This is a genomic window from Bacillus sp. 03113 (assembly GCF_006546985.1).
Taxonomy (GTDB): domain Bacteria; phylum Bacillota; class Bacilli; order Bacillales; family Cytobacillaceae; genus VATK01.
Genome location: NZ_VATK01000011.1, coordinates 1 through 187,103, shown reverse-complemented (window position 1 = coordinate 187,103; position 187,103 = coordinate 1). Strand labels below are relative to the sequence as shown.

Annotated in this window: 189 protein-coding genes, 1 tRNA gene, 5 pseudogenes and 2 riboswitches; of the genes and pseudogenes, 40 read left to right on the top strand and 155 right to left on the bottom strand. The window is 36.1% G+C overall.

What is annotated here, in order from left to right; all coding sequences use genetic code 11:
• Positions 1-68 precede the first annotated feature (68 nt).
• The 12 genes from FDO66_RS12675 to FDO66_RS12630 form a co-directional block, all read right to left on the bottom strand.
• Positions 69-485 carry a class I SAM-dependent methyltransferase gene (locus FDO66_RS12675; protein WP_141433030.1) on the bottom strand — a complete coding sequence of 139 codons (417 nt, stop codon included), beginning with the start codon at positions 483-485 and terminating at the stop codon, positions 69-71.
• Positions 486-561: 76 nt separating this feature from the next.
• Positions 562-855, bottom strand: a complete 294-nt coding sequence (locus tag FDO66_RS12670; RefSeq protein WP_141433016.1) for a MazG nucleotide pyrophosphohydrolase domain-containing protein — start codon at positions 853-855, stop codon at positions 562-564.
• Positions 856-983: 128 nt separating this feature from the next.
• On the bottom strand, positions 984-1,148 hold the full coding sequence (locus tag FDO66_RS20900) for a hypothetical protein (protein WP_181444562.1): 165 nt from the start codon (positions 1,146-1,148) through the stop codon (positions 984-986).
• Positions 1,149-1,392: 244 nt separating this feature from the next.
• Positions 1,393-1,650 carry an IDEAL domain-containing protein gene (locus tag FDO66_RS12665; RefSeq protein ID WP_141433015.1) on the bottom strand — a complete coding sequence of 86 codons (258 nt, stop codon included), beginning with the start codon at positions 1,648-1,650 and terminating at the stop codon, positions 1,393-1,395.
• Between the two features lie 4 nt (positions 1,651-1,654).
• Positions 1,655-1,903: a helix-turn-helix domain containing protein gene (locus tag FDO66_RS12660; protein ID WP_141433014.1), complete on the bottom strand. Its 249-nt coding sequence runs from the start codon at positions 1,901-1,903 to the stop codon at positions 1,655-1,657.
• Positions 1,893-2,081 carry a Fur-regulated basic protein FbpA gene (locus FDO66_RS12655; RefSeq protein WP_141433013.1) on the bottom strand — a complete coding sequence of 63 codons (189 nt, stop codon included), beginning with the start codon at positions 2,079-2,081 and terminating at the stop codon, positions 1,893-1,895. Before FDO66_RS12655 ends, FDO66_RS12660 begins: the two co-directional genes overlap by 11 nt.
• A 13-nt stretch (positions 2,082-2,094) precedes the next feature.
• Positions 2,095-2,637 carry a site-specific integrase gene (locus FDO66_RS12650; protein WP_141433012.1) on the bottom strand — a complete coding sequence of 181 codons (543 nt, stop codon included), beginning with the start codon at positions 2,635-2,637 and terminating at the stop codon, positions 2,095-2,097.
• Positions 2,637-2,840 (bottom strand): XtrA/YqaO family protein, encoded by a 204-nt coding sequence (locus tag FDO66_RS12645; protein ID WP_141433011.1) that lies wholly within the window; start codon positions 2,838-2,840, stop codon positions 2,637-2,639. Before FDO66_RS12645 ends, FDO66_RS12650 begins: the two co-directional genes overlap by 1 nt.
• Before the next feature lie 77 nt (positions 2,841-2,917).
• A complete protein-coding gene (locus FDO66_RS12640; RefSeq protein ID WP_181444561.1) occupies positions 2,918-3,988 on the bottom strand; it encodes a DnaD domain-containing protein in 1,071 nt (356 codons plus the stop codon).
• Positions 3,942-4,178: a hypothetical protein gene (locus FDO66_RS20895; RefSeq protein WP_181444560.1), complete on the bottom strand. Its 237-nt coding sequence runs from the start codon at positions 4,176-4,178 to the stop codon at positions 3,942-3,944. Before FDO66_RS20895 ends, FDO66_RS12640 begins: the two co-directional genes overlap by 47 nt.
• Entirely contained in the window at positions 4,165-4,353 is a 189-nt protein-coding gene (locus FDO66_RS12635) for a hypothetical protein (RefSeq protein ID WP_141433009.1), read from the bottom strand. Before FDO66_RS12635 ends, FDO66_RS20895 begins: the two co-directional genes overlap by 14 nt.
• 11 nt (positions 4,354-4,364) lie before the next feature.
• Entirely contained in the window at positions 4,365-4,727 is a 363-nt protein-coding gene (locus tag FDO66_RS12630) for a zinc-finger domain-containing protein (RefSeq protein ID WP_141433008.1), read from the bottom strand.
• A gap of 91 nt (positions 4,728-4,818) precedes the next feature.
• Here FDO66_RS12630 and FDO66_RS12625 point away from each other — a divergent pair, with 91 nt between their 5' ends.
• On the top strand, positions 4,819-5,118 hold the full coding sequence (locus FDO66_RS12625) for a hypothetical protein (RefSeq protein ID WP_141433007.1): 300 nt from the start codon (positions 4,819-4,821) through the stop codon (positions 5,116-5,118).
• Here FDO66_RS12625 and FDO66_RS12620 read toward each other — a convergent pair.
• The 7 genes from FDO66_RS12620 to FDO66_RS12590 form a co-directional block, all read right to left on the bottom strand.
• On the bottom strand, positions 5,115-5,378 hold the full coding sequence (locus FDO66_RS12620) for a hypothetical protein (protein WP_141433006.1): 264 nt from the start codon (positions 5,376-5,378) through the stop codon (positions 5,115-5,117). The genes FDO66_RS12625 and FDO66_RS12620 overlap by 4 nt on opposite strands.
• A complete protein-coding gene (locus FDO66_RS12615) occupies positions 5,371-5,778 on the bottom strand; it encodes a hypothetical protein (RefSeq protein ID WP_141433005.1) in 408 nt (135 codons plus the stop codon). The genes FDO66_RS12620 and FDO66_RS12615 overlap by 8 nt, the downstream gene beginning before the upstream one ends.
• A 158-nt stretch (positions 5,779-5,936) precedes the next feature.
• Positions 5,937-6,299: a hypothetical protein gene (locus FDO66_RS12610; protein WP_141433004.1), complete on the bottom strand. Its 363-nt coding sequence runs from the start codon at positions 6,297-6,299 to the stop codon at positions 5,937-5,939.
• The gene (locus FDO66_RS12605) at positions 6,296-6,634 is read right to left on the bottom strand and encodes a hypothetical protein (protein WP_181444559.1); all 339 of its coding nucleotides are present in this window, start codon (positions 6,632-6,634) and stop codon (positions 6,296-6,298) included. The genes FDO66_RS12610 and FDO66_RS12605 overlap by 4 nt, the downstream gene beginning before the upstream one ends.
• 14 nt (positions 6,635-6,648) lie before the next feature.
• Positions 6,649-7,161 carry a helix-turn-helix domain-containing protein gene (locus FDO66_RS12600; protein WP_141433002.1) on the bottom strand — a complete coding sequence of 171 codons (513 nt, stop codon included), beginning with the start codon at positions 7,159-7,161 and terminating at the stop codon, positions 6,649-6,651.
• Positions 7,162-7,265: 104 nt separating this feature from the next.
• On the bottom strand, positions 7,266-7,535 hold the full coding sequence (locus FDO66_RS12595; protein ID WP_141433001.1) for a group-specific protein: 270 nt from the start codon (positions 7,533-7,535) through the stop codon (positions 7,266-7,268).
• A gap of 12 nt (positions 7,536-7,547) precedes the next feature.
• Positions 7,548-7,787, bottom strand: coding sequence for a helix-turn-helix domain-containing protein (locus tag FDO66_RS12590; RefSeq protein ID WP_141433000.1), 240 nt, complete (start codon positions 7,785-7,787; stop codon positions 7,548-7,550).
• A gap of 154 nt (positions 7,788-7,941) precedes the next feature.
• On the opposite strand from FDO66_RS12590, the gene FDO66_RS12585 reads away from it, so the two are divergent.
• The gene (locus tag FDO66_RS12585; RefSeq protein ID WP_141432999.1) at positions 7,942-8,280 is read left to right on the top strand and encodes a helix-turn-helix domain-containing protein; all 339 of its coding nucleotides are present in this window, start codon (positions 7,942-7,944) and stop codon (positions 8,278-8,280) included.
• A 21-nt stretch (positions 8,281-8,301) separates the two neighbouring features.
• On the opposite strand, the gene FDO66_RS20890 is transcribed toward FDO66_RS12585, so the two are convergent.
• On the bottom strand, positions 8,302-8,445 hold the full coding sequence (locus FDO66_RS20890) for a hypothetical protein (RefSeq protein WP_181444558.1): 144 nt from the start codon (positions 8,443-8,445) through the stop codon (positions 8,302-8,304).
• Between the two features lie 115 nt (positions 8,446-8,560).
• Between FDO66_RS20890 and FDO66_RS21505 the strand changes: the two genes are divergently transcribed.
• From FDO66_RS21505 to FDO66_RS12570, 3 genes are all read left to right on the top strand, one after another.
• Positions 8,561-8,776, top strand: coding sequence for a helix-turn-helix transcriptional regulator (locus FDO66_RS21505; protein WP_141432998.1), 216 nt, complete (start codon positions 8,561-8,563; stop codon positions 8,774-8,776).
• Positions 8,777-9,332: 556 nt separating this feature from the next.
• On the top strand, positions 9,333-9,686 hold the full coding sequence (locus tag FDO66_RS12575; RefSeq protein WP_141432997.1) for a DUF898 family protein: 354 nt from the start codon (positions 9,333-9,335) through the stop codon (positions 9,684-9,686).
• Between the two features lie 63 nt (positions 9,687-9,749).
• Positions 9,750-10,910 (top strand): site-specific integrase, encoded by a 1,161-nt coding sequence (locus FDO66_RS12570; RefSeq protein WP_141432996.1) that lies wholly within the window; start codon positions 9,750-9,752, stop codon positions 10,908-10,910.
• Positions 10,911-10,990: 80 nt separating this feature from the next.
• On the opposite strand, the gene FDO66_RS12565 is transcribed toward FDO66_RS12570, so the two are convergent.
• Positions 10,991-11,062 (bottom strand) — tRNA-Arg (locus FDO66_RS12565).
• A 546-nt stretch (positions 11,063-11,608) separates the two neighbouring features.
• On the opposite strand from FDO66_RS12565, the gene clpP reads away from it, so the two are divergent.
• Positions 11,609-12,211 carry an ATP-dependent Clp endopeptidase proteolytic subunit ClpP gene (clpP, locus tag FDO66_RS12560; protein WP_141432995.1) on the top strand — a complete coding sequence of 201 codons (603 nt, stop codon included), beginning with the start codon at positions 11,609-11,611 and terminating at the stop codon, positions 12,209-12,211.
• Positions 12,212-12,638: 427 nt separating this feature from the next.
• Here clpP and FDO66_RS12555 read toward each other — a convergent pair whose 3' ends face one another.
• The 26 genes from FDO66_RS12555 to adhE form a co-directional block, all read right to left on the bottom strand.
• Complete coding sequence (locus FDO66_RS12555) at positions 12,639-12,893, bottom strand: HPr family phosphocarrier protein (protein WP_141432994.1); 255 nt, start codon at positions 12,891-12,893, stop codon at positions 12,639-12,641.
• Between the two features lie 83 nt (positions 12,894-12,976).
• A complete protein-coding gene (gene whiA / locus FDO66_RS12550) occupies positions 12,977-13,921 on the bottom strand; it encodes a DNA-binding protein WhiA (protein WP_141432993.1) in 945 nt (314 codons plus the stop codon).
• Between the two features lie 34 nt (positions 13,922-13,955).
• Positions 13,956-14,939 carry a gluconeogenesis factor YvcK family protein gene (locus FDO66_RS12545; RefSeq protein ID WP_141432992.1) on the bottom strand — a complete coding sequence of 328 codons (984 nt, stop codon included), beginning with the start codon at positions 14,937-14,939 and terminating at the stop codon, positions 13,956-13,958.
• On the bottom strand, positions 14,936-15,829 hold the full coding sequence (rapZ, locus tag FDO66_RS12540; RefSeq protein ID WP_141432991.1) for an RNase adapter RapZ: 894 nt from the start codon (positions 15,827-15,829) through the stop codon (positions 14,936-14,938). Before rapZ ends, FDO66_RS12545 begins: the two co-directional genes overlap by 4 nt.
• 23 nt (positions 15,830-15,852) lie before the next feature.
• Positions 15,853-16,311, bottom strand: coding sequence for an NUDIX hydrolase (locus FDO66_RS12535; protein WP_141432990.1), 459 nt, complete (start codon positions 16,309-16,311; stop codon positions 15,853-15,855).
• Positions 16,312-16,906: 595 nt separating this feature from the next.
• Positions 16,907-17,857, bottom strand: a complete 951-nt coding sequence (gene trxB, locus FDO66_RS12530) for a thioredoxin-disulfide reductase (protein WP_141432989.1) — start codon at positions 17,855-17,857, stop codon at positions 16,907-16,909.
• 199 nt (positions 17,858-18,056) lie between these two features.
• Complete coding sequence (locus FDO66_RS12525; RefSeq protein ID WP_141432988.1) at positions 18,057-19,559, bottom strand: tetratricopeptide repeat protein; 1,503 nt, start codon at positions 19,557-19,559, stop codon at positions 18,057-18,059.
• 121 nt (positions 19,560-19,680) lie between these two features.
• Positions 19,681-20,331 (bottom strand): bifunctional phosphoribosyl-AMP cyclohydrolase/phosphoribosyl-ATP diphosphatase HisIE, encoded by a 651-nt coding sequence (gene hisIE / locus FDO66_RS12520; RefSeq protein ID WP_141432987.1) that lies wholly within the window; start codon positions 20,329-20,331, stop codon positions 19,681-19,683.
• Complete coding sequence (hisF, locus tag FDO66_RS12515; protein ID WP_141432986.1) at positions 20,328-21,086, bottom strand: imidazole glycerol phosphate synthase subunit HisF; 759 nt, start codon at positions 21,084-21,086, stop codon at positions 20,328-20,330. Before hisF ends, hisIE begins: the two co-directional genes overlap by 4 nt.
• Positions 21,086-21,817, bottom strand: coding sequence for a 1-(5-phosphoribosyl)-5-[(5-phosphoribosylamino)methylideneamino]imidazole-4-carboxamide isomerase (gene hisA, locus FDO66_RS12510; RefSeq protein WP_141432985.1), 732 nt, complete (start codon positions 21,815-21,817; stop codon positions 21,086-21,088). Before hisA ends, hisF begins: the two co-directional genes overlap by 1 nt.
• 7 nt (positions 21,818-21,824) lie before the next feature.
• Positions 21,825-22,451: an imidazole glycerol phosphate synthase subunit HisH gene (gene hisH, locus FDO66_RS12505; RefSeq protein ID WP_141432984.1), complete on the bottom strand. Its 627-nt coding sequence runs from the start codon at positions 22,449-22,451 to the stop codon at positions 21,825-21,827.
• On the bottom strand, positions 22,452-23,039 hold the full coding sequence (hisB, locus tag FDO66_RS12500) for an imidazoleglycerol-phosphate dehydratase HisB (protein ID WP_141432983.1): 588 nt from the start codon (positions 23,037-23,039) through the stop codon (positions 22,452-22,454).
• 25 nt (positions 23,040-23,064) lie between these two features.
• Positions 23,065-24,333 (bottom strand): histidinol dehydrogenase, encoded by a 1,269-nt coding sequence (gene hisD, locus FDO66_RS12495; protein WP_141432982.1) that lies wholly within the window; start codon positions 24,331-24,333, stop codon positions 23,065-23,067.
• Between the two features lie 27 nt (positions 24,334-24,360).
• Positions 24,361-25,005: an ATP phosphoribosyltransferase gene (hisG, locus tag FDO66_RS12490; protein WP_141432981.1), complete on the bottom strand. Its 645-nt coding sequence runs from the start codon at positions 25,003-25,005 to the stop codon at positions 24,361-24,363.
• A complete protein-coding gene (locus tag FDO66_RS12485; protein ID WP_141432980.1) occupies positions 25,002-26,186 on the bottom strand; it encodes an ATP phosphoribosyltransferase regulatory subunit in 1,185 nt (394 codons plus the stop codon). Before FDO66_RS12485 ends, hisG begins: the two co-directional genes overlap by 4 nt.
• A 189-nt stretch (positions 26,187-26,375) precedes the next feature.
• Positions 26,376-26,909, bottom strand: a complete 534-nt coding sequence (locus FDO66_RS12480; RefSeq protein ID WP_141432979.1) for an acyltransferase — start codon at positions 26,907-26,909, stop codon at positions 26,376-26,378.
• On the bottom strand, positions 26,906-27,559 hold the full coding sequence (gene ppaX / locus FDO66_RS12475; protein WP_141432978.1) for a pyrophosphatase PpaX: 654 nt from the start codon (positions 27,557-27,559) through the stop codon (positions 26,906-26,908). Before ppaX ends, FDO66_RS12480 begins: the two co-directional genes overlap by 4 nt.
• Positions 27,549-28,499, bottom strand: a complete 951-nt coding sequence (locus FDO66_RS12470; RefSeq protein WP_141432977.1) for a nucleoside recognition domain-containing protein — start codon at positions 28,497-28,499, stop codon at positions 27,549-27,551. The genes ppaX and FDO66_RS12470 overlap by 11 nt, the downstream gene beginning before the upstream one ends.
• A 287-nt stretch (positions 28,500-28,786) precedes the next feature.
• A complete protein-coding gene (lgt, locus tag FDO66_RS12465; RefSeq protein ID WP_141432976.1) occupies positions 28,787-29,602 on the bottom strand; it encodes a prolipoprotein diacylglyceryl transferase in 816 nt (271 codons plus the stop codon).
• A 110-nt stretch (positions 29,603-29,712) separates the two neighbouring features.
• Positions 29,713-30,651 carry an HPr(Ser) kinase/phosphatase gene (gene hprK, locus FDO66_RS12460; RefSeq protein ID WP_141432975.1) on the bottom strand — a complete coding sequence of 313 codons (939 nt, stop codon included), beginning with the start codon at positions 30,649-30,651 and terminating at the stop codon, positions 29,713-29,715.
• 171 nt (positions 30,652-30,822) lie between these two features.
• Positions 30,823-31,185 (bottom strand): phage holin family protein, encoded by a 363-nt coding sequence (locus FDO66_RS12455; RefSeq protein ID WP_141432974.1) that lies wholly within the window; start codon positions 31,183-31,185, stop codon positions 30,823-30,825.
• 28 nt (positions 31,186-31,213) lie between these two features.
• The gene (locus FDO66_RS12450; protein ID WP_141432973.1) at positions 31,214-32,326 is read right to left on the bottom strand and encodes a DUF4097 family beta strand repeat-containing protein; all 1,113 of its coding nucleotides are present in this window, start codon (positions 32,324-32,326) and stop codon (positions 31,214-31,216) included.
• Positions 32,327-32,524: 198 nt separating this feature from the next.
• Complete coding sequence (uvrA, locus tag FDO66_RS12445) at positions 32,525-35,404, bottom strand: excinuclease ABC subunit UvrA (RefSeq protein ID WP_141432972.1); 2,880 nt, start codon at positions 35,402-35,404, stop codon at positions 32,525-32,527.
• A gap of 4 nt (positions 35,405-35,408) precedes the next feature.
• Positions 35,409-37,388 (bottom strand): excinuclease ABC subunit UvrB, encoded by a 1,980-nt coding sequence (gene uvrB / locus FDO66_RS12440; RefSeq protein ID WP_141432971.1) that lies wholly within the window; start codon positions 37,386-37,388, stop codon positions 35,409-35,411.
• A gap of 259 nt (positions 37,389-37,647) precedes the next feature.
• Positions 37,648-37,881, bottom strand: coding sequence for a CsbA family protein (locus FDO66_RS12435; RefSeq protein WP_141432970.1), 234 nt, complete (start codon positions 37,879-37,881; stop codon positions 37,648-37,650).
• 175 nt (positions 37,882-38,056) lie between these two features.
• Positions 38,057-40,660 carry a bifunctional acetaldehyde-CoA/alcohol dehydrogenase gene (gene adhE / locus FDO66_RS12430; protein ID WP_141432969.1) on the bottom strand — a complete coding sequence of 868 codons (2,604 nt, stop codon included), beginning with the start codon at positions 40,658-40,660 and terminating at the stop codon, positions 38,057-38,059.
• Positions 40,661-41,234: 574 nt separating this feature from the next.
• Here adhE and FDO66_RS12425 point away from each other — a divergent pair.
• Positions 41,235-42,539, top strand: coding sequence for a nucleobase:cation symporter-2 family protein (locus tag FDO66_RS12425; protein WP_141432968.1), 1,305 nt, complete (start codon positions 41,235-41,237; stop codon positions 42,537-42,539).
• A gap of 391 nt (positions 42,540-42,930) precedes the next feature.
• On the opposite strand, the gene FDO66_RS12420 is transcribed toward FDO66_RS12425, so the two are convergent.
• The 3 genes from FDO66_RS12420 to FDO66_RS12410 all read right to left on the bottom strand — a co-directional run bounded on the left by FDO66_RS12420 (position 42,931) and on the right by FDO66_RS12410 (position 46,959).
• Complete coding sequence (locus tag FDO66_RS12420; RefSeq protein ID WP_141432967.1) at positions 42,931-44,031, bottom strand: CotS family spore coat protein; 1,101 nt, start codon at positions 44,029-44,031, stop codon at positions 42,931-42,933.
• A gap of 265 nt (positions 44,032-44,296) precedes the next feature.
• Complete coding sequence (locus FDO66_RS12415; RefSeq protein ID WP_181444556.1) at positions 44,297-46,627, bottom strand: heavy metal translocating P-type ATPase; 2,331 nt, start codon at positions 46,625-46,627, stop codon at positions 44,297-44,299.
• A gap of 11 nt (positions 46,628-46,638) precedes the next feature.
• Positions 46,639-46,959, bottom strand: a complete 321-nt coding sequence (locus FDO66_RS12410) for an ArsR/SmtB family transcription factor (RefSeq protein ID WP_141432965.1) — start codon at positions 46,957-46,959, stop codon at positions 46,639-46,641.
• Positions 46,960-47,401: 442 nt separating this feature from the next.
• On the opposite strand from FDO66_RS12410, the gene FDO66_RS12405 reads away from it, so the two are divergent.
• The 5 genes from FDO66_RS12405 to FDO66_RS12390 all read left to right on the top strand — a co-directional run bounded on the left by FDO66_RS12405 (position 47,402) and on the right by FDO66_RS12390 (position 49,655).
• A complete protein-coding gene (locus FDO66_RS12405; protein ID WP_141432964.1) occupies positions 47,402-47,605 on the top strand; it encodes a hypothetical protein in 204 nt (67 codons plus the stop codon).
• 22 nt (positions 47,606-47,627) lie between these two features.
• Positions 47,628-48,074 carry a MarR family winged helix-turn-helix transcriptional regulator gene (locus FDO66_RS12400; RefSeq protein WP_141432963.1) on the top strand — a complete coding sequence of 149 codons (447 nt, stop codon included), beginning with the start codon at positions 47,628-47,630 and terminating at the stop codon, positions 48,072-48,074.
• Positions 48,075-48,145: 71 nt separating this feature from the next.
• Positions 48,146-49,012 carry a permease gene (locus tag FDO66_RS12395; RefSeq protein ID WP_141432962.1) on the top strand — a complete coding sequence of 289 codons (867 nt, stop codon included), beginning with the start codon at positions 48,146-48,148 and terminating at the stop codon, positions 49,010-49,012.
• 12 nt (positions 49,013-49,024) lie between these two features.
• Positions 49,025-49,177, top strand: a complete 153-nt coding sequence (locus FDO66_RS20885; RefSeq protein ID WP_181444555.1) for a hypothetical protein — start codon at positions 49,025-49,027, stop codon at positions 49,175-49,177.
• Positions 49,161-49,655, top strand: a complete 495-nt coding sequence (locus tag FDO66_RS12390) for a GNAT family N-acetyltransferase (RefSeq protein ID WP_141432961.1) — start codon at positions 49,161-49,163, stop codon at positions 49,653-49,655. Before FDO66_RS20885 ends, FDO66_RS12390 begins: the two co-directional genes overlap by 17 nt.
• 253 nt (positions 49,656-49,908) lie before the next feature.
• Here the strand turns inward: FDO66_RS12390 and rpsN are convergent.
• The 3 genes and pseudogenes from rpsN to sufU form a co-directional block, all read right to left on the bottom strand.
• Positions 49,909-50,171: pseudogene (gene rpsN, locus FDO66_RS12385) on the bottom strand (30S ribosomal protein S14).
• A gap of 130 nt (positions 50,172-50,301) precedes the next feature.
• Positions 50,302-51,318 (bottom strand): CobW family GTP-binding protein, encoded by a 1,017-nt coding sequence (locus FDO66_RS12380; RefSeq protein ID WP_141432960.1) that lies wholly within the window; start codon positions 51,316-51,318, stop codon positions 50,302-50,304.
• The gene (gene sufU / locus FDO66_RS12375) at positions 51,319-51,750 is read right to left on the bottom strand and encodes a Fe-S cluster assembly sulfur transfer protein SufU (protein WP_141433029.1); all 432 of its coding nucleotides are present in this window, start codon (positions 51,748-51,750) and stop codon (positions 51,319-51,321) included.
• 446 nt (positions 51,751-52,196) lie between these two features.
• On the opposite strand from sufU, the gene FDO66_RS12370 reads away from it, so the two are divergent.
• The 3 genes from FDO66_RS12370 to FDO66_RS12360 all read left to right on the top strand — a co-directional run bounded on the left by FDO66_RS12370 (position 52,197) and on the right by FDO66_RS12360 (position 54,704).
• Positions 52,197-53,150 carry a metal ABC transporter substrate-binding protein gene (locus FDO66_RS12370; RefSeq protein WP_141432959.1) on the top strand — a complete coding sequence of 318 codons (954 nt, stop codon included), beginning with the start codon at positions 52,197-52,199 and terminating at the stop codon, positions 53,148-53,150.
• A gap of 76 nt (positions 53,151-53,226) precedes the next feature.
• Positions 53,227-53,934 carry a metal ABC transporter ATP-binding protein gene (locus tag FDO66_RS12365; RefSeq protein ID WP_141432958.1) on the top strand — a complete coding sequence of 236 codons (708 nt, stop codon included), beginning with the start codon at positions 53,227-53,229 and terminating at the stop codon, positions 53,932-53,934.
• On the top strand, positions 53,880-54,704 hold the full coding sequence (locus FDO66_RS12360) for a metal ABC transporter permease (protein ID WP_141432957.1): 825 nt from the start codon (positions 53,880-53,882) through the stop codon (positions 54,702-54,704). Before FDO66_RS12365 ends, FDO66_RS12360 begins: the two co-directional genes overlap by 55 nt.
• 171 nt (positions 54,705-54,875) lie before the next feature.
• Here FDO66_RS12360 and FDO66_RS12355 read toward each other — a convergent pair.
• The 6 genes and pseudogenes from FDO66_RS12355 to FDO66_RS12330 all read right to left on the bottom strand — a co-directional run.
• A pseudogene (locus FDO66_RS12355) lies at positions 54,876-55,380 on the bottom strand (GTP cyclohydrolase, FolE2/MptA family); the annotation flags it as partial.
• The gene (locus tag FDO66_RS12350) at positions 55,377-55,805 is read right to left on the bottom strand and encodes a protein-tyrosine phosphatase family protein (protein ID WP_141432956.1); all 429 of its coding nucleotides are present in this window, start codon (positions 55,803-55,805) and stop codon (positions 55,377-55,379) included. The pseudogene FDO66_RS12355 and the gene FDO66_RS12350, both read right to left, overlap by 4 nt.
• Positions 55,806-55,915: 110 nt before the next feature.
• Positions 55,916-56,335, bottom strand: a complete 420-nt coding sequence (gene arsC, locus FDO66_RS12345) for an arsenate reductase (thioredoxin) (RefSeq protein WP_141432955.1) — start codon at positions 56,333-56,335, stop codon at positions 55,916-55,918.
• Between the two features lie 21 nt (positions 56,336-56,356).
• Entirely contained in the window at positions 56,357-57,655 is a 1,299-nt protein-coding gene (locus FDO66_RS12340; RefSeq protein ID WP_141432954.1) for an arsenic transporter, read from the bottom strand.
• A gap of 14 nt (positions 57,656-57,669) precedes the next feature.
• Positions 57,670-58,014, bottom strand: a complete 345-nt coding sequence (locus FDO66_RS12335; protein ID WP_141432953.1) for an ArsR/SmtB family transcription factor — start codon at positions 58,012-58,014, stop codon at positions 57,670-57,672.
• Positions 58,015-58,223: 209 nt separating this feature from the next.
• Complete coding sequence (locus FDO66_RS12330; RefSeq protein WP_141432952.1) at positions 58,224-59,414, bottom strand: PDZ domain-containing protein; 1,191 nt, start codon at positions 59,412-59,414, stop codon at positions 58,224-58,226.
• A gap of 407 nt (positions 59,415-59,821) precedes the next feature.
• On the opposite strand from FDO66_RS12330, the gene FDO66_RS12325 reads away from it, so the two are divergent.
• Positions 59,822-61,645 carry an APC family permease gene (locus tag FDO66_RS12325; RefSeq protein WP_141432951.1) on the top strand — a complete coding sequence of 608 codons (1,824 nt, stop codon included), beginning with the start codon at positions 59,822-59,824 and terminating at the stop codon, positions 61,643-61,645.
• Between the two features lie 246 nt (positions 61,646-61,891).
• Here FDO66_RS12325 and FDO66_RS12320 read toward each other — a convergent pair whose 3' ends face one another.
• The 9 genes from FDO66_RS12320 to FDO66_RS12280 all read right to left on the bottom strand — a co-directional run bounded on the left by FDO66_RS12320 (position 61,892) and on the right by FDO66_RS12280 (position 73,160).
• Positions 61,892-63,334, bottom strand: a complete 1,443-nt coding sequence (locus tag FDO66_RS12320; protein WP_141432950.1) for a S41 family peptidase — start codon at positions 63,332-63,334, stop codon at positions 61,892-61,894.
• A gap of 293 nt (positions 63,335-63,627) precedes the next feature.
• Positions 63,628-65,331, bottom strand: a complete 1,704-nt coding sequence (locus FDO66_RS12315) for a sigma-54 interaction domain-containing protein (RefSeq protein WP_141432949.1) — start codon at positions 65,329-65,331, stop codon at positions 63,628-63,630.
• A gap of 278 nt (positions 65,332-65,609) precedes the next feature.
• Complete coding sequence (gene pruA / locus FDO66_RS12310) at positions 65,610-67,178, bottom strand: L-glutamate gamma-semialdehyde dehydrogenase (protein ID WP_141432948.1); 1,569 nt, start codon at positions 67,176-67,178, stop codon at positions 65,610-65,612.
• Positions 67,179-67,204: 26 nt separating this feature from the next.
• Positions 67,205-68,119 carry a proline dehydrogenase family protein gene (locus FDO66_RS12305; protein WP_141433028.1) on the bottom strand — a complete coding sequence of 305 codons (915 nt, stop codon included), beginning with the start codon at positions 68,117-68,119 and terminating at the stop codon, positions 67,205-67,207.
• Positions 68,120-68,439: 320 nt separating this feature from the next.
• Entirely contained in the window at positions 68,440-69,789 is a 1,350-nt protein-coding gene (locus tag FDO66_RS12300; RefSeq protein WP_141432947.1) for a murein hydrolase activator EnvC family protein, read from the bottom strand.
• 148 nt (positions 69,790-69,937) lie between these two features.
• The gene (gene ftsX, locus FDO66_RS12295) at positions 69,938-70,831 is read right to left on the bottom strand and encodes a permease-like cell division protein FtsX (RefSeq protein WP_141432946.1); all 894 of its coding nucleotides are present in this window, start codon (positions 70,829-70,831) and stop codon (positions 69,938-69,940) included.
• Positions 70,821-71,507 carry a cell division ATP-binding protein FtsE gene (ftsE, locus tag FDO66_RS12290; RefSeq protein ID WP_141432945.1) on the bottom strand — a complete coding sequence of 229 codons (687 nt, stop codon included), beginning with the start codon at positions 71,505-71,507 and terminating at the stop codon, positions 70,821-70,823. The genes ftsX and ftsE overlap by 11 nt, the downstream gene beginning before the upstream one ends.
• A gap of 453 nt (positions 71,508-71,960) precedes the next feature.
• On the bottom strand, positions 71,961-72,272 hold the full coding sequence (gene cccB / locus FDO66_RS12285) for a cytochrome c551 (RefSeq protein WP_220095174.1): 312 nt from the start codon (positions 72,270-72,272) through the stop codon (positions 71,961-71,963).
• Positions 72,273-72,326: 54 nt separating this feature from the next.
• Entirely contained in the window at positions 72,327-73,160 is an 834-nt protein-coding gene (locus FDO66_RS12280; protein ID WP_258535716.1) for a YitT family protein, read from the bottom strand.
• Positions 73,161-73,373: 213 nt separating this feature from the next.
• Between FDO66_RS12280 and FDO66_RS12275 the strand changes: the two genes are divergently transcribed.
• Positions 73,374-73,679 carry a hypothetical protein gene (locus tag FDO66_RS12275; RefSeq protein ID WP_141432943.1) on the top strand — a complete coding sequence of 102 codons (306 nt, stop codon included), beginning with the start codon at positions 73,374-73,376 and terminating at the stop codon, positions 73,677-73,679.
• A 213-nt stretch (positions 73,680-73,892) separates the two neighbouring features.
• Here the strand turns inward: FDO66_RS12275 and prfB are convergent.
• The 4 genes from prfB to FDO66_RS12255 form a co-directional block, all read right to left on the bottom strand.
• Positions 73,893-74,994 (bottom strand): peptide chain release factor 2 gene (gene prfB, locus FDO66_RS12270; RefSeq protein WP_141432942.1). Its coding sequence is split into 2 segments (ribosomal slippage): positions 73,893-74,921 and positions 74,923-74,994, totalling 1,101 coding nucleotides; the frame shifts between segments, so codons are not numbered across the junction.
• 131 nt (positions 74,995-75,125) lie between these two features.
• Complete coding sequence (gene secA / locus FDO66_RS12265; protein WP_141432941.1) at positions 75,126-77,639, bottom strand: preprotein translocase subunit SecA; 2,514 nt, start codon at positions 77,637-77,639, stop codon at positions 75,126-75,128.
• Between the two features lie 441 nt (positions 77,640-78,080).
• Positions 78,081-80,018 (bottom strand): SEC-C metal-binding domain-containing protein, encoded by a 1,938-nt coding sequence (locus FDO66_RS12260; RefSeq protein WP_141432940.1) that lies wholly within the window; start codon positions 80,016-80,018, stop codon positions 78,081-78,083.
• A gap of 375 nt (positions 80,019-80,393) precedes the next feature.
• Complete coding sequence (locus tag FDO66_RS12255) at positions 80,394-82,307, bottom strand: N-acetylmuramoyl-L-alanine amidase (RefSeq protein ID WP_141433026.1); 1,914 nt, start codon at positions 82,305-82,307, stop codon at positions 80,394-80,396.
• Positions 82,308-82,629: 322 nt separating this feature from the next.
• Positions 82,630-82,824, top strand: a riboswitch (cobalamin riboswitch).
• A gap of 152 nt (positions 82,825-82,976) precedes the next feature.
• On the opposite strand from FDO66_RS12255, the gene metE reads away from it, so the two are divergent.
• Positions 82,977-85,256 carry a 5-methyltetrahydropteroyltriglutamate--homocysteine S-methyltransferase gene (gene metE, locus FDO66_RS12250; RefSeq protein ID WP_141432939.1) on the top strand — a complete coding sequence of 760 codons (2,280 nt, stop codon included), beginning with the start codon at positions 82,977-82,979 and terminating at the stop codon, positions 85,254-85,256.
• 416 nt (positions 85,257-85,672) lie between these two features.
• Here metE and hpf read toward each other — a convergent pair whose 3' ends face one another.
• From hpf to FDO66_RS12200, 10 genes are all read right to left on the bottom strand, one after another.
• Complete coding sequence (gene hpf, locus FDO66_RS12245; protein WP_141432938.1) at positions 85,673-86,227, bottom strand: ribosome hibernation-promoting factor, HPF/YfiA family; 555 nt, start codon at positions 86,225-86,227, stop codon at positions 85,673-85,675.
• A gap of 321 nt (positions 86,228-86,548) precedes the next feature.
• Positions 86,549-86,893: a flagellar protein FliT gene (gene fliT, locus FDO66_RS12240; RefSeq protein ID WP_141432937.1), complete on the bottom strand. Its 345-nt coding sequence runs from the start codon at positions 86,891-86,893 to the stop codon at positions 86,549-86,551.
• A complete protein-coding gene (gene fliS, locus FDO66_RS12235; protein ID WP_141432936.1) occupies positions 86,893-87,294 on the bottom strand; it encodes a flagellar export chaperone FliS in 402 nt (133 codons plus the stop codon). Before fliS ends, fliT begins: the two co-directional genes overlap by 1 nt.
• Before the next feature lie 15 nt (positions 87,295-87,309).
• Positions 87,310-88,833 carry a flagellar hook-associated protein 2 gene (locus tag FDO66_RS12230; RefSeq protein WP_141432935.1) on the bottom strand — a complete coding sequence of 508 codons (1,524 nt, stop codon included), beginning with the start codon at positions 88,831-88,833 and terminating at the stop codon, positions 87,310-87,312.
• Positions 88,834-88,848: 15 nt separating this feature from the next.
• The gene (gene flaG, locus FDO66_RS12225) at positions 88,849-89,193 is read right to left on the bottom strand and encodes a flagellar protein FlaG (RefSeq protein ID WP_141432934.1); all 345 of its coding nucleotides are present in this window, start codon (positions 89,191-89,193) and stop codon (positions 88,849-88,851) included.
• A gap of 166 nt (positions 89,194-89,359) precedes the next feature.
• Positions 89,360-89,992, bottom strand: a complete 633-nt coding sequence (locus tag FDO66_RS12220) for a hypothetical protein (RefSeq protein ID WP_141432933.1) — start codon at positions 89,990-89,992, stop codon at positions 89,360-89,362.
• A complete protein-coding gene (locus tag FDO66_RS12215; RefSeq protein ID WP_141432932.1) occupies positions 89,976-91,139 on the bottom strand; it encodes a hypothetical protein in 1,164 nt (387 codons plus the stop codon). The genes FDO66_RS12220 and FDO66_RS12215 overlap by 17 nt, the downstream gene beginning before the upstream one ends.
• A 1-nt stretch (position 91,140) precedes the next feature.
• The gene (locus FDO66_RS12210) at positions 91,141-92,007 is read right to left on the bottom strand and encodes an ABC transporter ATP-binding protein (RefSeq protein WP_141432931.1); all 867 of its coding nucleotides are present in this window, start codon (positions 92,005-92,007) and stop codon (positions 91,141-91,143) included.
• Between the two features lie 87 nt (positions 92,008-92,094).
• A complete protein-coding gene (locus tag FDO66_RS12205) occupies positions 92,095-93,252 on the bottom strand; it encodes a HAMP domain-containing sensor histidine kinase (RefSeq protein ID WP_181444553.1) in 1,158 nt (385 codons plus the stop codon).
• Complete coding sequence (locus FDO66_RS12200) at positions 93,237-93,914, bottom strand: response regulator transcription factor (RefSeq protein WP_141432929.1); 678 nt, start codon at positions 93,912-93,914, stop codon at positions 93,237-93,239. The genes FDO66_RS12205 and FDO66_RS12200 overlap by 16 nt, the downstream gene beginning before the upstream one ends.
• Before the next feature lie 334 nt (positions 93,915-94,248).
• Between FDO66_RS12200 and FDO66_RS12195 the strand changes: the two genes are divergently transcribed.
• Positions 94,249-94,773 (top strand): DoxX family protein, encoded by a 525-nt coding sequence (locus tag FDO66_RS12195; protein WP_141432928.1) that lies wholly within the window; start codon positions 94,249-94,251, stop codon positions 94,771-94,773.
• A gap of 317 nt (positions 94,774-95,090) precedes the next feature.
• Positions 95,091-95,582, top strand: a complete 492-nt coding sequence (locus FDO66_RS12190) for a GNAT family N-acetyltransferase (protein WP_141432927.1) — start codon at positions 95,091-95,093, stop codon at positions 95,580-95,582.
• Positions 95,583-95,647: 65 nt separating this feature from the next.
• Here the strand turns inward: FDO66_RS12190 and FDO66_RS12185 are convergent, their stop codons facing one another.
• Positions 95,648-95,989 carry a DUF3889 domain-containing protein gene (locus FDO66_RS12185; RefSeq protein WP_141432926.1) on the bottom strand — a complete coding sequence of 114 codons (342 nt, stop codon included), beginning with the start codon at positions 95,987-95,989 and terminating at the stop codon, positions 95,648-95,650.
• Positions 95,990-96,111: 122 nt separating this feature from the next.
• Between FDO66_RS12185 and FDO66_RS12180 the strand changes: the two genes are divergently transcribed.
• The 3 genes from FDO66_RS12180 to FDO66_RS12170 all read left to right on the top strand — a co-directional run bounded on the left by FDO66_RS12180 (position 96,112) and on the right by FDO66_RS12170 (position 97,303).
• Complete coding sequence (locus FDO66_RS12180; RefSeq protein WP_141432925.1) at positions 96,112-96,456, top strand: cupin domain-containing protein; 345 nt, start codon at positions 96,112-96,114, stop codon at positions 96,454-96,456.
• A gap of 213 nt (positions 96,457-96,669) precedes the next feature.
• Positions 96,670-96,894, top strand: a complete 225-nt coding sequence (locus FDO66_RS12175; protein ID WP_141432924.1) for a helix-turn-helix transcriptional regulator — start codon at positions 96,670-96,672, stop codon at positions 96,892-96,894.
• Positions 96,875-97,303 (top strand): branched-chain amino acid ABC transporter substrate-binding protein, encoded by a 429-nt coding sequence (locus FDO66_RS12170; protein ID WP_141432923.1) that lies wholly within the window; start codon positions 96,875-96,877, stop codon positions 97,301-97,303. The genes FDO66_RS12175 and FDO66_RS12170 overlap by 20 nt, the downstream gene beginning before the upstream one ends.
• Positions 97,304-97,684: 381 nt before the next feature.
• Here the strand turns inward: FDO66_RS12170 and FDO66_RS12165 are convergent, their stop codons facing one another.
• From FDO66_RS12165 to FDO66_RS12065, 21 genes and pseudogenes are all read right to left on the bottom strand, one after another.
• On the bottom strand, positions 97,685-98,689 hold the full coding sequence (locus FDO66_RS12165; RefSeq protein WP_141432922.1) for a sulfonate ABC transporter substrate-binding protein: 1,005 nt from the start codon (positions 98,687-98,689) through the stop codon (positions 97,685-97,687).
• Positions 98,690-98,700: 11 nt separating this feature from the next.
• Entirely contained in the window at positions 98,701-99,423 is a 723-nt protein-coding gene (locus FDO66_RS12160; protein WP_141432921.1) for an ABC transporter ATP-binding protein, read from the bottom strand.
• Positions 99,424-99,437: 14 nt separating this feature from the next.
• Complete coding sequence (ssuC, locus tag FDO66_RS12155) at positions 99,438-100,223, bottom strand: aliphatic sulfonate ABC transporter permease SsuC (RefSeq protein ID WP_141432920.1); 786 nt, start codon at positions 100,221-100,223, stop codon at positions 99,438-99,440.
• Positions 100,220-100,858: a carboxymuconolactone decarboxylase family protein gene (locus FDO66_RS12150; protein ID WP_181444552.1), complete on the bottom strand. Its 639-nt coding sequence runs from the start codon at positions 100,856-100,858 to the stop codon at positions 100,220-100,222. Before FDO66_RS12150 ends, ssuC begins: the two co-directional genes overlap by 4 nt.
• Before the next feature lie 316 nt (positions 100,859-101,174).
• Complete coding sequence (locus FDO66_RS12145) at positions 101,175-101,693, bottom strand: thioredoxin domain-containing protein (protein ID WP_141432918.1); 519 nt, start codon at positions 101,691-101,693, stop codon at positions 101,175-101,177.
• 129 nt (positions 101,694-101,822) lie between these two features.
• The gene (locus FDO66_RS12140; protein WP_141432917.1) at positions 101,823-102,014 is read right to left on the bottom strand and encodes a hypothetical protein; all 192 of its coding nucleotides are present in this window, start codon (positions 102,012-102,014) and stop codon (positions 101,823-101,825) included.
• Positions 102,015-102,083: 69 nt separating this feature from the next.
• Positions 102,084-102,200, bottom strand: a pseudogene (locus FDO66_RS21570) (flagellin); the annotation flags it as partial.
• 348 nt (positions 102,201-102,548) lie between these two features.
• Entirely contained in the window at positions 102,549-103,706 is a 1,158-nt protein-coding gene (locus FDO66_RS12130) for a flagellin N-terminal helical domain-containing protein (protein ID WP_141432916.1), read from the bottom strand.
• A gap of 142 nt (positions 103,707-103,848) precedes the next feature.
• On the bottom strand, positions 103,849-104,067 hold the full coding sequence (gene csrA, locus FDO66_RS12125) for a carbon storage regulator CsrA (RefSeq protein ID WP_141432915.1): 219 nt from the start codon (positions 104,065-104,067) through the stop codon (positions 103,849-103,851).
• 4 nt (positions 104,068-104,071) lie between these two features.
• Complete coding sequence (fliW, locus tag FDO66_RS12120) at positions 104,072-104,521, bottom strand: flagellar assembly protein FliW (RefSeq protein WP_141432914.1); 450 nt, start codon at positions 104,519-104,521, stop codon at positions 104,072-104,074.
• A 15-nt stretch (positions 104,522-104,536) separates the two neighbouring features.
• Positions 104,537-105,124 carry a DUF6470 family protein gene (locus FDO66_RS12115; RefSeq protein WP_141432913.1) on the bottom strand — a complete coding sequence of 196 codons (588 nt, stop codon included), beginning with the start codon at positions 105,122-105,124 and terminating at the stop codon, positions 104,537-104,539.
• 82 nt (positions 105,125-105,206) lie between these two features.
• Positions 105,207-106,100, bottom strand: a complete 894-nt coding sequence (gene flgL, locus FDO66_RS12110; RefSeq protein WP_141432912.1) for a flagellar hook-associated protein FlgL — start codon at positions 106,098-106,100, stop codon at positions 105,207-105,209.
• Between the two features lie 11 nt (positions 106,101-106,111).
• Complete coding sequence (gene flgK / locus FDO66_RS12105; RefSeq protein ID WP_141432911.1) at positions 106,112-107,671, bottom strand: flagellar hook-associated protein FlgK; 1,560 nt, start codon at positions 107,669-107,671, stop codon at positions 106,112-106,114.
• Between the two features lie 14 nt (positions 107,672-107,685).
• Positions 107,686-108,165 carry a flagellar protein FlgN gene (locus tag FDO66_RS12100; RefSeq protein WP_258535721.1) on the bottom strand — a complete coding sequence of 160 codons (480 nt, stop codon included), beginning with the start codon at positions 108,163-108,165 and terminating at the stop codon, positions 107,686-107,688.
• Positions 108,166-108,185: 20 nt separating this feature from the next.
• On the bottom strand, positions 108,186-108,458 hold the full coding sequence (gene flgM / locus FDO66_RS12095; RefSeq protein WP_141432909.1) for a flagellar biosynthesis anti-sigma factor FlgM: 273 nt from the start codon (positions 108,456-108,458) through the stop codon (positions 108,186-108,188).
• Positions 108,459-108,550: 92 nt separating this feature from the next.
• Entirely contained in the window at positions 108,551-108,973 is a 423-nt protein-coding gene (locus FDO66_RS12090; protein WP_141432908.1) for a TIGR03826 family flagellar region protein, read from the bottom strand.
• Positions 108,974-109,059: 86 nt separating this feature from the next.
• A complete protein-coding gene (locus tag FDO66_RS12085; protein WP_395939780.1) occupies positions 109,060-109,716 on the bottom strand; it encodes a ComF family protein in 657 nt (218 codons plus the stop codon).
• A gap of 40 nt (positions 109,717-109,756) precedes the next feature.
• On the bottom strand, positions 109,757-111,280 hold the full coding sequence (locus FDO66_RS12080; protein ID WP_141432907.1) for an ATP-dependent helicase ComFA: 1,524 nt from the start codon (positions 111,278-111,280) through the stop codon (positions 109,757-109,759).
• 209 nt (positions 111,281-111,489) lie between these two features.
• Positions 111,490-112,332, bottom strand: a complete 843-nt coding sequence (locus tag FDO66_RS12075) for a DegV family protein (RefSeq protein WP_141432906.1) — start codon at positions 112,330-112,332, stop codon at positions 111,490-111,492.
• Between the two features lie 18 nt (positions 112,333-112,350).
• Positions 112,351-113,034 carry a response regulator gene (locus tag FDO66_RS12070; RefSeq protein WP_141433023.1) on the bottom strand — a complete coding sequence of 228 codons (684 nt, stop codon included), beginning with the start codon at positions 113,032-113,034 and terminating at the stop codon, positions 112,351-112,353.
• Between the two features lie 134 nt (positions 113,035-113,168).
• Positions 113,169-114,314, bottom strand: a complete 1,146-nt coding sequence (locus FDO66_RS12065; RefSeq protein ID WP_141432905.1) for a sensor histidine kinase — start codon at positions 114,312-114,314, stop codon at positions 113,169-113,171.
• Positions 114,315-114,854: 540 nt separating this feature from the next.
• Between FDO66_RS12065 and FDO66_RS12060 the strand changes: the two genes are divergently transcribed.
• On the top strand, positions 114,855-115,490 hold the full coding sequence (locus tag FDO66_RS12060) for a YigZ family protein (protein ID WP_141432904.1): 636 nt from the start codon (positions 114,855-114,857) through the stop codon (positions 115,488-115,490).
• 76 nt (positions 115,491-115,566) lie between these two features.
• On the opposite strand, the gene FDO66_RS12055 is transcribed toward FDO66_RS12060, so the two are convergent.
• The 9 genes from FDO66_RS12055 to FDO66_RS12015 all read right to left on the bottom strand — a co-directional run bounded on the left by FDO66_RS12055 (position 115,567) and on the right by FDO66_RS12015 (position 124,488).
• On the bottom strand, positions 115,567-116,631 hold the full coding sequence (locus FDO66_RS12055) for a glycosyltransferase family 4 protein (protein WP_141432903.1): 1,065 nt from the start codon (positions 116,629-116,631) through the stop codon (positions 115,567-115,569).
• 513 nt (positions 116,632-117,144) lie between these two features.
• Positions 117,145-117,996 carry a dTDP-4-dehydrorhamnose reductase gene (rfbD, locus tag FDO66_RS12050; protein ID WP_141432902.1) on the bottom strand — a complete coding sequence of 284 codons (852 nt, stop codon included), beginning with the start codon at positions 117,994-117,996 and terminating at the stop codon, positions 117,145-117,147.
• Positions 117,996-119,018, bottom strand: a complete 1,023-nt coding sequence (gene rfbB, locus FDO66_RS12045; RefSeq protein WP_141432901.1) for a dTDP-glucose 4,6-dehydratase — start codon at positions 119,016-119,018, stop codon at positions 117,996-117,998. Before rfbB ends, rfbD begins: the two co-directional genes overlap by 1 nt.
• A 10-nt stretch (positions 119,019-119,028) precedes the next feature.
• Positions 119,029-119,589 (bottom strand): dTDP-4-dehydrorhamnose 3,5-epimerase, encoded by a 561-nt coding sequence (gene rfbC / locus FDO66_RS12040; protein WP_141432900.1) that lies wholly within the window; start codon positions 119,587-119,589, stop codon positions 119,029-119,031.
• A gap of 20 nt (positions 119,590-119,609) precedes the next feature.
• The gene (gene rfbA / locus FDO66_RS12035) at positions 119,610-120,482 is read right to left on the bottom strand and encodes a glucose-1-phosphate thymidylyltransferase RfbA (protein ID WP_141432899.1); all 873 of its coding nucleotides are present in this window, start codon (positions 120,480-120,482) and stop codon (positions 119,610-119,612) included.
• A gap of 195 nt (positions 120,483-120,677) precedes the next feature.
• On the bottom strand, positions 120,678-121,364 hold the full coding sequence (locus FDO66_RS12030; protein ID WP_141433022.1) for a glycosyltransferase family 2 protein: 687 nt from the start codon (positions 121,362-121,364) through the stop codon (positions 120,678-120,680).
• A 34-nt stretch (positions 121,365-121,398) separates the two neighbouring features.
• Positions 121,399-122,235: a glycosyltransferase gene (locus FDO66_RS12025; protein WP_141432898.1), complete on the bottom strand. Its 837-nt coding sequence runs from the start codon at positions 122,233-122,235 to the stop codon at positions 121,399-121,401.
• 12 nt (positions 122,236-122,247) lie between these two features.
• Positions 122,248-123,594, bottom strand: coding sequence for a hypothetical protein (locus FDO66_RS12020; protein ID WP_141432897.1), 1,347 nt, complete (start codon positions 123,592-123,594; stop codon positions 122,248-122,250).
• Between the two features lie 114 nt (positions 123,595-123,708).
• Positions 123,709-124,488 (bottom strand): glycosyltransferase family 2 protein, encoded by a 780-nt coding sequence (locus FDO66_RS12015; protein WP_141432896.1) that lies wholly within the window; start codon positions 124,486-124,488, stop codon positions 123,709-123,711.
• Positions 124,489-124,794: 306 nt separating this feature from the next.
• Between FDO66_RS12015 and FDO66_RS12010 the strand changes: the two genes are divergently transcribed.
• Positions 124,795-125,730 carry an LCP family glycopolymer transferase gene (locus FDO66_RS12010; protein ID WP_258535715.1) on the top strand — a complete coding sequence of 312 codons (936 nt, stop codon included), beginning with the start codon at positions 124,795-124,797 and terminating at the stop codon, positions 125,728-125,730.
• Positions 125,731-125,785: 55 nt separating this feature from the next.
• On the opposite strand, the gene FDO66_RS12005 is transcribed toward FDO66_RS12010, so the two are convergent.
• The 9 genes from FDO66_RS12005 to FDO66_RS11965 all read right to left on the bottom strand — a co-directional run bounded on the left by FDO66_RS12005 (position 125,786) and on the right by FDO66_RS11965 (position 136,015).
• Positions 125,786-126,196, bottom strand: a complete 411-nt coding sequence (locus FDO66_RS12005; RefSeq protein WP_141432894.1) for a GtrA family protein — start codon at positions 126,194-126,196, stop codon at positions 125,786-125,788.
• Complete coding sequence (locus FDO66_RS12000; protein WP_141432893.1) at positions 126,193-127,185, bottom strand: glycosyltransferase family 2 protein; 993 nt, start codon at positions 127,183-127,185, stop codon at positions 126,193-126,195. The genes FDO66_RS12005 and FDO66_RS12000 overlap by 4 nt, the downstream gene beginning before the upstream one ends.
• 44 nt (positions 127,186-127,229) lie before the next feature.
• On the bottom strand, positions 127,230-129,800 hold the full coding sequence (locus tag FDO66_RS11995) for a YfhO family protein (protein WP_141432892.1): 2,571 nt from the start codon (positions 129,798-129,800) through the stop codon (positions 127,230-127,232).
• Positions 129,801-130,014: 214 nt separating this feature from the next.
• Positions 130,015-131,322 (bottom strand): UDP-glucose dehydrogenase family protein, encoded by a 1,308-nt coding sequence (locus tag FDO66_RS11990; RefSeq protein WP_141432891.1) that lies wholly within the window; start codon positions 131,320-131,322, stop codon positions 130,015-130,017.
• A 40-nt stretch (positions 131,323-131,362) separates the two neighbouring features.
• Positions 131,363-132,244: a glycosyltransferase family 2 protein gene (locus FDO66_RS11985; RefSeq protein WP_141432890.1), complete on the bottom strand. Its 882-nt coding sequence runs from the start codon at positions 132,242-132,244 to the stop codon at positions 131,363-131,365.
• A gap of 38 nt (positions 132,245-132,282) precedes the next feature.
• Entirely contained in the window at positions 132,283-133,104 is an 822-nt protein-coding gene (locus FDO66_RS11980; RefSeq protein ID WP_181444551.1) for a glycosyltransferase family 2 protein, read from the bottom strand.
• A gap of 160 nt (positions 133,105-133,264) precedes the next feature.
• Positions 133,265-134,134, bottom strand: coding sequence for a glycosyltransferase family 2 protein (locus FDO66_RS11975; RefSeq protein ID WP_141432888.1), 870 nt, complete (start codon positions 134,132-134,134; stop codon positions 133,265-133,267).
• 33 nt (positions 134,135-134,167) lie between these two features.
• Positions 134,168-135,343, bottom strand: a complete 1,176-nt coding sequence (locus FDO66_RS11970) for a metallophosphoesterase (RefSeq protein ID WP_141432887.1) — start codon at positions 135,341-135,343, stop codon at positions 134,168-134,170.
• Positions 135,344-135,493: 150 nt separating this feature from the next.
• Complete coding sequence (locus FDO66_RS11965) at positions 135,494-136,015, bottom strand: VanZ family protein (RefSeq protein ID WP_141432886.1); 522 nt, start codon at positions 136,013-136,015, stop codon at positions 135,494-135,496.
• A 492-nt stretch (positions 136,016-136,507) separates the two neighbouring features.
• Here FDO66_RS11965 and tagU point away from each other — a divergent pair, with 492 nt between their 5' ends.
• On the top strand, positions 136,508-137,443 hold the full coding sequence (gene tagU, locus FDO66_RS11960) for a polyisoprenyl-teichoic acid--peptidoglycan teichoic acid transferase TagU (RefSeq protein ID WP_141432885.1): 936 nt from the start codon (positions 136,508-136,510) through the stop codon (positions 137,441-137,443).
• 68 nt (positions 137,444-137,511) lie between these two features.
• Here the strand turns inward: tagU and FDO66_RS11955 are convergent, their stop codons facing one another.
• Entirely contained in the window at positions 137,512-139,035 is a 1,524-nt protein-coding gene (locus FDO66_RS11955) for a YifB family Mg chelatase-like AAA ATPase (protein WP_141432884.1), read from the bottom strand.
• Between the two features lie 393 nt (positions 139,036-139,428).
• Here FDO66_RS11955 and FDO66_RS11950 point away from each other — a divergent pair, with 393 nt between their 5' ends.
• Entirely contained in the window at positions 139,429-139,707 is a 279-nt protein-coding gene (locus FDO66_RS11950; RefSeq protein WP_181444550.1) for an AbrB/MazE/SpoVT family DNA-binding domain-containing protein, read from the top strand.
• The gene (locus FDO66_RS11945) at positions 139,688-140,140 is read left to right on the top strand and encodes a type II toxin-antitoxin system VapC family toxin (protein WP_141432882.1); all 453 of its coding nucleotides are present in this window, start codon (positions 139,688-139,690) and stop codon (positions 140,138-140,140) included. The genes FDO66_RS11950 and FDO66_RS11945 overlap by 20 nt, the downstream gene beginning before the upstream one ends.
• A gap of 178 nt (positions 140,141-140,318) precedes the next feature.
• On the opposite strand, the gene FDO66_RS11940 is transcribed toward FDO66_RS11945, so the two are convergent.
• Positions 140,319-140,987: a hypothetical protein gene (locus FDO66_RS11940; protein WP_141432881.1), complete on the bottom strand. Its 669-nt coding sequence runs from the start codon at positions 140,985-140,987 to the stop codon at positions 140,319-140,321.
• 279 nt (positions 140,988-141,266) lie between these two features.
• On the bottom strand, positions 141,267-142,610 hold the full coding sequence (locus FDO66_RS11935; RefSeq protein ID WP_141432880.1) for an LLM class flavin-dependent oxidoreductase: 1,344 nt from the start codon (positions 142,608-142,610) through the stop codon (positions 141,267-141,269).
• Between the two features lie 635 nt (positions 142,611-143,245).
• Here FDO66_RS11935 and FDO66_RS11930 point away from each other — a divergent pair.
• A complete protein-coding gene (locus FDO66_RS11930; RefSeq protein WP_141432879.1) occupies positions 143,246-144,568 on the top strand; it encodes a homocysteine synthase in 1,323 nt (440 codons plus the stop codon).
• A 381-nt stretch (positions 144,569-144,949) separates the two neighbouring features.
• Here the strand turns inward: FDO66_RS11930 and nifV are convergent, their stop codons facing one another.
• From nifV to modA, 14 genes are all read right to left on the bottom strand, one after another.
• Positions 144,950-146,074 (bottom strand): homocitrate synthase, encoded by a 1,125-nt coding sequence (nifV, locus tag FDO66_RS11925; RefSeq protein WP_141432878.1) that lies wholly within the window; start codon positions 146,072-146,074, stop codon positions 144,950-144,952.
• Between the two features lie 28 nt (positions 146,075-146,102).
• Positions 146,103-146,417 (bottom strand): HesB/IscA family protein, encoded by a 315-nt coding sequence (locus FDO66_RS11920; RefSeq protein WP_141432877.1) that lies wholly within the window; start codon positions 146,415-146,417, stop codon positions 146,103-146,105.
• Positions 146,417-146,737, bottom strand: coding sequence for a nitrogenase-stabilizing/protective protein NifW (locus tag FDO66_RS11915; protein WP_141432876.1), 321 nt, complete (start codon positions 146,735-146,737; stop codon positions 146,417-146,419). The genes FDO66_RS11920 and FDO66_RS11915 overlap by 1 nt, the downstream gene beginning before the upstream one ends.
• A complete protein-coding gene (locus FDO66_RS11910; RefSeq protein WP_258535714.1) occupies positions 146,734-147,504 on the bottom strand; it encodes a HesA/MoeB/ThiF family protein in 771 nt (256 codons plus the stop codon). Before FDO66_RS11910 ends, FDO66_RS11915 begins: the two co-directional genes overlap by 4 nt.
• A 34-nt stretch (positions 147,505-147,538) precedes the next feature.
• Positions 147,539-147,928, bottom strand: coding sequence for a nitrogen fixation protein NifX (gene nifX, locus FDO66_RS11905; protein WP_258535713.1), 390 nt, complete (start codon positions 147,926-147,928; stop codon positions 147,539-147,541).
• A complete protein-coding gene (gene nifN, locus FDO66_RS11900) occupies positions 147,900-149,231 on the bottom strand; it encodes a nitrogenase iron-molybdenum cofactor biosynthesis protein NifN (protein ID WP_141432874.1) in 1,332 nt (443 codons plus the stop codon). The genes nifX and nifN overlap by 29 nt, the downstream gene beginning before the upstream one ends.
• A gap of 1 nt (position 149,232) precedes the next feature.
• Positions 149,233-150,588, bottom strand: coding sequence for a nitrogenase iron-molybdenum cofactor biosynthesis protein NifE (gene nifE, locus FDO66_RS11895; RefSeq protein ID WP_258535712.1), 1,356 nt, complete (start codon positions 150,586-150,588; stop codon positions 149,233-149,235).
• A gap of 112 nt (positions 150,589-150,700) precedes the next feature.
• The gene (nifK, locus tag FDO66_RS11890; protein WP_141432873.1) at positions 150,701-152,230 is read right to left on the bottom strand and encodes a nitrogenase molybdenum-iron protein subunit beta; all 1,530 of its coding nucleotides are present in this window, start codon (positions 152,228-152,230) and stop codon (positions 150,701-150,703) included.
• Between the two features lie 15 nt (positions 152,231-152,245).
• Positions 152,246-153,679: a nitrogenase molybdenum-iron protein alpha chain gene (gene nifD, locus FDO66_RS11885; protein ID WP_141432872.1), complete on the bottom strand. Its 1,434-nt coding sequence runs from the start codon at positions 153,677-153,679 to the stop codon at positions 152,246-152,248.
• A 34-nt stretch (positions 153,680-153,713) separates the two neighbouring features.
• Positions 153,714-154,589: a nitrogenase iron protein gene (gene nifH / locus FDO66_RS11880; RefSeq protein WP_141432871.1), complete on the bottom strand. Its 876-nt coding sequence runs from the start codon at positions 154,587-154,589 to the stop codon at positions 153,714-153,716.
• 42 nt (positions 154,590-154,631) lie between these two features.
• On the bottom strand, positions 154,632-156,008 hold the full coding sequence (gene nifB / locus FDO66_RS11875) for a nitrogenase cofactor biosynthesis protein NifB (protein WP_220095173.1): 1,377 nt from the start codon (positions 156,006-156,008) through the stop codon (positions 154,632-154,634).
• Between the two features lie 571 nt (positions 156,009-156,579).
• Positions 156,580-157,218: an ATP-binding cassette domain-containing protein gene (locus tag FDO66_RS11870; RefSeq protein WP_141432869.1), complete on the bottom strand. Its 639-nt coding sequence runs from the start codon at positions 157,216-157,218 to the stop codon at positions 156,580-156,582.
• Between the two features lie 17 nt (positions 157,219-157,235).
• Positions 157,236-157,913, bottom strand: a complete 678-nt coding sequence (gene modB, locus FDO66_RS11865; protein ID WP_141432868.1) for a molybdate ABC transporter permease subunit — start codon at positions 157,911-157,913, stop codon at positions 157,236-157,238.
• Positions 157,914-158,043: 130 nt separating this feature from the next.
• On the bottom strand, positions 158,044-158,859 hold the full coding sequence (modA, locus tag FDO66_RS11860) for a molybdate ABC transporter substrate-binding protein (protein WP_141432867.1): 816 nt from the start codon (positions 158,857-158,859) through the stop codon (positions 158,044-158,046).
• A 188-nt stretch (positions 158,860-159,047) separates the two neighbouring features.
• Here modA and FDO66_RS11855 point away from each other — a divergent pair, with 188 nt between their 5' ends.
• The 3 genes from FDO66_RS11855 to FDO66_RS11845 all read left to right on the top strand — a co-directional run bounded on the left by FDO66_RS11855 (position 159,048) and on the right by FDO66_RS11845 (position 163,764).
• On the top strand, positions 159,048-159,989 hold the full coding sequence (locus FDO66_RS11855) for a helix-turn-helix transcriptional regulator (RefSeq protein ID WP_141432866.1): 942 nt from the start codon (positions 159,048-159,050) through the stop codon (positions 159,987-159,989).
• Positions 159,990-160,456: 467 nt separating this feature from the next.
• Positions 160,457-161,470: a 2-oxoacid:acceptor oxidoreductase family protein gene (locus FDO66_RS11850; RefSeq protein WP_141432865.1), complete on the top strand. Its 1,014-nt coding sequence runs from the start codon at positions 160,457-160,459 to the stop codon at positions 161,468-161,470.
• Entirely contained in the window at positions 161,470-163,764 is a 2,295-nt protein-coding gene (locus FDO66_RS11845) for a thiamine pyrophosphate-dependent enzyme (protein ID WP_141432864.1), read from the top strand. Before FDO66_RS11850 ends, FDO66_RS11845 begins: the two co-directional genes overlap by 1 nt.
• Before the next feature lie 333 nt (positions 163,765-164,097).
• Here FDO66_RS11845 and FDO66_RS11840 read toward each other — a convergent pair whose 3' ends face one another.
• The 6 genes from FDO66_RS11840 to FDO66_RS11815 form a co-directional block, all read right to left on the bottom strand.
• Positions 164,098-165,114 carry a MupG family TIM beta-alpha barrel fold protein gene (locus FDO66_RS11840; protein WP_141432863.1) on the bottom strand — a complete coding sequence of 339 codons (1,017 nt, stop codon included), beginning with the start codon at positions 165,112-165,114 and terminating at the stop codon, positions 164,098-164,100.
• Positions 165,111-166,472: a PTS transporter subunit EIIC gene (locus FDO66_RS11835; RefSeq protein WP_141432862.1), complete on the bottom strand. Its 1,362-nt coding sequence runs from the start codon at positions 166,470-166,472 to the stop codon at positions 165,111-165,113. The genes FDO66_RS11840 and FDO66_RS11835 overlap by 4 nt, the downstream gene beginning before the upstream one ends.
• Positions 166,473-166,680: 208 nt before the next feature.
• On the bottom strand, positions 166,681-167,532 hold the full coding sequence (locus FDO66_RS11830; protein WP_141432861.1) for a MurR/RpiR family transcriptional regulator: 852 nt from the start codon (positions 167,530-167,532) through the stop codon (positions 166,681-166,683).
• 129 nt (positions 167,533-167,661) lie between these two features.
• Positions 167,662-168,570, bottom strand: a complete 909-nt coding sequence (gene murQ / locus FDO66_RS11825) for an N-acetylmuramic acid 6-phosphate etherase (RefSeq protein WP_141432860.1) — start codon at positions 168,568-168,570, stop codon at positions 167,662-167,664.
• A gap of 159 nt (positions 168,571-168,729) precedes the next feature.
• A complete protein-coding gene (locus FDO66_RS11820; RefSeq protein WP_181444549.1) occupies positions 168,730-169,587 on the bottom strand; it encodes a Cof-type HAD-IIB family hydrolase in 858 nt (285 codons plus the stop codon).
• A 126-nt stretch (positions 169,588-169,713) separates the two neighbouring features.
• Positions 169,714-170,529, bottom strand: coding sequence for an SDR family NAD(P)-dependent oxidoreductase (locus FDO66_RS11815; RefSeq protein ID WP_258535711.1), 816 nt, complete (start codon positions 170,527-170,529; stop codon positions 169,714-169,716).
• Between the two features lie 388 nt (positions 170,530-170,917).
• Between FDO66_RS11815 and FDO66_RS21495 the strand changes: the two are divergent.
• Positions 170,918-171,451: pseudogene (locus FDO66_RS21495) on the top strand (protoglobin domain-containing protein); the annotation flags it as partial.
• A gap of 132 nt (positions 171,452-171,583) precedes the next feature.
• A complete protein-coding gene (locus FDO66_RS21490) occupies positions 171,584-172,216 on the top strand; it encodes a methyl-accepting chemotaxis protein (protein WP_395939783.1) in 633 nt (210 codons plus the stop codon).
• A 128-nt stretch (positions 172,217-172,344) separates the two neighbouring features.
• Here FDO66_RS21490 and FDO66_RS11805 read toward each other — a convergent pair whose 3' ends face one another.
• From FDO66_RS11805 to FDO66_RS11775, 7 genes are all read right to left on the bottom strand, one after another.
• Positions 172,345-173,340 carry a histidinol phosphate phosphatase domain-containing protein gene (locus tag FDO66_RS11805; RefSeq protein WP_141432856.1) on the bottom strand — a complete coding sequence of 332 codons (996 nt, stop codon included), beginning with the start codon at positions 173,338-173,340 and terminating at the stop codon, positions 172,345-172,347.
• Between the two features lie 11 nt (positions 173,341-173,351).
• Entirely contained in the window at positions 173,352-174,131 is a 780-nt protein-coding gene (locus FDO66_RS11800) for a DeoR/GlpR family DNA-binding transcription regulator (RefSeq protein WP_141432855.1), read from the bottom strand.
• Positions 174,128-175,132: an ABC transporter ATP-binding protein gene (locus FDO66_RS11795; protein WP_141432854.1), complete on the bottom strand. Its 1,005-nt coding sequence runs from the start codon at positions 175,130-175,132 to the stop codon at positions 174,128-174,130. Before FDO66_RS11795 ends, FDO66_RS11800 begins: the two co-directional genes overlap by 4 nt.
• Positions 175,132-175,923: an ABC transporter permease gene (locus FDO66_RS11790; RefSeq protein ID WP_258535710.1), complete on the bottom strand. Its 792-nt coding sequence runs from the start codon at positions 175,921-175,923 to the stop codon at positions 175,132-175,134. The genes FDO66_RS11795 and FDO66_RS11790 overlap by 1 nt, the downstream gene beginning before the upstream one ends.
• Positions 175,920-176,705, bottom strand: coding sequence for an ABC transporter permease (locus FDO66_RS11785; RefSeq protein WP_258535719.1), 786 nt, complete (start codon positions 176,703-176,705; stop codon positions 175,920-175,922). Before FDO66_RS11785 ends, FDO66_RS11790 begins: the two co-directional genes overlap by 4 nt.
• Before the next feature lie 80 nt (positions 176,706-176,785).
• Entirely contained in the window at positions 176,786-177,625 is an 840-nt protein-coding gene (locus FDO66_RS11780) for an alkaline phosphatase family protein (protein WP_141432852.1), read from the bottom strand.
• On the bottom strand, positions 177,615-178,709 hold the full coding sequence (locus FDO66_RS11775; protein WP_141432851.1) for an ABC transporter substrate-binding protein: 1,095 nt from the start codon (positions 178,707-178,709) through the stop codon (positions 177,615-177,617). The genes FDO66_RS11780 and FDO66_RS11775 overlap by 11 nt, the downstream gene beginning before the upstream one ends.
• 322 nt (positions 178,710-179,031) lie before the next feature.
• Between FDO66_RS11775 and FDO66_RS21485 the strand changes: the two are divergent.
• The 5 genes and pseudogenes from FDO66_RS21485 to FDO66_RS11760 form a co-directional block, all read left to right on the top strand.
• A pseudogene (locus FDO66_RS21485) lies at positions 179,032-179,583 on the top strand (protoglobin domain-containing protein); the annotation flags it as partial.
• 129 nt (positions 179,584-179,712) lie between these two features.
• A complete protein-coding gene (locus tag FDO66_RS21480; RefSeq protein WP_395939782.1) occupies positions 179,713-180,345 on the top strand; it encodes a methyl-accepting chemotaxis protein in 633 nt (210 codons plus the stop codon).
• Positions 180,346-180,560: 215 nt separating this feature from the next.
• A complete protein-coding gene (locus FDO66_RS20880; RefSeq protein WP_181444547.1) occupies positions 180,561-180,704 on the top strand; it encodes a hypothetical protein in 144 nt (47 codons plus the stop codon).
• A 333-nt stretch (positions 180,705-181,037) separates the two neighbouring features.
• Positions 181,038-181,916, top strand: coding sequence for a dipicolinic acid synthetase subunit A (gene dpaA / locus FDO66_RS11765; protein WP_141432849.1), 879 nt, complete (start codon positions 181,038-181,040; stop codon positions 181,914-181,916).
• Positions 181,917-182,000: 84 nt separating this feature from the next.
• Positions 182,001-182,480, top strand: a complete 480-nt coding sequence (locus FDO66_RS11760) for a VanZ family protein (RefSeq protein ID WP_141432848.1) — start codon at positions 182,001-182,003, stop codon at positions 182,478-182,480.
• 329 nt (positions 182,481-182,809) lie between these two features.
• Here FDO66_RS11760 and FDO66_RS11755 read toward each other — a convergent pair whose 3' ends face one another.
• Both FDO66_RS11755 and FDO66_RS11750 read right to left on the bottom strand, forming a co-directional pair.
• The gene (locus FDO66_RS11755; RefSeq protein ID WP_258535709.1) at positions 182,810-183,811 is read right to left on the bottom strand and encodes a D-2-hydroxyacid dehydrogenase; all 1,002 of its coding nucleotides are present in this window, start codon (positions 183,809-183,811) and stop codon (positions 182,810-182,812) included.
• A gap of 2 nt (positions 183,812-183,813) precedes the next feature.
• Complete coding sequence (locus tag FDO66_RS11750) at positions 183,814-185,040, bottom strand: aminotransferase-like domain-containing protein (RefSeq protein ID WP_258535708.1); 1,227 nt, start codon at positions 185,038-185,040, stop codon at positions 183,814-183,816.
• A gap of 958 nt (positions 185,041-185,998) precedes the next feature.
• Between FDO66_RS11750 and FDO66_RS11745 the strand changes: the two genes are divergently transcribed.
• Positions 185,999-186,322 carry a helix-turn-helix domain-containing protein gene (locus tag FDO66_RS11745; protein ID WP_141432846.1) on the top strand — a complete coding sequence of 108 codons (324 nt, stop codon included), beginning with the start codon at positions 185,999-186,001 and terminating at the stop codon, positions 186,320-186,322.
• Between the two features lie 322 nt (positions 186,323-186,644).
• Here FDO66_RS11745 and FDO66_RS11740 read toward each other — a convergent pair whose 3' ends face one another.
• Positions 186,645-186,782, bottom strand: a complete 138-nt coding sequence (locus FDO66_RS11740; protein WP_309475275.1) for an anti-repressor SinI family protein — start codon at positions 186,780-186,782, stop codon at positions 186,645-186,647.
• A 27-nt stretch (positions 186,783-186,809) separates the two neighbouring features.
• A riboswitch (cyclic di-GMP riboswitch) is annotated at positions 186,810-186,900 on the bottom strand.
• Between the last annotated feature and the right edge of the window lie 203 nt (positions 186,901-187,103).

Genomic DNA, 187,103 nt, shown 5'->3' with positions numbered 1-187,103 from the left:
ACGGGGAGCGCCGATGCCTCCGAACAATTCTAGTATCTTAATCACGGGCTCACCCCTTTCTATGAAACTTATTTCATAAACACCAGCCAATGTGTTTTACTTCTACGATTACCAAATAACGGTCTAGCTTTGATTGCTTTAAGAACCTCACTCAACTTCACCTGGTCCTCATTCCACTTAAAAATAAGTGTTCCATTAGATTTAAGTACTCGCATGCACTCGTTAAAACCAGCAGCAATATCATTCTTCCAATCTTGGCCAAGCTTTCCGTATTTCTTGGCCAACCATGAATCTTCCCCTGCCTTTATCAAATGAGGTGGATCAAATACCACTAGGTAAAAGGAGTTATCTTCAAAAGGCATATTTCTGAAATCTGCAATGATATCTGGATTAACCTCTAATGTACGTCCATCGCATAACGTATCTTTCAATTGTCGATTATCCATGTACACCACATCTTCATGCTGCTTGTCGAACCAAAACATTCGACTTCCACAGCATGCATCTAAAATACGTTGCAAGGATTTTCCTCCTTTCTATGAAACTTAATACAAATTCTATTTAATATGCTTTTCCTCCGTGCTTATAGCTTCGTCCTTTATTCTTCTCCATTTTAGATAAAATGGCATTCTCTAAATCTATTTCTCTTGCACCACAAAGGTCGAAAATACGTATGCAAACATCTGCTAATTCCTCGGCAAAGTTTTCACTATCACCTTTTCTGTCAGCTTCTAATGCTTCTGATACTTCGCTGTGGATCAAAGCAAGTAAAGTACCCGTTTCTCTTGGCTCATCATGCCAACCTTTTGATTTTGCAGTTTCATATGCTTTCTTACACAATTGATTTATGTTCATTTTAATCACTCCTAAATTTGCTTACTTGTTCAACTTCCCATCTCTAAATCCTTTTCTATAAGATTCAAAATTTACCAATGACATAACCACGATCCCAATGAAACCACCGAAGATAAAAGTTAATAAGCTCATTTACCCACCCTCTCATTAATCGCTTCAATGATCCTAACCTTTAACACGGGCCCTACACCTTTGACATCTAACGAATTGATTAAATCTGCAAAATCTTTTAAACTCCTGTCGCGCTGTTCTTTTGCCCCAGCCTTATATCCTTTATTCCAATCAACGTTCATCATGTAAATCACCTTAATTTAGGTATTTCGGAACCTCCGAGTGTTTTGCAATCCATTCCGAATCTGCTGGAACACTTTCTAAATTTACTGCACCGAGTCATACAAATGTGAAGCTTGTCTTCTTTTATCATCCAAAATGGGCGATCATCAGCGATTAGGACATTTTGTATTTCTAATCCACTCCAAAGTAATCTAGTAAAATTCTAGTGTTTAATTGCCTTAGATCTACCTGTCTCACCTGCACTTATTCAGTCAATTTTTTGAACCAATCATAATCTTTTGTATCCAAAGCTAAATCTATTAAGTCATTAGATGGAAAAGTGAAATCATGCAACTTAATAAAGTTTTTTTGTTCAGACGGCTGGCCTGTAAATCTAATAGGTTTTCCTACTAGAGTTGAAGTAAATTCGACTGTCACTTTTCCTGTTAACATCGATACTCCAATCACAAAACCACTATTTCCACTAGACCGATTTTGTACCCAATCGTTAACTTTCAGCATCTAATCACCTCGCATCGATTTTCCCCTTACTCAATCGATCCAACATCAATAAATGAACTTCTAGTAACGTTCTTTGAAAGTACTTTGCAATCTCTTTGAGTTTTTTCCCGTTCCTCCACATCAAATCAAACTCTTTAGTCTCTTCAACGTCCCAAATGAAATTGGTTTGTTCTAGTGCGATGTAAATTTTCCTGCGATCAGAATGCATTAGATTTCCTTCAATATGTCCTATTGCCATTTGTTCAGTATTCATTGGTAACAGCTGCCTTTTTCCTAATCTCGTTTTGATAGATTCTCTTTAACTCAGTTAGAGACAGTTCGTATAATTGCCTTTTATCTGGTGTTTTATAATAACCAAGAAAAAGCAATTTTTCTTTCAAATCATCCTTTTCGTGCTCATCTGAAGTACTTTTTGATGCTGTAAGATTCATCTTTTCACCTCGATTACAATGTAAATCCATCAATTGCGCTATCCATTATGTCCTGGTTGATTCCGATATATCGCATAGTCACTGAAGGAGATGAGTGATTAAATATCTCCTGCAGCAACGCAACATCTTTTGTTTTTTGATAAAAGTGGTATCCAAACGTTTTTCTCAACGTATGGGTGCCTATTTCGCTTAATCCAACCTCTTTGGCAGCTTCGTTAAGTATTTTCCAAGCTTGTACCCTTTTGATTGGAGAAGTACCTCGAAGAGACTTAAAAAGGTACTCGTTTTCCTGCATACTTTCGGTATAAGCTAAAATTAAAAATCTAAGGTTTTCGTTGATTTTGAATCTCTTATTTTTTTGAGTCTTTTTCTCTTTGATGATGATATGAGATTTGTCTCTAACGTCCTTTACTTGTAGTCGGAGCAAATCACTTATTCTCAGTCCAGTATTAATCCCTAGTGCGAACAGAAAAGCATTTCGTCGATGCTTTTTCTGTAATTCTGATTTCATAGCAGCGATCAGACATTTATCACGGATAGGCTGGACGGTATTCATCAGAGTAAAAAGTTCTCCTCGATGGTCTTAAACTTTGCACCTTTACCTTTTACAGTTTCAATGACAGATAGCCCATGTTCTGGTGCAACACATTTGGTAACTTTGCCTTGTAACCCATCTAGAACAAGGATGACTACTTTGTCAGATTCTATATTTTGAGCGATTGACTCTTCATGATTGACTACTTGGTTTACCTTTTTCAAAATTAACACCCCATATGTTATAATCTAGGTGTAAATAATTCTTTTTTTGCTGGGATTCTTGTCCCAGCATTTTTTGTCTAATTTTCACGGTATTTTTTTAATAGATCATCCAATTCACTCTGCTTCTTTTGCCATTCTTCTTCTGACATCTGATTTTCTACAGGGTTAGAAGAAGGTGTGTCGTTCTCTTTAAACCACTCAGGAAGCATTTCAGTTCTAGTAGCTTTTGACTTATAACCTTTAGCAGGGCGATCTCGTTGTTTAGCTCGATCTTTTTTAAAGGCCATTAACAAAGCATCAGCTTGCTGCACTGTTTTAATATTCTTAGATGCCCAATTTCTTAAAATTGTGTCAACATAGCTCCATTGAGTTTTTCCGTATTCAGTAGCAATCTCCATTGCTTTTATTACTAACTCGTCAGAAAGGTCCTCGCACCACATCGAAATTTTCTCTGACATATAACTGCCAATTAATCCAAATCCATTTTGTTCGAAAAAATCAAAAGGAGTTATTTTACGCACATGCGCTTCTTCTTCTTCTACTTCTTTTTTAATTTCTGAAGTAATCTCTGAAGTAATCTCTGGTATTGCTCTTTCATCGTGAAAGTTCGAATCGTCATTTTGAAAGTCTGAATTTTCATTTTGAAAACTCGTACTTTCATTTTGAAAGTTCGTATTTTCATTTTGAAAGTTCGATTCGTCATTTTGAAAATTTTCTACAGATAATGTAAATCTATAGCCTTCTAAGAAATAGCCAAGGTTAAATAAATCTTGTTGGATCTTTCTTAAATTCAATCGATACTGAAGAGTTTTATCCCATTTGTATTTTGGATTTCGTCTAGTATCTAACCAACCACAAGAGACTAGTTTGTCTAAATATCTTCGCATGGTTGCTTCTGAATTTGTGATCATACATTCGTCGGCTAATTCATCAGCTTTTTTATAAATCCATCCGTTTTGATATTCTAAATTACTTGAGTCTAAATTTTCAGATTCAAGCCTTTCTTTTTCTTCCTTGATAAAACCATCAAAGTCTGAAATGCGTTCTGACCAATAGATCATTTGGTTTAACACAATAGCTAATTTGAAATCCCCGGTAAGTTCAACTAGTTCTTCTCTTATGACGACTTTTTTTGTTTTTGTTGTCACTAGTTTCCCTCCCTTCTTGGATTTGCTCGCATATTGCATAACAACCTTGAATAGAAATTAATCGAAAGATTCCATATGGTTTTAAATAGTTTCGAACTAATTGCATAAAATGTTCTTCCGATACATTTTTTTGTTTGTCTAAGACTTCTGGTGATATTAGAACTTTGGTAGGTACTTCATTCATGTTCATTGAAAAATTCTCCTATGAATACATATACTCGTTTATCAATATGGTTTGGCAAATTTGCTTTTATATCATTTGCCTCTTCTTTACACATAGAGACGTTTTTAGCATCGATAAGGGCCGTATAAACCGTATTAAAATCTCCATTTTCTTTCACCGCAAAATCAACTTCAAACAACAAATTCAACACCCCTAAGAGCTTATTGCTGCTTGTTTCTCTTTTAATTGCCCAATCTTATTTCGTACACTTTTAGGAGAGCGATTAAGCCTCATCGATAAATGAGCAACTGGAAATCGATTAGCATGGTTTAACAAATATAACTCTTCATCATCGTCCCAATCGCCCGTTTTAATTTCGTCAATTGAATTTGATAATTTTGCATTTGATTCCAATTTTTTAGATAGAGACTGTAATTGTTTTGCAACTGGACATTCATTAAGGCAGAAATTAAATTTCTCATCACCTGTTTTTTTCTGATATTTGCAACTATTACACTCTTGATCCATTAGATTATTAATCTCCAAACGGATTTTTCGCTTTTCTTGCCTATTCAAATTCGCGTCCTCCTTTCATTACCTGCTAATAGCATTCTATTAATACCTTATTTGGTATAATGTTCCTATCTTCAATATAGGAGGTGAGACTATGGTTATAATCAATATGCTTGACGGTGAGAAAATTGAAATTCATTCTGATACAATCTTAGTAGGTATCAACAATGTGCCTAGAACAGATAGGCTAAATGAAAGAATCTTCTACCTTCAGCAAATGTATATAGGAAACAAACAAGGTGATTTTGAAAATGAAGGATCTGCCTTATCAACGACTGATGAAAGACTAGGAATTGGCGGATTCCTGCTTTCTCATGACATGTTTTCAGTTGGTGATGGTGAAGACAAAACCTTGTACCTTACTTCGGCTGTAAAGTCTATTTCAATTGGTTAAAACCCGTAACGGTGTGCTAGTTTATCTGCTAGTACACTGTTTTCTTTTTTTATTTCTAACAAAAGAGTTCTCACTCTTTCTTTAAACTTTTCAAGAGTTTCCATTTCGCTTTTTGGCACTTTGATAACTACACTTTTATTTTCTAGATATTCAACCTCATAGCGACTGAAAGTATTTTTCACTTGACTTTCGATATTTGAAGGAATATCACCAGTAAAAGTTACATATGAGAAATAAACTTCGAGTTCCTTATTATCCATTTCCAAACCCCCTTCCCTCAAGAAATATTTCTAGTCGTGAATCGCCCTGTAATATAGGGTTATTTTTTAACGGAATCTCCTCAATCAGATTTTTAACTCTGTTGATAATTTCTTTAATATCCTGATAATCAAGTTCGTGATTATACTTTTCTTTTAAAGTTTCAATGATCTTTGTAGATGTAGAAAATCTGAATAAGTCACCAATTGATGTCGACTTATTCAAAATATCATTTAAGATTATTGATGATAGTTCTGTAATTAGCTTTCTATTATCAACTTTTAGAAACATATCAGCATGTGGATCTGTTATGAGAACCAAACCATTTTCCATTCTTAATTGATTAAGAGTCTTTCTTCCATGAATTAAATCAAACAAATCTTCATTTGTTGCATTATCCATTTTCAATCATCTCCTTCCCTCAAGAAATTGGCGCGCACCGGAATAGCTAGGAATATTGACAGACTCCTAACTATTACGGCAAGCCCAATTCACTTGCCGTATCACAACGATTGTGATAGTCTAAAATTAATTCTAACGCCTCTCAAAGGCACTCAATCTTAAGCAGTAAGTGTGGCAGCACTTGCTGTTTTTTTATTTGTTTTAGTCTTGTCCACTCTTGGTCCATTTTGATATTGGAAATAAATTCGAATACGCTCCATTTCCATTCCCTGCATACGATAAATTTCTCCTTCGCAATACTTACCAATTTCACAAAAGTATTTTCCGTATTTAGATAGTGATTGAGTGATGTAGACCATTTCCATGCCATCAAGTTCAATCCGTTTATCCATCTTATTGACTTTACCGAAAGCGATGTCGAATAATTGTTTCCCACTTCCAGATAGCCCTTTGCGATAAAATCTCATGGCTGTTTTAATCATTTCACGATGAACGGGAGTTAAATAGATTGCTTGTTTCATAATGTAATCTCCTCGACGTTTAATTTACGCCCATAAAACCGAATCGCAATAGCTTCAAATGCTAATTTTTTGTTGTTATCATCTAAATAATCCATGTCACTTAGGTTCACTTTGTTATTCTCGTTAAAAAGATGAAGGGCAAGGTTTAACATGAATTTTTCAGACTGTGACCACGGAGATGCGTTTCGTTTTAATGCTTGAATTTTTACGATTCCTGATTCGATTTCAAAATATTTAGTGGTAAAAACTGATTTTAATTTCCAATTGTTTTGGAATAGATAAATCAACGATCCCCAATAACGATCTTTTAATAAATGTGCTGGAATTTTAGCCATAATCGATACTCCTTTTATTTATTGAACTTTCGAATTTTCAAAGAACCACGCCATATTTGGAAAATTTCACGCATAGAAAACTTATATTCTTTACAAATACAAGCAACTAAATTAATCATTGATGCGGCAGCATCTAATACTTCAAGCAACGCTTTTTTCATTTCTTCACGTTCGCTTTCTGATCTAGCTAGCGCTGGCTTTGACCACCGTATGGCAGATAAGTGACGTAAAGCTTCTTCCGTTTCTTCTGACACCAGATAATGCATACTGGAAGGATGCTGATCAATATACTCTCCATTAAAAAACGGAATGCTCACATAACCAGTAGTGTTTTCCCAAGATTCAAAATAGAACTGTGGATCATCAACACTTTGGCTAATTTTTGGATAAACATCTTTTGGCATCTTCCTAGTCCCCGTTTCATATTTAGCGACAGATTCACGACTGTAATTGATCTCTATAGATACATCTTCTTGTGTCATTCCTTGGCGTTTTCGAGCTTGAGATAACAACTCGCCATATGACATTTTTCATCCTCCCTCCGATTAGTACCAATTGCTAAATTTCTTTGTGACTATTAAACTATTAAAATTTTTTAAATAAAGGTGAAAAAATTTAGAACTATTCTTTATTAATAAGTAGGTTGTTCTATTAACCATTGAATCAAGAACTCTTCGGCCTGCTTCGCTGGAAACAACCATTTTCGACCAACCCTGAATTTTGGGAAGCGTGGATCGAAAAAGAATTGTTCTTTGACGAAAGGTTCGCTCATACATGTTTGGCGGCATAATTCGTGCATATCCCAAAACACGGTGCGATTTTGTATTTCATCAAGATGTTTTTTCAACTCTTCTTGAAATTGTTTTTCGATACTACGATGATCAACTTGAATATCAATCAATTAGATCGCCTCCTAAGCTAAATTCTTATTGATAAATTTCTTATCACTATTATCAAAAAAAAGATCAGGAAACAATTCTTTCATACTAACGCTAAAATATTTTTCGTATTTAATCATTGTTTCTCTGCCTGGATTAACAGCGCATTTTTCTAGTTTTCTAACATAAATTGTTGATATACCAATCTTTTCGGCTAATTCTTGTTGAGTTAAATTTTTATTTTTTCTAAGTTGTCTCAAATATTTACGTTCCATCTTGCCACCACCTTTTTGATAAATTATTTATCTTTAATTAGATAATACATGATAAATTTTTTATCGTCAACAACTTTATGAAAAATATTTTATCATTGATACAAATATTATCGCTTATTGTCTATAATGGAGGTGAAATGGGGTGATAATTCCTATGGAAGAAGACAAATCTCTTGGACTACGGTTAAAATCACTTAGGGGTAAAAAAACTCAAGAAGAAGTATCTAAAGTAATTGGAATTTCTAGAGCTAGATACTCTCATTATGAAAATGACAGAGTGGAACCAGATAATGATATTTTAAATAAAATGGCAGATTATTATGGCGTTACAACGGACTATTTACTAGGAAGAACAAATGAACAAAATCAAACTATAAAGGAGGAATCATCAATAATAAGTGAGTATAGAAAAAAAGCAATAGAAGAAATTCATAAAATGTCTGAAGAAGATGTTAATTATTTTTATGATTTAATTAAGCGAATAAAAAAATAATGGTTCCTATGCTAATTTTGATTATGTTTTATTAATTACTATTCTCAAGTATTGAACAAATTTATTTGAAGAAAATCTAGGAGAAATTAAATCTAATAATTCTTTTATTTCTTGGTCTTTTGCATTTTCAATAAAGTGAATTAAATATTCAATTTGTTGTTGCATTTAGCATCGCCTACCTAAATTATGTATAGATTTTTAATGTGTGATTTTATTATATACGAATATACGTTCGGTTAACAAGACGAACAAAGCAAATAAATTATATAGGTGTAAATTTATGGCTGACCTCCAAATGGGGAGGAGCCGTTTGTCTTATCTCTTGCGTCGAATTAATATGTCACAATCAGAATTCGCTAGACGATTGGGCGTCAGTGATTCTTACGTTAGCAGAATAATAAGTGGCGAAAAAAAGCTTTCTTATTATCGAGCAAAACTTTCGGCTGACATATTGAGATGTTCGATGGAAGACTTATACGAATGGGAGTATAAGTAAGGACAAACGTGAGAGCAATTCATTGCTCCTCCCGAGGTCACTTTTGTCCTATAGGACAAAGAATAAATTTATAAAAAAGCCGTTCTATATTCACGAACGATTTAATTTATTAAATAAATTTTACCATGTATTTTCTTTGAAAAGAATACATCTACCTAAATTCGTTGCACACTTTCGACAATAAGTGACACTTTTTGACTATAAATGTTACAGAATTGTTCCATAATAATCTATTTTCACTATTTTTACGATATGAGTTTTCTTGCATTTAAAGAATGCATAAAAAATGTAGTGGTCTCTTTCCTCTATTATTTTAATGATTTTTTCAAATTTACATCGAGATCTAACTTTATGTTGGAAATAATAAATTGCTATTTCTTGTATTTGTTCAAGTTTGAGCATCAATTAAATTATATTTTTTTAATTGGCTGATTTCCTTGCACAAATAAAGCCAATATTTATATAAATTTTCCTTGTTAGAGAAAATCTACATAATCAATTAGTCATTTTGACTAATTTTTAATATAGATAAATCATTTTAAAAGGAGATGTTAAAATGGCAGAAACAAATGTAGTCGTAAACGTGAACCAAGACAATGATAAAGGAGGCCGATCTTATTTTGATGGAGGACTGTTCCAGTACATATGCTTGTCTATTTTAGGTTTGTTGGTAACTATATGTACTCTCGGCATTTGCTATCCTTGGTCTATTAATATTATTTATAAATGGAAAGTAGAGCATTCGGTTATTAACGGAAGAAGATTAAAGTTTAATGGTTCAGCAATTGGCCTGTTTGGTTTATGGATTAAATGGTGGTTCCTTTGCTTGATTACACTAGGAATCTATAGTTTCTGGCTGTTTATATCTTTAGAAAAATGGAAAGCAAAACATACTACATTTGCAAATTAAGAGCCCTATTAGGGCTTTTCTTTGAATTATATAACAGAACGTACATTCTAAAGGAGGAGTATTATGGCTTCATTTCGACAAAGGGGAAAGGGAAAAACATGGGAATATCGAATTTCTTATATAGACAGAAAGACTGGGGAAAAAAAAGAAGCAACTGATAGTGGATTTAAATCCAAACCAGAAGCGCGAATTGCTGCTGCTGAAATGGAACGAAAGATTAAAAATGGATTTGATCCAAAAGCATCTGGACAAACATTGGCTGAATATTTAACATGGTGGTTTGAAACATATAAACAGGGAACCGTAGAATTTGGTACCGAAAAGAACATCAAATTACACATGCATATGATTACTGAACGAATTGGTTATATGAATTTAAAAGAAATCGCAAGGCCTAGTTATCAAAAATTTATAAATGAGTTGTCAAAAGACTACGCTAAGAGTACCATTCAACGAATGAACTCCACGATAAGTGAGGCTTTTACTGAAGCAATGGATTTAGATCTTATGCATAAAAACCCTGCATCTAGAGTGAATTATCCTAAGGTGACGAAAACACCTCAAAAAAAGAAAAAATTCTTAGAATTAGATGACTATCTAGAATTAATTAAACATGCAAAAAACGACTGGTTAAAGGAATATGCACATTATCTATATATTACCCATACCCTGGTCGCTACAGGAGCCCGTATTGGTGAAATTTGTGCTTTAATGATTGAAGAGGACCTTGACATGGATAAAAAGACACTTAAAATCGACAAAACGTTAATCAACAAGCAAGGGGAATACTCCATTAAACCGACTACAAAAACAGGATCATCTGGCGAAAGAACCATTGCTCTTGATGACTTCACGATTGAGCGTTTGAAAGAATGGATCAAAATACGTTCTGAAATTGTCATGAAATTAAAAAAACGACCAACATTTCTGTTTATAAATCAAGTCGGTGATTTAGTGAAAATGTCCAACTATGGAAGCGCTCTTGAAACCTTGTGCCGAAGGAATGGTATAATGCATACCACGCCACATATGTTTAGACATACTCACGAAACAATCTTGTGGGAATCAAATATATCAGACATAAATTATATCGGAGCTCGACTTGGAGATACAGATAAATCGATCTTATTAAATACTTATGGACATATGTCTAAGCGATCGGAACAGCTCAATAATGAAAAAGTAAATAGTTTTATGAGTGCTTGGTTAGAGCAAAAAAATTAAGAGTTTTTTGGAGTAGTCGGACAAAAGTCGGACAAAAAAATAAAAACCCTTCAAAAAACCCTTATATATCAGTACTTTAGCGCCCTCGGAGGGAATCGAACCCCCATTTTAAGAACCGGAATCTTACGTGCTATCCGTTGCACCACGAGGGCAAATGAGAAAAGCGCAAGTGCCTTGTTCAGCCCTGAAGAAAAATGTTCATTTGGCTCAAAAAGTGTTTTTTACTTTTAGAGACAAAGGGTTATTTTTCACAAGGGTTAGGCGCTGGCCGATTAAAGACGCCACGTCCTGTGGCAACATCGGCACTAGTACATCCTGTAACGTCGGAGCTAGACACAAAGAAAAGCGTAAAGCCTCAAATTTAAGCGTTACAAATATATATTATATGGCATATTAATATTCATGGCAAGTTTTCTTTTTTGATTAAAAATTATCCTTTTGGATATCATGAAAACGGAGTTATACTTAAGTATAAAGGAAAAAGATACTAACTGATATGAGTCACCTTTCCATTTTAACATCCTATTCATTTATCTAATTGGATAGGCAAATGGTGTCGAACGATTCATTGCTCGTTTTCAGAGTAATTCGTTTGACCTTAATTGACCATCAGTGTATCATAGCAGTACATACATTAATAAAGTTCAACCCAAATACTTAATTTGTATGTTGACGCTTAATCCAAAGGAGGAATAAAAATGAATTTAATCCCTACAGTTATTGAACAAACAAACAGGGGAGAACGGGCTTATGATATTTATTCCCGTCTTTTAAAGGATCGTATCATCATGCTTGGAAGTGCCATTGATGATAATGTAGCGAATTCTATTGTCTCTCAATTACTTTTCTTAGATGCCGAAAATCCAGAAAAAGACGTCTCTATTTATATTAATAGTCCTGGAGGAAGCATCACAGCTGGTATGGCGATTTATGACACAATGCAATTTATTAAACCTGATGTACAAACGATTTGTATGGGAATGGCAGCATCCATGGGTGCTTTCCTTCTTGCCGCGGGTGCAAAAGGCAAACGTTATTGCTTACCTAATAGTGAAGTAATGATTCACCAGCCATTAGGAGGAGCACAAGGACAAGCTACAGAAATTGAAATTGCAGCAAAACGAATTTTATTCTTGCGTGACAAACTAAATGGAATTTTATCAGAACGTACTGGACAACCAATTGATATCATTTCAAGAGACACTGAGCGCGATAACTTCATGACTGCTGAAAAAGCGAAAGAATATGGTTTAGTAGACCACATTATTACACGTAAAATCGAAGAGAAAAAAGAAGCTTAAATAAGAAAAGCGCAAGCGCCTTGATCAGGCCGGAAGAAAAATGTTCTAATGACTCAAAAAGTGTTTTTTACTCTTAGAGCCATTAGGTTATTTTTCACAAGGGCTAGGCGCTGGCTGATTAAAGACGCCACGTTCTGTGGCAACATCGGCACTAGTACATCCTGTACGTCGGAGCTAGACAAAAAGAAAAGCGTGAGACTCCTTGTTAAATGAATCAAGGAGTCTCACGCTTTTCTTAAGTTTAGAAAGTGTAAATTTTTGGAATGTAGACAGGTATCTAGCTCCAACGCCCTATCGACTAGAAGTGCTTCCCTCACCTCGTCTACGATAAGTCAACATCGAATCGCTGTCGCTCTTCGTGTTTCCTATATCTCACTCGATTCAGTCCAGCAATTTACGTTGATGAGCAAGGGCGCTTGCGCTTTTCTTATTCTTCTTGGATATATTTAATCAGTTCTTCAATTGCTTCACTTTCGTCATGTCCCTCTGCGATAAGAGTAATCTCTGAGCCAGGATTAACAGCAAGGCTCATTAAGCCCATAATGCTCTTTGCATTGACTTTTTTGCCGCCTTTTTCAAGAAATACATCGGATGAAAAACGGTTTGCCTCTTGTACAAACAGAGCAGCAGGTCGAGCTTGTAATCCCGTTCTCAGTTTCACAACAACTTGTTTTTCCACCATTATTTCCTTCCCCCTATCAAAATTTAAACATGATTATCTTAAAAAGCGCGATGTTCTGTCACAACCCCCCGCTGATTGAAGATTCACTTTATCGGTTCTCCCATCCGCAATTTTTCTGCTATTTCGTCTAATTTTCTTAACCGATGGTTGATCCCCGATTTACTAATATTGCCGTTAGAAAGCATTTCTCCAAGCTCTTTTAATGTCACATCTTGATAGGCAATTCTCAGCTCAGCTATTTCTCTTAATTTTGATGGCAAGCTATCTAGCCCTACCGTTTCATCAATAAAACGAATATTTTCAACTTGACGCAAGGCAGCACCGATGGTTTTATTTAAGTTGGCTGTTTCACAATTAACAAGGCGATTGACAGAATTTCGCATATCACGAACAATTCGAATATCTTCAAAATGCAATAATGCTTGATGAGCCCCAATAATATTTAAAAACTCTGTAATTTTCTCCGCTTCCTTTAAATACGTAATAAAGCCTTTTTTTCTTTCAAGTGACTTGCTATTTAGATCGAATGTATTCATTAATTGACATAAAGCATCGTTATGTTCTTTATAAAGGGAAAAAATTTCAAGATGATAAGAAGAAGTTTCTGGGTTATTTACTGATCCTCCAGCAAGAAACGCACCTCTTAAATAAGAGCGCTTACAACACTTTTTCTTTATCAGCTCGTTCGAAATATCGTTAGCAAACTCAAACCCTTCACCTAATATTTTCAAATCAGTCAATATGCTTTTGGCTTGTTCAGATAATCTTACAATATAAACATTATTCTTTTTCAACCTCATTTTTTTTCTAACGAGAAGTTCAACTTGGACAACGTAATTTTTTTTAATTAACGTGTAAATTCGTCTTGCTATGGCAGCATTTTCTGTTTGAATATCAACAATAAGCTTACGATTTGAAAAAGATAATGATCCATTCATTCGTATAAGAGCTGACAGCTCTGCTTTCCCACAACAATCCTTAATTTCGATATTCGTTAATTCTTTTTTCGTTTCCGAAGCGAAAGACATCTCCTTCACCTCCTAAGGAACCCTAGCATTTAGACTAGGCATTATAGCGTTTTTTGGCTTCTGCTACAAGCAAGGAATATAAAATATTTGCAACCTCACGAGTATTATGTCGAATAACGCCATCCTCTAAGCATACGATTTCACCTTGAATGACTTCTAAACCTAATTTATATAGATTTTGGATATCCATGTGAACAGGTTTTGCTAATTCCTCGCTATAGCGCTCCTGAATATATTCAGGAATATTTTCACGATTGACCAGAATGGTATCAATAAAACCATCCTTCATATGATGATACAGAGCCTTTACGTGATCACTTGCTTTAAAGTCCAGTGTTTCCCCTGCTTGAGTCATTAAATTACAGATGTAAACTTTCTTTGCTCTTGATCTCGTTACTTCTTCACCAATCATAGGAACTAAAAGATTGGGTAGAATACTAGTATATAAGCTGCCCGGACCAAGAATGATCAAGTCGGCCTGACGAATCGCATTGATTGACTCCGGCAAAGGCTTAATGTTTTCAGGAGTTAAGAAAACTTTATTTATTTTCTTCCCAGAGTATGGAATTTTTGATTCACCTGATACAATCGTTCCATCTTCCATTTCGGCATGTAGGACAACACTTTGATTAGCTGAAGGCAATACTTTTCCTCGAACATTTAATACCTTACTCATTTCTTGTATGGCATATACAAAATTTCCTGTTATCGAAGTCATCGCTGCAAGAATTAAATTTCCAAGAGAGTGACCTGACAGTTCGTTCGAATTCGTGAAACGATGTTGGAACATCTGCTCAACTAAAGGCTCCACATCCGACAAGGCTGCCAACACATTACGAATATCACCTGGCGGGGGAATATCAAAATTATCTCTTAATCTTCCTGAGCTCCCACCGTCATCGGCAACAGTTACAATCGCTGTAATATCTGCAGGATGTTGCTTTAATCCTCGCAAAAGAACCGGCATGCCTGTTCCTCCACCGATGATGACAATTCTAGGCTGTCTTTTGTTGCTCATGTTATATTATCCTTTCCCTTCTCAATATCACGGTGAGTAATACGAGTATAATAGTCCTCTTCATAATGCTTGCCAATATATTCGGCTAATGTAACAGAACGATGCTGGCCTCCAGTACATCCTATCGCAATCACAAGCTGTGCCTTTCCTTCTCTCTTATAATGAGGCAGCATGAAAGAGAGAAGATCTGTTACTTTTTCAATAAATTTTTGTGTCTCTGCCCATTTTAATACATAGCTTGATACATCATGGTCTAAACCTGTTTTTGGCCTCATATGCTCAATATAGTGAGGATTAGGTAAAAATCGAACATCAAATACAAGATCAGCATCAATAGGAATGCCATTCTTAAATCCAAAAGACATCACGTTTACCGTAAAAATGGTTTTTTTGTTTACTGAAAATTCGGTAAGAATCTTTTCTCTAAGCTCTCTTGGCTTCATTTGTGATGTATTATAGATAATTTGTGCTCTCCCTTTTAGCTCCTCTAGCATGTCTCTTTCAAGCTTGATTCCTTCAAGTGGAAGACCTGAAGGAGCTAGTGGATGCGACCGTCTTGATTCTTTATATCTTCTTACTAAAGACGCATCATCTGCATCCAAAAAAACAACCTGAGGCGTAATCCATGTTGTCTCGCCAAGATCATCTAAAGATTTAAAAAGATGCTCAAAAAATTCTCTTCCCCTTAAATCCATAACGAGGGCTACTTTGTTCATCTTATTCTCAGAGTCTTTAATCAGTTCAAGAAATTTTGGAAGAAGAGTGGGGGGCAAGTTGTCTACACAGAAAAAGCCTAAATCTTCAAAGCTCTGAATGGCAACTGTTTTCCCCGCACCTGACATTCCTGTAATTATGACCATTTGAGTATCATTGACCGAACCGGTACTCATCTTTTTTCCCCCTATGATTTACGTTAACTTGGATCAAGTCGATAGCTAAGTAATTCAAAATCCGTTGAATAAGTAAAGGTTCCATAAATAAGACCTTTCCCATGGATCATATAGTCTAGAATATGATAATCCCCTTCAGCCATAGGTAAATTTCTTATATCATCAAATAAATGCCATGATATTTTTCCTTCTTCAGATTCATCTAAATGAACTCCATCCGCTTCATCAGCGAAAAAGGTAAACATCATCCATTCGGAAACGATTTTATCGTCTTCCTTCATAATAAAAGTAAAAATCCCCTTTATATTCGGATTTTTTAAATAAATGCCTGTTTCTTCTCGAAATTCTCTTATACATGAATCTTTGACTGATTCTCCCGGCTCCATTTTCCCTCCAGGTGCAACCCACCAGCCTCTTCTTGGCTTTTGTAAAAGCAATACTTGATTGTCTTTTATATATACACAGTTCGTAACACGTTGCAATTCATTCACCCCAATTTGATGTCCCTTATTGCTATATCATAAGCGAGCTGAATTGATCACAGCTAAACGCTTGCTTTACAAGCATATTTTTTTAAAATGTTTTTTCTTTAGAAACAGAAATTTAATACATAATAATATTCTTTTTATTATACTATTATTTGCTATTTTATCACAATGAATTATCATTTCATGTTTGGTTTATGTAATTTCAATTTTAAAAATAAAAGCGCAAGCGCCTTGATCAGCCCTGAAGAAAAATGTTCTCATGACTCAAAAAGTGTTTTTACTTTTAGAGGCATGAGGTTATTTTTCACAAGGACTAGGGGCTGGTCGATTAAGGACACCACGTCCTGTGGCAACATCGGCACTCGTACATCCTGTACATCGAAGCTGGACGTTGATACATAGCTTTCAAAGTTATCAACAACCAACTATTTTATAATTTCATAAACAATAAAAAAAAGACACAGGAGGCTCTCCTGTGCTGATAAAAAATATATATCAAAAAGGGGGTAATTTCTTAATTTTTATCATACCCCAAATATATTTCACTACTGTTACAGTAGAATTAAAAGCAATTAACGTTTTAATAAATTTAAGCTTTAATTTTTAACGATTCTTTTAATTCTTCAATATAATGCTGTGCACTTTGAGCAGCAATACTTCCGTCACCCGTAGCTGTTACAATTTGGCGCAATGTTTTTTCGCGTATATCGCCGGCAGCAAAGATTCCTGGTACTTTTGTTTCCATTTGATCATTGGTTTCAATATATCCATTTTCGTTGGTAATGCCTAGGTTTTCAAATGGCTTTGAAAGTGGAAGCATTCCAATATAAATAAAAACGCCGTCTGTTTTGAATTCCTGTTCTTCCCCATTTTCAGTTGAAACAAGTGTGACACTGCCTACTTTTCCATCACTGTTATTGATTTGTTTTATTGTATGATTCCAAATAAAACTAATTTTTTCGTTATCAAACGCTCTTTGTTGAAGAATTTTTTGAGCTCTTAGCTCATCTCTTCGGTGAACAATGGTGACCTTAGATGCAAATCGCGTTAAGTACACCCCTTCTTCAACCGCTGAGTCCCCGCCTCCAATAACAACTAGTTCTTTATTTTTGAAAAATGCGCCATCACAAACCGCACAGTAGGATACGCCGCGACCGCCAAGCTCTTTTTCACCTGGAACACCAATTTTTTTATACTCAGCCCCTGCTGATATAATCACGGCACGAGCTTTATACTGCTTTGAACCAGCTAAAATCGTTTTAAATTCGTTTCCGTCAATAATCTCTTTAATATCGCCGTATGCATATTCTGCACCAAATTTTTTCGCATGCTCAAACATTTTAGTTGATAAATCCGGACCTAGTATCGAATCAAAGCCTGGATAGTTTTCAACATCCTCTGTATTGGCCATTTGGCCACCCGGAATTCCGCGCTCGATCATTAATGTGGATAAATTAGCACGAGATGTATATACTGCAGCTGTCATTCCAGCCGGACCAGCACCGACAATAATGACATCGTAAATTTTCTCTTCTGTCATTTCCTACACTCCTTTATTTTTAGCTCATCATAACTTGTTAGGATTAAGTGAACTTGTTTCAGCATGCTAAAACATCGAAGAAATCAGATGGATAAAGACATCCTAAAGAGATGGGTCCTTATCCCTTCTTGCACTAACCTTATTATGACCTTTCTATTCATATCCTATAAAACAAAGGCGTTGTAGTCCAAAAATTTGCTCACTGAAGATAATTTTTAACTAGCTTTACATATTTTCGGAGTGTTGAAGATGATAAGCCATATTGCGATGCAATTTTTTGCTGTGACATTTTTTCATTTCTTAGCATTCTCCAGACATATTCAGTTGCAGCTGCCCATGCATGCTGATTTTGAACTTTTTCTCCGATTTTCAGCATTTCGACACAAACAGAGAACCACATTAAATAAAGACCTGCTTCAATCGTGCCAATTGGATGATGCTGCTGATAAAGTAGAGCTGCTGTTTGATGTGCATTTGAAACAAAGGAATCATCTAATTCACATTCTGATTTAACAAATGCAATATATTGATTTTCAATCGATGATAGCTTTGAATTATGAACGATTCCATCCGAAGATAAAATAACCTCTTTTTTGTTGGAGATGGAGGTTAAAAAAAGGGCAAATAGTCTTTCTTCCATATGTTCACTTGTCAACTTTTTCAAAATGGAAGTAAAGTGATTTTCAAACCCATTTCCTAGCTCTATTTCATTATTCCACGGCTCAAATCCATTCTTTTCTGGATTTATTTCAATCACTTTTTCCCATGCTGATTTCGCTAAGCTTTCCCTTTTTGTGTTATACGCTGCATATGAAAGCCAATAATAATAAGCTCCATCGCCTTGGAATCCTGATTTTCTTAGCTTATTTAGCCATAAAAAAGAAGATTCATATTCACCAATTAATGCAAAAGTTGCGCCAAGCTTTAATTGATGATCCACTAAAAGCGGCTTTATTTTCACTAAAGCTTCCTTCTGTGCACTCACCTCATCAAATTCTTTTTCATAAAAAGAAAAGACTAGTTTATTACATAGAGCATGAAGGTTTCCTTGGTTCTTCTCTAACACTTCATCTAATAAATTCTTTGCCTTTTGAATCTCACCAAGGTAGAAATAAGCAAGAGCGAGATTGTTATATGCAGACCAATAGGTTGGATACTCCTCAATGACATGAGTTAAGATTTCAACAGCCTTTAAAAAATTTCCTGATTCAAGCAGTTCTCGCGCTTCCTCCTGCTTCATAATCAGATCATCCTGTTCATATAAATCTTCCTCAAGTTCATCTGCTTCTAACGTAAGTACATCTAATAAATCCTCTGTGTCATCGGCAAAATCTCCGTCTTGATCCAATTCAAGGTATTTATTCGCATGAATATAAGCATCCTTAAAAAATCCAAGATGAGCATAATTATTAGCTAAAAAATAATGACATTCCACCATATCTTTATCCAATTGATCAATGATGAGATGCAATAATTGATTGGACTGAGTATACTCCCCTATTTCCGTATATAACACGGCAAGCTGGCATGCTATCATTGGTTCATTCGGCTCAAGCTGAATAGCACGCTCCAAATATTTTTTTGCTTTATTAAAATCTCTTCTATGATATGCCTTTAAACCTTTTGAAAAATAATATTCTCCAGTTGGATTAAATGCTAGTAGCTTTCCTTTTGATTGTATTGCTTTAGAGTCTTTGCTCATGAAATCCTCCATAAATTCTTAATTACCTAAGTAAACAGTATAACACATAGTTTAGCAGGCAGAGAAGAGGTCAAAATGTTGAAATTAAAACAAAAAACCGGCAAGCGCCGGTTTTTTGTTTTTAATGACTATCTGATTTTGTATGGCGTTCTTCAAGAACTTTGAGAATTTCTTTAAATGGAAGCTCTTGTTCCCTTAAAAGCACCAATAAATGATAAAGTAAGTCTGATGCTTCCCATTTTAATTCTTCATGGCTGCGATTTTTGGCTGCAATAATAACCTCAGCTGCTTCTTCGCCAACTTTTTTCAAGATCTTATCGACGCCTTTTTCAAATAGATAGGTCGTATAAGCACCTTCTGGACGCTCTATTTCTCGATCATGGATGACTTGTTCTAGCTTTAATAATATTTGATAATCAGATAATTGCGCAATAGGTGTTTCACCTTTTTCGAATCGATAAAAAGTTTCTGAAAAGCAGCTTACTGCTCCTGTATGACAAGCTGGGCCGGCTGGATTCACAAGTGCAACAATAGCATCCTGATCACAGTCATATTTCAATTCGGTAACCTTCTGGATATTCCCGCTTGTTCCACCCTTATGCCATAGCTCTTGTCTTGATCGGCTATAAAACCATGTTTCACCTGTTTCAATTGTTTTCTGCAATGAATCTCTGTTCATATAAGCCAATGTTAATACTTCTTTCGTATTGGCATCTTGTATAATCGCAGGGATAAGTCCTTTTTCATCAAATCTAATGCCGTCTATGTTCATCGGACGACCACCCCTTTTTCTTTTAAGTAAGATTTAACTTCAGACACTGAAGTTTCTTTGTAGTGAAAAATAGAAGCCGCCAAAGCAGCATCTGCCTTTCCTTCCTTAAATGCCTCTTCAAAATGCACAGAGTTACCAGCTCCTCCGGATGCAATAACTGGGACGGATACTGCTTCACTAACAGCTTTCGTTAAGGAAAGATCAAATCCATTCTTTTCTCCATCAGAGTCCATGCTTGTTAATAATATTTCCCCTGCACCAAGACGAACGGCTTCTTGTGCCCATTCAATCACTTCTTTATCTACAGGGTTTCTCCCCCCATGAGTATAAACCCTCCAGCTTCCCAGTTCAACATCAAATTTGGCATCAATTGCCACAACAATACACTGAGATCCGAAGAAATTAGCCCCTTCCTGAATAAGCGCGGGATTATTAACGGCAGCCGTATTTAAAGATACTTTATCCGCACCTGCTCGCAAAATTCTTTTCATATCTTCTAAAGAATTGATTCCACCGCCGACTGTAAAAGGAATGGCTAGTTGAGAAGCCACTGAACGGACGACATCCTCCATCGTCTTTCTACCTTCAACTGAAGCAGAAATATCAAGAAAAACCAATTCATCTGCACCTTGCTCGTCGTAAAATCGTGCTAGTTCAACCGGATCCCCAGCGTCTCGAAGCTGCACAAATTGAATTCCTTTAACAACACGGCCATCCTTCACATCTAAACAAGGGATAATGCGTTTCGTTAACATTAGATTTCCACCTCTTTCAAGGCTTCTTCCACTGTAAACCGGCCTTCATAGATGGCTTTACCGACAATCGCACCTGCAATTCCTTTATTAGAAAGCTCCTTTAACACGATTAAATCCTGAAGCTGGCTTACACCTCCAGAAGCAATGACCGCTTTTCCTGTTTCTTGAGCCATTAGAGCTACCGCTTCTACATTTGGTCCTGACAACATCCCATCCGTCGCAATATCGGTAAAAATGAATGTTTCTGCACCTGCATCTGCAAACCTTTTTCCTACCTCAACAGCCTTCACACTTGAGGTATTCAGCCAACCATGAGTGGCAACAAAACCATCCTTGGCATCAATTCCCACCGCAATTTGCTGACCATATTTTTTAATCATCTCGATCGCAAAATCAGGATTTGAAATGGCAATGCTACCAATGATCACTCTTTCAATCCCATTTTCCAAATAATGAACAATATCGGCTTCCGTTCGGATCCCTCCACCGATTTGGACTTTTGCTTTTAATTTATTCGCTGCTTGGATGACGAAAGAATCATTTACTCTTTTTCCATCCTTTGCCCCATCAAGATCAACCATATGGATCCATGATGCACCTGCTTGGTCAAAATTATTTGCCATATCAAAAGGAGAATCGCCATAAACGGTTTCTTTATCGTAATCACCTTGTATCAGTCTTACGCATTTTCCTCCTCTCATATCAATCGCGGGATAGAGTGTAAAGCTCATGAAACAGTCATCCTTTCCTAATCAATTCTGTGAAGTTACGAAGCAGCTTCATCCCTATCTTACTGCTCTTTTCTGGGTGAAATTGCATGCCATAAATATTATTTTGACCAACTACCGCTGGAACTTCTTCAAAGTAATCACTCTTTGCAATGATTACCTCTTCTTGCTCTGTAGAAGCAAAATATGAATGAACAAAATAGACATGATCCTCTTCCACATTGTTCAATAATGGAGATGAGTGAACAAATTTCAAACGATTCCAGCCCATATGAGGAACTTTATAGCTTTCTCCCGCTTTGCTCTGTCCGGCAAAACGAATCACTCTTCCTGGCAATAAGCATAGACCCTTCGTTAATTTAATTTCTTCGCTTTCTTCAAATAAAAGCTGCATGCCTAGACAAATCCCTAGAAACGGTTTCCCAGATTGAACGTATTCTTGAATCATCTCTGTTAAACCTGTGGTATTTAATCGTTCCATAGCATCTTTAAATGCCCCAACTCCAGGAAGAATTAATCCGTCTGCCTTTTTCAATTCTTCCTTATCTTCTGAGATAAAATAAGGAACATTCAATCTCTCTAATGCCTTGCTGACACTGAAAAGATTCCCCATTCCGTAATCAATGATCCCGATCATTTATAACATCCCTTTCGTAGATGGTACCCCTTTTATGCGTGGATCTACTAGCGTTGCTTCATCAAGAGCTCGCGCTAAAGCTTTAAAAATCGCTTCTATGATATGGTGTGTATTTTGACCGTAATGAACAATGACATGTAAATTCATTCGAGCTTCAAGTGCAAGCTTCCATAAAAACTCATGCACGAGTTCCGTATCAAAGGTTCCTACCTTTTGACTTGGAAATTGTGCACGCATTTCAAGATGCGGACGATTGCTTAAATCAACAACGACCTGAGCCAAAGCTTCGTCCATAGGAACAAATGCATTTCCGTAACGTTTAATCCCTTTTTTATCTCCAAGCGCTTCCTTTAACGCATGCCCAAGACAAATCCCGATATCCTCTGCCGTATGGTGATCATCGACCTCGGTATCTCCTTTTGCATTGACCGTTAAATCAAATTGACCATGCTTTGTAAACAAATCAAGCATATGTGTTAAAAATGGGACTCCAGTCTCTAATTCCGCTTTTCCTTCCCCATCAATATGAAAGGATAATTGAATGTCTGTTTCATTTGTTTTTCTGGTAATCGTTGAAGTTCTTGTCATACCCCATATCCTCCATCCGGCAATCTTATTTATTATATCTTTCCTCAATCGCTCTTGCGTGAGCTTCTAATCCCTCTAGTCTAGCAAATGCTGCGATTTTCTCCCCATTTTCATGGAAAGCTTGTTCGCTGTAATAGATAATGCTGGATTTCTTTTGAAAATCTTCAACATTTAACGGGCTTGAAAATCTGGCCGTTCCATTCGTAGGCAATACGTGGTTTGGACCAGCAAAATAATCTCCGATCGGTTCAGGACTATATCTCCCTAAGAAAATCGCTCCAGCGTGGCGGATTTTTCCCAGCAGCTCTAATGGATTTGACGATAGCACCTCTAAATGCTCCGGAGCAAGGCGGTTCACCGTATCGATCGCTTCCTCCATCGTTTCTGTTAAATAAATAACGCCGTAGTTTTCAATGGATTGCGTCGCGATCGATTTTCTCGGTAAAGTTTCTAGCTGCTTTTCAACTTCAGCTGCCACTTTTTCAGCAAGCTCCAAAGATGGAGTTACGAGAACACTACAAGCACGTGGATCATGCTCTGCTTGTGATAGTAAGTCCGCTGCTACCTCATTCGGTCTTGCTGTTTCATCTGCTAATACAGCAATCTCACTTGGACCAGCAATCATATCGATATCAACATCTCCGTAAACTTCTCTTTTTGCTAATGCTACAAAAATATTTCCTGGACCGACAATTTTATCAACAGGCTTGATCGTTTCCGTTCCATAGGCTAGTCCTGCAATCGCTTGTGCACCGCCAACCTTATAAATTTCCTTTACTCCTGCTTCCTTTGCAGCTATTAATACAGCTGCAGGCAATTTTCCATTTTCATCAGGAGGAGATACCATCACGATTCTTTCCACCCCTGCAACCTTTGCAGGAATGACATTCATTAAAACAGAGGAAGGATAACGTGCTGTTCCTCCAGGTACATACACACCAACTGAATCAAGTGCAGTTACCTTTTGACCAAGTAACGTTCCATTATCACTTGTCGTCATCCAAGAGGTTTTTAATTGATTCTGATGATAGACACGTATATTATTCGCAGCTTCTTGAATAATGCTTACCGTACTTGCATCAATTTCAAGATAAGCAGCTTCAAGCTCTTCATCTGTTACAGCAAGAGAAGTAAGGTGTGCTTGATCAAATTTTTCTGTGTATTTTAGAAGAGATTGATCTCCATTATTTCTTACATCTTCAATAATAGATTTGACGATTGATAGTTGTTCCTTTGTACCTGAATCTACAGAACGTTTAATCGAATCATCTTTACTGACTTTAACAATTTTCACCTAGCTCATCCTTCCAGAAGCACTTTCTTACACATAATCTTTTTCCAATTTAATGACCTTACTTAATCGGTCAACCAGCTCGCTTATCCGTTCATCCTTCATTCGATAGCTTGCAGGATTCACAATGAGTCTGGAGGTAATATCAACAATGTGCTCATATTCCACTAATCCATTTTCAAGCAAGGTTCTTCCTGTTGATACGATATCGACAATTCGATCTGATAGACCAATAATAGGTGCTAATTCAATGGAACCATTTAATTTAATAATTTCAACCTGAGCACCTTGTTCTCTAAAATAAGCTGCCGCAACATGTGGATATTTCGTTGCAATTTTCGGTGCGATGTCATTTAATTTTGTATTCGGCAATCCTGCTACTGCCAAATAGCATTGACTAATATTTAAATCCAGCAGCTCGTATACATCTCGTTTTTCTTCAAGCATAACGTCTTTCCCGGCAATTCCTAAGTCTGCTACTCCATGTTCCACATAGGTTGGAACATCCATCGGTTTAGCTAAAATAAAACGAAAATTTTCTTCCTCTACATCGATAATTAATTTTCTTGAATCATCGAATTCAGGAGGCAGCTTAAATCCTGCTTGCCGAAGCAAATCGGCTGCCTCTTCGAAAATTCGGCCCTTTGGCATAGCAATTGTTAAAACGTCCTTCATCTAACTGGCTCCTTTCCAGCTTTTCCAACTAAAAAGGTTAAGTCATAATACTGATTTGTATAGGCATCCATATTTTTTACTCCACTAATATCCTGTAATACAACCTTGATCCCGTCTTCACGCTTTTCCCTCGCGATCTGATAGGCTTCCTTTCTTCGTTCAGCACTAAAAATGATGCAATGAATCGGATCATTGCTCTCCAATTTGCCAAGTGCCTCTAGTAAACGATCAATTCGAATAGCAAATCCAGTTGCTCCTGTGGACTTACCGAATTTTTCTAATAATAAATCGTATCGTCCTCCGCTTCCAATTGGAAAGCCTACTCTTTCGGCATATACTTCATACAAGATGCCAGTATAATAGCTCATATGGCTAACAAGAGTTAAATCAAACTTCACTCGAGACTCCAATTGATAATCAACAATGATCTCCCATAGCTGCATCAGCTGATTCAAAGCTTCCTTGCCTTTTTCATTTTCAACTAGACTATGTGCAAATTCAATCATTTCAATTCCGCCTCTTAGCTTTAAAAAGTCAAGAAGCCTTTGTTTGTCGATCGAAGACAAAGCTAATTGATTGATATGATTCCGGTAACCAACATAATTTTTTTCAAATAAATATTTCGTTAACGATTCTGCTCGTTCTTCCGTTCCTAATATTTGCAGGAAAAACTCTTTTACAAAACCGATATGCCCAACTGAAATTCGAAAATTTTTCAGTCCTGCTTTTTTAAGGGCAGAGATCATTAAGGCAATCCCTTCACCATCAGCACTGATTGTATGGTCACCGATACATTCTCCGCCAATTTGTTCAAATTCTGCTGGTCTTCCGCCTTCTCTTTGTTGAGCTCGGTACACATTAGCAGAATAAGCAAGGCGAATAGGCAAATCTTCCTTTAACAGCTTTGAAGCTGCTACCCTTGCAATCGGTGTAGTCATTTCAGGCCGCAATACAAGTGTATGCCCTTGTTGATCAAGCAGTTTAAAAAGCTTTTGATCTAATATAGCAGAAGCGGTTCCAACCGTTTCATAATATTCTAATGTAGGAGTTTCAATAAATTGATAGCCCCACTGCTTAATTTCAGATTCCATTTTGGATCTTACTTTTCCTTTTGCTTCATATAATTCTGGTAATGTATCTCTCATGCCTAACGGCTTTTCAAACATAAATAACTGAGTCATGCCATCCACCTCTATGACGTTAATTACAAAATCCTTTAGTTCGCTAATGTATTAGCAAACTGAAGCTATATGTAGTGTAACCCTCATCTATTCTTACGTCAATAAACTTAACAACTTTTTTAGAAAAACTTCATGATTGTTTACCTTTTAAAAAAGGCTCAGCTAACCAATTGGTTAACGAAGCCATCCTTACTTTTCCACCCGATATATCGGATCATCCTTCCATCTCAACGCTAATTCTTCTTTTGTATAAATGATTTTCATTGGATTTCCGCCTACGAATGCACCTTCAGGAACATCCTGATGCACAAGCGTCCCTGCTGAAACAATCGCTTTGTCTCCAATTTTTACTCCTGGCAATATCGTCGAATTAGCTCCAATCATCACTTCATTTCCAATTGATACTTCCCCAAGCCTGTACTCTTTAATTAAGTACTCATGTGCCAAAATGGTCGTATTATAACCAATAATTGTATTTTCTCCAACTTTTATTTTTTCAGGAAACAGAATATCAGGCATAGACATTAAGGCAAAGGAAGTATAATTCCCTACCTCCATACGGAGAAAAGTGCGATACATCCAATTTTTCAAACGAAAAAAAGGTGTATATCTTGCTAATTGAATGAAGATAAAATTTCTAATTACCTTCCAAAATGGTACTGTACTATACAGTTGCCATAATGAGTTCGTACCATTCACCGGGTATCGGGTCGTCTTCCTCATAGTTCCTTCCCGTCAACTATGCTAAGCAAATCCTTCATATTATCTAAAACATAATCAGGATGAAAACTCGCTAAATACTCTCTTCCCTTAATCGTCCAAGCAACACCCGCTGTTTTTGTACCTGCATTTTTCCCAGCTAAAATATCGTGGTAATTATCTCCAACCATAATCGTTTCCTCAGGGCGTCCACTTAATAACTCCAATGCTTTATAAATCGGCTCAGGATCAGGCTTCGCTTTTTCAACATGATCTAAGGCAACGACAATATCAAAAAATTGATCTAATTGCGTAAGCTGTAAACCCATCTTCACAACATCAGACATTTTCGTTGTGACGATTCCCATTTTATAATTTTTCTCTTTTAATGCTTTCACCGTTTCAAATACTCCATCAAATTCTGTCACAAGCAAGTCATGATTCGAGATATTAAAGGTGCGATACGTTTGAATCATTTCTTCTGTTCTGTCTTTATCTAAAGAAGAAAAGGTTTCATGCAGACTTGGTCCTATAAAAGGAAGGACATCCTCTCTTTTATATTGCCCAGGAAAGTATTGATCAAGCGTATGTAGAAATGATTTGATAATTAATTCATTTGTATCGATTAATGTTCCATCTAAATCAAAGAGTATCGTATTAATTTTATGATTCATAAACGGTTTCCTTTCTTTTTGCAACATTGGATCTATTCCACATAAATCCTATAACTAGGGTAAGCAATACAGCTGCACTTATACGAATGATCAATAATGGCAGTACCGGAATTCCAAGCGGAATAAAGACAAGTGTATCCTCTACCACTGCATGACAGGCCACTAGGAAAATAAAGGCTAATGTAATGTCTTTTTTACTTACACCATCCTCTTGGACCTGTTGAATCATGACACCAGCACCATACGCTAAGCCAAAAAGAAGACCAGAAGCAAGGGTAGTAGACGTATTCTCTTTCATACCAAGCATTTTCGTGATCGGTGACATCCACTTTGAGAAAGTGGCAAGCCATCCTATATCCTTTAAAAGCTGAATTCCGATCATTAGTGGAATGACTATAATGGCAAGCTGAAAAATTCCTAATCCTGCTTTTTCAAAACCTTCCATCAGAATGTTGAAAAAACCAGTCACTTCAACAGGTTCTTTTTCAGGAATGAATCCATATTTCGCGATTTCAGAGCCCCCATGCCATACTAAATTGATGATAAATGCTGATACAACAGCTAACCCCATTCTGACAACGAGAATGATCCATGGTTTTACCCCAACCCTAATGGCAACACTCGATTCAACCAAAAGATTATGAGAAAACGAAAGCATAACAGCAAGGATAAATACTTCCTTTACACTTAAATCTAGAGATAAAATCGCACCGATTCCAGCATACAGATTTAGAAAATTCCCAATGACAAGCGGGATTGCTGCATCCCCAGAAAGTCCGAACCAGCCCATAATGGGTTCGATGAGGTGAATGATCCACGGCAAAACAGGGGTATGTCTCAGCAAGGACACAATGAGAGTAATTGGGAAAATAATTTTACTGAGAGACCAGGTGGTTTTTAAACCAACCAACAATCCCTTTTTCATAGATGAAAACAACATGTTAAAAAGCACCTCTATCTTAAAACTTTAAGCTGTTTTCTCAAAGTTTGTTGCTTTTGACATAAAAAACATTGAGAGTAACGTTTTGGAGCAGCCTGCATACACGTAGACTCCTGTGGGAATGCGAGAAAGGCGAGACCCCGCAGGAGCGTACTTGACGCTCGCCCACGGAAAGCGAAGTGTATGCAGTCTGCGTGTTTAAAAGCAACAATCTATACGAAAACAGACAATCTTTAAAAATGTGTTCAAAAAGGAGCTTTTTTTCCCGGACTTTTTGAACAACCTCTTTACACTTCTTTATCTAAGTAACGGACATGATCATAACCTTTTACTCTTCTAATAATGATAATGATCAGAGAAACAATGACTAAAGCGATTGAGATAACTTGAGCCATTCTTAAGTGCTCCGTTAACATTAAGCTATCTGTGCGCATACCCTCGATAAAGAAGCGGCCAATCGAATACCAAATTAGATAAGAGAGAAAAATTTCTCCTCTTTTTAAATTTACTCTTCTTAACAGCAGCAAGAATATAAGACCCAATAAACTCCAAATTGATTCATACAAAAAAGTCGGATGGTAATAGACCCCATTTATATACATTTGATTAATAATGAATTCTGGTAAATGTAGATTTTCAAGAAAAGCTCTACTGACTTCCCCGCCATGAGCTTCTTGATTGATAAAATTGCCCCATCTCCCAATCGCCTGTCCTAATATAATTCCTGGTGCAGCGATATCAACTACTTTTAAAAATGAGACCCTTTTCTTTCTTGTGAAGAAATAAGCTGTTAGAACAGAACCAATTAACGCTCCATGAATGGCAATTCCTCCATTCCAAATCTCTGGTATTTGCCCTAAATGTTCTGAATAATAATCCCATTCAAAAATGACGTAATAAATGCGAGCAGAGATGATGGCAATAGGAATTGCCCATATCATAAGATCAGGAAATAGATCCTTCGGCAACCCTCTTTTATCTGATTCTTTTATAACTAACCATAAAGAAAGAGCGATACCCAGCCCAATAATAACACCGTACCAGTGTACGGAAATGGGTCCTAGGGAAAACGCAATTGGATCTATCGGTTGAATATTTTTCATATCATGTATCCTCCATACTTCCTTCATTCATCATTGCAGTAAAAACAACTCGCAGATTTCAAAAAATCCAATATCAATCACCAAGTGGTAGTCGGAAGATGTTGATATTGTTAAAATTCATCATGGTCAACATCTTCATGGATAGCTTCTGTTAAACGGTTTGAAAATGCTTCTGCAGCATTCACTCCCATTCTTTTCAGCCTAAAATTCATGGCCGCCACTTCAATAATAACAGCTAAATTTCGTCCAGGTCGAACTGGAATCGTTAGCTTTGTAATATCTGTATCAATAATGGTCATTTTTTCTTCATCTAAACCAACTCGATCATATTGCTTATTCTGATCCCATAGCTCAAGATGCATCACAAGAGTTATTCGTTTCACACTACGAACAGCTCCAGCACCAAATAAGGTCATGACGTTAATGATCCCTAGCCCTCGAATTTCTAATAAATGCTCAATAAGCTCCGGAGATCGGCCAACTAATGTATTTTCATCTTCTTGACGAATTTCCACGCAATCGTCAGCGACTAAACGATGACCCCGTTTTACCAGTTCAAGAGCTGTTTCACTTTTTCCTACACCACTTTTTCCTGTGATTAAGACTCCAACTCCGTATATATCCACCAACACGCCATGAACAGCAGTCGTAGGTGCAAGCTTACTTTCTAGATAATTCGTTAATCGGCTGGAAAAGCGAGAGGTTTGTTGTGGAGATCTCATAACTGGCACAGATTCTCTTTCTGAAGCCTCAATTAATTCAGCTGGGATTTCCATATCTCTTGTAATAATGATTCCAGGTGTAATATCTGTACATAGCTTTTCCATTCTATTTTTTCGTTCGTATGGATCTAGCTTTTCCGCAAAGGAAAGCTCTGTTTTTCCTAATAATTGAACCCTTTCAGCAGGATAATAGTCAAAATAACCTGCCATTTCAAGACCTGGTCTTGAAATATCGCCGACTGTAATTGGACGATTGATGCCTTCTCCTCCACTTATCAGCTCTAATCCAAATTTTTCAACAATGTCTTTCGTAGTCACCTTAGGCATAAGGATATGGCCCCCTCAATAATATCGATCGATCATATAAACAAAGTTCTCTTTATTTTAGCACTTTTTACAATAGAACCAAATTTTTTATTCCATCCTAAATTAAAATAAATGACCCTGCAATTCAATCTTTTTATGCAGCAAAAAAGATTGAATTGCAGGGCAAAGCTCTCAACGTTTTTCTTTAGAAGAATTTAACACGGTTTTTTGAATGATTAAGTTAATGATGGACATAATGATTGCGATAAATAAAGCCATCCCAAATCCAGATATTTCAAACGAACTGCCCATAAGTTCATCCGTAAGCAATAATGTTATCGCGTTAATCACAAATAAAAACATCCCCAGTGTCAAGACTGTTACCGGTAAAGTTAAAATAATTAAAATCGGTTTAACTAATATATTTAAAACAGAGAGTAAAAAGCTTGCTCCTAAAGCGGCTCCAAAGCTCGATAAATAAAAAGAGTCGTGAAAAAAACCTGCAAATGCCATAAATAAGACGGAGTTAATAACCACTCCTAATAGCCATCTCATAAAAACACCCTTTTCTTCCTTTCCATTCTCATTCCAGTTTTCTAATCTTTATTGATCCTGTTTTTGAATCAACCAAAAGCTTCAACCCATTTGCGGAATCAACAATAGAAGAAAAACGAAGAAGCTTTTGAACGATTTCACTTTTTTCTTCTATGATTTGAATTCCTTCTAAATTAACGTCGAAACTCCCAATAGTAGATTTTAATTCCCCATTTACCGCAATATTTGGAACACTTACATCTATATTGCCAGTCGTCGTTTTAATATCTATTATTTCACATGTTTTCCCTTTAATAAAGCAAGTGATATTTCCATTAAAGGATTGAAGCAAAGCTTGATGAAAATCTCCATCCAAATGGATCGCTCCATTGATCGTTTCCCCTTCAACCTCTTTTATTTTGCTATTAGATATATTTACTTGTCCGTTGGCCGTTTCCACCTCTGCCTTTTGACAAGTCATCTGTCCCAATGATATTTTCCCGTTTGCCGTTTTTGCCTTATACTGATCTACCTTCAAGTTTTCACAATCAATTGTTCCATTAAACATACGAATTTTCATTGATTCATAATGAGTTTGCGGAATATACAGCAAGGCTTCTATTTTCATCCACTTCTGCTGTGTAGCAAACCGTAGTTTATTTCCTTCAATTGAAAAAATAATGTCCTTCAAAAAGCGTTGGCGTGCTTCCTCTTGCGTATCTACTCGGTAGACCTTTGCTTGACATTCAACTCTAACATCCGGCTGATCCCAAGGAATGATTTGAATCTTTCCATTGGCTATATCCATTTCAATATCCTTCATTTGTGGATCTGAATGTTGAAAAATATGATGTATCTCCTTATAAGAACCAAAGTTAAAATCTAAATCTACTTCTTTAATTTTTTTAACAGCACTATCGACAAAATCAAAAATTTTACCCTTTACAGCATGAAAATGATAGCTTCCGGAGCTTTGCTCCTGATTCTGCTTTTTAGCTTCTTCAAAGTTAACGGCATTAGAGAGCTCACCGACAAGCTTCTCTTCTTTTTCATCCATCTTTTTTTTCGTATCTTCCAGTGCCTCTAATAATATAAGCGCTTCATCAATTGATAACTTTCCTTCTTTCACCATACTTAATATTCTTTTACGTTCTTCGATCACATTCAAAACCTCCATCATCATTTTTCGTGATTAAAAACGTGATTTATTTCTCAGGTGAATCTCTTTTCCTATAACTACGTTTCAGGTCAATCAATAGTTTCAAGGAATATATAAGTTTACACGCTTATCAAAAAGAAAAGAGAGTACATCCAAAAGAACAATTTTCACTGTCATAGGAGTCTCTCTTTTTACTATTCATTATACGTTCGTGACACTTGTCTCTTTCTCTTCAATTTGCAATTTCATTCTAAGACGATCTCGTTCCAATACTGGTTTTAAGTATTTTCCTGTGTATGATGCATCAACCTCTACGACCTCTTCAGGCGTTCCTGTTGCAACGATGGTTCCACCTTTATCCCCACCTTCCGGGCCGAGATCGATTATATAGTCGGCAGCTTTAATGACATCTAAATTATGCTCAATGACCAAAACAGTATCTCCGTTTTCAACAAGACGCTGCAGCACAACGAGTAATCTTGATATATCATCTACATGGAGCCCCGTTGTTGGTTCGTCTAAAATATAAAATGATCTTCCTGTAGAACGTCGGTGAAGCTCTGAAGCAAGCTTGACCCGCTGCGCTTCTCCCCCTGAAAGAGTAGTTGCTGGCTGTCCTAAAGTGATGTATCCAAGTCCAACATCTACAATGGTCTGAAGCTTACGATTAATCTTAGGTATATTTTCAAAAAATGGCACAGAATCTTCCACTGTCATTTCGAGAATTTCAGAAATATTTTTCCCTTTATACTTAACTTCGAGCGTTTCTCGATTATAGCGTTTTCCATGACAAACCTCACATGGAACGTAAACATCCGGTAAGAAGTGCATTTCAATCTTAATGATTCCGTCCCCTCGGCATGCTTCACAGCGTCCGCCTTTTACGTTAAAGCTGAATCGACCCTTTTTATAGCCTCGAACCTTTGCTTCATTCGTTGCTGCAAATACGTCACGTATATCATCAAACACACCTGTATAAGTAGCGGGATTCGATCTTGGGGTACGCCCAATTGGAGATTGGTCGATGTTTATCACCTTATCTAAATGCTCTATCCCTTTCATTTCTCGATGCTCTCCAGGCTTGCTTTTTGCATGATGAAGCTTTTGAGCAAGACTCTTTTGCAAAATTTCATTGATCATCGTACTTTTTCCTGAGCCCGAGACACCTGTTACGGCAGTAAACATTCCAAGTGGAAATTTTACATTTACGTTTTTTAAATTGTTTTCCTTTGCCCCTTTAACCTCAATAAATCTACCATCACTTTTTCTTCTTTCAAGCGGGAGAGGGATAAACTTTTTCCCAGATAAATATTGTCCCGTTAAAGAATTTAGATCCTCCATGACCTCCTTCGGTGTTCCAGCAGAAATAATTTGCCCTCCATGAACACCTGCGCCAGGTCCAACATCAATTAAATAATCCGCCGCCATCATCGTATCCTCATCGTGCTCTACAACAATTAACGTATTCCCGATATCACGCATATTCTTCAATGTATCAATTAAACGATCATTATCTCTTTGATGCAGTCCAATCGATGGTTCATCAAGAATATATAACACTCCGGTTAGACGAGAACCAATTTGAGTCGCAAGCCGTATCCGTTGTGCTTCCCCTCCTGAGAGAGTACCCGCTGATCGACTTAACGTTAAATAATCCAAGCCAACATTAATAAGAAAGCCTAAGCGTTCTTTTATTTCTCGTAATATTAAATTAGCAATCTTCATCTCTTTTTCGGAAAGAGATAGCTGATCAAAAAATTGATACGCTTCCTTAATAGAGAGGGACGTGATTACACCAATATGATTACCAGAAATACGAACAGCAAGAGCTTCTTTTTTCAATCGATTGCCTTTACAAGATGGGCAATGCTGATGAGCCATGTATTTTTCCATTTGTTCACGGATATAATCGGAGCTCGTTTCCTTATATCGACGTTCTATATTTCGAATAACACCTTCAAACTCAATATGATTCTCTCTTACTTGACCGAGATCATTTTCATATCGAAAATAGATTTTTTCTCCATTAGATCCGTGTAATATTTTTTCCAGCAAATGCTGTGGCAGCTTGGTTACAGGAGTATTCATATCAATCCCGTAATGATTGCATACCGACTCCAATAGCTGAGGATAATATTGAGAACTGATCGATTCCCAAGGGGCAATCGCATTTTCCTTAAGGGTTAAGTCTTTATTTGGCAAGACTAAATCAAGATCTACCTCCAGTTTTGTTCCAAGTCCATCACAATCTGGACAAGCGCCGTAAGGACTATTAAAAGAAAACATTCTTGGTTCGAGTTCTCCTATAGAAAAGCCGCAAAGTGGGCAGGCATGATGCTCACTAAAGAGAAGCTCTTCTTCTCCAATCACATCAATCACTACTTTGCCGCCTCCAAGCTTTAAGGCGGTTTCCAATGAATCTGAAAGCCTTGATGCAACACCTTCTTTGATCACAATACGATCAATAATCACTTCAATGGAATGCTTTTTATTTTTTTCAAGCGAAATTTCATCCCCTAGGTCATGCATGTCACCATCTATTCGAACACGCACATAGCCCTCTTTCTTTATGTCTTCCAATGTCTTCACATGTGTCCCTTTACGTCCTGAAACTATTGGAGCTAGTACTTGCATCTTTGTTCTTTCCGGATATTCTAAAATACGATCCACCATTTGCTCAATCGTTTGGGAGGTAATTTCAATTCCATGAGTTGGACAGATCGGTCTGCCAACTCTCGCATAGAGTAGCCTTAAATAATCATAAATCTCCGTAACCGTCCCAACCGTCGACCGAGGATTTCGACTTGTCGTTTTTTGATCAATGGAAATCGCTGGAGACAACCCTTCAATCGCATCTACATCAGGCTTATCCATTTGACCAAGGAATTGACGGGCATACGCTGATAATGACTCTACATACCTTCTTTGTCCCTCTGCATAGATCGTATCAAAAGCGAGTGATGATTTGCCCGACCCAGAAAGTCCGGTCAGAACAACCAATTGATCTCTCGGAATGGTGACATCAATATTTTTTAAATTATGTGCTCTTGCACCTTTAACCATTATTTTATCCATTGCCATATTTTCACCCTTCCGCTTTTAGCTCTAATAGGAGATCACGCAGTTCAGCTGCTCGCTCAAAATTCAATGCTTTAGCTGCTTCCTTCATTTCACTCTCCATATCCGCTAATACTTTCTCACGTTCTTTTTTCGATAACTTGCCCAAATGAGCGGTAGCATTGTATTCTTCCTGTTCTTCTGCTGCATGAGTGGCCCGGATGGATTCACGAATGCCCTTTTGAATCGTTTGGGGAGTAATTCCATGCTTTTCATTGTACGCTTCTTGAATAACGCGGCGTCGCTTTGTTTCTCCAATGGCAAGCTCCATTGAATTTGTCATTTTATCTGCATACATAATGACATGACCATTAGCGTTTCTAGCGGCGCGCCCAATCGTTTGAATTAAGGATCGTTCAGATCGCAGGAAGCCTTCTTTATCTGCATCTAAAATCGCGACTAAAGAAACCTCTGGGATATCAAGGCCTTCTCTTAATAAATTAATTCCGACTAGAACATCATACTTTCCAAGACGAAGCTCTCGAATAATTTCAATCCGTTCAAGTGTTTTTACTTCTGAATGTAAGTATTGTACTTTGATCCCAATTTCCTTTAAATAGTCGGTTAAATCCTCCGACATTTTTTTCGTTAAAGTTGTAATAAGCACCCTTTCCTGTCTTTTAATTCGATCATGTATTTCTCCGATTAAATCATCGATTTGTCCTTCTATTGGACGAACCTCAATTAACGGGTCCAACAAACCAGTAGGGCGAATGATTTGCTCTATCATAACAGGCGTCCGCTCAATCTCATATGGACCTGGGGTAGCTGAAACATAGACGATTTGATGAATATGCTTTTCAAATTCTTGAAAAGTAAGCGGCCGATTATCTAATGCAGATGGCAAGCGAAAACCATGCTCGACTAAAACCTGCTTCCTTGCTTGGTCTCCATTATACATCCCCCTAATTTGCGGGAGTGTTACATGAGACTCATCAATCACAATGAGCAAATCCTCAGGAAAATAATCGAGTAGTGTATAAGGAGTTGAACCCAAAGGCCTTAAGGTCAGATGACGAGAATAATTTTCGATCCCAGAACAAAATCCCATTTCCCTCATCATTTCTAAGTCATATCTCGTTCTTTGCTCAAGCCGCTGTGCTTCGAGTAATTTTTCATTCGAGCGTAGTAAAGTCAGACGCTCTTCCAATTCCTGTTCAATATTTTCAATTGCTTTTCTCATTTTCTCTTCCCGGGTAACGAAGTGAGAAGCCGGAAAAATAGCCACGTGCTCTCGGTCCCCAATGATTTCGCCGGTTAAAGCGTCCACCTCTCGAATTCGTTCAATCTCATCCCCGAAAAATTCAACTCTTAAACAATGCTCATCTCGTGAGGCAGGAAATATTTCAACCACATCTCCTCGCACCCGAAATCTTCCACGCTGGAAATCAATATCGTTTCGATCATATTGAATATCAACGAGTCGATGAAGCAGTTGATTTCTTTCGATTTCCATACCCGTTCTTAAAGAAAGAACCATTTCACGGTATTCCTCAGGTGACCCTAAACCGTATATGCAAGACACGCTAGCGATGATGACAACATCCTTTCTTTCAAAAAGAGATGAAGTAGCAGAGTGTCTTAACTTATCAATTTCATCATTAATACTAGAATCTTTTTCAATAAACGTATCCGTTTGTGGAACATACGCTTCTGGCTGATAATAATCATAATAGCTAACGAAATATTCGACCGCATTATTTGGGAAAAACTCTTTGAACTCACTATAAAGCTGGCCAGCTAAGGTTTTATTATGAGCAATCACAAGTGTTGGCCGATTGATTTCTTTTATAACATTGGAAATAGTAAACGTTTTACCCGTCCCTGTTGCCCCTAGCAAGGTTTGATGCTTTTTTCCTTGATGAATGCCTGATACGATTTCTTGAATCGCCTTTGGCTGATCTCCTTGAGGCGAATATTTAGAGACTAAATCAAATTTTTCCGTCACGAAAAGAGCCCCCTGTTCAAAATAAGATACGTTTCATTTATTTAGAGTTATCAACTTTTTACATTTAGCTGATTTCAATATTTTTCCGATTAGAAACTCATAATTCCATTCTACCACAAAGACTAAGATTCAAACCATAAATATGCGAACGAATATTCGTTTTCCAAACAGAGAATTTCCTTAATAATGAAAAAAAGGCTGATGATCAATTGTATATACACATTGAGCCAGCCTCTTATCATCATATTTTTGTCATGTTTTAAATACTTTGACGGGTCCTTCCCTTCATCCTTCTTGAATACCAAAATCCAACTGTTAACGAAAAAGCATCAACAACAATAAGAGCAAATGAATCAGTATATCCCTTATATACCGAACCAGCAATTAAAGCAACTGTTAAGACTAACCCAATAACAGAACTATAAGTTACTCTTCCAAACAATAATACTAATAAACCTGGAAAAAATAGTGCTGATAAGTATTTTAGTACCATTGCTTTCCACCTTCTCTACCTGACGTTTTATCATTAGAATAGTTGTTTATCCTTGAAATTACAAGGCTTTATAAAATGAACAGAGATGAAACGGAAGAAGGCATGTTTATATAAAAAAAAAGCAAAAGGGATTAGCTTTCTACAAGCTAAATCCCTTTTACTTAGACTATTTTCATTATACTCCTTTATAAGCCTTCCTATATAAATCTGCTAATTCTTCAACTAATGGAAGCTTTGGATTGGCTGTTGTACATTGATCCTCAAACGCACGGTCAGCTAAATAATCAACTTTGCTTTCAAATAATTTCGCATCTATGCCACAAGCAGCGATACTTAACGGGATGTTTACCTCTTTTGACAGAGTGATAATCGCTTGAACCAGACTTTCTACTCCTTCTTCAACCGTAGCTGCAGGTAGACCGAGCATCCTTGCTAATTCAGCATAGCGTTCATCTGCTTTAAAATACTCGTATTTTGGGAAGGAAGTAAATTTTTTCGGTTTTTGTGCATTGTAACGAATAACATGCGGAAGTAATATAGTATTTGCACGTCCATGAGCAATATGGAACTCTGAACCGAGTTTATGAGCAAGACTATGATTAATTCCTAAAAATGCATTTGCAAAGGCCATTCCTGCAATGGTGGAAGCGTTATGCATTTTTTCACGAGCCACTTCATCTGAACCGTTTCGATAAGCCCTTGGTAGATATTCAAATACAAGCTGCACTGCTTTCATCGCCAATGCGTCTGTATAATCATTCGCCATATTAGACACATAAGATTCGATCGCATGAGTTAACACATCCATTCCTGTATCTGCTGTAACAGCCTGCGGAACGGTCATAACAAATTGAGGATCAATGATCGCTACATCAGGAGTTAATTCATAATCCGCAAGTGGATATTTCACATTCGCTTCCTTATCCGTGATGACAGCAAAGGATGTAACCTCTGACCCTGTTCCAGATGTCGTAGGAATCGCTACAAATTCAGCTTTTCCTCCTAGATTTGGATACTTATAGATTCGTTTTCGAATATCTAAAAACTTTTGTTTTAATCCATGGAATGATTCGTCTGGATGCTCATAAAATAACCACATAGCTTTGGCAGCATCCATCGCAGATCCACCCCCAAGGGCAATAATCACGTCTGGTTGAAATTTAGCCATCAATTCTGTACCTTGCATTACGGTATCAATGGATGGATCAGGCTCCACATCTGAGAAAATTTCGCAATGAACATAATCCGGACGCTTGCGCAAATAATAAAGTACTTTATCGACATAGCCAAGCTTCACCATAAATGGATCTGTGACAATCATCGCTCTAGAAATATTCGGCATTTTTTGTAAATATTGAACCGCGTTTTTCTCAAAATAAATTTTTGGTGGAACCTTGAACCACTGCATATTCACATTCCTTTTCGCTAATTTTTTTGTATTAACGAGGTGTACCGTTGTTACATTCGTTGAGACTGAGTTTTTCCCATAGGAACCACAGCCAAGGGTTAAAGAAGGCATATAAGCATTATAAATATCTCCAATTGCACCTTGAGAAGATGGAGCATTATTGATAATCCTTGAGGCCTTCATTCTTAATCCAAATTGCTGAACAACAGCCTCGTCTTCTGAATGAATGACTGCAGAGTGGCCTAGCCCTCCAAATTCAAGCATTTCTTCTGCACGTTTCAATCCTTCTTCTGTTGTATTGACTTTATAGCATGCTAGAACTGGGCTTAGTTTTTCTCTTGAAAGCGGATCTTTTGGTCCAACACTTTTTAACTCTGCCACAAGTATTTTTGTATCTTCAGGTACCTGAATCCCAGCAAGCTTGGCAATATAATGCGCTGTCTTTCCAACGATATCTGCATTGACAGCACATGTATTTTCATTAATGACTAGCTTTTCAACCTTCTGTTTCTCCTCTTCATTCAAAAAATAACAATTATTTGCGATCATTTCGTTTTTTACTTCTTGATAAATTTCTTTATCAATAATCACTGCTTGCTCTGAGGCACAAATCATACCATTGTCAAAGGTTTTTGAAAGAATAAGATCATTTACCGATCTTTTAATTTTTGCTGTTTTTTCTATATAACATGGGACATTTCCTGGTCCTACGCCTAAAGCAGGCTTCCCACAGCTATATGCTGATTTCACCATTCCAGCTCCGCCTGTTGCTAAAATAAGAGCGACATTCGGATGGTTCATTAAAGCCTGAGTTGCAGTGATTGAAGGCTTCTCTATCCATTGAATACAGTTTTCTGGAGCACCAGCTTTAATGGCTGCATCACGCAAGATCCTTGCTGCTTCGCTGCTGCTTTTTTGTGCAGATGGATGAAAAGCAAATATGATTGGATTTCTTGTTTTAATCGAAATGATCGCTTTAAACATTGTAGTTGAAGTAGGATTCGTCACAGGTGTGACTCCAGCGATGACACCAATTGGTTCAGTAATTTCAATAATGCCGTCATGCTTATTATCATTAATGATTCCTACAGTTCGGTCATATTTTATATTGTGATATATATATTCAGTAGAAAAAATATTTTTAATAATTTTATCTTCATAGACTCCTCGTCCCGTTTCTTCTACCGCTAGTTTTGCTAAATACATATGTTGATCTAAGCCAGCAAGCGCCATTTCCTTTACAATATGATCAATCTTCTCTTGGTCTAATTGATAGAAGTCTTCCAAAGCTTTCTTTGCTTTTGTCGTTAAGTCATCAATCATTTTATTCGCATCTTCTTTTAATTTTAGATCCTTTTCTGTTACCGACACTCCTGATCCCTCCACTTTATGCTTCAAATGAATGTTCCAGACAATGAATAGTGAATAATAGTCATGTGAAATATTTCACATAATAGCACTTAATAAAAACTACTATTAAAAGTAGCTCATAATGTAAGACTATGGTTAACAAAAAATTCTGACTTTTTAATTTTCGACTAAATGCAGAAATGCTGTGATCAACATAATAATATTTCCAAACACTCCTTTCTTATCTTTATATTGACATTTTAAGCGTTTCCACAAAGAAGTTCAATCCTTTTTCCTTAACTGTAACAATATGCTCACAATTTCACAAATACTCAATCTTTTCCTCATTCTAGTGTGATTCAACCATTATGTCCCAACTTATTTACCCAATAAAGTAATTATTCCCCGAAATAATGTTAGATCATCTAACATCAAACAAAGAAAAACATCTCATTTTTGTTCAATATATACATATTATCTAATTAACTTAGTTTATTATAACTAATGACAATATTCAGAATAATACATATAATGTTACTTAACATTACATAATTTTACACCTGGTTTATATTAAACTTTAGGAGGCCAAATTTGAATGGAAGAAACAAAAAAGATGAAAGTTTTCTCATTGGGGCTGCAACATGTTTTAGCTATGTATGCAGGAGCAATACTCGTCCCTTTAATTGTCGGACGAGCATTAAATTTAACTGCTGAACAACTTGCTTATTTAGTATCTATTGATTTATTAACCTGCGGAATTGCAACATTGCTTCAAGCAAGAAAAGGTAAATATTTAGGGATTGGATTACCAGCTGTTTTAGGAAGTTCTTTTGTTGCTGTTACGCCGATGATTGCCATTGGTTCACAATATGGGGTTACAGCTATTTACGGATCCATCATCGCCGCTGGTATATTTATCGTTTTATGCGCTGTCTTTTTTAGTAAAATCGTTAAACTTTTCCCTCCTGTCGTTATTGGTACGGTTGTCACGATTATTGGTTTAGCATTAATACCTACTGGAATTAGAAATATGGCGGGCGGCGTTGGCAGCAAAGAGTTTGGAAGTCTAGAAAATTTAGCACTTGCTTTTGGTGTTTTAGTCTTTATTTTACTACTTAATCGTTTTTCTCGTGGATTTATACGATCTCTTTCGGTTCTCATTGGAATCATTGCTGGAACTGCAGCAGCTTCCATCATGGGTAAAGTAAATTTCTCTGCTGTACAAGATGCTTCTTGGTTTCATTTACCTAAGCTATTTTACTTTGGAATGCCTTCATTCGAATTAGGCCCAATTATCACTATGATCATTGTAGGTACAGTTGTAATTATCGAATCAACAGGCGTATTTTTTGCTTTGAGTAAAATCTGTGATCAACCTATAAACGAAAAAGATTTAGCCCGTGGATATCGCGCTGAAGGATTAGCATTTATTTTAGGAGGTGTTGTCAACGCCTTCCCATATAACACCTTTGCACAAAATGTAGGACTTGTTCAATTATCCAAAGTGAAAACTACAAATGTAGTTGTTGCTGCTGGAGGAATATTAATCTTTCTTGGTCTCATTCCAAAAATAGCTGCTTTTGCAACTATTATTCCTACCTCTGTGCTTGGTGGAGCAACAGTTGTCATGTTCGGAATGGTCGTCTCTTCTGGTATCAAAATGCTGCAAGCAGTTGACTTTAGTGATCAAAGCAATCTTCTTATTGTGGCATGTTCCATTTCTTTAGGTCTTGGTGTTACTGCTGTCCCAGATCTGTTTGCACAATTGCCTCAAAGTATTAAAATTATTGTCAGCGATGGGATCATTACAGGAAGCTTATCAGCTATTCTATTAAATGTCTTTTTTAACCTTCGCCCTAAAAAACAAACGGTTCCTATGCAAGAAGCAAAGGAAGCATAAGAAAATCGCAAGGCGCGCCCGCTTTCCTTTCCTGGTCCATTGTAATAATATTGCGGGCATTTTTGATTAGAAGACTGGCTATAACGATCACTCCATTTAATGAGATTTGATTGATAATGAAGATCTTGATGAGATCGTACTATTATTCTACTTTTAATCCTATTATATCAAGTTGCAAAGACGATCATCATTTTTTCAATCGCAATAATTAGAAAATCATTTTTTCTGGCCTATCTAATTTCAAAAAGAGAATACCAGACAAATGCAGGTTGCTTCAATTATTATTTCCTCGTTTAAAGAAACATGAGTGAAATCATTTCAGGAAGATGAAACGATTTCACTCAATATAGCGTTTTCTTACTTTTATGTGGTTCTTATCATATATGGTTGCTTAGCTGACACCCTTCCCCTTCCAATCTTTAGAAATTTCTTCAAGTGCAGGCCATTTAGATTGATCCGTCTCCACGATTGTTTGAATTAGTTGTGTAGTTTCATCATTTAGGAACAGCTCAGGCTCATATACAACCTCTTTAATATTTTTATAAAATTCGTTCGGCATAGATAAATCAATCATTAAAATTTCATAAAGCTCTGCTGATATTGGATTTGCTTCATGATAGGCTTTGATCATTTCTCTGATCCACGTAACATCCCATTGAAATAAATCAGACATGGTCCCTGCAATTAATTTTCTTAAATCTCGGATAGGAAGATCAAAAGCAACCCCATCAAGGTCGATAATCCACATTCCATTAGAACCCATTTGTCCATTTGAAAAGCCATAGTCTTGGTGAACTAATCCCCAATAAGCATTCCCTTTTTTGACCAATTCCAAATAACTCGATTGATTTAGCTTTTCTAGGCCCCTTTTACCTTGCTCCTCAAACATATCGATGACATTTAATAATGCTGGGCTTGCAGGCATCTCATGATAGGCATTGGCAATATTTCGAAACCAGTTCATTTTTGCAATAACCTTTTTATAGCTGCTTAACCATTTATGAACCCTCGAAGCGACTTCAGCTTGTTTTGGCGGAATATACCCTTTACTAAGACGATGAAATTCGCCAAGTGCATTACATAGATGTTTCGCGCCTTCCAAATCCTTAGAAACAGGCTCCAAAGGTTCAATCCATTCAGCAACAAACCATAATTTCCCTCCCGACTCAACAAAGTTTTTTCCATCCTTTGTTTTGACAATTGCAGGCACACGCGCCTTTTGTACATCTACCAAATATTCCTGTGCACCAAGGCTAAACATGCTTCTAGTCGGACGTCTATGCAAAAGCTTAAAGCTTTTTGGACCTTTATTTGTTTCTATTCTCCAAATTGCACCACCCTTATCCGGCTTGGTTGTCACAATTTGGATGCTATTGACTGATAAATCATAGCTTTTCAGCACCTCTTGGCCGAGCTTTTCAATATATTCTGGAACAAAAAACTCATGAGTAAACTTATCTTCTAACCAAGGTTCAATGATTACCTTTCCCACACTACCCCTCCTATAATACTTCTTAAACATGGATTCCTCTTTCTATTAAATTATGTTTAAAAATTGAAAATGTTTAGGACAAGAAAGTAAATTTTTGATTAAAAAGGGGATTTTTTGTTATGCTTTACCATGAATTTGGATTAAAAAAAGACGAAAAAAGTCTTCGTCTTATAACTGGGGATTTGAAATAATGTTTAACGTTTGTAAAAAAAACTTTTTTTAAAAAAATAGAGATGTCTCTAATTAAGAAACATCTCATAAATATCTATTCTTTAAACTTTAACAATCTTAATGAATTTAAGATAACAATTAATGCAGCACCTGTATCACTTAATACAGCCATCCAAAGTGTAAGCCAACCTGGGAAGATTAAAACTAGCGCAATGACTTTAATAATGATAGAGAACCAAATATTTTGTTTAATAATCGTTAAAGCTTTTCTGCTTAACTTCATTGTATGAGGAAGTTTATCTAGATTATCAGCCATTAAAACAATATCTGCTGTCTCCATTGCGGTACCAGTTCCTGCACCACCCATCGCAATACCTAAATCTGCTGTTGCGAGTGCTGGAGCATCATTTATTCCGTCTCCTACCATTGCAACCTTATGTCCTTCTTTTTGTAACTTCTTAATAGCATCAACTTTGTCTTCTGGCAATAAATCTGCGAAAAATCGATTAACATTAGCTGCTGATGCAATCATTTTTGCAGTTCCTTCATTATCTCCAGTCAACATAACAGTTTGATTAACTCCACTTTGATTTAATGCTTTTAAAGCTGAAGTAGCAGTTTCACGTATTGTATCCGAGACTGCAATTAACCCCATTATTTGATGTTGAGTCCCTATTATAACCACCGTTTTCCCTTTGTTCTGTATTTCAAGAACATGGCTTTTTATATTGTCTAACTGTACATTAAATTCTTCAAAAAGTTTAAGATTACCAGCGTAAAAAATATCTCCTTCAATAGTCGCTTGAACGCCTTTTCCAACAATACTTTTAAATAACTCACCATCTTTAGGTTGAGTTCCTTTTTCATTGGCATATTGAACGATTGCCTTTGCTATAGGATGTGTTGAATAATCTTCTAGTGTTAAGGCTATTGAAAGTAATTCCTCTTCTGATACGTTTAACGCCTTGATTTCTGTTACTTTAGGCTTTCCTTCAGTCAAAGTACCTGTTTTATCGAATGCAATGGCAGTGATGGCACCTGCTTTTTCTAAAAACGTTCCACCTTTAATTAAGACTCCGCTTTTAGCAGCATTCCCTATGGCGGATACGATCGCAACAGGAGTAGAAATTACCAATGCACAAGGACAAGCTACAACTATTAGTTCTAGACCTTTATAAAACCAATCTCCCCAAATGCCTATTCCTAGGAGTGGAGGCAAAATGATAATCACCAAAGCTAGAATAAATACAATTGGTGTATAAATACTAGCAAACTTATCAACAAACGCTTCTGTTGGAGCTTTTTGTTCCTGTGCTTCTTCAACTAGGTGAATGATTTTTGATATGGTTGTATCTTCAACTAACTTTGTAACCTTAATTTCAAGGGATCCATTTTCATTTATAGTCCCTGCGTATACTGTGTCACCAATTTCCTTATCTACAGGAATAGATTCTCCTGTAATAGGAGCCTGATTGACGCTTGATTCTCCTTGAACGATTTCACCGTCTAATGGAATTTTATCACCTGGTTTAACAATGATGGTCTGCCCAACAGATATATCTTCAACAGACTTATTAATAATCTCAGAACCAATTTTAACCCAAGCTTCTGGAGGAGCTAAATCCATAAGATTACGAATTGAATTCCTTGTCCGTTCTATAGATTTAGTTTGCAGGAAATTACCAATAGCAAATAACCAAACAACGGTAGCCCCTTCAAACCATTCACCTATTAGAGAAGCTCCAATTGCCGCAGCAGACATTAGAACATTCATATCCAGTGAACGGCTTTTTATAGAATAGAATGCACTCTTAACTGGCTTATAACCACTTATCACCATTACAATTGCGTATAGCAACGTAGACATCAAGGTAGAAACTCCAGTAAATGAACCGATAAAACCAAAAGCTATTAGTACACCAGATATAATAATAAGACCATTTTTATTTTTATTTTTGTTAGGTTGTATCAATTTATTTTTTGATTGTAATGAAGCTTTATATCCGATTTTAGAAACTTCAGAAATAATTTCATCTATACTGTTGGAATGTTCAATTTTCATTTTCCCAGTTGAGAAATTAACACTTACATTTTTAACGGATGGATGGGTACTAAAGTGATTTTCTATGCTTTTAGCACAACTTCCACAGTCCATACCTTCAATATTGTATGTTTTTATATGTTTATTTTGATTTATAGATTCTACGGAATATCCGAGTTTTTTGATTTCACTCTTAATCGGGGTTAAAACATTTCGGTTATTTTCACTCGATTGGGAACTACTGCAACAATTCGCTTCTATCTGAATCAAATTAGGTACCGAAGAAGGATTATCTAAAGTATCTTTGCTGCCGGTACAACAACTTGAAATCTTTTTTACAGTTGTTTCAGCACTTTTATTTGTGCTACAGCATTTGTCAGCCATATTTAACACCCCTAATATACATGACGGTCGCAACATGCAACATCATTTTGAACATCGTTAAGTACTACATCGAACATTGCTAATAGATCTCTTATATGTTGGTTACGTAAACTGTAAAAACAGTATTTCCCTTCATTTCTTCCAACAATAATTCCACAGCCTTTTAAACAGGCAAGGTGCTGTGAAATATTTGATTGATTCCCGTTGATCTCTTCTACAATTTGAGATACCGTTTTTTCTTTATCTTTTATACATTCGAGAATTTGAAGCCTTGTTTTATTCGAAAACCCATGAATTAATTTAACTTTTGTGTCAATTTCGATATATTGCATCTATTTCCCCCCTAACATATTAGATTGAGCTAATATGTTTTGTTAACATCATATTAGCTCTGTCTAATATGTGTGTCAAACAATTTTAAAAGAGGTAACAACAGATAAGATCAAGCTTACAACTGTGAATTTGAAATAAAGTTTAACTGATTGTAAAAAAGATAAACCAATCTTCTACATATTTTAATAGCAATATCGTTTTTACTTATTGCACTAACGCAGCAAGTTTATTCAAGAAGGAACCAAAAAGTTTGTGAATTCCTATTACACACTCTCTTTATTTTTGTCTTCCTTTGAAATACTAATCAGCAAAATGTATCCATTGAAAAAGCCATATTTGCCATATTAAAGAAAAAAAACATTAAAAAATAGTTGCGTTTTACAAGTAATTATATATAATAAAATTAAATCAATAATATTTGATGTAAGGAAAGTGATAATCGTGATTGTTAATAATTCAGGGAATCTATCGATTGAATATTTTCATTCCTACTTTCATTTAATCATGACTGTGTTTGAAATCGATGTTGAGGAAGCGAAAAGCTACATCATTACTCAATTCTTTCAAGGAGATTCATGTTCCCGTGGAGAAAAAACAGAGCGTAGTTTTCAATTTGCCTATAAACAATTGGTAAATAATCATTAAAGTATGAAATGAGGTTATAAGAATGGAAAATCTCCGTGAAATTTTGCAGACAACTATGAGAAGATTTGGATTACTAGATAAAAACTGCTGTTCTATAGGAACAACAGAAATCTCTCTTGTTCAAAGTCATATCTTATATGAAATTGATAAAAGACATCACCCATCTATGCAGGAAATATCAGAAATATTAGGAATGGATATCACTACTTTTAGCAGACAAATTCAGAGCTTGATTAAGATGGAATTGGTCGAAAAAAGACAGTCCTTTCAAGATAAAAGAGTGTATGAACTCCATTTAACGACGCAAGGAAAAATAATCGCAACATCAATTGATACCCAAATGAATCAGTTCCTAAATGAAGTATTTTCATATATGACTGATTTTGAAAAAGAAACGGTCATCCGTTCCTTAACCTTACTCAATGAATCTATGGCCAAGAGTAAAATGTGCTGTAAACCTGTTCAATAAGCAAGTACATATACTTGCTTTTTAAATAAATTCATACTTGCATTTCGCAACTAAATGAAGGAGGACCTACAATGTGGTTCGAAGTTTTCAAGAGTTTTTTATGGATTGCTTTTGAATTAACCATTTTATTTATTGGAATTTCATTTATTATTAACATCATTCAAGCATTTGTTCCTTATGAAAAAATGGAACAGCTCATGGAGAAGAGTCATCCACTCGTTAGTGCATTGATCGCTATTTTTTTCGCATTTGTCACTCCATTTTGTTCATGCTCCACGATACCTGTGGTCGTTAATTTATTAAACAATCGAATTCGATTTGGCATTGTAATGATCTTTCTTTTTTCATCGCCCGTCTTAGATCCAACGATTCTAACTATTATGACCGCATTACTTGGGTGGAAAGTAGCTATTTATTACACCCTTATCACAACCGTCCTTTCCATCATCATTGGATTTAGTCTTGAAAAGTTAGGTTTTGAAAAAGAAGTGAAAAACGTATTAGTCAAAAATTATGTGCCAGAAACAAAAGGATTTAATTTAAAGAGCGCCTTTTCAGAAACCATAACACTCATAAAAACGGTGTATCCTTATCTTCTAATAGGGGCTGCCATTGGTTCTATTATCCACGGAGCTGTACCAACTAAATTTATTGCTCAATATTTTGGAGGAGATAATTGGTGGCTTGTTCCGATTGCAGCTATTGTAGGAATCCCCCTATATATCCGTTTATCAACGATGATTCCAATCTCCCAGATTATGATTGCAAAAGGAATGGCATTAGGTCCAGTTATGGCTCTTATTATTAGTTCTGCTGGGGCTAGTTTGCCAGAGGTCACTTTACTCAATAGTATTTTCAAAAAGAAATTAGTCTTTGCCTTCGTTCTTTCCGTATTCAGTATGTCGACGATTTCAGGATTCTTATTTTACTTTATCTAGGAGGTGATATCGTTGAGTTTATTTCAAAAATTATTCAAAACAGAAAAGAAAAATGATTGCTGCAATATCATTATTGAAGAAGTTGATAAAAAAGAAGAAGCAGCTTGCTGCCAAAAAGAAGAGCAACTTAAAGAAAAGGAAGATAAAGATGAACATTCATATTGATTTATTAACCAAGGATCATTGGGAACAAGTATCTACTATCTATCGCCTTGGCATTGAAACAGGAAACTCCACATTTGAGACCACAATACCTGACTGGGAAAGTTGGAAAAACAGTCATGATCTATCTTGCAGCCTGGTTCTAATGAATAACCATCCACTTCAAACCATTGGTTGGGCTTCTATAAGCAAGGTATCAAGCCGATGCATCTATGAGGGAGTTGGAGAAGTCAGTATTTATCTCCATCCTGATTATCATGGGAAAGGGTTAGGAAAAAAACTGTTAGAAACATTAATTGATCACTCTGAGAAAAAAGGGTACTGGACCTTGCAGTCTGGGATATTTCCTGAAAATAAAGCAAGTATTCATACTCATATAGGTTGTGGTTTCCGGGAAGTTGGAATAAGAGAAAAGATCGGAAAACATAAAGGTATTTGGAGAGATGTTTTATTTATGGAAAGAAGGAGTCCAATGTTTTAGGAGTCCTTTTCGTTTAGACGTTTCTATTCCTAGTTTTTATAAAAAAATTCTAAGGGTGCAGCCAACATTATGATAATTAACGAAAATATACGCTAAGCAAAATCCAACATAAAACGAGCAGATTTATCTATTCTAAGAAAAATCTGCTCTTGTTTTTCTAAACTCGTTATTACGGACAAAGAGGTTCTTATACAAAAAACTAGTATAACAAGAGACAAATCACTAAACAGCATAAAACCTTATGTTTCATCTCTTACCAACTGGATTTTTTCACCCCTGGTATTTGTCCTTTATATGCAAGTTCCCTAAATTTAATTCGAGACATTTTAAACTTTCGCAAGTTTCCTCTAGGTCTCCCAGTTATCTCACAACGATTACGTAAGCGTGTGGGGGGTGAATCTCGTGGCAGCTTTCGTAATGCTTCGTAATTCCCTTTTTCTTTTAGCTCTTTTCTTTACTCTGCATATTTTGCTTTTGACGCTTTTTCTCTTTTACAATTTTTGATTTTTTAGCCAATGAGATCTCATCCTTTCTGTTATAGTTTTTGTTTACTAATTATTTGAATCATTAGCACACCATCTTAAATAACAGCAATTACCTAGGTATTCTTTAGGGATGTCTTTCTCTATAAGGGTTTTATATCTCCTCATGAAACAGATTTCGATTGAGATTCTTCTGCAATGCAGTTCGTAAACTGCTTTTGAAACCAATCTCGATCAAGGTTTTTTCCGATAAAAACAAGCTCGCTTATCTTATTTTCAGTCTCTTTCCATTCTCGCTCTTCATGACCCGCAAATAGCATATGGAGCCCTTGAAAAACCACTCGACGTTTTTCTCCTGCTACGTTTAAAATACCTTTATAGCGATACAAATCTGGGCCCATTTCTTGTACAAGATAACTCATCCATTGATCTATTTTCCTTAAATCTAATGGCCTTTCTTCTCGTAATACAATAGATGAAACAGTGTCATCATGATGGTGATGATGCCCCTCTGCATCCAACAGGTAAGGATCTATTTGTAGCTTTACATCTACATCAAAAGTATCGATTTCTAGGATTTGTTTTAAATCAACTCTACAGTTTTGTGTATGAATTACAGTTGCAGTAGCATTCATATTACGTAAACGTTGTTCTACAGCCTGCAATGTACTAGAGGAAACCAAATCCGTTTTATTTAACAATAAAACGTCTGCAAACGCGACTTGTTCTTGAGCCTCATGATCCCTATCTAACTGATCACTAATATGTAAGGCATCAATTACAGTAACAATAGCATTTACATAGTAATGCTGCTGAATAGTTGGTTCTACTAGGAATGTTTGAGCTACTGGACCTGGATCTGCTAGGCCTGTTGTTTCGATAACAACACGATCAAATGCTGCTTTTCCTTCTTTCCTTGCACTATAGAGCTGTTGGAGTATACGAATTAAGTCTCCACGAACCGTACAGCAAATACATCCGTTGTTCATCTCGAAAATTTCTTCATCTGCTCCTACTACAAGTTGATTATCAATTCCAATTTCACCAAACTCATTCACGATGACTGCAATTTTTTGGTTATGCTGCTCAGATAGGATGTAATTTAATAACGTTGTCTTACCAGCTCCTAAAAATCCTGTTAAAATTGTAACTGGAATTAATGATTGATTTGCCACCTTTATCTACTCCATTCTATTCAAAGTTTTAAGCATTTTATCATACGCTTGCCACGGCATAAGAGCACAGTTATGTCTAGCTCTTAATTTATGAACACCTTCTAAGGAAAGCCAATCTCCTAAATCTGAATCTACTGTTTCTCCTGTTCGAATTAGTTTTTCTGCACTAATCCGCAGACTTGCTACATCCTCAAGGGACTTCCCTTTTATAAGTTCTGTCATCATAGAAGAAGAAGCTATACTAATACTACATCCCTCTCCTAGGAATGAAATGTCTTTAACCTTATCATTCTCCAGCCTCGTATATAGGGTCATAACGTCTCCGCAGGTAGGATTTTTATAATGAATCTTTATAACATGTTCTCCTTGAAGCTCATAGTGGTTTCGTCGCTGTTTATTATGATTTATAATGGTCTGCCTATATAAATCGTTAAGCATGATTCCGCACCCCTTCATAATAGATCCCTCCTTAAAACGAAATAATTACGATTTATTATATACATTATTACTAGTAACAAAACTTATATTCATTTATACCTAAAATAAATCGCGATTATTATAACCCCTCCTTAAAACGTAATGATTATGATTTATGTTGTAGATGATAGTTTTCTATTTGTAAGTGAAAAACTCCTGCAAAATAAATCTATTCTTTAAATATTACATAATAATCTTCCAAGCCCATTGACATTACTTCCTAATATAAGGTACCTTTTATTTATAAAACGTAATTATTACGATTTATAACACCCCCTCTTCTTTCGTGGGAAAGAATCATATGAGTATTGATGATTGAAGATAATGGTCGTAGTATTATTTTTCGTAAATCGTAATTATTATTATTTATATTAGTTACATATTTGAAAAAGGAGAATGAGTAAATCATGAAAAAATGGAAGTATGGTGCATTAGTAACTGCTTTAGCTCTTTCTACTGCTATTGTAGGCTGCTCAAAACAAGATGACTCAAAAAGCAATAATAAACAAGATGAGTCTCTTAAGGTCGTTACAACATTTTATCCTATGTACGACTTTGCAAAAAATGTGGTTGGATCTAATGGAAAAGTAGATATATTAGTTCCTGCGGGGACAGAACCACACGATTTTGAACCCTCCCCAAAAGATATTGCTAAAATTGAAAATGCTGATGTATTTGTATACAACAGCGACTCTATGGAAACATGGGTACCTAAAGTACTAAAAAGCCTGGATAATAAAAAAATAAAAGTGGTAGAGGCAAGTAAGGATATTTCACTTATGGAAGGTACTACAGAGGAAGAAGATGATGAGCATACTGATAAGGAACAAGAACATCCGATGGATCCTCATGTATGGTTAGATCCAGTGCTAGCCCAAAAAGAAGTAGAAAATATTAAGAAAGCAGTTATAGAAGTAGATCAAGCACATAAACAAGACTATGAAAAAAATGCAGATCAATTTTCTGCAAAGCTAAAAGATTTAGATAACCAATTTAAAACAACGCTTGGTCATGCAAAACGTAAAGAATTTGTAACGCAGCATGCGGCATTTGGATATTTAGCAAAAGAATATGGCCTTACTCAAGTTCCAATTGCTGGTCTTGCTCCTGACCAGGAACCAAGTCCAGCCAAATTAGTGGAACTTCAAAAGTATGTGAAAGACAACAATATTCAAGTGATTTACTTTGAAGAAGTAGCTTCTCCAAAAGTAGCGAAAACTCTCGCGGATGAAACAGGAGCAAAAACAGTTGTATTAAGTCCGATTGAAGGAATTAAGAAAGAAGAACAAGACAAGGGAATTGACTATATTAGTTATATGAAAAAGAACTTGGATGCATTAAAACAATCTATTATGCAATAGAAGTAGTAGTACGTTTTACAATCATGTAAAACGTACTTTTTCTGCTTACGCTAAAAGAAAGGACAAGGAGTATTTCATGAAGCTAATATCTATGAATCAGGTTCAATTTAAGTTTGGAAATGAAACCATTTTAGAAGATATTTCTCTCGATATACATAGTGGTGAGTTTGTTACACTGACTGGACCGAACGGAGCGGCAAAGTCTACTCTGTTACGAATTATGTTGGGCTTACTAAAGCCTTGGAGAGGAACTGTAAACATTAGTAAAAAAAATGAACAAGGAAAGAAGGTTATCGTTGGTTACGTCCCACAACAAGTTTCTTCCTTTAATATAGGATTTCCAAGTACCGTGTTGGAGCTTGTACAATCTGGCCGTTTTCCTCGTGGAAGGTGGTTCCGTTCACTTTCTAAAAAAGATCATGAGCATGTTAAGCAAGCGTTACTTGGAGTCGATATGTGGAAATTTCGTAATAGCAAGATTGGAGAGCTATCAGGTGGACAAAAGCAACGCATTTGTATCGCTCGTATCTTAGCTTCTGAACCATGCATTTTGGTTTTAGATGAGCCTACAACCGGAATGGATTTTGAAAGTCGCAATCATTTTTATCAATTGATGAGACACCATGTTACAGAGCATGGAAGAACGGTCATCATGGTTACACATGACTTGGATGATGTAAAACCGTATGCAGATCGAAAAATTTATCTAGAAAGAAAGGAGAACACACAATGGAGATGCTTCACTTTGGGTTCATGCAGCGAGCATTTTGCGCCGGTGGATTAATTGCCGTCATAGCCCCCATATTAGGGATGTTTTTGATTTTAAGACGCCAGTCTTTAATGGCGGATACCCTTTCTCATATTTCATTAGCTGGAGTAGCGCTCGGTCTAACACTTCGTTCTAATGTCAATTTAGTTACGATTATCGTTATTATTATTGGAGCAATAGGCATTGAATATATGAGAAATACCTATCGTACATATTCAGAAGTATCCGTAGCTATCCTCATGGCAACAGGCTTATCCTTTGCTCTCGTCCTAATGAGTTTAGATCAGGGCGGAATCTCCACTAATGTGGAACAATATTTATTTGGATCTATTATCACCATTAGTAAGGAACAGCTTCGTTTCTTAGTAATAGTTTGTATCTTGGCAGGAGTTTATTATCTAATTTTTCAACGCCCTATGTACGTGTTAACGTTTGATGAGGATACAGCCTTTACAAGTGGATTGCCTACAAAATGGTTATCCTTGTCTTTTAGCGTGTTAACAGGTCTAACCATATCCGTTATGATGCCTATTATAGGAGCATTACTTGTTTCAGCACTCATGGTACTACCAGCGGCTATTTCAATGCGCATGGTAAAAGGATTTAAAGCAGCTATTCTGTTTAGTATGGCAATAGGCGTTATTAGCATGTTTATAGGGCTTGCATCTTCGTATAAAATAGGGACACCTCCTGGAGCAACCATTACACTCATCCTTGTATTGTTTTTAATTTGTGGCCTTTGTATCCAATGGTTTTGGAAATATATTCGTTCTAATCGTACGTAGGAGGAAGAGGATTCTCCGTAACTCAATCTAGAAATAACGTATTACGATATAAAGAGTAGGGAGAGTTCCATTCCAGGATTAGACGTAATGTAAAGAAGGGTGGAAATGGATTCCTTATAACTCAGGAAGGATAGAAATAAGCTGATTCTTCACCAGAATCAGCTTATTTCTTTATTTAGCATATGAAAGTGTAGCTATTGCATCATGTAAATGAATAGACTCCTCATTCTTATATTCTACTGTAAAAGATGCTATCTATTCAATTTCATAAAGGTCAGCTGCCACGAGACACCATGTCCTCTACAAAACGAGGGTTTTCGTACGCCTTTTCCGTAACTATTTTTTCGTCCGGCCTCTTTAATACAGGATAAATACATGAACTTGTATTTGATTCGGCTGCATCTAGTAAAGCTTTTTTCCAATCTTGTTCTTCGTCATAATCATCTGAAAGACGAACTTTCATGGTGACATAGCCACGCTGGTTATGCGTACTATACTCACTAATTTCTTTAGAACACGGACATAAAGTAGTGATTCCACATATCAAGGTTACGTCGTTTGTAAACCCGGACTCTTGATTATATGAAATGCATATTCTGGCAGTTGCATGATTTAATCCAGTTAGACCAGAAGACGGACCTTTGCGTTTATAAAACCAAGGAAATTCCACCTCTAAGCATTTGGAAAAATTCTTTTTAATGCTTCTTTCAATTCAGGTTTAACATTGATTTTCGGACGGATGACTTTAGCTTTACTTTCAGCTTCATCCAACGTTTTAGCCTCGCCAAGAGTTAAAAGTGTTCCGATTGCAACAGTCCCAGTCCGATTGCTTCCCCCACCACAATGGAAGTAAACTTTTTTACCTTCATTGTATGCTTTTATAACTTGATCAATAGCTTGGTTGACGGATTCATCCTGCTGATTGGCGTCATCCACAATAGGGCTATGAACACGGTTATAAGTTGTACTCTTTTCAGAATTTTCAGATCTTAAGTCAAATACAATGTCTACTTTATCCTGTTCTAACACATCTTGTATGTCGTCAGCCCCACCAATAAAAATACGGTTTTTAATTAATTCTTGATAGTTTTTAGTCGTCATGTTTCTTTCCACCTTTCTAAAGCCTGACTCCTGTCGTTAGGTTTAGGTTAATATGTAATTTACTTAGAGTTGAAAGCCGAGAGAAGTCTCCCGGCTTTTAGAATTAGTGTCTACTCACCGATTTTAGCAAAACGATCAATTCTTTCACCAATTTCATCACGAACACGTTGGAAGAAAGCCCATTTTTCTTCTTCTGTTCCCTCTGCTTTTGCAGGATCATCAAATCCCCAGTGTACACGTTTGATATGTGGAGGAGTTACAGGACAATTGTCTGCCGCATGACCGCAAAGTGTTACAATTAAATCAGCGTTATTTAATATTTCTGGATCAATCACATCAGATGTTTGATTCGAAATATCGATTCCTGCTTCTATCATTGCTTTCACTGCATTCGGGTTTAGTCCATGTGCTTCAAGTCCTGCACTTTTCACTTCCCACTCCTCACCTAAGTGTTTTTTTGCCCAGCCCTCTGCCATTTGGCTTCTACACGAGTTACCTGTACATAAGAAATAGATTGTTTTTTTAGTCATGTTGCATGTCTCCTTTAATAATTAGTGAATAATGATCAACCATATATATAAACCAACTAAAGTAATAAACAGTGCTGGAATGGTTAGAATAATTCCTGTTTTAAAATAGGTTCCCCAGGATATCTTAACCCCTTTTTGGGATAAGACATGTAACCATAATAGGGTTGCAAGAGAACCGATTGGGGTGATTTTAGGACCTAAATCTGAGCCAATGACATTGGCATAAATAAGAGCTTCTCTTACGACGCCACTTGTATTTGTATCTGCAATAGCTAGTGCATCAATCATAACAGTCGGCATGTTGTTCATAATGGATGAAAGAATAGCAGCTATGAACCCCATCCCTATTGTTGCAGCAAATAAGCCTTGATCGGCAGTCACTTGAATAAGATCAGCTAAAATATTCGTTAATCCTTCATTTCTTAACCCATAAACAACTACATACATTCCGATAGAAAAAAAGACGATTGCCCATGGTGCTCCTTTGATGACGGCTCGGGTATTAACAGCAGTGCTTCTTCTAGCCATAGCGAGGAAAAAGATCGCTACAATACACGCAATTATTGATACAGGTATTCCAGTCAATTCACTTGCAAAATACCCAATTAAAAGGATTCCTAACACAAGCCAAGATAATCGAAACATTTTTTTGTCTCGAATAGCTTCCACTGGCTGTTTTAACTGAGAGATATCATAATTTTTCGGTATACTTTTACGGAAAAATAGAAATAAAACCAAAATGCTTGCTACTAAGGAAAAGATGTTTGGAATAATCATCCTAGAAGCAAATTCAGTAAATTTAATTCCAAAAAAGTCTGCAGATACTATGTTAACTAAATTACTCACGACTAACGGAAGAGATGTCGTATCCGCAATAAAACCACTCGCAATAATAAAAGGGAATACCATCTTTTCATTAAATTTTAGATTTCGAACCATCGCTAATACAATAGGAGTTAAAATAAGGGCTGCACCATCGTTAGCGAAAAAGGCTGCTACTAGTGCTCCCAATAAAGAAACGTAGACAAACATTCGAACCCCGTTTCCTCGTGCAGCTCTTGCCATATGAAGAGCTGACCACTCAAAAAAACCGATTTCATCTAATATAAGAGAAATAATAATGATTGCGATAAAAGCTAATGTTGCGTTCCACACGATAGAAGTAACATCTATTACATCTTTAAAATCAACTACTCCTACGATTAATGCAAAGATCGCTCCTCCACAAGCAGACCAACCGATCGATAAACCTTTAGGCTGCCATATAACTAAAATAAGCGTTATTAAGAAAATCACTGAAGCTAATATAACTGATATCAATACTTAAACCTCCATTACTCACACGAAATTCGCAATCCATTTTTTTCTAATTCTTGTAATTTAAACTCTTGATTCGGTAGATATTGAAGTAAGTTTTGGACGATTGGATAATAATCGTTTTCTTTGTTCAATGAATAGATGATCCATTGTCCTCTTCTTGTTTCTCTTACAATTCCTAAATCTTTTAACTTGCGCACGTGTTGACTAATGGCAGGCTGGCTGGTTTTAAATATTTCAACAAATTCACAAACACAACAATCATGTGATTCTAAAATCTTCACTATTGCTAAACGGGTTTTATCCCCTAACAACTTTAAGATTGTGGCTGCTTTTTCTATTTCAATAGTTGATACTCGCATAAAAGCACCTCCAATATTTAACCAAATATCAGTATATAATAATTTGCTTATATAATATATTACTTATATATTAATTTCAATTGACTTTCTGTAAACTCTTTGTAAAAAAATATAAAAAAACAGTTACCCATTTTATTTTTATATGGAGTAACTGTTTTTAAAGATATTCCGAGAAAATATGAAGAGGTTTAGGTGAAATCTCATAACAACTATACCGCTTCATGCCCCCATTTCTTTTCATCCTGGACGAATAAAATGCCTAGCTCATGATGATCTCCTTCGTATAATGCTCTTTGAACAAATCGAATTTGTCCGTTAACATCAAGGACTTCCAGCTTACAATACGCGCCATTATGCTGAAGTGCTTCATAAAATTCGCTTTCTTTTTGAACAGAAAAACCATTTGCCTTTGTTATAAGCTCTCCCACTTGTAAATCCATTTTACTTGCAGGTGAATCTGGTATAATGCCAAGAATCATAAGACCATTATTCTTTTTTGAAAAAAAGACTGGTAAGCTTTCATCCGCAATCCTTTGTCTTAAAGAAAGAAGCTCTCTTCCAATGATAGCTATTGCAACTACACCAATCGAAGCAACAGGATACCAATAACCGATTATAGTAAGAAGAGCAATCAAGATACCAAAAGCCATGATTCTTTTTCCAAATATGGTAATCGATACTGAAGGAAGCTGACCTTGAATTTGCTGGTGAAATCCAATCATAAAAGGGACTAACAAAATATAGTAAGACCCATTTCCAATCGAAAAGACCGGCCACCACTCAAAGGGTGCTTCAATTCCGCCAAAAGGAACAAATAGAAAAATCGGAACCATCCATAAACGTTTTACCTCATGAACGCCAATAATTTGTCCTCTTTTGCTTTTTTTCAGCTTAGGAGAGGTACCTTTTCTTCCATTTCTCATGATTAATACACCTTCCCCAATGATCATGAGCGAAAGCAATACGGCCATCGATGGAAAAATACCTTGCTTTACATTTAATAATTCATGAGAAAAATAAGGGATTTTCCAGCCCTTTGTTAATGCAATGATCGTTAAAAAAAAGGAAAATCCTAACGTATATACTGGAGATAATAGGCGAAATTTTAAAGTAAAACTCCAGACAAACGTCAATAAAACAATAAATACAACCGCTTCTATCGGCAGGGCAATTCCCAATATAACCGTAAAAATGGAAATCGCAAGTCCAACTAAGATCCCACTAGTCAGCTGCTTCAATTCAAAATAAGCATTTTCTGATCGGATATGAAAATTTTTTCTTTCTCTTTTCACTCGAGATACACCTAAAAACGCCGCTAAAAAGAATAGATAATAAAACACAGGATTCAAAAATAACTTTCCCGCTCCTGTTAAAACTTCAATTAGCCATTCTTGACTCATCCTGTCACCAACCTCTATCTGTCTCATTTATTCAGTATGATCTATTATATTTTATCAAAATGGCATCCTAAAACCTATGCTAGTCTGGTGAAAAATGAAGTTTTAATAAAATCATGAATTTTTTTAAATAATATAAAATACTTTATGTATGTATCTATCATCAAAAATTGTTCACAAATAATGATTAATATTATTTTTCATTCTATTGGTGGTTCAATTATATCAAGATTTGTGCTATCCTTTTCACTATATTTTTATTATTAATGAAAGGAAATTTTTTCTATCTACAACTGTGTAAGCTCCATGCATTCCCAGTATGTCTGTTGAAAATTTAGGCATCAATAACAAAAAATAAACTTTATGGAAACTAAATATGAATTCTATTTTTACACACCGGAGGCTTTAATATGCTGCAAATATTTAAACGGTTTCTAATTGGAAGACCTTTAAAATCAACTGCATTAGGCGAACAAAAATTAAATAAATTAAAGGCATTAGCTATTTTATCATCGGATGCCCTTTCTTCAGTTGCATATGGAACAGAACAAATATTATTGGTTCTTGCCACGATTGGGGTCATTGCTTTCTGGTATTCGATTCCGATTGCGATTGGTGTTTTGGTGTTGTTAGTCGCACTCATTTTATCCTATCGTCAAATTATTCATTCCTATCCACATGGGGGAGGAGCTTATGTTGTTTCTAAAACAAATTTAGGCGTCAATCCAGGATTAATTGCTGGTGGTTCATTACTGGTCGATTATATTTTAACTGTGGCGGTTAGTGTGTCTGCAGGAACAGACGCTATAACCTCAGCTTTTCCAGCTTTACATGAGCATACAGTTGGGATAGCCATTTTACTTGTTGTCTTCATTACAATATTGAATTTAAGAGGGGTAACAGAATCAGCTTCTGTTCTCGCCTATCCAGTTTATTTATTTGTTTTCTCACTTGTTTTACTTATTGTTGCTGGACTGTTTAACATTATGACTGGGCAAGCTCCTTCTACTTTACATGCACCAATAGGAGCAGCAGTACCAGGGATCACCGTCTTTTTACTGCTTCGTGCCTTTGCATCAGGCTGTTCCGCCTTAACAGGAGTTGAAGCTATTTCTAATGCAATTCCAAACTTTAAAGAACCTGCAGCAAAAAATGCAGCCAATACCCTATTAATGATGGGTGCCATTTTAGCTGTTCTTTTTACAGGTGTGACATTTTTAGCTTATTGGTATGGCATCACACCGAAAGCAGAAGAAACAGTTGTGTCTCAGCTTGCTTCCAGTATGTTCGGCAGGGGAATATTCTATTACCTGATTCAAGGAGCAACAGCGCTAATTCTCGTACTTGCGGCAAATACAGGTTATTCTGCATTTCCGCTCTTAGCTTATAACTTAGCGTCTGATAAATACATGCCGAGAATGTTTCTTATGAGAGGAGATCGGTTAGGCTATTCTAACGGAATTATTACTCTTGGACTTGCGTCCATCCTGTTAATCATTGCTTTTAAAGGGCAAACTGAGCATTTGATTCCTTTGTATGCTGTAGGGGTATTTATTCCGTTTACTTTATCGCAAACGGGAATGATCGTTAAATGGGTACGAGAAAAACCTAAAGGCTGGATTACAAGGATGCTTGCTAATTTACTTGGAGCAATCATTACTCTTTCTGTCCTTTGTATTTTATTCATTACAAAATTTACACAAGTATGGTCAGTACTAATCTTTCTACCCATTATCGTTTACATTTTTCATCGGATCAACAAACATTATGATGCTGTTGGCGAACAACTGCGAATTAAACCGGATGAGCTTCCTGAAAAGATTGAAGGAAATGTAGTGATTGTACCAGTTGCAGGCATCACAAGAGTTGTTGAGCACTCTTTAAATTACGCACAATCCATTGGAGATTATGTAGTTGCTGTTTATATTGCATTTGACAGAGAAAGTGAACAGCAATTTGAGGAAAAGTGGAAAAAATGGAAACCAGAAATTCGATTAGTGACATTATTCTCCTCCTATCGAAGCATCCTGTCACCGATTTCCAAATTTGTGGATACGATTGAAAGTAAATCAGATAAAAATAACTATTCTGTAACCGTACTGATCCCACAATTTATTCCAAAAAAGAGCTGGCATAACATCCTGCATAACCAATCGAGCGTTTTATTGCGAGTATACTTGCTTTATAAGAAAAACGTTATTGTTTCAACCGTACCTTACCGATTCCATAAGTAAGCTCTTAGCTATTTCAATGAGCAAGCACCATTTCAGTGGTGCTTGTTTTTTTAGTTAGGCTATGTTAATTAGTTGATTTTTGAATCATTTAGCCTTCATGAAACACAGGGAACAAGTGAACTTTCTCCCTGTGTTTCATGAAAACCATGCTACCTTGAAGCTACGCTTCAAGGCGTGTGAAACAGCGTTTCACACGAATGATTAAAAAATCGGTTTCTTACTATGTTCTTTAACAGGTATTAGAATTTAATCTTCTGTTTTGTTTGCTGTGATGCGAATAGCAATTTGAAGCTGGAGATCGTTTTCTTCCTTTGCTATTTCAGTACGAACTGCTTTTTCAAGAATAGATGCTGTTTCTTTATCGACAAATCCCGTTACCTTCAAATCATGTTGTTGTTGAAAGGCTTTCACAGCAGTTGCTGTTCGTTCACTAAAATACCCATCCTTCCTTCCAGGAGAAAGTCCTAGACTATCCAATATTTGTTGTACGATTTTTATTTGTTCATTATTCATATCCGGTTCAAGTGTTTTTTCAAGCTGAATAGGATGATTGTGAAATAATTCTGGCTGTTTAACCTCTATTGTAGGCTCAATCCCTTTTTTATGAATCCACACTCCATTAGGCGTTAGCCATTTATATAAGGTAAGCTTAATTTGACTTCCATCTTTCATTGGTACAGCCTCCTGGACGGTCCCCTTTCCAAACGTTTTTTCTCCAACAAGCGGATAACCTTCTGCTTCATGTAAGGCACCTGCCAATATTTCAGAAGCAGATGCACTTCCTTGATCAATTAGCACCGAGATTGGGTATGATTTCTTTTTTTCTAATTGTGAGAAATATTCCATCCTATCCCCGTTTCTTTTTTCAATTTGAATATAGGGTTTCTTTTTCGTCACAAACTCTTGCAATATCTCTTGAACACTGGACAAATAGCCCCCTGGATTACCACGGACATCCATGATTAAACCCTGAATGTCATCCTTTTCCATGTTAGTTAGTTCCTTCTTCATTTCTATGGCTGTATTTTCTGAAAAAGAAGTAATCGCAATGTATCCTATTTTTTTGCCACTATATTCTTTTACATCAGCATTTACTGTCAGATGTGGAATTTCATCTCTTTTTACAGAAACAATCATTGGTTTTTTTAACCCTTGTCTTGCTACCTCTAGCTTTACAACCGTTCCTTTTACCCCTCTAATTTTTAAGGTCGTCTCATACAAATCTAACCCTTTTACACTCACTCCATCTACCTTTAATATTTGATCATTTGCTTTTAATCCTGCTTTTTCTGCTGGTGAATTTTTAAAAGGGGCCACAATGATCATTTTGCCATCCTCCATGCTCATTTCAGCACCAATTCCTTCAAAAGAAGATTTTAGCGAACGATTAAATTGCTGTGACACCTCTTGATTCATGTACACAGAGTATGGATCATTCAGGGTTGAAAGCATTCCTTGTATGGCTCCTTCCGCAAGCTTGCTTCTATTTACTTCCTCAACATAATTGTCGTAAATAAGCTCATAAGCTTGGCTGACCTTCGATAAAAATGGATACTCCTTTGCATTCGATTTTGTATTAAAGTAAGCATTTTCTTGTTTTTTTTCAAACCAGCTCATTCCTGCATAAGTTCCACCAGCACCAATCAATAAGGAACATCCAATAAATAATAAAAGCAATTTCCGATTCATCTACATCTCCCTTTCTAGATGGAACGTCCCTTTCAGGTCATTATCTCCTTCACTCACCTAACGTTGTTATTCAATATATGAACAAATGAGACAGGTTATGAGAATTTTCAAGGCCAGAAGCCTCAATGGAGATTCTTATGAAAAATTTATTGGGAGGATGGTTGAGGTGGATAGCCTACTGTTTATACGACACTCTAGAGATAGATGTTTAAAAAAATGAAGAGTATATCAAAATCCTGCCATTAAAAAAATGGCAGGATCATTAAGAAGTTAGGAGGTGTTGGATGACTATACTAACTCAATCCGTATTCCTTTATTTTGTTATAAAGCGTTCCTCTTGATATACCGAGCAAAGTAGCTGCTGCACTTTTATTTCCGTACGTTTTCAGCAATGCTTTTTCAATCATTAACGCTTCATCATTTGATGACAACAATTCCTCCAATTCAGGGTCATTTTCAAATGAATGTTTTTTTCTTTCTAGATCATCACTGTTTGATAAATTCGGAGGAAGATAATCTGCTGTGATCACATTCTTTTCATTTAATAAAATGAATCGTTCTACAACATTGCGAAGCTCGCGAATATTTCCTGGCCACTGATTATTAATGAGAGCTCTCATCACATCAGATCGAATGTCGGGAACAGGCTTTTGATACTTCGAGCAAAATTCCTTCACAAATTGTTGAGTCAACTTCACAATATCTTCTGTACGATGACGTAAAGGAGGAAGATCAATATGAATGACAGATAGATAATAATAAAGTTTTTTATTAAATTTCTCTTTTTTCATCAGCGACTCAAGTGATAATGATGTAGAAGTAATGATTCGTGTCTGAGGAGAAACAATTTCATTCCCACCTGTACGAGAAAAGGAATGATCTGCGAGATAATGAATCAGTTTCTCTTGAATAAATAGCGGCATATGTTCAATCTCTTCGATATATAACGTTCCACCGCTAGCTTGCTCAAGCTTCCCCAGTTGTGCTAATGACTTTTCATTTGTAAAAGATGTCTGCTGGTAACCAAATAATTCAACCTCCATTAAATCTGGAGGAATAATGGAACAATTCATGGAAACAAATGGTCCTCCGCTTTTTGAACCACCATAATGAATGGATTGAGCTAACATCTCTTTCCCCGTTCCTTTTTCACCAGTAATCAATACAGGAATATCAGCATGTGCTACTTTCTGTGCCATACTTATAGCTTGTTTAACTTCGGGATTAACACTGATAATAGCAGAGAATGGATTTTCCTTATAAACAGGCATTGGCAAGGCAGAGGATAATTCTTCATTTAAACGCATGATCCGAGTGATATCATGTTCTGTTGCAACACCCCCAATAATCGTATTATCTTTTTTAATTGGTGATGCATTAATGAGCACATGTGTATCCTCATTCGGACGATGATACGCACCTCTAACAGGCCTTCCTTCCTTTAATATTTCATGTAAAACGATTGAATCGGATCGAAAGTGCTCTCCAATTTTTTTTCCGAGTATCGCTTCTTTTTTTATTTTATATGTTCCTTCCGCTGTCGAATTCCAGCAGATTACCGTACCCTCTTGATCAACGGCTGTCACCGCATCATTTATCGTCTCAGCCAGCGTATAAAAATAAGCACTTAATTGGCTGTTTTCTTTTGTGATATGATGGACTCTTTGAGTTGGGGTAATAATTCCTTCTATTTTATTGACCATTTGATCCTTTACAATAACCGGTCTATTCCAATTAAGATGATCATCTGAAAGCTGATCAATCGTCGATACAGAAGATGGCTTCCAGTTAACAGCTTCCATCCATTGATAAATAGGTAACGATTGATCCTCTGCTCGACAAATGTTGATTTCATCTTGTCCAATGATATAGAAATCCTTTGCTGTAATCACAGCAAAATGAAACAAATCAAGTTTATTTTTTAAATCTGTTAAAGACATATTCCCGTCAACGATTATAAATGATTGATCTAAGTTCGGCTGTACATGATTAAGCATCCTAAATCCCTTTCTTTTATGTTTTATTAAATCTACCATAAGTAGGTGACATGATCTAGTTTATCACTTGATAATATTTGATCATACGTGTGTTAATCACGAGCTAACAATCGAATTTTTCTGTTTTAAGATACAATCGTTTGTCTTTTAAGATTTTACAATAGATAAAAATAATGAAGCTGAAACCCTTAAGTAAAGGTTTACAGCTTCATTAAGCTAAAAATCAAGTATTTTATTATTAAGATTTTTCTCGCCAATCAAACAGCATTTCCATCTTCTTAAAATTTTCTAGATGTAAGCTTGCCTTGCGTAAATAATAATAAATAATCATAGCCGCCTGCCTTAGAGTCAGTTCCAGACATATTAAATCCGCCAAACGGTTGTGCACCAACTAAAGCACCTGTACATTTTTTATTAATGTATAGATTTCCGCAATGCTGTGTTTCTAATGCATATTCAATTCTTGCATCTTCTTGAGAGAAAAATGAGCCTGTCAGACCATATTCTGTGTTATTAAAAATATCGATGGCTTCTTTCCAGTCTGCTGCTTTTGAGATTGCCAAAACTGGACCAAAAATTTCTTCCTTCATAATACGAGCTTCTGGGCTTACACCGACAAAAACCGTTGGTTCAATGTAAAAACCATTTCCATCTGCTTTTGAACCACCCACAACAAGCGTTCCTTCTTCTTTTCCAATTTCGATATATTTCATAATTTTATCTACTGATTTTTGGTCGATGACTGGACCAACTGGAGCATTTTCTTCAGGCAATCCAATGGTTAAGTTTTTCGTTAATTCAATGACTTTCCCTACTACTTCGTCATAAGCAGAATCAACAATAATAGCTCTAGAACCAGCAGAACATTTTTGTCCTTGGAAACCGAATGCTGCTGCTACGATAGCTGTTGCTGCAGCATCTAAATCAGCTGTTTCATCGACAACAATGCCATCTTTCCCACCCATTTCAGCAACCACACGCTTTAACCAGATTTGTCCTTCCTGTACCTTAGAAGCTTTTTCGTAAATACGGCAGCCAACTGCACGTGATCCAGTAAATGAGATAAAGCGTGTTTTCGGATGTTCAACTAAATATTCGCCAACTTCTAAAGCATCCCCAGGAATGTAGCTCAGGACCCCTTTTGGCAATCCTGCTTCTTCCATTAATTCTACAAACTTAGCTGCAATGACTGGTGTATTATCTGCCGGCTTTAAGATGACTGTATTTCCAGTTACAATTCCAGCAACCGCTGTACCTGCCATAATCGCAAGCGGGAAGTTAAATGGTGAAATAACGATGCCAACACCTAGCGGAATATACGTCATTTTATTTTCTTCTCCGGCAATCTGTGTTAAAGGCTGATGAATACTTGTTTCACTTAGACGGATCATTTCGCGGGCATAAAATTCTAAGAAATCAATCGCTTCAGCTGTATCAGCATCTGCTTCCACCCAGTTCTTCCCTGATTCAAGCACAAGTAAAGAAGAAAACTCATGCTTACGCTGACGCATTAAATCAGCTGCTTTAAATAAATATTCTGCACGCTCTGCCGGAGAAACTTTTTTCCACGTTTCAAACGTTTCAACTGCTACTTGCATTGCTTTTTCTGCTAATTCTTGCGTTCCTTTACTTACAGAACCAATAACTTCGTCTAAATTTCCTGGGTTTATCGAAATGATTTTTTCTTCTGTATAGATTTTTTCTTCACCGATATATAAAGGATATTTTTGTCCGAGAGCTGCTTTTGCCTTCACAATCGCCTCTTGTATCGCTTTTTTATTTTCTTCAATCGAAAAATCTGTTAATGCCTCATTTTTATATGGAGCTTTTTGAGTATTTGTTGTCATGATTTTATCCCTCTCCCTATGTAATCTTATTTAAATAAACTTTTTAATACAAACCAAACATTTGCAGGTCTTTCCGCTAAACGACGCATAAAATAACCGAACCAGTCCATGCCATATGGAACATAAATCCGCATTTTATATCCTTCATTTACAAGCTTATTCTGAAGGTCTACACAAATTCCATATAACATTTGAAATTCAAATTGATCCTTTGGAATGTCATGATCTTGAATAATGGATTTTGCGTAATCAATGATTTTTTCATCATGACTCGCAATTGCCGTATAGTTTCCGTTTAATAAATGCTGCTTAATATTCGCTTTATAATTCTCATCGACATCTTTTTTTAGTGGGAAAGCTACCTCAGGTGATTCCTTATAGGCTCCTTTTACTAAGCGAAGATTCGCTTTGTATGCCTTTAATTCATCAATATCCTTTTCTGTTCTATATAAGTAAGCTTGAAGAACAAGACCGACATTCTCATACTCCTCGCGCAATTCTTTATAAATATCTACAGAAACTTGGCAATGTGCATAATCCTCCATATCAATTCGTACAAAATTTTGATGTTTTTTCGCAACATCGAGAATTCTTCTCATATTTGCCATGCAAAGCTCTTTACTAATATCTAGACCTAATGAAGTCATCTTTAGCGAGAGATTGGATTGAACACCTGATTCTGCAATAGCATCAAGCGTTTTAATACACATATCTGCTGACTCATTCGCTTCTGCTTCCGTATAAACAAATTCACCTAAATGATCTAAGGTTACCACCTTGCCGTCTCGATTCAATTCTTTCACTGCTTGAATTGCTGTTTGAATAGAATCACCTGCAACAAACCGACTCGCCCCAAAACGCAAGCCATATTTTTTTGCCAATTTATTAGCTGCGGTATTTTTTCCTAACGATTGAAACATATTTCTCATCAGCAGCTCCAACATAAAAACCTCCAATTCTCTCAGAAATATCTGACTTCATCATTTTGAACAAATGTGTTCAAACGAGGAATATTTTTAAACAAATTTGTTTTATCGATAATTTTGATTATACATATATTTCTGAAATAAACAATAAACATGTTAGAAAGTCCGACATATTTTTTTGAAATTAGTGACTTTTCTCACTTTCTTAAACTATTCTATAAAAAAATGATTCTTCCTTTTCCATAAGACTTCCTTTCTTTTCTAAAAAAAACAGCTTGGGTATGATCCCAAGCTGTTTTATGTATTCTTTTATTATTAAATGTATTGTTAACGATTTACATCGGAACAATGCCTACAGGATTGATTGCATTGGATTTCTCGTAATTCCATGGACCCTTATGCAATTCAAAATGCAGATGCTGTCCAAATGAATGACCTGTATTTCCCATATAACCAAGCTGCTGTCCTTTTGAAACAATTTCTCCATTCCCAATCGTACGGCTGCTCATATGTGCATAAACCGTTGTGTAAATTTGTCCGTTAATCGAATGGGAAATATACACCACGTTTCCATAGCTTGAAGAAAATTCTGAACGAATGACTACGCCATCAGCAGCAGCTACAATAGGAACCGCCCCACCGGCTGCAATATCCACTCCAGCATGAAACTCACCATCACGCTGGCCAAAGCCTGACGAAATATAGCCAGCGGCTGGTTTCGTAAACACACCACCTGATACTGGAGGTGCCGCTGCAACTTTACCAGTATTCGATGATGAGCTGTTTGATTGGCTGCTTGTCGTTTTGTTCTGGCTTTGACTCGCCTTTTGTTTTGCTAGCTCAGCTTGTCTAGCAGCTTCAGCTTGTCTAGCTAATTCAGCCTGTCTTGCAAGCTCTTCCTGACGCTGTTTTTCTAATTGAATCGCTTTTTCCATCGCTACTTTTTGAGAAGCAAGGATGGCTTGTTCCTCTTCAAGAGATATTTTTTCTTCATTCGCATGATTTTCTTGCGTAACAAGACTTGCCATTAGTTGATCCTTTTGCGATTTTTGAACACCTAAGTTTGCTCTTAAACGCTCAAGGTCACTTAACATTTTTTCAAGATTCGCTAAATCTGTTTCTACTTTAGCCTGCTTTTGCTCCAGTAGCTCTTTATCGGCATTATGTTCACGAAGAATCCTTTGGTCCGCTTCCACAATGGTTGCTACTGCGTCTACTCGATCCACAAAGTTACCAAAACTCTGAGCACCCATTAATACATCTATGTAACTGATCACTCCACCCGTTTCTTGATACGAACGAGCTCTTTCTTTAAGCAATTCATTTCGCTTATTAATTCGATCGATTATAACGGCAATCTCACTTTTAAGCTGGTTAATTTCATTTTGTGTTGTTTCAATCTGTTTTGTTCTTTCATCAATTTTGGCTTCAGCATCTCCAATTGATCGATCTAAACGTTCAAGCTCTTGCTTGACTTTGTCTTGTTCGGTTTGCAGGTTGGAAATTTCAGTATCTTTACTATTAATTTGGGAATCAACACTCGATTGCTGGTTTTCAATGTCTGTTTTTTTCTTTGTTAACTCATCTATTTTGGAAGCAGCTGATACAGTGGGAATACTGCTAGTAAAGACACTGCTGATTCCAATGGTTGCAACAACTGATAATGATAGGATTGATTTTTTCAATTCTTCCGCTTTCTCCTTTCCAAAATTCACACACCTTAATTTGAAAATCTATGTATCTCTTATTAAAAATAGGTAAATATCCCTAATTTTCCAAAGAGAAAAATGAAAGTGCCAAATGGAAAATGTCTTTTCCACAGGCACTTGATCATTAAACTTTTAAAAATTTTCTAACGGACATAACACTTCCCCAAACGCCTATGCATGACCCCATTAAGATAAGGAGAGCCGATACTTGATAAACAAATGGGCTATAATGCAGTATTTCAATAAAATTCCCTTCAAGCCTTGGTGCAACATATTCATAAGCATTGTAATAAATCGTCGCAACAACTGTGATTGGAATGAAGGATCCTAATATCCCAAGCCAAAGTCCTTCAAGAAAAAACGGCCAACGAATAAAGGCATTAGTTGCTCCTACTAATTTCATAATCTCTATTTCTTTTCTTCTAGCAACGATTGTAATTTTAATCGTGTTTGAAATTAAAAACATTGCCGTAAACAACAGTCCCACAATAAGGACCATTCCTACATTTCTACTTACTTTAATAAAATTAAATAGTTTTTCTACCTTACCTTGCCCATATCTTACTTTTGAAACATAATCCATGTTTTCTATTTTCTTTGCAGCCTTAATCGTATCTGCTGGGTTTTTTGTCTTAACGATAAAGACATCGTTTAATGGATTATCCTGTTCGAACATCTTAAAGGCTTCCCCTTCATCACCTGTGCTCTTAATAAGATTATCCAATTCTTTTTGTTTCGAAGAAAAACGTACACTTTTTACCTCAGGAAGTTGTTCAATCGCATTCTTCAATGTTTGATGATCCGTGCCATTACTAGCAACGTCAATGTGAACGCGAATTTCAACGTCCTCTTCAATGGTCGAAGCTACCTTATTGAGATTCATCATAATGACGAAAAAGATACCAACTAATATTAGTGTAATCGTCACAGCACTGACAGAAGCGAAGGTCATCCAACCATTTCTGCTTAAGCTTTTTAAGCTTTCTCTTATATGACGGCGAAAGGTTCTAGATTTCATAACCATAATCTCCTCTTTTTTCATCCCGTACTATTTTTCCGCCCTCAATGGCAATAACACGATGCTTGATCGTATTTACAATATCCTTATTATGTGTTGCCATCACGATGGTTGTCCCTCTTGTATTAATTTCTTCAAAAATATTCATAATTTCCCAAGAGGTTTCTGGATCTAAGTTTCCAGTAGGTTCATCCGCAATCACTAGCTTTGGAGAATTGACTATAGAACGAGCAATCGAAATACGTTGTTGTTCTCCGCCTGACAATTCAGTTGGAAGCATTCTTGCTTTATGCTTTAACCCAACGAGATCTAGTGTATCCATCACTTTTTTCTTTATATTCTTAGGCTGCTCTTCAATTACTTCTAAAGCAAAAGCAACATTTTCAAATACCGTTAAGGTTGGAAGAAGTTTGAAATCCTGAAAGACGACCCCCATGCTTCTTCTTAAAAGCGGCACTTTTTTCGATTTAAGCATAGCTAAATTCATGCCATTTATTAAAATATTCCCCTTTGTGGGAGTCTCTTCACGATACATCATTTTAATAAATGTAGACTTCCCAGCACCACTTGGGCCGACTACATAGACAAATTCCCCTTGCTCAATTACTATATCAATCCCATTTGCAGCTGAAACGCCATTTGGGTATTTTTTATGGACATCTTGCATTTCAATCATTTATATCACCTAGTGTTTTAAATTTATATTATGCTCTTATTCTATAAAATTCGACATCTTCCATTTACATATTGACAATCTTCTACAATTTACACGTTTCTTTTCTCATACAAACCATTATATCATCATCATGCGTCAAAAAAACGTATAAAAATATTACATTTTCTTTTCAAATGCATATAAATAGATTGGAATTTTCCGATAATTTAGTAACCGATTGACATCCCTAACTTGCTGAATAACGAACAGCTCCTGAAGAAAAAGAAGGAAAATAAGGAATATAGGATAGACTAACGTCTATAGGAAGGAGTGTTTGGCCACCGCTTACGTTAACAAACCTACGTTATATTCCACAAAAAAAAGAAAGGAGCCATTACGGTCTCCCTTTTCTCAATCGATTTATGTAAGGCACAACATTTATACGCCTTTCCATTTGTTTCACCTAACTGCCGACTATTCATTATTTTTTTCGGATAGCCACTCCGCTACAGCTGAAGCATCTTCGCCTTTTATAATACCACTAGGCATGCTTCCTTTTCCTTCTGCAATAATTTTCTCAATATCTTCTTTTGAAAGCTCTGAGCCAATATTATTTAGGGCTGGACCAATATTTCCTTCCAGATTACCGCCGTGACAGGTTGAACAATTTTGTTTATATAGTTTTTCAGGATCCCCTGCAGAGGCATTATCTGATGATTTCCCCCCACCGCATGCTGCAAGCATAAATGAAGTTCCAATAATTAGTACTACAAGAGTTTTCTTCACATTATTCCCCCAGTCCAAATGAACCTGTTTATTCTTCAATCTATTATACCAATTCTACGCCCCTTTGAAACCCTTACCTAACACCTCAAAAGCATCTGTCACAATAATAAAGGCAGAAGAATCAATAGACTTGACCAATTGTTTTAATTTTGTAAACTCGGTTTGATCTACCACACACATTAAAATAGGACGTTCTTGATCTGTGTAGCCTCCAAAAGCAGGAAGCTTCGTGACACCTCGATCAATCTTTTCCAAAATCGCTTTCCGCACCTCTAATTGTTTTTCTGTAATGATAATGGTCATCTTTGATCGCCCAAGGCCAATCTGGACCAAATCAATAGTCTTACTAGTAACAAAAAGAGCAATAAGTGCGTATAGACCTTGTTCAATATCAAATACAATAGCTGCTGTTAATACGATCATTCCATCAATGATTGCGACACACGTACCTAAGGAGAGTCCAAAATACTTATGAATAATCTGAGCAGCAAGATCAGTCCCTCCTGTTGAAGCCTTTCCTCTAAAAACAATACCAATTCCTATCCCGATCCCAATTCCTCCAAATAAAGCAGCGAGAAGAGGATCATTCGTCCATGGATCCAAATCCTTTGTAGCATAAACCACTAACGGAACAAATATTGTCCCAACAAGTGTTTTTAAACCAAATTGCTTTCCTAAAAAAATAACACCCGCTATAAAAAGTGGAATGTTAAATGCCCACTGCACATACGCTGGCTCCCAGCCTACTAGTGCATGTAAAATCGTACTAATCCCACTTACTCCTCCTGAAGCCACACGATTAGGCAGCAAAAATACATTAAACGTCAACGCTACCACCGCTGCTCCTATTAAAACATAAATAATTTCCAAAACTCTTTCTTTTGACATGCTAACAACGTAACCTCCCGAAATTTTTCTCATATCTTTTCACAATCCCTTATTCGATCATGTTCTCATTAATCCCGTTCGAGAGTATAGCATGTCCAATTTCCCCTGTAAATACCATTCCACTACCGTATTAAAGGGATATCGTATAATAAAGAGATCCTATCGAACTGCTTCATACTCCTATGATATACTCTCTAATAGGAGGTGAACAATATGGACATGCTTCAAGAAATTTTACGACTTTTAACTGAGCAAGGAAAAACACTCCAAAAACATGGAGAGTTACTCACTGAACAAGTACAACATTTAAAATCACACGGAGAACTACTCACTGATCTCCACGAAAAGATGGACAATCATGCATCAGAATTTAGAAGTCATTTTAAGCATATTGAAGATCAGCTTGAACAGCACGAAAATGTCTTTTTAACCATTTCCAACGAGATAACAAGTACCAAAATAAATATAGAGTACTTAAGTGAAAAAACAGGTCTTTGCGAAAAAAAATCAATCAAATGAAGAAAAAAATAAACCTCTAAAACAACCTTTTGTTTAACTACAATTTGCCTCAACCAAAAACCAATTTAACTATTTCCATAAAAAAAAGCCTTTGCCAAAAATTCAGCAAGGGCTTTTCCATATAATATGTTTGTTTATAAGTGATATCGAACAAAAAATGCTCAAAAAACAACTACGCTTTTAAATATAGTCTTGAGAAAAATAGCATATACATTAGCTAAGTTTTGAACGCAAGAAAGCATCGATAAAGCTGTTTAGATCTCCATCCATGACAGCTTGCACATTGCCGACCTCTGTGTTCGTTCGGTGATCCTTCACCATGGAATAAGGGTGGAATACATAGGAACGAATTTGGCTTCCCCAGCCGATATCCTTTTGCTCACCACGAATTTCCGCTAACGCTTTCTCCTGCTCTTCAATTTTCTTTTGATACAGCTTTGCTTTCAACATTTTCATCGCTGTTTCGCGGTTTTTGATTTGAGAGCGCTCTGATTGGCAAGTTACAACTGTTCCAGTCGGTGTATGAGTAATCCTTACAGCCGAATCAGTTGTATTAATATGCTGACCACCAGCTCCACTTGCCCGATATGTGTCAATTTTCAAATCTTCTGTACGAACTTCGATTTCAATATCATCGGACAGCTCTGGCATCACTTCACAGGAGACAAAGGAAGTATGTCTTCTTCCTGAGGAATCAAAAGGAGAAATACGTACAAGACGATGAACCCCTTTTTCTGCTTTTAAATAGCCATAAGCATTATGTCCTTTTATCGCAAGCGTTACACTTTTAATACCTGCTTCATCTCCAGGAAGATAATCTAAAGTTTCAACCTTAAAACCTTTTTTCTCCGCCCAGCGTGTATACATGCGCAAAAGCATGGATCCCCAATCCTGTGATTCAGTTCCGCCAGCACCAGGATGAAGCTCTAAGATCGCATTGTTTTTATCATAAGGCCCGCTTAAAAGAAGCTGCAATTCAAACTGATTGAGACGATTTGTTAACTCATTTAGCTCTTCAACCAATTCACTAAGAAGCTCTTCATCACTTTCCTCTTTCACAAGCTCATAAGTCAGCTCTAAATTTTCATACGTTTCATTTAAATCCGTAAACTCATTTACCTGATCCTTCAATGCATTAGCTTCACCTATCACGCCTTGAGCTCCTTGCTGATCATCCCAAAATCCCGGTTGCAGCATAATATCATCTAGCTCAGCAATTCGTGCTTCCTTGTTATCTAAGTCAAAGAGACCCCCTAAAGTCCGCTAAACGCTTAGTTGTTTTTTCAAGTTCATTACGAATTTCTCCTAATTCCATATCCGTCACCTCTATAATTAATATTCAGGAAAAAAGAGAGCCTCAAGCGTTGTGTACAACGACAATGTGACCCTCTTTCACAAACAACCCATTACATTAAATCGTATATGCTCTTATATGATCGTGCTGTGTTATTTTCCACAGCAGTTTTTATATTTTTTACCACTGCCGCAAACGCATGGAGCATTGCGTCCAACATCAAGCTGTCTTACGACTGGCTGTTTCTTTTTCTTTTCTCCATCTTCCTTCGGGTTGACTGCTTGACCTTTTGCAACCTCTTGGCGTTGAAGATTGTTTTGAATTTCAGCCTTCATGATGTATTTCGCCACATCTTCTTCAATTGAAGCAATCATGGTCTCAAACATTGCATACCCTTCATGCTGATACTCACGAAGAGGATCAATTTGTCCGTAGGCACGTAAATGAATCCCTTGGCGCAGCTGATCCATCGCATCAATATGATCAATCCATTTGGAATCAACAGAGCGTAGGACGATAACTTTTTCAAATTCACGCATTTGCTCAGAGCCCATGTTCTCTTCTTTTTCATCATAGTTCTTTTTAACCTTAGCAAAAATGATGTTAACCATCTCTTCCGCATCTTTGCCACGGATATCATCTAAAACAAGATCGCCTTCATGCAACAGATTTCCTGCGGCAAAATCCAAAATTGCTTGAAGATTTTTTTGCTCAAGATCATCGCTGACACCATCTGCTGTATGAACTAAAGCATTCCGCCTGATAGAGGATTGAATCATATGCTCAACAATTTCACGTAAATTGTCGGATTCTAACACTTCATTTCTTTGTGAATAAATAATTTCACGTTGCTGACGAAGGACATCATCATATTGTAAGAGCTGTTTCCGTGCATCAAAGTTATTGCCTTCTACTCGTTTCTGAGCAGACTCAACAGCACGTGAGACCATTTTACTTTGAATAGGCTGAGTATCATCCATTCCAAGGCGGGTCATCATCGATTTCATATTATCTGATCCAAAACGGCGCATCAGTTCATCTTCCATTGATAAATAGAATTGGGTGATCCCAGGATCTCCTTGACGACCAGATCGACCACGCAGCTGGTTGTCAATCCGACGGCTTTCATGGCGCTCTGTTCCAATAACAGCCAAACCGCCTAGTTCTTTCACGCCTTCAGCTAATTTAATATCAGTACCGCGACCTGCCATATTGGTTGCGATCGTTACAGCTCCTCTTTCACCTGCAAAAGCAATGATTTCTGCTTCACGTTCATGATTTTTGGCGTTCAAAACATTATGACGAATCCCTTTTTTCGATAAATATTTTGAAATAATTTCAGAAGTCTCAATCGCTACCGTACCGACTAACACAGGCTGCCCATTTTGATGGCGCTCAGCAATATCCTCTACGACAGCTCGGAATTTCCCATCCATGGAGGCGTAAATTAAATCAGGACGATCATCGCGCAAAATCGGCAAGTTTGTTGGAATGCTAATAACATTCATATTATAAATATTGCGGAATTCCTCTTCCTCAGTCTTTGCAGTACCTGTCATTCCTGAAAGCTTTTCATACATGCGGAAGTAGTTTTGGAATGTGATCGTTGCAAGAGTCATACTTTCATTTTGGACTTCAAGCCCTTCCTTCGCTTCAATGGCTTGATGAAGTCCATCGCTATAGCGGCGTCCCTTCATTAAACGACCTGTAAATTGGTCTACAATGACAATTTCACCATCTTGAACAACATAATCAACATCAAGGTGCATGCTGACATGTGCTTTAAGCGCTTGACCAATATGATGGTTCAATGCGACATGACGAATGTCAAAAAGATTTTCTATTCCAAAAGAACGCTCAGCTTTTGTGATCCCTAGTTCCGTTAGCTGAACACTTTTTGTTTTTTCATCATACGTATAATCAGTTTCGCCCACTAAGGTACGGACAAAAGCATTCGCTTGAATATAGGCTTTCGTCGATTTTTGTGCATTACCAGAAATAATTAATGGTGTACGAGCTTCATCGATTAAAATGGAGTCAACCTCATCAATAACAGCAAAGTTTAAAGGACGTTGTACCTTCTGCTCATTATAAAGAACCATATTATCTCGAAGATAATCAAATCCGAACTCATTATTTGTTCCATAGGTGATATCTGCTGCATAAGCGGCCTGCTTATCTTCTTTAGATAAGCCGTTTAAGTTTAAGCCTACAGATAAGCCAAGGTATTGATAAAGCTGCCCCATTTCAGAAGCATCACGAGAAGCTAAGTATTCATTCACCGTAATTACATGAACACCTTTTCCAGATAAAGCATTCAAATAAACAGGCATCGTAGCTGTTAACGTTTTACCTTCCCCTGTCTTCATCTCTGATATATTTCCTTCATGAAGGGAAACACCCCCCATAAGCTGCACAGGATATGGATATAATCCTAGAACACGCTTTGCTCCTTCTCGCACAACGGCAAAAGCCTCAACGAGCAAATCATCCAAAGTTTCTCCATTTTGATAACGAGCTTGAAATTGCTTTGTTTTTGCACGCAATTCAAATTCAGATAATTTCTCCATTTCTGCTGCAAGCGAATCGACTTGTTCTGCTAATTTCGTTAATCGTTTTAATTCCTTTTTATTAAAATCAAACACCTTGTTTAAAATACCAAGCATTTATTAACGCTCCTTTATGTTAGAAAGTTAGCGGAAAGAACTACCCTTTACCTGCAAACTCTTTTATTTAAATAAAGCTTAATTAATAATTGTTCAACTACGTTATTTTGAAAAAACAAATCCGTAGAAAAATATAAAATACCCTTTTAATATTACCACTTCATCTATATAGTGACAACCATTGGAACAAAAGTGCAAGCGCCTTGATCATCGACGTACAAACTGGAGGGACTTCGACTGAGATAAAGGATACACGATGAGCGATAGCGAATCGATGTTGACTTATCGTAGGGAGAAGGCCTGAAGTTTGATAGTCGATAGGCGCTGGAACTGGACGTCGATACAAAACCTTCAAAATTACCCACAGCAAACTAAATTATAATTTCATAACCGACGAAAAAGGCGCCTTGTATTAGAACAAAGCGCCTGCATAAAGACCGATCACCATTTTAATAGCCCTTCTTTTAATCCATGGATGTTTTTCCATAGATGAATATAGTTAAAGGCATATGTGCGAGCTTCATTTTCATCTCCAAAGCCAAAGTAATCAGGGATTTGGGCAGGCTTTCTTTTCTTTCCATTCAAATAAGGAACGATATATGGATTCTGCTCTCGTCCTTTCAGAAAATACTTTTTCGCTTTTTCCGTAAAGCCATTTAATAATAATTCAACTAAAACTCTGTTGAAATACCCTGCTGCTGTGCCATCATCGTAATCCTCCAATAGCTCTTCTGCTTTTCCAAGCAGTTTAATCTCACAATAAGCGCTAAACAAGGAATCTCTTACTCCTTGGTTATCATGAGGATTTAATGTCAATAGCTCTTCATAATGAACGATGGCCTCTTTTATTTCACCTTGCTCATGCTTCGTTTGCGCATAATGAAATTTTGCACGCATAAATGGTCTTGTTTCGATCAATCCCCAGAAATGGCCAACATTCTCTTTAAAGAATTCTTCCCCAAGCTCTTGTTTTCCAAGGACCATCCCTTTATGATAAAGAATTTCTGCTTCCACGATAGAATCAGTTTCTTCTGCCAATAAATTATAGCCATCAGGATGAAATTGATTCAGCATTAATGCCTGACGAGCAAGCTGGTATCTTTTTTCTCCCGTTTCTTCATAAGCATCATAGATAAGCTGTTGGGCCTTTTCCTTATTTGAGAGCTTTTTCGCGCTTTTTTTTACAATAGGTTCTTCCATTTTCGTCTTTAAAAAAGAATTTACGTCCTCTATTTTGTCAAATTGCTTATCATTTATTTCACCAAAAAGATCGTGAAGAGCACGCTCTCCAAGTATAGGAGAAGGTCCAATCGTTGGCTCCTTATCTACATCGTTTCGTTCCAAAGCACTATTCATATCCTCTTCTAAAGCATAGAGTATTTCATTGTATTTACTAGATATACTGCTTACAGATACTCCATACACCTCTGCTAGCTCCTTTTGAGACAATGATTGCTGTAAAGGTACCATCATCGATAATAAGTAGCGAAGTGAGGCAACGTAAATTAGGGCATTTTGAATTCGTTTATTTCTTGCTAGAATAAACTTATTCCATATGATTACGCCATAATTAATATGGACGGTAGATTCCCCTATTTTCTCTAACTCTTCTCTAAAAAGATCAGCAACTTTTTTTGAGATTGGTGATGGCCATGATAACTCTTCTGTACGAAGTCTTTCACTAGCACCTGGAACCTCGTACATTAGCTCTATAAAAGATTCAATTAAAAATTCCTCAGGATCGTTCTCATATGAAAATTCAAAATCTCTTTGAATATAATCCTCATATGTTGATGTATGCTCAACCGGCAGATCAAAAAAAGCTGGAAACAAGATATACTCTTGATCAAACGGAAGCAAAATCGCGAATCCAAATGAGCCAACCTTATATTCAAAACTATCATCCAAAATACGTGTTCGATAGCTCTCCTGTCGCAAGGTATCTCGAATAACGATCACTTTTTGATCCAATTCGATGATCGTTCCTGCTACTGCTGTCGCATCTGTCCAAGTTGAAATAATTTCTTTCAGACGTGGTCGATGCAGTCGATCTAATTTTTCAGAGAGGAAGCATTCCATAATCGTATGATCATTTTCAGTTAGCTCAAAAACCGAAAACCAAAAATTGTGAACAAACTCGTAAAACTCTTTCTCCTCTTCATCTTCTACATTCAACATTTCCATTATATCGTTAAAAGTATCTGAGATTTCTTCATAAAAATGATTTTGCCCATATTCGATGATTTCTCTTTGCAGAGCAATGATATCCTTTTCAAGCAAGTCTGTAATAGAGACCGCATCACTTTTCCCACAGCATTTTTTATATTTTTTCCCACTCCCGCATGGGCATGGATCATTTCTGCTAATCTTCTTATTCATTGTTTATCACTCCTTTGATTCTTCAATCCAAATCAAATTTCTTTCATCATGACTAGTATTATATCTATATTTAATAATCTCTTCTATCCTATCATTTACTATTAGTTTTAACACTTTGGTAAAAATTAAAACCTTTTAGCTTCTCTATACACCTGTTTTTCAACTGAGTAGGAGGGAGTGTCTAATTCCCTTCACAATTCTGAATTCTAACTTTTAGTTGTTCCAGATGTGAAGTGAATGTATTACTAGAAGTTTTCGTTGACATGGTCGGTCTACTGCAATTTTCTCATAATTTTCACCTTGTAGACTGTATCCATGCTGAGCGCACGATAAAAGGTACCCTATCCAAAAGGGTACCTCCGTTTAAAAGATTATTTATTTTGAAACAACATCCACTTCAGATGCTTTGACAAAGCCATGACGATGATTAAAATAAATGTAATAATATTCATCATTTCCGATGACCATTTTATGATTTTCATCATATGGATCATGAGAATAAGTAGTTGCATTGTAATAGTTGCTTCTCACCTTATCAATAGCTACATACACTTGTCCTTTCGGAATTTTATACAGCTCAGTAACAAGCCTTGGCTGTATCCCAATTGGATAAGCACTTTCTTCTGGATATGCGGAACCGTAAACCGAGATATATTCTTTTTCTTTCTTCGGAGTAATTAATGTGCCTTTGCCACGAACGGTATTTTTCCCATTTGGATTATAGAACCAAGCCTTTTCTCCACCAAACCAAATAGCATCCCAGTCACCTTGATGTTCAGCAAGTACGTAGCTTTGTCCTGTAGGAACCTTGCTTCCTTCTTCATAGATGCTTTTTGAACCCGGACCAGAATAAAGCGGATCATCGAACAATGGAGCATCGAAGCTTGGCTGTTGATACAAGTAGACAAAATTCGCTGATTGCGGTTCAAAACCATCCAGCTCTGGTTTATTCGTTTCAAAACGAGGATTAAATGTGACAATATCCTTCAACCCATTTCCAGAATGAATAGGATTTCCAACGAGTTCCATATAATGCTGCCAATCCCAGAATACCCCTGGATCTTCATGCATTGATTTTTGCCGTGCTGGAGTTAAACCTGGAATCTCTTCATGTCCAATAATATGAGCACGATCAAGTGGGATATTATATTTTTCCGCTAAGAATTTTACAAGTTTAGCAGATGACCGGTACATCTCTTCACTATACCAACTTGCTCCGTCCACCATGTATCCCTCATGTTCCAATCCGATAGAGTGCATATTAAAATACCAGTTTCCAGCGTGCCAGCCCACATCTTTATTATGAACCATTTGAGTGATTTGCCCATCCGAAGAACGAATCACATAGTGTGCTGCAACGTAAGAATTCGGATTTTGAAACCAGTCGATTGCACCTTGATAACTTGTCTCTGTATCATGAATCACAATATAACGGATATCCGGCCCTGCATTTGGTCGATCTGCAATATCATAGTTTCCATAATCGGTAGGATCATCACTTCTTTGTTCATAATTTGCGGGAACAAATTTACAATCTAAGCTCATTGGACATTCTGCTTCGCTTTTTTCCTTTTTCTTTAAATGAAGTGGCTTAACCGTTTCAATGTTGGCAACTACTCCTTTTGCGTTCAAGCTTATTTGCTGCCCATCCGTTGTTTCCCTCTGAACTCCTTCATTGATAGTCTTGTAAACCTGATCGGCAAAATCAGTAGCTGTAGAAAATTCATCAGAACCGCTGAATTTAGCTACAGCTCCATACCAATCTTTTTCCGTTGAAGGAATCTTTCCAACTGTTTCACTTGCATATTGGGCAATTAGCGCAGCACCTCCACGAATGTTTTGTACGGGATCCTCTTTTAATTGATCTGGATCTTCATTAAGGAGCTTTGCCGCTTCCTTAAGTGTATGTAAATGGGGATCATTGACCTGTTCATCACTTAGCTTTTGACCTATTCCTTTTCCAATATCTTTACTACTTGTCTCTAAATCTGTTAAATGCATCACACCATAGCCAGCAGAAAAACTTGGTTCACCGTTATGATGCTCCCAGCGAGTTAAGTTGTAAGAAACAGCTAACAAAATATTTTCTGGCACCCCGAACTCCTTTGCAGCAGCAGTAAATGCTTCTTGAAGAGAAATATCATGTTTTGTTTCCAAGTGGAAATCCTGTTTAGCATATGCAATCTTCTCGGTAATGCCAGATGTTAAAATGGGGGATGAATAAGTAAATAAAGCGATGCTTGCTGCTGTGATCGGAATCATCATTCGATTCCATTTGATTTTGGACATTTTCTTCAATTTGAAGCCTCCATGCAATTTTATTTTAAAAATATTTTTCAATAATTAAAATATTCTTTCGTTTAATCGAAAATCCTTCTATTTTTTGGTAGTAAAATGGACTATTTTTCCATTTTTATTATTAGGTCTTTTATCCTAGATAATAGTCTATCTTTAAAAACTTTTTCAAAAAAAGTAGAATCCCATCAAAAAAGATAGGAATACTTAATTATTTATTAAAATACTAGACTACTTACCTATTTTTCAGACTTGATTTAATTTTATAAATAGGCTATTCTTAATCTCAATTCCTTTTCAAGAGGAACAAAAAGTAAATATAGTTCATGCAGAAGGTGTTAAAAGAATGCATTATGCACTTTTAGCTTAAAAGGGAAGTTCGGTTAAAGTCCGACACGGTCGCGCCACTGTGATGGGGAGTTCTTTACTATAACCCACTGTTTTTTAAACGGGAAGGGGGTAAAAAACGAGGATCCTAAGTCAGGAGACCTGCCTTTTGTTTGCACTTGCAACCTACGCGTCATAGGGAGAGGTGATTAGTTTGGTATTGAGAAACCCGTAGTCTGTCTCAATGTGTTTAAGCATGCCGTCTAACTCTACTCTCTATTAAAAAATAGAGGGTTTTTTTATTGTAAGGTGAAAAAAAGACGAAATGAGGAGATCATGATGACAGTAAAAATTTCAAATATTGGGTACCCGCGAATTGGCAGAAACAGAGAATGGAAGAAAACGATTGAAGCCTTTTGGAAAAACGCCAAAACAGAGCAAGAGCTTCACCAAGAGCTTGAACAGCTATTCTTCCAACAAATCAGTATACAAAAGGAGAAAGGCATCGACTTAATTCCAGTTGGTGACTTCACTTTTTACGACCATATCCTTGATACATCGTTTATGTTTGGTATTGTACCTGAGCGCTTCCAAAAGCAAAACTTAGCTCCACTTGATTTATATTTTGCAATGGCACGTGGAAATGAACAAGCAGAAGCATGCGAAATGACAAAATGGTTTAACACAAACTATCACTATATTGTGCCTGAATTTAACAGCGCCCAACCAAAGCTTGTTGAAAACCGTCCACTTGCTTATTGGAAAAAAGCAAAAGAAGCTTTAGGAGTAAACGGAAAAGCTGTTCTTGTTGGACCAGCGACATTTGTTTTATTAGGAAAAGGATATGAAGCAGAGGAGGCTCCAGCCCTCATTCAAAAACTAACTCCTTTATATATTCAAGTTTTACAAGAGCTCCAAGCTGCCGGCGTGGAATGGGTGCAAATCGATGAACCAATTTTTGTTACAATGAAAGAAAACGCTTATTGGGCAGAAATCGAAGCAGCATACAAACAAATCGCTGATGCTGTTTCTTGCTTGAACATCATTGTTCAAACATATTTTGAAACCGTAGAAGATTATCAAAAAGTCACGTCTCTTCCAGTTGATGGATTTGGTCTTGATTTTGTCCATGACGAAGGTCAATCAAAAGCAGCTATTCAAAAGCATGGCTTCCCAGCAGACAAGTATTTATTTGCAGGAATCATCGACGGCCGAAACGTTTGGAAAAGCATACTCAGCGAAAAACAAGCGCTCGTTCAAGAGTTATTGGAAACTGTTTCAGCTGATCGCTTATACATTCAACCATCCAGCTCGCTGCTACACGTACCAGTAACTGTTGCCAGCGAAACTGAATTAGCTGAAGACATTAAGCAAGGACTTAGCTTTGCAGAAGAAAAACTAGAAGAGCTGCTCCTATTAAAACAAGCTCTTAACGGAGAACCAGTTGGCCTTAAGGAATATGAAGCAAAATTACAAGTCTTTTTACAGTCTCCAGCTCGTCATAACGAAACTGTTCGTAAAGAGCTAGTCAGCTTAACAGAAAAAGACGTTACTCGTGCACCGATTGCAGAGCGCCAAGCATTGCAGCAAGCAAAATTTCAGCTGCCGCTTCTGCCAACCACAACAATCGGAAGCTTCCCGCAAACGAAGGAAGTACGCGTCAATCGTTTAAAATGGAAGAAAAAAGAACTTTCCGATGCACAATATGAGCAATACATCCAATCTGAAATCAAACGCTGGATCGATATTCAAGAAGAAATCGGCTTAGACGTTCTTGTTCATGGTGAATTCGAGCGTACAGACATGGTTGAGTTTTTTGGAGATAAACTAGACGGATTCGCTGTTACAAAAAATGGATGGGTTCAATCATACGGGTCCCGTTGTGTACGTCCACCAGTTATTTACGGAGATGTTGCACTTAGTGAACCTATGACCGTAAAGGAAAGCGTTTATGCACAAAGCTTAACGGAGAAGCAGGTTAAAGGAATGCTAACAGGTCCTGTTACCATCTTAAACTGGTCATTCCCACGTGTAGATATTCCGCGTTATGACATTATGAATCAAATAGGACTAGCGATTCGTAAGGAAGTAAAAGCACTTGAGGATCAGAATATTGAAATGATTCAAGTGGACGAGCCAGCATTGCGTGAAGGATTACCAATTAAAGAGGAAAAACAAGTGGCTTATTTAAAAGCAACTGTTGATGCTTTCAAGCTGTCGACAACCGGTGTGAAGGACGAGACGCAAATCCATACACATATGTGTTACTCTAAATTCAAAGACATGATCAACACGATCGATGCACTCGATGCAGATGTGATTTCCATTGAAGCTTCTCGCAGCCATGGTAACATAATCGAAGCATTCGAAAAATTCTTCTATAACAAAGGAATTGGCTTAGGTGTTTACGATATTCATAGCCCACGCATTCCTTCTGTTGATGCAATGACTGAAAATATTGAACGTGCATTAATAGCTTTAGACGACAATCTATTCTGGGTAAATCCAGATTGCGGACTAAAAACACGTAACGAACAAGAAACCATAGCTGCCTTAACGAAAATGGTCGAAGCAGCTAAGGAATATCGTGAAAAACTGGCTTTTGTAAAAGCTTAAAGAAGAAAAGCGTAAGCGCCTTGATCAGCCGCGACAGACATAAATCGCAATCCGTTGGAAATCCTGATTTCAGGAGGATTGTGGCTTATGATCCGAGGGGCTAGGCGCGGCCGATTTAAAAGCGCCACGTCCTGTGGCAACATCGGCACTCGTACATCCTGTAGATCGCTGGACTTCGATACATTACCTTTGAAGTTATCAACAACACACTTATTAAGTAAACAGAGGATGACTCAAAATGAAAGCTGAGTCATCCTCTTTATCCCGCATTAACGGGCAGTAAAACCTCCACCTCAAGGTCATTAGTGTAAATGAGAAATCCTAGGTGGAGGATAACTCCCCGTAAAAGCCCGATTGGTTCAACTAACCATCAACTTAAACCCCCATTGATGGAAGTTTCACCTTATCTATGATCCTTAATTATAGGTTTCAATTAAGCCATATCGGCCGTCTTTTCGTTTATAGACTACATTTGTCCGATTAGTTTCAGCATCTGTAAATACATAGAAGCTGTGTCCCAGCATATTCATTTGCAGTATTGCTTCTTCACTGTCCATCGGCTTTAAGTTAAAGCTTTTCTGGCGTACCACTTCAAGATCACTCTCTTCTTCTATCACTGTAGAAGCCACTTCATCAGTAGTCGTAAACAACGTATTCAAGCTTCCTTTTTCACGAAATTTACGGTTAACTTTTGTTTTATGCTTACGAATTTGACGTTCTAATTTATCAGTTATCAAGTCAATCGCTGCATACATATCCTCATGATCCACTTCAGCACGTAATACCAGCTGCGGCAACGGAATTGTCACTTCCACCTTCGCTGTTTTATCGCTATATGTTTTTAAATTAACATTTACATTAGCATCTGGTGTTTCGGAAAAGTATCGGTGCAACTTTGAAATTTTCTTCTCAACATAATCTCTGATTGCTGAAGTAACCTCAATGTTTTCACCACGAATGTTGTAATTCATATAAGTAGTCCTCCCTTTTTAAATCCAGTTGCTTTTTCTTACATGATAGCCTACTCAATTCAAGTAGGTTATACAATTATATTTCTATTTTCCCCGACAAAATTCCTGCTCAAAATTAGAGTTTTTTTAATATTTTGTCTAATTTGTGACAGCGCTTTCTTTTTTGATTAGTTGGGCATTTAGTTTCTGAGTTTATAGTGTGCTTCAAACAACCTTACCTCACACACACTATCTTAATAGATAAATATGTATGTAACCGTCTCCTAAATTATGTTATAAAAAAGAATGCCTTTTATTTAGCGTGGCATCCTTTCTAAATATCTAATTCCTCTTATCATAAAAAACCCCGTCTGAAGACAGCGATTGATACGGGTTTATATATTTGTTCGTAGAATTCTTTTTGACGTTTAACTCATTTAAGTCTTTTTGTATGTGGAGCTTTTCTTTTTGTAAAAAAGAAGCGACTGATCGCTCCAATTCTATTAAGGTTGAACCCAGCTTTCGATCTTCCTCTGAATAAGGCGGTTTGATTTGCTGCATCCATGTCTCTCTTTTTTCTAAAAGCTGTTCAATCGCTAAGATTTTTTCATCCCGCTCCATCGTAGAGTTTTTAAACAAATCGAGCAGCTCAACCGTTACTGCATAGTATTGACGCAAGGCATTCACTAGGCTTGACCACCTTGGGAGAACTGCTTCTGACGATTAATTTGAATGACTTCCTTCCATGTATCGCGAAATTCAGTTACAAGACCCTCGACCTCATCTAAGATAGAGGTGTCATTTTGAATGTTCGCCTCCATGAGACGTCTGTTCATATAATCATATAAGGACATCATATTTTTTGAGATTTCCAAATCCATATTTAACGTCACCATCAACTCTTGGATAATCTTTTGCGCTTTTTGAATATTAGTATTTTTCTCTTCGATGTTTTTATTGATAATGGCCTTTTTTGCAAGGTGAATAAATTTTAAACACCCATTATATAGCATCAATGTTAATTCGCCTGGCGAAGCGGTATTAACAGAATTTTGCTGGTACGATTGATAAGGATTGCTAATTGCCACTTTTTTCACTCCTCATTAATTGCTAAATTGCTGCATCAGATAATTTGATTGTGAATTTGCTCGCTGAATCGCTTTTTCCATTGCCGTAAATTGACGATAATAACGATCCTCCACTTGCATCATTCGGTCGTTAAATCTTGTGATTTGATTCGTGTAATTATCCAATATTCTTCCAAGTGTAAAGGTATTATTGACGCTGGTAGATTTCCCTGCCTTGGTTTCAATATCCTTCATCGTTGATTTGATGGCCTCTCTTAATCGCTGTGCAAGCCCCTTCTCTTCAGTAGTAGTTCCACTTTTTTGAAAAAGCTCGTATATTCCATTCGGATTGTTTGTGATCGCCGCTCGCAGCTTGTTTTCATCAATATTCAGCTTTCCGCCATCTAAATAATTGCTTGTGGTTGAAATTCCGATTTCAGTGAGCTGCTTAAAGCTGCTTGTACCACTTACAGAACCATACAAATCCAATCTCATTTTATTTAAGCTTCCAGAAAGAATCGAATCATTTTTAAGCGTTCCGCTTTTCGCTTTTTCCTCCCATTGCTCAACCTCTTTATCAGATAACTCCTTTTTCTGTTCACTCGTTAAAGGCTGAAAATCTCGATATCGATCTTCCTTTATTTTCTTATTTATTTTATCAATCGCTTCATTATATTTATCTACGAATTTAACAACCGTATCCATAATTGCATCTACATCAGGAGAAGAGGAAAAACTAACTATTTCAGGGTCGGTTTTCTTTTTTAACGTAAACTCTACTCCGTTGATTTGAAACGTATTTGATGAACGAGTAAGGTCGAAGCCATTATAGGTTACACTAGCATTAACACCTTCCTTACCGACTCCGTTTATTTTAGCAAGGTCATTATTTGTATTTAGCTGTAAAACATCATTAAAAAACTTTCCTCCACCTGGACCATTATCCGTTAAGATAATCTCAGCGGACGAAGCGATGTCGCCTGAATTTTTAGCCGATATTGATAATTTCTTTGATGTAGTATCAAAAAAAGCTGTTACACCTGAATCCTTATTAATTTTTGCAATGACACTATCTAACGTGTCAACAGTTGGATCAATCGTCAATGTATAAGGTTCAGTTTGTAATCCGCCCTCTTTTGTAATTGCTTGTATCGTAATTTGCTGTGCGGCTACTCCAAAGTCTGATAATTTCTTCGTTGAATCCGTAATAGATGTCGGAATTTTACTGCTCATCGTCGCAGCTGAAGCAAGCTCATTAACTTTAATCGTTCCTGAAAAATCAATCGTTGAATTTATATTCTTAATCGAAACCGCATCAGGATTCAAGATACTCACAGTTTTCTTTAAATAAGAACCCTGCTTCATAACCCCATCAAACATAAATTTATCAAAATCAAACAGCAAGCTGTTCATCGAACGATAATCGTCTCTTTGCCATTCCGTGAACTGCTTCTTTTGATTAATTTTATCAAGCGGAATCCGTTGGGCTTTCATTAAATCAGACACCATTTGATCGATGTCCATTCCGCTCGCAAGCCCGCCAACTCGTATTCCTACCATTGTTCTACACCTCTCTTAAATCCGCTTATCAACTAGCAGTCCTAGAAAATCCGTCATAGCTGCATACATATCCAACAGCTTTTTTGATGGAATTTCCCGGATCACTTGCTGTGTTTTATCATCCACAACCTTCACATAATACTCATTGAGTTTCTCATGCAGCTCAAACTTCAAAGATGTATGCGAAGGCTGCATAAATTTATTTAAACCTTGAACGATATCTTCTATCTTTTCTTTTCTTATTTCCGCTTGATTTGTTAAATCATTTGGTTGTTGTTCAATCTTTGCTTCTGTCTTTTGATTCGTTTCTTGTAAACCTGCTGCCTGAACTTGTATGCGGGAAGAAACTCCATTTATCATTATGATTCCCCCTATAACGAGCAACTAATAGATTCTATTAACTATATCGGCAAAGATAAGGAGAGTTTAAATAGGAGAGTAGATTTTGTTCTCTTAATTTAGTCAACTAATTTTAAAAAGATGATAAAGGGTGACATTTTTCAACTGAAATGCCACCTAATATAAATTAAAGCCTTTTCCAATACCTCAAGTATAAAAAATCTATACAAAGCAAGAGAATTGAAAACAACAGCAAAATATATTTCCCTTCTATTAAGTCTCCCGTTCTTAAGCTAAACAAATAGACCTCCTTCGTGTATTTCCCTCTTGTAAAAAGTTCAAGCATATACCATGAAAAGGGTAATAAATAGGATAGTGAAAGATTTTCAGTAAAAATCCCTACAGAATATCCGATTATGCCTAGTGATAATGCCGTCGTAAAAACGCCTAGAATTATTTTATAAAATGAAAAGCTGCTCCCTTGTAAGTAAGCGAGATAAACAAAGAGAACAATAGAAAGGAAAACTAAAAGAATTCCCATTACTAATCTAGTTAATTCCGGCCAAACTAGGGGCATTTTTTTAGCATAGACCGTTTCCTTCGTCCCCTTGTTTTTTTCCGGAAAACAAAGTGATGGCAGAAGCACAAGGCCGCAAAGAGAAATTATGAGCTCTCCAATGTCAGCCATTTCTTGAAAATTAAGCATTTTAAAGCTAAACAGAAAGGAGCTGAGCGGGACTATCAACACACAAGCTAGTATGTTAACTTTTGGGATCAGTTTCAAGTTATAGAACAGAAAGCGATTAATCGATTTGTTCACCAATCTTCGTCCTCCTTTTCTCCCAGATAAGAGCTGTTATAACTATAAGTAATATTGCTACTCCCGTAATAAAAATCCGATTAATAGCAAATAAAGCGAAATCATCTGCACGGATAGGCTCAAAGCTGTTATGTCTTATAAAAAGCTTGTATAAACGATAATCCCCTTCAATTGGTATAATCGATACAACCCAGCAAAATAGCTGCACAAATAAAGAGGGAATAAAGCTTTTAAACAATAATGACGTGAACATGGAGATCGCTACTGACCCCATAATCGTCGGGAAAAGCCAGATCATAAAAGTAGGAATGAACGCAAAAAGATCTACATCATATCCATTTTGATGTAAACGAAAAGCTTGAATCGTGTAATATAGGGCAAAAACAATGACACTAACAAATAAAGCGATGCATATTGCTGTAAATTTCGCACCGACATAATAATAGCCCAGTACTTGCTTGCTCATAATTAGCTCTTCCATTTTATTCTTTTTATCCTTTAAAAAAATAAAAGCAGCGAGAAAAAAAGGGAGGACTCCTAAAGCAAGTCCAAGATAATCAGCAACATATCTAGCTACTGCTCGAGTATATAAATCTTTATCGGTCAAAATATGATAGCTTTTTATAGCATCCTCATACGTCTTAGGTTCAGTAAGAGTGCCTTCTAATTTTTTGCTTGCAAAAGGAGTTTTCCCGCCCAATTCACTGTCGAGCTGATCCATTAAGCTCAAAAATTCCTTATAATTAATCGCGATATCGATTGATCCACCCGATTTGATCCCATCAGGTGCAATGGCAGACATCGCCTTTTTGATCGCATTGACTTGCTTCTTATTCAGTTTTTCACTTTTATTTATGATCAAATAATTTTTTAATATTTCTCCTTGTTGTGCAGCAAAAGATAACTCCTGTTTATAAGTGATTTCCATTATTCTTTGTGGATCGGTCACTCTTTTTTTACCATATGGGGCAAATTCACCTAACCCCTCCTGCTTCATTTCATCAGGAGGTACAGGCTTTTTTGGATATTGGCTAACATCCATATCCACCTGAAGGATTGTAAAAAGAAATGTGAGCAGGATCAATACATAGAACAAAATATTTTTAAAGATATGCCTAAGTTCAATAATCGTTAACCTTACAAACATCCTATTTCATCCCCCTTATCACTTTCATATACGCATCTTCAATAGAGGGCTTGACCTTTTTAGCTCCAGCAAAAGGAATCGTTTTAGACAATAGTCGTACTTTGAAGCCATCCCCTTCCGCAACAGCTGATAATAAAGCGTCCTGCTTCTTTATTTGTTCAAGCATTTCATGATCAATTGTTGCAGTCCACACATAATCCTGAGCCTGTATCAACAAATCCTTAATTCCTCCTCCATAAACTAGTTTCCCAGAATCCAATATCGCCAGCTGGTCACATGTTGCTTCAATATCTTCTACAATATGAGTGGATAAAAGAACGATCCTGTCCTCTGCAAGGTCAGATAACATATTCCGAAATCTAATCCTTTCCTCTGGATCAAGCCCGACCGTTGGTTCATCTACAATTAACACTTGCGGGTCAGCAAGCAAAGCCTGTGCAATACCGAGTCTCCTTAGCATCCCACCTGAAAGATTTTTAGATTTTGTTTTTATGGCTTCAGTTAAGTTGACTTTATCGAGAAGCTCACTGATCCGTTTTTTTCTTTTTCGATTATCAGAAAGCCCCGAAAGGATCCCTAAATAATCCAAACTCTCGTAAACATTGAAAGAGGGATAAATGGAAAAGTTTTGAGGTAGATAACCAATGATCGATCGTACTTTTGTCCTTTCACTAATTGGGATGCCATTGATCATAACCTCACCAGAACTTGGCGGAATCAATGTAACGAGAATTCGCATAATAGTCGTTTTACCAGCGCCGTTTTTGCCTAGTAGACCGAACATTCCTTTGTGTATCGTTAATGAAACACGATCTAAGGCTACTTTTTGTCCATACGTTTTTGTCAAATCTCGAATGCTAATTTCCATAAGAAAACACTCCTTATCAAAAAAAATCTCTCTTGTATTTTTCTACAAGAGAGATTTTAATCTTCAAATCTATACGATTCATAAACTTTAAGTCGCAAATTGAACAATAACACATCCACCTCCATTTGTATGATTAGAAAGTGAAATGCTTCCTCCGTGCTTCTCCGTGATCGTTTTACAAATATTAAGACCCAGTCCTAAATGATCATCCTTTTTCTCCATATCTTCACGATAAAACGGTTCAAGACCACGATGGATTGATTGATGACTGAACCCTTTTCCATCATCCTTAACTGTTACGATCAAATGATCTTTATCCGATTTTAAAATCACTTCGATATGCTTTTTGGCAAAACGAAGGGCATTTGAAACAAGATTTTCAATGACCTGTATGACCATATCCGTGTCAAACGAAATAACCCTATCCGACGGATACGCCACCTCAATATGGATCGTCTTCCCATCATGAGTATAGGTTGCGAAATGTTGTGATAATATTTCCATAAAATCACATAGAACGATCTCTTTCTTATTTGGTTCCATTCCTTCTAGACTTTGCAGCGACGTCATTTCCTTTACATACCGTTCCAAACGTTCAATGCTATTTTGTATAATAGATAAAGAGTGAACAGCCTTATCGAGATCGACACTTCCTCTTGCCATCTTTTTCTTTAACACATCCGTTTGCCCTTTCAGAATCGTAAGAGGTGTTCTTAAATCGTGTGCAAAGGCACTATTTAGCCGTTTATGATCTTCCTGTATGCGCCACATTTTTGTAAAGCTTACATGAAGCTCTTCTCTCATCATATCAAAGCTCTTACATAGGGCGCCTAATTCATCTGAAGCATTGTAGCAAAGCTGAAAATTCAAATCCTTTTCCTGAATTTTTTTCACCGCTTTTCGCAGCTCGTTCAGTGGCTGCTTCATCTTCCAACGATAAAATATATAGGCACCTGCTACAGCACCCGAAGTGCAAAACACAAATGGAATAACGATCCCAACAATCAAATTCATTGTGTTCATCCATTGACTGTATTTTATAACAACAATTTCCCCATTAAATGCACGATCCTGTAGCATTGTTGTGCCTGTATCACCACTTTGAAGGAATAGCTCTAACTCATTGATAAGCTGGATAAGCAGAGCGCTTAATAACGCTCCCAACAGCATAAAAAGCCCAATCGACAATCCCATAGCAACGAGAAAAGGGATACGATTTACAAAAGCTGTTATTTTCTTAGCCATTTGTACCCTACTCCCCATACGGTTTCAATAAAAACCTCTTCAGTATAAGCTCCGATCTTTGCACGAATTCTTTTAATATGCTCTGTTACTGCATTATCATCACCCTCTGCATCGTAGCCCCATACTCGCTCATACACTATCTGTCGTGAAAACACCTGACCTGGATGAAGCGAAAGAAGCTCCATGATTTCATACTCTTTTCGGGCAAATGGAATGATATGCTGATCATAGCGCACTTCCCTCTGTCCAAAATCGATCGATAGTCTCCCATAAGCCTTATGTTCTGTTCGATACAGCTTTCTTTTTTCACGGCGTATATGGGCCTCTACTCTTGCGCCAAGCTCATCGATACTAAACGGTTTGACTACATAATCATCCGCACCAACACCAAAACCGAGAATTTTATCTGAGTCCTCAATTCGTGCAGTAAGAAAAAGGATCGGACAATCAACCCGCTCTCTTATCGCTCTGCAAACCTCAATCCCATCCATTTCTGGCATCATTATATCTAGCAAAATGATATCAGGACATTCGCATGAATATTCAACTGCTTCCGTTCCATTACCTGCGGTTAAAACTTCAAATCCTTCTGTCTCAAAGTAATCTTTTATAAACGAAACAATCCCTTGCTCGTCGTCCGCTATTAAAATTTTCCCTCTCATCTTTCTCACCTTCATTTTTTACATATACAAAAATGATAGACCAAAATTCTATATAAATTATAAACTTATAATCACATCGTAACATGCGTAATACAAAATAATTACCATTTATTATGCAATAAAAAAGCAGAGTGCCCCTTGAAAATTTTTCAAATCATAGTGTTGTTTTGCCTAAGTCTTAGTCAAAAGGATCTTCTTAAACAACCTTTTTCATATATTGTTCAATTTCTTTTGTATATATTGTGAATTCAATCACAAAGATGAGATTTATAACATCCTGCCTGATATATTGATAGTGTATTCATTATTGTTATATTGAAAGGAAGCGATTTAAATGTTTGTGACATTTTTAAGAGAGAATCGAATTGCCGCAGGTATTTTAACGATCATTCGCTTGTTTTTAGGATATTCTTGGTTAACATCAGGGTGGGGTAAGTTAACAGGTGGATTTGATGCTTCTGGGTATTTAACCAATGCTGTTTCTAATCCCGTAAAAGGACCGGACGGTAACGTCGTTTATAGCTGGTATGTGTCATTTTTAAAAGAGTTTGCAATACCTAACATCGAACTTTTCAATTTCATCGTTCCTATTGGAGAATTTTTAATAGGCTTAGGATTGATCTTAGGCTGTCTCACTACAGCTGCCGCATTCTTTGGATTAATCATGAACTTTTCTTTCTTCCTAGCAGGAACGGTCTCTCACAATCCAACCGATATTTTCCTTGGAGGAATTCTATTATTGGCTGGCCTGAATTCTGGTTACATTGGTTTAGACAGATGGGTAATCCCATATATTCGAAAAACTGTTTTTAAACAAATTTATACTGATAAAAATATGACTACGAAAAAGGTTGGATGAACATTAATATCACTTGATCAAACGCTCCTTTTCCCTAACGGATCTGGAGCTTTTTTGTAATAATAAGAAATTGATTGCCTCCCCCACTTACTCCCATCCAGCTTTACTCTACTGCCTAGAATTTCCGTCCTAACTCTACAATAGGTTGATGATAAGCACTTAAATCATTATTTAAAGGCTTTTAATTTGTATATTTTATCCTCTTTATGTTTTGATAAAATTAACGATTATTTGCTTTTTAAATACTAGCTAATAAGGAAGTACGATAAAAAAACATATTAAAAAGAGGGACGTATTTAATGATGGAGGAAATTAAAATGCTAGAAAATGAAGTGCTTTGGACAAAGGATGGATTTGCAATTAGTACCGATAAGAATTTCTTAAATATTGATGTTATTCACGATTTCCTTAGTAAAGATTCTTATTGGGTAAAAGGGATTACAAAAGAATTAGTTAAAGCATCCATTGAAAACTCCATTCTTTGCTACGGAGTATATGAAGGAAATCCAGCAAATGGCTCTGCAAAGCAAGTGGGGTTTGCTCGTGTAGTATCTGATCTTGTTAGATTTGCTTATCTATGTGATGTTTTTATACTCCCAGAATATAGAGGACAAGGACTGAGCAAATGGTTAATGGGCACCATTACCGAACATCCAAAGTTAAAAGGAACGGGCTTTATGCTTGCTACAAAAGATGCTCATGGTCTTTATGCCCAATACGGCTTTAAACCTTTAGACCAAATTGAAAAAAGAATGGCTCGACCGCTTGATTGGGAAGCTGTATATGAGGGTTATAACATACATAGATAAGCTATCGTTTCTTGCAATGAAAAATTAGTATAGATTGATCAGAGAATAAATAATAAAGAAACAAATTAATTCTGGGTCTTCTTAAAAGTGACTCTTTTGACTCTCTCTGTTTCATTATTAAATTCAATATTTATAATTACGCCATACTCTTTCCCGTTTTCTTTTAACCAAAATTTAAATCTCTCGGTTGAGGTTATGGGACCACTTATCTTACCGACATGAAGATAATCAATAATTTTGGCATTCGGATACTTTTCTTTTGTTTTCTTTAATGCAAACGAACCCCACTTAGCATATGGGGGAGCTTCTTCCTGCCTAGCATATGCTTTATTGAATAAATCGAGTGGAATTACACTTTCAGAACAAAAAACAAGTGTTACAAATAAACAAATGAATAGCTTTCTCATAGCATTACCTTCTTTGTTTTTCATATTATTATTTCATTTTAAACAATAAATTATGTGAAAAATTACGGAACTAGTTTATCTGACTAGTTTACCTAAAATAAAAAGAACAAGGAGTAATTATCTTGAAGATAAGTAAACACAATGCAGAACATTACATATGGGGAGAAATTTGTGATGGTTGGCATTTAGTAAAAAACAAAGATTTAAGCGTGATACATGAGCGAATGCCCGCTCATACTTCAGAAGTTAGGCATTTTCATCAAAAAGCTCGCCAATTTTTCTTCGTTTTGTCAGGCAATGCAACATTAGAAATGGATGGTGAACGAATAACGTTAAACTCGAATGAGGGACTAGAAGTTCCACCACTCATTCCACACCAAATGTTGAATGAATCGAATGAGGATATTGAATTTTTAGTCATATCTCAACCGATTAGTCATGGAGATAGGATCTTAGCAGAATTATAACTTTAGAAGCAACTTTTATGGATTAACAACTTAGTAGAACATATTTTGTAAATAAAGAATTTAAAAGGGGAGAATCTGTTTTTGGTATTACTTTCAAAGCAGGTTCTTTTTTATATCTAATGAAATTAATCTTTAATACCAAAAATGTAATATATATATTACAAAATTCAATTTATATGTTACAATCAACTTGTAAGGAGGGAATGATCATATTTGAAAAATAATGTAAAGGTTGCTCGTATACAAGTAGACTTAACACAACAGCAGCTAGCCGAAAAAATAGGTGTCACTCGCCAAACGATCAGCTTAATCGAAAAAGGGAAATACAACCCAACCTTAAAACTATGTTTGGAAATTTGTTATGCAGTAAATAAAACGCTTAATGAAGTTTTTTGGATAGAACCAGGAGGGGATTCAAATGAAAGTAATGAAAGATGAACGATTAATCATTCGGGGATTAAAAAATATTCGAATAGCATTCGCCATTCAAACGTTAGGAATAATCGGAATTTTAATCTTTGACGGAATAACAAAAGGCTTTTCCAACGTAACCGATAATCCGTTATGGCTACTATTTATTGGAACAAGTGTTATTCTAGGCTATTTGAATTTAAGTATATCCGTAGATACATATGAATCGTCTTCTAAAAGAGAAAAAGTTCCGTTTTATTTAGTCATGTTAATTAGTTTTGCAATTGTGGCGATTATTACACTTTGCATCATTCTGTTTTCAGGAAGTACAATTAAGGATGCTATCATTATTGGCCTAGTGATATTTATTTGTTTTTTAATACCGACTTCTATTACCTACTATATGAGAAAAAAACGTTCCCAGGATGAGGATTAATTGAAAAAATTGTATATGTAAAAAGAATCCTCAGAACGAAAGATTCAAACTCCCTCATAACAGTATCGAAAAACGAGTACATTCGCATCAATTTGACCTGTTCGAAGGAATGCCTATAACAAAAAAGTCATCTTCCCTATATCACGGGAGATGACTTTTTGATTTTCATCTATAAATCTAAGTATAAATTCGTAGGACAGCCTTACAGACAAAAATCATGATCAAAATTAATTTTAACGAATGCAAAGTTGATACAACAAACTTTCCAGCCTCATCAAAATCTACATACTCTTCTTTTGTGAATTTGATAATTGTAGGATTATCCCTTTCTAATACCACAACATCTGCCAAACCAAATTCAAGTATTTTTTCAATAATAATTTATTTCGTTACAACTGATTCTGGATACCAATCTGGATTTTGCTTTGTCACTTTTTTAATGTCTACTGGCTCTGGGAATAATTTCAAACCGTAAAACGTATTCGCTAAATCCTGTTGAGCTTTTACAGCTTCATCGTCAATTGGTAATACACCGAATTCTCGTCTACCATTCGCAACTTCAAGTGGCTTAGCATCTAATTTAAGTTCTTTAGACAAAATTGTAGCAACTTCTTTTGTATGCGTATTTGCCCATTCATCTGACTTTTGGAGTTCTTCTAAAATAATGTTAATTGTATCAGGATTATTATTCACGAACTTTTCAGAACCAAAATAAAAAGTACGGTTTTGTGTTAAGTTTTCTCCATTTACAATCGTTCTTGTTTTTGTACTACCTTCTAACACAGCCAAAAACGGATCCCACGTACCGATGACATCAATTTCTCCAGATTCAAATGCAACACGTCCTTCCGCTGCATCTTTATAATAAATCAAATTTACATCATCAATGCTTAATCCTTCTTTTTCTAATGCTTTAACAAGAAGATAATGCATATTACCGCCTTTTGTTACTCCAATTTTCTTCCCTTTAAACTCTTTAACCGTTTTAATTGGGGAATCACCTTTTACGACTAAAGCAACTCCTTTCGGATAAGGTGTATCAGACGCTACATATACACTCGTTTTGCCACTTGCTTGAGAAAAAACACCGTTGGCATCTGATGCATGTCCAAAATCAATAGCTCCTGTGTTTAATCCTTCTAATAAAGCTGTCCCAATGGGAAATTCAGACCACTCCACTTTTATATGTTCTTTCTCTAACCGTTTCTCCAACGTACCTCGTGCTTTTAATATATTTAATGTATTCCCTTTTTGATAACCAATTTTCACTACTGTTTCTTTATCCTTACTAGAATTTGAACTACTTTCCTTCACTCCACACGCAGCTAATAATCCTATAATTAAAATAGCAATCAACCCATATATCCACTTTGCATTTTTCCTCATGTGATCTCCCCCTATTGTCCCTGTTCCTGCATTAACTGATCTAATATAATATTTTGATAGTACGTAAATTCACTATCAACACGTCTCGGTCTTGCTAATGGAATTGTTAAGTCTGATTCAATGCTACCTTCTTTAATGATAATCACTCGATCAGCTAAACGTATCGCTTCACTAACATCGTGTGTCACGAGAATAGCTGTGAACTTTTCTTCATTCCATAGCTGTTCAATTAAGTTTTGCATCTCTAAACGAGTAAGTGCATCTAACGCACCTAGTGGTTCGTCAAACAATAATAATTCCGGCTTTCCAGCTAATGCTCTCGCTAATGATACTCGCTGCTTTTGTCCTCCAGACAATACAGCTGGCCACTCTTTCTGTTTATCTGCTAACCCGACAAGTGATAACGATGTTTTGGCTGCTTTTTTATTTTTTTCTGTGACACCAATTTCAACATTTTCTAAAACACTTTTCCACGGAAGCAAACGTGAATCTTGAAACATAATTCTCGTATCAGAATGCAGACCTTTCACTTGCTTTTCATTAAAGACAATCGTTCCATTTGATGGTTTTTCTAACCCAGCAATAAGACGAAGCAATGTACTTTTTCCGCAACCACTTTTTCCAACAATCGCTATAAATTCATTAGGATTAATCGTTAAATTAATCTGTTTTAACACATGCAAATTACCGAATGTTTTGTCTAAATTGTTTAGTTGAATTTTGGTTCCTGACACGTAAAACCCCCACTTTATGCTTTTGGTTTATAAAAATTCGGATGCCACTGAAGCCATCTTTTTTCTAGTATGACCGCTAACACATCTGATAATTTCCCTAACAATGCATATAGAATAATACTTAAAATAACAATATCCATCTGCATAAACTCTCGTGCTGATGTTGCCATATAACCAATTCCTGTATCTGATGCAATCGTTTCAGCTACAATCAATGACATCCACATAATACCTAATGCATAGCGTACACCAACTAAGATCGACGGCAACGCACCTGGTAATAGTATTTGCCAAAACAATGATACTCCTTTTAACCCATACACTCTTCCCATTTCAATTAGCCCTTTATCAACGTTCCGAATACCATGATATGTATTTAAATAAATTGGAAATGCTACACCTAATGCAACTAAAAAGACTTTCGCTTGCTCACCAATGCCGAACCATAAAATAACTAATGGAATTAGCGCTAAATGGGGAATTGTTCGAATCATTTGTATCGATGTATCAAGCAACTTAGACGCAATTGGAATTAAACCGTTCACGAGGCCTAAACTAAAACCAATTGCCCCGCCGATAAAAAATCCAACAACTGCTCGTTTTGTACTAACCCATATATATTGAAACAGACTTCCATCCTTAGATAAGCGAATCGTACCTTCAATCACTTCAACCGGAGTAGGCAGAATTTTATTCGATAAAATTCCTAATGACCCTAGCACTTGCCATAGAATCAAAAAGAAAAGTGGAATAATCCAAGGTAGTATTGTTTCTGAAGCTGTTTTTATTTTATGACTCACACCGTTGGACTCCTCTCTGCATCTACAACATCCAAAACATCTGCCAAATGTCTTACTGTACTTCCAGCTCGTAATGCTGCAGCAATTAAACTTGCCTCGTTTAACTCTTGTTCACTTACCTTGTGTTCACTTGCAACGGTTTGAAGTTTATCAATATACTCACTAGACCTCAAAGCGTGTGCCACAGCATATGAAATCAAAATAACAAGTTTTGTTGGCAGAAGGCCTACAGAATCGACAAAAGGTAAGATTAGCAAATCGTGTAAATGTGTATATTGATCAGGAAAAAGCTTCTTTAACGACTTTTCTTGATTCTCAACTCCTAATCTCTCAAATAGACTAATAGAAATAGAAGGCAAAAGTGCAGTTCCTGTCTCAATTGAAGTAGCAATAATCGCACCTTCTATTAATTCTTCAGCTGTAACACCTACTCGTTTTGCTTTTTTTGAATGAAACTTTGTGCAATAAGAACATTTCGTGACTGTTGTCACCGAAACGGCAATGATTTCTTTTTCTTTTGCAGAAAGGACTCCTTTTTGCCATACATCATCTGCAAAACTTCTATATTTCTGAAAAAACTCCGGATGAATACTTGGGAGCTTTGATAATTGCTTACCGATATCGTTTATACTCACATTAATTCCCCTTTAAAACTATATTTTTACTTGGTTTTATAGTTGCAGTAAAACAGATCTATTTATTACAATTACTTTTTTGAAAAGTGCACTTTCATAAAATTAACCTAGGAAACAATAAAATAATAAAAAAATAATTTGCAGCACTTTTTTTATATAAATAGATTTCATGCTATTATCTTCACCTAAGGACCTTTTTAATCACCACATATAAATAGGTTATAGATTAAGGGACTAAGGAGTCATTTAATTTTTGTTATGTTAATAAGTCCTACTTTTGCTCTCATTATGTATTCGAGGGAGTTATCTAATAATATTATTTTTCTAGTGCCGCCTCAATTTCAATTTTCAATTCCTCTGCCGTTATTTCAGTAGGATATTGATATTCTTTGTTATTGATAAAAACAGTAGGCACCATTTTCACATTTCTGCGAATGGCCTCTGCAGTTACATTCAAACTAATTTCGGTATTTTGTGGCTCTTCTTTTAAATGGTATTTTTCTGATAATAGATTTTTGATTTCTTGATTATTCAATTGATCCCATTTTCCTTGTGTTTCAAATAATTCCTTTAAGGTTTCTTTCACATGCGATGGATTCTCATAATCTAGGAATAGGTTGATTAACGTACCATTTAACAACATCTCCCTAGGCTTGTCATAATGCTTTACAATGAATTCAACTTGCCTATTATCTATGTAGTCTTTTAAAACATCTTCTGCAATACCATAAAATGAAGCGCAATAAGGGCACGCTAAATTCAAAAACACTTCAACCTTTACAGGCGCATCTTTCTGTCCAAAACTTAATAGAGCCTCCTCAATCTGATTCGTCAATTCTCTCACTCGCTTTCCATAAAATTCAATCTTTATTTCATTAAAAAATTATAACAATTCCTATAAGAATTATCAACATTGAATTTCATTATATTCAATCCAATTTTCCCAGTCCTTCAATAATAGAACCTACTGTACAATTTTTATCAAACTTAAATAACATTTTGTCCCATTTTTATGTCCTCTAAATACACAATAGTGATCGGTTTGTTCCATAAACACAAGATTAGATACCTGATGTTCTTCATGGATTCGTAAAATTAGATTTTCTAATTCTAGAGCTACTAGTTCTCGATTTTCTCTAAACATCACCATAAGCACTTATTTCTCCAATTCACTTATAGTAAAGAGACCCTAGCATAACTAGAGTCCCCAATTTGATAAAGATTATTAACGAAGAAGTTGAAGCACACCCTGCGGCTGTTGATTGGCTTGAGCCAACATTGCTTGTGCTGCTTGAGAAAGAATAGAATTCTTTGTTTGGTTCATCATTTCTTTCGCCATCGTGCGAACATTTACTTTCATAAATGACAAGACTATATCTTCACCCTCTAGCAATCTAGTAGGGGTCGGGCACTTCGGATTAACAATGCTGATGACCATTGTTTCACCTACGGATTTCATCATCATAGCTTTCGCCTTAGATGGTATATCCTAGTCGTTGAACCTTCTCCACTCTTTCGAGACAGGAGCTTGGCTGCTGATTGCCCAATCTTTTCTTTTTTTATACCATCACGCCTGTCGTTTCCAACTACGTTGTGGTAAGAAAAACTCTAAGGGGTTTCCAGCAATTCACCCGATTATGATCTCTAGCCGTTACCAGCTAGGACGACTGTGCTTAGCTACGCTTTCTACTTACGCAGCTAAAGCATAATCTACGTCACGGATACGAGATTCCGCAGCAGTTAAGTTTTCAGAAGATGTGTTCAAGTTGTTGATTGTATGTTCTAAACGGTTTTGAGTAGCACCAAGATTTGAACGTTCTGCTGAAACTTTTGCGATTGCTTCATCAATAACTTTGATCGCTACGTTGGCTTGACCTTGATTTCCAACTTTAAGGTCTTTTACCCCTAGAGCTGAAGAACCCATGTCTTTGATTGCTAAATTGATGTTGTGACCAGTGTTAGCACCGATTTGGAATGTAGATGAACCATCGGAATGAATATCAGTTGCTTGAGTTGTTTCAGAGAAACTAGAAAGTGCATTAGATGCTCCAGTTCTTACATTACCACTAGAATCCTTAACAGTAACTGTGAAACCATGAATAGCTCCTGCTTCACCAGTAGCAGCTGCGTCAAACTCAACGCCATCTCCTGCAGCTGTGTTAGCTAACGCTGCTAAGTTAGCATCTGCTGTTCCGCCTTGACCATCAGTATTTGTTAAATCGCCAAGTGTTGTTGTAGCATCTGATACAAATGAGTTAGTAACAGTTTGACCGTTCATAACATATGAAACTTCAATTGTATCTCCTGCTGCAATACCTAAGCTGTTACCATCTTTATCAGTAACTGCTGTTAAAAGAGTGGCAACTGCGCCTGAAGTACCTAAAGATGTATTAGCAGTTGTATTTGCACCTGCTACAGTTGTCTTATCCATTGAACCATCTAATAGGTTCTTTGTGTTGAACTGAGTTGTTTCAGCAATACGATCAATTTCTTTGCCTAATTGATCCATTTCATCTTGAATGTTTTTACGGTCTTCTGCTGTGTTTGTATCATTAGCCGCTTGAGTTGCTAATTCACGTTGACGTTGAAGAATTGAGTGAGTTTCGTTTAAAGCACCCTCAGCTGTTTGAATTAAAGAAATTGCATCTTGAGAGTTTGCTGAAGCCTGATCTAACCCACGAATTTGTCCACGCATTTTCTCAGAGATTGCTAAACCAGCTGCGTCATCCCCTGCACGGTTAATACGAAGACCTGAAGACAATTTCTCCATTGATTTACCTTGCGCACCGTTGGCAGCATTAAACTGACGATATGTGTTAAGTGCCGCAATATTGTGATTAATTCTCATTGTTCATTTCCTCCTTGAATTTTCTTGTCCACTTCCTTGTGAACATTTTTCGAGTTGACAAGGTCGGCCGCCCTTGTTTAACTCCTCGAAGTATATATCGTCAGAAAGTCATAGGTGTTTAATAACATTACTGTATTTTTCTCTATTTTTCTCGAAAGATTTTTAGGATATTTGTAATGTCCTGGGATGCTAGTTGGTTTTCGTTGATTATTTGGTCGTGTACTTCCTTGCGGAGGATTTCAACCGTTTTTGGTGCTTTTATGCCGATTTTTACCTGGTCTCCTTTTGTGGCGACGACCATAATTTCGATGTCGTCTCCAATTTTAATGACTTCTCCTGGTCTTCGTGTTAAAACGAGCATGGCTTCACTCCTTTACGGTTACAGGCTGTGGTTTTGAAAAAATGGAATGCTTTGTTGTGTAGGCTGGATCATTTAAAATTACCTGTTGTGCTTCTTTGGTTGCTGTATTAATGACGATCGGCGCCTGTAAATTTGCTGTTGTTTTTTCAAACGGTTCGTTGATCGTTAAGATGACAAAGATCTTTACATCCTTTTCTGAAAGCAGCAGTAGCGTTTTAACAGCATGCTCTTCTAATTGAAAATCGTATTCTTGGAAAAAAGCAAACGGATCAGCAATGATAAAAGCTAATCTCTCAGTAGAAACGGATTGCATAACAGAAAAGGTTCCATCATTGGAAAGAGGTAAAATAACAAACTCTTTTTCATCTGGAAAACCAGGAATTCCTTTTTTGAAATGCAGGATCTCTTCTTTCTGAACGTCAATCTCTTCATGAAATTTCGTGTTTATTTTCATTCTTCATCATTCCCTTTAAATATACTGTTCATAATTCGTCCCTACGTATTTTAGATTTTCAAAATCAACCTTTAATGTAGGATATTGCTTCAACTGAACTTGAACCTGACTAGGATGAAATTGATAAATAGGTTTATTGATCTTACTATGAATGATCGGCTTTTGCGGATTCCATTGAATATCAATTGTTCCTGGGTCATAATCTATTTTTACACTTCCAGCAGAGGGAATCCAGCCTATATTAATATTATATGGACCTCGTTCGCTATTCCTTTTGGCGATTCTCGCAATAGCTCCTCGACCATTTTCAATTTTCATGAGCTCATCCCCGTCCTCGGCTCTTCTTGCAATCCCTTCAAGCAAATCTTGTCGGCCTTTCTGGGCTGCATCCTCAAGCATTCTTGTCATCGACTTTATTCCTACGTCTTCCCTCGCTTTCGTTTGATCAATTGTTAGCTTGGAAGGTGTTCGCTCGATATTTAGTTCAGCTCGGGGCTGTTCAATCTCTAAATCTGCTTTTGGCTGTTCGATTTCAATAGAGCCTCTTTGTGTATGGATATCAATTTGAGCAAAGCTTGATTGTAATCGAATTTGAGGAAACATGTTAAATCCCTCCTCTTTAAAAGGTATATTCTAAAAAAGAGGATGACTTCATTTGTCTGTCATCCTCTTACTTTCATGCTATTTATCTTAAAAAGTCCATTAACGACGGCTGTAAGATCCTCGCCCCAACACTTAAAGCAGCTCGATGAACACTCTCTTGAACGGTTAAATCTGTTACCGCCTTTTCCATATCAATATCTTCATTATCCGATAAGATTTGATTCGCCATGACTTCCTGCTGTTCAATGCGAGCCTCAACCATTTCTAAACGATTATAACGGGCCCCTAGCTCTGATCGTTCACCTGATAAAGTATCCATGACAGAATCTAGTTGTCCAAGCAAGCCATTTAATTGAGTTGGATCATTGTTTTCTAAGCTATTTTGAATCCCCTGCACGACATTAAAGAGTTCTTGATTAAACACATTGGCAGGATTCACATTTGCTTTTAAAGAAACTCCCTTTGATACTTCCACTTTATAACCATCAATTGATGAACTCGCTAAATTTGAAGCAACCTGAGGAGGATTGGAATTTGGTACAACAGGTGGATTTGAAACATCTGTCCCATGAAAAATATAGCGTCCATTTACTTGAGTGTTCGCCACATTCACAAGATCTTCCTTCAATTGTTCGATCTCACGAGCAATTGCTTGACGATTTTCCGGGCTATTTGTGCCCGATTGTCCTTGAATGACCAGTTCACGAATTCTTTGCAATCCACTATTTGCCTGATCAATCCCTGCTTCTGAATGATCCATCCAGACATATAGCTCTGATAAGTTTCTTTTATATTGCTCTACTTCCGTTAAGTTAGAGCGGTAATACATTCCTTTCATGGCTACAACAGGATCATCGGAAGGCTTCGTGATTTTTCTTTGACTTGATATTTGATCCTGATACTTGCCTAGTCGTTTATAACTTTCACTTAAATTGCGAAGTGAATTGTTTGAAAGCATCGATTGTGTTACACGCATGGATTATTCACCTACCTTCCTCCGACACCCATGCCGTTAATAATCGTGTCTAATAGTTCATCCGTTAAAGAGATCATTCGCGCTGATGCATTGTAGGCATGCTGGAATTGAATCATATTCGTCATTTCTTCATCTAATGATACGGAACTAACAGATGCTCGTCGATCATCAACTGCCTGTCTTAACGCTTCACTATTGCTTGTTAGTCTTACAGCTTCTTGTGAATTAACCGCCATTTGACCGATAACCGCTTCATAATAATTTCTAAAATTTGATTGTTCATTTTTATTTCCATAATCAAAATTTTTATTGATCACGTCAGCCATTGCCAACACCGCCCCAGAGTCACCTAACGTAGGGTTGCTAGCCGAAGCATTCGCAATATTATCTAAGCTATTATAAATATTTTGTGAAATTCCTATTCTACTTGCAAATCCATTTCTACGATCTGAAGGAGTGGTTAAATCATCGGAGTTATCCTTCGTATCAATAAAAAATCCTGTATTCCCTGTTCCATTATTGATCTCATTCGGACTTAATCCACTTTTATGTACATCATTAAATTCCTTAGCAAATGTAAAAGCCAAATTATCTAACTCTGTCATCATATCTGAAAATAGCCCCTTCACATTTCCGCTCGAATCCTGAAATCCATACGATTCAATTAAACTTTTCATCTTTCCGCTTGATTGAAAGCTTTCAAATGATAGATTCGTCGAACCGATTGATATGGTAGAAACAGGATTATCCAAGTTAATATTATTAACCTTCATCTCGTTATAGCTTGAATCACTGACCAATACACCTAATTCAGTTCCACTATCTGTCGTTAATTTGACGATCGCCTTGCCTTCTGCAATCGGAGATGCATTCCCTTCAGGTGTTGCATACTCTACTTTTATGTTCACTAAGGAAGAAAGCTCATCTAACAGTCGATCTCTTTCATCATACAGATCGTTTGGCAAGTAACCATGCGGCTCCACACTGCCAATTTGTTGATTCACTTGATGGATCTGATTTACAAGAGAATTTACTTGTTTTTCCGTAACATTTATTTCATTCTTAACATTATTTTTTTCAGCTGCTAGCGTAGTGTGCAAATAATGAAACGTCTCTGCTACCGCTACTCCACGCTGTCGAACGACAGAACGGGCACCTGTATTTTTTGGATTTACTGCTAGATCCTGGAGTGATTGCCAAAACAAATCCATTGTTTTTGAAAGCCCGGAATCAGACGGTTCATTCATCACTTGCTCCATTTTCGATAAAGCTCCTGATCGGGTTTCCCAATAGCCCATTTTACTATTTTCACCGCGATATTGAACGTCCAGGAAACTTTCTCGTACACGCTGAATAGACCCTGCCTTTACTCCAGTACCCATTTGTCCAGGAATTTGCGGACGATTCATGCCGACAGAAGGATAAGGATCGGTTTGTTCAAAGTTGACCCTTTGGCGTGTATAGCCTGGTGTATTGGCATTGGCAATATTCTGACCAGTAGTATACAGAGCGCTTTGCTGAGCATACATACCTCGTCGCGCTGTTTCTAATCCCATAAAGGTTGACCTCATTTTGTCCCTCCGTTCTACGCCTTTGAGTTAAAAAGGCTTGATCCGCTTTTAATTGGTGTTTTTTGTGCTGTCCGTTCGTAATTAAAATTTTCTTTTACTGGCTGAAATAAGCTCAAAGAAAAATGAATAAATTGCATCGATTGATGGAGCAATTGTTGATTGAGTGTATTTTGATCTTTTATTTTAAAAACAACATCTGTTAATTGAGAGGTTGCATTTTTCATCCGAGTTTGCTCGTTTTCTGCTAGTTCTGATAAGCAATCCTGAACAGAAGGCCTATCCAGAGCAGGACAAAGCTTATTCGTTTCATCCATCCGTACTTGTTCCAATTTTTGAATGGCTGCAATATGCACTTGCTCATCCTTCATGATTTGTTTGAGGGAATCGATGTCTCCCTGCTTAATCCATTCTGTTTTTTTGATGGAAAGTTCAAGAAGGCTTTGATGAAGCTTTAACAGCTTTTCCAATGTATGAATTAATTTTTCAGCAGTCATAGACAAACGATCCCTCCTTTTTAATGTTTAGAAGAATAAAAGCGATACATACTTTGGGCCACTTTATATGGATCCATCTTGTATGTTCCTTTTTCCACTTGATGCTTTAATGCTTCCACTTTTTCTTGGCGTTTAAGAGCAAATGTAGATTCATGCTGCATTTCTTTTGCCGTTGTTGAAATTTCTACTTTGTCAGTTCCTTTTTTTCCAGAAGGACTGCCTTCAAGCGCTTGTTTTCTAAGCTGCTTTTGGTATGGATTCATCCCTGAAGGACCGAAATTATTGATTTTCATTTAGTATTCCTCACTTCCATCACCGTTCAAGAACCATTCTATATTCTTATTATCGGATAGAAAGATCATTTTTTGAATGAAAAAAAGAATTTTTATGAATTTTTCCGTTCCATTGTCAAATAGGTTTTTGCCTTTGATCGATTGCTTAATTCTTTTTTCCTTTTTTCTTCTTCGTATAAATTAGCTAGATCATTCTTTAACTCCTTTGCACATGTCACGCACAACTTACCTTCACGAATCATGGTTCCACATTTTTCACATGGATAACCTAGGTTTGGAAAATGCGCTAATAATAATCTTCCAGATCTAATAAACTTAAAGATTAATTCCTCATTTACACCTGTAGCTTCCACTACCTGCTCCATCGTTGCCGTTCTGTTTTCACGCTTTCTAATATATTGATAAACCTCATCGTATGCTTGTTCTTCCTCTTTCCAACAATTTGGACATACGTTTCGTAATTGATTGCGTACAAACACCACACCACATTTTAGGCAATTTGCAAGTTCTCCCATCTCTTCTTCTCTCCTAAAGGACTATTTTCCTACTATTATATACACCTAATAGGTCAAAAGAAATGATTATTTCCATGTCATTATCACTAACCTCTCCCAATCGTCAAAGAAAAAACGTGCTGGGCGCCTGCATTCTTTAAGACCTTTGCCGCATGTCGCACGGTTGAGCCTGTTGTATAAATATCGTCTATCAACAAAACATCTTTATCTTGTAAACGGTGCTCTCCTGCAAATGAAAAAACCGCTGAAAGATGGATTCTTTCATGCCGTGACTTCTTCGATTGCTTTTCAGTATGCAGGCGTGAAAGTAGCATAGTTGGTTTGAATCCAGCCGCTCTGATCAAAGCTTCAGCTTGATTAAAGCCGCGCTCCTGCAATCGTTCCTCGCTTAACGGAATCGGTACAAGATAATGATATTTTTGTAGTTTCGTTTGAATAAATTCAGCAAATACATAAGCGAGCACATAATCACCGCGAAATTTATAGCGGGCGAAGACTTCTTTTAAAAAATCATTGTATTCAAAAATAGAAATATTTTGGTCAAGGACACCTTTCCAAACGGGATGCTCCTCCCATCGAATACAATCATGGCAAATCCCTTCGCTTTGAAACGCTGGATTTAGCTGCTGCAAAGGACGATGGCAGCTTTGGCAAACCTCGCCTGTAATGAAAGAAAAGGAATGTCTGCAGTTATCACATAAATAAACGGGCTTTTCTTTTGAAAAAAGCGTACTCCAACTCACATTTGGTATTATTTCCTTATGACAAAGATAGCAGGTTGAATTAATGATCAATCATTCCTTTCTTTCGGGCTTCGTTATTCATCCGTATAATTTGGTTTTTCGCTCTCACCATCTCTTCTGTTTTGCCATAATGAAAAAATAAAATGCTTCCAGTAGGAAATTCTCGACTTCGTCCCACTCTGCCAGCAATCTGTACAAGGGCACTTTCGGTAAAAATATCATCCTCCGCCCCAAACACGGCCACATCAATATTTGGGAATGTTACCCCTCGTTCCAGGATCGTTGTCGTTAAAAGAATTGGCGTCTCTTTGTTTCTCATCCGCTGCACTTTTTCCTTTCTTAATGGATCTTCCGCATGAACCGCTTCTATTTTTTGATCTAGTGCCTTCAGCTCGGTTAAGGCTTTATTCATTAATTCAATATTAGGGAGAAATAGGAGGGCTTGTTTTTGCTCGTTTAGGTGGCTTCTTACCCATTTCAAAATGGCTGACGGAAGATTGGATTTTTGAAGTTTTTTTTCCCAATTTCCACACCATGTAAAAGTTGGAACAGGAAGTGGATGGCGATGGAAGCGTGCAGGAATGGTGACATAAGCTCTTTTACCTGATCGGCATTCCTTTTGCCACCTTTGATTCGGAGTTGCCGTTAAATATATGAGTGATGAAACAGGTTTTCTTGCTTGCTTTACGGCATGCTGCAACGATTCTTCAACTGAATAGGGGAATGCATCCACTTCATCGAGGATAATCGTATCAAAGGCTTTGTAAAAACGGAGAAGTTGGTGAGTCGTCGTAATCGTGAGGGGAGCGTATAAATGTCGATCATCACTTCCACCATAAAGAGAAGCAACTGGAAGATGTGGAAAAGCCGCCTTCAGACGCGGCGTTAACTCGAGCACCACATCCGTTCTTGGTGTTGCAAGGCAAACCCGTTTCTGCTGCTGCAATGCTGATTCAATCCCTTTAAATAGCACCTCAGTTTTTCCAGCTCCGCACACCGCCCAAACGAGCAATTCTTGATTGTTATTAACAGCTTCGACAACACGGCTAGAAGCAGTTCTTTGACCTTCAGACAGCGTTCCTTCCCAAACAAATGGAGAGGATGGAAGGTCTAATCGCGGAGGCGGGCCATTCCAGCTAATAAGCGGCGTACATGCACTCACCCTTCCCATCATAATGCAGTGTCGACAATAAAAACAGGCTGACTCTCTGCACCTCGCACACGGAAAATGAGCAAATAAATGTGTAGTCTCATTTCCACAGCGTACACATTTTATTTTCTTTCCTTTAAATTCGATCCCTTTTCGATATGAGACGTACCCTTTTTCATAGTGCTCATGAATTTCTTGTAACAAAAAAGGGAGCTCTTCTAATAACAGCTGCCTTCCTGTTAACATTTTTTGTAGTTCTGAATTAAAGTTGTTCGTTGATTGAAGTGGAATTTCTGGAATAGTGGAAAATGATGAAATCGGTTGGGAAGGAATTGAATTGGTAGAGAGACTGTAGTTAGATTCGTGAAGAAGTACTTCTGGACATATTTTTCCTTTTATTTTAGCAAATCTCAAATGATCACCTCTTTGTTACTTAATTCTCTGTTATAAAGCTTTTTCCTGCATGAAAGGTTAGTGAAATTTTCAATTTGAAACGGGAATTATTCATGTTGTCTTGTTGAAAACGCCTACACGCTAATAGTAATCGCTTACAAAAATTTATATCTATCTTCAAATAAAAAATAAAACCCTTCCAAAATTTGAAAGGGAATCATGTTTTACCTTTACTTTATTTTCACCCAACCAATTCCCATGGAGCCCTCTCCTAGATGAGTTCCAATGACTGGGCCAAAGTAGCTTATGTCGAATTCAACGTTGGAAAATTGAGATTCAAGCTCGTTTTTCCAATTGACGGCTTCTTCCTCTCGATTGGCGTGAATAATTGTAGCTTTATAGGAGCTTCCGTCTTTTACGCCTTCCGTTAGTAATTCAACGATTCTTCTCATCGCCTTTTTACGCGTACGAATTTTTTCAAATGGAACGATGGTTTGATTCGTAAAACGTAGCAGCGGTTTCACCTGTAACAGACTCCCAATAAACGCTTGAGCCCCTGACAATCGTCCCCCTCGTTGTAAATGAGATAAATCATCGACCATAAAATACGCTTCGTTCGTTTGCCTCATTTCTTCTAAACGGTGAATAATTTCTTCAGGTGACTTTCCAGCGTTTGCTAGTTCTGCTGCTTCAATGACTAAAAAACCTTGAACCATGCAGCTGATTTCAGAATCAAACGGGTATACCTTTATGTTCTCTACCATGCTTCCAGCTGTTACAGCTCCTTGAAAAGTACCGCTTATTGCACTCGAGAGATGTATACTAATAACTGCATCATATTCTTTAGATAACTCCTCATATAAGGCAATAAAATCTCCCGTAGAAGGCTGTGATGTTTTTGGCAGCTCTTTATTCTTCACATCTTGATAAAATTGTGCTGAACTAATCTCCACTTCTTCCTTAAATGATTCATCGCCGAAAATAACGGATAAAGGGATGATATGTATATTAAATTGTTCTCTTATCTGTACTGGTATATAAGCAGTACTATCAGTCACAATAGCGGTTTTCATGTTTTCAGCACCTCTCAGCTACCGAACTTCTACCCATCCATTTTTAATGGCAACGACAACTGCTTGAGTACGGTCATTGACATTCATTTTTTGCAAGATATTGCTCACATGGTTTTTGACAGTTTTCTCACTTATAAATAAAGCTTCGCCAATCCCGCGATTGCTTTTTCCATCAGCCAAAAGCTGCAAGACTTCACACTCTCTGCGAGTTAATAAATGCAATGGTCTTCTAATCTCTACATGATGGAAGGAACTATGTTCAGTTAGTGATTCTTCAGAAACTAAACGACGATACTCATTAACAAGATTATGGGTTACCTTTGGATGTAGGTAAGAACCACCATCAGCTACCACCTTAACTGCTTCAATTAGAGCATCTGCATCCATTTCCTTTAAAAGATAGCCGCTAGCTCCAGTTTTAAGCGCATGAGTGACATAATTTTCATCATCATGAATGGACAAAATGATGACCTTTGAATCTGGGTATTTTTGCATAAGCTGTCTTGTCGCCTCAACTCCATTCATCGTCGGCATATTAATATCCATGATAATAACGTTTGGCTTATATTTTTCCACTAGATCGACGACTTCTGTGCCGTCCTCTCCTTCTGCAACAACCTCAAACGATTTTTCAAAATCTAAAATGCGTTTTACCCCTTCTCTAAATAATTGATGATCATCAATAATAACAATTTTCGTAATCAACTTTCTTACCCCTCCCACTCAAGTAAAAAAACTTAAGCATTCATATTCTTCAATAGTTTAAAGCCAAACAAACTAAAAAATAATTCTTTAAACTTCTAACTGATGCCTTAAAAATTCTAATATCAATTCACTTACGAATGACTTAAAGGTACACTAATGAAAACGGTAGTACCTGTGCCAAGCTTTGAGTCAATAGAAAGATTTCCTTCCAAAAGCTCTACTCTCTCCTTCATCCCAATGATCCCGAAGGATTCTGATTTCTTTTTATTTACATCGAACCCTTTTCCATTATCTTTAATAACAACAGTAATCTTGTCTTTTATAATCTCCAATTTCACTGTAATGATTTGTGCGCATGCATGCTTCAAGGCATTTTGTACCGACTCTTGAATGAGGCGGAACAATGCTACTTCATATTTTGTAGGAAGCCTTCTTTCCTCTCCAATGTTGATAAAATGTATTTCTGTTTTATTATGATATTCTTCGGTTGTTTTTAAGTATTTTTTGAGGGTTGGCACGAGACCTAAATCATCAAGAGCCATTGGCCTTAAATCATAGATAATATGTCTAACCTCATACAAGGCGCTTCGAACCATTTGCTTTAAGCTTCTTATTTCATTAATCGCTTCATCTGCTCCTTGTTCTCTATAAATACGCTCAATTAAATCCGAGCGCATCATCACATTTGCCATCATTTGTGCAGGACCATCATGGATTTCACGTGATAATCGTTTTCGTTCTTCTTCCTGTGCCTCTATAATTTTCAAGCTAAAATCCTGCTTTATTTTTGCATCCTCAAGAACTTCACCTACCATCCTCAAGTCACTCATTAAATACTTCAAAATGACGGATATTTGAGAGATAAGAGAATCGGCACGTTCAATCGTTTCTGTTAAACCGAGCAATCTTCTTTCAATATCATCCCTTCGATTACGAAGCTGCTTTTCTATTTCCCGTTTGATCGAAAGATCTATTTGTAATTGATGAGCTTTTTCGTATGCTTCGTGAACCTCAGTTTCTGTGAAAGCTTTAAAATGCTTACTGACTTCTGATAACCGCTTTCTTGAAGTCCTAGCCAGAATATCAAGTTGATCGCCCTCTTCAATCGTCTGTACAACCATTTCCTTAATTTCTTTCAGTTCTTGAGTCAAAGATTCATAGTCCTGTCTACACTGTTCTCCAATTTGAAAAATTTCATCTTTACTATTTCCAACCGTGTCTACAATTTTTTCGAGGATCATATCTAAAGTTTTCGTATCTAACTTCTTTTTCGCCATGTATTATATTCCTCCAAAGGGTATGAAAACCCTTCCTGTGTCTGACACTATTTTAGCGTGAAAAATAAAAAATATGTACGAAAACTATTCAAAAAATAACAAAATTCGATCAATAGACTTAGTACATTCTTCCTCTTATAGGTCTAAATAACTATTATATATAAATCGAAGTTATTCTCATTTATTGGCAGTTATTATATTAGAATACTTTAATTAGATGAATAATGTTTATTATAACATGAGAGAAATCCATCAATATTAAAGTTTGATTACATTCTCTTTATAATTTGAATGAAGATGCCTGTCGAATTATAATAGATTTTAGTTGTTAGTCAATAATTTTAAAAAACCAATCCTATAATTGGATTTAATGGAATATTTTTTCTGTTAATAATTACATATAAGGAAAATATTTCTATTTATTATAGCATAATTCCCCTATTATAATAGATGGAATTTTTCGAAAATGAGTGCCAAAAAGCTTCTAAATAAAGTATATGATTTAGAAAGAAGCCATGGGCAATAGAAAGGAGTTATCCTATGTTAGCATGCTATTATACAGTAAAAGACTATGGCGAACATGAAATCGTCATACAAAAATCGAGATTTATCGCCTTTGTTTCAAGAGCAGAAACAGAGGAAGAGGCAATAGAATTTATTCAAACAATCAAAAAAAAGCATTGGAATGCTACTCATAATTGTTCAGCTTATTTAATAGGAGAAAATGACCAAATTCAAAAAGCAAATGATGATGGGGAGCCGAGCGGGACAGCTGGAGTTCCGATTTTAGAAGTACTGAAGAAAAGACATTTGAAGGACACCGTTGTCGTTATTACAAGATATTTTGGAGGAATTAAGTTAGGTGCAGGTGGATTAATTCGTGCGTATAGCAAAGCGACCTCTGAGGGCATTGTAGCAGCTGGTGTAGTAGAAAGAAAGCTGATGAAGGTGATTCATACAAAAATCGACTATACGTGGCTAGGAAAAATCGAGAATGAACTCCGTTCGTCTGTTTATCAGCTCAAGGAAATTCATTATCTGGATTTAGTAGAAGTTGAAACATTTGTAGAAGAAGGCCAAATCGAACATTTTAGCAATTGGATGACCGAGCTCACAAATGGACGTGCTGAAATAACAGAAGGAGAAGAGCTATACTTAGAAGAAGAAGTAAACTAGAAATTCCTCGGCATTAAAATAAAAAGGTGTTTCAAGACAAAGTGCATGGCACTCTGTTCTGAAACACCTTCTTTTATTACGCTTTATTTCTATTATGAGCAGGTTTAAGAATCTTTAAAAACTTAAGCAATGGTTTATAATCTTCTCTGACTAATCCTATTTTTTCAACAAAGATTTCAATCGTTATGATCATGGAAAACAGCATGATCAGAGATCCCCAAACGGTTGATAAAGAGAAAATAAACGCTGCTAATGAGAATATGGCACTCATTGCATAAATAAGCAATACGGTTTGCTTATGAGAATATCCGATTCTTAATAAGCAATGATGCAGATGTGATTTATCAGGAGCTGATATTGATTGCTTATTCACGACTCTTCGAATGATGGCAAAGAATGTGTCGGAAATAGGCACTCCCAAAATAATCACTGGAATTACCAAGGAAATAAACGTTACGTTTTTGAAACCAAGTATGGATAGGACCGCAATGATATATCCAAGGAATAACGCACCAGAATCACCCATAAATATTTTAGCTGGATGAAAGTTGAATACAAGAAAGCCTAAGGTAGAAAATGCTACAATTAGCGCTATCACAACAACATATGGGTTGCCAAATAAAGCAGCCATGCCAGCGATGGAAAATAAAGCTATCGTTGAAACACCAGATGCTAAACCATCAAGCCCATCAATTAAATTAATGGCGTTCGTAATCCCAATAATCCAAATCATGGTGAACGGAATACTTAAAAACCCAAAGTCGATTTTTCCACCAAACGGTAAATTAATGAATTCAACATTCATTCCACCGATTACAACCACTATAAAAGCAGCAACGATTTGACCAAGCAGCTTTATTTTTGGGGAAAGCTCTTTGATATCATCCACAATCCCAGTTAAAATGATAATCGCACTCCCAATCACGATCGGGAGATGAACTTCCTCAATTGGTTGTATAATTAGGATCCCAATGAGAAAGCTTAAATATATCGCTAAACCACCTAGACGTGGCATAATTTTTTGATGAACCTTTCGTTGATTCGGTTTATCTGTTGCGCCTATTTTAAAGGCTAACTGCTTCACTAAAGGTGTAAGGAGTATTGATGCCAACAAACATAAGATCAAAGTTAAATATAACATACAGCCCCTCCATGCTATTATCTTCGCCAGTTTTTTAAAAATTTATTTATTTTTCTAACATGAATAAAAATGGAATCTTTCGTGCAAATTACTCCTAGAAGATTATATCATAGACCTTTTAGGAGAAACACAATTTTCATGTCATAACCTGTCATTTCTATTTATTGAAAATCGTATTTTTATAGCGAATGATCATTCTTACTTTTTCCATCATTCATTTTACTGCAATTAGAAAACATATTCTATGAGTAAAAAGAATCACTCTCTATGATTTCTATCAAAATTTTAATAGAATCATAGTTTATTTCCACTATGAATAATGCCTATACAATAATAGACGGAATTTGTAGAAAAAAGTTTCTTCAAAATTAAGAACTAAATTTTTTTAAGCAATTAGAGCCTTCATTAAAAATAAAAAAGGGGACCTTGGACGTCTGCACTTTCTCTTAGGATAAAAACCCTTAGAAATGCTCGTCGCCAAGATCACCCTTTCACACGCATCAAAGCTTACAATTATTCATATAATCTTTTTTCATCTAAATAAGCTGATAAAGCTTCCTTCCAATCTCTTAAGGGAGTAAAGCCTTGTTCAATAATTTTTTTCTTGCTTAGCACCGAATATTTAGGACGCTCTGCTGGACGAGGAAATTGGTCAGATGTCAATTGGTTTACTTTTACTTCTAAGCCTGCTTGCTTGAAAATTTCAACCGCAAACTCATACCAAGAACACACTCCACTATTAGTCGCATGGTAAACGCCATACTGATCAGATTCCACTAGCTCTGCAATAAAACTTGCTAGATCAACCGTATAAGTCGGTGAACCTATTTGGTCATGAACGACTCCAAGTTCTCCTCTTTCCTTCCCTAAACGAAGCATCGTGTTCACGAAATTGTTCCCATTTATTCCAAACACCCAAGCTGTTCTCACAATAAAATACGCTTCTAAGTTCTTTTTAAGCTCTTCTTCGCCAGCGAGCTTCGTAGAACCATAAACACCAAGAGGCTTTGTTGGATGATCGACTTCATAAGGCTGTCTTTCTGTTCCATCAAATACATAATCGGTACTTACTAATACCATTTTACTTCCGATTTTTTTGGCTGCTTGAGCGAGGTATTTTGCTCCGAGTGTATTGACACGATAAGCCGTATCTTGATCCTCTTCTGCAGCATCTACATTGGTATATGCTGCGCAATGAACAACCGCATCAGGCTTTATTTCCTCGATATAAGCCTGTACATTTTCTTCATTTGATATATCGAGTGTATTTCGGTCTGTTCCAATAACGACATGATTCTTTTTCAACAATTCTTTGACGACATCATGACCTAATTGTCCATTTACTCCAGTAACGACAATCTTCATTATTCTACCTCTAAACTGTCACCGTATTGATTCTTGAAATACTCTTGATATTCACCAGAGATGATGCTTTCCCACCATTCTTGGTTATCTAAATACCATTGAATGGTTTGTTTAATGCCTGTATCAAATGTATATTTTGGATTCCAGCCAAGCTCTGTTCGAAGCTTTGTTGCATCAATCGCATAGCGGCGATCATGGCCAAGACGATCTTTTACATGCTTAATTAATGATTCAGGCTTACCTAGCTGTTCTAGAATTGTTTTAACAATTTCAAGATTTGTACGTTCGTTGTTTCCTCCTACGTTATAAACCTCGCCATTGCGCCCTTTGTGAAGAACTAAATCAATCGCTTGACAATGGTCTTCAACATGAAGCCAGTCACGAACGTTTAAACCATCACCATATACCGGAAGATCCTTATCCTTTAATGCATTAATAATCATTAATGGTATTAATTTCTCAGGGAAATGGTATGGTCCATAGTTATTTGAGCAGCGTGTAATATTTACTGGCAAATCAAACGTTTCATGGTAAGCACGAACGAGTAAATCTGCCCCAGCTTTACTTGCACTATACGGACTATTAGCAGCTAAAGGCGTTGTTTCTGAAAAATAGCCTGTTTCGCCTAATGTACCATATACTTCATCCGTCGATACTTGCAAATATTTTTTTACCTCAATATTTTTCGCAGCATCTAATAGAATTTGAGTTCCTTTTACATTCGTTTCAATAAAAATATCAGGATTTGTAATACTTCTATCCACATGCGATTCTGCTGCAAAATTTAATACATAGTCAAACTTTTCTTTTTCAAATAATGCGTTGATAAAATCACGATCAGCAATATCACCTTTCACAAACTGATAGTTAGGTGCTTGTTCTATATCCTTTAGATTCTCTAAATTTCCTGCATACGTAAGCAAATCTAAGTTTACAATTTGATACTCTGGATATTTCTTCACCATATAGCGTACAAAGTTACTGCCTATAAAACCAGCGCCGCCTGTTACTAATAATTTCATTTTACTTCTCCTATTCTTCATAAATAAAATTTAAATGGGTTGCTTCTGCTAAAGTCGGATGCTTCGTGTCCTTATCAGAAAGGATTGGATTTGTCGTCGGCCAATCAATATTTAAGGCCGGATCATTCCATAGAATTCCTCCATCACACTCTGGAGAATAATATTGATCTACCTTGTATGCAACCGTTGTGTCAGGAACAATTGTACAAAAACCGTGTGCAAAGCCTTTCGGTACAACAAGCTGTCGTTTATTATGCTCGCTTAAAATCACACCGACCCATTGACCATATGTTGGTGATCCTTTACGAATATCAACTGCAACATCATAGATAGCCCCTGTCACGCAGCGTACGATCTTCGTTTGTGCTTTTGGATTCAGCTGAAAGTGCAGACCTCTTAACGTACCAACCTGACTTGATAAAGACTGATTGTCCTGAATAAATTCATAGTTGAGTCCTAATTGATCAAATACTTCTTTATTGTAGCTTTCCATAAAATAACCGCGGTGATCCCCAAAAACCTTTGGTTCTAAAATACTGACACCAGGCAGTTTCGTTTTAATAATGTTCATTTCGATTCCTCATTTCAACATTACTTCGCTTGATTTGCTATTTTTATTAAATATTGACCGTATTGATTCTTTTTCAAAGGTTCAGCAAGCTCTAAAAGCTTTTCCTTTGTGATATAGCCCATTTTATAAGCAATTTCTTCAAGGCAAGCGATTTTTAACGTTTGTCGTTTTTCAATCGTTTCAATAAATTGAGATGCTTCTAAAAGAGATTCATGTGTTCCTGTATCAAGCCATGCATAACCACGACCAAGCAGTTCTACATTTAATTCTTCCATTTCTAGATACGCTTTATTAATATCTGTGATTTCTAGTTCCCCACGTGCAGATGGCTGTATGTTTTTCGCAATTTCAACTACACGATTGTCGTAAAAATAGAGCCCCGTAACAGCGTAATTTGATTTAGGCTCTTCAGGCTTTTCTTCAATCGATATAGCTTTACCGTTGTCATCAAACTCAACAACACCGAATCGTTCTGGATCGTTGACATAATAACCAAACACAGTCGCACCTGATTCGCGATTTCCAGCATTATGTAAAAGATTCGTTAATCCATGACCATAGAAAATGTTGTCGCCTAAAACAAGCGCAACATGATCATCTCCAATAAATTCCTCACCAATTAAGAAGGCTTGCGCTAAACCGCCTGGATCAGGCTGTACCTCGTATGAAAAGTGCACACCAAAATCAGACCCATTACCTAAAATTTGTTCAAATCTTCCGATATCCTGTGGTGTTGAAATAATTAATATATCCTTAATACCGGCAAGCATTAAGACTGACAGAGGATAATAGATCATTGGTTTATCGTAAACAGGTAATAATTGCTTAGATACTACTTTCGTTAACGGGTATAAGCGAGTTCCGCTGCCCCCCGCAAGAATAATCCCTTTCAACTTCTAATCAACTCCTATTTTTTAAAAAACTTTGTATAATTGAGAAAAGAGGAAGAGCTTTTTATTGAAAAGCAACAAAAACCTCCATCTTCCTCCCTCATTATATACTAACAAGAAACGGGTATCTCAACGTTTATATTAAGTCTCTATTACAAAATATGATATAGAGTGCCCGTCCCTAAGTAACACTATCGTCTAATTTTTATAGCGTGCAACCGCTGTTATCGTTCCAATTCTACCCCTCAGCTTTTCTGAAAGGGACCGTTTTTTTACAGCAGTAACATTGTTCCCATGCCGAACGTACTTCATTAATGGCTCATCAATGTAGACAATCTTCTTCTTTTTCATCATGCACACTAAAGCGATCCACTGATCATGCATCTCAATAGTTACAGGAAAAGGAAGGAAGCTGGACACTAATTCCCTCTTAAACGCCATGCAGCAGCCCGTAAAGGAATTAGCTATGATATTTCCAATAAATCCTTGCTTTTTATTATGATTATACTCATTCCAAGAATGATGAAGAATCTTCTCTTCTTTATCGACAACGTATGCATCATGAGCAACCAACATCGCATCCTGCTTCTTAAATGCATCTAGAACCTTCTCGACTTTATTATCTTCCCATATATCATCTTGGTCACAAAGAAAGATGATATCTCCCTCTGCAAGCTGAATCGCTTTTTCAAAGCTTTGGATAACACCTATATTTTGCTCATTTACATAAACCTCTACTCGTTCACCATATCGCTCTTTCAATAGAGCAGGAGTCCCATCCTTTGAACCATCGTCAACAATCACAACCTGATCATTTTCATTTAGCTGCTTTAAAACAGAATCTAGCTGCCGAGCAACAAGTTGCGCACCATTATAGGTAGCCATACAAACGGATAACTTCATTAATACATAATCCTTTCTACATGGTAAAAAGTTTTTTGATCGTATAAAGTGCAATCTTTTTATTTTTCACGACCAAGAGCTGTTTTCCAATGCGTTTCATGAGTTGTTTTCGAAATGCATTCAATAATTCGTTTTTATACTTTTTATAAAAAAGAATTTCTGAATTTAAGATGCTTTTATATCGAGCAAAGGAAACTTGGTTATAATCCATTACAGACAATTCATGCTTTAATGTAGCACTCAAAACAAATACTTTAAAGCCTTTTGCGTATATTTCATAAAATAACCAGTGATCTAAATAATCCAATGGAAATTCATTTGTAAAGCCATCTATTTGATTTAAAAAGGACATGCTAATGAGTGAGCCGGAATTAATCGCCATAACTGGATGATTCTGAATCCCTACCTTAGGCTCATCCTCTTTTAATGGTCTTAACGAGTTACTATAAACCGGCGATATCATTTGATCTTTATACCAAATTTTTGGAACGACAGCTGCGATCTTATCTTTAGAAGCATGAATATTCATAAGCTGATGAATATACTCTTCTGTTACATCCGTATCATGGTCAAAAAGGAGCAGCCATTCACTCCCTGCTTCTTTTGCAGCTGTCCAAGCATAGTTATAGGCAGCCGAAACACCAAGATTCCGAACATCATGAACATAAGAAATACGCAGTCCATCATATACACTAGGATCAAACGCCTGTTTTTCTGGACTGTTATCATATAAAATGAGCTCTATTTCATTGGCACGTCTTTTCTCAATTCTTAATGCTTGAAGCAAAGTATTTATGGTTTTACATTCGAAGATCTTTAGCTTGTAAAGGACAACAACCATTGTAATTTTCATGTTTAAGCCTCATTATTTTTCAATTTTCATTGAATCCAACAGTCTATTTTGAGAAAAGATTAACACCAATAAGAAAAAGCACGTCCCTATCGGATTGTTAATAAATGGATTAATATTTGTTAATAATAACATTCCCATAAAAGCGGCGATTAAGGATATCTCCATCGTGCCGAGCTTCTGTTCCTTTTTAACCACTCGATAATAATTGATGAAAACCATTAAGCACAGGAACGCCCAAATACTTAAACCAATTAATCCTTGTTCTACTAGAATATCTAGCATACTCATCTCAATTCCGTTTAATCTGCCATCAATCGCTGTCCCATAGCCAGTTCCCGCAATGAAATTCACTGGATTTTCTAAAAGAATTCGTTTGGAATCAAGAATAAAATCTAAGCGCGCATTTACACTGACATCATTAACTTCAGCGTCACCATTTTCTTCATTTAGATTATCTGCAGGTCTCTCAACCCCTGCCTCATTTCCAAATCGTTCTAATGTCATGTACCGATACAAAAATGGTACGGATACAATCACAACGATTAAAATAACCATTTTCTTCATAAACTTTTTCGTTTGAAACAGTTTTACCATTTTTTGTACGAAGCCGCGTACCGGAGTCACAATAATTTTCGAATCTGTTAAAATAATCATAGCCATACTAGCCATAAAGGCTAACAAAAAACCTCTCGTTTCTGACCACAAAATAGAAATGGAACCAAAAATAATGTTGAATATATCTAGTTTAGAGTGTTTCTTTCCGAATAAAGCATTAACGGATATGATTAATCCAATTAACACGAAAAAGTGACTCTTGTAAAAAACACTATTACTCGGTCTAAAAAACAAATCCCCGGTCATAATAGAGTTCATAAATTCATAAAATGGGCCAAAATTAGCACTAAATACTGTTTTACCCAGCAAGGTAATTGTGATTGTAAATATGGCAACGACAAGAGCACTATATTTTAATATAGAAATGATGCGCTCCTTCGTAAACCTTGTCTTACCGATATAATATGCGAGTGGAAAATATAGAGCAAAAAAGGAGACCCGGAAAAAATCCATAGCAATAACTGACCGGGGATGTCCATAAACAAACCCGATCACTGCACTAACAAAAAACCAGCCCATTAAAGCATAAATCCCAATCGTTATCGGTGTAAAATGAATAAAAGTGTTTACTTCTTTATTTAATAAAGCTTTTTCTTTTATAATGCGAATTGCAAACGTAATCAAAAGAACTAAAAACAACACTTGTCGAATTGACAAAGGGCCAAACTCAATTAACCTTCCTCCGCCACCTACGAAGATTTCAATAAAAAAAATCGAAAGTAACACCTTTTCAAACTTATTCACTTAGTATCCTCTCCCTAATCACAATAAACAAAATACGCTTAATAATAAAAAACAATATCTTGAAGAAAAGCATCAATACTTTGATCAGCTGCAATAGAATAATCTCAGTAAAATCTAAAAAAAGCGCCAGCCCCATTTGTTAAAAAATTTATACATGGACTTCATAAAAATTTTAAACAGGTTTGAATTCTTATGAGCCCCTCTTTCATAAAAATGAATCACACTTGAAAAAGGACTATATACAATTCTTTTGTTTCGCTTTTTTAATTCTAAACAAAGATCATAATCCTCAAAATACATAAAATAGCGCTCATCAAAACCATTTACTTCTTTGAAGCTTTCTCCTTTTAAAAACATAAAGCATCCTGAACCAATCCGGATATCTACAAAACGATCATCTGCAATATTTCTGCATTCGTAGGATGCAAGACGCTTATCGAATATTTTTTTCACGAACTTAAAAGGGATAAATCTTAATGCATAATCAAAAACAGATACTCGATTTCGAATGAGATGCTGTGTTGTACCATCTGCGTTTAATATTTTAGGCACAAGAAGAGAAATGGAAGGGTCCGCTTCCATCTTGTCAAATAATTCTAATAGGGTTTGTTTATTTAATATAATATCTGGGTTGAAAATAACAAAATATTTCTCGTTGGCATTTAGCAAGTTGTAATTATGACCGAAGCCAAAGCCTCTATTTTCATGATAAAACGTGATTTTAGCAAATTCCTCATATTTGCGTAAGCGCTTTTTGTATTCCTCAGTCGAATTGTTATCAAAAATCGTAAAACCAAATCTTTCATCAATTCCAAATTCACTTCTCAGATGGTCAAGAACCTTAAAAATATGGCTGCTGTTATATGTTACAATACTAATATTAATCTTTGTCATCTCTTTACACACACACCTTCATATGATTCAAAGGCAATCCTTTTCTTAAATTATATAAAACCATCCATTTTTTGAATATTTCATTTCCATTACTAGTCTTTTAAAAATACTTACAGAGTGTTATTATAGCATTATCTTGTCAGAATTTGTAGGCGAGTTTGTAACTATTTGTTATAGCCTTTATGTAGTGTAATGATCATTTATTTCATTTATATAATTAAGTTCCTACTATGATTAATGCAATTTTAAAGCAGAAAGGATCCTCAAATGTATACTAGATCTAAAATAAAGAAAAAGAGAAAATGGTTGCGTGTTTTTCTTTTTGTATTTTCAATCATCATTATTGGAGCAGGAATATATGCCTATAACCTGTATACCGATGTAGCAAGTGCAGTCGATAACATGCATTCTCCTATTTCAAGAAAAACCTCGGAAAAACGGGAAGTCCAAGTCCAATTTAAAAACCAAGATCCCCTTTCCTTTTTGCTAGTTGGAGTAGATGAAAGAGACGGTGATGCAGGCCGGACTGATTCTATGCTCGTTATGACGGTTAATCCAAAAAAGAAATCAACTGAGATTGTGAGTATTCCACGTGATACTCGTACAAAAATCATAAATAAAGAAGAGCCTTCTGAATCCTTTACAAGTAAAATTAACCATGCGTACGCATATGGCGGAATTGAGATGTCTATTAATACCGTTGAGAATTTCCTTAATATCCCAATTGATTACTATGTTGAAATTAATATGCAAGGCTTTAAAGACATTGTCGATTCTGTAGGCGGGATAGATGTCAATAATAAAATCGCCTTCGAGCTCGATGGTATTACTCTTGCAGAAGGTGAACAAACATTAAATGGAGAGCAAGCTCTTCAATATGCAAGAATGCGTAAACAGGATCCTAAAGGAGATTTCGGACGTCAAGAACGTCAGCGAGAAGTCATCAGTAAAGTAATTGATAAGGGAGTTTCTCTATCCTCACTTGCTAACCATAACAAAATTTTAAATGCATTACAGAACAATATTAAAACAAATCTTACTTTCAATGACATGCTTGATATACAATCCGAATACAAGCCAGCCACTGAAACCATTGAAAAAGTAGAAATTCAAGGAGAAAACAAGAGAACAGACGCTTGGTATTTCCTAGTCGATGATGAAGAAAGACAAGCACTCTCAGACAAGCTTCGTGAGCATTTAGATCTCCAAAGTGAACCAATAAAGGAAAGCAATAATAATTAAAAAGAAATATAAAGAAAGGAATGGTGAGAGTTTTTTCTACTCGCCATTCCTTTCTTTATATTTTCCCAGTTTCGCTCTTTTTATGAAAAATTAAATATTTACTAGCAGCATAATTTAAGATGACAACTAATACATTAACAACAACCTTAGATAGTATATCATTCATATGCCATTGTTCGACCAGAAGAATCATCAGTCCAATATCCAATAGATAGGAAAGAAATCGTGCCATAAAGAAAAGGAACGTTTCTTTGATTAACAAGAAAAGATTCGTTTCTTTACTATTGAAAACAAAGAGCTTATTTGTAATAAAAGCAAACAATACAGACAAAATCCAAGCAATAGTCGTAGCAATTTTATAATCGATATATAAAAGCTTCGTGACGAACACATAAGTGATAATATTCACAAGAGTAGTCAGCACACCAAATACTAAATACAGCACTAGTTCTTTTTTTTGCTTCATTTTCCTGCTCCTACTTTCGATAATGAATCGACATGAATCTTTGTTGGTTCATTTTTCATCTTTTCTCCGTTATATTCATCAACAAAATAAAGTGGCCTTCTCTTCGTTTCATTAAAAACTCTTCCTAGATATTCGCCGATAATCCCTAAAGAAATAAGCTGGATTCCTCCTAAAAACAAAATAACAGCCATGAGAGAAGGATATCCTTGAACTGCTTCACCTAAAAGAAGTGTTTTGGCCACAATAACAATTAAATAGCAAAAGGCAGCGATCGAGACAACAAATCCAAATATAGCTGACAAACGCAATGGTGCTATCGTAAAAGAAGTAATCCCCTCGATAGCCAAGTTCATTAGCTTCAAATAATTCCATTTCGTTGTCCCAGCTGCTCTTGGATCACGATTATAAAGAATCTCCTTTTTATTAAATCCTATCCAGCTAAACATTCCTTTTGTATACCTTTGCGTTTCCCGTAGTTGCCTTAACGCATGAATACATCTTCGATCCAATAGACGAAAATCCCCAGTATTTCTTTGAATTGGAATATCAGCCACTTTTTCTAAAATTTTATAATACCGAGAAGCTGTCCATTTTTTTAACCACGTTTCTCCTGCACGGCTTTCACGCTTGGCATAAACGTCATCATAACCTTCTTCCCAATACTTAATCATTTCAGGAATTAATTCAGGGGGATCTTGAAGATCCGCATCAATAATGATAACTGCATCACTGTCTACATAATCCAGCCCGGCAATCATGGCGGTTTCTTTTCCAAAATTTCTTGATAAATCTACATAGGAAATTCTCTTATCATACTCTCTTATCCCCTTTATTATACTGAGCGTATCATCCGTGCTGCCGTCATTTACAAAAAGGATTTCAAAATCGTACATACTAATTTGATCTATTACTTCATTTAAACGGTCATGCAAAGAATAAAGAACTTCTTGTTCATTATAAGCTGGAATGAGTATCGTAACTTTCCTCAACTTTCTCACACCTAATTTCTTTATTTTAATATGATTGATTATTTTTAGTCTTTCTGAATTTCATATTTCTTCCGAAAAAAGTAGTATCCAAATAAAATGAATAAACTTAATATCGTTATGACCCATCCTGCAACAAATCCTTTTGGTGTATAAGATAACTCCACTTGATGAACTCCCTTATCTACTTCGATTCCGATAAACCCACCAAGCTTTACTATTTGTACAGGTGAACCGTCTACTTTTGCTTCCCATCCTTTATCATATGGAATGGATAAAAATAGATGATTTCGCTTCAACACGTTAATTTTCCCATTAATGGAGGTTTCTGTCCATTTTGTAACTTTAAATGATTCCTGCTTTATTTGATTAATTCGTTGTTCAAACATCGGTATATCCAATGCATAATACATTTGTTGGACGATTTGAGTTTCTGGTACTAAAAATTCAATTTTCACCTTCACTTGTTCATTAGAAAAAGCTCCTAAATCTAGCACTCTTTCATTATGATAAGTAGGATAAACGCCTAATGATTCTCCATTGATATATACGATGGTTTCATTAAAACCAGGGAATCCCTTCCCTGCATCAAGTAAAAGATAAAATTGTTTTCTTCCTTCTAATTGAAAGGTCATTTCAATAGATCCTTCTTGCTCAGGAATTAATTTTTTTACATGCTGTGTCGTTCCATCTTGATTTACTTCTAAATTATGATATTGAACAGAATCAATTTTCACAGGAGTAAAATAATTCCTTTTTTGCTGAATAGGTCCTAATAATTGATTTTGCTTTTCAAATGGCTGATCTTCATGAGAAAAATGAAACTGTCGAGGATCCATCAAAAAGCCTAGTGGCATAGCATTCTCATTTTGATATAAACAAGTATTCTCTATACATTTCACTTTCTTATAGTCTTGCTTTTGAACTGGTTGATCTGTCATCATATATTTAAATCCAAATAGAGAATCGGATGATAAAATCCCTTTATTCTGCGCTAATGAACGTGCACCTAACGTAGTGCTGTAGCCTAAAGCGTGTAGAAAATCATGTAATGTACCATTCGAAAGCGTGTTAAAATTCGACATTCCTTTAAAGCCATATCGAATCGAATCATTTGGTGTTAACCGAATGAGAGAAGTCATCCGATAAAAATCTTTATCTTTTGAACTAGTCTCATTAATAAGTTGTTGAAAGCCTGGAGCTTGAATATTGTATTGATTTCTTGAATAGCTATATCCAACATTACTATTTAAAGTTTGAAGATGGCTATATGTATTTATGCTTACATCTGCACATGCAAAGAATAGAATGCCAATTGTAAAAAGTCGACTGTGCTTTTCTATCTCTGCTTTTCCATAAAGCAATAGACTAAATACAGTAAGTAAAAAGATATTAAGAAGCGCTTTTCTTACTGACATAAGCTCTGGAGTAAGCTTTGTTAACAACATCAGGATCAATACATGAACTAAGTATATCTTAAATAAAGAAGGTACATTTTTTCGATCAAATAAAAGATAAGCTTTAATAGAAAGATAGATCAATAAAAATGAAAAAACGAATGCAAATCGTTGTAAATAACCAGTAGGTTTTTCAAAAGCATGCCAAATTATATTTAAACCATCCCATTGAAAGCTTAATAACAGAAAACATAAGAGAATAAATAAAACGATTTTTTCTTTCCTATGTATGCTAGAGAGAATGAAAAATAATGGAGCTAATAACAAAACGATTACTCCACTAAAAACATTTGGCATATTAAATAATTGAGTGCTGCCATTGTACAATTTCGCTATAAATTCAAAAAATCCAAAGGACACTTTAAACAATCCGTTCCATTGAATAGGCTGGTACGTATTACTTTTTAATAGAATATAGGTTGGGACTGTAAGAAAAGCAGAAATTCCTCCTGCAACAGCTGTACATAAAATAAATGCCAAAAAGTTTTTGATAAAGACATTCATAGAAATCTTTATATGTACATAACTTCTATAAACAAAATAGAGAAAGGTAAAGAACCCGACAATGTAAGCCATATAAAAATTTGAAATAAATAAGAGTGCTAAGCTTATTATAAAAACAAGATATTTTTTTCGAAATAAATATTCGACTCCTAACAAAACGACTGGAAGCAGATAGAGACTATCAAGCCACATAATATTGAAAAAGTATCCAATCGAAAAAGAACATAGCGCAAATAAAGTGGAAAATATTAATTTTGGTATTTTTTCAAATTGAAACATATTAGAAATATAAAGATACATCGTTAAGCCCATCAACCCAATTTTAATCATCGTCATACATACAAAGGCTTCTGGCAAATGATCTCGATCAAAAAGGAGAACTACAAAAGAGATCGGGCTCGATAAGTAATAAGCAAATGTTCCCCAAAAATTCAAGCCCATTCCTAATTCCCAAGTATAGAGTAGACTTGCATTGCCTTTAAAGACATCATAAAAATGATTATAGAATTGAATATACTGCGTAAATTGGTCTGCCATTAAGATTGACCGGTCTCCAAAAGGATAAATTCTATAAACGACGAATACGAAACCAAGCAACATAAATGGCAAAAGAAAAGAACTAAAGTAACCGCTATATTTAACAGTAAACTTGTACATAATTTACCTCCGGTGCTACAAAAGCATTTTTCAACAATCCCCATCAAAAATTGGAAATTATCTTGAACGATTACATTCTATCTTTACAACTACACAGTGTCAAACCTATTTTGACAAAATATGAATGAATTAAGCAATGCAAAAAAAGGGGAATACAATTGGAGCGTGTAATTCTTATGATTCAGGGATAAGAGCCTTCGTTCATATTAAATACCTAATTAATAATACTCCTTCTCCCCATCGAATGATACTCAATTTCGAACGATTCCATCTTATTTAAATCAAAGCAGTTACGACCATCAAATAGAATTGGCGTTTTCATTTTTTCTTTTAACATATTTAAGTTTAATTGTTTAATTTCCTTACACTCCGTTAAAATGAGTGTCATATCGGCATGATGGATGGCTTCTTCGATAGTCGTGGAAAATATCACTTCTTTCGGGAACACCTTTTTTGCATTTTCCTCTGCAATCGGATCATATGCGGAAACAATTGCTCCAAGATGAACGAGAGCTTTTGCAATCGGAATAGACGGTGCTTCACGCATATCGTCCGTATCTGGTTTAAAGGATAAGCCTAATAAAGCAACCCGCTTTCCTTTTAAGCTTCCAAACCTGTTTGTAATTTTTTGAATTAGAATAGATTGCTGCTTATTATTTACGTGTATAACTGATTTTAGCAAGTCAAAATCATGCTCAACGTTACCTGCAATTTGTACAAGCGCATTCGTATCTTTTGGAAAGCAGGATCCTCCATATCCAATTCCAGCACGTAAAAAATGTGGACCAATCCGTTGATCATAGCCCATTCCTTTTGCAACATCCTCAATATTCGCCCCTAGCTTTTCGCATATATTGGAGATTTCATTAATAAAACTAATTTTCGTCGCTAAAAAAGCATTGGAGGCATATTTGATCAACTCTGCACTTCGAACATCCGTATGAAAAATCGGGATATTGAATGGTTTATAAAGTGCTTCTACCTTCATTGCTGCAGTATCATCATCTGCTCCAATTACAATTCGGTCGCCATGAAAGGTGTCCTTCACAGCTGACCCTTCCCTTAAAAATTCAGGGCAAGAAACAATATGAACTTGTACAGCCACTTGAAGATTTTTTATAATACGGCTCTTTATGTAATCATTTGTTCCAACAGGTACGGTGCTTTTTGTGACGATGATTACGTCTTTTGTCACAAATTGAGCAATGGATTTTGCTGCAGCATCGATATACTGAAGATTTGCTGAGCCATCCTCTCTTTGAGGAGTACCCACTGCAATAAATATTATATCGGTTTGCCTAAGCCCTTCTTGATAATCAACTGTAAACGCTAAACGATCTTCATCTAAATTTCTGATCATTAATTCCTGAAGTTCCGGCTCATGAATAGGTGAAATTCCTTGCTTCATTTTCTTAACCTTTTCTTTATCAATATCGATACAAGTAACCTGATATCCCATTTCTGATAAACATACCCCTGTAACTAATCCTACATACCCCGTACCGATAACAGAAATCTTCATCTATTTTCTCTCCCCTATTTTTAATGGATACATTTAACGTCTACAGTTTGTTTAATAAAAGATGTCTAAACCATTTTAAACGAACATTAAACGGAACATCTTTTGTAAATATATTCAGTTGTCTCATCATTTTATATCTCATCTGTTTAAAATAATTCGCCCGAATAAAATGTTTTAATTCTAAATCGATTTCTGGAAATCTCTCTAAAAGAATTTGTTTAGAGTTTTTGCGTAGCACTTCTTTTTCAGCTCCAAAGGATACCCCTCCAATGTGATGAACATACACATTCTTAGCTACAACAAGCTTTAAGCCTCCTTGACGCGCTCTCATACACCAATCGGTTTCTTCTCCATATCCTCTTTTAAACGTTTTTGCATCAAAATCCCCAATCAGCTGAAGTGCCTCTCTTTTCATATACATACAAAAACCAATTAATAGAGGGGAAAACACACAATCCTCTTCCTTATCCTTTTCGAACAGTGTATGTAATTCTTCAAAGTTAAAAAAAGAATTTATCTCACTATTATTAGTGGGCAGTCCTGAAATAATTCCATAGTTACTCATTGGATTCACAGCAGCAATTGCTTCCTTACGATAAGCAGCAGCCTGAAGCTTTTCAATCCACCCACCCGTCACAATTGTGTCGCTGTTTAAAACAATGACATCTTCCGTACTTAACGCAAAGCCCTTATTCACATTTTGCGGAAATCCAAGATTTTGCTCATTTCTATTTAAATGAATATGCTCGTAATTGTCACGATAATATTTTGTTAATTTTTCAATTCGTGCGTCTGAACTTTTATCGTCTAATAAAAAAAGACGATACAGCTCAGCATTTGAGCAAGTCAGGATACTCTGAATGCAGCTTTTCGTTTCCTCATAAGAATTATAAATTGGTAATAGAATATCCACTTTTTTCATCTTATGTCTCCTTGGCTAATGATAAGAAAGCCCTCTCCTTATAATTTTTGTCCCCTTAGGAAAATCTTATCAATGTACATATAGATAAAATACTTAAGGAAATAGGTTAATTGCTGAAACCCTTTGTTCTTTTTCTGATAAAACAATACTTTGTTATATAAGTATTTATTAACAAGAGCGCTTTGTTTTAATTCTGGATGTTTTGTGAAAATTTTTTGTAGTGCTCCTATCTCATTTACATTATTGCTGATGCTATCAGCCTGTACTTTTGCAATCGCAAGAGGCTCATCTAAATGATAAATTCGATAATGCTTCGAGACTCTTAAACAAAAGTCCCAATCCTGAAAGCGTTTTAAATTTTCGTCAAAAAGAATACGCTTTGCAATTTCAGTTCGTATAAACACGGTTTGGGTACTAATAAAATTAGCTATTTTTAATTGATCCTCTATTTCCGCACTTTCAACTTTCCTTCGTGGAACGATTCGACGAACACGATTAGAGAGATGTAAGGAGCAAAAACACATTCCAATGTCAGGATATTGCTCGAATATTTTCATTTGCTTTTCAAGCTTATCATCTTTCCAAATATCATCTGAATCCTGAAAAGCGATATAATCGCCTTGCGCCAGAAGAATCCCTGTATTCCTTGCACCATTGGCCCCTTTTGCCCGGCTATTCAAAACATATTTTACATTTTTATGCTGAAAAGACTCAACAACCTCCCTTGTATGGTCTGTTGAGAAATCATCCACTATGATAATTTCCAAAGGAGCCATCGTTTGATCCAAAACACTTTGAATCGATTCCTTAATAAGATGAGCGCGATTGTAGGTAGGAATCACAACAGAAATACTACTCATAAGACACATCCTTAAAATTAATGAATGGATCTAATCAATTCATTAACAACCCTTTTTACCCTCATCTTTTACAAAATCTTTTATGAACATACCCACTTTTATCAACAATATTCTTTAGCAAAGCAAAAAAAGCGATAGCTGTACGCTACGCTTTCAACATCTATTTTTGATTAAATTCTTTTTTTCCAAATTTACCACGCTTAAAATCGATGAGTCCTAATAAAATGCTTTTTAACTTTAATAGTTTTTCCTTTTCATACAAAGTAATCTTTAAGCACGACCAAAATAAATGCTGTTTGCTAAATTGGTAAAAGGCTCTTTGATTTACTGCGTACAGTTTTTCAACATATAATAAATTTCTCGTAATATAGTACCAACGGATAAAATTATGGTTTGTAATATAAAGCTTTGTCCCGAATAAATCTTTTGTGACCAGGTTCCCTAAATGATGGACTAATTCAATCTCATTCACTCGATAGACGCCATAACCTTTCCGATTGATCCGATAGCAAAATTCATGATCGACGGAATCAATAAAAAGCTTTTCATCAAAATACCCGATCTCATCAATCATTTCCATTTTGATTAAATTCCCAGAGGTCATTACCTTGTCCACCTTTGAAATGCCATCCTTTTTCGTTAAATAAGGAACCTTATGCCTTGGGCTAAAAAGAACTCCATCAGAGTAACGACTTGATATATTTTGAACGATATGAACATATCTCGCAAACTCCTTTTGAGCAAACCAACTATCCTGATCCATCGTTAACAACCAACTGGCTTTACACTCTTTTGCAAATGCAATCCCTTTGTTTAACGCAAATGCAATTCCCTTATTTTCTCCAAAGGACTGATAAATCACAGAAGGATTGCTTTCATAAAATTCCACTACACCATGTTGTATATTTTCTGAATTATCCACAATGATAAGTTTATCTAGTTGATCCATATAACTATTGATATTTTGAATAACCTTTTGAGTATTCGGATGATATAATACCACAACCCCGACAAGCATGACTTTGTTCACCACCCATCCGCCGTATTCTATTAAAACGACCTTTTATTCATTAGCTTTACCAATTGTACTTCTAACAAAACGAATGGTTTCATCGTGAACCTTTTTAATTATATTTACTATTTTCTGATCAATCTTATGGACTAGTGGAGAAATCACCGTTTTACCAGCAATCGTCGTGGACTTGGCAATCGGTCTAGCCTCCGAGTGAGAATCAATCACTTTCCATTGACCCTTTTCTTTTTTGATTGTTAAATCAATTACACCTAAATTGTTCCCCCAATAGCCTGCACAAACAGCGGCCACTCCATTGATTCTTCCATTTTTTAGATTGACTCCCTTTACTCCTTTAAAAAATACATGCTTACTTGGAAAAACGGCATGCCGATGCCCAAACAAAATAGCATCAATTCCTTCGATCTTACTTAAAGGCAAAACAACATTCCCTTCCATCCTATATGGCAAGGCAGAGGCTTCAAATCCAGAATGAGTTAGCGCAATAATAATATCTGCACCATCTTTCTTCATTTTTGGAACAAAGGCTTCTGCTGTTGAAACAATATCCTTCGCCTTTATGATTCCACCAATATGCTTTTTTTCCCATATCATGGTTTCTGGTGTAACAAAGCCAATCACTCCCACTTTCAGCTTCGTTCTCTTTCCATTTTCGTCCTTTACTGTTTTGTTTAATATTTTATAAGGTAAAAACATATTTCGATCATCTAACTCATTACTATTATGATCAACTTTATATAAATTGGCATTTACAAAAGGAAATTTTGCTTTTGAAATGGCAAAGTAAAAAAAATCCAGCCCATAATTAAACTCGTGATTTCCAAAAGTCCCCGCATCATAATGAAGAAGGTTCATAATTTTGATCACTGGGTGAACTTCATTTCGCTTTAGCCCTTTAATCGTCGCAATATAGTCAGCTAACGGATTCCCTTGTAAAAAATCTCCATTATCGAATAGAAGCGAATTTTTCACTTCCGCTCTCGCTTCTTTTATTAATATAGACGTCCTTGCCAAGCCATACTCAACAGTAGATTTATCCTGATAATAGTCGTAATCCATCATATTTGCATGCAAATCTGTCGTCTCTAATATTCTTAATTTCACAATTGATGGGGCTTCCTCTTTAGCTTGAACAAGTACTTGTGAAAAAAAGAAAATTAGCACATATAATGCTATAACAATGACGTTTCTATTCCATTTATCCATTCTTGAAAATCCCCTCTTTTATACGATCATTTAACCTTTCTTTTTCTATTCTTCCAAAAAAAAATCACCTCATGCGCGCGGCATAAAGTGATTTTTTTGCGATTAAATGAACAAAAACAGGCTGGATGCTATTAGGTATTTACCTATTACTTATACAAATTTTTGAACGACATGCTTACGATGAGTGGTTCTTATTTTCATAAAAACCCATAAAAAGAGTAGGGTTCCACTTAATCCACCTGCTGAGTCAATAAGTACATCAGAGAATAACGGTGTTCTCCCTCCTGTAAATCCTTGATGAAATTCATCAGAGCAAGCATATAAAAAACAAAAAAGAACAGAGACAAAAATTGCCTTCTTTTTAGACTGAACGTAGCTTAAAAGCGCTCGTGCCGTTAATAAACCAAGAATGAAATATACAGAAAAATGTGCCCCTTTGCGAATAAAAAACTCCACAAAATGGGCTGGTCCTAATGCTTTAATACTAATTTCCTTTCCTCCGTAATCGAATTTAACCCCTGAAAGTTGATGAACAACTGGGTGTTCACCAATGTCCTTTAACCATGGTGTCATATCCTGCTCTTGATAAGTTTGAGCTGAAAAAGAAAAAATAACACCAGCACAAACAATCACAGGTAGAACATACCATACTAATTTTTTTACATGATTCATGACCCCAACCCCGTTTCACCTTCCATCCAAATATATCCAGTATAATCCATAAATGTAATAAGTTTAATCATACATTTTTTTCAATTCATATAAAAGAAATATCATCTTTTTTATGTAAGAGTACATAAAGTGAAACTTCCATCAGTAGGGGTTTTAGTCATCCCCCACTGATGGTTAGTTAAACCAATCACGCTCATACCTGCCACATCCTGCGGCATTCGCCTGACTAGGGCGTCCTGTCCCGTCGTCGAGCTTTTACGGGCAGTTATCTTCCACCTAGGATTTTTCGTTTACACTCATAACCTTGAGGTGGAGGTCTTACTGCCCGTTAATGCGGGATAAACAGCCTCCAACTACACTTATGCTATGAAGATCTCTTCTCCTACGAAGGTCCCTATGAAAGTAAATAAATGGCTACAAATTTTCTATCTTTTCTGTTATTCTTAAAGTAGATACTTTCATTTTTTGACATTCTATGGGGGTTTTAAGTGAATGAGGTCGAATAAACAAAAGAAAAAGAAAAAGAGAAAATGGCTTCGGATAACAGGGATTGTTGTCTTACTTTTATTTATTGCATCTGGAGTATATGGCTTTACCGTATACAGATCCTTGTCTGAAGCAGTTAGCACCATGCATCAGCCATTAAAACGCGATAAATCAGAAAAAAGAATTGAAGAGATATCATTAGAGAAAAAAGAGCCCTTCTCCGTATTAATGCTTGGTGTCGACGAGCGTAAAGGCGATCGGGGTCGATCAGATTCCATCATTGTCTTAACCGTTAATCCAAATAACAATTCGGTGAAAATGATTAGTATCCCGCGTGATACACGTACCGAAATTATCGGTCATGGGACAACTGATAAGATCAACCACGCTTATGCTTTTGGCGGGATTGAAATGTCAATCAATACAGTAGAAAATTTTCTTAACATTCCTATAGATTATTACATGCAAATCAATATGGAAGGCTTTAAGGATATTGTTGATTCAGTTGGCGGAATTACCGTAAATAATGATCTTGACTTCACCTACGAAGGAGTTCATTTCCCGAAAGGAGAAGTGACGCTAAACGGAGAAAAAGCATTGAAATACTCACGGATGCGGTATGATGACCCAAGAGGAGACTTTGGACGTCAGTTAAGACAACGTCAAATTATTCAAGAAGTGATCAAAGAAGGTGCAAGCTTGTCGTCCCTTACCAATTTTAATGAAATATTTACAGCGTTAAGTAAAAATATTAAAACAAACTTAACCTTTGATGAAATGATTGATATTCAACAGAACTATAAAGATGCCAGCAACGATATTCAACAGTTAACCGTAAGCGGAAAAGGAACAAAAATCAATAAGGTTTATTACTTGCTAGTTTCCGATGAAGAAAAGCAAAGAATTCAGACCGAACTAAAACAACAATTAGAGATTCAATAATACAGTGCGCTTCTGAGATCATTCAGAAGCGTTTTTTATATTAGAGATAATCGATTAACTTTGTAATTTCATTGAACATTCTTTATTTTCGGTTTCTCTCTTTCATGGTTATTTAATTGGATAGCTTTCCAAATACTTTCATCCGTAATGGCAAATTGCCCTTCAAGATCAGAAATTGTTCGTGCCAGTCTAATAATTTTGATTTGAATGCGATTACTCAAATTATTTTTTATGGATAGATGGTGTAGAACCTGCTTTTGTTCCTTTGATAATGGACTTAACTTTTGAAGAATATCAATTGATATACGACTATTACAAACTTCCATTCCATAACGATCATATTGCCTTTTTCTCGCGTCCTCTACTTTCATACTAATAGCTTTAGAAGAACCATAATCATGGAAAGAGGAATCTTTTATCTTCACTGAGCTTAATGATAAATTAATATCAAAACGATCACGAATTGGACCTGATAGCTTATTTTGGTACATCAGTATTTGCTTTTTTGTACATGTACAATAATGAGTCTGCGATCCATAATAACCACAAGGGCATGGATTCATCGCACCAATTAGAATAAATGAAGCAGGAAAGGTTACGCTAGAATTCACTCGGTTAATCGTTACATAACCATTTTCAATAGGTTGTCTAAGCATATCGAGCGTTTTCTTTGAATATTCTGCTATTTCATCTAAAAACAATATCCCTCGATGGGCTAACGATATTTCTCCAGGTTTAGGGTATTGGCCCCCTCCAATAATTGAAATAGCAGATGCAGAATGATGAGGTAATCGAAAAGAAGGTTGGTTCCCATTCCTATAATCTACACCGCCTATTTGATAAATACTCATCATCTCTAGCTGCTCATTCCTTGTTAAGGGAGCTAAAATAGAGGGCATACTTTCAGCAAGCATCGTTTTTCCGCATCCAGGAGGTCCCGTCATTAACAAATGATGCGCTCCTGCAGCAGCTACAGTTAATGCATACTTCGCTTCTGTATGTCCAATAATTTGTGAGAAATCTATGTATTCAGTTGGAGTAGACCTTTCTTCTGCTAGACTTGAATACAGGTGTAGAGTGATTTGACCGGATAAATGTTGAATGACTTCTTGAATAGAGGTAACATAGCATAATTCTAATTCATCAATTTCTATATGAGGGAGCTTTCGATCAAACGGAAGATATAATCTTTTAAATCCTAATTTTCTCGCTGATAATATAATAGGGAGCATCCCTTCAAATGGTTGAATAGATCCATCTAGTGACAATGCACCAATAAAACCAACATCTTCAGATATTTTCAATTGGATTACATCCATACTAATCAGAATCCCAATTGCTATAGGAAGATCAAACAATGGACCGTTTTTTCTTTGTTCCGAAGGTGTTAAGTTTATAATAATTTTTTTACCATTCATATAATAACCAAGAGAGTAAAAAGCAGCAGTAATTCGTTCTTTTGATTCCCTTACAGAAGCATCTGGCAAGCCAACAATATGAATGGCATCTCTGCCAATAATAGATTGAACTTCTACATTTACTTTATAGCCTTCCATTCCTTTCAAACCAATGCTCTCTATTATAACAGTCATACGAAATACTCCTTTTCTTTCTCTTTTTTCATCAAATACTTTGAATCAGAAAAATAAGATATTTCTTTAAGCGTGAACGTGAGAAGTTTCTGCAAGATTAAATAAAGAGGAATTAAACAGTTAGTTGTCTATTGCTGTAAGGTGATGAGTCCTACTCGAAAACGAAAAGATACTTACTTGAGGAATTAAAAATCTTCATTTATATATTAAACCAAAATAGAACGTATGTTTGTATTTTTATTTTAAACTTTTCTCTCTATAATGTCAAGACACGATTTAAATAATAACCTTTGATGTTATTTCTTATATTACCTATTTTTCATGTAATACTTTTTTATTAGTTTTACTTTAATTTTGTAATACATTATAATTATAATTAAAGAGGTGATTGTATTGAATGATAAGAGTCTTGTTAGTGGAAGAGTAACTCAAAAAGGACAGGTCACAATCCCTATAGAATTAAGAAATAGATTAAATATTCAAGAGGGAGATAGACTTGAATTCAAATTTGTTGACAATCTGCCAGTAATTAATGTAATTAAAAAAACAGACTTAGAGGATGTTTTTGGTTCATTGAAGCTAAAATCTCCAGTTTTAAATTTTGAAACAGAAAGAAAGGTTGCAAAAGAAGCATTAGGGGAAAAATGGAAGAATGGACAAGAGGATGATTAATAGATTTTTCGCCGACACAAACATTATTATTAGACTTCTTACCGGAGAACCAAAAGAACAAGCTTATAAAGCAAGAGAATTATTCTTGCTAGCAGAAGAAGGTAAAATATCTATAATCGTTGATCCGATCATTATTGCAGAGATTATATGGGTACTCTCTAATCAAAGTTATGGAATTAGTAAGTACGACCTAGCTATTTCTCTTCAAAAGTTTTTAAAGTTAGACGGTGTTTTTATAAATGAAGAGAATGTTATTAATGATGCTTTAAACGAGTTTATGAATAATAATGTTGACTATATAGACGCATATTTATCTTGTCTAGCTAAGAGCAAATCTAATACCCCTATCGTTACTTGGAATTTGAAACACTTTAAAAAGATGCCAAGTGAGAATTATAAACCTGAAGAAATAATAAGCAGCATCAACGAATAAATCTCTAAATTTAATAAAAATTTCTCAACTTAAAACTAACAAAACATTGAATGATTAGTGTACTAGCATTCTAAAGACATATGAAAAAATCTATAATCATTTAAATAGGATGAAACACAATTATTTTATTCTTTAAAGGGACAGTCTACAATTTGTTAAAGGACTGTCCCTCATCATTTTATCTCTTTACTTCTTCTAGAGTAAATCCCCCATACAAAGGCAAAGCTTTCAAATGATGACCAATGTAAATACCTGTTTCCTTCTCAGCTTTTTCTGCAGCTGGAGCCATTGATAATTGAGCAGCGGAAATAATCTTATCTGGATGATCGATTGTAAGCTGAGTTAATACATTGGAGACACGTTTTATGTATTCTTGTTTTTTCCCTTGCATGATCAATTCGAAGGTATTCTCAATAAAATATGGCTCTACCTGAACCAATTTCCCTTTTTGTTTAGCGAATTTAAACAATTGATCCATTGTGCCATCTACCGTATTTGGATTTGTAAAAACTAGAATTTGCGGCTTGCTATATTCACAGATGCTGTGAAATAAAGAGTCATCAACTTTTATTATAGGTAATGAATGACTTATTTGAGCCTCTTCCATGATAGCAGTAAAATGTGTACAAGTAATGAAAATCGCATCTACATGACAGGATGAAATCCAATTGAGCGTATCTTCTATTTTTTTACTTGCTTTTTCCAATGTAAAATCTTTATCCTTTTTTATTCTGTCCAAACCTGGATCTACAAAATGGACAAAATCTATCTGAAGATGACTAAGTGCTTTTTCAATCAATTCAATATTGGAATGATGTGAGTGTAAACATCCTATTACTTTTTTCAAGAAAACACCTCCAAAGTAAGTTTATGAGAATACTAGTTTAATTTAAGAATAATGTCAATAATGGGTAGTACCCAATTTGTAGGTGAATCTTTGACGAAACATTTCATCTTAAAAGGATATAAGGTGGATATTTTCATGAGAAGGATAATCGAAGTTACTTTTTCTGGTATGTATTTACATATTACTGGAGATCGAAATGATGAGGATAATTTAAAGAATTAGATTTCTAAAATTCATAATCCAAGCGGTAAGGTCTATCCCCACCGCTTGGATTATCTTTTACAGTTTGACACCCTTTTTACGTGTAACAAAACAATTAATCGGTTTTTTTAGTCCAAGGTGCTCCCGTAATGTTTCACCGTCATATTCATATCGAAAAAGCCCGCGCTCTTGTAAAATAGGAACCACTTTATCTACAAAATCTTCTAATCCTTGGGGGAGCAGAGGTGCAATTAGCATAAATCCATCAGCAGCGCCTTCAACAAACCATGTTTCTATACCATCAGCAATTTTATTAGGTGTTCCTACCCACTGTTTTCCTGCACTGTCTTCTAATAAATTATAAAGCTCGCGTAGGGTTGGGTTTTCTTTATCAATTAATTCTTTCATTCTTTCAAAATGACTTTGGATCCCATTCTCTTCTGGGAATTCAACTTCCTTTGCTGGCGTATCAAGAGTATACTGACTAAAATCTACTTTTCCTAAATAACCAGATAAAAAACGAAGCCCTTGTTCGGGAATTAATAATTTTTGAAGTTCATTATACTTCTCTTCTGCTTCTTCCTCTGTATCTCCAATAATAGGCGATATCCCCTGCAAGATATGCAGTTCATCATATGTCCGCCCATAGTCGGCCAGCTTGCTTTTTAAGCTTTTGTAAAAGGATTTTGCTTTTTCAATATCTTTTACATGGGAAAACACAACCTCTGCCGTTCGTGCTGCTAGACGTTGACCTGGTTCAGAAGCACCCGCTTGTATAATAACCGGTTGACCTTGCTTAGATCTTGCAATATTTAATGGTCCCTTTACTGAAAAAAAGCGCCCTTCATAGTTTAAGTGATTCATTTTGTCTGGATCAAAAAACTCTCCTGTTTCTTTATTGAAAACAAACGCATCATCCTCCCATGAATCCCAAAGACCTTGCACAACATCAATGAATTCTTCCGCACGTTCATAACGGGCATCATGCTCTAGATGATTTCTCTGACTGAAATTTTGTCCAGTCAGTCCCGTAGCATCTCCAGTTGTTACCACGTTCCAACCTGCTCTGCCATTGCTGACATGATCAATGGACATAAATTGCCGAGCTAAATTATAAGGCTCATTATACGTCGTGGAAGATGTAGCAACTAAACCAATTTTCGTGGTTGCTCCTGCAAGTGCACTTAGTAAAATAGCAGGATCAAAACGATTAAGGATATTTGGGTGTGAGTCTTCATTAATTGCTAAACTATCTGCAATAAAGGCAATATCAAATTTCCCTTTCTCTGCGACTTGAGCTAAATAGCGATAATAATCAATATCAATACTTGCATCTGGCTTTGCATCGGGATGACGCCAAGATCCAACATGAATACCCGTACCTACAAGATAAGCAGAAATTTTAATTTGTCTTTTCGCCATATAAAAAACCTCCTCTATATCAATCAACAAGATCAATTATTCAAATGAATTTTCTCATTCTAATCGTTTAAGAATACATATGAACCATTAGCTCGATTAGACAAATGTTCCAATGAGTGATAATTATAACCTTAATCTCATTGGGTTATTTGTTCCGGAGAAGCTAAGGGGCATTTGATGTTTACTAATCTAGATTTTTACTATTTCTTCCTTTTAACAAAAAAAGATGCTAATGACATTGAGCATGTCTTCTAGCATCTCCGGTTGACCGGTAAATCACTATAATTCTTATATACTTAATCGGATTTATATGTGAATATACCATATTTTCACATATTGTTGTCAATATTTAATTTTGAACGTTTTTTGTTAAATCTATAGCGGTTTTTTTAAGTTATTTGATAAAAATCACTTTATCTCTAGTCGTAATTTTTAAAAAAAGGAAGAGAGAATCTCAACACTCTGCACATAATCTACATAAACATCTCCTGAATTTTCTTGGTTATTTGTGAAAGTTTTATTAAATTCAAAATAGTATTTGACAAGAAAATCCATACTGAGTATATTAATAGTCAAAGTTTATTATTCCTATTAAATTAATTGGTTTTATGAACTTAAAAAAGGAGGAATTCAAAATGACAGAAGAAAGAAGATTACGTCCTGAAACGAAATCCATTCATGCTGGCCAACAACTTGATCCTACTACACTATCACGTGCTGTACCGATTTATCAAACAACTTCCTTTGGTTTTCGAGACAGTGATCATGCCGAAAACTTATTTAGTTTAAAGGAAGAAGGCTTTGTGTATACACGGATTATTAACCCTACTACAGATGTATTTGAAAAAAGAATTGCCTCTTTAGAAGGTGGAGTAGGTGCACTTGGCGTCGCATCTGGACAGTCAGCTACGACGTATTCGATTTTAAACATCGCTTCTTCTGGTGATGAGATTGTATCCTCTAGCAGTTTATATGGAGGTACATACAATTTATTTTCCTCAACCCTCCCTAAATTAGGAATTAAAGTGAACTTTGTAGATTCCGAGAATCCTGAAAACTTTAGAAAAGCTATTACACCAAAAACGAAAGCGATTTATGCAGAAACGGTAGGAAATCCTAAAGGAGATATTCTAGATATACAAGCCGTTGCCGATATTGCCCATGAAAATGGAATTCCTCTTATTGTTGATAACACGATCCCAAGTCCATATTTATTACGTCCAATTGATTTTGGTGCAGATATTGTGGTTCACTCTGCTACAAAATTTATCGGAGGCCACGGCACTGCGATTGGCGGGGTAATCGTTGATAGCGGAAAATTTGATTGGGCTGCAAGTGGAAAATTCCCAGATTTAACTAATCCAGATCCTAGCTATCATGGAATTGTGTACACCGAAGCAGCAGGAGAAGCTGCCTATATCACAAAAGCTCGTGTTCAGCTTTTAAGAGATATTGGCGCAGCTCTTTCACCTTTCAACTCATTCTTATTGCTTCAAGGCTTAGAAACATTACATTTGCGATTAGAGCGACATAGTGAAAATGCGCTTAAAACAGCTCAATTTTTAGAATCACATGAACTTGTTGAATGGGTAAGCTATGCAGGTTTAAGCAGTCATCCCTCTTATTCGCTGGCTCAGAAATACTTACCAAAAGGACAAGGATCTATCTTAACGTTTGGAATAAAAGGCGGAGTAGAAGCTGCTAAAAAACTAATTAACTCTGTGCAGTTATTTTCTCATTTAGCTAATATCGGCGACTCAAAATCACTCATCATTCATCCAGCAAGCACCACACATCAACAGCTGTCCGAAGAAGAGCAACTTGCTTCAGGAGTCACACCTGAACTAATTCGCTTATCTGTAGGGACAGAAGCAATTGAAGACATTCTTGAAGACTTAGACTTTGCATTAAAAGCTAGTCAAAATTTAGAAAAGCGGCAGCGCCTTGTTCAGCCCTGAAGAAAAATGTTCATTTGACTCAAAAAGTGCTCTTTACTTTTTAGAGACAAAGGGTTATTTTTCACAAGGGCTAGGCGGTGGAGCTGGACACATAGAAAAGCGGCAGCGTCTTGTTCAGCCCTGAAGGAAAATGTTCATTTGACTCAAAAAGTGCTCTTTACTTTTAGAGGCAAAGGGTTATTTTTCACAAGGGCTAGGCGCTGGAGCTGGACATACAGAAAAGCGGGAGCGTCTTGTTCAGCCCTAAAGGAAAATGTTCATTTGACTCAAAAAACCCTTCAAAGGTGTCATAAAGCAAAAAAAATTCTTTATACGTCATCAAAACAGAAATAAAGGGATGCTCACAAACATCCCTTTTTTACTACTTTTATGATTTTCTCTCTATGTATTTAATTGATGAAACATCCTTTTTAATTCGGAAACATCAACTGTTTTCTTTGTTTCACTTGTAATCGATCGAACATAATCCAGTAATTTTTCACCTTGATGTTTATCTAAATAAATGCCTTCTTTTTGAAGAAAATAGGCAATGGATTTAAATCCAGAATGCTTGCCTACTACAAAGTGATGAGTACGTCCAACCTCCATCGGATCAAAGGTTTGATACGTTTCATGATTTTTAAGAAGACCATCAACATGTATTCCTGACTCATGAGTAAATACCATTGAACCGACAATTGGCTTCGCCTCTGGTAGCATTCTTCCTGATGCCTTACTGACTGCATCCGCTAATTCATGAAAGTAAGTAGAATCAACATGCACTTTTCCATTGTACAAATGTCGCCATGCCATTGCTACTTCTTCTAATGGAGCATTTCCTGCACGTTCTCCAATCCCAGATATAGTGGTACTTGCCCACTTTGCACCAGCATTTATTGCAGAGAGCGTATTAGCTGTTGACAAGCCAAAATCATTATGGCAATGAATTTCTAATTCCATATCCTCTGGACATTCATCGATTATTTTTTTGATATTCAATTGTGCCGTTGTTGGATTTAAAACGGATACTGTGTCCGCATACCGAAATCGCCTTACACCATCCAGATATAAAATATTTATTAATTCTATTAAAAATGGAATGGATGCCCTTGAAGCATCTTCAAATCCAACAGAAACATGCAAATCAAATGCTTTTGCATATGCCACAGCTCGTTGAATCATCAAAGTAATTTCCTGTCTGTTTAATTTTAATTTGTGATGCATTTGGATATCAGATGTGGGAATGGAAATATGCACCCAATCCACTCCTGCTTGCCTCGAAGCATCGATATCCTGTTTAACAGCACGATTCCAAGTTAATAGTTGAAGAGGTAGCTGCATGTCTACGATTGAATGGATGATTTTTTGTTCTTCTTTCCCCATTGCTGGAATTCCAACTTCAGCCTGCTCAACACCTGCTTCAGCCAAAAGCCGTGCAATCATTCGCTTCTCTTCTGCTGAAAAAACAACGCCAGCTGTCTGTTCACCATCTCTTAAAGTCGTATCACAAAATTGAATACTTCTCATGCCTATCCCCCTCGTATATTAAGCTTTTTTAAAAACAGACGGTAGAACAGGTAGAACAATTAGAAGTCGTTTTCATAATGAACAGTCCTTCCTCACCATCTTGAACAGTAAAAAAGATCACTGTTTCATTTAACAATTCGTTAGATTCAGGATCGACAAATATTTTCAATCCTTCCTGATGGGTAATAATATCCTTCGGAAGTGCTCGATCTTCCCAAAACACCTCATATTGAACTTCACTTTCATTAGACTGAGCATAAATTCTAATTCCTAAATCATTTCTTTTTTCTTCATCAACAAGCTCCAGAACTTTTTTTGCAGCATCCTCTGTAAATTGCATCATCAATTTTCACCCTTTGCTTTAATCTGATTAAACGGAAGGAACTTTCCATTTTGTTTATAAAACTCCGGAAAAAATTTTTGTCTTAGTGGTGTTGGTTTTACAAAGTCGTTATATGCGCGAAATAGAAAGGCTCTTTGCATTTTCCAAACCTCTTTATCACTCGAATCAGCCTCTAAATAACCCTCCTCTTGCAAATACGTTCGGAATCGCTTTAGAATATGCATTCGAGAGACATTTAAGATTTCTGGATGAAACGGAACGTTGAAAAAATCAAAAAAGTCCTCCGCATCATACAACTCCTTTAATGGATTCTTAATCACTTTTCAACACCCCTTTTATCAGAACAATGACTACAGGATGGATTGCGTTTTAAAGCAAAGGTTGAAGAAGTAAAATGTAATGAATCAAACCGATAAAGCTTGTTATAATAAGGTTCTCCAATTCCAGTAAGTGCCTTTATCACTTCAATTGCTGCTAAGCAGCCCGCGATTCCAGAAGTGGCGCCTAAAACAGGGAAACCTAAAGGCTCCCAGCTCTTCTCACGATCAGGAAAAATACAGGCTAAGCATGCTGTTTCACCAGGCTTAACCGTTGTTAAGGAAATTTCAAATCCAGACATGGCCGCCTCGACCATTGGTTTTCCAATATCAACACATAAATGATTCAATTCATATCTTTCAGGGAAATCATATCGAGCATCGACCACAATATCAGATTTCTCAACCCAAGGATAAGAGGCTTGATAGCTGATTCTCTCAGGATATGCCTCAACAACGACCTCTGGATTGATTCGTTTTAAACTCTCGATGGCACAAGGAATTCTGTCCTCTCCAATTTTTTGACTATCCATTAAGATTTGTCGATTCAAATCCGGAGGAACAATTTTTCCTTCATGAGCAATAATAAGCTTTCCAATTCCTGCAGCAGCTAGATAAATGGCTGTTGTCCCACCTAAACCGCCAATACCTGCAATAAGGACCGTAGCATTTTTTAATTTTTGCTGCCCTTCTTCTCCAAGTAATTTCAATTGCCTACTGTATCGATTTTGCGCATCCATGATCTTCTCTTGCTCTAGCAATGAACTCATACTCATCCCCCCGATTAAACTTATTCTACTACTCTTAAAGGCTACTCTCTGTTTCTTCTCTACTATTAAGTGCTTTTGCCAACCATAGAGGAGGATTCGTTTGCAGCATCGCTAGCAACTTGTCTAATTGTTCTTGAATCGATGTTCCTTCCTTTACTTTAACAGGCATAATTTTGCTTCTAGTTACTCGTGCTGCAGCAGCTGGTCCAATTTGCGTAATAAATAATAACGTACAATCTATTACCATATTTAACCGATCTTCTATTCGTCCATTTTCACTTCCATCTAAATCATCCGCTATTTCTCTCGTCACAAGTTTCTCGTATTTTTCTTTCGTAATTTCGTATATATCAAATGCTTCACAGAAACCAAAATGTGTATCTATATGCTCACCATCACCGGTAGCAAATGCGACTTTCATCATGTATTTTCCCACTTTCCTCTATTAATAAATTACTCATTTTAATAATCAATTCAGTAGTCCCTCTATAGCCTATGCTTGTTGCCAATGAACTCCCGATCTGATGAAATATTGGAAATCCCATTGGAAGAAATGGGATTTTCATGCGACTAGAGCCTTGCTCACCATGTGAATTGCTAATCCATAAATCAGCATCCGCAGCCATCTTTTCTAAATCATCTAAATCACCAATTATTATTTCTTCCTCTATTTCTGATAAAAGTGGAGTAGAAAAAGTAGTGACTAATCCTGCCATTTTCCCGCCCATCTCTTTACACAATTCGATGATAGAATAGAGATGATCAGGTTCCAATGCTGCCACTATTTTTTTTCCTGAAAAATAAAAATGAGCATCCAACATGCAATCCAGTAAATTATCGCGCTCCCATCGATAAGTTTGAGGGACTGGCTTGCCACTTAAATGTTGTAAGAAGGAAAAAAATTCATCGTTTGCCTTTAGACCTGATAAACTATTGAACATTTTATAAGGAATTTCAGCAAATTGACCTAATGCTTTTGCTGCTCCTTCCATGCTTGCTCCCACCGCTATCGTCATTTCAGAGCTTAATAACCGTTGTAATTGATCAAAGGTGGCTCCCCCTCGTGTAATAGGAGAGAATCCTTTTGCAAGAGCCCCACCCAATGATGTAGACAAATCAGGAGCCGTGATGACCTCTAGTCCAAAAGAGGAAATAATTCGTTTCAATTCCATGACATCACCTGGCGTCAAATGTGCACTTGGTAATAAATTGACTTGATTTTTTACTTTCTTCATTGGTAACTGGGCCTTACTTGAATGAATCAACTCTTTTACCAACGCCTCTACCGTTAAGCGATAGCCTGATTCTAAAGAACCTTCAAAATCAGGCAGAGTAACAGGGAAGATAAAGCAATCATCCTGACATCTATCTTTTTTATAATTTTTTATATTTCCGTTTAAATCATCACCTGCTGTTTCCGTTAGCGCTGTACTTAAAACTGCAATAATGGAGGGGGTATGCTTTTCTATGACAATATCTAATGCTTCAACCATGCTTTGTTCAGCACCGAAAATTATATTCATTTCCTGGAGAGCTGTTGTTTGAAGTGAAATAGGCTCACGAAAGTGTTGAGTCATCAACGCTTTGATAAAAGCAGCACAGCCCTGTGAGCCATGAACAATTGGCATTGTACGGAATAATCCTTGCAGCGCCAAAACTCCACCCAATGGCTGACTCACTTTCAATGGATTAATAGCTAGTTTTTTTTCTTTTTTAAAGATAACCATTTTACAGTTGCTCCTTCCATGGCGGCTGAAGCTGAACCATTTCCCAAACAGGATGCTCAATAGAATTGACAAGCTGCTCAGCTAATCTTTTTAACCCAACATACCCCGCATATGCGTGATGCCTTTCTTGATTGACATCGATAAATGGAATATGTTCTTTTAAGGCAACATACATATTCCGTCCACCGGCGATCATAATGTCGGCCTTTTCTTTACGGAACGTTTGTAAAATTTTACTTGCTCCACCTGATTCAATTAATACAACGTCATGACCAGCTCGTTCTTTTATTCTCGCTACATCCTCGTTTGTACTTTTATTTGTCCCAACACCAACAACCTCAATACCTAATTCCTGCAAAGCAGTAATTATGGACCAGCTTTTGACTCCACCTGTATAAAGAATGGCACGTTTTCCTTTTAAAACCTTTCGATACTCCGAAAGCTCGTAGTCTAGGTTTTGCTCTTCTATTTTCGTAAACTCATTCACTCGTTTTATTAGTTCCTTATCATTTAACAAAAAGGCCAATGTTTTTAGCGATAAGGTTGTTTCCTTCGCACCATAAAAAGAGCCTTCAAAATAGGGAATTTCATATTTTTCTTCCATTGTTCTAGCCATATTAATCAAAGCCCGACTGCATACAACCATATTTACCTTCGCTTTGTGAGCCCAGCGTATTTCATTAAATCTCCCATCACCGGTTATTCTAGACAATACGCGAATGCCTACTTGATCAAATAAAGCTTGAATATCCCAACCTTCACCGGCAATATTATATTCTCCAATTAAATTAACATCCCAGGGGGTTTCTTTAGGGGGTTCTGCTGTTCCAATCACGTAATCTAATAAAGCCTCTCCAGCCAAGCGGTTTCCAAGATTTTTACTCCCAACAAAACCAGGACTGTTTACAGGAATGATCGGAATGTTCAAATTTTGTGTCTCACTGCGACAAATAGCATCTAAATCTACGCCGATCAAGGCTGTTATACAGGTAGAGTAGACAAAAACAGCAGGGGGATTAAACCTTTTTGTAATTTCTTGAATCGCTTCACGTAATTTCTTTTCTCCACCAAAAATAATATCTTGTTCATTTAAATCCGTTGTTAAGCCGTATTGATAAAGATAAGAGCCGGAACTAAGGCTACCTCGTCCTTCCCAGCTATTTCCTCCACAGGCAATAGGGCCGTGTACGAGATGAGCTGCATCGGCTATTGGCAGGAGGGTAATCTGTGCCCCATCAAAAGAACATCCTCCAGCAGCTTCACCCGGTTTGGGTCTTGCACAACCTTTATGGTTAACATTGGTCTGATTATGTTCACATGCGGGTTCTTGAAAAGCTTCCATAACATAATTTTTCACAGCAATCCTCCTTCCATCGAACGGATAAATCATCTTACTTTAAAATTGAAGTGATTTCTATTAAACTAATAAACAGTGGGGAAGTCGCAATTCCCCACTGACAAAATCCGTTTTATCTTACTGCATCAAAGCTGTGATCAGGTGCTTCGTCGTCCAATTGTTGTAATAATGTATTAACAATTAGCGTTAACACATTCAAGGTTCCTTGATAACCAATGATTGGATAACGATGCATGTGATGACGGTCAAAGATTGGGAATCCAATTCTGACTAATGGAATATTTGCATCCTTTGCACAATATTTCATGTGTGTGCTTCCGATAGCAAAATCAACTGGTTCAGTTAATAATAAGGAGCGCATATGCCACAGGTCTTTTCCTGCATGTATTTTTCCTTCTAATCCATACGGACTAGTTTTTAATAATTCTTCCGCTTCTTTAACAAACTTTTTATCTCCATTTGTACAGACAATGTGAACTGGTTCAATTCCTACTTCTAGACAGAAGGAAATTAAACCTAGTAATAGATCTGGATCTCCTGCTAAAGCAACACGTTTCCCATGTAAATAAGCATGTGAATCTGTCAATGCATCTACCACACGACCGCGCTCATCTTTTAAAGCTTGAGGAATTTCCTTACCTGACAATTGTTTAATGCTTTCTAATAATTGATCCGTACTTTTTATTCCTATTGGAACAGACATTGGTACGGCTTCTTGCTTCCATTTATTTTTAACATATTTTGCCGTTTTAATTGTTGAATACTTTTGTAAAAGAAGTGTACCTTTTGCATTAGGGGCTTGAGCTACATCCTCTAATTTTGTACCACCATTGTAATAATTATATTCACCAGCTGCTGGCGAATCTAAGTTTTCACTATGATCTCCAAGGATCGTATAATCAACACCCATTAGCTCTAGTATTCTCTTAAGCTCAGCAAAGTTACCTGTATAAGTATCAAAGCCTGGAATAATATTGATTTTTTCAGAAGGCACTTTGTTTTCTAAGTCGCCATGTTTTTCGGAAAGATAAGCTAAAATAGAACGTATCATGCTATCGTATCCAGTAATATGAGAGCCAACAAAGCTTGGCGTATTTGTAAATGGCACTGGATAATCCTTATCGATCGCTCCTTCAATCCGAGCATTTTCAATAAAGGCGCTTAAATCATCCCCAATAACCTCTGCCATACACGTCGTACTAACAGCGATCATTTTTGGTTTATATAGAGCGGTACTATTTTGTAGACCTTCGATTAAATTTCTCATTCCTCCAAATACTGCTCCATCCTCTGTCATAGAAGATGATACAGCAGGAACCGGCTCCTTAAAGTGACGAGCAAAATGACTGCGAAAATAAGCTACACACCCTTGTGATCCATGAACAAAAGGCAATGTTCCTTCAAATCCTAATCCTGCAAGCACCGCTCCTAATGGCTGACAGGCTTTTGCAGGATTGATTGTCGCTGCTGAACGACTAAAGTTTTTCTCTTTATATTCTTCCGTTTTTAAAAAATCAACCGTATCGTCTATTTCTTGTGTAGAACACGGTGCTTCAAAAAGCTTCTTAGCTTCTGCTTGCTTTACATATTTTTCAGATTGAAATAACGTATTATGATCTTTAATTTCTAGTTTTTTAGTCATCGTATCCCCCCCTTTTTAAAATGGTGCATCCATTAGATCCCAAACCGGACTGTTAATGGCGATATCCATATCTCTTGCAAAGATTTTAAAACCATCAAAACCATGGTAAGGACCGCTGTAATCCCATGAATGCATTTGTCTAAACGGAATACCCATTTTATGGTATACATACTTTTCTTTTACCCCTGCACCCATTAAATCAACATCTAATTTTTCTGCTAAAAATTCTAAATCAAAAGCAGCGGGGTCATCGTAAAGAATGGTTCCTTCTCTTAAATCTTCAAACGTTTTTTCATAGTCATCTTTATGAGCAAATTCATACCCAGTTGCAACGATTTCCATTCCTAAGTCTTCATAAGCACCAATTGTATGACGTGGTCGTAATCCACCAATTAGTAGCATTACTTTTTTTCCTTCTAAACGAGGGCGGTATTTAGCAATGAGTTCATCCATTTCTTTTTGATATTCTGCAATAACTCTTTCAGCATTTGCTTGAATCGTTTCGTCAAAATAAGCAGCAATCGCACGAAGGCTTTCAATCGTTTTTGTTGGGCCAAAGAAATTATATTCCATCCAAGGAGTCCCATATTTTTCTTCCATTGTTGTCGCCATATAGTTCATGGAACGGTAGCAGTGAATCAGGTTTAGCTTAGATTTATGCGCAATAGTCAATTCATTAATCGATCCATCTCCAGACCATTGGGCAATAACTCTTAATCCAATCTCTTCTAATAGAATACGAGAAGCCCAAGCGTCACCACCGATATTGTAATCTCCAATAATGGCTACATCATAAGGGCTTGAGTCCTCTAATTCGCCAGTACCCATTAAATGGTCACGTATCGCATCATTGGCAATGTGATGTCCTAGCGATTGGCTGACCCCACGGAATCCTTCACAACGAACTGGAATAACTGGAATTTCTAATTCCTTCGTCATTTTTTTACCGACTGCTTCGATATCGTCACCAATAAGCCCTACTGGACATTCTGATTGGATCGATATCCCTTGAGCAAGTGGAAACATTTCTTTAATTTCGCGACACAGCTCTTCTAGCTTTTTATCTCCACCAAAGACGATATCTCTTTCTTGGAAATCACTTGTTACCTGCATAGCAGTAAAGTTATTAACGCCTAGAGTACCATGCGCATAGTTACGGCGAGTGCCCCAGCTATATTGACCACATCCAACAGGACCATGACTGATATGAACCATATCTTTAATCGGTCCCCAAACCACACCTTTTGAACCAGCGTAAGCACAGCCACGAGCCGTCATAACACCTGGGCGTGATTTAATATTTGATTTAATAGAACATTGTCCAGTCTCTATATTCTCACTATCTGCAATTTCGAAGTGTTTTTTTCTGAATTTCTGTGTTTTCGTTGGATAAACTTCAAGTAATTCCTCAATAAGACCTTTTTTATAATCCAATTCATTTGTACTCAAACAATATCACCTCTTTTAACTAGTTTTTGAGTTATTAGTTACCAGCCGCTTCTTTTTCTTCTAGCTTTTTAATTGCAGTTTCTTCATCTTCAATAACACCAAATTCCATAAGCAATGATTCTAATTCGTCCATTTCAATTGGTGTTGGAATTGTCATCATTTCATTTTCTAATATTTTTTTAGCTAAATATTCATACTCTTTTGCTTGTTCATCTTCTGGTCTGTATTGAGCAACGGTCATTTTACGCAACTCAGCATGTTGAACAATATTATTACGTGGTACATAGTGGATCATTTGTGTATTTAAACGACGAGCAAGCTCTGAAATAAGCTCAGCTTCACGGTCAGTGTTACGGCTGTTACAGATTAAACCACCTAAACGAACACCGCCGCTATTGGCATATTTTAAAATACCGCGAGAAATATTATTTGCTGCATACATCGCCATCATTTCACCTGAACAAACGATATAGATTTCCTGTGCTTTGTTTTCACGAATTGGCATCGCAAATCCACCACACACAACGTCCCCTAATACGTCATAAGAGACAAAGTCAAGTCCTTCATAGGCACCTTCCTCTTCTAGGAAATTGATAGAAGTGATAATTCCGCGTCCAGCACAGCCTACTCCTGGCTCAGGTCCGCCTGATTCCACACATAAAATATCTCCATAACCTTTTGCTACAACATCTTCTAATTCTAAATCCTCAACCGTACCCATTTCCGCAGCCTTTTCTAATACGGTGCTTTGTGCTTTTGTATTTAAAATTAAACGAGTTGAATCTGCTTTAGGGTCACAGCCTACAATCATAATTTTTTGACCGAATTTTGTTGCTAATTGCGCTAAAGTATTTTGAGAAGTTGTTGATTTACCAATTCCACCTTTACCATAGAAAGCGATTTGTCTCATTATTAATTTCCTCCTAAATGTTTTTAATTTTTCGATATTTCTTTATATTGAAATAGTTTCAACCATATTCATATATCGATAATACTTACTACTTTCATAGAGTAATTCCTCGATATTTCCCGACTTCACAATTGGAACAATTCCTCTTTCAAGCAAATATTTTTTAGGATTTTCACCAATACCTGAGCTTAGGAGCATTTGACAATCCTTTAATATCTCAGCTGTTTCTGCTAAAATGGGACCTTTATTGGTACTGCAATCGATCTTACCAATACAATAAGATTGAACTTTTCTTACGCCAACAAACTTGATATTATCTTCCATTACATCAAAGATTAAAAATTCTTTCGCGTGTCCAAAATGTAAGTTTACTCTTGCATTACCTCTTGTAGTAGCTGCAATTCTTATTCCGGAGGAAGCAGGCTTATTTTCTTTTGGCCTTTGCACTGCTCGTTCCTTCCTCTTTTTCATTTTTTCCTTTACCTTTTCTTCAAGATCATGCTGAAATTGCTGTCTAGCTGCAGGATCATATTGTACAGAACAATCGTTGATTTTATCTTTTGAAAATTCTGAACTTCTATCTTCTCCTAGTAATCCAACCGCATCTGCACGACATTGTCTGCAATGCTTCATCATTTTCAAGCTGCCTGAGCATTTTTCCTGAATCGCTTGCACTTCATTCGGTGTCGGATTTCTGATTCCATTGTTGCCAAATACAGTATCTGGAGTAACGATCAAAGGCATAATGTTATGAACAAATGCGCCCCTTTTTTTAATTGCATTAGAAACTTCTTCCATATGCTGGTCGTTTATTCCAGGAATTAACACCGAATTCACTTTACAAAGGATACCACGCTCTGTTAGAGCTTCTAGCCCTTTAAGCTGATTATTAATTAAAATTTCAGCAGCCTCTAATCCTTTATATCGTTTCCCTTCATGAAAAATCCAAGAATAAATGTGTTGACCAATCTGAGGATCCACTGCATTAATGGTGATCGTAACATGATCTATATTTAGTTCTTGAATCTGATCCACGAATTCCAATAGACGTAATCCATTGGTACTTAAGCAAAGCTTAAGATCCGGAGCGTGTTCAGCAACTCCTTGGAAAGTATCAAAGGTCTTTTTAGGATTTGCTAATGGATCCCCAGGACCCGCAATTCCAACTACAGACATTTGCATAATCTCTCCAGCAACGACTAAAACCTTTTTTACTGCCTCTTCTGGTTTTAAAACTTCACTAACAACACCCGGTCTGCTTTCATTTGCACAATCAAATTTACGATTACAATAATTGCATTGAATATTGCAAGCAGGTGCAACAGGCACATGCATACGTGCAAAGTAGTGATGTGCATCCTCACTATAGCAAGGGTGACGGGCTATTCTTTCTTCCAATTCTTGATTGATCGTTGTCACATTCTCTCCCTCCCCTAATTCAATAATTCTTAAACGAAAGCATTACAGGTACACTTTTTTCCGTCACCTTTGTTTTTGATTTTTATCACTCTCCCGTTTTTAATTGTCTTAGAGGTTTCCAACATAGTCATATTGTAAATGACATTATATGGAATTTCGTGGTGATTAACTAGATATTATTTTTTGCAATTGCTCAAATCAATAGAATTGTCAGATAATATGACATGTTTTTTTCTGCAACCGATTACATTTGTCTATTTTGTTAAAAATTTCGTCACAATTTATGTTTTTATAGTTCTTTTTACCTGTGAATTTATCCAAAAAAACTAGAGAAAATTTATTAGATCAAAAAAGAGGGAGGAATTAAGAATTCTTAGAAAATGAATTGCTAATTTAAACAATAATTTTCTTATTTTGAGTTTTTTGGTAAGGAAAATGAGGGGTTAATTTCTATGACATTCATCCAGTAGATTATGTCAAAATAATGTTGATTTCTTAAAAAACGGCGATGAGGATTTCAATCCTCATCACCGTTTTAAATTTTTCATATCCAATTTTACAAATGTTTAGGTTAACTAACTGAAAGCTGCTCTTTATGCGTAATATGCCCTTTTTTTAAATGGAGAATTCGATTTCCGAGCTTTTTCGCTTCTTCGTAATCATGAGTAACCATGATGATTGGGATTTTCCAAATTCGATGCAGTCTTAGTAATTCCGAGTGGCATTCCTTTTTCGTCTGTTGATCGAGACTTGAGAATGGCTCATCTAACAAAAGAATTTTTGGCTCAGTAGAAAGTGCACGTGCTAAGGCGACTCGTTGTTTCTCTCCGCCTGATATTTGTCTAGGATACTTTTTTAGTAAATGCTCTATTCCAATAACTTGAACTAAATGATCTACTAAGCTTTGACTTTTCAAAGCATATGTAATATTTTTTTCAATGGTCATATGTGGAAATAGAGCAAAATCTTGAAATAAATATCCAATATTTCTTTTTTGAATGGGAGTTGGTTTCTGATTTGTTCGAAAAAAGGAACAATCATTTAACTGAATAGAACCCTCATCAGGAGAATCCAATCCTGCAATACAATTTAAAATGGTTGTTTTACCAGAACCAGATGGACCAAAAAGGATGATGATGTCATTTTCAGCTTCAAACTCAACTTGGATTGTAAAATGCGGAAGTCGTTTCGTAAGTTTTAAAGATAACATGTACTCATCTCCTTTTTTCATTTCTCACTTTTATATCTTAGTAAATTCCGTTTACTCCACCAATTAAGCCACATAATTGCGCAAAAACCAAGAAGGATCAGAACAATAACCCAATATGTTGCAATTTCCGAATGTCCTGACTGAACTGCAAAGTAGATGGCAATTGGGATAGTATCCGTTTTGCCTGGAATAAAACCAGCGATCATTAGCGTTGCACCAAATTCCCCTAACGATCTAGCGAAAGCTAATACTAAACCAGCCAATAACCCTGGCCATGCAAGAGGGAATGAAATCGTCCAAAACACTTTCAGTCTCGAGGCTCCCATTGTTAAAGCTGCATTTTCAATATTTTTATCATAATTTTGAAATGCAGCTGAAGCACTTTGGTACATAAGCGGAAATGAAACCACTGTTGAGGCGATCACCGCTCCTATCCAAGTAAAAACAATTTGAAAATCAAACCATTTTAAAAGAAATTGGCCAATAAAACCATTTTTTCCAAAGAAATAAAGTAAAGCAAATCCGACAACCGTTGGAGGCAATACTAATGGCAGCAAAATAATTGATTCTATAATGCTTTTACCAAAAAAATCTTTACGAGCAATCAATCTTGCTACAATGATACCAAAAATAAAAACAAAGATTGTAGAAATACTTGCAACTTTTAACGATAGAAAAAGGGGTGTATAATTCATTCATTTGGGCTAGAAATCTTAAAGCCTAAAGCGAATACCAGGCTGTGAAGAATCTTCCCCTTCCTCCTTTTCAAAATATTACAACAAATTTTTTAAATAATGGATCTTTCTAACATATTCTTATTTTCAATTACTTTTTAAAGCCATATTTCCCAAGAATATCTTGAGCGCCTTTTGTTCCTAAGAAATCAACAAATTCTTTTGCTGCTTCAGGGCTTTTTGAATCTTTAAGTACAGCAGCTGGATAAATAATCGGTGTATGCAAGGATGGATCTGCTTCTGCAAGTACTTTAACTTTATCAGATAGAACGGCATCACTTGAATAAATAAATCCAATATCTGTATTTCCAGATTCAACATACGTTAATACTTGCCTTACATCACTACCAAGGACAAAATGGCTTTCTAAACCAGCCCATTTCCCTAATTTTTCAAGAGCTTGTTTTGTATACGTGCCGGCTGGAACACTTGCTGGATCACCAATGGCAACTTGTCCTAATTGATCTGCTTTTAAATCCTCGAAGGAAGAAATTTTAATATCTTTATCTTTTCCAGTTATTAATACAAGTTTATTTCCAGTGAAATCTTTTCTTGTATCCGTTAAGATTAATTGTTGATCAGCTAATGTATTCATCCATTTTTGATCAGCTGATAAAAAGATATCTGCTGGAGCGCCTTGTTGAATTTGTTGCGCTAAATTACCTGAGCTTCCGAAATTGGCTGAGAAAGTAACTTCAGGATGTTCTTTTTGAAAAGCCTTCTGTAAATCCGTCATTGCATCTGTTAAACTAGCAGCAGCTGAAACTGTCAGTTCAACTGGTTCTTTCTTTTCTACTTTTTGCTCTGCTGGTTTCGTTTTTGTATCTGCCTCGTCTTTCGTGCTGCAGCCTGCAAATACGAAAATAGATAAAATTAAAAGTAATGCAGCAAAAAATTGTTTCTTCATAAAAACCCTCCTTGAATATGAAAGTATATCTAAATATAACTAAACAAAATCAAAAAAGAAGAAGTCCACATTTAATTATGTTTAGTTATATTTAGGCATAATTGATTATAAATGATTATAATTGGTAATTTTCCCTTAGTAAATGATAAAATATAAAAAATTGTGAAAAAATTATGGAGGATTGGCTAATGAGTAAGAATGAATCCTTTACAACCGAAGAAATTGCGGAGATTTTAAAAGTTTCTAAACTTACGGTTTATGACTTAATAAAAAAAGGGAAGCTCCCCGCCTATCGAGTTGGAAGGCAAATGAGAGTAGATGCCGTTGACTTAGATGCATTTAAAAACAAGACAAAGGAAAAATTAGTGGATCCAAGAGAGGATGTATCTAATACCCAGTTTTTCAATACCCAGTTTTATGATCCATTTGCTAACATCCGCTCCATTATTATTAGTGGACAAGACAATTGTTTAGATATTTTAGCTAAACATTTTGAATATAAAACAAAAGCTTATCGCCCTCTTCGTTCCTATGTAGGAAGCTTAAATGGATTGATCGCTATGTATAATGGAGAAGCTGATATCGTTAGTACGCATCTGTTTGATGGAGAAACAAAAGAATATAACATCCCATATGTAAAGAAACTTTTAACAAGTCACTCTTTTATGGTCATTCGCTTCATTACTCGTCAAGCTGGCTTTTATGTACCACATGGAAATCCAAAAAAAATAACTGATTGGACAGACCTCAATAGACCTGATATAAAAATCCTAAATAGAGAAATAGGATCTGGCGCTCGAATTCTATTAGACGAGCAGTTGAAATTACACAATATCAATAAAATGAATGTCAATGGCTATGACCAGGAAGCAACAAGTCATTTTAGTGTTGCTGCAGGAATTACACAAGGAAAAGCAGATGTCGGAGTCGGAATAGAAAAAAATATTGCTGGAATAGACTTCCTCCCGCTTGTTAAAGAAAATTATGATCTAGTCTTATTAAAAACAATGCAAAATAAAGAAATAATAAGCCTCCTTACTGAAATTCTAACCACCGATGAATTAATTAACGAACTACAGGCTTTTGGATATGACACTTCTAATTCAGGCAAAATCATCTATGAGCAATAAGAAAAGCGGCCGATTAAGTACGCCACATCCTGTGGCTACATCGGCACTAGTACGTCCTGTACGTCGCAAGCGACTTGATCCATCTATATAAAGTGGTGGACTAACTTAATTCGATAAGGGAACGAGGTTGATAATCAACCTCGTTCCTTTTTCAATATGGTCATTATACAAATAATTTATGGTAAGTAACGTTTAAAAATAGTCAAAAATGTTAAACTATCCTTTTTCTTCACTTTTGTTCAAAAAATAGACAAATTTTAAGCGCTATCATTAATATTGTGTAAAAATCAGCTGAAAATTACGATGTTTGTCACAGCTATGTGAATATTTATCAATTAAAATAAGTTTTATGATCGGTTTTTTAAAGTTTCTAAATTTTCTCATAAATCAATACAATATCATGAGAAATCTAGTGTGTATCAAATTTGTAAAATCAGTATCTAAAATCACTCTAATAGGAGGTACAAATGTCTATACTACCGAACAAAAATGAACTCGGCTTTTTTGAAATTCGATTAGAATCGATTGGTGGATTAGGTGCGAATCTTGCAGGGAAAATGCTTGCTGAAGCAGGAGTATTTGGTCTCGGATTGAACGGTTCAAACTTTTCGTCATATGGATCCGAAAAAAAAGGATCTCCAGTGAAAAGTTTCGTTCGTTTCTGTGACCCAGAAATCGAAATTAGAGCACATAGTCCGATCGAAGAACCTCACGTTGTAGGAGTTTTCCATGAAGCTCTATATAAAACAGTGGATGTTACAAGTGGTTTAAACCCTAACGGCATCATATTAGTCAACTCCGCAAGAGACTTCGATGAAGTAAAAGAAGATTTAAAACTAGAATATGGAACATTAGCTATTGTTGATGCACTAAAAATTGCCGTTAAAGAAAAGACAAGAGTAAACACAGCCATGCTTGGTGCTCTATTTCGCATTTGCGATTTCCTAGATCCGGAATCAATGCGCCAAGTCATAAGAAAAACATTTGAAAAAAAATATCCTCATTTAGTTGAATCAAATATTCGAACCTTTGATAGAGGATATAACGAAGTAACATTCAAAACCTATGAAGTGCCTCAAGATGCTCATACAAAACCATTCTCACGCCCTCGTTCTTCTCTTGGATTTAATACACAAAAAATAGGCGGTGTATTAACTGCTCAAGGAAACAGCCTAGTGAAAGATTTAGGCGGATCACGTCAAGGATTTATACCACAATTTGATAAAGAAAGCTGTATCAATTGCGCCTCCTGTGATACGGTTTGTCCTGATTTTTGTTTTGTTTGGGAAGCAAATGTAAATAAACGCGGGAAAAAAATAATGTCTCTTAAAGGAATTGACTATCAGTATTGCAAGGGTTGTTTAAAGTGTGTTGAAGCCTGTCCTACTAGTGCACTTAGTTCTATGCGAGAAACAAATGGGTATATCGAAGCTAATCAGGTGAAACAAGAGTTTCCGTATATCACAGGAGGGATTTCATAATGTCAGTTTTAGAAAATGATTTATTAGTAAAGAATGCTCCGGTACAATTAACTACATTCGAATCTGGCAATGAAATGGCTGCAATGGCTGCGGCACAAATCAATTATCATATTATGGGTTATTTTCCAATTACTCCATCAACGGAAGTAGCTCAATACTTAGATCAAATGAAGACTCGTGGAGAACATGATATCAAATTAATACCAGCAGATGGCGAGCATGGCTCTGCGGGAATTTGCTACGGTGCTGCCGCAACTGGTGCTCGTGTTTTTAATGCGACAAGCGCAAATGGTTTTATGTATATGCTCGAACAACTACCTGTTCAGTCAGGGACACGTTTTCCAATGGTAATGAATCTTGTTACTCGTGCTATTAGCGGTCCACTTGACATTCGAGGTGATCATTCAGATTTATATTTTGCGTTGAATACTGGATGGGTGATTTTAACAGCAAGAACACCGCAAGCTGTATATGATATGAATATTATGGCGTTAAAAATTGCCGAGCATTCAAAAGTTCGCTTACCTGTTATTGTGGCTTACGACGGATTCTTTACCTCTCATCAAAAAAGAAAGGTAAATTATTTCAAAGATCGTAAAATTGTTCAAGATTTTGTAGGACCATGTCCGACTGACTATCCATTTATTCGCGATCCAAAGAAACCTGTTACAATTGGAGCTCATATGAATGGTGATGATTTAGTCAATAACCATTATCAGCAATCAGAAGCCATTTACCAAGCAAAAGAGGTTTTTGAGGAAATTACAAAACAATATACCGAATTATCCGGACGTTCTTATTCTGTTCTGGATCTATATAAAATGGAAGATGCAGAAGTTGCTTTATTCCTTCTAAATTCAGCAGCTGAAACATCTAAAGATGTTGTCGATCGTTTACGCAAAAAAGGAATTAAAGCTGGTGTTATTAGTCCGAATATTATTCGACCATTTCCTGCTGAAGAAATAAGACAAGCTTTAAAAAACGTAAAAGCTCTTTTAGTTGGGGAACGAGCAGATTCATACGGTGGACACGGTCCAAACTTAACACATGAAGTGAAGTCAGCCATTCAAGAAGACAAGGATAACCAAACTATCGTCCTTAGCAGAGTTTTTGGTCTCGGCGGAAAAGACTTTTATGCCGATGATGCAGAAACCTTCTTCCAATTAGCAATAGATGCGATGGAGAAGAATTATGCTGAGAAACCATTTGACTACTACGGTCATTATCCGGGAGAGCCAGAAAACGAGATTAAACCTATTATTGAACCTCAATATGGGGATGCTTACAATACTGGCTTAATAGAAGTAACAAAAAATGAAGAAACGAATAGTTTAAATGTGAAAATTCCTCCTTTACGTTCACTTACTGCAAAACCTAAACGGCTTGCACCAGGTCATGGAGCATGTCCAGGTTGTGGAATTTTATCTGGATTAGAGCTGTTTTTTAAAGGAATTGAAGGCGATGTGATCGTGTTATTTCATACTGGTTGTGCATATGTTGTCACAACAGCATATCCGTATACTTCCCATAAACAAACTATGATCCACAATCTCTTCCAAAACGGGCCGGCTACATTATCTGGAACGTTAGAAGCATTTTTGGAGCTGCAAAGACGGGGAGAAGTAGACGTTGCAGATAACGCTACTTTCGTGATGGTTACGGGTGATGGAGGAATGGACATAGGAATGGGTTCTGCTATTGGAACAGCATTAAGAAACCATAACTTAATTATGCTAGAATACGATAATGAAGGTTATATGAATACAGGATCACAAATGTCTTATTCAACACCAATCGGCCATATGACTAGTACTAGTGGTGTTGGACGTGCTCAAAAAGGAAAATCCTTCCACCATAAGGATACAGCTCAAATTATGGCTGCGACGAATATCCCTTATGTATTTACAGGCTCAGAAGCTTTTCCACAGGACTTGATTAAAAAAGCAGCAAAAGCACAATGGTACGCGCAAAACGTGGGGACCGTTTATGGAAAAATACTGATGACTTGTCCTCTAAACTGGAAATCTGATGATCGTTTTGGATCAAAAATAATGGAAGCAGCCGTTAATTCATGTTTCTTCCCTCTCTATGAAGTAGAAAATGGAGTTACAGCCATTACTTATAATCCTGAAGAAAAAAATAAGAAAATTCCTCTTTCTGAATGGCTGCAATCTATGGGCAAAACTAAGCATCTTTTAAAAGAAGAAAATCAAGAAATGCTATCTGACTTTAACGACGAGGTAGAAAGAAGATGGCAGAAGCTTAAAGTAAAAAGTGAAAGTCCATATCTATAATCAATTTTTCAGGCGAAGTCTTTTCGAGACTTCGTCCTTTTTATTCAATAAGATTCAAATCTATTTGATTTAAGAGTGGATTTAATAACAGGTATATATAATAGAAGAAACTCACATTTAAATAATAATTTTTCACACAAAACATAATTTTAAAATATGATTTAGAGAGTCATGAAGGGTTGTAAAATTCATGATTAAGTAGCTTATGAATAATCTAAAAAAGGAGAATGTAAATGGTTATCGTTGACATTGATTTTCGATTCCGTTTTTTCCTTATTATTTTTAACCACAAAAAAGGATTGATACCATTGAAAAAGTATCAATCACGCTCCATTAATTATATAATTTCATATACACTCTATCCCCTGGTTTTACCAAAGATAGTAAAGGTAGATCTTGCTCCACTACATGGCCTAACACATTCACTCGTTCATCTGCTGGTAAGTTCCGTAGGGTAATTTGAATTTCTCCTTTGTAGCGACCGTAAAGATCATTGTCCATTGTGATGGTTCCTCTTGGACGTTCAATAGTATTTGATGGTGGTATACTGCTTGTGCTTCTTGTATTCATAAATCTTAGCACATCTCGTGAAAAGTCAGGTCGAAGCTGATATATCTCTGAATTCAAAAACGAACTTTCTATTCGAAGCGAGACGGCATGATTCTTATCGTATTGAATTAGCTCTTCTATTAATCCTTCACCAGGATCAGGATCCCCAATATAGACATCATGAATTCCATAATCATAAAGCTCAAGTGCTCCTTGAAATGGATCAACCTCTCGATGTTTTTCTAGTGTAGGTAGACCCGCAAAAAGCGGTCCTCTTTTTTCCCCTCTACCTGGTACATAGGCACTTATTGGAATATTGTACTTATTATAAAGTTGATTCTGCTGATAGAAAAATGATTCTTCCAAACCCGTTTCTGGTCGAGGATAGAAATTATGCCAAGCAATCAATCGCTCCTTATCCAATCCAGCATTAAGTAATTGCTGTAAATCTTTTTCAAACAAAATACTAGCGTTTAAAGCAATTTTGAATGATTTAGATAAAGTGATAATCTCTTCATAATCAAAAAAATCATCTAGTCGTAATCCTGAAACTCCAAATTCCAGTAAATCTTCAAATCCAGCAATACCAAGATGATGAGGGGTTTTATAGGACACATCCGCATACACCTCTATCCCTACATTCTTAGCCACTTGTAAAAGCTTTTTTGCTCGAGCCGCCAAATTTCCCGATTCTTCAGGTATATGTAAGGAAGTGAACGCTTTATCTACTCCTTTTTTTCCCGCATCCTCTATTCGTTCTTCAGCCAGAGGATCATTTAAGTAGAATGAGATTCCAATCAATCATATTCACCAGCCATTTCATCCTTAAAGCCAAATAAGTAGGTAAAAATAAATCCTGCTATATATGAAATCAATAGTCCAACTAGATAAAGAAGGACTTCACCCGTATTAACCAAGAAAGTGAGCGGTAACCCTGAAACTCCAACTGCAATCGTTGCAACATTAAAATAGGCTTGAAATGCACCACCAATTCCTGCACCTAAACAAGCGGTAATAAATGGACGGCCAAGTGGCAAGGTTACTCCAAAAATGAGCGGCTCACCGATTCCAAGCATTCCAGATGGTAGTGCACCACCAATGGCTCTTTTTAGACGTTTTTTCTTTGTTTTAACATAGATGGCAAATGCAGCACCAACCTGTCCAGCGCCACCCATTGCTAATATTGGGAGAAGCGGGTCATCACCAATCGAATTAATTAATTCAAGATGAACAGGTGTTAATCCTTGATGCAGTCCTGTTACAACTAATGGAAGGAAAGTTGCACCAAGTACAAATCCTGCAACAACTCCACCAACATCTAAGATAGAAAGCAATCCTTTTGTTATTCCTTCAGAAATCAAACCACCAAGTGGCATAAACACAATATACGTAACGATTCCAGTTAACAGTAATGCAATAGTAGGAGTAATGATAATATCAAGAGACTGTGGAACAAAGCGACGAACCTTTTTCTCTACAAATGCAATAAATATTCCAGCCAACAGTACCCCAATTAATCCACCACGACCTGGAACTAGGGCTTCTCCAAAAAGTGTGATTCCTGCTACTGCTGGATTAATGATAAGGATACCAGCTAATGCTCCAAGTGCGGGAGATCCCCCAAACTCTTTGGATGCGTTCATCCCTACAAGAATACCAAGATATGCGAATAATCCTCCTCCAATAACCGTTAAAATGACTGCTAATTGAGAATCTGGCGCAACCCAGCCTGCTTGTATGACTGCCTTTGAAATCCCTGTTATGAGCCCTGAAGCAACAAGCGCAGGAATAAGTGGAATGAAAATACTAGAAATTTTTCTTAATAATAGTTTAAAAGGTGTTGCATTCTTTTTGTTAATTTCTGCTTTTTTACTTGCTGCCTTTTCTTTCAAATCTACTTTTTCAATAGTATTTACTAGATTTCCAAATTCTTCAGATACTTGGTTTACCTTTCCTGGACCTAAGATAATTTGCAAGGTTTCTTCTACGACAACACCTATTACACCTTCTGTTTTTTTCAATTCATCCTCATTTACAAGCTCTTCGTCAATTGGTGTGATACGCAATCTTGTCATACAATGCGTAAATGATTCAACATTTGATGCTCCCCCAACAAGGTCCAATATTTTTTTGGCTAAGATGTGATTTTCGCCCGCCATGCTTTATCCCTCCATTTTTTAATAACTTATTTTTGCGAAAAAACTTTTTATAGATTAACTCTTTAAAAAAGAAAATCTCTTCATCAATAATTCATTTATTCCAATCGTTATTCTTTCGGAATGTTTCGACTTTTCAAACTAAAAATAAGAACATTGATTCCATTTCTGAATGAATCAAAATCTTATTTTTTCTGTAAAAAAAGAGCTGCTATTTCTTTTTTAAAAATTCAATTGCTTCTCTCGTTTTATCTATATAATTTACTGTTTCCTCATATTTCCTTGTGGCAAGAGTCAAGAAAATGATATCTATTAAGTAAAGCTGTGCTAGCCTTGAGGATGTTGCACCACTCCGAAAGGGCGCTTCCTTTGATAAAGAAGTAAAAAGTCTGATATCGCCAAGGGAAGCGATCGTTGACTGCCCGTACTTTGTAAAACTTATGGTTTTTACACCCTTCTCTTTAGCTAATGACATCATTTTTATAACCTCTGGAGTTTCCCCTGAATAAGATACTCCAAATACAAGATCATCCTTATCTGCATTTGCAATAAGAGTTGCGACAAGATGAACATCTGTAAAGGCTGTTGCCTGTTTATTAATACGAAGCAATTTTTGCTGTAAATCGCTAGCAATAATTTGTGAAGCCCCAATTCCAAAGAAATGAATATTCTTTGCTAGTATTAATGCATTTACTGCCTTTTCTAATTCCTCATAATTAATAATTTCCTCAGTATCTCGTATGCTTTGAATGCTGTTACTTGTTGTTTTTTTTACAATCGAATAGATCGATTCTCCACGCTCTATGTCTCGATAGCCTTGATCCGTTGAATTAGCCAAATCACCAGCTATTCTTACTTTTAAATCCTGAAATCCATTTAATCCTAAAGATTTACAAAGCCTGACAACAGCCGCACCACTCGCATTAGCAAGCTCACTTAATTCACTCACTGTACTATTCAATACAGCATGAGGATGGTCAAGAATATAAGCTGCTATTTTTCGCTCAGATGCAGGAAGCTGTTCAAGTAAGTTTTGAAGCATTTTTATTCCACCTTTAGCCACAACCAAACCTCCCTATCAATTCTAATTTTTTATGTTCAACCACATCCAAATTCCCATGGATTATGAAATTTATTCAGAGCATAGTTAACAACGTGATTCTTTTTACATTAAGTCTAAGAATCAACGCTCCTACTTTTTAGTTAACTCGATTGCTTTACTGGCATATCCATCTGCTTTTTCTAATAAATGAATGGCCTCTTTCTTTGTTACCTTCGCTTTAATCATAATAATTGCTGTTTTCACTTGATTATCCGCTTGTTCCAGTTTGTCCTTTGCTTCTTCATAAGAGACACCTGTAACAGTTGAAATGATCTGAATGGCCCGTTCCTTTAATTTATAATTGCTAACATGCACATCGACCATTAAGTTTGTATATGCTTTTCCTAACAAAATCATAGAGGTTGTAGTCATCATATTTAATATCATTTTTTGAGCTGTTGCCGCTTTTAATCTAGTTGATCCAGTTAGTACTTCTGGTCCTACAATCACTTCGATACTTCGCTCAGCCTCTTGACTGATTAACGCATTTTTATTACAAGACAATGCGATTGTTTTTGCCCCTATGCTTCGTGCATATTTAAGAGCTCCTATAACATAGGGTGTTCTTCCACTCGCCGCAATCCCAACGACCGTATCTAAAGATGATACTTCAATTTCTTTTAAATCATTTTCTCCAAGCTCTGGACGATCTTCAGCTCCCTCAACAGCTTTTATAAATGCACTGCTCCCACCCGCTATAAGACCTTGAACCATTTGCGGATCCGTACTATAAGTCGGCGGACATTCTACAGCATCTAATACACCAAGACGACCACTCGTTCCAGCTCCGACATAAATCAAACGGCCACCATTTTTAAATGAATCCACGATTTTAACTACTGCACTTTCAATATCAGGGAGAACCTTTTGAACAGCGAGTGCAACCTTTTGATCCTCTTCATTCATAATAGATAAAATCTCCAACGGTGATGCTATATCAATTTGCATAGTCTTTTCATTTTGGGTTTCTGTTGTTAATTTTTTTAAGTTGCTTTCCATCTACTCACATCTCCTTTGTTGTTTTATTCTAAGTTGTCGCAATCTTCTGTAGCTTTATTATATAAATATTAAAATAAAAATACAATATTTTTTTGTTATTTTTAAAATTTTATTTCAAACAAATCAAAAAAAGCCTTTTATGAGCACTACTAACATAAATTAAGAAAGTAAGTACTTTTGAATCGCTTTGGCAACACCCGATTCTTCATTTGTACTCGTTATTGCATCTGCTTTATTTTTCACTTCTTCTGGAGCATTCCCCATTGCAATTCCGAGCCCAGCAGTCTTTAACATTTGAATATCGTTAAAGTTATCTCCTATTGCAGCTACTTGTGAAATTGGGATCTGTAGCTGCTCAGAAAGCTTTAATAATGCTGCCGCTTTTGTTACCCCTCCTGGAGAAATCTCTAAATTTTCAAAATTAAAACTGCTGCTAATTTCAAAATCACCAGCTAGCTGAGTCATTTTTGTTAACAAATTAGTAGTCTTTTTTTTATTAAATACTGCTATTTTCATAATAGAAGGATTAGACTCCTTAAAATAATCCAACCAATTTCCAACATGCATTACATCACATTTACGTCGATAATTTTCACATTGAGTAGCCGACTCACTTGAAGAATCAAGCAATGGAATATTATTTTGAATCCACTGAAGATTTATTTCATTTTCCTCTGAAATCAACAGGCGATCTCCCTCATACATTTGAATGTACATTCCTTCTGAATGAGCAAAATCTAAAAGAGTAAAGATAGCAGTTTCCTGAAAGATTGACTGCTCAATAATTTCTCCATTTGCTGTTTGAATGATGGCTCCATTATAAGCAATGATCGGCTCATTTAAACCGATATATTCAGATATCCATTTCGTCGATAAAGGAGTTCGACCGCTGCAAATAACAACCCTCCCACCTATATTTCGATAAGATTGAATGGCATTGATCGTTTCAATACTAATTTCCTTCTTTCTATTAAGCAACGTCCCATCTAAATCAACTGCTAGCATTTTAAATTTCATATTTTTACCTCCATGCCTTGTAAATACTTTTTGCATTTATAAAAACAGACTCTTTATCTATAGATTACTATATTATTTCCCAATAGAAAAAAGACTGAATTAACTCCAGTCCTTCTTTTTCTCCTATTAGCGCATAACCGCTCCACCCGAAATCTTCACGGATTCACCAACAATATTATTCGCCGCATCTGTTAATAAGAAAGCGATTGTATTTGCTACTTCAATTGGAGCTGTAAATCGGCCTGATGGAATGCTTTTCTCGCTTTTCGATTTTTGTTCCTCGAATGATACATTATTAGCCTTTGCATTTATTTCTATATATTCATTCGCCATTTTAGTATCAACAAATCCTGGACATACAGCGTTAACACGAATATTTTCTTGAATAGCTTCAAGCGCTAATGATTGGGTAAATCCAATTAGAGCAAACTTGCTGGCTGAATAAGCAGCATTAGCATAAGTTCCTCTTAATCCTGAAAGTGAGGAAACATTAACAATTGCACCAGCTTTTTTCTCACGCATTTTTTGATACACAAGCTTTGTAAGGCTGAAGGTTGAAATATAATTGACATCGATCATGCTGCGAACATCTTCTTCCTCAAGCTGATCGACAACAGTCCCGCCCATGATGGCTGCTGTATTGACAAGACCATAAATAAAGCCAAGGTGATCCTCACAACTTTTTATTAGCTCAATCCTGTCTGATTCATTACTTAAATCAGCCACCTTTGTGAAAATTTTCTCTTCATCAGTTATACTCAATAGTTCTTGCTTCAGATTTTCTAAAGTATCCACCTTTCGACCCGTAACGGTAACAGAAGCTCCCATTGATGCAATGACCTTAGCTGTTTCAAATCCAATTCCACCTGTAGCTCCTGTTATTAATATATGTTTCCCTTCTAAAGCATCTTTTGAAAAAATCGCCAATTTTATCAACTCCATTCGAATGTATATAAAAATCCAATCTTTAAAAACAACTAATCCTCGATCCTATGTACAGAATATTCTTCCATTATATGCAATCCTTCGCATCTCATACAAGAGAAATGAACAGTATGAAACGAAGTCAATTGAAAAAATCTTTCTGAAAATAAGGAGCAAACCAAAGCTCCTATTTTGATTATGAATCTAAGCCCATAAATAAAATTAAGTTTCAAGTGAAATAGAACATACTATATTTGCATAATATTACCACATGTAAACAATTCTAATAATCTATAAAAATATATATTTCAAACAGGACTTAACTACTATATGATAAGAACTATAGTGGTTTTTAATCCATTTAACAATAAATTCACAAATATTAGTATTAAAAAGGAGATGAGCCATGGTAATATTTTCTCGAAATAAATCTCATATAAAAAAATGGTTATCTAACAGTATAGAACATTCCGCGACTATTGAAGTTTCTGATATTACTATATTAGAAAAGTTAAAAATGATCAATCTTACCGTAGAGGATTTACAAATTGTAAAATGTATTCAACCTCTAATTGAAAAAAATATCAATGTAATCGTGGACAGCTTTTACGATACGATTTTAAGAATAAAAGAATTAAAAGAACTAATTGAAAAACACAGTCAGGTGAATCGACTGCGTAATACACTTTTCACACATATCAATGATTTATTTAATGGATCTATCAATGAGGAGTTTGTGGAAAAAAGATTGAGAGTTGCCAAGGTTCATTTTCATATTGGATTAAAGCCTGCTTGGTATATGGGTGCATTTCAAAATCTACAAGATACTTTGTTAAAAATTATTTTTACAGAAGTTCAAGACCGAGAAGAAATAAAGCAAATGACTTTAGTCATTATGAAAATATTAAGCTTTGAACAGCAAATTGTTTTAGAAGCATATGAAAAAGAACATAATACACAAAAAGAAGCGGAATACCTGAAGGTGAAAAAGGACATAAAAAGAGAGGTTCTTGAAACAAGCTCGGATCTTGCCTCACTTGCAGTAGAAACGAATCATGCTGTTGAAGCATTGATGTTAAACAGCGAAGAAGTAAATAAGCTAATCTCACATACAAATGATCAATCAAGACTCGCTCATCAATTTTCCTCAAAAGGGCAGCTCTTAATTGATGAACTCACCGCAAATATTCAATTAATAATAGACAATACGAAAAATGTTAATCAAATGGTACAGCACTTAATCGAATCATCCAATCAAATTACGAACGTCGTAAAGCTTGTCCAAGAGATTGCTAACCAGACAAATTTATTATCATTAAATTCAGCAATTGAGGCAGCACGTGCAGGGGAACATGGGAAAGGCTTTGCAGTCGTTGCAGGTGAAGTGAAAAGACTGGCGGAACAAACGAAGAATTCGATTGCTCAAATACAGTCACATATAGAAACATCAAATGAATATGCGCGAATTGTGAATGAAGCCTTACATAATGTAAATGAAGCAGTTTTTGAAGGGAAAGAAAAATCAGAACAAACGAATGAAGCCTTTTGTCAAATTGCTTCTACTATGGAAACAAATGCAACGAACGTTTCAGAGGTGCAAGCACAAATGAGTCTGTTAGTAGAAACCATTCGAGACATTCGTGAAGCCATGTCCGGAGTAACCACGTCTGCTGAAAACTTAAACGAAACAGCTAATATGGTTTAAATTAGGCTTTGTTAAAGAATACAGTTGATTAAAGCAATTTTTGAATCATTCATGTGAAAAGTTGTTTCACACGAATGATTCAAAAATCAGCGGAAGTATTTTAACGTAGCCTCATCATTAATTACACCTTAAATCGAAATCATTACTCGTTTGCCATTATGAAATGAAGCAATGCTTGTGAATCCATGTTGTTTAAGAGTTTGTGAGTTTTGCTCAATGTAATTCCCTAGATCGTCTGGGAAATGAGAATCAGATGATAATGTGATCGGGATCTCATATTGAGCTAAAATTTGCAGAAACAAAGGGCTTGGGCACATTTCTTCAACGGGATATCGATAATATAATCCCGCATTTATTTCGGTTGCTGTATTGGTCTCTTTTAATGCTTTGGCAATTCGGTGATAGTAAGGGATTAAATCATTTTCATCAGGTCGATAGTTAAATACTTTAAGATTATCAAGATGTGCAGATATATGAAAAAGATTTGAACGAATTCCTTTCTCAACTGTTTTGAAAAAACGCTCATACAAATCTTCTAGATTTCGTTCTTCATATAACGATTTGGTTTCTGGATTATCAAATCCCCAACCATCAAGAAAATGAACAGATCCAATGATATAGTCCCATTCTCCAAGGGCTAACAATTTTTCAAGCTCCTTTTCTCCACCTTCAAAATAATCAGCTTCAATTCCGAGCCGCAATGTCACTCCATGTTTTGCCCATCGCTCTTTCGCTTGTAGTATTGAATGAGTAAAAGCCGATAAGGACTGATTCATCACTTGATTTAACCATGTTTTTTGTATGGTACCAAGTTTATCATTCCCAAGATGAATATAGGTTTCATAATATTTTCTCGTTTCTGTAAAGCGATACAAATGATCTACGATCCCAACTTCTTTGATCCCTTTTCGTAAAGCTTCAAGTAAATATAAATCAAGCCAGTAGGTTGAATAGGCCCCCTCCTCTAACCTTTTTTGAAGACGCTGCCTGCTAAAAGTAAGCCAATCTACTGTATGTTTTGAAAATGGAGACGGCTCAAAATGCTCTATAGCCTCATTTGTCCGATCAAGCCAGCGCATTGAGTAAGGACCTTCTTCAAGATGCACATGATAGTCTACCTTCATGTTTATTCCTCCTAGGCTGTAATCCAAGTAACATTATTTTCTTTCATCAAACTCTTCCATTCCTTGTCGGGATCTATGTCACTTATAAGATAATCAAATAAGGACATCTCCCCTATAAGGTAAAACGCTTCTTTATTGATTTTTGAATGATCTGCTAATAAGTAACTTTCACGAGATATTTTCATCATCACTTTCGATACTTCGATTTCTTCAATATCAAAGTCACTAACATATCCTTGAGAAATGCCTCCGCACGAAATAAAAGCCTTGTCCACTCGAAAAGAGTTAAGCATTTGAGCTGTTAAAGCCCCTTTTATCGATTGCTGCGCTGTATGGAGCATGCCACCAAGAATGATAATTTCCCCGGAAAATGCTTTTTTCTCTAAACGATCATTTAAGGTTGATGCAGCGATCAATGAATTGGTTACGATGGTTATGTTTTCGACATTGTGAATGGCATGACATAATTCTAAGGTTGTTGTGCCTACATCAATCACAATGGTATCACCAGATTCAATACATTTTGCAGCTGCTTCCCCAATATGTTTTTTTTCAGCTTGTCGTATTTTTCTCTTTTTTTCAAAAGAAGGCTCTATCCTTTCTCCACGAAAAGAGACCGCACCTCCATGAACTCGTTTTAATAACCTCTGCTCTTCAAGAGAAGCAAGGTCACGACGAATCGTTTCGGGTGTAACACCAAGCTGTTCAGATAGGATATTCACAAAAACTTTACCTTTTTGTTCTAATTCTATTAATATGGATTGTTTTCTCTCTTCTGTTACATGATTCATTGAAAGGAAATCACATCCTCTTTTTCAATAAATAAGATTTTTTCCTCATTATACATAATTCTTTTTTTCGAATGGTGCAATTGCTCTACAAAAATGGGGACACCGTTGACATTTAGTTCATAACGAACAATATTCCCTAATATGGTTATATCTTGCACTTTTCCTTTAACGGATAAGCAATCTTCTGTTCGTTCAATTTGAAAAGCTTCTGGACGAATAGCAAACGTTTCTCCTGCAAAATCATGACTAGAATCAAAAAGGAAGCCAACTTGAGCACGAGTTAAAACATTATAGTGACCGATAAAACGAGCGACAAATTCACTTTTTGGTTTCGTATATAATTCCTCTGGAGTTCCAACCTGTGCGATCTCTCCCTTATTCATTAAGTAAATTCGATCGGAAATAGCCATTGCTTCTTCTTGATCATGTGTAACAAAAATCATCGTCATCCCTAATCTTTGTTGAATCGAACGTAGCTGAGATTGAAGATTTTTCCTTATTTGAGCATCGAGTGCACTTAAAGGCTCGTCTAGTAAAATAATTTTAGGTTCAATGACAATCGAACGTGCAAGTGCCACCCGCTGCTGCTGCCCTCCTGAAAGCTCATGGGGATAAGCATTCTCTTTCTCTTGCAAACCAACAAGTTGAAGGATAGCCGTTACCTTGTCCTGGACAAATTCTTTTGACAGCTTTTTCATTTTTAATCCAAATGCAACATTTTCAAATACGGTCATATTCGGAAACAATGCGTAAGACTGAAAAACCATCCCTACATGTCGTTCCTTCGGAGGCAAATTCGTAATCCTTTTATCCTCCATTTTGATTTCTCCAGAGTTAACGGCTGTTAAACCAGCGATTGCTCTCAAGAGAGTAGACTTTCCACAACCGCTCGGTCCTAAAAGAGTGACAAGTTCTCCTTTTTCAATCGAGAGAGACAAATTATTTAATACCCTAACATCCCCAAATGAAAGAGACATTTGATTAATCGTTAAAAAGCTCATCAAACTTTCTCCTTTTGAATCTTTTTATTGGAACTAATCTTGATAATGATCCAGCACAATAAGACGAGTACGATAAAATATGAAATGACGACTGAGCTTGATAAATGCCCGCTTTCATTCATACGCCGGAATAAATAAATTTGAATCGTTTCAAAATATCCTCCAACTAATAAATTCGTTAATACAAACTCCCCGAATAAAATAGAAAAAGACAATATAGAAGAAACAATAACCCCTGATTTAATATTTGGTAAGATCACATTTATAAAAGACTGTGTTCGAGTTGCTCCTAATAGCTCTGCGGCTTCCATTAGCGTTACGGAATTAACGGATTGTAAACTATTCCGGATCCCTTGATACATAAAAGGTAGAACAGCAACAAAGAAAGCACCTGATAAGATCACAACCATTGGAATCGCTCCTCCTGCGTATGCTCGAAGCAATCCTACTGCTGCCACAACGCCTGGAATGGCATAGGGCATTAGAACAATGACTTTTAAGATCCGTTCTAGCTTCGGTAAATAAACAGTAATAACAAATACCGTCGGGACCATAATGAGAATAATGACAATCATTGAACCAACAGTTAATAAAAATGTTCGACTCATTGCTTCAATAAAACGAGGATCTCCGTATAATTCTGTATACCATTTTAGCGTCAAACCATCTGGAAAAATGGTTTTCGTCCACCTTGTTGCAATGGAATAAAAGAACGTTGCGATGAGCGGTAAAGCTAAATAAAGGAGAAAAAGCGTTACAATAATGTGATGCTGCGTCATCCTTTTTTTCACTTGATATCCCTCCGAACCTTACGTAATAACCATTCATTAATCAGCATGGCCATCATCATTAACAAAGCAAGAATCACAGCAAGGGCACTTCCAAGTTCCGGACGAGCATAAATATCACCTGAAACCAATGATCCAATTCGAATAGGAAGAAGATTAAATTTGCTTCCTACTAGTGCATAAGCCGTTGCATAGGCACCCATCGCATTGGCAAATAAAATACTAAGTGTTCCGGTAATTCCAGGAAGAAGATAAGGTAATCCAATTTTTCGCCAAAAGGTAAAGGGTGTTGCTCCTAATAAATAGGAAGCCTCCTTCCATTTCTCATCAATCCCTTTATACATCGGAAACAAAAGCAACGCAGCAAGGGGAAGCTGAAAATAGACGTAAATCATCGTTAAGCCTGCCCAAGAATATAAATCAAATTGTTGAAGCCACTCCATGCCAAACTTATGAAATAAAAGCGTAAACACACCACTGTTTCCTAGTAATATGATAAAAGCAAATGCAAGTGGTACACCTGCAAAATTTGATATCATATTAACGAAAAGCAATAATTTCTCTTGAAAAGCAGAAGGAAATTTTGTAAATGAGTACGCAACGAAAAGAGCGATAACCAAGCCTATTAGACTTGATGTTAGAGAGATGATGGCACTATTTTTAAAAGATTGATAATAAAAGGAATTCGTAAAAATTTCAATATAGTTTCCAAATGTCCATCCGCTGCCATTCTCACCGCTAAAGCTTGCTGTGATCATGGTGAAAAGTGGAACGAATAAAAACATCACAATAAAAAGAATAAACGGCAAAAGTGTAAAAAGAATTAATTTGTCTATTTTATGATTCAATTGGGACACCTTCTTTCTTACAAGGTAGAGCTTCCGGCTCTCATCCCTGGCAATGATAGTGGAGTCATAGCAGCAGTTGGCTTTATCTGCAACAATTGGCATGCCAAAGGTGCAATCATAAGCTGGGAAATCTCTTCTTTGTAAATGCCTGGTTCTATTTGATCTGAAATGATAAATAAAGGAACATTTCTTACATCATTTAACGTGCCGCCGTGATGCCCATCATCATTCATGCCATGATCTGCTGTGACGATGATTTGATAACCCTTTTCCATCCAAGCTGGTATGATGGTACCTAGTATGGAATCAACCATCAAAACACTTCCCTTGTATTCCCTCGAATTTGCAGTAAACTTATGGCCAAAATCATCAATATTCATAGAATGAACATATAAAAAATCAGGATGATAGGTTGTAAGTAAATGGTGTGCGTCTGCAAATAAATGAGAATCAGGATAATGATCTTCGAAATAGAACATGCCATGCTGAATTGGATGATCCGGGTTATGTTGAATTCGATCCTCCTGGATGACAAAGGGAGCCCGATTATACAATTCACTTACCCAATAATAAGAGGCTGTTGCATTCGTTAACCCATAGCGTTTTGTTAGATGGAACAGGCTTTCTTGATTCGATAATCGCACCGTTTGGTTTGTCGTAATCCCATTTTGATACGGCGGTGTCCCTGTTAAAAGAACCTCGTATAACGGTCTCGATAAACTAGGTATTTCTGATTTCACACAGTAACGTGCCGCGATTCCTTTTTCAACTAAATGACCTAAATAACCCATTTGCTCAACGGCTGCGTCAAAACGCAAGCCGTCAAGCATAATCATCGCTAATTTATTATTTAACATGGATCAGTACCTTTTCTTGCCATAATTGCGGAAGCTGTTTAGCCGTTTCATCCCAAGCCTTAAAATCTTCTACTGGTTTCGCATTTTCATATTGCTCTTTAGGAAGAACTTTTTCTTGCACATCAGCAGGCAGTTCAACATTATCACGAATTGGACGAGCATATCCGCGTGCTAAATTAATTTGTCCTTCATCGGATAAAATATATTCACGTGCTAACATCGCTGCATGTGGATGCTTGGCATTTTTATTAATGACCGTTGTATAACCACTTACAACTGAAGCATCTTCAGGAATGGAAACCTCAAAGCGATCCTTATCAATTTGATCACGATAGTTTAAGCCATTGAAATCCCAAACAACTGCTACATCAATTTCACCTTTTTCTAAATTGGCAATAGATGAATCTACAGAAGAAAGACGACCTTGTTTAGCAATCTTGTCAAAGTACTCAAGACCTGGTTCTATATCTTTTTCATCTCCACCATTCGCCATCGCTGCTGCTAAAACAGCAAATTGAGATTGAGTACCTTTTGTTACATCACCGATCGCCACTTTATAATCACCATTTAATAAATCATCCCATGTTTTTGGCGGATTTTTCACATTATTTTTATCCGTTAAAAATGCGATTGTACCGGTATAGCCTAGAATCCAATGCCCCTCATCATCCTTTGCCCAATCTGGAACGTCATCCCAATAAGAGGTTTTATACGGAAGCGTTAATCCCTTTTCCTTTGCTAATGGACCAAAGTTAATGCCAACATCCCCGATATCAGCCGTTGCATTCTTGCCTTCAGATTCGAATTTAGCCAATTCCTCAGCACTCGACATATCTGTATCTTTATGCTTTAAATTGTATTCACTATCTAGTTCTTTCCAGGTTTCTCCCCAGTTTGCCCAGCTATCAGGCATCCCAACGCTGGCAACTTCCCCTTCCTCTTTTGCTTTATTTGTAATTTCTTCTAGTGATAAATTCTCTGTCTTTACATTTGTTTCCTTATTCGTTGCACTCGATTGCGCACAAGCAGTTAAAAGCGAAGTTGATAGAAATCCTACTGATAAGATTTTGAATAGTTTATTCATCTTTGATCCTCCGTTTTGTTTTTGCTTTTTTTGTTTTCATAAGAAATTATAAAAAACAAAAGTAAATAGGACATTAAACAAACGTAAATAAACATTAAACAAATGTAAAAACCAGTAAGAATGCTATACGATTTTCATTGTTCTCCAATGAATCCTCTAAAAAAATTCGAAATTTTTTCACAATTAACCTAATTTTTAATCATATTCTTAATAAATTCATTCCACACAGGACTAATTTACTATAAGATATTCATATAAAAATGATCTTTACTTTAGCGATTGAATCAATTTAATCAATAAAGAATGAGCACAAAACTTTAGAATGGAGAGTGGTGGAATGGTCATTTCCTTACGTAATAAATCGAAGGAATTGAAGTGGTTATCTAATAGAGAAGAACGTTCAGTCACGATCGATGTTTCTGATAGATCTATATTAGAAAAGTTAAAAATGATTGATCTCACCGTTCAAGACCTGCAAATTTCACAATGTATTCAACCAATGATTGAAGAGAAAATAGAGTTAATAGTTGATAGTTTTTATGATACGGTATTAAATATCAAAGAATTAAAGGAAATCATCGAGAAACACAGTCATGTGGATAGACTGAGAAAAACACTTTCCTCTCATTTATTAGAATTGTTTAATGGTTCCATTGATGAGACATTTATTGAAAAAAGACTAAGGGTAGCTAAGATCCATTTTCATATTGGTTTAAAGCCTGCTTGGTTTATGGGGTCATTTCAAAATCTGCAAAATACTTTATTGAAAATCATATTTGATGAAGTACCAGACCGCAAAGAAATGAAGGAAATTTCATTAATTTTGATGAAAATAGTAAGCCTTGAGCAACAAATCGTTTTAGAAGCGTATGAAAAAGAACATGATAGACAAAAAGAAGTAGAATATCAAAAAGTAAAAGAAGAAATTAAAAAAAATGTACTTGAAACAAGCTCAGAACTAGCTTCATTGGCAATAGAAACGAATCAGGCAGTTGAAGCATTGATGCTCAACAGTGAAAAAGTCAACGAACTGATCACACATAGCAATGAACAATCTAGGCTGGCACATCAATTTTCCTCAAACGGGCAACACCTAATAGACGAACTCACAGAGAAAATCCAACTAATAATAGACAATACGAATAATGTTAATCAAATGGTACAGCAACTAATCCTATCGTCCAATCAAATTACCAATGTGATAAAGCTTGTTCAAGAAATTGCAAACCAAACAAATTTGTTAGCATTAAACTCAGCTATTGAAGCAGCACGAGCAGGGGAACACGGGAAAGGCTTTGCTGTCGTTGCAGGAGAAGTAAAAAGGCTTGCTGAACAAACAAAGCAGTCGATTGCTCAAATCCAATCCCATGTTGAAACATCAAGTGAATATGCCCGAATAGTAAATGAAGCATTGCATAATGTAAATGAAGCTGTCGTGGAAGGCAAAGAAAAATCAGCACATACAAATGAAGCCTTTCAACATATTGCATCAACTATGGACATAAATGTAGAGAGCGTTTCCGAGGTACAATTACAAATGGGACAATTAGTGGAAAACATTCGAGATATTCGCGAAGCCATGTCCGGGGTGACAGAGTCTGCCGAGCATTTAAATCAAACGGCTAATTTGGTTTAAGAAAAGATATAACCGTTATTAACTTTCCCTTCTACTTTTTACTCAGCTAATCATCATAGACCAGCGCCAATATATTAACATACACAGTTTTCTTTTCTACTATGCAAAGTCCTCTGCTTTAACCTATGTATCAATAAAAAGTGTACTTTATCTAAATTAAAACAATGCATTAAGAGCATATTATGTATAGGAATCATGAAAGGAGCAGACAACGGATGAAAAAAGAACCATCAAATAAAGATAGAAAAGCAAATCCTATACCGAATGAAGAACTAACAACCGTTAACGAAATTTCCTATGATGAAAAGACTGGACAGCCATTACCACAGCCAAAAGACTACGATGAAATTGAATATTAAAAATGGTTAAATCGTATCATAAAGGACTAAATAAACATAATAATCCTTTATGATGCGATTGATTCGTTAGTTATACATCATCATTAGTTTTTAAGTAAAATGCGCTTGTCCTTGATTCTGACTACTGGGATCGAGTCAAGTATTCTATTTGTAGCTTTGTTACTTCAAAAGCAAAGCCTACTCCTTATGTATTTAAAGAACCTACTCTCATTCATTTCTACATTTATCAATCCTTTCTCCGAATTTTTCATGACTGAACCCTTTCATTTATTCTCGTTTTGGGATACTTTATTATTAATAGCAGTAAAATGGATATTATAAGGAGAATGTAGAATGCTAGACGAAGTAACTATTTTACTGGTAGGAGGAGATCATCGATACATAGAGGTGGTCAAGAAACTATCACAAGAAAATGCTAAAATTGTATTAGTAGGTTTTGATGAAATAACACTTGATTTCCCAAACACAAGTAAGCTTGAAATACACCAAGTTGATTTTAGAACCCTTGATGCCATTCTATTGCCTGTTTCAGGTGTGAATCCAGATGGAAGTGTTGAAGCTCCCTTTTCATCGAAAGAAGTTTTTTTAACAAAGGAATTAGTCTCTCAAACGCCCGATCATTGCGTCCTTTATTCGGGGATCTCTACACCATTTTTGGATAAGCTAGTTGCAGAAACCAATCGTAGACTCGTTCGAATTTTTGATCGAAGTGATGTTGCCATCTTAAATTCGATTCCAACAGCAGAAGGTGCGCTGATGCTAGCCATTCAAAACACAGATTTTACCATTCATGGATCGAATGTGATGGTTCTCGGATTTGGAAGAGTTGGAATGACGATTGCAAGAGTGTTTTCAGCAGTAGGAGCAAAGGTAGCTGTTTGTGTCCGAAAAGCAATGGATGCGGCTCGTATCACGGAAATGGGATTGGTCCCTATTTTCTTGGATGAGCTAAAAGAAAATATCTCCAAAATGGATATTGTGATTAATACCATACCAAGGCTTGTTCTTTCATCTAATATTCTTGCAAAAGCAGCAGAACACACATTGATTTTAGATCTTTCTTCAAAGCCAGGTGGTACAGATTTTGAGTATGCTAAGAAAAGAAACCTTAAAGTGATATGGGCGTTAGGGTTGCCTGGAAAAATTGCTCCAAAAACAGCGGGACTAATCATTGGAGATGTTATTTCTAAATGGCTGAAGGATGAAAATTAGAGAGCTCTAGTTGGGGGACAAATCCTAAGGTAGAGTTTAGAAAAAAATCTGGAAGTGTGACCCAAAGATAAGGGGGGATTGGTGATGAACACCAACCATGTAATCACAAGAAAGATTTCTCAAAAAAATCGATTAAAAAAACATCGACAGGATCGCAGCCGAAAAAAGCGAAAACTACTAGTCGCTTTCATATGGGCTATTATTTTAGCATTTTACACCTCCGTTAATAATTTAGAAGATCTTTTAGCTCTTCAATCTGTTACATTCAAATGGAACACATCACCCGATTATGCTTCTTTCTTTCATTTCTTAGATATCACAAAAATACATCGTTACTTTGTGTTTGTAAAGGTTGGACATTTTATTGGATTTGCTATCTTAGATCTACTTCTATTTAATTGGTTACAAAACCATAAGAAATCCATTTTCATTTCAATCACCTTTGCCTTCCTAACTGAATTCTTCCAATTTTACCTAGGGAGAGATGGCCGACTTTATGACCTAATCATTGACTCTTTAGGGGTTATAACGGTTTTTCTTTTAATAAAAATAATAAGAAAATAAATAACAGACCATCTATAAGGAAGGTTAGAAAATCATATGTCAGATAAAGAATTTATCAACAAGACGAATCATAGCCGAAAGATTGGGATACAAATAACAAAACACAACATAAAGGCTAGGCTTTTACTCTTATTTAAATGGATCGTCATCATAAGCGTTATCTTATCTTTAGCTATCATCATCTTATTTGAAATTATTTTAAATTTAATATGAAATCTAAAAAAACGGGCCAAGTACAAAATTCTTCTATCGGCAAAACCACTTTTAAAGCACAAATGTTCTCGAACTGAAAAAATCCACTCTTCCCATAACAAAGAGTGGATTTTTTACTAGTAGCCCATTTGTTTATTAACAACGTTTAATAAAGGCTTTCCTTCAGAAAAGAGCTGTAAATTTTGAATAAAAAGCTCCATGTATCGGTCAATGGTTTTCGGAGACCAATAAGCATTATGAGGGGAAACAATCACATTATCCATCGTCCAAAAAGGATGATCAGCAGGTAATGGTTCCACTTCAAATACATCCAATGCAGCACCCGCGATATGCCCATTTTGCAAGTATTCGACTAAATCCTCTTCTACGATCGTATTTCCACGTCCAACATTAATAAAATAGCTGCCTTTTTTAAACTGTTCAAAACGTTCTTTGTGAAAAGAATGAATCGTTTCCTGTGTAGCTGGCAGAGCTAAAACAACAAAATCAGACTGAGATAGTACTTGATCCACATCATCCATTCCTACAATAAGATCAGCAGGGTCATTCTCTCTATTCTGTTTTTGCGGATTCCTCTTACAGCCTAGAACGCGCATTCCAAGTGCTTTACATCTAGTTGCAATCTCATAACCAATTTCCCCGTAACCAATGATTCCAACTGTAGCATTCATTAGATCGATCACAGGAATGTCGCCCCACTCCTTGCGTTCTTGCTTACGAACTAAAGTAGGAACGCTTCTAGCTAAGGATGAAATCATGGCAATCGTATGCTCTGCAATTGGAATAGATGTACAGCCTTTCGTATTCGTAATTACCACTTCATGGTTCTGAACCAACGGATGCAGCATTTTATCGATACCTACACTTGTTGATTGAACCCATTTTATATTGGGAGCCTTCTCTAAAATATGAAGTGTATCACGGAAACCGGCTGTTAGGACAATATTACACTCTAATAAATCAGCAGTTGGTTCTGGTTCCGGCGCCCCATGCTGCCATGGTTCAACGATTACACGAGTACTAACTTCCTTTATTTCTTCAATATATTTTTCTGGTATGATATTTCGAATATATACAATAGGCTCAACCTTTTTAGGGTTCATTGTTAATGTTGACAACGTTAAACCTCCTCCAGTACCTTTTGATTTTTCATATATTCAAAATAAGATTCTGCAATTACTCTAATACCTTCACGTATCTGTTCTTCATCACAAAAGCTGAAGCATAGCCTCATACTGTTAACCTCTTCTTCATGCAAGTAGAAATGTCTTCCGTCAATATAGCTTACACCATGTTCAGAAGCCGATTCTAAAAATGCACTCGTATCCACTTCAGGAGCAAAGGAAAGCCATAAGAAAAATCCGCCTTCTGGTAAAATAAATGAAACATGACCATCCAAGTACTCTTTAATCGCATCGACCATAGAATCTCTTCTTGAACGATAGCAAGACACAAGCTGCCTGCGATGTTCATCAAAATCAACATTTTCCAAAAATTGACTAATTACCTCTTGAACAAAAACACTTGTATACCCATCTGACTTCAACAATCTCATTTTGTTTAATACATTTTCCCCAGCAATCGTCCAACCAATTCGAATTCCTGGAGCAATGATTTTTGAACAAGTACTTAAATAAATGACACGTTCTGGGCCAAAGGAATAAATGGATGGAAGGAATTCACCTGTAAAGCTAAGCTCCACATAAGCATCATCCTCAACAATATAAAAATTATATTCATAAGCTAGTTCAGCTAATTTTTTTCTTCTTTCTACAGACAAATTCACACCAGCAGGGTTGTGATAATTTGGAATAACATAGAGAAATTTCGGAATTGGCTTCCCATTCTTTTTTGCATCAATTAACGCTTCTTCAACCAAATCCACTCTTAATCCATTTTCATCAATTGGAAAAGAAGTTAATTCAACTTCAGCTAAGCGAAAATAGCGCAGAGCTCCAAAATAGATAGGTGCTTCAACCCATACATGCTCTCCTGGATCTGCAAGCGTTCTTGTCAAAATATCAATCCCTTGATTCGAACCAGTTGTAACTAAAATATTTTTTTCCTCTACATCAATAGCCCGTAAACGAGAACGGTGTTTGATCCATTCCGCTACCTTTTGCTGACCCGGACCTCCAGAATACTGTAACGCTTGACGTCCTTCTGTTTGGAGAGCTGCTGCTGAAGCCTCTATTAGAGAAGAAATAGGAAAAGATTCTGGTGCTGGGTACCCAAATGATAAAGGGATGGTAATAGCTTTTTTTCCAGCAAAAGCTGACCCGATCGTTGGAAAATCAGGAAATCGTTTTGAAAATGAGAACTCTTCTAATTTTGTCATATGAATCATTCCTTCCTCTTCTTAAAAACAAATTATGTAAATTTATTAAAATGATAAAAAATTCATGATGGGTTAAATCTCTTAAAAGAGATACCTCAGTTGTAAGAAGACTCTACTAAAATAATATTTATTGATCCTAATAAACAAAAATTACTTTATTCAATTTCGTAATACTTTCTTACACATTATAATAAAAAGGTGATGATCATGTCATATTTTCTTACATTCATTTGTTAATTCGATGTTAAGTATATAAACTCTATTAAGTACTTGTCAATAATAAATAGACAAAATTATGTCAATTTTTATAATTTACTCATTCTTCTCTTACCTAAACTTTATAGCTACTATAGAGTTAATACGAGTGAAAACGAAGCGATGGTTCTCATGTAATGAAATACATTCATAATCAAATCAAAAAAAGCAATTGGAAGGACATACATTTATAATAGAAGAAACTCGGAAAGTAGATAGGGGAATTCACCAATATAGTAATTGATTCTTCTTAAAAAACCTTATTCTTACTATATAGTTTTCACCTTACGAAAATGGATTAAGAATATTGGAGGAAAGACCGTTTATGGAGAAATTAAGAAATGAAATAGGGATATCAGTTCAAACGCCTTGCAACCATATTTACCAGCAAGACAAGTTTTAATCGTCGACTAGATGGTTATACTCTAGATAGCTTAATGGATATATATAAATGAAATTGTTAAATATTATTGACGGTTTTAAATTAGCAAGCATATAATATAAATCGTAGACACACAAAGACAATAAACGACAATATTAGACATAATCTTATGACCTAGCCGTTTAATCTGCAATATTTTTAAAAATATACCAGCACTAAATCCCATATTACCTCTCCATTATAAACAAACAGACTGTAAAATACATCCTTTTTATTTATTTTTTACATTTTTATCAACTTTACTATGAAAGACTGGGTGAGATAGATTAAATGATCGGCCATCGTGTAAAAAAACTCCGCCAAAAAAAGAAAATGTCATTGTCAGAGTTAGCTGAACAGGCAGGAGTTGCAAAATCCTATTTAAGTTCATTAGAACGAAATTTACAATCAAATCCTTCCATACAGTTTTTAAAAAAAATAGCTCTTGTTTTAAATGTTCCCGTAGATAATTTAATTTATGAGCAATTAGACAAAGATGAATTAGATTTAGAATGGATAAAAATAGTTAGAGATGCTATGGATTCTGGTGTCACAAAAGACCATTTTCGGGAATTTCTTGAGTATAATAAATGGAAAATGAACCAAAATAATTAAGTCCTATCTTTCACCTTCAGTGGATAGGTTTTTTTGCATTTTATCCATATATGTATTAAGTAGTTAGTATCACACACCTGATTTGTGACAGGCATAAGACACAATACACAGCGCTTGAAAACCCTAAGTTTCGGGAATTGTGGCTTATGATCTGAAAAATTAGTTACATGTATTCATCACAAAAGTACCGGTCAGCCTTTATTTTCATTAGTTTTTTATTTCAATAAAATTATGTTTGCAAATTTCTCTTAATACTTTTAACAAACATATTCCTCTAAATAGAGAAATACTACTCGTTTCCTATAATTCGGATTTAGATGGTTCAACTAATAATACTTCCAGAGTTCCTTTTTAAAAATTGACGTATTTTATCCTTTTCTAATCCGATTCTCTTAGCCTCTACAATTAATTGCATCCATTCTTCGTCAAGTCCATCCATCTGATAGTTAGTTTCAACCACTTTTATCCCTCCGAAAACAAATTTTACTCAGGCAATCCGGCTATCATGGCATATATCTCAATACTTTAGATCCGTGATTTTGCGTCCCAACTTTTCAGATGGTTTGCCTTTTCCTGTTTCCGTTTATATTCGTAAAAATTATTGGATTAATGCATTTGATACCTCTATTATACATAAAATTTTGTCTATTTTGTGACATGTTTTTTTCGATATTTTCCGACAATTAATTCATATTCGGAGTTTATTGTAAACGCTAGAATAAAGTTGACAGTTTTCGCTTGATAAGATTTTACACTTTTGCTCAATCAACCTACTACTTTA

Bases quoted from the DNA above. Each gene is read 5' to 3' on its own strand.
- FDO66_RS12675 (WP_141433030.1), bottom strand. From the start codon at position 485: ATGTTTTGGTTCGACAAGCAGCATGAAGATGTGGTGTACATGGATAAT.
- FDO66_RS12670 (WP_141433016.1), bottom strand. From the start codon at position 855: ATGAACATAAATCAATTGTGTAAGAAAGCATATGAAACTGCAAAATCA.
- FDO66_RS20900 (WP_181444562.1), bottom strand. From the start codon at position 1,148: ATGAACGTTGATTGGAATAAAGGATATAAGGCTGGGGCAAAAGAACAG.
- FDO66_RS12665 (WP_141433015.1), bottom strand. From the start codon at position 1,650: ATGCTGAAAGTTAACGATTGGGTACAAAATCGGTCTAGTGGAAATAGT.
- FDO66_RS12660 (WP_141433014.1), bottom strand. From the start codon at position 1,903: ATGAATACTGAACAAATGGCAATAGGACATATTGAAGGAAATCTAATG.
- FDO66_RS12655 (WP_141433013.1), bottom strand. From the start codon at position 2,081: ATGAATCTTACAGCATCAAAAAGTACTTCAGATGAGCACGAAAAGGAT.
- FDO66_RS12650 (WP_141433012.1), bottom strand. From the start codon at position 2,637: ATGAATACCGTCCAGCCTATCCGTGATAAATGTCTGATCGCTGCTATG.
- FDO66_RS20895 (WP_181444560.1), bottom strand. From the start codon at position 4,178: ATGAACATGAATGAAGTACCTACCAAAGTTCTAATATCACCAGAAGTC.
- FDO66_RS12625 (WP_141433007.1), top strand. From the start codon at position 4,819: ATGGTTATAATCAATATGCTTGACGGTGAGAAAATTGAAATTCATTCT.
- FDO66_RS12620 (WP_141433006.1), bottom strand. From the start codon at position 5,378: ATGGATAATAAGGAACTCGAAGTTTATTTCTCATATGTAACTTTTACT.
- FDO66_RS12615 (WP_141433005.1), bottom strand. From the start codon at position 5,778: ATGGATAATGCAACAAATGAAGATTTGTTTGATTTAATTCATGGAAGA.
- FDO66_RS12610 (WP_141433004.1), bottom strand. From the start codon at position 6,299: ATGAAACAAGCAATCTATTTAACTCCCGTTCATCGTGAAATGATTAAA.
- FDO66_RS12605 (WP_181444559.1), bottom strand. From the start codon at position 6,634: ATGGCTAAAATTCCAGCACATTTATTAAAAGATCGTTATTGGGGATCG.
- FDO66_RS12600 (WP_141433002.1), bottom strand. From the start codon at position 7,161: ATGTCATATGGCGAGTTGTTATCTCAAGCTCGAAAACGCCAAGGAATG.
- FDO66_RS12590 (WP_141433000.1), bottom strand. From the start codon at position 7,787: ATGGAACGTAAATATTTGAGACAACTTAGAAAAAATAAAAATTTAACT.
- FDO66_RS12585 (WP_141432999.1), top strand. From the start codon at position 7,942: ATGGAAGAAGACAAATCTCTTGGACTACGGTTAAAATCACTTAGGGGT.
- FDO66_RS20890 (WP_181444558.1), bottom strand. From the start codon at position 8,445: ATGCAACAACAAATTGAATATTTAATTCACTTTATTGAAAATGCAAAA.
- FDO66_RS21505 (WP_141432998.1), top strand. From the start codon at position 8,561: ATGGCTGACCTCCAAATGGGGAGGAGCCGTTTGTCTTATCTCTTGCGT.
- FDO66_RS12575 (WP_141432997.1), top strand. From the start codon at position 9,333: ATGGCAGAAACAAATGTAGTCGTAAACGTGAACCAAGACAATGATAAA.
- FDO66_RS12570 (WP_141432996.1), top strand. From the start codon at position 9,750: ATGGCTTCATTTCGACAAAGGGGAAAGGGAAAAACATGGGAATATCGA.
- clpP (WP_141432995.1), top strand. From the start codon at position 11,609: ATGAATTTAATCCCTACAGTTATTGAACAAACAAACAGGGGAGAACGG.
- FDO66_RS12555 (WP_141432994.1), bottom strand. From the start codon at position 12,893: ATGGTGGAAAAACAAGTTGTTGTGAAACTGAGAACGGGATTACAAGCT.
- whiA (WP_141432993.1), bottom strand. From the start codon at position 13,921: ATGTCTTTCGCTTCGGAAACGAAAAAAGAATTAACGAATATCGAAATT.
- FDO66_RS12545 (WP_141432992.1), bottom strand. From the start codon at position 14,939: ATGAGCAACAAAAGACAGCCTAGAATTGTCATCATCGGTGGAGGAACA.
- rapZ (WP_141432991.1), bottom strand. From the start codon at position 15,829: ATGAGTACCGGTTCGGTCAATGATACTCAAATGGTCATAATTACAGGA.
- trxB (WP_141432989.1), bottom strand. From the start codon at position 17,857: ATGACAGAAGAGAAAATTTACGATGTCATTATTGTCGGTGCTGGTCCG.
- FDO66_RS12525 (WP_141432988.1), bottom strand. From the start codon at position 19,559: ATGAGCAAAGACTCTAAAGCAATACAATCAAAAGGAAAGCTACTAGCA.
- hisIE (WP_141432987.1), bottom strand. From the start codon at position 20,331: ATGAACATAGACGGCATTAGATTTGATGAAAAAGGACTTATCCCTGCG.
- hisF (WP_141432986.1), bottom strand. From the start codon at position 21,086: ATGTTAACGAAACGCATTATCCCTTGTTTAGATGTGAAGGATGGCCGT.
- hisA (WP_141432985.1), bottom strand. From the start codon at position 21,817: ATGAGCTTTACACTCTATCCCGCGATTGATATGAGAGGAGGAAAATGC.
- hisH (WP_141432984.1), bottom strand. From the start codon at position 22,451: ATGATCGGGATCATTGATTACGGAATGGGGAATCTTTTCAGTGTCAGC.
- hisB (WP_141432983.1), bottom strand. From the start codon at position 23,039: ATGACAAGAACTTCAACGATTACCAGAAAAACAAATGAAACAGACATT.
- hisG (WP_141432981.1), bottom strand. From the start codon at position 25,005: ATGAAGGACGTTTTAACAATTGCTATGCCAAAGGGCCGAATTTTCGAA.
- FDO66_RS12485 (WP_141432980.1), bottom strand. From the start codon at position 26,186: ATGACTCAGTTATTTATGTTTGAAAAGCCGTTAGGCATGAGAGATACA.
- FDO66_RS12480 (WP_141432979.1), bottom strand. From the start codon at position 26,909: ATGAGGAAGACGACCCGATACCCGGTGAATGGTACGAACTCATTATGG.
- ppaX (WP_141432978.1), bottom strand. From the start codon at position 27,559: ATGAATCATAAAATTAATACGATACTCTTTGATTTAGATGGAACATTA.
- FDO66_RS12470 (WP_141432977.1), bottom strand. From the start codon at position 28,499: ATGTTGTTTTCATCTATGAAAAAGGGATTGTTGGTTGGTTTAAAAACC.
- lgt (WP_141432976.1), bottom strand. From the start codon at position 29,602: ATGAAAAATATTCAACCGATAGATCCAATTGCGTTTTCCCTAGGACCC.
- hprK (WP_141432975.1), bottom strand. From the start codon at position 30,651: ATGCCTAAGGTGACTACGAAAGACATTGTTGAAAAATTTGGATTAGAG.
- FDO66_RS12455 (WP_141432974.1), bottom strand. From the start codon at position 31,185: ATGAGATGGCTATTAGGAGTGGTTATTAACTCCGTCTTATTTATGGCA.
- uvrA (WP_141432972.1), bottom strand. From the start codon at position 35,404: ATGGCAATGGATAAAATAATGGTTAAAGGTGCAAGAGCACATAATTTA.
- FDO66_RS12435 (WP_141432970.1), bottom strand. From the start codon at position 37,881: ATGGTACTAAAATACTTATCAGCACTATTTTTTCCAGGTTTATTAGTA.
- FDO66_RS12425 (WP_141432968.1), top strand. From the start codon at position 41,235: ATGGAAGAAACAAAAAAGATGAAAGTTTTCTCATTGGGGCTGCAACAT.
- FDO66_RS12415 (WP_181444556.1), bottom strand. From the start codon at position 46,627: ATGGCTGACAAATGCTGTAGCACAAATAAAAGTGCTGAAACAACTGTA.
- FDO66_RS12410 (WP_141432965.1), bottom strand. From the start codon at position 46,959: ATGCAATATATCGAAATTGACACAAAAGTTAAATTAATTCATGGGTTT.
- FDO66_RS12400 (WP_141432963.1), top strand. From the start codon at position 47,628: ATGGAAAATCTCCGTGAAATTTTGCAGACAACTATGAGAAGATTTGGA.
- FDO66_RS12395 (WP_141432962.1), top strand. From the start codon at position 48,146: ATGTGGTTCGAAGTTTTCAAGAGTTTTTTATGGATTGCTTTTGAATTA.
- FDO66_RS12390 (WP_141432961.1), top strand. From the start codon at position 49,161: ATGAACATTCATATTGATTTATTAACCAAGGATCATTGGGAACAAGTA.
- sufU (WP_141433029.1), bottom strand. From the start codon at position 51,750: ATGCTTAACGATTTATATAGGCAGACCATTATAAATCATAATAAACAG.
- FDO66_RS12370 (WP_141432959.1), top strand. From the start codon at position 52,197: ATGAAAAAATGGAAGTATGGTGCATTAGTAACTGCTTTAGCTCTTTCT.
- FDO66_RS12365 (WP_141432958.1), top strand. From the start codon at position 53,227: ATGAAGCTAATATCTATGAATCAGGTTCAATTTAAGTTTGGAAATGAA.
- FDO66_RS12360 (WP_141432957.1), top strand. From the start codon at position 53,880: ATGGAGATGCTTCACTTTGGGTTCATGCAGCGAGCATTTTGCGCCGGT.
- FDO66_RS12350 (WP_141432956.1), bottom strand. From the start codon at position 55,805: ATGACGACTAAAAACTATCAAGAATTAATTAAAAACCGTATTTTTATT.
- arsC (WP_141432955.1), bottom strand. From the start codon at position 56,335: ATGACTAAAAAAACAATCTATTTCTTATGTACAGGTAACTCGTGTAGA.
- FDO66_RS12335 (WP_141432953.1), bottom strand. From the start codon at position 58,014: ATGCGAGTATCAACTATTGAAATAGAAAAAGCAGCCACAATCTTAAAG.
- FDO66_RS12330 (WP_141432952.1), bottom strand. From the start codon at position 59,414: ATGAGTCAAGAATGGCTAATTGAAGTTTTAACAGGAGCGGGAAAGTTA.
- FDO66_RS12325 (WP_141432951.1), top strand. From the start codon at position 59,822: ATGCTGCAAATATTTAAACGGTTTCTAATTGGAAGACCTTTAAAATCA.
- FDO66_RS12320 (WP_141432950.1), bottom strand. From the start codon at position 63,334: ATGAATCGGAAATTGCTTTTATTATTTATTGGATGTTCCTTATTGATT.
- FDO66_RS12315 (WP_141432949.1), bottom strand. From the start codon at position 65,331: ATGCTTAATCATGTACAGCCGAACTTAGATCAATCATTTATAATCGTT.
- pruA (WP_141432948.1), bottom strand. From the start codon at position 67,178: ATGACAACAAATACTCAAAAAGCTCCATATAAAAATGAGGCATTAACA.
- ftsX (WP_141432946.1), bottom strand. From the start codon at position 70,831: ATGAAATCTAGAACCTTTCGCCGTCATATAAGAGAAAGCTTAAAAAGC.
- ftsE (WP_141432945.1), bottom strand. From the start codon at position 71,507: ATGATTGAAATGCAAGATGTCCATAAAAAATACCCAAATGGCGTTTCA.
- FDO66_RS12280 (WP_258535716.1), bottom strand. From the start codon at position 73,160: ATGTCAAAAGAAAGAGTTTTGGAAATTATTTATGTTTTAATAGGAGCA.
- FDO66_RS12275 (WP_141432943.1), top strand. From the start codon at position 73,374: ATGGACATGCTTCAAGAAATTTTACGACTTTTAACTGAGCAAGGAAAA.
- secA (WP_141432941.1), bottom strand. From the start codon at position 77,639: ATGCTTGGTATTTTAAACAAGGTGTTTGATTTTAATAAAAAGGAATTA.
- FDO66_RS12260 (WP_141432940.1), bottom strand. From the start codon at position 80,018: ATGAATAAGAAGATTAGCAGAAATGATCCATGCCCATGCGGGAGTGGG.
- FDO66_RS12255 (WP_141433026.1), bottom strand. From the start codon at position 82,307: ATGTCCAAAATCAAATGGAATCGAATGATGATTCCGATCACAGCAGCA.
- metE (WP_141432939.1), top strand. From the start codon at position 82,977: ATGATGACAGTAAAAATTTCAAATATTGGGTACCCGCGAATTGGCAGA.
- hpf (WP_141432938.1), bottom strand. From the start codon at position 86,227: ATGAATTACAACATTCGTGGTGAAAACATTGAGGTTACTTCAGCAATC.
- FDO66_RS12230 (WP_141432935.1), bottom strand. From the start codon at position 88,833: ATGGTAGGAATACGAGTTGGCGGGCTTGCGAGCGGAATGGACATCGAT.
- flaG (WP_141432934.1), bottom strand. From the start codon at position 89,193: ATGATAAATGGAGTTTCTTCCCGCATACAAGTTCAGGCAGCAGGTTTA.
- FDO66_RS12215 (WP_141432932.1), bottom strand. From the start codon at position 91,139: ATGTTTGTAAGGTTAACGATTATTGAACTTAGGCATATCTTTAAAAAT.
- FDO66_RS12210 (WP_141432931.1), bottom strand. From the start codon at position 92,007: ATGGAAATTAGCATTCGAGATTTGACAAAAACGTATGGACAAAAAGTA.
- FDO66_RS12205 (WP_181444553.1), bottom strand. From the start codon at position 93,252: ATGGCTAAGAAAATAACAGCTTTTGTAAATCGTATCCCTTTTCTCGTT.
- FDO66_RS12200 (WP_141432929.1), bottom strand. From the start codon at position 93,914: ATGAGAGGGAAAATTTTAATAGCGGACGACGAGCAAGGGATTGTTTCG.
- FDO66_RS12195 (WP_141432928.1), top strand. From the start codon at position 94,249: ATGTTTGTGACATTTTTAAGAGAGAATCGAATTGCCGCAGGTATTTTA.
- FDO66_RS12190 (WP_141432927.1), top strand. From the start codon at position 95,091: ATGCTAGAAAATGAAGTGCTTTGGACAAAGGATGGATTTGCAATTAGT.
- FDO66_RS12185 (WP_141432926.1), bottom strand. From the start codon at position 95,989: ATGAGAAAGCTATTCATTTGTTTATTTGTAACACTTGTTTTTTGTTCT.
- FDO66_RS12170 (WP_141432923.1), top strand. From the start codon at position 96,875: ATGAAAGTAATGAAAGATGAACGATTAATCATTCGGGGATTAAAAAAT.
- FDO66_RS12165 (WP_141432922.1), bottom strand. From the start codon at position 98,689: ATGAGGAAAAATGCAAAGTGGATATATGGGTTGATTGCTATTTTAATT.
- FDO66_RS12130 (WP_141432916.1), bottom strand. From the start codon at position 103,706: ATGAGAATTAATCACAATATTGCGGCACTTAACACATATCGTCAGTTT.
- csrA (WP_141432915.1), bottom strand. From the start codon at position 104,067: ATGCTCGTTTTAACACGAAGACCAGGAGAAGTCATTAAAATTGGAGAC.
- fliW (WP_141432914.1), bottom strand. From the start codon at position 104,521: ATGAAAATAAACACGAAATTTCATGAAGAGATTGACGTTCAGAAAGAA.
- FDO66_RS12115 (WP_141432913.1), bottom strand. From the start codon at position 105,124: ATGTTTCCTCAAATTCGATTACAATCAAGCTTTGCTCAAATTGATATC.
- flgL (WP_141432912.1), bottom strand. From the start codon at position 106,100: ATGCGTGTAACACAATCGATGCTTTCAAACAATTCACTTCGCAATTTA.
- flgK (WP_141432911.1), bottom strand. From the start codon at position 107,671: ATGAGGTCAACCTTTATGGGATTAGAAACAGCGCGACGAGGTATGTAT.
- FDO66_RS12100 (WP_258535721.1), bottom strand. From the start codon at position 108,165: ATGACTGCTGAAAAATTAATTCATACATTGGAAAAGCTGTTAAAGCTT.
- flgM (WP_141432909.1), bottom strand. From the start codon at position 108,458: ATGAAAATCAATAATTTCGGTCCTTCAGGGATGAATCCATACCAAAAG.
- FDO66_RS12090 (WP_141432908.1), bottom strand. From the start codon at position 108,973: ATGGGAGAACTTGCAAATTGCCTAAAATGTGGTGTGGTGTTTGTACGC.
- FDO66_RS12075 (WP_141432906.1), bottom strand. From the start codon at position 112,332: ATGAAAACCGCTATTGTGACTGATAGTACTGCTTATATACCAGTACAG.
- FDO66_RS12065 (WP_141432905.1), bottom strand. From the start codon at position 114,314: ATGGCGAAAAAGAAGTTAGATACGAAAACTTTAGATATGATCCTCGAA.
- FDO66_RS12060 (WP_141432904.1), top strand. From the start codon at position 114,855: ATGTTAGCATGCTATTATACAGTAAAAGACTATGGCGAACATGAAATC.
- FDO66_RS12055 (WP_141432903.1), bottom strand. From the start codon at position 116,631: ATGTTATATTTAACTTTGATCTTATGTTTGTTGGCATCAATACTCCTT.
- rfbD (WP_141432902.1), bottom strand. From the start codon at position 117,996: ATGAAGATTGTCGTTACTGGAGTAAATGGACAATTAGGTCATGATGTC.
- rfbB (WP_141432901.1), bottom strand. From the start codon at position 119,018: ATGAAATTATTAGTAACAGGCGGCGCTGGTTTTATAGGCAGTAACTTT.
- rfbC (WP_141432900.1), bottom strand. From the start codon at position 119,589: ATGAACATTATTAAAACGAAACTGCCTGGTGTCAGTATTTTAGAACCA.
- FDO66_RS12030 (WP_141433022.1), bottom strand. From the start codon at position 121,364: ATGGCTACCTATAATGGTGCGCAACTTGTTGCTCGGCAGCTAGATTCT.
- FDO66_RS12025 (WP_141432898.1), bottom strand. From the start codon at position 122,235: ATGAAAATTACAATGGTTGTTGTCCTTTACAAGCTAAAGATCTTCGAA.
- FDO66_RS12015 (WP_141432896.1), bottom strand. From the start codon at position 124,488: ATGACAAAGATTAATATTAGTATTGTAACATATAACAGCAGCCATATT.
- FDO66_RS12005 (WP_141432894.1), bottom strand. From the start codon at position 126,196: ATGAAGCAAAAAAAAGAACTAGTGCTGTATTTAGTATTTGGTGTGCTG.
- FDO66_RS11995 (WP_141432892.1), bottom strand. From the start codon at position 129,800: ATGTACAAGTTTACTGTTAAATATAGCGGTTACTTTAGTTCTTTTCTT.
- FDO66_RS11990 (WP_141432891.1), bottom strand. From the start codon at position 131,322: ATGAAGATTTCTGTTATCGGTACGGGGTATGTAGGATTAGTTACAGGG.
- FDO66_RS11985 (WP_141432890.1), bottom strand. From the start codon at position 132,244: ATGAAAAAAGTGGATATTCTATTACCAATTTATAATTCTTATGAGGAA.
- FDO66_RS11980 (WP_181444551.1), bottom strand. From the start codon at position 133,104: ATGAGTAGTATTTCTGTTGTGATTCCTACCTACAATCGCGCTCATCTT.
- FDO66_RS11970 (WP_141432887.1), bottom strand. From the start codon at position 135,343: ATGGATAAATGGAATAGAAACGTCATTGTTATAGCATTATATGTGCTA.
- FDO66_RS11965 (WP_141432886.1), bottom strand. From the start codon at position 136,015: ATGAATCATGTAAAAAAATTAGTATGGTATGTTCTACCTGTGATTGTT.
- tagU (WP_141432885.1), top strand. From the start codon at position 136,508: ATGAGGTCGAATAAACAAAAGAAAAAGAAAAAGAGAAAATGGCTTCGG.
- FDO66_RS11955 (WP_141432884.1), bottom strand. From the start codon at position 139,035: ATGACTGTTATAATAGAGAGCATTGGTTTGAAAGGAATGGAAGGCTAT.
- FDO66_RS11945 (WP_141432882.1), top strand. From the start codon at position 139,688: ATGGACAAGAGGATGATTAATAGATTTTTCGCCGACACAAACATTATT.
- FDO66_RS11935 (WP_141432880.1), bottom strand. From the start codon at position 142,610: ATGGCGAAAAGACAAATTAAAATTTCTGCTTATCTTGTAGGTACGGGT.
- FDO66_RS11930 (WP_141432879.1), top strand. From the start codon at position 143,246: ATGACAGAAGAAAGAAGATTACGTCCTGAAACGAAATCCATTCATGCT.
- nifV (WP_141432878.1), bottom strand. From the start codon at position 146,074: ATGAGAAGTATTCAATTTTGTGATACGACTTTAAGAGATGGTGAACAG.
- FDO66_RS11920 (WP_141432877.1), bottom strand. From the start codon at position 146,417: ATGATGCAATTTACAGAGGATGCTGCAAAAAAAGTTCTGGAGCTTGTT.
- FDO66_RS11910 (WP_258535714.1), bottom strand. From the start codon at position 147,504: ATGAGTTCATTGCTAGAGCAAGAGAAGATCATGGATGCGCAAAATCGA.
- nifX (WP_258535713.1), bottom strand. From the start codon at position 147,928: ATGATGAAAGTCGCATTTGCTACCGGTGATGGTGAGCATATAGATACA.
- nifN (WP_141432874.1), bottom strand. From the start codon at position 149,231: ATGGTTATCTTTAAAAAAGAAAAAAAACTAGCTATTAATCCATTGAAA.
- nifK (WP_141432873.1), bottom strand. From the start codon at position 152,230: ATGACTAAAAAACTAGAAATTAAAGATCATAATACGTTATTTCAATCT.
- nifH (WP_141432871.1), bottom strand. From the start codon at position 154,589: ATGAGACAAATCGCTTTCTATGGTAAAGGTGGAATTGGTAAATCAACA.
- FDO66_RS11870 (WP_141432869.1), bottom strand. From the start codon at position 157,218: ATGTTATCTTTAAAACTTACGAAACGACTTCCGCATTTTACAATCCAA.
- modB (WP_141432868.1), bottom strand. From the start codon at position 157,913: ATGAATTATACACCCCTTTTTCTATCGTTAAAAGTTGCAAGTATTTCT.
- modA (WP_141432867.1), bottom strand. From the start codon at position 158,859: ATGAAGAAACAATTTTTTGCTGCATTACTTTTAATTTTATCTATTTTC.
- FDO66_RS11855 (WP_141432866.1), top strand. From the start codon at position 159,048: ATGAGTAAGAATGAATCCTTTACAACCGAAGAAATTGCGGAGATTTTA.
- FDO66_RS11850 (WP_141432865.1), top strand. From the start codon at position 160,457: ATGTCTATACTACCGAACAAAAATGAACTCGGCTTTTTTGAAATTCGA.
- FDO66_RS11845 (WP_141432864.1), top strand. From the start codon at position 161,470: ATGTCAGTTTTAGAAAATGATTTATTAGTAAAGAATGCTCCGGTACAA.
- FDO66_RS11835 (WP_141432862.1), bottom strand. From the start codon at position 166,472: ATGGCGGGCGAAAATCACATCTTAGCCAAAAAAATATTGGACCTTGTT.
- murQ (WP_141432860.1), bottom strand. From the start codon at position 168,570: ATGGAAAGCAACTTAAAAAAATTAACAACAGAAACCCAAAATGAAAAG.
- FDO66_RS11820 (WP_181444549.1), bottom strand. From the start codon at position 169,587: ATGAAATTTAAAATGCTAGCAGTTGATTTAGATGGGACGTTGCTTAAT.
- FDO66_RS11815 (WP_258535711.1), bottom strand. From the start codon at position 170,529: ATGGAGTTGATAAAATTGGCGATTTTTTCAAAAGATGCTTTAGAAGGG.
- FDO66_RS21490 (WP_395939783.1), top strand. From the start codon at position 171,584: ATGTTAAACAGCGAAGAAGTAAATAAGCTAATCTCACATACAAATGAT.
- FDO66_RS11805 (WP_141432856.1), bottom strand. From the start codon at position 173,340: ATGAAGGTAGACTATCATGTGCATCTTGAAGAAGGTCCTTACTCAATG.
- FDO66_RS11800 (WP_141432855.1), bottom strand. From the start codon at position 174,131: ATGAATCATGTAACAGAAGAGAGAAAACAATCCATATTAATAGAATTA.
- FDO66_RS11795 (WP_141432854.1), bottom strand. From the start codon at position 175,132: ATGAGCTTTTTAACGATTAATCAAATGTCTCTTTCATTTGGGGATGTT.
- FDO66_RS11785 (WP_258535719.1), bottom strand. From the start codon at position 176,705: ATGTTTTTATTCGTTCCACTTTTCACCATGATCACAGCAAGCTTTAGC.
- FDO66_RS11780 (WP_141432852.1), bottom strand. From the start codon at position 177,625: ATGTTAAATAATAAATTAGCGATGATTATGCTTGACGGCTTGCGTTTT.
- FDO66_RS11775 (WP_141432851.1), bottom strand. From the start codon at position 178,709: ATGAATAAACTATTCAAAATCTTATCAGTAGGATTTCTATCAACTTCG.
- FDO66_RS21480 (WP_395939782.1), top strand. From the start codon at position 179,713: ATGCTCAACAGTGAAAAAGTCAACGAACTGATCACACATAGCAATGAA.
- FDO66_RS20880 (WP_181444547.1), top strand. From the start codon at position 180,561: ATGAAAAAAGAACCATCAAATAAAGATAGAAAAGCAAATCCTATACCG.
- dpaA (WP_141432849.1), top strand. From the start codon at position 181,038: ATGCTAGACGAAGTAACTATTTTACTGGTAGGAGGAGATCATCGATAC.
- FDO66_RS11760 (WP_141432848.1), top strand. From the start codon at position 182,001: ATGAACACCAACCATGTAATCACAAGAAAGATTTCTCAAAAAAATCGA.
- FDO66_RS11750 (WP_258535708.1), bottom strand. From the start codon at position 185,040: ATGATTCATATGACAAAATTAGAAGAGTTCTCATTTTCAAAACGATTT.
- FDO66_RS11745 (WP_141432846.1), top strand. From the start codon at position 185,999: ATGATCGGCCATCGTGTAAAAAAACTCCGCCAAAAAAAGAAAATGTCA.